Annotated in this window: 220 protein-coding genes, 1 other RNA gene, 3 pseudogenes and 2 other annotated features (1 of these 226 only partly in view); of the genes and pseudogenes, 15 read left to right on the top strand and 209 right to left on the bottom strand. The window is 38.7% G+C overall.

Going from position 1 to position 222,339, the window contains the following annotated elements; translation table 11 throughout:
- Positions 1 to 184 precede the first annotated feature (184 nt).
- The 109 genes and pseudogenes from MUB24_RS02035 to MUB24_RS01495 all read right to left on the bottom strand — a co-directional run.
- A pseudogene (locus tag MUB24_RS02035) lies at positions 185 to 628 on the bottom strand (recombinase RecA family protein); the annotation flags it as partial.
- Between the two features lie 266 nt (positions 629 to 894).
- Positions 895 to 1,317: an endonuclease domain-containing protein gene (locus tag MUB24_RS02030; RefSeq protein WP_244700484.1), complete on the bottom strand. Its 423-nt coding sequence runs from the start codon at positions 1,315 to 1,317 to the stop codon at positions 895 to 897.
- A 279-nt stretch (positions 1,318 to 1,596) separates the two neighbouring features.
- Positions 1,597 to 2,205: pseudogene (gene recA, locus MUB24_RS02025) on the bottom strand (recombinase RecA); the annotation flags it as partial.
- Between the two features lie 232 nt (positions 2,206 to 2,437).
- The gene (locus tag MUB24_RS02020) at positions 2,438 to 3,676 is read right to left on the bottom strand and encodes a competence/damage-inducible protein A (protein ID WP_244700482.1); all 1,239 of its coding nucleotides are present in this window, start codon (positions 3,674 to 3,676) and stop codon (positions 2,438 to 2,440) included.
- A gap of 115 nt (positions 3,677 to 3,791) precedes the next feature.
- A complete protein-coding gene (pgsA, locus tag MUB24_RS02015) occupies positions 3,792 to 4,370 on the bottom strand; it encodes a CDP-diacylglycerol--glycerol-3-phosphate 3-phosphatidyltransferase (protein ID WP_244700481.1) in 579 nt (192 codons plus the stop codon).
- A gap of 101 nt (positions 4,371 to 4,471) precedes the next feature.
- A complete protein-coding gene (locus MUB24_RS02010) occupies positions 4,472 to 5,365 on the bottom strand; it encodes a helix-turn-helix domain-containing protein (protein ID WP_244700477.1) in 894 nt (297 codons plus the stop codon).
- Positions 5,366 to 5,377: 12 nt separating this feature from the next.
- On the bottom strand, positions 5,378 to 6,166 hold the full coding sequence (locus MUB24_RS02005; RefSeq protein ID WP_244700473.1) for a DUF3388 domain-containing protein: 789 nt from the start codon (positions 6,164 to 6,166) through the stop codon (positions 5,378 to 5,380).
- 394 nt (positions 6,167 to 6,560) lie between these two features.
- Positions 6,561 to 6,818 carry a DUF3243 domain-containing protein gene (locus MUB24_RS02000; protein ID WP_244700470.1) on the bottom strand — a complete coding sequence of 86 codons (258 nt, stop codon included), beginning with the start codon at positions 6,816 to 6,818 and terminating at the stop codon, positions 6,561 to 6,563.
- Between the two features lie 79 nt (positions 6,819 to 6,897).
- Positions 6,898 to 7,620, bottom strand: coding sequence for an elongation factor P 5-aminopentanone reductase (gene ymfI / locus MUB24_RS01995; protein ID WP_244700468.1), 723 nt, complete (start codon positions 7,618 to 7,620; stop codon positions 6,898 to 6,900).
- A gap of 86 nt (positions 7,621 to 7,706) precedes the next feature.
- Positions 7,707 to 8,996, bottom strand: a complete 1,290-nt coding sequence (gene yfmH / locus MUB24_RS01990; protein ID WP_244700466.1) for an EF-P 5-aminopentanol modification-associated protein YfmH — start codon at positions 8,994 to 8,996, stop codon at positions 7,707 to 7,709.
- A gap of 1 nt (position 8,997) precedes the next feature.
- Positions 8,998 to 10,272 carry an EF-P 5-aminopentanol modification-associated protein YfmF gene (gene yfmF, locus MUB24_RS01985; protein WP_244700464.1) on the bottom strand — a complete coding sequence of 425 codons (1,275 nt, stop codon included), beginning with the start codon at positions 10,270 to 10,272 and terminating at the stop codon, positions 8,998 to 9,000.
- 122 nt (positions 10,273 to 10,394) lie between these two features.
- Entirely contained in the window at positions 10,395 to 12,719 is a 2,325-nt protein-coding gene (locus MUB24_RS01980; protein WP_244700462.1) for an FtsK/SpoIIIE family DNA translocase, read from the bottom strand.
- A 214-nt stretch (positions 12,720 to 12,933) separates the two neighbouring features.
- The gene (locus MUB24_RS01975; protein WP_244700460.1) at positions 12,934 to 13,167 is read right to left on the bottom strand and encodes a YlzJ-like family protein; all 234 of its coding nucleotides are present in this window, start codon (positions 13,165 to 13,167) and stop codon (positions 12,934 to 12,936) included.
- Positions 13,164 to 13,919: a ClpP family protease gene (locus MUB24_RS01970; protein ID WP_244700458.1), complete on the bottom strand. Its 756-nt coding sequence runs from the start codon at positions 13,917 to 13,919 to the stop codon at positions 13,164 to 13,166. The genes MUB24_RS01975 and MUB24_RS01970 overlap by 4 nt, the downstream gene beginning before the upstream one ends.
- A gap of 121 nt (positions 13,920 to 14,040) precedes the next feature.
- A complete protein-coding gene (locus MUB24_RS01965; RefSeq protein ID WP_244700456.1) occupies positions 14,041 to 15,711 on the bottom strand; it encodes a ribonuclease J in 1,671 nt (556 codons plus the stop codon).
- Between the two features lie 213 nt (positions 15,712 to 15,924).
- The gene (dapA, locus tag MUB24_RS01960) at positions 15,925 to 16,800 is read right to left on the bottom strand and encodes a 4-hydroxy-tetrahydrodipicolinate synthase (RefSeq protein WP_244700453.1); all 876 of its coding nucleotides are present in this window, start codon (positions 16,798 to 16,800) and stop codon (positions 15,925 to 15,927) included.
- Between the two features lie 18 nt (positions 16,801 to 16,818).
- On the bottom strand, positions 16,819 to 18,054 hold the full coding sequence (gene dapG / locus MUB24_RS01955) for an aspartate kinase (protein ID WP_244700450.1): 1,236 nt from the start codon (positions 18,052 to 18,054) through the stop codon (positions 16,819 to 16,821).
- A 30-nt stretch (positions 18,055 to 18,084) separates the two neighbouring features.
- Positions 18,085 to 19,137 (bottom strand): aspartate-semialdehyde dehydrogenase, encoded by a 1,053-nt coding sequence (gene asd, locus MUB24_RS01950; RefSeq protein ID WP_244700447.1) that lies wholly within the window; start codon positions 19,135 to 19,137, stop codon positions 18,085 to 18,087.
- A 283-nt stretch (positions 19,138 to 19,420) separates the two neighbouring features.
- The gene (gene dpaB / locus MUB24_RS01945) at positions 19,421 to 20,020 is read right to left on the bottom strand and encodes a dipicolinate synthase subunit B (protein ID WP_244700445.1); all 600 of its coding nucleotides are present in this window, start codon (positions 20,018 to 20,020) and stop codon (positions 19,421 to 19,423) included.
- A gap of 1 nt (position 20,021) precedes the next feature.
- Positions 20,022 to 20,921: a dipicolinic acid synthetase subunit A gene (gene dpaA / locus MUB24_RS01940; protein WP_244700555.1), complete on the bottom strand. Its 900-nt coding sequence runs from the start codon at positions 20,919 to 20,921 to the stop codon at positions 20,022 to 20,024.
- A gap of 117 nt (positions 20,922 to 21,038) precedes the next feature.
- Positions 21,039 to 21,278, bottom strand: coding sequence for a YlmC/YmxH family sporulation protein (locus tag MUB24_RS01935; protein WP_244700442.1), 240 nt, complete (start codon positions 21,276 to 21,278; stop codon positions 21,039 to 21,041).
- A gap of 329 nt (positions 21,279 to 21,607) precedes the next feature.
- Entirely contained in the window at positions 21,608 to 22,849 is a 1,242-nt protein-coding gene (locus MUB24_RS01930) for a M16 family metallopeptidase (protein ID WP_244700439.1), read from the bottom strand.
- 45 nt (positions 22,850 to 22,894) lie between these two features.
- Entirely contained in the window at positions 22,895 to 23,884 is a 990-nt protein-coding gene (locus tag MUB24_RS01925) for a polysaccharide deacetylase family protein (protein ID WP_244700436.1), read from the bottom strand.
- Positions 23,885 to 23,992: 108 nt separating this feature from the next.
- Positions 23,993 to 26,113, bottom strand: coding sequence for a polyribonucleotide nucleotidyltransferase (gene pnp / locus MUB24_RS01920; protein WP_244700433.1), 2,121 nt, complete (start codon positions 26,111 to 26,113; stop codon positions 23,993 to 23,995).
- Positions 26,114 to 26,483: 370 nt separating this feature from the next.
- On the bottom strand, positions 26,484 to 26,753 hold the full coding sequence (gene rpsO / locus MUB24_RS01915) for a 30S ribosomal protein S15 (RefSeq protein WP_244700430.1): 270 nt from the start codon (positions 26,751 to 26,753) through the stop codon (positions 26,484 to 26,486).
- Positions 26,754 to 26,868: 115 nt separating this feature from the next.
- Positions 26,869 to 27,825, bottom strand: coding sequence for a bifunctional riboflavin kinase/FAD synthetase (gene ribF / locus MUB24_RS01910; RefSeq protein ID WP_244700427.1), 957 nt, complete (start codon positions 27,823 to 27,825; stop codon positions 26,869 to 26,871).
- A gap of 26 nt (positions 27,826 to 27,851) precedes the next feature.
- On the bottom strand, positions 27,852 to 28,769 hold the full coding sequence (gene truB / locus MUB24_RS01905) for a tRNA pseudouridine(55) synthase TruB (protein ID WP_244700424.1): 918 nt from the start codon (positions 28,767 to 28,769) through the stop codon (positions 27,852 to 27,854).
- Positions 28,770 to 29,085: 316 nt separating this feature from the next.
- Entirely contained in the window at positions 29,086 to 29,427 is a 342-nt protein-coding gene (gene rbfA / locus MUB24_RS01900) for a 30S ribosome-binding factor RbfA (protein ID WP_244700421.1), read from the bottom strand.
- Between the two features lie 22 nt (positions 29,428 to 29,449).
- Entirely contained in the window at positions 29,450 to 29,728 is a 279-nt protein-coding gene (locus tag MUB24_RS01895) for a DUF503 domain-containing protein (RefSeq protein WP_244700418.1), read from the bottom strand.
- Entirely contained in the window at positions 29,725 to 32,028 is a 2,304-nt protein-coding gene (infB, locus tag MUB24_RS01890) for a translation initiation factor IF-2 (protein WP_244700415.1), read from the bottom strand. The genes MUB24_RS01895 and infB overlap by 4 nt, the downstream gene beginning before the upstream one ends.
- Positions 32,029 to 32,043: 15 nt before the next feature.
- Positions 32,044 to 32,352: a YlxQ family RNA-binding protein gene (locus MUB24_RS01885; protein WP_396426685.1), complete on the bottom strand. Its 309-nt coding sequence runs from the start codon at positions 32,350 to 32,352 to the stop codon at positions 32,044 to 32,046.
- Entirely contained in the window at positions 32,349 to 32,627 is a 279-nt protein-coding gene (gene rnpM, locus MUB24_RS01880) for an RNase P modulator RnpM (protein WP_244700412.1), read from the bottom strand. Before rnpM ends, MUB24_RS01885 begins: the two co-directional genes overlap by 4 nt.
- A gap of 12 nt (positions 32,628 to 32,639) precedes the next feature.
- Positions 32,640 to 33,767 carry a transcription termination factor NusA gene (gene nusA / locus MUB24_RS01875; RefSeq protein ID WP_244700409.1) on the bottom strand — a complete coding sequence of 376 codons (1,128 nt, stop codon included), beginning with the start codon at positions 33,765 to 33,767 and terminating at the stop codon, positions 32,640 to 32,642.
- A 15-nt stretch (positions 33,768 to 33,782) separates the two neighbouring features.
- Positions 33,783 to 34,250, bottom strand: coding sequence for a ribosome maturation factor RimP (gene rimP, locus MUB24_RS01870; protein ID WP_244700406.1), 468 nt, complete (start codon positions 34,248 to 34,250; stop codon positions 33,783 to 33,785).
- Between the two features lie 173 nt (positions 34,251 to 34,423).
- Positions 34,424 to 38,743, bottom strand: a complete 4,320-nt coding sequence (locus MUB24_RS01865; RefSeq protein ID WP_244700403.1) for a PolC-type DNA polymerase III — start codon at positions 38,741 to 38,743, stop codon at positions 34,424 to 34,426.
- 63 nt (positions 38,744 to 38,806) lie between these two features.
- A pseudogene (locus MUB24_RS01860) lies at positions 38,807 to 40,499 on the bottom strand (proline--tRNA ligase).
- A 24-nt stretch (positions 40,500 to 40,523) separates the two neighbouring features.
- Positions 40,524 to 41,789, bottom strand: a complete 1,266-nt coding sequence (rseP, locus tag MUB24_RS01855; RefSeq protein ID WP_244700401.1) for an RIP metalloprotease RseP — start codon at positions 41,787 to 41,789, stop codon at positions 40,524 to 40,526.
- Positions 41,790 to 41,807: 18 nt separating this feature from the next.
- The gene (dxr, locus tag MUB24_RS01850) at positions 41,808 to 42,950 is read right to left on the bottom strand and encodes a 1-deoxy-D-xylulose-5-phosphate reductoisomerase (protein ID WP_244700398.1); all 1,143 of its coding nucleotides are present in this window, start codon (positions 42,948 to 42,950) and stop codon (positions 41,808 to 41,810) included.
- 37 nt (positions 42,951 to 42,987) lie between these two features.
- Entirely contained in the window at positions 42,988 to 43,782 is a 795-nt protein-coding gene (locus tag MUB24_RS01845) for a phosphatidate cytidylyltransferase (RefSeq protein WP_244700394.1), read from the bottom strand.
- Positions 43,779 to 44,576, bottom strand: coding sequence for an undecaprenyl pyrophosphate synthase (locus MUB24_RS01840; RefSeq protein ID WP_244700391.1), 798 nt, complete (start codon positions 44,574 to 44,576; stop codon positions 43,779 to 43,781). Before MUB24_RS01840 ends, MUB24_RS01845 begins: the two co-directional genes overlap by 4 nt.
- Before the next feature lie 300 nt (positions 44,577 to 44,876).
- Positions 44,877 to 45,434, bottom strand: coding sequence for a ribosome recycling factor (gene frr, locus MUB24_RS01835; protein WP_244700389.1), 558 nt, complete (start codon positions 45,432 to 45,434; stop codon positions 44,877 to 44,879).
- A complete protein-coding gene (gene pyrH, locus MUB24_RS01830; RefSeq protein ID WP_244700385.1) occupies positions 45,434 to 46,159 on the bottom strand; it encodes a UMP kinase in 726 nt (241 codons plus the stop codon). The genes frr and pyrH overlap by 1 nt, the downstream gene beginning before the upstream one ends.
- A 71-nt stretch (positions 46,160 to 46,230) precedes the next feature.
- Entirely contained in the window at positions 46,231 to 47,112 is an 882-nt protein-coding gene (tsf, locus tag MUB24_RS01825; protein WP_244700382.1) for a translation elongation factor Ts, read from the bottom strand.
- Positions 47,113 to 47,220: 108 nt separating this feature from the next.
- A complete protein-coding gene (rpsB, locus tag MUB24_RS01820) occupies positions 47,221 to 47,949 on the bottom strand; it encodes a 30S ribosomal protein S2 (protein WP_244700379.1) in 729 nt (242 codons plus the stop codon).
- 359 nt (positions 47,950 to 48,308) lie between these two features.
- Entirely contained in the window at positions 48,309 to 48,860 is a 552-nt protein-coding gene (locus MUB24_RS01815) for a DUF6115 domain-containing protein (RefSeq protein WP_244700376.1), read from the bottom strand.
- A gap of 8 nt (positions 48,861 to 48,868) precedes the next feature.
- Entirely contained in the window at positions 48,869 to 49,186 is a 318-nt protein-coding gene (locus MUB24_RS01810; protein WP_244700372.1) for a hypothetical protein, read from the bottom strand.
- A 12-nt stretch (positions 49,187 to 49,198) separates the two neighbouring features.
- Positions 49,199 to 49,963, bottom strand: a complete 765-nt coding sequence (locus MUB24_RS01805; RefSeq protein ID WP_244700369.1) for a FliA/WhiG family RNA polymerase sigma factor — start codon at positions 49,961 to 49,963, stop codon at positions 49,199 to 49,201.
- A 43-nt stretch (positions 49,964 to 50,006) separates the two neighbouring features.
- The gene (locus MUB24_RS01800; RefSeq protein WP_244700365.1) at positions 50,007 to 50,501 is read right to left on the bottom strand and encodes a chemotaxis protein CheD; all 495 of its coding nucleotides are present in this window, start codon (positions 50,499 to 50,501) and stop codon (positions 50,007 to 50,009) included.
- A gap of 1 nt (position 50,502) precedes the next feature.
- Positions 50,503 to 51,135 carry a chemotaxis protein CheC gene (locus tag MUB24_RS01795; RefSeq protein WP_244700363.1) on the bottom strand — a complete coding sequence of 211 codons (633 nt, stop codon included), beginning with the start codon at positions 51,133 to 51,135 and terminating at the stop codon, positions 50,503 to 50,505.
- A complete protein-coding gene (locus tag MUB24_RS01790) occupies positions 51,125 to 51,595 on the bottom strand; it encodes a chemotaxis protein CheW (protein WP_244700361.1) in 471 nt (156 codons plus the stop codon). The genes MUB24_RS01795 and MUB24_RS01790 overlap by 11 nt, the downstream gene beginning before the upstream one ends.
- A gap of 17 nt (positions 51,596 to 51,612) precedes the next feature.
- Complete coding sequence (locus MUB24_RS01785; RefSeq protein WP_244700360.1) at positions 51,613 to 53,637, bottom strand: chemotaxis protein CheA; 2,025 nt, start codon at positions 53,635 to 53,637, stop codon at positions 51,613 to 51,615.
- Between the two features lie 155 nt (positions 53,638 to 53,792).
- Positions 53,793 to 54,401, bottom strand: a complete 609-nt coding sequence (locus MUB24_RS01780) for a CheB methylesterase domain-containing protein (protein WP_244700358.1) — start codon at positions 54,399 to 54,401, stop codon at positions 53,793 to 53,795.
- Positions 54,402 to 54,438: 37 nt separating this feature from the next.
- Positions 54,439 to 55,305: a MinD/ParA family protein gene (locus MUB24_RS01775; RefSeq protein WP_244700356.1), complete on the bottom strand. Its 867-nt coding sequence runs from the start codon at positions 55,303 to 55,305 to the stop codon at positions 54,439 to 54,441.
- Positions 55,298 to 56,440 carry a flagellar biosynthesis GTPase FlhF gene (flhF, locus tag MUB24_RS01770; protein WP_244700354.1) on the bottom strand — a complete coding sequence of 381 codons (1,143 nt, stop codon included), beginning with the start codon at positions 56,438 to 56,440 and terminating at the stop codon, positions 55,298 to 55,300. The genes MUB24_RS01775 and flhF overlap by 8 nt, the downstream gene beginning before the upstream one ends.
- Positions 56,437 to 58,473 carry a flagellar biosynthesis protein FlhA gene (gene flhA, locus MUB24_RS01765; protein ID WP_244700352.1) on the bottom strand — a complete coding sequence of 679 codons (2,037 nt, stop codon included), beginning with the start codon at positions 58,471 to 58,473 and terminating at the stop codon, positions 56,437 to 56,439. Before flhA ends, flhF begins: the two co-directional genes overlap by 4 nt.
- Before the next feature lie 108 nt (positions 58,474 to 58,581).
- A complete protein-coding gene (gene flhB / locus MUB24_RS01760) occupies positions 58,582 to 59,664 on the bottom strand; it encodes a flagellar biosynthesis protein FlhB (protein WP_244700550.1) in 1,083 nt (360 codons plus the stop codon).
- Positions 59,661 to 60,440, bottom strand: a complete 780-nt coding sequence (fliR, locus tag MUB24_RS01755; RefSeq protein WP_244700350.1) for a flagellar biosynthetic protein FliR — start codon at positions 60,438 to 60,440, stop codon at positions 59,661 to 59,663. The genes flhB and fliR overlap by 4 nt, the downstream gene beginning before the upstream one ends.
- Positions 60,441 to 60,444: 4 nt before the next feature.
- Positions 60,445 to 60,714, bottom strand: coding sequence for a flagellar biosynthesis protein FliQ (gene fliQ, locus MUB24_RS01750; protein WP_244700348.1), 270 nt, complete (start codon positions 60,712 to 60,714; stop codon positions 60,445 to 60,447).
- A 224-nt stretch (positions 60,715 to 60,938) separates the two neighbouring features.
- On the bottom strand, positions 60,939 to 61,607 hold the full coding sequence (gene fliP, locus MUB24_RS01745; protein WP_244700346.1) for a flagellar type III secretion system pore protein FliP: 669 nt from the start codon (positions 61,605 to 61,607) through the stop codon (positions 60,939 to 60,941).
- Positions 61,600 to 62,280 (bottom strand): flagellar biosynthetic protein FliO, encoded by a 681-nt coding sequence (locus MUB24_RS01740; protein WP_244700344.1) that lies wholly within the window; start codon positions 62,278 to 62,280, stop codon positions 61,600 to 61,602. The genes fliP and MUB24_RS01740 overlap by 8 nt, the downstream gene beginning before the upstream one ends.
- 6 nt (positions 62,281 to 62,286) lie before the next feature.
- Complete coding sequence (locus tag MUB24_RS01735) at positions 62,287 to 62,649, bottom strand: response regulator (RefSeq protein WP_244700342.1); 363 nt, start codon at positions 62,647 to 62,649, stop codon at positions 62,287 to 62,289.
- Between the two features lie 237 nt (positions 62,650 to 62,886).
- The gene (fliY, locus tag MUB24_RS01730) at positions 62,887 to 64,056 is read right to left on the bottom strand and encodes a flagellar motor switch phosphatase FliY (RefSeq protein WP_244700340.1); all 1,170 of its coding nucleotides are present in this window, start codon (positions 64,054 to 64,056) and stop codon (positions 62,887 to 62,889) included.
- Complete coding sequence (gene fliM, locus MUB24_RS01725; protein WP_244700338.1) at positions 64,046 to 65,047, bottom strand: flagellar motor switch protein FliM; 1,002 nt, start codon at positions 65,045 to 65,047, stop codon at positions 64,046 to 64,048. The genes fliY and fliM overlap by 11 nt, the downstream gene beginning before the upstream one ends.
- Positions 65,048 to 65,083: 36 nt before the next feature.
- Positions 65,084 to 65,509: a flagellar basal body-associated protein FliL gene (gene fliL, locus MUB24_RS01720; protein WP_244700336.1), complete on the bottom strand. Its 426-nt coding sequence runs from the start codon at positions 65,507 to 65,509 to the stop codon at positions 65,084 to 65,086.
- Complete coding sequence (locus MUB24_RS01715; protein WP_244700335.1) at positions 65,502 to 65,720, bottom strand: flagellar FlbD family protein; 219 nt, start codon at positions 65,718 to 65,720, stop codon at positions 65,502 to 65,504. Before MUB24_RS01715 ends, fliL begins: the two co-directional genes overlap by 8 nt.
- A 50-nt stretch (positions 65,721 to 65,770) precedes the next feature.
- Positions 65,771 to 67,141 (bottom strand): flagellar hook-basal body complex protein, encoded by a 1,371-nt coding sequence (locus MUB24_RS01710; RefSeq protein WP_244700333.1) that lies wholly within the window; start codon positions 67,139 to 67,141, stop codon positions 65,771 to 65,773.
- A gap of 83 nt (positions 67,142 to 67,224) precedes the next feature.
- Positions 67,225 to 67,854, bottom strand: coding sequence for a flagellar hook assembly protein FlgD (gene flgD / locus MUB24_RS01705; protein ID WP_244700331.1), 630 nt, complete (start codon positions 67,852 to 67,854; stop codon positions 67,225 to 67,227).
- A 6-nt stretch (positions 67,855 to 67,860) separates the two neighbouring features.
- Positions 67,861 to 69,120: a flagellar hook-length control protein FliK gene (locus MUB24_RS01700; protein ID WP_244700546.1), complete on the bottom strand. Its 1,260-nt coding sequence runs from the start codon at positions 69,118 to 69,120 to the stop codon at positions 67,861 to 67,863.
- A gap of 50 nt (positions 69,121 to 69,170) precedes the next feature.
- Positions 69,171 to 69,755: a MotE family protein gene (locus MUB24_RS01695; RefSeq protein WP_244700329.1), complete on the bottom strand. Its 585-nt coding sequence runs from the start codon at positions 69,753 to 69,755 to the stop codon at positions 69,171 to 69,173.
- Positions 69,756 to 69,775: 20 nt separating this feature from the next.
- Entirely contained in the window at positions 69,776 to 70,222 is a 447-nt protein-coding gene (gene fliJ / locus MUB24_RS01690) for a flagellar export protein FliJ (protein WP_244700327.1), read from the bottom strand.
- On the bottom strand, positions 70,219 to 71,544 hold the full coding sequence (gene fliI, locus MUB24_RS01685) for a flagellar protein export ATPase FliI (RefSeq protein ID WP_244700325.1): 1,326 nt from the start codon (positions 71,542 to 71,544) through the stop codon (positions 70,219 to 70,221). The genes fliJ and fliI overlap by 4 nt, the downstream gene beginning before the upstream one ends.
- A complete protein-coding gene (fliH, locus tag MUB24_RS01680; protein WP_244700322.1) occupies positions 71,541 to 72,311 on the bottom strand; it encodes a flagellar assembly protein FliH in 771 nt (256 codons plus the stop codon). The genes fliI and fliH overlap by 4 nt, the downstream gene beginning before the upstream one ends.
- Positions 72,304 to 73,311 (bottom strand): flagellar motor switch protein FliG, encoded by a 1,008-nt coding sequence (fliG, locus tag MUB24_RS01675; RefSeq protein WP_244700319.1) that lies wholly within the window; start codon positions 73,309 to 73,311, stop codon positions 72,304 to 72,306. The genes fliH and fliG overlap by 8 nt, the downstream gene beginning before the upstream one ends.
- Positions 73,312 to 73,322: 11 nt before the next feature.
- The gene (fliF, locus tag MUB24_RS01670; RefSeq protein ID WP_244700317.1) at positions 73,323 to 74,921 is read right to left on the bottom strand and encodes a flagellar basal-body MS-ring/collar protein FliF; all 1,599 of its coding nucleotides are present in this window, start codon (positions 74,919 to 74,921) and stop codon (positions 73,323 to 73,325) included.
- Between the two features lie 137 nt (positions 74,922 to 75,058).
- A complete protein-coding gene (fliE, locus tag MUB24_RS01665; protein WP_244700314.1) occupies positions 75,059 to 75,364 on the bottom strand; it encodes a flagellar hook-basal body complex protein FliE in 306 nt (101 codons plus the stop codon).
- A 183-nt stretch (positions 75,365 to 75,547) separates the two neighbouring features.
- Positions 75,548 to 76,000 (bottom strand): flagellar basal body rod protein FlgC, encoded by a 453-nt coding sequence (flgC, locus tag MUB24_RS01660; RefSeq protein ID WP_244700311.1) that lies wholly within the window; start codon positions 75,998 to 76,000, stop codon positions 75,548 to 75,550.
- Position 76,001: 1 nt separating this feature from the next.
- A complete protein-coding gene (gene flgB / locus MUB24_RS01655; RefSeq protein WP_244700308.1) occupies positions 76,002 to 76,385 on the bottom strand; it encodes a flagellar basal body rod protein FlgB in 384 nt (127 codons plus the stop codon).
- Between the two features lie 290 nt (positions 76,386 to 76,675).
- On the bottom strand, positions 76,676 to 77,452 hold the full coding sequence (gene codY / locus MUB24_RS01650) for a GTP-sensing pleiotropic transcriptional regulator CodY (RefSeq protein WP_244700305.1): 777 nt from the start codon (positions 77,450 to 77,452) through the stop codon (positions 76,676 to 76,678).
- A 132-nt stretch (positions 77,453 to 77,584) separates the two neighbouring features.
- Positions 77,585 to 78,973: an ATP-dependent protease ATPase subunit HslU gene (gene hslU, locus MUB24_RS01645; protein ID WP_244700543.1), complete on the bottom strand. Its 1,389-nt coding sequence runs from the start codon at positions 78,971 to 78,973 to the stop codon at positions 77,585 to 77,587.
- Between the two features lie 56 nt (positions 78,974 to 79,029).
- Positions 79,030 to 79,572 (bottom strand): ATP-dependent protease subunit HslV, encoded by a 543-nt coding sequence (gene hslV / locus MUB24_RS01640; RefSeq protein ID WP_244700302.1) that lies wholly within the window; start codon positions 79,570 to 79,572, stop codon positions 79,030 to 79,032.
- Positions 79,573 to 79,614: 42 nt separating this feature from the next.
- Positions 79,615 to 80,517 (bottom strand): tyrosine recombinase XerC, encoded by a 903-nt coding sequence (gene xerC, locus MUB24_RS01635; protein ID WP_244700299.1) that lies wholly within the window; start codon positions 80,515 to 80,517, stop codon positions 79,615 to 79,617.
- Positions 80,518 to 80,791: 274 nt separating this feature from the next.
- Positions 80,792 to 82,867 carry a type I DNA topoisomerase gene (topA, locus tag MUB24_RS01630; protein ID WP_244700296.1) on the bottom strand — a complete coding sequence of 692 codons (2,076 nt, stop codon included), beginning with the start codon at positions 82,865 to 82,867 and terminating at the stop codon, positions 80,792 to 80,794.
- Positions 82,868 to 83,134: 267 nt separating this feature from the next.
- Complete coding sequence (dprA, locus tag MUB24_RS01625) at positions 83,135 to 84,016, bottom strand: DNA-processing protein DprA (RefSeq protein ID WP_244700293.1); 882 nt, start codon at positions 84,014 to 84,016, stop codon at positions 83,135 to 83,137.
- 290 nt (positions 84,017 to 84,306) lie between these two features.
- Positions 84,307 to 85,209, bottom strand: a complete 903-nt coding sequence (sucD, locus tag MUB24_RS01620) for a succinate--CoA ligase subunit alpha (protein WP_244700290.1) — start codon at positions 85,207 to 85,209, stop codon at positions 84,307 to 84,309.
- A 58-nt stretch (positions 85,210 to 85,267) separates the two neighbouring features.
- On the bottom strand, positions 85,268 to 86,428 hold the full coding sequence (sucC, locus tag MUB24_RS01615; RefSeq protein WP_244700287.1) for an ADP-forming succinate--CoA ligase subunit beta: 1,161 nt from the start codon (positions 86,426 to 86,428) through the stop codon (positions 85,268 to 85,270).
- A gap of 110 nt (positions 86,429 to 86,538) precedes the next feature.
- Positions 86,539 to 86,829, bottom strand: a complete 291-nt coding sequence (locus MUB24_RS01610; RefSeq protein WP_244700284.1) for an EscU/YscU/HrcU family type III secretion system export apparatus switch protein — start codon at positions 86,827 to 86,829, stop codon at positions 86,539 to 86,541.
- Positions 86,826 to 88,124, bottom strand: a complete 1,299-nt coding sequence (locus MUB24_RS01605) for a hypothetical protein (protein ID WP_244700281.1) — start codon at positions 88,122 to 88,124, stop codon at positions 86,826 to 86,828. The genes MUB24_RS01610 and MUB24_RS01605 overlap by 4 nt, the downstream gene beginning before the upstream one ends.
- Before the next feature lie 216 nt (positions 88,125 to 88,340).
- Positions 88,341 to 89,132: a ribonuclease HII gene (locus tag MUB24_RS01600; RefSeq protein ID WP_244700279.1), complete on the bottom strand. Its 792-nt coding sequence runs from the start codon at positions 89,130 to 89,132 to the stop codon at positions 88,341 to 88,343.
- Between the two features lie 11 nt (positions 89,133 to 89,143).
- Positions 89,144 to 90,001: a ribosome biogenesis GTPase YlqF gene (gene ylqF / locus MUB24_RS01595; RefSeq protein WP_244700277.1), complete on the bottom strand. Its 858-nt coding sequence runs from the start codon at positions 89,999 to 90,001 to the stop codon at positions 89,144 to 89,146.
- A gap of 19 nt (positions 90,002 to 90,020) precedes the next feature.
- On the bottom strand, positions 90,021 to 90,563 hold the full coding sequence (lepB, locus tag MUB24_RS01590) for a signal peptidase I (RefSeq protein WP_244700541.1): 543 nt from the start codon (positions 90,561 to 90,563) through the stop codon (positions 90,021 to 90,023).
- A gap of 171 nt (positions 90,564 to 90,734) precedes the next feature.
- A complete protein-coding gene (gene rplS, locus MUB24_RS01585; protein ID WP_244700275.1) occupies positions 90,735 to 91,079 on the bottom strand; it encodes a 50S ribosomal protein L19 in 345 nt (114 codons plus the stop codon).
- 293 nt (positions 91,080 to 91,372) lie between these two features.
- Complete coding sequence (trmD, locus tag MUB24_RS01580; RefSeq protein ID WP_244700273.1) at positions 91,373 to 92,050, bottom strand: tRNA (guanosine(37)-N1)-methyltransferase TrmD; 678 nt, start codon at positions 92,048 to 92,050, stop codon at positions 91,373 to 91,375.
- The gene (gene rimM, locus MUB24_RS01575) at positions 92,047 to 92,568 is read right to left on the bottom strand and encodes a ribosome maturation factor RimM (protein WP_244700271.1); all 522 of its coding nucleotides are present in this window, start codon (positions 92,566 to 92,568) and stop codon (positions 92,047 to 92,049) included. The genes trmD and rimM overlap by 4 nt, the downstream gene beginning before the upstream one ends.
- A 5-nt stretch (positions 92,569 to 92,573) precedes the next feature.
- On the bottom strand, positions 92,574 to 92,966 hold the full coding sequence (locus MUB24_RS01570; protein WP_244700269.1) for a YlqD family protein: 393 nt from the start codon (positions 92,964 to 92,966) through the stop codon (positions 92,574 to 92,576).
- Between the two features lie 79 nt (positions 92,967 to 93,045).
- Entirely contained in the window at positions 93,046 to 93,276 is a 231-nt protein-coding gene (locus tag MUB24_RS01565) for a KH domain-containing protein (RefSeq protein ID WP_244700265.1), read from the bottom strand.
- Between the two features lie 11 nt (positions 93,277 to 93,287).
- Complete coding sequence (gene rpsP, locus MUB24_RS01560) at positions 93,288 to 93,560, bottom strand: 30S ribosomal protein S16 (protein WP_244700262.1); 273 nt, start codon at positions 93,558 to 93,560, stop codon at positions 93,288 to 93,290.
- 285 nt (positions 93,561 to 93,845) lie between these two features.
- Positions 93,846 to 95,189, bottom strand: a complete 1,344-nt coding sequence (gene ffh, locus MUB24_RS01555; protein WP_244700259.1) for a signal recognition particle protein — start codon at positions 95,187 to 95,189, stop codon at positions 93,846 to 93,848.
- 11 nt (positions 95,190 to 95,200) lie between these two features.
- Entirely contained in the window at positions 95,201 to 95,533 is a 333-nt protein-coding gene (locus MUB24_RS01550) for a putative DNA-binding protein (RefSeq protein ID WP_244700538.1), read from the bottom strand.
- 407 nt (positions 95,534 to 95,940) lie between these two features.
- Positions 95,941 to 96,933 (bottom strand): signal recognition particle-docking protein FtsY, encoded by a 993-nt coding sequence (gene ftsY, locus MUB24_RS01545; protein ID WP_244700256.1) that lies wholly within the window; start codon positions 96,931 to 96,933, stop codon positions 95,941 to 95,943.
- Between the two features lie 17 nt (positions 96,934 to 96,950).
- Complete coding sequence (gene smc, locus MUB24_RS01540) at positions 96,951 to 100,514, bottom strand: chromosome segregation protein SMC (RefSeq protein ID WP_244700253.1); 3,564 nt, start codon at positions 100,512 to 100,514, stop codon at positions 96,951 to 96,953.
- Between the two features lie 25 nt (positions 100,515 to 100,539).
- On the bottom strand, positions 100,540 to 101,277 hold the full coding sequence (gene rnc, locus MUB24_RS01535) for a ribonuclease III (protein WP_244700250.1): 738 nt from the start codon (positions 101,275 to 101,277) through the stop codon (positions 100,540 to 100,542).
- A gap of 104 nt (positions 101,278 to 101,381) precedes the next feature.
- Complete coding sequence (locus MUB24_RS01530; protein ID WP_057986708.1) at positions 101,382 to 101,615, bottom strand: acyl carrier protein; 234 nt, start codon at positions 101,613 to 101,615, stop codon at positions 101,382 to 101,384.
- Positions 101,616 to 101,730: 115 nt separating this feature from the next.
- Positions 101,731 to 102,474 (bottom strand): 3-oxoacyl-[acyl-carrier-protein] reductase, encoded by a 744-nt coding sequence (gene fabG, locus MUB24_RS01525; RefSeq protein WP_244700246.1) that lies wholly within the window; start codon positions 102,472 to 102,474, stop codon positions 101,731 to 101,733.
- Positions 102,471 to 103,418 carry an ACP S-malonyltransferase gene (gene fabD, locus MUB24_RS01520; protein ID WP_244700243.1) on the bottom strand — a complete coding sequence of 316 codons (948 nt, stop codon included), beginning with the start codon at positions 103,416 to 103,418 and terminating at the stop codon, positions 102,471 to 102,473. The genes fabG and fabD overlap by 4 nt, the downstream gene beginning before the upstream one ends.
- 19 nt (positions 103,419 to 103,437) lie before the next feature.
- Positions 103,438 to 104,427: a phosphate acyltransferase PlsX gene (gene plsX / locus MUB24_RS01515; RefSeq protein ID WP_244700241.1), complete on the bottom strand. Its 990-nt coding sequence runs from the start codon at positions 104,425 to 104,427 to the stop codon at positions 103,438 to 103,440.
- Entirely contained in the window at positions 104,424 to 105,008 is a 585-nt protein-coding gene (fapR, locus tag MUB24_RS01510) for a transcription factor FapR (RefSeq protein ID WP_244700238.1), read from the bottom strand. The genes plsX and fapR overlap by 4 nt, the downstream gene beginning before the upstream one ends.
- Before the next feature lie 244 nt (positions 105,009 to 105,252).
- On the bottom strand, positions 105,253 to 107,301 hold the full coding sequence (recG, locus tag MUB24_RS01505; protein ID WP_244700236.1) for an ATP-dependent DNA helicase RecG: 2,049 nt from the start codon (positions 107,299 to 107,301) through the stop codon (positions 105,253 to 105,255).
- A gap of 71 nt (positions 107,302 to 107,372) precedes the next feature.
- Positions 107,373 to 109,043 (bottom strand): DAK2 domain-containing protein, encoded by a 1,671-nt coding sequence (locus MUB24_RS01500; protein WP_244700233.1) that lies wholly within the window; start codon positions 109,041 to 109,043, stop codon positions 107,373 to 107,375.
- An 18-nt stretch (positions 109,044 to 109,061) separates the two neighbouring features.
- Positions 109,062 to 109,424: an Asp23/Gls24 family envelope stress response protein gene (locus tag MUB24_RS01495; RefSeq protein ID WP_244700230.1), complete on the bottom strand. Its 363-nt coding sequence runs from the start codon at positions 109,422 to 109,424 to the stop codon at positions 109,062 to 109,064.
- Between the two features lie 269 nt (positions 109,425 to 109,693).
- Between MUB24_RS01495 and rpmB the strand changes: the two genes are divergently transcribed.
- Complete coding sequence (rpmB, locus tag MUB24_RS01490) at positions 109,694 to 109,882, top strand: 50S ribosomal protein L28 (RefSeq protein WP_057986722.1); 189 nt, start codon at positions 109,694 to 109,696, stop codon at positions 109,880 to 109,882.
- A 131-nt stretch (positions 109,883 to 110,013) separates the two neighbouring features.
- Here rpmB and spoVM read toward each other — a convergent pair whose 3' ends face one another.
- The 14 genes from spoVM to MUB24_RS01420 form a co-directional block, all read right to left on the bottom strand.
- Entirely contained in the window at positions 110,014 to 110,094 is an 81-nt protein-coding gene (spoVM, locus tag MUB24_RS01485; RefSeq protein ID WP_062105115.1) for a stage V sporulation protein SpoVM, read from the bottom strand.
- An 84-nt stretch (positions 110,095 to 110,178) separates the two neighbouring features.
- Positions 110,179 to 110,823, bottom strand: a complete 645-nt coding sequence (locus MUB24_RS01480) for a thiamine diphosphokinase (RefSeq protein WP_244700226.1) — start codon at positions 110,821 to 110,823, stop codon at positions 110,179 to 110,181.
- 2 nt (positions 110,824 to 110,825) lie between these two features.
- Entirely contained in the window at positions 110,826 to 111,476 is a 651-nt protein-coding gene (gene rpe / locus MUB24_RS01475; protein WP_244700222.1) for a ribulose-phosphate 3-epimerase, read from the bottom strand.
- Positions 111,477 to 111,480: 4 nt separating this feature from the next.
- Positions 111,481 to 112,362: a ribosome small subunit-dependent GTPase A gene (gene rsgA, locus MUB24_RS01470; RefSeq protein WP_244700219.1), complete on the bottom strand. Its 882-nt coding sequence runs from the start codon at positions 112,360 to 112,362 to the stop codon at positions 111,481 to 111,483.
- A gap of 236 nt (positions 112,363 to 112,598) precedes the next feature.
- Complete coding sequence (gene pknB / locus MUB24_RS01465; protein ID WP_244700536.1) at positions 112,599 to 114,626, bottom strand: Stk1 family PASTA domain-containing Ser/Thr kinase; 2,028 nt, start codon at positions 114,624 to 114,626, stop codon at positions 112,599 to 112,601.
- The gene (locus MUB24_RS01460) at positions 114,626 to 115,378 is read right to left on the bottom strand and encodes a Stp1/IreP family PP2C-type Ser/Thr phosphatase (RefSeq protein WP_244700216.1); all 753 of its coding nucleotides are present in this window, start codon (positions 115,376 to 115,378) and stop codon (positions 114,626 to 114,628) included. The genes pknB and MUB24_RS01460 overlap by 1 nt, the downstream gene beginning before the upstream one ends.
- A 60-nt stretch (positions 115,379 to 115,438) precedes the next feature.
- A complete protein-coding gene (gene rsmB, locus MUB24_RS01455; protein WP_244700213.1) occupies positions 115,439 to 116,782 on the bottom strand; it encodes a 16S rRNA (cytosine(967)-C(5))-methyltransferase RsmB in 1,344 nt (447 codons plus the stop codon).
- Positions 116,775 to 117,728, bottom strand: a complete 954-nt coding sequence (gene fmt / locus MUB24_RS01450; RefSeq protein WP_244700210.1) for a methionyl-tRNA formyltransferase — start codon at positions 117,726 to 117,728, stop codon at positions 116,775 to 116,777. The genes rsmB and fmt overlap by 8 nt, the downstream gene beginning before the upstream one ends.
- A gap of 298 nt (positions 117,729 to 118,026) precedes the next feature.
- On the bottom strand, positions 118,027 to 120,432 hold the full coding sequence (gene priA / locus MUB24_RS01445; protein WP_244700207.1) for a primosomal protein N': 2,406 nt from the start codon (positions 120,430 to 120,432) through the stop codon (positions 118,027 to 118,029).
- Between the two features lie 2 nt (positions 120,433 to 120,434).
- Positions 120,435 to 121,634, bottom strand: a complete 1,200-nt coding sequence (gene coaBC / locus MUB24_RS01440; RefSeq protein ID WP_244700204.1) for a bifunctional phosphopantothenoylcysteine decarboxylase/phosphopantothenate--cysteine ligase CoaBC — start codon at positions 121,632 to 121,634, stop codon at positions 120,435 to 120,437.
- 108 nt (positions 121,635 to 121,742) lie between these two features.
- Positions 121,743 to 121,943, bottom strand: a complete 201-nt coding sequence (gene rpoZ, locus MUB24_RS01435) for a DNA-directed RNA polymerase subunit omega (protein ID WP_244700201.1) — start codon at positions 121,941 to 121,943, stop codon at positions 121,743 to 121,745.
- Positions 121,943 to 122,560: a guanylate kinase gene (gmk, locus tag MUB24_RS01430; RefSeq protein WP_244700198.1), complete on the bottom strand. Its 618-nt coding sequence runs from the start codon at positions 122,558 to 122,560 to the stop codon at positions 121,943 to 121,945. Before gmk ends, rpoZ begins: the two co-directional genes overlap by 1 nt.
- Positions 122,561 to 122,567: 7 nt before the next feature.
- Complete coding sequence (gene remA, locus MUB24_RS01425; RefSeq protein WP_057986748.1) at positions 122,568 to 122,828, bottom strand: extracellular matrix/biofilm regulator RemA; 261 nt, start codon at positions 122,826 to 122,828, stop codon at positions 122,568 to 122,570.
- Positions 122,829 to 122,946: 118 nt separating this feature from the next.
- Positions 122,947 to 125,616 carry a calcium-translocating P-type ATPase, SERCA-type gene (locus MUB24_RS01420; RefSeq protein WP_244700194.1) on the bottom strand — a complete coding sequence of 890 codons (2,670 nt, stop codon included), beginning with the start codon at positions 125,614 to 125,616 and terminating at the stop codon, positions 122,947 to 122,949.
- Positions 125,617 to 125,757: 141 nt separating this feature from the next.
- On the opposite strand from MUB24_RS01420, the gene MUB24_RS01415 reads away from it, so the two are divergent.
- Entirely contained in the window at positions 125,758 to 127,461 is a 1,704-nt protein-coding gene (locus MUB24_RS01415; protein WP_244700190.1) for an Rqc2 family fibronectin-binding protein, read from the top strand.
- Between the two features lie 291 nt (positions 127,462 to 127,752).
- Here the strand turns inward: MUB24_RS01415 and pyrE are convergent, their stop codons facing one another.
- The 13 genes from pyrE to MUB24_RS01350 all read right to left on the bottom strand — a co-directional run bounded on the left by pyrE (position 127,753) and on the right by MUB24_RS01350 (position 142,051).
- Positions 127,753 to 128,379 (bottom strand): orotate phosphoribosyltransferase, encoded by a 627-nt coding sequence (gene pyrE / locus MUB24_RS01410; RefSeq protein ID WP_396426684.1) that lies wholly within the window; start codon positions 128,377 to 128,379, stop codon positions 127,753 to 127,755.
- Positions 128,376 to 129,092, bottom strand: a complete 717-nt coding sequence (gene pyrF, locus MUB24_RS01405; RefSeq protein WP_244700187.1) for an orotidine-5'-phosphate decarboxylase — start codon at positions 129,090 to 129,092, stop codon at positions 128,376 to 128,378. The genes pyrE and pyrF overlap by 4 nt, the downstream gene beginning before the upstream one ends.
- Entirely contained in the window at positions 129,082 to 130,005 is a 924-nt protein-coding gene (locus MUB24_RS01400; protein ID WP_244700185.1) for a dihydroorotate dehydrogenase, read from the bottom strand. The genes pyrF and MUB24_RS01400 overlap by 11 nt, the downstream gene beginning before the upstream one ends.
- Complete coding sequence (locus tag MUB24_RS01395) at positions 130,002 to 130,784, bottom strand: dihydroorotate dehydrogenase electron transfer subunit (protein ID WP_244700182.1); 783 nt, start codon at positions 130,782 to 130,784, stop codon at positions 130,002 to 130,004. The genes MUB24_RS01400 and MUB24_RS01395 overlap by 4 nt, the downstream gene beginning before the upstream one ends.
- On the bottom strand, positions 130,781 to 133,996 hold the full coding sequence (gene carB, locus MUB24_RS01390; RefSeq protein ID WP_244700179.1) for a carbamoyl-phosphate synthase large subunit: 3,216 nt from the start codon (positions 133,994 to 133,996) through the stop codon (positions 130,781 to 130,783). Before carB ends, MUB24_RS01395 begins: the two co-directional genes overlap by 4 nt.
- A complete protein-coding gene (locus tag MUB24_RS01385; RefSeq protein WP_244700176.1) occupies positions 133,989 to 135,080 on the bottom strand; it encodes a carbamoyl phosphate synthase small subunit in 1,092 nt (363 codons plus the stop codon). The genes carB and MUB24_RS01385 overlap by 8 nt, the downstream gene beginning before the upstream one ends.
- On the bottom strand, positions 135,080 to 136,357 hold the full coding sequence (locus tag MUB24_RS01380) for a dihydroorotase (RefSeq protein WP_244700173.1): 1,278 nt from the start codon (positions 136,355 to 136,357) through the stop codon (positions 135,080 to 135,082). Before MUB24_RS01380 ends, MUB24_RS01385 begins: the two co-directional genes overlap by 1 nt.
- A 14-nt stretch (positions 136,358 to 136,371) precedes the next feature.
- Positions 136,372 to 137,256 carry an aspartate carbamoyltransferase catalytic subunit gene (locus tag MUB24_RS01375; protein ID WP_244700170.1) on the bottom strand — a complete coding sequence of 295 codons (885 nt, stop codon included), beginning with the start codon at positions 137,254 to 137,256 and terminating at the stop codon, positions 136,372 to 136,374.
- A gap of 142 nt (positions 137,257 to 137,398) precedes the next feature.
- Positions 137,399 to 137,935: a bifunctional pyr operon transcriptional regulator/uracil phosphoribosyltransferase PyrR gene (gene pyrR, locus MUB24_RS01370; RefSeq protein WP_244700167.1), complete on the bottom strand. Its 537-nt coding sequence runs from the start codon at positions 137,933 to 137,935 to the stop codon at positions 137,399 to 137,401.
- Between the two features lie 859 nt (positions 137,936 to 138,794).
- Positions 138,795 to 139,016: a hypothetical protein gene (locus MUB24_RS01365; protein WP_244700164.1), complete on the bottom strand. Its 222-nt coding sequence runs from the start codon at positions 139,014 to 139,016 to the stop codon at positions 138,795 to 138,797.
- Between the two features lie 44 nt (positions 139,017 to 139,060).
- Entirely contained in the window at positions 139,061 to 139,747 is a 687-nt protein-coding gene (locus MUB24_RS01360) for an ABC transporter ATP-binding protein (RefSeq protein ID WP_244700161.1), read from the bottom strand.
- A gap of 15 nt (positions 139,748 to 139,762) precedes the next feature.
- On the bottom strand, positions 139,763 to 140,926 hold the full coding sequence (locus tag MUB24_RS01355) for a hypothetical protein (protein ID WP_244700158.1): 1,164 nt from the start codon (positions 140,924 to 140,926) through the stop codon (positions 139,763 to 139,765).
- Entirely contained in the window at positions 140,927 to 142,051 is a 1,125-nt protein-coding gene (locus MUB24_RS01350; RefSeq protein WP_244700156.1) for an ABC transporter permease, read from the bottom strand. It abuts the gene before it with no gap.
- Positions 142,052 to 142,300: 249 nt separating this feature from the next.
- Here MUB24_RS01350 and MUB24_RS01345 point away from each other — a divergent pair, with 249 nt between their 5' ends.
- Complete coding sequence (locus MUB24_RS01345) at positions 142,301 to 143,749, top strand: ATP-binding protein (protein WP_244700154.1); 1,449 nt, start codon at positions 142,301 to 142,303, stop codon at positions 143,747 to 143,749.
- Between the two features lie 463 nt (positions 143,750 to 144,212).
- Here the strand turns inward: MUB24_RS01345 and MUB24_RS01340 are convergent, their stop codons facing one another.
- The 31 genes from MUB24_RS01340 to MUB24_RS01190 all read right to left on the bottom strand — a co-directional run bounded on the left by MUB24_RS01340 (position 144,213) and on the right by MUB24_RS01190 (position 176,679).
- Entirely contained in the window at positions 144,213 to 144,752 is a 540-nt protein-coding gene (locus MUB24_RS01340; protein ID WP_244700151.1) for a hypothetical protein, read from the bottom strand.
- 234 nt (positions 144,753 to 144,986) lie between these two features.
- On the bottom strand, positions 144,987 to 145,889 hold the full coding sequence (locus MUB24_RS01335) for an RluA family pseudouridine synthase (protein WP_244700147.1): 903 nt from the start codon (positions 145,887 to 145,889) through the stop codon (positions 144,987 to 144,989).
- Positions 145,876 to 146,352, bottom strand: coding sequence for a signal peptidase II (gene lspA, locus MUB24_RS01330; protein ID WP_244700144.1), 477 nt, complete (start codon positions 146,350 to 146,352; stop codon positions 145,876 to 145,878). The genes MUB24_RS01335 and lspA overlap by 14 nt, the downstream gene beginning before the upstream one ends.
- Positions 146,353 to 146,469: 117 nt before the next feature.
- Positions 146,470 to 149,232 carry an isoleucine--tRNA ligase gene (ileS, locus tag MUB24_RS01325; RefSeq protein ID WP_244700141.1) on the bottom strand — a complete coding sequence of 921 codons (2,763 nt, stop codon included), beginning with the start codon at positions 149,230 to 149,232 and terminating at the stop codon, positions 146,470 to 146,472.
- A gap of 52 nt (positions 149,233 to 149,284) precedes the next feature.
- Positions 149,285 to 149,505: a binding site (T-box leader), on the bottom strand.
- A 53-nt stretch (positions 149,506 to 149,558) separates the two neighbouring features.
- Entirely contained in the window at positions 149,559 to 150,074 is a 516-nt protein-coding gene (locus MUB24_RS01320; RefSeq protein WP_244700138.1) for a DivIVA domain-containing protein, read from the bottom strand.
- A gap of 195 nt (positions 150,075 to 150,269) precedes the next feature.
- Positions 150,270 to 150,941, bottom strand: coding sequence for a YlmH family RNA-binding protein (locus MUB24_RS01315; protein ID WP_313898414.1), 672 nt, complete (start codon positions 150,939 to 150,941; stop codon positions 150,270 to 150,272).
- Positions 150,942 to 150,958: 17 nt separating this feature from the next.
- Positions 150,959 to 151,219 (bottom strand): YggT family protein, encoded by a 261-nt coding sequence (locus MUB24_RS01310; protein WP_244700135.1) that lies wholly within the window; start codon positions 151,217 to 151,219, stop codon positions 150,959 to 150,961.
- A 3-nt stretch (positions 151,220 to 151,222) separates the two neighbouring features.
- A complete protein-coding gene (locus tag MUB24_RS01305) occupies positions 151,223 to 151,663 on the bottom strand; it encodes a cell division protein SepF (RefSeq protein ID WP_244700132.1) in 441 nt (146 codons plus the stop codon).
- Between the two features lie 17 nt (positions 151,664 to 151,680).
- Complete coding sequence (locus tag MUB24_RS01300) at positions 151,681 to 152,352, bottom strand: YggS family pyridoxal phosphate-dependent enzyme (protein WP_244700129.1); 672 nt, start codon at positions 152,350 to 152,352, stop codon at positions 151,681 to 151,683.
- A gap of 94 nt (positions 152,353 to 152,446) precedes the next feature.
- The gene (locus tag MUB24_RS01295) at positions 152,447 to 152,719 is read right to left on the bottom strand and encodes a YlmC/YmxH family sporulation protein (protein WP_244700126.1); all 273 of its coding nucleotides are present in this window, start codon (positions 152,717 to 152,719) and stop codon (positions 152,447 to 152,449) included.
- 335 nt (positions 152,720 to 153,054) lie between these two features.
- On the bottom strand, positions 153,055 to 153,873 hold the full coding sequence (sigG, locus tag MUB24_RS01290) for an RNA polymerase sporulation sigma factor SigG (RefSeq protein WP_396426688.1): 819 nt from the start codon (positions 153,871 to 153,873) through the stop codon (positions 153,055 to 153,057).
- Positions 153,874 to 154,007: 134 nt separating this feature from the next.
- Positions 154,008 to 154,727 (bottom strand): RNA polymerase sporulation sigma factor SigE, encoded by a 720-nt coding sequence (gene sigE / locus MUB24_RS01285; RefSeq protein WP_244700120.1) that lies wholly within the window; start codon positions 154,725 to 154,727, stop codon positions 154,008 to 154,010.
- 22 nt (positions 154,728 to 154,749) lie between these two features.
- Positions 154,750 to 155,676, bottom strand: a complete 927-nt coding sequence (gene spoIIGA, locus MUB24_RS01280) for a sigma-E processing peptidase SpoIIGA (protein WP_244700117.1) — start codon at positions 155,674 to 155,676, stop codon at positions 154,750 to 154,752.
- A gap of 205 nt (positions 155,677 to 155,881) precedes the next feature.
- Complete coding sequence (gene ftsZ, locus MUB24_RS01275) at positions 155,882 to 157,021, bottom strand: cell division protein FtsZ (RefSeq protein WP_244700114.1); 1,140 nt, start codon at positions 157,019 to 157,021, stop codon at positions 155,882 to 155,884.
- A 37-nt stretch (positions 157,022 to 157,058) separates the two neighbouring features.
- Positions 157,059 to 158,333 (bottom strand): cell division protein FtsA, encoded by a 1,275-nt coding sequence (ftsA, locus tag MUB24_RS01270; protein WP_244700111.1) that lies wholly within the window; start codon positions 158,331 to 158,333, stop codon positions 157,059 to 157,061.
- A gap of 129 nt (positions 158,334 to 158,462) precedes the next feature.
- Complete coding sequence (locus MUB24_RS01265) at positions 158,463 to 158,819, bottom strand: small basic family protein (RefSeq protein WP_244700109.1); 357 nt, start codon at positions 158,817 to 158,819, stop codon at positions 158,463 to 158,465.
- Between the two features lies 1 nt (position 158,820).
- A complete protein-coding gene (locus tag MUB24_RS01260) occupies positions 158,821 to 159,549 on the bottom strand; it encodes a DUF881 domain-containing protein (protein WP_313898413.1) in 729 nt (242 codons plus the stop codon).
- On the bottom strand, positions 159,546 to 160,250 hold the full coding sequence (locus MUB24_RS01255; protein ID WP_244700107.1) for a DUF881 domain-containing protein: 705 nt from the start codon (positions 160,248 to 160,250) through the stop codon (positions 159,546 to 159,548). Before MUB24_RS01255 ends, MUB24_RS01260 begins: the two co-directional genes overlap by 4 nt.
- Positions 160,231 to 161,007 carry a cell division protein FtsQ/DivIB gene (locus MUB24_RS01250; RefSeq protein ID WP_244700105.1) on the bottom strand — a complete coding sequence of 259 codons (777 nt, stop codon included), beginning with the start codon at positions 161,005 to 161,007 and terminating at the stop codon, positions 160,231 to 160,233. The genes MUB24_RS01255 and MUB24_RS01250 overlap by 20 nt, the downstream gene beginning before the upstream one ends.
- Before the next feature lie 244 nt (positions 161,008 to 161,251).
- A complete protein-coding gene (gene murG, locus MUB24_RS01245; protein ID WP_244700103.1) occupies positions 161,252 to 162,352 on the bottom strand; it encodes an undecaprenyldiphospho-muramoylpentapeptide beta-N-acetylglucosaminyltransferase in 1,101 nt (366 codons plus the stop codon).
- A gap of 174 nt (positions 162,353 to 162,526) precedes the next feature.
- The gene (gene spoVE / locus MUB24_RS01240; protein WP_396426687.1) at positions 162,527 to 163,630 is read right to left on the bottom strand and encodes a stage V sporulation protein E; all 1,104 of its coding nucleotides are present in this window, start codon (positions 163,628 to 163,630) and stop codon (positions 162,527 to 162,529) included.
- Positions 163,631 to 163,713: 83 nt separating this feature from the next.
- Positions 163,714 to 165,081 (bottom strand): UDP-N-acetylmuramoyl-L-alanine--D-glutamate ligase, encoded by a 1,368-nt coding sequence (murD, locus tag MUB24_RS01235; RefSeq protein WP_244700101.1) that lies wholly within the window; start codon positions 165,079 to 165,081, stop codon positions 163,714 to 163,716.
- A 1-nt stretch (position 165,082) separates the two neighbouring features.
- Positions 165,083 to 166,057, bottom strand: a complete 975-nt coding sequence (mraY, locus tag MUB24_RS01230) for a phospho-N-acetylmuramoyl-pentapeptide-transferase (RefSeq protein WP_244700099.1) — start codon at positions 166,055 to 166,057, stop codon at positions 165,083 to 165,085.
- 232 nt (positions 166,058 to 166,289) lie between these two features.
- On the bottom strand, positions 166,290 to 167,747 hold the full coding sequence (locus MUB24_RS01225; RefSeq protein ID WP_280516821.1) for a UDP-N-acetylmuramoyl-L-alanyl-D-glutamate--2,6-diaminopimelate ligase: 1,458 nt from the start codon (positions 167,745 to 167,747) through the stop codon (positions 166,290 to 166,292).
- 201 nt (positions 167,748 to 167,948) lie between these two features.
- Positions 167,949 to 169,862 (bottom strand): stage V sporulation protein D, encoded by a 1,914-nt coding sequence (locus MUB24_RS01220; RefSeq protein WP_244700097.1) that lies wholly within the window; start codon positions 169,860 to 169,862, stop codon positions 167,949 to 167,951.
- Between the two features lie 113 nt (positions 169,863 to 169,975).
- Positions 169,976 to 172,141, bottom strand: a complete 2,166-nt coding sequence (locus tag MUB24_RS01215) for a penicillin-binding protein (RefSeq protein WP_244700094.1) — start codon at positions 172,139 to 172,141, stop codon at positions 169,976 to 169,978.
- On the bottom strand, positions 172,138 to 172,491 hold the full coding sequence (gene ftsL, locus MUB24_RS01210) for a cell division protein FtsL (protein ID WP_244700092.1): 354 nt from the start codon (positions 172,489 to 172,491) through the stop codon (positions 172,138 to 172,140). The genes MUB24_RS01215 and ftsL overlap by 4 nt, the downstream gene beginning before the upstream one ends.
- Before the next feature lie 31 nt (positions 172,492 to 172,522).
- Entirely contained in the window at positions 172,523 to 173,455 is a 933-nt protein-coding gene (gene rsmH, locus MUB24_RS01205; RefSeq protein ID WP_244700090.1) for a 16S rRNA (cytosine(1402)-N(4))-methyltransferase RsmH, read from the bottom strand.
- Positions 173,456 to 173,506: 51 nt separating this feature from the next.
- Positions 173,507 to 173,938, bottom strand: a complete 432-nt coding sequence (gene mraZ / locus MUB24_RS01200; RefSeq protein ID WP_244700088.1) for a division/cell wall cluster transcriptional repressor MraZ — start codon at positions 173,936 to 173,938, stop codon at positions 173,507 to 173,509.
- A 132-nt stretch (positions 173,939 to 174,070) separates the two neighbouring features.
- On the bottom strand, positions 174,071 to 175,696 hold the full coding sequence (gene bshC, locus MUB24_RS01195) for a bacillithiol biosynthesis cysteine-adding enzyme BshC (protein WP_244700086.1): 1,626 nt from the start codon (positions 175,694 to 175,696) through the stop codon (positions 174,071 to 174,073).
- A gap of 68 nt (positions 175,697 to 175,764) precedes the next feature.
- Positions 175,765 to 176,679: a 2-dehydropantoate 2-reductase gene (locus MUB24_RS01190; protein WP_244700084.1), complete on the bottom strand. Its 915-nt coding sequence runs from the start codon at positions 176,677 to 176,679 to the stop codon at positions 175,765 to 175,767.
- A 139-nt stretch (positions 176,680 to 176,818) separates the two neighbouring features.
- Between MUB24_RS01190 and MUB24_RS01185 the strand changes: the two genes are divergently transcribed.
- Positions 176,819 to 177,286, top strand: coding sequence for an N-acetyltransferase (locus tag MUB24_RS01185; protein WP_244700082.1), 468 nt, complete (start codon positions 176,819 to 176,821; stop codon positions 177,284 to 177,286).
- A gap of 78 nt (positions 177,287 to 177,364) precedes the next feature.
- Positions 177,365 to 177,805, top strand: coding sequence for a DUF4064 domain-containing protein (locus MUB24_RS01180; RefSeq protein WP_244700080.1), 441 nt, complete (start codon positions 177,365 to 177,367; stop codon positions 177,803 to 177,805).
- Positions 177,806 to 178,000: 195 nt separating this feature from the next.
- Here the strand turns inward: MUB24_RS01180 and MUB24_RS23145 are convergent, their stop codons facing one another.
- The 3 genes from MUB24_RS23145 to MUB24_RS01165 form a co-directional block, all read right to left on the bottom strand.
- The gene (locus MUB24_RS23145; protein WP_280516820.1) at positions 178,001 to 178,582 is read right to left on the bottom strand and encodes an RsfA family transcriptional regulator; all 582 of its coding nucleotides are present in this window, start codon (positions 178,580 to 178,582) and stop codon (positions 178,001 to 178,003) included.
- Positions 178,583 to 178,685: 103 nt separating this feature from the next.
- On the bottom strand, positions 178,686 to 178,859 hold the full coding sequence (rpmF, locus tag MUB24_RS01170) for a 50S ribosomal protein L32 (protein WP_244700078.1): 174 nt from the start codon (positions 178,857 to 178,859) through the stop codon (positions 178,686 to 178,688).
- Positions 178,860 to 179,225: 366 nt separating this feature from the next.
- Positions 179,226 to 179,765, bottom strand: a complete 540-nt coding sequence (locus MUB24_RS01165) for a YceD family protein (RefSeq protein ID WP_244700075.1) — start codon at positions 179,763 to 179,765, stop codon at positions 179,226 to 179,228.
- 239 nt (positions 179,766 to 180,004) lie between these two features.
- Here MUB24_RS01165 and MUB24_RS01160 point away from each other — a divergent pair, with 239 nt between their 5' ends.
- Positions 180,005 to 181,213 carry a nucleotidyltransferase gene (locus tag MUB24_RS01160; RefSeq protein WP_244700072.1) on the top strand — a complete coding sequence of 403 codons (1,209 nt, stop codon included), beginning with the start codon at positions 180,005 to 180,007 and terminating at the stop codon, positions 181,211 to 181,213.
- On the opposite strand, the gene MUB24_RS01155 is transcribed toward MUB24_RS01160, so the two are convergent.
- Positions 181,203 to 181,985, bottom strand: coding sequence for a patatin-like phospholipase family protein (locus MUB24_RS01155; RefSeq protein ID WP_244700069.1), 783 nt, complete (start codon positions 181,983 to 181,985; stop codon positions 181,203 to 181,205). The genes MUB24_RS01160 and MUB24_RS01155 overlap by 11 nt on opposite strands.
- A gap of 98 nt (positions 181,986 to 182,083) precedes the next feature.
- On the opposite strand from MUB24_RS01155, the gene ylbJ reads away from it, so the two are divergent.
- Entirely contained in the window at positions 182,084 to 183,307 is a 1,224-nt protein-coding gene (gene ylbJ, locus MUB24_RS01150) for a sporulation integral membrane protein YlbJ (protein ID WP_244700526.1), read from the top strand.
- Positions 183,308 to 183,372: 65 nt separating this feature from the next.
- Here the strand turns inward: ylbJ and coaD are convergent, their stop codons facing one another.
- The 10 genes from coaD to MUB24_RS01100 all read right to left on the bottom strand — a co-directional run bounded on the left by coaD (position 183,373) and on the right by MUB24_RS01100 (position 189,928).
- Entirely contained in the window at positions 183,373 to 183,852 is a 480-nt protein-coding gene (coaD, locus tag MUB24_RS01145; protein ID WP_244700066.1) for a pantetheine-phosphate adenylyltransferase, read from the bottom strand.
- Positions 183,853 to 183,865: 13 nt separating this feature from the next.
- On the bottom strand, positions 183,866 to 184,423 hold the full coding sequence (gene rsmD, locus MUB24_RS01140; RefSeq protein WP_244700063.1) for a 16S rRNA (guanine(966)-N(2))-methyltransferase RsmD: 558 nt from the start codon (positions 184,421 to 184,423) through the stop codon (positions 183,866 to 183,868).
- A 328-nt stretch (positions 184,424 to 184,751) separates the two neighbouring features.
- Positions 184,752 to 186,158, bottom strand: coding sequence for a hypothetical protein (locus MUB24_RS01135; protein ID WP_244700060.1), 1,407 nt, complete (start codon positions 186,156 to 186,158; stop codon positions 184,752 to 184,754).
- Positions 186,159 to 186,293: 135 nt separating this feature from the next.
- A complete protein-coding gene (locus MUB24_RS01130) occupies positions 186,294 to 186,569 on the bottom strand; it encodes a YlbG family protein (protein ID WP_244700057.1) in 276 nt (91 codons plus the stop codon).
- Positions 186,570 to 186,596: 27 nt separating this feature from the next.
- Entirely contained in the window at positions 186,597 to 187,043 is a 447-nt protein-coding gene (locus MUB24_RS01125; protein ID WP_244700054.1) for a YlbF/YmcA family competence regulator, read from the bottom strand.
- Between the two features lie 54 nt (positions 187,044 to 187,097).
- Positions 187,098 to 187,478, bottom strand: coding sequence for a hypothetical protein (locus MUB24_RS01120; RefSeq protein WP_244700052.1), 381 nt, complete (start codon positions 187,476 to 187,478; stop codon positions 187,098 to 187,100).
- 58 nt (positions 187,479 to 187,536) lie between these two features.
- Entirely contained in the window at positions 187,537 to 187,776 is a 240-nt protein-coding gene (locus MUB24_RS01115; protein WP_244700050.1) for a YlbE-like family protein, read from the bottom strand.
- Positions 187,777 to 187,789: 13 nt separating this feature from the next.
- The gene (gene ylbD / locus MUB24_RS01110) at positions 187,790 to 188,191 is read right to left on the bottom strand and encodes a YlbD family protein (protein WP_244700048.1); all 402 of its coding nucleotides are present in this window, start codon (positions 188,189 to 188,191) and stop codon (positions 187,790 to 187,792) included.
- A gap of 98 nt (positions 188,192 to 188,289) precedes the next feature.
- Positions 188,290 to 189,351, bottom strand: coding sequence for a CAP domain-containing protein (locus MUB24_RS01105; protein ID WP_244700046.1), 1,062 nt, complete (start codon positions 189,349 to 189,351; stop codon positions 188,290 to 188,292).
- 142 nt (positions 189,352 to 189,493) lie between these two features.
- Positions 189,494 to 189,928 carry a CBS domain-containing protein gene (locus tag MUB24_RS01100; protein ID WP_244700043.1) on the bottom strand — a complete coding sequence of 145 codons (435 nt, stop codon included), beginning with the start codon at positions 189,926 to 189,928 and terminating at the stop codon, positions 189,494 to 189,496.
- Between the two features lie 279 nt (positions 189,929 to 190,207).
- On the opposite strand from MUB24_RS01100, the gene MUB24_RS01095 reads away from it, so the two are divergent.
- Positions 190,208 to 190,567, top strand: a complete 360-nt coding sequence (locus MUB24_RS01095; RefSeq protein WP_244700041.1) for a YugN family protein — start codon at positions 190,208 to 190,210, stop codon at positions 190,565 to 190,567.
- Positions 190,568 to 190,856: 289 nt separating this feature from the next.
- Here the strand turns inward: MUB24_RS01095 and MUB24_RS01090 are convergent, their stop codons facing one another.
- The 5 genes from MUB24_RS01090 to MUB24_RS01070 all read right to left on the bottom strand — a co-directional run bounded on the left by MUB24_RS01090 (position 190,857) and on the right by MUB24_RS01070 (position 194,533).
- Complete coding sequence (locus MUB24_RS01090) at positions 190,857 to 191,084, bottom strand: transposase (protein WP_244700039.1); 228 nt, start codon at positions 191,082 to 191,084, stop codon at positions 190,857 to 190,859.
- A gap of 3 nt (positions 191,085 to 191,087) precedes the next feature.
- A complete protein-coding gene (locus tag MUB24_RS01085; protein ID WP_244700037.1) occupies positions 191,088 to 191,264 on the bottom strand; it encodes a hypothetical protein in 177 nt (58 codons plus the stop codon).
- Between the two features lie 105 nt (positions 191,265 to 191,369).
- Positions 191,370 to 192,554: a Gfo/Idh/MocA family protein gene (locus MUB24_RS01080; protein WP_244700524.1), complete on the bottom strand. Its 1,185-nt coding sequence runs from the start codon at positions 192,552 to 192,554 to the stop codon at positions 191,370 to 191,372.
- 89 nt (positions 192,555 to 192,643) lie between these two features.
- Positions 192,644 to 193,369, bottom strand: a complete 726-nt coding sequence (locus tag MUB24_RS01075; RefSeq protein ID WP_244700035.1) for a ThuA domain-containing protein — start codon at positions 193,367 to 193,369, stop codon at positions 192,644 to 192,646.
- An 81-nt stretch (positions 193,370 to 193,450) separates the two neighbouring features.
- On the bottom strand, positions 193,451 to 194,533 hold the full coding sequence (locus MUB24_RS01070) for a Gfo/Idh/MocA family protein (protein WP_244700033.1): 1,083 nt from the start codon (positions 194,531 to 194,533) through the stop codon (positions 193,451 to 193,453).
- A gap of 234 nt (positions 194,534 to 194,767) precedes the next feature.
- Between MUB24_RS01070 and MUB24_RS01065 the strand changes: the two genes are divergently transcribed.
- Positions 194,768 to 195,772, top strand: coding sequence for a DUF3231 family protein (locus MUB24_RS01065; protein ID WP_244700031.1), 1,005 nt, complete (start codon positions 194,768 to 194,770; stop codon positions 195,770 to 195,772).
- Positions 195,773 to 195,824: 52 nt separating this feature from the next.
- Here MUB24_RS01065 and MUB24_RS01060 read toward each other — a convergent pair whose 3' ends face one another.
- From MUB24_RS01060 to mntR, 4 genes are all read right to left on the bottom strand, one after another.
- Positions 195,825 to 196,256, bottom strand: a complete 432-nt coding sequence (locus MUB24_RS01060) for a BrxA/BrxB family bacilliredoxin (RefSeq protein WP_244700029.1) — start codon at positions 196,254 to 196,256, stop codon at positions 195,825 to 195,827.
- Positions 196,257 to 196,271: 15 nt separating this feature from the next.
- Positions 196,272 to 197,396 carry a conserved virulence factor C family protein gene (locus MUB24_RS01055; RefSeq protein ID WP_244700026.1) on the bottom strand — a complete coding sequence of 375 codons (1,125 nt, stop codon included), beginning with the start codon at positions 197,394 to 197,396 and terminating at the stop codon, positions 196,272 to 196,274.
- Between the two features lie 145 nt (positions 197,397 to 197,541).
- The gene (locus MUB24_RS01050; RefSeq protein WP_244700023.1) at positions 197,542 to 199,440 is read right to left on the bottom strand and encodes an ABC-F family ATP-binding cassette domain-containing protein; all 1,899 of its coding nucleotides are present in this window, start codon (positions 199,438 to 199,440) and stop codon (positions 197,542 to 197,544) included.
- A 54-nt stretch (positions 199,441 to 199,494) separates the two neighbouring features.
- The gene (gene mntR, locus MUB24_RS01045) at positions 199,495 to 199,935 is read right to left on the bottom strand and encodes a transcriptional regulator MntR (RefSeq protein ID WP_244700020.1); all 441 of its coding nucleotides are present in this window, start codon (positions 199,933 to 199,935) and stop codon (positions 199,495 to 199,497) included.
- A 253-nt stretch (positions 199,936 to 200,188) separates the two neighbouring features.
- Between mntR and cspD the strand changes: the two genes are divergently transcribed.
- The gene (gene cspD / locus MUB24_RS01040; protein WP_057988184.1) at positions 200,189 to 200,392 is read left to right on the top strand and encodes a cold-shock protein CspD; all 204 of its coding nucleotides are present in this window, start codon (positions 200,189 to 200,191) and stop codon (positions 200,390 to 200,392) included.
- 57 nt (positions 200,393 to 200,449) lie between these two features.
- On the opposite strand, the gene MUB24_RS01035 is transcribed toward cspD, so the two are convergent.
- Both MUB24_RS01035 and MUB24_RS01030 read right to left on the bottom strand, forming a co-directional pair.
- The gene (locus tag MUB24_RS01035) at positions 200,450 to 200,635 is read right to left on the bottom strand and encodes a zinc-finger domain-containing protein (protein ID WP_244700017.1); all 186 of its coding nucleotides are present in this window, start codon (positions 200,633 to 200,635) and stop codon (positions 200,450 to 200,452) included.
- 4 nt (positions 200,636 to 200,639) lie between these two features.
- Positions 200,640 to 201,314 (bottom strand): reverse transcriptase-like protein, encoded by a 675-nt coding sequence (locus tag MUB24_RS01030; protein ID WP_244700015.1) that lies wholly within the window; start codon positions 201,312 to 201,314, stop codon positions 200,640 to 200,642.
- Positions 201,315 to 201,400: 86 nt separating this feature from the next.
- Here MUB24_RS01030 and MUB24_RS01025 point away from each other — a divergent pair, with 86 nt between their 5' ends.
- Positions 201,401 to 201,790: a reverse transcriptase-like protein gene (locus MUB24_RS01025; RefSeq protein ID WP_244700014.1), complete on the top strand. Its 390-nt coding sequence runs from the start codon at positions 201,401 to 201,403 to the stop codon at positions 201,788 to 201,790.
- 10 nt (positions 201,791 to 201,800) lie between these two features.
- On the opposite strand, the gene MUB24_RS01020 is transcribed toward MUB24_RS01025, so the two are convergent.
- From MUB24_RS01020 to aroC, 10 genes are all read right to left on the bottom strand, one after another.
- The gene (locus MUB24_RS01020; protein WP_244700012.1) at positions 201,801 to 202,091 is read right to left on the bottom strand and encodes a DUF6123 family protein; all 291 of its coding nucleotides are present in this window, start codon (positions 202,089 to 202,091) and stop codon (positions 201,801 to 201,803) included.
- A gap of 15 nt (positions 202,092 to 202,106) precedes the next feature.
- Positions 202,107 to 203,012: a 5'-3' exonuclease gene (locus MUB24_RS01015; protein WP_280516819.1), complete on the bottom strand. Its 906-nt coding sequence runs from the start codon at positions 203,010 to 203,012 to the stop codon at positions 202,107 to 202,109.
- Between the two features lie 326 nt (positions 203,013 to 203,338).
- Positions 203,339 to 204,169: a sulfurtransferase gene (locus tag MUB24_RS01010; protein ID WP_244700010.1), complete on the bottom strand. Its 831-nt coding sequence runs from the start codon at positions 204,167 to 204,169 to the stop codon at positions 203,339 to 203,341.
- Entirely contained in the window at positions 204,169 to 207,798 is a 3,630-nt protein-coding gene (locus MUB24_RS01005) for a dynamin family protein (RefSeq protein ID WP_244700008.1), read from the bottom strand. The genes MUB24_RS01010 and MUB24_RS01005 overlap by 1 nt, the downstream gene beginning before the upstream one ends.
- A gap of 138 nt (positions 207,799 to 207,936) precedes the next feature.
- Positions 207,937 to 208,455 carry an isoprenylcysteine carboxyl methyltransferase family protein gene (locus MUB24_RS01000; protein ID WP_244700006.1) on the bottom strand — a complete coding sequence of 173 codons (519 nt, stop codon included), beginning with the start codon at positions 208,453 to 208,455 and terminating at the stop codon, positions 207,937 to 207,939.
- 2 nt (positions 208,456 to 208,457) lie between these two features.
- Positions 208,458 to 209,540, bottom strand: coding sequence for a type III polyketide synthase (locus MUB24_RS00995; RefSeq protein WP_244700004.1), 1,083 nt, complete (start codon positions 209,538 to 209,540; stop codon positions 208,458 to 208,460).
- A 39-nt stretch (positions 209,541 to 209,579) separates the two neighbouring features.
- Positions 209,580 to 210,860, bottom strand: a complete 1,281-nt coding sequence (aroA, locus tag MUB24_RS00990; protein WP_244700001.1) for a 3-phosphoshikimate 1-carboxyvinyltransferase — start codon at positions 210,858 to 210,860, stop codon at positions 209,580 to 209,582.
- Positions 210,861 to 210,872: 12 nt separating this feature from the next.
- Positions 210,873 to 211,976: a prephenate dehydrogenase gene (locus MUB24_RS00985; RefSeq protein ID WP_244699998.1), complete on the bottom strand. Its 1,104-nt coding sequence runs from the start codon at positions 211,974 to 211,976 to the stop codon at positions 210,873 to 210,875.
- A 21-nt stretch (positions 211,977 to 211,997) separates the two neighbouring features.
- Complete coding sequence (hisC, locus tag MUB24_RS00980) at positions 211,998 to 213,074, bottom strand: histidinol-phosphate transaminase (protein ID WP_244699995.1); 1,077 nt, start codon at positions 213,072 to 213,074, stop codon at positions 211,998 to 212,000.
- Between the two features lie 16 nt (positions 213,075 to 213,090).
- Complete coding sequence (gene aroC, locus MUB24_RS00975; RefSeq protein WP_244699992.1) at positions 213,091 to 214,263, bottom strand: chorismate synthase; 1,173 nt, start codon at positions 214,261 to 214,263, stop codon at positions 213,091 to 213,093.
- Between the two features lie 46 nt (positions 214,264 to 214,309).
- Positions 214,310 to 214,538 (bottom strand) — a binding site (T-box leader).
- A gap of 456 nt (positions 214,539 to 214,994) precedes the next feature.
- Here aroC and MUB24_RS00970 point away from each other — a divergent pair.
- Entirely contained in the window at positions 214,995 to 216,080 is a 1,086-nt protein-coding gene (locus MUB24_RS00970; protein ID WP_244699989.1) for a bifunctional 3-deoxy-7-phosphoheptulonate synthase/chorismate mutase, read from the top strand.
- An 80-nt stretch (positions 216,081 to 216,160) separates the two neighbouring features.
- Here MUB24_RS00970 and MUB24_RS00965 read toward each other — a convergent pair whose 3' ends face one another.
- From MUB24_RS00965 to MUB24_RS00950, 4 genes are all read right to left on the bottom strand, one after another.
- Complete coding sequence (locus MUB24_RS00965; protein ID WP_244699986.1) at positions 216,161 to 216,340, bottom strand: hypothetical protein; 180 nt, start codon at positions 216,338 to 216,340, stop codon at positions 216,161 to 216,163.
- A 121-nt stretch (positions 216,341 to 216,461) separates the two neighbouring features.
- An RNA gene (gene rnpB, locus MUB24_RS00960) (RNase P RNA component class B) lies at positions 216,462 to 216,854 on the bottom strand.
- Between the two features lie 72 nt (positions 216,855 to 216,926).
- Positions 216,927 to 217,232 (bottom strand): cell division regulator GpsB, encoded by a 306-nt coding sequence (gpsB, locus tag MUB24_RS00955; RefSeq protein WP_244699983.1) that lies wholly within the window; start codon positions 217,230 to 217,232, stop codon positions 216,927 to 216,929.
- 166 nt (positions 217,233 to 217,398) lie between these two features.
- The gene (locus MUB24_RS00950) at positions 217,399 to 217,686 is read right to left on the bottom strand and encodes a CotD family spore coat protein (protein ID WP_244699980.1); all 288 of its coding nucleotides are present in this window, start codon (positions 217,684 to 217,686) and stop codon (positions 217,399 to 217,401) included.
- A gap of 342 nt (positions 217,687 to 218,028) precedes the next feature.
- Here MUB24_RS00950 and MUB24_RS00945 point away from each other — a divergent pair, with 342 nt between their 5' ends.
- Positions 218,029 to 218,493, top strand: coding sequence for an Hsp20/alpha crystallin family protein (locus MUB24_RS00945; RefSeq protein WP_244699979.1), 465 nt, complete (start codon positions 218,029 to 218,031; stop codon positions 218,491 to 218,493).
- A gap of 131 nt (positions 218,494 to 218,624) precedes the next feature.
- Here MUB24_RS00945 and MUB24_RS00940 read toward each other — a convergent pair whose 3' ends face one another.
- The 3 genes from MUB24_RS00940 to MUB24_RS00930 form a co-directional block, all read right to left on the bottom strand.
- On the bottom strand, positions 218,625 to 219,077 hold the full coding sequence (locus MUB24_RS00940; RefSeq protein ID WP_244699977.1) for a YppG family protein: 453 nt from the start codon (positions 219,075 to 219,077) through the stop codon (positions 218,625 to 218,627).
- Between the two features lie 50 nt (positions 219,078 to 219,127).
- Complete coding sequence (locus MUB24_RS00935; RefSeq protein ID WP_244700516.1) at positions 219,128 to 219,490, bottom strand: YppE family protein; 363 nt, start codon at positions 219,488 to 219,490, stop codon at positions 219,128 to 219,130.
- A gap of 134 nt (positions 219,491 to 219,624) precedes the next feature.
- Positions 219,625 to 219,828, bottom strand: a complete 204-nt coding sequence (locus tag MUB24_RS00930; RefSeq protein WP_244699975.1) for a hypothetical protein — start codon at positions 219,826 to 219,828, stop codon at positions 219,625 to 219,627.
- Between the two features lie 440 nt (positions 219,829 to 220,268).
- Here MUB24_RS00930 and recU point away from each other — a divergent pair, with 440 nt between their 5' ends.
- Positions 220,269 to 220,880, top strand: coding sequence for a Holliday junction resolvase RecU (gene recU, locus MUB24_RS00925; RefSeq protein ID WP_244699973.1), 612 nt, complete (start codon positions 220,269 to 220,271; stop codon positions 220,878 to 220,880).
- A 27-nt stretch (positions 220,881 to 220,907) separates the two neighbouring features.
- A protein-coding gene (locus MUB24_RS00920; RefSeq protein WP_244699972.1) for a transglycosylase domain-containing protein crosses the window boundary here: on the top strand, positions 220,908 to 222,339 show its 5' portion. The gene runs 1,280 nt beyond the window's last position; only the first 1,432 of its 2,712 coding nucleotides appear in the window; it begins with the start codon at positions 220,908 to 220,910; its stop codon lies off the right edge, out of view.

Genomic DNA, 222,339 nt, shown 5'->3' with positions numbered 1-222,339 from the left:
AAGTCCTCCCCGAAATATGCTGTTTGTAGTCATTCTACAGTTAGATTATCTTATAACTAGCCTATTTTAGGGAAGAGTTTTTTAAAATTATCACGAAGAATTTTTACTCCTCAGAGCTGCTTTTCCTCTATACAGAGAAAAACAAAGTCACCACAGATTATGACTTTGTTTTTTCAAATCAAAATTATTCCTCTAAAAGGCTAAACTCTTCTTGACTCTCCTCTTCTGTTTCTGGGGATGATGTCTTGGTTTTATCCAATTCATAGTAATCTCGAATTTTAAGCATTATTTCATTTCTTAGTTCTGCATTTTCCTTTAGAAATTGCTTTGCGTTTTCACGCCCTTGGCCAAGGCGCTCTTCATTATAAGAGTACCAAGAACCACTTTTTTGGACAATATCAAGTTCCGAGCCCATATCAATGATTTCACCTTCACGCGAAATCCCTTCACCGTACATAATATCCACTTCGGCCGTTCGGAATGGGGGAGCGACTTTGTTTTTGACGACCTTCACTTTAGTTCGGTTCCCAACAATATCTTGTCCTTGCTTGAGTTGTTCGGCACGGCGAACTTCAAGGCGGATGGACGAGTAGAATTTTAGCGCCCTTCCGCCTGGTGTTGTCTCTGGCATAATCTATAGATTTACCATTTCTATAGTATGGACTATCTCTTCATCTCTATATTAGAGAGCCTTGCACTTCCGACAGGAGCCTATCCTCTGCCGTACCCTACTCAGTTAACCAATCGGTCCTTTTTGGTAGTCTCTACACCTTCCTTACTAAGTTTCGTAAGGCTTGGCACGGTATTACCCAATAATTGGAGGGCTTCACCGTTAGCAGTTTTGCAACCACACCCCTAGGCAATAGGGTTCACAAGGTTTTTTTCATGCTATCACTAACATGGGAAACCCAGAGTAAACTGCTTAATTCTATTTATTACTTTTTTCGGTTGCTGTAATTCCTTTTCCTTAATGACCAAATAATTAATAGAATGTGCTTTAAAATAGGCTTTTTTTCGTATATCTCTTTCGATGATTTTTGGCTTGGAATGCGCCCACTCTCCATGAACGTCTATGCAATATTTTCTTCCAAGATAAAAATCTACCGACCATCTTCCAAAGCGCTTTTGTTTTAAAAATGCTAAATCGAGCTCAAGAAGAATTCCTTCAACTTGTTTTTCAATCAAGGTGTCATAATTTTTCCTTCTTGAATTTACCCCAAGTTCTTTTCTTCTCTTTGCTACACAAGTTTCTGACACTTTATACTTACAGGCTATCTCCACATGAGAAAGATAAGGATTTTTTAATTCTTCTTCCACTTCGTTCGTTTTGGGTAAATAAATCTTCCAATGTCTTTCCCTTGGAATACCAAGTAATTTAATAATTTCACTAACCCGTCTTTCATCAAGATTTATAGCCTCACCAATATCTTTGAGTTTTTTTCCGAGTGTCTCTTAATATAATCAACTTGCCACGAATCTACATTTTTAAAAAGTCTATTTTTTATTTTTACAGCCATGAAACTTTTCTCCCCATTAATTTTTCAATGGTCATTTGTATCGTACAACAGCTTTGAAAGCTTAAGCAGTTTGAAGTTGATTTCCGAACATGACTCCTACCTTCTCACGGATTTGATTAATAAAAATAGCGATTGTATTTGACTTATTAATCGCACCGGATAATTTTCTAAGTGCCTGGGACATCAGTCGCGCCTGCAAGCCAACATGGGCATCTCCCATTTCTCCTTCAATTTCAGCCTTTGGAACCAAGGCGGCAACAGAGTCAATGATAATAATTTCAATCGCACCACTTCTAACAAGAGCTTCCGCAATTTCCAAGCCCTGCTCCCCCGTATCAGGTTGAGAGAGTAGAAGCTCATCAATATTGACGCCTAGTTTCTGAGCATATACAGGATCGAGCGCATTTTCAGCGTCTATAAAAGCTGCTTGCCCGCCATTCGCTTGTACTTCTGCGATGGCATGAAGAGCAACGGTTGTTTTACCGGAGCTTTCAGGACCATAGATTTCGATGACCCGTCCCCTTGGATACCCTCCAACACCTAATGCAATATCAAGAGCAAGAGAACCACTTGATACAGTGGAAATTCTCCGGTCTGTCTGTTCTCCTAGTTTCATAACAGAGCCTTTTCCAAACTGTTTTTCAATTTGTTTTAAGGCCAAGTCTAGTGCTTTTTGACGATCACTCACTTTATTTCCTCCCTATTATATTCTATTAAAATGATCACTATAGCCTTTAAGAGCTAATTCTAGTATAAAGCTTTTCATTCTGTTTGCCAAGAGAAAAGTCGAACATTTATTCTGCAATTTTCATCGCTATAATAAGCGCAAAATAGGTTTTTCCCTAAGGGAAAAACCTATTTTCCAACAAATTTCCGTTGCAATTCTTTATTTTAACATTTAAAAAGCGCGCTTAGTATTCTTAGTTTGTTAATTCTTTTAATAGATAATGACACCCATATCTTACGGTTCTTTTTTGGTTTCCAATTCTTGAGCCAGAGAGATTCAATTGATAGGTTTTGGTTGGGCGGTCGTCAAAGGAAATACCGATCCACACCAGTCCAGCAGGATGCCCTTCCAGCGAATCGGGACCGGCTACTCCCGTAAAACTAATTCCTATATTTGTGCCAAGAATCATTCGAATATTTTCCGCTAGTTCAATTGCACATTGTTCACTCACTACACCATGTTTCTCAATTGTTTCTTCCTTCACATGGCATAATTTTATTTTAGATTGACTGGAATAGCAAACAACCCCACCGATTAACATTGTGCTTACACCTGTTATCCCAGTCATTTCCGACTGAAACATTCCCCCTGTTAAACTTTCCGCTGCTGCGATCGTCAACTTTTTTTTATCCAACACAGTGAGGAGTTCTTTCATGATCGTCGTTTGATCATAACCATAAAAAAATTCGCCAACTCTGTTATTAATTTTACTTTCCATTTCATCGATTAATTGGGTGGCCCTTTCTTGTGAACGATCTCGCGCAGTGATTCGAATCGTTACTTCATTATCACCTGCAAGAGGAGCAATTGTCGGATTCGTCTGGGCATCAATTAGATCTTCGATTTCCATCTCTAGCTGAGATTCTCCAATTCCGAAGTAGCGTAACACCCTTGATTCAATTCTTTCGCGTGATTCCAATTGATCCAAAATGGTAGGGGCACCATATTTCCGTAACATTGGTTGCATTTCATGAGGGGGTCCTGGCAATAACATGTAAAGGTGATGGGCTTGTTTCACAAACATCCCAGGTGCCATTCCATGTTCATTGGGAAGAACTATAGCTCCCTCCAAAACAAGTGCTTGCTTTTTATTATTTTCAGACATTTTCCTTCCTGTTTTTTGAAAATAGGAAGTAATGGCTTCCATCGCATGAGTGTCTTCTACAAGTTGTTTCCCAATATGTTTTGCGATTACTTCTTTCGTTAAATCATCCTTGGTCGGTCCCAATCCACCTGTAAAGATAATAAGGTCTGCTCTTTCTTCAGCGGCGGAGATAGCTTTTTCGAGTCGCCTGGGGTTATCACCTACAACAGTATGATAATAAACATGAACCCCTAATTCAGCCAACTCACGAGATAAGAATTGAGCATTCGAATTGACAATTTGACCCAGTAATAGTTCTGTTCCAACTGCTATAATTTCCGCATTCATCCCTGCAAATTCCTTCCTGTTTCAGAATCTTTGTATCCCTTTATCCGAATTAACTGGCAGTAAGACCCCAATCAGTTGAGGATGGAAGAAAACCCCCACGGATTGAAGTTTCCCTTTATTTTGAGTTTAAAAAAGCTGCCCGGTTTTTATAAAAATAATCATAACCAGACCAGATAGTAAAAAACATTGCTATCCATAAGGCGATCGAAGCAAACGGAAAGCCAATCGCCTCAAAAAAGATATTATGAAGAAGCAGTAATGAGATGGCAATAATTTGACTCCACGTTTTGATTTTCCCTAGCATATTGGCAGCAACGACTTCCCCAGATCCCGCCAATACAAGCCGCAAGCCAGTAACGGCAAATTCACGGCTAATAATAATAATCACAATCCATGAAGGAGCCAATTGTAATTCCACTAAAATAATTAGAGCTGCAGAAACTAATAACTTATCAGCAAGTGGATCTAAAAATTTCCCGAGTGTTGTCACTAATTGATATTTTCGCGCATAATATCCATCTACCCAGTCGGTTACAGAGGCGATGATAAAAATTAAAGCGCCAATAAAATGAGCGATTTCAAGTTCTGTTCCCGGAAGAGGCATGGTCCCCCAAGGAAAAGGAACGAGCATAAAAATGACAAAAATCGGGATCAAAAAGATTCTAGATATTGTTATCTTATTCGGTACATTCATGAACTAAGGTCCTCCCAGTCGAAGCAAGTCTCAATTATTAAACCACTAATTTTTATATGGTGAAAAACTCGCGTTAAGCGACGGAAAAAAGCGGAAGGAAATTATTCCGCTTTATTAAACTTTATAATAATATTTTGTACAGTCTGCTCCGATTCAAATTCTAATTTTTCATCGTTCACATAAATTTCAGTTTCCGTAGACCTACCCGTCCGGATATAAGCTTCTGATTCATCCGAAAAATCAAAGGTTTCACTTTCTCCGTCGGCTATTTTTTTCGAGGCAAACTGCTTTTCTCCATTATTTGTTACTTTTATCCAGGCTTCCCCAGAAGCAACTGCTTTGACCGTGATTTCATATTTTTTTGCATTGGAAACCTGATAAGTGGTCGTGTCTCCAGTAACTCCTTCAACCGTTATTTTCTGCTCCTCATCCTGCTCCGTATCTTCCTCCGGTTGATCAGCATCAGCCTTTGAATCCTTGTGTTCCCCTGAATCAGTCTTTTCCTCATCCTCCTTAGGAGGAGACACATCGCCTGATTCTGTAATACCGACGGCTTTATTTTGCTCCTCTACTGGTTTTTTATCGCCAACTAGAAGGAAATGGGTGACTAAATACCAAATCAGAACGAGCATAGCTAAAAAGAAAATAACCATTAAAATTCTAGGAAATAATTCTACTATTTTTGAACTTTTTCGCGCAACAGCATTCCGCGATTGTACACGTGTTAGTTTTTCAGGCAAATCGTCTTCATAAGCTACAGGGATTTCATTTTTATATTCCTCAAAAAGTATCTCTGGCTCAAGATCTACCGCTTCAGCATATTGCTTAATAAATGCTCGGGTATAAAATTTCCCCGGCATAATATCAAAATTTCCTTCCTCAATCGCAGACAAATACCTTTTCTGTATTCTTGTAATGGTTTGAAGTTCGTCTAAGGTTAGACTTTTTTCTTCCCGGGCCATCCTCAGTCTGCTTCCTAAATCTGACAATTCCAACACCTGCCCATCCTAAAAATCAAATCCGAAGTCTGGTTCACTAAAAAAATTATTTTGTGAAACAGCTTCGTATGTAATTTTTTCATCATGAGTGTTTCTCAATTCAATAATATAATCAAAGTCCTCCATCGAGTATTCAGAATGCTGAACAAAGATATCTGGATGTTCAATTACTTTTACAGCGGGTAGACGCATAATTTCTCGGACAAGTTGCAAATGCCTTTCGTCTGCCCGTTTTCTCGAAACAATACCATCAATAATAAAGATATTATCGGAGTTGTATTCATCCTTAATTAATTCTTTTCGTATCGTTTGTTTTAATAAGGTGGACGAGACAAAAAGCCACTTTTTATTTGCACAAACACTTGAGGCAACCACAGATTCCGTTTTACCTACTCTTGGCATACCTCTAATCCCGATTAGTTTATGTCCCTCTTGTTTAAATAATTCAGCCATAAAATCAACAAGAAGTCCGAGTTCGGCACGAACAAAACGAAAGGTCTTTTTATCATCCATATCTCTTTGAATATAGCGACCATGTCTGACAGCTAAACGATCTCGAAGCTTTGGCTCCCTTATTTTTGTCACTTTAATGGGATCAACTGTTTCTAATATTGATTCTAATCTTTTTATTTGAACCTCATTACTCGCACGTATTAAAAGGCCGCGTCTGCCACTATCAATTCCATTAATGCTAATAATATTGATAGATAACATTCCTAATAAAGAAGAAATATCTCCCAAAAGGCCGGGCCGGTCAATTGTAATTTCGTATTCTAAATACCATTCTTTCCGATCCATACTTCAAAACCACTCCTTGATAACAACCCGGTCTTATGCATTGATGTCTAGTTAATATAATAGCGGATAATCATATAATTTGAAAGAAAAACATATTTTTACTGAATAAAAAAAGGACTGGTTCTAAAGAGTCGTTCCTTAGAACACAGTCCATTTCGGGCGCTTGCGCTTTTGCTACGCTACGGTTGACATCCAGCTCCAGCGCCCAGCGACTAGCAAATTTACGACTTCTTCCTACGATAAGGAAGCCAGGCTCATTCTTCGCCGTGTTTCCTTTATCTCAGGCCAACAGGATGTTGGTCAGAACAGCGTTGCGCCAGGACGGCGCGAATTTAGCTGTTCATCCTTATATTTAAATTTGTACGTCGCTAAACGGGCGCTTGCGCTTTTGCTTTTATTTTGTATTGTTATTTTCCACAAGCTTTACCATGACCCTTGCGATGGCTTGTTGTTCTTCTTCTGAAGCAACAGACCATAAATCCGATAATACTCGTTGTTGTTCATTTTTCGGATCTACATTATTTGCTAAATAATCTCCTACATGATGAGCCATCTTATCAATAATTTGTTGGGACATTCCCTGATCTTGTGCATCATCAAGTTGGTCACCCAAAAAGTTTTTCCAATGATCCCAATTATTAAGAACTGACATGTCATATCCTCCTTTTTTTGAAGCTTCGAAGTTATTATGTGCATGTCAAAAAAACATTATACTTTGGAAATACTTGTTTTCACGTATACCATCCACCATTTACGGCTAAAACTTGGCCTGTCATATAGGAAGATTTTTCCGATAATAAAAACGAAACAACATGTGCAATTTCGTTGGGATCAGCTAAATGTCCAACAGGAATGGTTGATTCCAGTTCAATTATTTCTTGTGGGTCCAATTGCTGCAACATGTTCGTTTTAACTGCCCCAGGAGCTACACAGTTCATTCTGAGGTTTGATCTTGCCGTTTCTTTGCTTAATGCTTTCACAAATGCGATTTGTGCCCCTTTAACCGTAGAGTATATGACTTCACAAGCTGCACCTGTTTGACCCCATATGGAGCTAATGAGGACAATGCGGGATGATGGGCGCTGCAACAAACGAGCTAATAAAGATTGAATCAGTATCATCGGACTTTTAACATGAAGCTGTAACATTTCGTCCATTGTCTTTTCTTCTAAATCAGTAAATAAGCCGTAAGGTGCCGTTCCTGACGAGTAAACGATCGCGTCAATCTGGAAAATATTGTCTACAAGCTGGTTTACTCCCTCTCTTGTAGTAAGATCCGCATAAATGGGAATATATTCAAGCTCATACTGACTGATCCTATCGATTAATTCCAATATATTTTGTTGGTTTTTATAGTAGTGTAAATACAAATTCCATCCTTGACTAGCTAATTCCTCTGCAATAGCAGTGCCAATTCCTCCACTAGCCCCAGTAATCAAAGCAAACTTCTTCATGGTAACCTCCTGATTCCAAATAAAATACCCGGCGCAACTCCAGTCCGGGTATAAGCAGTTAATCAATGAATACTCACTCATCTGTATTATGGCTTAGGTACAACCTGACAAACCGTCATACGGCTTTCATCAATCAGATGCTTCGCTGTTGTTAAAATATCTGTAAACGTTAATTCTTCCAAAACAGGAACAACATCAAATAAATTCATCTCATTAAATATATAGCGTGTGAATTGGTTGGCAATATATTCTTGAGAATTTAATGAGCGTAGAAATCCACCTATTCTCTTTTTCTTGGATCTTTCCAGAGCGTCTTCTGTCAAATATTCCCCTGTCTTTGCTTTGAGAAGAATATCATTTATTTTTTCGGCAAGCTCATCAGGTTTTTTTGTGTTTCCTCCAATGACGGCAAATCCATACCCTTGCTCTTGAGAATATTCATACTGAAAAGAATCATCAATGAGTTCATTGACATATAATTCCTCATACAACTCAGAGCTTCTGCCAAACAGCATATCCATTAAAAGGGAAACGGCTAATTCATGGCGCAACATTTCTCTACCTTTTTGTTCCACATTTAAAGCCTTTATTCCGACAAAACATTTCGGTGTTTGAACATTCATTTCTAACACTTGTTTTTTATTCGCGACCGTTTCAGGCTCGTCCTCAAAAAATCGCTCAATTTCTGAAGCAGCACGATATTGCTTTGCTGATTGGTCATCCCGAATGAATGGCATGATTTCATTTGGATCAAGTGGGCCTGTTACAAATAACATCATATTACTAGGATGATAAAAAGTCTCATAGCACTCATAAAGCAGATCGGCCGTAATATGGGAAATCGATTCAACCGTCCCTGCGATATCTATTTTAACTGGATGATGATGGTACATATTTTCAATCGTGCCAAAATAGGCTCTCCAATCAGGATTATCATCATACATCATGATCTCTTGACCAATAATTCCTTTTTCTTTTTCTACCGTTTTTTCTGTAAAATATGGTTTCTGAACCATATCGAGCAGTGTTTTTAAATTACGTAGCACATGGTCTGTACTGGAAAATAAATAGGCTGTCCGATTAAAAGTTGTAAAAGCATTTGCTGACGCCCCTTGTTTACTGAAGGTTTGAAAGGTGTCTCCATCCTCCTTCTCAAACATTTTATGTTCAAGAAAATGGGCAATACCATCAGGAACCCGTTTCAATTCCGTTTGATTAAGCGGCTTGAAATGATGGTCAATGGAACCATATTTTGTTGTAAACGTGACATAGGATTTATTAAACCCAGGTTTTGGAAGAATATAAACATCCAGCCCATTATCCAATTGTTCATGATATAATGTTTCATTAATTTGAGTAAATTCCAATTTCTCCATTTTACTCACCTTCCGTTCCAGCCAAGAAATAAATCGTATCCATTTCAATTTTCTTGGCTACATCAATAATTTGTTCTTTTGTGACCGTTTGAATCTTATCTAGCCAATCTACTAATGTTATATTTGAATCCCCAACATAATTATTATAAAGAACCTCAATATAACCTCGAGCTGAATCAAGACTCTCTAAAAGCTCATTTTTGATCACTGCCTTTGTTTGATTCATTTCCTGTTCCGTAAATTCACCGGATTTCATCAAATCTAACTGTTCCTTAATAATGGAAACAGCCTTCTCATAATTTTGGTTTTCAATTCCCGACATGATCATTAATAAACCTTTATGACTCTCGATTCTACTTGCAGCATAATAAGCCAAGCTCTCTTTTTCCCTTACATTAATAAAAAGTTTAGAATGGGCAAAACCACCAAAAATACCGTTAAACATTTGCAAGGCAAAATAATCTTCATCCCCCAAAAGGGTATTTGTCCGACAACCGATATTTAATTTTCCTTGATTTAACTCTTGATGTTCTTTTACTACCTGAATCTCCTGAATATCCTTTTTGGCAGGTCTATTTCTTTGCTTTAAGTTCCGATCAGAAAGGGATAGAGTGGAGAACAAATTTTCTACCTCGGCACGTTCAATATCCCCAATGATGTATAAGTCAATTTGATCGTCGTTAAAAGCTTGCTGATAGTATTCGTACAACCTCTCTCCAGTGATGGGATCAATTTCTTCCAGTTCTCCTGTTGGCTGGATGGCATAAGGTTCATCCTTACACATTTCCTCTACCAATCGGACTGTCGCATAACGCATTTTATCATCATAGATGGAATGGATTCGTTCTTTTAATCCCCTTTTTTCTTTCTTCATCGTTTTCTCATCAAATTGATCATTCGTGACATTGGGGTGGAGCAGGACTTCCGTTAAAAATTCAATCCCTTTATGTAAAAGAGGGGTTTTATCCTGTAAATATTTCTCATTTGCGATTTCCAGTGTAAAGCTTATGACGCTTTCTTCCCCTTTTTTACCTGTTTCCGCATAAAAAGATGCTCCATAAAGTTGATCTAAGTATCCTCGTAACGCTCCAGTTGTAGGATACTTTTTTGTACTACTTTGCATAACCAAAGGTAGTAATGCTCTTAAAGTTGCTGTTTCCTTCTGAAGAGGAGCTTTCATTTTCCAGACAATTGTATTGGTTTTAAATTTTTCTGTCTGCAACATATGTAGAGTAAAACCCTTCATTTTAATCCTATGCTCTTTTTCAAATTCCATTGGTAAACCTCCGTTTATAAAAGTTTCTCCGTACTTTACATAATACTTTTATAATAAAGTGCATGAAAACGATGCACTTTATTTTATGTTTCTTTTACAAGAAATATGCGGACATGCTTTGCTTATGAGGAATGTTCTTCGGCCCCTTTTGGAATTAACACAGAACGTGGTTTGCTCCCTTCATAAGGTCCCACAACTCCCCGCATTTCCATTTCGTCAATTAGACGAGCTGCCCTTGTGTAACCAATCCGAAAACGGCGCTGCAACATCGAAACAGATGCCGTTTGCATTTCGGCTATTAATTGAACGGCCTCATCATAAAGCTCATCTGCGACTTTTTCTGCGACTTCAGGCACATCCTCTGGTATCATTTCTTCCTGGTATTGAGCCTTTTGTTGTCCAATTACATACTCAACCACCTCTTCTACTTCCTGATCAGATAAAAAGGCTCCCTGAACTCTAATTGGTTTTGACGCGCCGACGGGTAAGAAAAGCATATCTCCCCTACCCAATAATTTTTCCGCCCCCCCTGAATCTAATATAGTACGGGAGTCCGTTGCAGATGAAACGGCAAAGGCAATTCTAGAAGGAATATTCGCTTTAATCACCCCTGTAATGACATCTACTGAAGGTCTCTGCGTTGCGATGATTAAATGGATTCCCGCCGCTCTTGCCATTTGAGCAAGTCTAGTGATTGAATCCTCCACATCATTTGAAGCGACCATCATTAAGTCTGCTAATTCATCTACAATGACAACAATATAAGGTAATAAAGGTTGTTTTTCCTCATCCTCTGCATTTGTTCTTAAAATATAATCATTATAACCCCCAATATTTCTTGTTCCTGTATGCGAAAATAGCTCATAACGTCTTTCCATTTCATTTACAACTTTCATTAAAGCTTGAGAGGCCTTTTTGGGATCCGTTACAACCGGAGCTAATAAATGAGGAATCCCATTATAGACATTTAATTCCACCATTTTTGGATCTATCATCATCATCTTGACCTCATGTGGTTTTGCCCTCATTAATATACTGGTAATAATGCCATTGATGCAAACACTTTTCCCGCTGCCTGTGGCACCTGCAACAAGCATATGGGGCATTTTATTTAATTCTGCTACCACTGCTTGACCTGTAATATCACGTCCCAAGCCAATTTGAAGTTTGGCATCCGGCTTATCATGTTCCTTCGATTCTAACACTTCACGAAGAGATACAATCGCAATTTCAGAATTTGGTACCTCTATCCCAATAGCCGATTTCCCCGGAATGGGTGCCTCCATTCGAATATCTTTTGCCGCTAAAGCAAGGGCGATATCATCACTAAGACTAACGATTCGGCTAACTTTCACACCTGCTTCAGGATGAACTTCATATTTTGTTACGGCTGGACCAAGATGAACTTGGGTGACTCTAGCTTTTACCCCAAAGCTTTGGAATGTCTTTTCAAGCTTAGACGCATTTTGATGAATTAATTGATATTCATTACTTTGGTCTGTGGCTTTTGGTCTTTTCAATAATTGAAGAGAAGGAAGTTGATAATCTTTATTTTCATGCTCAGTAAAGGCCATCGGAGGGACTGGTTCCTCTTCCGTTGTTTCATTTGGATGTTCTTTTCCCTGCTCTTCCTGTTGATCCATTTCCTGATACGCACGCTCCGTAAAGCTAGAGATAATTGGCTCTGGTGTTTCCTCCATATCTTCTATGGGATGGATGGGAATTTGGGTTTGATCCGACTCTACAACTGTTCCATTCCTTTTATTCGAGTTTTCCTGTTGTTTCTCCTGTTTCTTCTTTTTCTGGTCTTCCCGCCAATCTTTTACATCTGATTTGAAAATCTCCCATTGTTTTTTTATAAAGCTTACTAATTTCTTACCAATCTTCGCAATCATTTCACCAATCGACTTTCCAGTAATCAGAATGACACCAATGACCATAAGGAAAAAAGATAGAATTTTCGTTCCTAAAGATCCAAAAATAAAGTATGTCACCGATGTTAAGATGGCACCAACCATCCCGCCCCCGAATTCCTTTGTCGAGGTATTCCCTTTAATAATTTCAAAAAAATCTTGAAACGTATTCGCAATGATGCTGACCCCTTGAACTTTACCACTCTCTATTTTCAAGTCGAAAAACTTGATATGCGAGAGAAGTAAAAAACAGGCGACGATGATATAAATACCAAATAGGCGGTATCCAAGAAAAGTAGGTCTTTCTCTCTTGATAATCATATAACCACTTATGCCAATCAAACTTAATGAACCAATAATATGCCATTCTCCAAATAAAAAATAAAAGGGATAATTTAAAGGGAACAGTTTGTCACCAGTCACAATAATAATTAAACTTAATGCCAATAAGATAAAACCTGTCACTTCAAATTTAAGGATTTCTTGCATTTTTTTTGTAGACCGTTTTCTTCTTTTACGTTTATTTTTTGCCATATCATCACCTTGTCGAACATTGGTAGGAAAAGTAGGCCCGCAAAATGCGGGTCAGAACGGCGTTGCGATTGTCGTCGCGCCTTTAGCCGTTCATCCTTTATAAAGGCTCTTGCGCTTTTCGTATGTGTATATTATACCATATATGGATAAGTCTCCCTATGGAAACATTCCTTTACAATGCAAAAAAGGCTGTGAAGTAAAAACTCACAGCGCTTTAGGGATGATTATGATCGGATATGTCATAAAGTGAGATCAAGGCACCAGGATATAAATCATTTCTTAAGTAATCTTCCGGATTACTACTCATGATCCGTATGACTTTATACATTTTGTCATCTTGTTCAACGAGCAACGGAATTCCATTTCGAGTGATCATTTGTTGGCTTGTGAAATCTTGTTCAGCCCCTTGAAAAATAAGCTCAGGAGGAACAATCGTATGAATAATCATTGTATCAGGTCCCCATCAATTGTTTTATTCTGTTTAGCTGTAATGAGTTCACGTAATTTTTGAATCGCATCCCCAATTCCCCCAACCCCGTCAATTAAACCATTTTTCACCGCATCTTCTCCGATTATATTCGTCCCTATGTCTCTTGTTAGATTCCCTTTGGCAAACATTAAATCCTTAAAAACTTCTGCTGAAATCTTTGAATGCTTTGTCACAAATTTGATCACACGTTCTTGCATTTTATCCATATATTCAAAAGATTGCGGGACGCCAATCACCAGCCCTGTTAAACGAATTGGGTGAATCGTCATAGTCGCACTTTCTGCAATGTATGAATAATCACAGGAAACAGCAATAGGAACGCCAATCGAATGACCTCCGCCTAAGACAATCGAGACAGTTGGTTTCGAAATCGTGGAAATCATTTCCGAAATAGCCAAGCCTGCTTCCACATCTCCACCAACTGTATTTAAGACAACAAGTAAGCCCTCTATCTTCGGATTTTGTTCAATTGCGACCAATTGCGGGATGATATGTTCATACTTTGTTGTCTTATTTTGAGGGGGTAACTGCATATGCCCTTCAATTTGACCAATAATTGTTAAACAATGGATATTGCTATCTTGAGAAATTTCAGGAACTTTCGTTTGTCCAAGTTGCTGAATTTTCTCTACAATCCCTTCTCCTTTTTCATCATTTTGACGATTCGGTTCTTGTTCAGACTCTTCATTTGCTTTATAGGATTGACTCATAATATCCTCCTTGCTCAAACAGATAATATTTATAGTATGAACGGAGAAGGCAAATTCATACAAATTGTCTTTTGGCATCCTCGATGAAAAGAAGCTGCCCCGTTAAAGAGCAGCTTCTTTCCTATACTTCCATAATAATCGGAAGTATCATCGGTCTACGTTTCGTTTGATCATATAGAAAATGGTTTAATCGGTCTCGAATATCCTGTTTAAAGCTGGTCCAGTCGAAGGTATTTTCTGCAATCGCTTCTTCCGCAATCCCCCGCACAATTTTAGAGGCTTCTTCTAGCAATTTTTCAGATTCGCGTACATAAACAAACCCTCTAGAAATAATTTCCGGGCCAGAAGCAATTTTTTTATTTCTCTTGTTAATCGTGACAACGACGATAAATATGCCGTCTTGTGACAATAGTTTACGGTCTCGTAAAACAATATTCCCAACATCTCCGACACCAATCCCGTCAATCAATACATTTCCGGATTGAACACGTTTTCCAGCAGACATTTTCCCATTTTTATATTCAATCACGTCTCCATTTCCAGGAATAAAAATATGATCTTTTTGTATCCCAACCTCCTCAGCTAATTTAGCATGGGAGTATAACATTCTATATTCCCCCTGGATAGGAATAAAATATCTTGGCTTCATTAAATTTAACATTAGTTTCAGATCTTCTTGACTTCCGTGTCCTGATACATAACTTTTTCGGTTGGAAGATCCCACCGTTGCACCCGCACGGCTTAACATGTCAATCGTTTTAAACAAACTAGTTTCCAATGCCGGAGATGGGGTAGCTGTGATAAGAACCGTATCTCCCTTTTTCACGTTAATTTTTTTATGGTTTTGCTGCGCCATTTTTTGAAGTGCTTCAATGGGTTCTCCCATGACACCTGTAAATATAATGGCTACTTCATGGTCCTCATATTTTTCGATCTCTTGAATCGGGATAATATTTTCTGGATTTTTGACCGAAATATACCCCATTTTCAATGCGATTTCAAAGCTTTTCTCAATGCTTTTACCGACTACTGTTACTTTCCTGTTATTTTCAAAAGCAGCATCAAGGGCTTGTTGAATTCTAATAAAATTGGAAGCGAAACAGGCGACGATAATCCTTCCATGGGCAGCATGGAAAGCATCTGAAATTTCTCGCCCTGTAACAGATTCTGATATAGCAAAACCCGGCCGTTCAGCTTCTGTACTATCAGATAGTAGACATAAAACGCCGGACTCCCCGATATGAGCCATTTTCCCTATTTCCGAACGATATGATCCAGTCGCCGCTTGGTCAAATTTAAAATCTCCGGTATGGACAATTTTTCCTTCAGACGTATGCACACAAACTCCAAGGGAATCAGGAATACTGTGCGTCGTGTGAAAGAAAGTCACATGAACACCATCAAATTTTACACGAGAATTCGATTTGATCGTGTGAAAATAGCCTTCTGTTTTCATATTATGTTCTTTCATTTTTTCCTTCGCTAAAGCAATGGTCAATCTCGAGCCATAGACAGGAACCTTTAATTTCCGAAAAATATAAGGCAATGCCCCAATCGCATCTTCATGACCATGCGTTAAAAATATCGCCTTAATTCGTTCTTTCTGCTCCACAAGCCACGTAATATCGGGAATCACAATATCAATCCCCAACATTTCATTTTCAGGGAACATCAGGCCGGCATCAATTATAAAGATTTCGGAATCCACTTCGATGACGTACATATTTTTACCAATCTCACCCACACCCCCCAGCGGTATGACTTTGATGACTTCATTTTTTGTTTTTACCAAAACCTTTTCCTCCTACCAAGTATTTCCGATCTTCATCAGTAGCTTCATTATACTTGAATGTTTAAGACCTGTACAATTTTATTTACTTCTCCAATAGCAAAAGGGACGATCTCAACGAAGTTAGCCCATTTACCAGAATATATAGTTATCGACTATATATAGGAAAAGGCCAAATTCTTATGTTGAGAAAGTCCCTTTATGGTTTTTCATTAATTATCTAATCTGTTCTAACAAATCAGCCAATCTAACTCGTTCTTCACTCGTTAAAGGAACAAGTGGAAGGCGAACGGAACCTACATCAAATCCAAGCAATTGCAGGGCCGTTTTAACTGGAACGGGGCTGGGCGCTTCAAATAAACCTCGCATAACGGGCAAAAGCTCTCTATGAAGTTGTGCAGCCTGGGCAATTTCACCTTGTTCAAATAAATGAATCATTTTTTGCATTTCAGAACCAATCACATGACTTGCGACAGATACAACGCCGCTGCCGCCAATAGACATTACAGGTAGGGCTAAACTATCGTCCCCACTGTAAACAAGAAAGTCCTCATCTGTTTCGGCAATAATCCGAGCCATGGCATTAAGATCACCACTCGCTTCTTTTGCCGCTACTATGTTATCAACATGGGCTAATTCAATCATTGTCTCCGGCTCTATATTGACAACAGATCTGCCCGGAATATTATAGATCATGACAGGTAAAGTTGTAGATTGTGCAATCGTCGCAAAATGTTCATATAGCCCTTTTTGATTTGTCTTATTATAGTAAGGGGCCACTAGCATAATGGCATCTACACCGATTTCCTCTGCTTTCTTAGTCAGTTCTAAAGATGCGTAAGTATTATTACTGCCTGTTCCTGCAATAACAGGGACTCTTCCATCTACATTTTTTACGACATGTTCAAATAAGGCAAGTTTTTCCTCTGTCGTCAATGTCGGAGATTCGCCAGTAGTTCCAGCAATCACAAGAGAATCACTACCATGATCAAGTAAATGATGGATTAGCTTTGTAGTTTTTGGGAAATCAATATTCCCCTTACGATCAAAAGGCGTGACCATTGCTGTTGACACTCGGCCAAAATGAACCATAAAAAAACACCTCCATTCTTATCGTTCGTATTGAACCTCTTCTTTTTGAAGTTCAAACACATCATGTAAAGCATTTACAGCCTCCACTAAATCTTTCCCTTCTACTAGGACCCAAATGGTCGTATGACTATCCGCAGATTGAAGTATCCTTATTTCTTTATCAGACAAAGCTCCAACAATTTTTGCCGTTACTCCTGGTACTCCGGTAATCCCCGCCCCAACGACAGATACCTTTGCACAGTTACTCTCCACAGTTGGAATATAACCAATTTTCTCCAAAGCCGTTACAGCTTTTTGTAAAACAGTAGAGGGAACTGTATAGATTACATTATTAGGTGATATATTAATAAAATCTATACTAATCCCTTCATCTGCCATCGCCTTAAACACTTCTGATTGGAGACTATAATCTCCTTTATTCGCTTTTACCTTTATTTGAGAAACATTAGGAACATAGGCAATCCCGGTTACAAGTCTTTCTTTCACATCGAATTTTTCAGCTTGAGCATTTAAAGATGTGACAAGTGTTCCAGGTGAATCTGTATAAGTGGATCGAATTCGAATCGGTATTTTAGCATGCATAGCAATTTCAACAGCTCGCGGATGGATCACTTTAGCCCCTTCATAAGCCATATTGGATACTTCATTATAAGTGACCGCCGAAAGGGAACGGGCCTTCTTTACTAGTCTTGGGTCTGCTGTCATCATTCCATCAACATCTGTATAGATGTCAATCCATTCAGCGTTTAATGCAGCACCTAGAGCTGCAGCAGATGTATCACTGCCTCCCCTACCGATTGTCGTCACATCACCTTCCTTTGTTGCTCCTTGGAAACCAGCAACAACAACCACATCCATTAACTCTAGTTCTTTTAGGAGTCTCTTGCATTTCATCTCAATGATTTTTGCATTCGTATGATCATTCGTTGTGACAAAACCTGCTTGAGCTCCTGTTAGAGCCGTTGCTTTTATTCCTTTTTCCTTTAATTCATTCGTAAAAACAACACTGGAAATAATTTCACCACAAGACAGCACTAAATCCTGCTCTCTTTTATTCAAAGAGGTGTTCGTTCCGCCTATGAGTGATAATAATGTATCTGTTGCATATGGAGCCCCTTTTCTCCCCATGGCCGAAACGACTACGACCACTTTATAACCTTTTTTAATCGCATTATGAATATGCTGGTGAGCATATTGTCTTGTTTCATAATTTTGTACTGATGTTCCACCGAATTTTTGGATGATAATTTTCATGATGACACCCCACTATAATGAACAATCCCCTTAATTGGAAACTAGCCCTAATTTGATCAGACTTTCAGCAATTTGAATCGTATTTAAAGCGGCACCTTTCAATAGATTATCAGAAACAATCCACATGTGGAAGCCGGACTTTTCATCGAGATCTTGCCTGATTCTTCCCACGAACACATCATCTTTGCCTACAGCCATTGCCGGCATTGGATAAATTTGCTCCTCAGGTTGGTCTTGAAGAGTGATACCCGGTGCATCTATAAGAACTTTCCGTAGGTCTTCCACAGTTACATCCTCTTGATCCAATTCAACGTATACAGATTCGGAATGGCCTGTTTCAACAGGGAGACGCACACAAGTTGCTGCCACTTTTAGTTCAGGCATTCCCATAATTTTTTTCGTTTCATTGATCATTTTCATTTCTTCAAATGTAAACCCATTTTCTGTAAAAACATCGATTTGTGGAATCACATTAAAAGCAATTTGATAATGCTTATCTTCACTTCCAACAGGCAAAATGGAAGGTGTATATTCTTGATTATTTAAAATCGCATTCGCTTGATCTTTCAATTCTTGAATGGCTGCAGAACCGGCGCCTGAAACGGCTTGATAAGTGGAAACAATCACTTTCTTCAAACCAAATGCTTTTTGAATCGGTTCTAACGTTGCGACCATTTGAATCGTGGAACAATTAGGGTTGGCGATAATTCCTTTATGATCATGAAGTTTATCTTCATTCACCTCAGGAACAACAAGAGGCACTTCGGGATTCATACGGAAAGCACTTGTATTATCCACAACAATCGCTCCTCGCTTGACAGCATCCGGAGCAAATTTTTGTGACCAACTTCCACCTGCACTGAATAAGGCAATATCTACCCCTTCAAAGGAATCGGGTACAGCCTCTTGCACAGTAATAGACTCTCCTTTAAAATTCACTTTTGTACCGGCTGAACGGGCTGAAGACAGCAAGGTTAATTGAGATATAGGAAAATTTCTTTTCTCCAATGTTTTTATAATCTGCTTGCCCACTGCGCCGGTTGCACCCAATACAGCAAGATGATAGCCTTGTTTATTTAACATCTGAATTCCCCTTCCACTCCAACAAACCATTGTTTTTATTCACTAATATTAATATATTATCATATTTATAGCCGCTATCGATAATTTTTTGTTAAAAAGCTGTCGAATCTTTAGTCGAAAGTGTCTCTTTTTTGTATTCAGCGGGAAAACAATATGAAATATCAGGACTTGTACAGGATGTACTGACTCCGCGTTGGCCACAGGACGTTGGTCAGAACAGCGTTGCGCCAGGACGGCGCGAACTTAGCTGTTCATCCACTTGTCCTTACTTTTTAAAGATCCTTTATTCGTTTGTGAAGGAATATTCCCTAATAATGGGTTGCAACTGATTCCCCTCTAGAGCGGCCGCCACAGCTTCCGGAAGTAATTCCATCTTTGATACCATAGATGTTGGTTTTTTAATGGGATCATCCTGACCAAAAGGAATGAAATAAATATTTTTGGCAGAAATTAAACGCATCAAGTTCACTCCATTTAGACCTAAAGCATCATTTGTGGATATACCTAATACTACAGGTCGGCGATTTCTTAAAGTCGCTTTCGCGGCCATCAAGACTGGTGAATCAGTCAAGGCATTGGCAAATTTACTCATAGAATTTCCTGTCAAAGGAGAAATCACCATGCAATCCAATGGTTCTTTCGGCCCTAGTGGTTCTGCTGCGACCATCGAATCAATGACCTTTTTCCCTGTAATTTCTTCTACCTTTGCCACCCAATCGGCCCCATCGCCAAATTTTGTGTTTGTATTCTGAACAGTAAATGTGACCACGGGGACGACATCCGCACCCAAATCGACCAATTTTTCTATTTGGGGGACAACTTGATCATAAGTACAATGGGATCCGGTGATACCGAAACCAATTCTTTTATTTTGTAAATCCATCTCATGAATTCTCCTTTCTATTCTCAAAATCCTCTGATAATAGCTGTGAAAGAATATTGGCTAAAATTTGACCGGCTGTTTTCGGTGCCACAATACCGGGAAGACTAGGGGCAAGCAGCGCTTTCACACCACGTTTTTCAGCGTAACGAAAATCTGTTCCACCAGGTTTAGAGGCTAAATCAATAATTAATGTGTTCGTAGGCATGCCCGCGATAATTCCGGCTGTCAACACTAGATGAGGAATCGTATTAATGCAAATATCCAGGTCTTTTACTTCATCTTTTAAATTCTCTAAGTGAAAAGGCTTTAGTCCCATTTCCGTGATTCTTGCAAGATGAGCGAGACTCCTTGCCCCAACTTTGACGTTTGCTCCTAACAGAGAAAACGTTCTCGCTACACTCATCCCAACCCTCCCCAAACCTAATACAGCGACAGATGATTGATGGATGGTAATATCGGTATTTTGGATCGCCATCATCACGGTTCCTTCAACGGTTGGAATGGAATTATAAATGGCTACGTCATCTCGCTTAAATAGTTGAATAAGCTCTCTATCCGCTTTTTTAACTAGTTTGTCAAGATAGGGATTACTAATCCCGGAATATATTTTACAATGGGATGGTGTTTCCTGAAGGGTTTGTTCTGTTAAAATGATATTTTCATTAGAAAAGATGGTTTCCACTTCACCGTCTAAATTTGTGCCTTTAACAGGTAGAATAACGGCATCTATCTTGGAAAAATCAACATCCTTTAGTTTTTCTTTGACGGCACCGGAAATCACTTGCGCCAATTGTTCAAAACCAATTAAATATAATTTTGCGTCTAATTCCGCTAATCTTTTAACAATTTCTAGTTGTCTTGCATCACCACCCAATACAGCGATTTGCATATCTGTTAACATCAATGGTGTTCACCTTCTTTACGCATCATAAATACCACTGCATGATATTGTATGTATCTCCCTTGTTGCTGTGCCTGGATACCCTTTTTAAGCAATAAAAAAAAGAGGGAATCCCTCTTATTTCTCTTCCGGTACTTCCAGAATGATCATATCTGTTCCGATTGTTCGTATATAATGCCATGGTACTTTTATTTCATTCCCTCCCTTTTTTCCTATCCATTTACCTGTCGGGATAATTAAACAATTAATCTCCCCCGTTATTGCATTAATTTCTAGGTCTGTTTGTCCAAGAACTCCTAATCTTTTGGCCTTTTTATAATCAACGATTTCTTTCCCTCCAAGTTCACTAAGTCGCATGAGGCTTCTCTCCTTTTTACTTTACATAGGATGTTCAAAAAGTCCGGTAAAAATGACACTGCGAATTTCTTCGTTGGCTTGTTTCTCCGCTGCTCATGTATTTAAAAGCATACATTCCGCTGCTCAAAACTGCGCCGCCTCGAACTTCTTGGTCCTTTTTATCCTCCTTTTTGAACACGCACTTACAGTCCTTTATATCATATATAGTGAACTTTCATTTTTTTTAGAATCAAAAAATCCCTTATCCTATGACAAGGGAATGAATGGAGCCTTTTTTTATCCCCCACTGATTAACCTCTTCTGCATGTCTTCACCTAAGTGAACAAAGGCTAATGGCTCCATTTTGATGTTGATTGAGGATGGGGACTGATTAAAGCAGAGGTGAAATGATTGGTGAAAATGTCTCCTGCTAATTGATAAACCGATTCTGCCGTCACACGATCTATATCGCTGATAATATCGTCCAATGATCGATGTTTTTTCAGTAAGAGCTCATTTTTGCCAATCCGCCCCATTCGACTATTGGTACTTTCTAGACTAAGCATCAAATTTCCTTTTAATTGTTCCTTACTATTTTGTAATTCCTTTTGCGAAATGCCATTATTCTTAAAATCGGCTAATGTAGAAAAAATGGTATCATGAAGCTCGTCTAATTGATTGGCGGCTGTCCCTCCATAGATGACCAGAGTTCCTGTATCTTTATAAGAAGAATGATAAGAGAAAACAGAATAGGCAAGTCCTCGTTCTTCTCGCACTTCTTGAAATAATCGCGATGACATTCCGCCACCAAAAATGATGTTCATGACAATAAGATCATAGATTTTCTCATGACCGATTGGAAGTCCTTCAAATCCAATGCAAAGATGGGCTTGTTCGGTATTTTTTTGTTTCGCCACTTGTTCAGAATAAAAGGTAGGCTTTTCATTTGAATATCTGTTTTTTCCTCTTTCAAAAAAACCAAACAGTTTTTCAATTTGGCGAATAAACTCTTCATCAATATTTCCTGCGACTGAAATAACAATATTATCTGGCGTATACATATCATAGATGTACTGATTCAGCATATCACTTGTAAAAGTGCTGAGAGTTTCTTCAGTACCTAGTATAGGAAAGCCAAGTGGATGGTTGTGATAAGCTGCCTTACTTAAAATATCATGTACGATATCATCTGGGGTATCTTCGTACATTTTAATTTCTTCTAAAACGACATTTTTCTCCTTTTTTAATTCTTGATCATCAAAAGTAGAATGAAAAAACATATCCGCTAATACATCCAATGCATATGTTGCATGGTTGTCCAATACTTTTGCATAAATACATGTATATTCTTTTGCTGTAAAGGCGTTTACCTGTCCCCCAATGGAATCAAAGGACTCCGCTATTTCTTTGGCTGTTCTTGTTTTGGTCCCTTTAAAAAACATATGTTCTAAAAAATGAGAAATTCCATTATATTTTTCCTTTTCATCACGAGAACCGACACCAATCCAAATACCAATTGTGACAGATCGAACTGTGGGAATTGATTCAAGTACGACTCTCACTCCATTTTGACATGTATATTTTCTCATCATTTACAATTCCTCCTATTCTAGGTGCAAATACATTGATTTTAGGAATTAGTTCCCTTCCTGCTTTAAGTCTTGACTCCCATCCAATTTTATCATTCTTTCTTCATCCATTAATTTTGTCACTGTTCCAATCTTTAAATTTTTAGCCTGTAATTCTGTAATTAACGTATCCAATGATTTTGCTGTAGATTCTGTTGGATGCATAAGAATCATGGTCCCCGGACGGACATTCGACATTACTCGTTGAATGAGAGCTTGGGGCGAGGGTTTCCTCCAATCAATGGTGTCCACTGTCCACATAACAGTTTTTAAACCTTGTGATTGAGCGATTTTTACTGTTTCATCTCGATAGGCACCACTTGGTGGTCCGAACCATGTCGGTTTTATATTGGTCGTCGCCTCGATAATGTCATTGGTCTTTGATAACTCCTGTTTTATTTGGTTTGATCCAAGCTTGGCCATATTTGGATGGCTATAGGAATGGTTCCCAATTTCATGCCCGCTATCCGCAATCATTTTTGCCAATTCGGGATTTTCTTTTACCCAACGACCTTCCAAAAAAAAGGTTGCGTATGTTTTATGTTCTTTAAGGGTTGCAAGGATAGAAGGTATATACTCATTTCCCCATGCGACATTGATGAGAAAACTAACCATTGGTTTATCGGGATGTCCCCGGTATATAGGAGCCGGTGGTAAATCAGCTAAATGAATTTCTGGTTTGATTTGAATAAATACTAATTTTCGTTCATCAAACACTTTGTTTTTTTTCATTTTTTGATAAGAGGCTTCTTTATCCACCCGAATGCCATTATATCCTGGCATTGCTTTCCAAACACGGTCGATCTTAGCGTCTTGGGGATCGATTTGATAATCATCTGCTGCCTTTGCAATTTGTTCGTATAATTCATCTTCCCCTTTACTTGCAGGTACATCCCCATTTTTTAGTTGTTCTAAATACTGATTTGTATAAGGATTAAAAATGGCAGATAATGATAGGATAGCAATCAGTGTAAAGGCTATCAAGTTTTTTGCATTCAACCGACACGACCTCCTTCACCACAGCGTATGAAAAAGGAGGATAAGTTAGAACTGAAAAGTACAAGCGCTCATTGTCTGGAAACTAAAAAAACGGGGATCTCCCCGTTTTTATTCGTCCCTTTTCTGCTTCTCTTTTTGATCCTTTAGAACAGCTTTTCTTGATGCATTCACTCGTCCGTGATTATCAATTTCAATGACCTTAACCAGGATTTCGTCTCCAAGAGAGACAATATCCTCCACTTTATTGACTCTTTGCTCATCCAGTTGTGAAATATGGACAAGTCCATCCTTTCCAGGAAATAGTTCAACAAATGCACCGAATTTTTCAATCCGTTTTACTTTACCTAAATACATTTGGCCAACTTCCACTTCACGAACTAAGTCTTCAATGATATTCTTGGCTTTTGTGTTCATTGCTTGGTCAGCAGACGCAATGAACACTTTGCCGTCTTGCTCAATGTCAATCTTCACACCGGTTTCTTCGATGATTTTATTAATTTGTTTTCCACTAGGCCCAATGACATCCCTGATTTTATCAGGATTAATATGCATCGTTAAAATTTTTGGCGCATATTCTGATAAATGATCTTTTGATTGTGGAATGGTTGCAAGCATTGTATCTAAAATATGCATACGACCTTCTTTGGCTTGTTGTAACGCCTCTTCAAGGATCTCGCGGGAAAGCCCCGCAATTTTAATATCCATTTGCAGTGCCGTAACGCCTTTAGCCGTCCCTGCCACTTTAAAGTCCATATCTCCAAGATGGTCTTCCATTCCCTGAATATCCGTTAAAATAGTGTAGTGATCACCTGATTTCACTAACCCCATGGCAATCCCGGCGACTGGTGCTTTGATCGGCACACCAGCGTCCATCATCGCTAACGTGCTTGCGCAAATGCTTGCTTGGGAGGTTGATCCATTCGATTCTAATACCTCAGAAACAAGTCTGATGGTATATGGAAAATCAGTTTCGTTCGGTATGACAGGTTCCAATGCCCGCTCCCCTAATGCCCCATGCCCGATTTCACGTCTTCCAGGTGCACGAATAGGTCCGGTTTCTCCCACACTAAAATGCGGGAAATTATAATGATGCATAAACCGTTTTGATTCCTCAATACCTAATCCGTCTAAAATTTGGACTTCTCCTAATGAACCCAAGGTACAAACACTTAAAGCCTGGGTTTGTCCTCTTGTAAATAATCCTGAGCCATGCGTTCTTGGTAGAAGATTAATCTCCGAAGATAATGGGCGTATTTCATGTGGTTTTCTGCCATCAGGACGAACTTTTTCCACTGTAATTAATCGCCGGACTTCCTCTTTTACAAGATCATCTAACACTTGTTTCACTTGTTTAATGGTCTCGTCTTCCATATTCTCTTTTTCATTATAGTGCGCAATTACTTGATCTTTTACCTGCTGAATCGCCTCTTCACGCGCATGTTTTTCTTGAACTTGAATGGCTTTAATTAGTGATTCCTCGCACATCTCACGAACCTCTGCATCCAATTCAACATTTACTTCATATAGGTCGATTTCCCTTTTCGGTTTTCCAACTTTACTAGCGATTTCTTCTTGAAAAGAGATCAATTTTTTAATTTCTTCATGGCCAAACATAATCGCTTCTAGCATCGTTTCTTCAGGGACTTCTAATGCTCCAGCTTCCACCATATTAATCGCATTCTTCGTACCTGCTACACTTAGGTTGATATCGCTTTTTTCCATTTGTTCAGCAGTTGGGTTTATAATAAAATCTCCATCGATTCTACCTACAACTACTCCTGCAATAGGTCCTTCAAATGGGATATCCGATACACATAAAGCAAGGGATGAGCCAAACATTGCTGCCATTTCCGATGAACAATCTTGATCAACGCTCATAACTAAATTTATAATTTGTACCTCATTTCGAAAACCATCCGCAAAAAGGGGACGAATCGGACGGTCAATTAATCGACTTGCCAGTATCGCCTTCTCACTTGGTCTACCCTCACGTTTAGGGAATCCCCCAGGAATTTTTCCCACTGCATATAGTCTTTCTTCATAATTTACTGTTAAAGGAAAGAAATCAACGGCCTTTGCTTCCTTCGATGCAGTTACAGTGCTTAATACAGCCGTATCGCCATAGCGGATTAAAGCGGCTCCACTAGCTTGCTTAGCCAATTGTCCAATTTCGACCGTTAAAGTTCGGCCAGCCCAGTCCATACTAAATATTTCTTTCTTCTGATCCATGCAATATTTTCCTCTCTTTCAAATTACGGTTTAGTTACGTGTTCTTATTTTGGACAGTTGTAGAGAATAAGTGATTGTTATTTGTTGGTATCATGGGAGGTAGCTGAACCACTGAACATTAGACATAATTATGAAGACAGTACGATGGGATTGAGGATTATGTAAATTATGTAAATATTTTAGTGAAATAATTAGATGATAACAGCTTTTCTGAACGGAATTGTCTTTTACCCTTCATATTCATGTCAAATGTTCAGTTCTGCCATGCTCTGCATGACAGTCCTCTTTCTTTTCTCTTATTCAGCATACCCATGATCTCCTCATTACTTTCTAACAAAAAAGCGGGAATTATCCCGCTTTTTATCACTTATTATCTACGTAAGCCAAGTCTGTTAATCAGTTCACGATAGCGCTGCACATCTTTGTTACGAAGATAAGTTAAAAGATTGCGGCGGCGGCCGACCATTTTCATCAATCCGCGTCTTGAATGATGATCTTTTTTGTGTACGCGAAGATGATCGTTCAATTTGTTAATTTCTTCTGTTAATACAGCAATTTGAACTTCTGGAGAACCCGTATCAGTATCATGAATTTTAAAGTCACTGATGATTTCATTTTTTCGTTCTTGAGAAATCGCCATCGTTTTCACCTCCTAATTTTTACAAATCCCCTGTTACCGAGCAATCGTTGGTGAGTCGAATTGCCAAGCAAAGGTTCTTGATACTGTATTAGAATACAACTTTATAAGCAATAAATCAAGTTTCTTCGTTTAAAGAAGAAAAATATTCTCTTGTGTTCTCAATATCTTTTTGTATTTGCGCTTTTAACTGTTCAATGTCATTGAATTTTTTTTCGTCTCTAATTCTTTTATGCCATTCGACGGTTACGATTTCACCGTAAATGTCCTGATCAAAATCGAGCAAATAAATTTCTATCGATAATTGCTTTCCTTCTGGATTATGAAATGTAGGATTAAATCCTACACTGCATACCCCCTGCTTCCACATACCAGCTGCGAATACCTTTACAATATATATACCTATTTGTGGCAGCAAGTAGTCATGATCAGTCCTTATATTTGCAGTCGGAAAGCCAAGCGTCCTCCCACGTTTTTTTCCGTGAATAACGGGGCCCTTTGTTGTAAAATAACGGCCAAGTAATCGATTCGCTTTTTCCATCTCTCCATTTTGAATAAACTGGCGGATAGAGGTGGAACTAATTTTTTGATGATGTATTTCCAATTTAGGAATAATTGTCACATCAAAAAAACCTTGTGCATGGCTCGGCAAAGTCTGCATCGTGCCCTTCCCAAATTTACCATAAGTAAAATCGAATCCAGCTACCGCATGCTTTACATTTAATTGTATTAAATAGGACTTCACAAATTCCTCAGGCAATAGTTGCGAGAATTCCTTCGTAAAATGGACGACAAAAAGATAATCCACCTTTAACTTTGCCATTAATTTAATTTTATCTTCTAAAGGTGTAATATAATGGACATCTGTTTTCCCTTTACCGAGAACAACGGAAGGATGTGGATCAAAGGTCATAACAGCGCTTTGTTGCTTATGTTGGGCAGCAATTTCTTTTGCTTGGTTTATAACTTTCTGATGTCCAATATGGACACCATCAAAAAATCCTAAAGCCATAACAATGGATGGAAAATCATTATTTTTATATGAATGTGGATGGTTAAGCTTGATTACTTTCACGACTCTCTTTTCCCCTCTTTCTGCTTTCAGACTTTTACATTACGTATAACCTTAACTGGTTTAATAAAATCAGATTTATTGGGATGGATATCATAAATCGCATAGGCTTTATGATGATAAACTAATACAACAGGACCTTGCGGCCAATTTTCAGGTATGGGAAGTACAGCTCCATCGAGGATTCGCTTCAATAGTGGTTCATTTATTTCCTTCATTTGTAAATAAGATAATCCTTTTTCTAACGGAAATAGCATTTTTTCAATGGAGTGATCCTCTTTTATACATTGTTCTAGTTCTTTAAAAGTAACACATTCATTACGTGTAAAGGAGGCTGAAGCCGTTCTTGTTAAGGAAGACATATGGGCTGGATACCCTAATTTCTCTCCAATCATAACAGCCAGTGTTCGAATATATGTACCTTTACTGCAATGAACTCGAAAAGAGAAACGAGCTTCTCCCGCTTGCCATTCTATTTCTTCATGAAGTAAACGTAAATCGTAAATATGTATCTTCCTTTTTGGTCGTTCCACGTGAATACCTGCACGTGCATATTCATATAATTTTTTTCCGTTCACTTTAACGGCCGAATAAAGGGGTGGAATCTGTTCTATTTCACCTGTCAATTCATGAAATATCTGTTGTATTTGTGGAATAGTAATAGCGGATGCCTCTACCTTTTTTACTTCCAAGACTTCTCCATATGCATCCTCGGTCGTTGTAGATGTCCCGAGGGTTACTTCCCCCTCATAAACCTTACCTGCATCGGTTATATATTCAGCAATTTTTGTTGCTTTCCCTAAACAAATAGGGAGTACACCATCTACTCCAGGGTCCAGTGTACCAGTATGGCCCACCTTTTTCATTTTCAATAATTTTCTTATTTTAAAAACACAATCATGTGATGTCAACCCTTTTGGTTTCCATAACGGTAAAATTCCGTCCAATGTATCCCCTCCGCTTCAACAAAAATAGGCTGTCCCAAAAACGAATGAAGGCAGTTCTATTGCATACTACTAGAGCGCGTTCAAAAAGGAGGATAAAAAGGACCCGTCGGCTAAGGGCGCTGACGTCCTGTCAGCAACGCCGACACTAGCACGTCCTGTGCGTCGAAAGTTCGAGGCGGCGCAGCCTTTGAGCAGCGGAAAAGCAAGCCAACGAAGAAATTCGCTTATGTCTTTTTACCGGACTTTTTGAACAACCTCTACTAGCAATATTTCAGAAGAGCCTTACATTTTTGAGACAGCCAACAGAGTAAGCTGCTTATTCATTTTTTAAATCTTTTAAAATGGATTCAATTTTATTCCCATAACGTATAGAATTATCAAGTTCAAATGATATTTCAGGCGTTTTGCGCAGACGAATTCTATGGCCGACTTCCGATCTTATAAAACCTTTTGCCTTTGTAAGACCTTTAAGAGTATTTTCAATTTGATCTTTGTCTCCAAGAACGGAAATAAAAATCGTAGCTTGTTGCAAATCACCAGTAACTTGTACATCTGTCACTGTCACAAAGCCTACCCTAGGGTCTTTAAGTTTTCTACCAATAATATCACCGAGTTCCTTTTTCATTTGCTCCCCAACTCGATTGGCACGAACATTCATATTTCACACCTCGCCTTATACCTTATAGCCATTCAAATCTTGTATGGACTCTCTCCCATTCCGGAAAAGAATCTAAAAAATGGAGGGCTCGATCCAATTCCCGTTCTGCAACCTGTCGTGAGGGAGATACAGTAACAAGGGAGATGTTTGACAACTGCCAAACATCCTGATGACCTGTCTCTGCAGCAGATATATTAAACCTTTGTCTCAATCTCGTTAAAGTTCGTTGCAAAACAGCACGCTTTTCTTTTAGGGAGTGCGCCTCATAAATCCTAAATTCTAGTTCCACGAAACCGATCAAGTTCGTTCAATTTCCTTCATGACAAACGCTTCAATAATATCCTCTTCTTTTACATCATTGAAATTCTTAATCGTAATTCCACATTCATACCCTTGGCTAACTTCTTTTACATCGTCTTTAAAGCGTTTCAAATCATCAATTTCGCCTTCATAAATGACAATTCCATTTCGAATGACACGTACTCCACTATCTCGAGTAATTTTCCCATCCGTGACATAAGAACCGGCGATGGTACCAATTTTAGATACCTTAAAGGTTTGTCGGATCTCAGCCTGACCAATGACTACTTCTTTAAATTCAGGATCTAACATCCCTTTCATAGCTGCTTCTATTTCTTCGATTGCTTTATAAATAACTCTGTGAAGACGTACATCCACCTTTTCAGATTCGGCAGCTCGTTTTGCATTCACATCAGGTCGCACATTAAATCCAATCACAATAGCGTTTGAAGCAGCAGCCAGTGTAATATCAGATTCATTAATAGCCCCTACAGCCGTGTGGATGACTTTAATATTAACCCCTTCAACATCTATTTGCTTAAGAGCAGCAGCCAATGCTTCAACAGATCCTTGAACATCCGCTTTTACAATGACATTTAAATCTTTCATTTCCCCCTGCTTCATTTGTTCAAACAATGTGTCTAGGCTAATACGAGAACTCTCACCTCTTGAAGCAAGTAGAGCTTGTTGTGCTCGGGTTTCTCCGATTTGACGTGCACCTTTTTCATCATCAAAAACGACGAAGCGGTCCCCTGCTTGTGGTACATCATTTAGACCTGTGATCTCGACTGGTGTAGATGGTAGAGCTTTTTTTACTCTTCTCCCTATATCATTCACCATTGCTCGAACACGACCAAATGTATTCCCAGCAACAATAGGATCCCCTACTTTCAATGTTCCATTCTGAACAAGTAGGGTTGCAACAGGACCTCTACCTTTATCAAGCTGAGCCTCAATAACAGTCCCGATTGCTTTTCGATTAGGATTAGCCTTTAACTCTTCTACTTCGCTAACTAATAAAATCATCTCAAGAAGATTGTCAAGTCCTTCCCCTTTTAAAGCGGAAATAGGAACAAAAATGGTCTCCCCGCCCCAATCTTCTGGAACAAGGCCATGTTCTGTTAATTCTTGCATGACTCGATCTGGATTAGCGGTCGGCTTATCCATTTTATTAACAGCCACAATAATCGGTACTTCAGCCGCTTTTGCATGATTGATCGCTTCAATCGTTTGCGGCATCACCCCATCGTCCGCAGCCACAACCAGAATCGTAATATCCGTTATTTTAGCACCACGCGCCCTCATTGTCGTAAAAGCAGCATGTCCCGGTGTATCCAGAAATGTAATCAGTTTATCATTTTCTTCAATTTGATAAGCGCCAATATGCTGAGTAATTCCCCCGGCTTCTCCTGCTGTCACTTTCGTGTGGCGCAGGGAATCCAATAAAGTGGTTTTCCCATGATCAACATGACCCATGATCGTAACAACGGCTGGACGTTCCTTCAAATCAGCCTCTTGATCTTCCGTAAAATAAGTCTCAAGATCTGTCGTGTCAACGAGTATTTCTTCTTCTACATTTACGCCATATTCACCACAAATTAATTCAATGGCATCCCGATCCAATTCTTGATTGATTGTCGCCATTACGCCTAGCGCAAAGAGCTTTTTAATAATTTCGGATGGTTCTCTATGCAACTTTTTAGCCAATTCTCCTACAGTTAAAGACTCGGTAAACACAATTTTTTCTGGCAATTCTTTTTGTTTCCTTGGAGCTGGCTGAGTCTGTGTCGGTTTTAGTCTGTTTTTATGATTCTTATTCTGATTCCCTTTTCGATTCTTGTTAAATCCTTTATTTCCATTTTTTGAAGCCGTTTGGTTTGCTTGATTTTTCATATGAGGTTTATTTTGCTCCGTCTTCTGTTTTTTATCTACCCGTTGTTGTCCAGATGCCTGTTTTTCAGATTGATTCGGTTTATTTTGTTTATCGTTTATTTTTGCTTGTGGCTTTTTCGAATCTTTATGAAAAGATGACTTTTGCTGACTGTGATTATGTCGATTTTTCTGATTCGATTGTGTCGGTCTATTTTGACCGTTTTTTTGAGACGACTCCTTTTTGGTATTCGTTTTACCTGGAGATTGCCCGCTTTTTTGATAAGCCGCATCTAGCCGATTGACTGTTTCCGGGTCAATCATCGACATATGATTGCCTACCTCAATATTCATTTCTTTTAATTGATTAATAATTTCTTTACTGGTCGTATTTCGTTTTTTTGCATATTCATAAACTCGTACCTTACTCATCGGTTCACCCCCGTTTTATTCATCGAGCATTGAAGCAAGTTTCGAAGCGAAACCTTCTTCCAGGACTGCCACAACCACTCTTTCGTCCTTTCCAATAGAGTGGCCGAGTTTTACTCTGGATTCTACAAACCGGAAAGGAACATGGTAAAAAGTACATTTATCCTGTAATTTTTTAGAGGTATTCATGGAAGCATCTTTGGAAATTAAGATCAGTTTTGCTTTTTTTGTTTTAATCTCCTTTAGCACCAATTCTTCCCCCGAAATTATTTTTCTAGCTCGATTTGCCAAGCCGAGCAGGTTCATCCAAGGGTCCTGCCTACTCATTTTGACTCCTGATCCTGTGCTAAAGAGAGTAATTCATCATAAAGTGAATCCTCTACCTTCGCATTTAATTGACTAGCAAAAACATTTTTCTTTTTTGCCGTTAAAATAGCCTCTTGATTTAAAGAAACATAAGCTCCCCTTCCAGGCTTTTTCCCTGTTGGGTCTATCGATACTTCTCCTTCTTTGGAACGGACAATTCGAATCATTTCTTTCTTGGGCTTCATTTCCCCAGTTGCTAGGCATTTTCTTAAAGGTATTTTTTTTCGAGCAGCCAATTTTTCTCCCTCCTATTCGATTTCATCTTCGCTTAAATCGAATGTTCCTTCCGAGGTATCCTCATCATGGAAAAACAGACTTTCATCTGAAGGATATATCCCTGCTTCCCGTGCATCTGTTTCACTTTTGATATCGATTTTCCAGCCCGTTAGTTTAGCCGCAAGCCTTGCATTTTGCCCTCTTTTCCCAATAGCAAGTGAAAGTTGGTAATCAGGAACAATAACCGTTGTCGCTTTCTCTTCTTCATTTACAGTTACTTCCAAAACTTTAGAGGGACTTAAAGCATTTGCGACGAAAACTTTTGGATCAGAAGACCATTCCACAATATCAATTTTTTCACCCTTTAATTCATTCACTATCGCTTGAACCCGCGTTCCCTTAGGTCCCACACATGAGCCTACCGGATCTACCTCTTCATTTTCGGTGCTAACGGAAATTTTTGATCGATCCCCTGCCTCCCGGGCTACCGATCTTAATTCTACCGTTCCATCATAAATCTCTGGAACCTCAATTTCAAAAAGTCTTTTCAATAGACCGGGATGGGTGCGGGAAACATAAATTTGGGGACCCTTCGTCGTTTTTTCCACCTTAGTGATATAGACTTTAATTCGGTCATGCGGTTTATACACCTCATTCGGCATTTGTTCACTTTGAGGTAGAATGGCTTCAATTTTCCCAAGACTGACATAAATAAATTTGGAATCATAACGTTGAACAATCCCTGTCATAATATCATCTTCACGGTCAATAAACTCAGAATAAATGATTCCTCTTTCAGCCTCACGGACACGTTGGGTGACGACTTGTTTCGCTGTTTGAGCAGCAATTCTTCCGAAATCCTTCGGTGTAACCTCCAACTCAACGATATCGTCAATTTCATAGGCAGGATTTATTTTTTTCGCTTCATCAATAGAAATTTCTAGTCTTGAATCAAAGACCTCGTCTACTACATCTTTTCTGGCAAACACTCTCATCGTACCCGTATCTAAATTCAGATCAACACGAACATTTTGTGCTTGATTAAAATTCCGTTTATAGGCGGATACGAGCGCAGCTTCAATTGCCTCAATCAAGACTTCTCGACTAATACCCTTTTCTTTTTCTAATATAATGAGAGCATCCAATAATTCCGAGCTCATTAAATGTCATCCCCTTTAAAATTCTACAGCCATTCTTGCCTTCGATATTTTGGCTAGTGGCACTTCAATCGTTTTAATCTGCGTTTTTACTTTCACTTCCATTGTGAGGATCTGATGATCGAAAGCAATGAGACGACCTTCAATCGATTTTTCACCATCTATTGGTTCATACGTATTTATATGAACCTTTTTGCCTACTGCCTTTATGAAGTCTTTTTCTTTTTTCAACGGGCGTTCTGCCCCAGGTGAAGATACTTCCAAAAAATAATTATGAGGAATTGGATCAATCTCATCTAGTTGTGTGCTTAACCGCTCACTCACAAGACCGCATTCTTCAATATCAATTCCACTTTCTTTATCAATAAAAAGGCGCAAGAACCAGTTTTTTCCTTCTTTTACATATTCAGTATCAACTAGCTCTAACCCCATTTCATCAAGAATGGGCCTTGCAAGTTCTTCAACGAGGTCTGTTACTTTACTCATAATTACCTCCAGAATTTCAAAATTATCATTAGATTTGTTGTGACAATACGAAAGAGTGGGGGGCGCCCACTCTTTTTGACAGAGAGTTATTCATAGTATATCCATAAAAAATATACCATAATCAACGTTTAGTTGCAAACACAAAGCTTTATGGAGGCGTAGCATTGTCACAATTAGAATAATGATAATTGATTTTGCTCTGGTAGATCTAATAAAATTCCTTGCTTATCTAGATATTCAATGATTGTTTTTGATACCTTTCCTCTTTTTTGTAAATCTTCTTTTGAAAGAAATTCACCATCTTTTCGAGCTTTGACAATATTTATGGCTGCGTTTGTTCCTAGTCCTGGAATAGCATTGAACGGTGGAATTAAAGCCCCTTCGTCAATGATAAAATCAGTTGCGCTAGAACGATAGAGGTCTACCTGCTTAAATTTAAAGCCTCTTTCACACATTTCAAGGGCTAGTTCCAACACCGTTAAAATACTTTTTTCCTTTGGCGACGCATCTAAACCTTTTGCATTAATTTCCTGAATTCTCGATCGAATGGCATGAGCTCCCCGCACCATTGCCTCAAGATCAAAGTCTTCGGCTCTAACCGTAAAATAGGCCGCATAGTAATAAAGCGGATAATGCACTTTAAAATAAGCAATTCTTACAGCCATTAACACATAAGCAGCCGCATGTGCCTTCGGAAACATATATTTTATCTTTTTACAAGAATCAATATACCATTCTGGTACATTGTTTTTTCTCATTTCTTCTTCCCATTCTGGTGACAATCCTTTTCCCTTACGGACAGATTCCATAATTTTAAAAGCTAAAGAAGATTCCAAGCCTTGATAAATAAGATAAACCATAATATCATCCCGGCAGCCAATGACTTCAGGAAGCGTGCAGGTTTTATTTTGAATTAATTCTTCTGCGTTCCCTAACCATACATCCGTACCATGTGATAGACCTGAAATTTGTACAAGCTCCGAAAAAGTAGACGGTTTTGTATCCTCTAGCATTTGTCGGACAAATCGAGTTCCAAATTCAGGAATACCGAGAGTTCCCGTTTTGCACATAATCTGCTCTTCTGTAACGCCGAGGGATTCGGTCCCCTTAAATAACTTCATCACCTCAGGATCATCGGTTGGGATTGTTTTTGGATCAATGCCACTTAAATCTTGCAGCATTCTAATAACAGTAGGATCATCGTGACCAAGTATGTCTAATTTCAATAAATTGCTATCAATTGAATGGAAATCATAATGAGTTGTCTTCCATTCAGAGCCACTATCATCTGCTGGAAATTGAATAGGCGTAAAATCATATATTTCCATATAATCCGGAACAACAATAATTCCTCCGGGGTGTTGACCTGTCGTCCGCTTTACACCTGTACATCCTTGTACAAGCCTGTCCACTTCCGCCCCTCTTTGCTGAATATTATGATCTTGGGCATACCCTTTTACATAGCCATAAGCAGTCTTCTCCGCAACGGTTCCAATTGTTCCAGCTCGATAGACATAATCTTCTCCAAAAAGTACTTTTGTGTAATTATGGGCCTTTGGCTGATATTCTCCTGAAAAGTTAAGGTCAATATCAGGAACCTTGTCCCCCTTAAAGCCAAGAAAGGTTTCGAAGGGGATATCATGTCCATCTTTCCGATAGGCTGTTCCACATTTTTCACAATTTTTATTCGGTAAATCAAAGCCTGAACCAACTGACCCGTCATCAAAAAACTCGGAATGCTTACATGCTGGACAGACGTAATGCGGTGGTAATGGATTGACCTCTGTAATTTCCGTCATCGTTGCCACAAAGGATGAACCGACTGAACCTCGGGAACCAACTAAATAACCATCATCCAATGATTTTTTAACCAATTTATGAGAAATTAAATAGATCACAGCAAAACCATGTCCAATAATACTTTTTAGTTCCTTTTCAAGTCTCGCTTCAATAATTTCCGGTAAGGGGTCCCCATAAATACTTTTCGCTCGTTCGTAACTCATTGAGCGAATTTCTTCCTCGGCACCTTCGATTTTAGGGGTGTATAGATCATCTTTAATCGGTTTAATCGCATCAAGTTGATCTGCTATCAGATTTGAGTTTTTCACCACAATTTCATGGGCCTTTTCCTCTCCTAGAAAGGAAAATTCAGCTAGCATTTCGTCGGTGGTTCGAAAATGAACAGCCGGGAGCTTGTGCCGATTTAATGGGTTAGCTCCTCCTTGAGAGTTTACTAATATTTGACGATTAATTTTATTTTCTTCATTTAAATAATGGACATTGCCAGTAGCGACAACAGGAATATCCATTTTTTCTCCCATCTTGACGATATTCGTAATGATATCTTCAAGATCTTTTTGATCCCTTACCAGCTCCATCTCAATTAATGGAGCATATACAGGTTTTGGATGCACTTCAAAATAGTCATAAAAACCTGCAACTTTTTCCGCTTCCTGACGTCCTTTTTGCATCATCGCCTCAAACACTTCACCTTGTTGACAGCCTGAACCAATCAGTAAACCTTCTCGATATTTTTCCAAGACGGATCTAGGAATGCGCGGCACTCGATAGAAATATTGAATATGGGAGATCGAAACTAGTTTATATAAATTTTTTAAGCCGATTTCATTTTTTGCTAGAATTGTACAGTGATAGGGTCGAGCACGTTTATACGCCTCTCCTTCTCCCATATAATCATTGAACTGATCATGGTATTCAATCCCTTTTTCAGATGCATCCTTCAACATTTTTAAAAACAAATAGCCAGTAGCCTCTGCATCATAAATAGCACGGTGATGTTGAGTAAGGTCAATATCGAATTTTTTAGCCAATGTATTTAATCGATGATTTTTCAATTGCGGGTATAGAAATCTAGCGAGTTCTAATGTATCAATAACTGGATTTTTCGATTTTCCTAAATCAAACTTTTGATAACCTGTATTTAAAAACCCCATGTCAAAGCTGGCGTTATGAGCAACATAAATGGCATCCCCCGTCCATTCATGAAATTGACGAAGCACTTGATCAATGTCTGGTGCATTTTGAACCATTTCATCGGTTATACCAGTAAGCTCAATTGTTGTTGCGGAAAGTGGATGATGAGGATTCGCAAACCTCTCAAAAGTGTCGATGATTTCACCATCACGAATCTTTACAGCAGCTAATTCAATAATCGTATCATAAATCGCTGAAAGACCCGTTGTTTCCACATCAAAAACCACAAACTCTGAATCTTCTAATCTAAGATGGCTGCTATTATAAGCAATCGGTACACCATCATCTACAAGATTTGCTTCTAATCCATATACAATTTTCATATCATGTTTTTTTCCAGCATTAAAAGCCTCTGGAAATGATTGAACAACAGCATGATCGGTTACGGCAATGGCAGAATGTCCCCATTTTTTAGCTTGGGATACATAATTCGACATCGACGTAAGACCATCCATTTGACTCATCGTCGTATGAAGATGAAGTTCTACTCTTTTTTCTTCAGCATGATCGATACGTTCCCTTGGTTTTATTTCGTTTATATCATTTGCTATCATGACAAGATCGCGTACAAATGTATCATTCTGTATACTTCCTCGTACCTTCACCCACATTCCTTTTGTTACCTGTTTAAAGGATTCTGCATCCTCTTTATCCCTAGAAAACATTTTAACTAGGATCGAATCCGTATAATCGGTTAATTTAAACGTTAAGAGTGTACGACCGCTACGAAGCTCCCTTGTTTCTGCAGCGAAAATATACCCTTCTGCTGTCACTCTTCTTTCCTCATCAACAATATTTTTCAAACTTGTGATTTCTTCCGTTGGATTGATTGTGATCCCAATTGTCAGTGGGCCAGTCGCCATCCCTTTTCTACTTTCTTTTTCAACTTCCTGTTTTTGCATTTCAATTACAGCTTGTTGTGCGCGTTCCTGATCTTCCTTTTGCTTCGCTTCAATAAATTTCTGATATTCCTCATCTGTTGACTGTTGATCCATCACTTGTCCATCCAGAAGAAGAGGAGGAAAGCCAAATTTCTGATAAATATCTTGGATCCATTGACCATATTTTCCTTTGAGAGTTTGTATTTCCGTATCATTACGTGTTCGAATGAAAATCGTGTTCCCATTTACTTGCGGTACTTGATTATGTAATAGGGAAAGCAACATCGGGGAAATCCCATCTAGTTCCTTGAGACAATGTGACCAATAGGCTTGCACCAATTCCTCTGTAATGGTGGAGTCTGTTGTCTTAATTTGAAAAGTAACAGAAGCAATATGGTGAAAAGTGTGTTGGAGTTTTTCGGTTAATTGAATAAATAGTTCATAAGGAAGTACCTTTTCAAAAGTAAAATAAAAATGCCATTTTTTTTCTGCTCGATCGACAGCTAACTTCGTAATCTCTGCATGATGAAAAAATGGAATCATAGTATCATCCGTTAATCCAATTTGTTGCAAAAGCACTTGAAATCTTTCTTTTCTTGAGGCAGGATTATTAGCCATCTTTCTCTCCTCCATCCTTTTATGCTATTCAACGGAAGCGGGTACCCGCTTAGGGGCACCTTGTTATTCCTGATCGTCTAATAGATATTTTACAGCTGCAAGAACTTCATCTTTATGAATTTCTGCCACATCCTCAGAGCTTCGCGATTTGATCTCCACAATATCGTCCGACGCTTTCTTACCTATTGTTATTCTAATAGGCAGCCCAATTAAGTCCGCATCTTTAAATTTCACACCTGGACGTTCTAATCGATCATCTAGTAAAACTTCATATCCTTGAGTCTGCAATTTTTTATATAAACTTTCCGTAAGTTCTTTTTGTTCCTCTTGCTTTAGATTGATAGGAATAAGGTGAATTTGGTAAGGAGCGATGTTTTAAGGCCATTTCAAGCCATATTCGTCATTATATTGCTCCGCTATCGCAGAAAGTGTCCGGGAAACCCCGATTCCATAACATCCCATAATAATGTTCTGAGACTTTCCATTTTCATCTAAATAGTTCGCCTCAAGCGCTTCACTATATTTTGTCCCTAACTTCAATTCCTTGTGCAAAATGAATCGTTCCATTCCCGTCTGGTGAAGGATCCCCTTCCATAATAAAGCGGAGATCCGCATAGCATTCCACGTTAAAATCTCTGCCTGGTAAAACGCCAGTATAATGATACCCATTTTCATTTGCTCCACATACAGCATTGACCATGAACTGAACAGCATGATCCGCAAATATCCTTATTTTTGCCGGTAAATCAACTGGTCCGATTGAACCAACAGAACATCCCAAAAGCTTCTCAACATCTGAATGCTCCGCTAATGCCACCGAATCGGCTTGCAAGGTTTTCTTCACTTTAATATCATTCACTTCATGGTCACCGCGAACCAAAATCAAGATAAATTGTTCATCCACTTTAAAAACAAGCGACTTTATACAATTTTTTGTCTTTACTTGAAAAAATGTCGATATGTCTTCGATTGTTTTTTGATTCGGTGTTTCGATTTTTGTTAAGGGTTGTTCTGGTTCGTTTGCTCTCTCATATGTACCATTCACTTCAGCCATCTCTATATTCGCAGCATAAGTCGATGAATCAGAGTAGGCAATTGTATCTTCGCCAATCTCAGATAAAACCATAAATTCCTGGGTATCCTTTCCCCCAATTGCCCCTGAATCTGCTAGAACAGCTCGATAATCTAAACCGCATCTTGAAAAAATATTCGTATAAGCCTTGTACATTTTGTCGTAAACTTGATCAAGGCTCTCCTGATTGGCATGAAAGGAATAGGCATCTTTCATAATAAATTCGCGCCCTCGCAACAAACCAAATCTTGGTCGCTTCTCGTCCCGAAATTTCGTTTGAATTCGATATAACGTTAGCGGAAGACGTTTATAAGATTTTAGTTCATCCTTCACGATCGAAGTAATCACTTCTTCATGTGTTGGTCCTAATGCAAATTCACGTCCATGTCTGTCCTTCATTCTCATTAACTCTGCTCCATAGCTATCCCAGCGTCCAGATTCTTGCCAAAGTTCAGCCGGCTGCAATGTGGGCATTAAAATTTCGGCGGCTCCCGCCTTCTCCATTTCCTCTCTAATGATTTTTTCGATTTTATCCAATGTTCTTTTCGCTAGTGGCATATACGTATATACACCGCTAGCTGTTTGCTTAATGAATCCTGCGCGAAGGAGAAGTTGATGGTTTTTTACTTCCGCATCAGCTGGTACCTCCCGAAGCGTTGGAATCAATGTCATACTTTGTCTCATATTGGCACCTCGACCTTTACTCTATTAATGAATAAAAAATCTCTGAATATCATTCCATGTTACGACAATCATCAACAACATAAGGAGCGCAAAACCAATAAAATGAACGACACCTTCCATTTGCCGATCGACTGGTTTTCCTCTTAAAGCTTCAACCCCAAAGAATAAAAGTCGGCCACCATCAAGTGCAGGAATGGGCAAAAGGTTCATAATTCCTAGGTTAATGCTAAGTAAACCAGTCCACCTAAGAAGATTGAGTAACCCTGTTTGTACGACTGTCTCAGTCGTTTTATAAATCCCAACTGGTCCTGATAACATATCGATTGAAAAATTACCTGTAACGAGTTTTCCAAGCAGCTTAAAGATTTCAATCGTCATAAGGTATGTTTCTTGAAACCCGCTAATCGCAATCTTTCCAAATGATTTATCTAAAGCTGACTGAACTCCAATCAAGCCAATCGTTTGGTTTTCTTCCACAACCTCTTTGTCAGGAATAACCGGAATTTCCAATGTTTGATTATTTCTATCAATTGTAAAAACCAATTCCTCATCTGGATGAGCTCTCACAATTGTGGTCATATCTGTAAAAGTCTTCACCTCAGAACCATCAATACTTAAGACAAGATCACCTTTTTGGAATCCAGCCGCTTTTGCCGGGCTATCTGGCAAGACTTTTCCCAATACAGCCTCTTTTACAGGTACACCTTGAACCATACCTATTATAGTAAAAACGACAACAGCTAAAATAAAATTGAAGAGAGGACCCGCAAAAATGGTCATCGCCCTTTGGCTAAGTTTTTTTGAAGCGAATTGGCGATCCCATGGAGCAATTTGAGTCTCTGTTTGATTCTCGACAATAATAGCTTCGCGGGAAATTGAAAATGTTTGTAGGAGATCATCCTCTCCATCTTCATAGCCGCTAATATATAATTTATGTTCTAAATCCGCTTTTTCTACTTCAATGGTTCGCACATTTGGAAAGCGATCTCGACCATTCAGAATAATTTTTGACACTATTCCGTCTTCATCCAGTAGTAGGCCAATTCTATGACCCGGTTTAATTTCCGCCATTTCTGGGTCCTCTCCAGCCATCCTAACATAGCCACCGATGGGGAGTAGACGGATTGTATAAATTGTTTCATTTTTTTTATAAGAAAATACTTTGGGTCCAAATCCGATGGCAAATTCTCTGACTAATATCCCCGATCTTTTTGCAAAGATGAAATGACCAAATTCATGAAAAAAAACAAGAGCGCCGAAAATGATAATAAACGATATAACCGTATTCAATGGACAAAACCACCTTTATTATGAGAGTGAATGAACATAATTTCTTGTCTCCAAATCTACTTCCTGTATCGTTGCTAAATCAGGATGCAGGATATTTTGGTGACGTATAAGGGCTTTTTCGATCAGCTCTTCTATCATTAAAAACGAGATCTTCCCATTTAAAAACTGGTTCACTGCTACTTCATTTGCAGCATTTAAAACGGTTGGCATTGAACCTCCCACTTTTCCTGCTTCATAGGCAAATCGAAGGCAAGGAAATCTCTCCATATCCATTTCTTCAAATTGGAGTTTGCCCACCTTTACTAAATCAAGCGGTGATTCCGACTGAAAGGGCAATCGATCTGGAAAACTTAGAGCGTATTGGATAGGAACTCTCATATCTGGACTTCCTAACTGTGCGATAACACTACTATCATGATACTCCACCATAGAATGAATAATACTTTCCCTATGTAATAGCACATGGATTTGATCATAGGGAATTCCAAACAACCAATGGGCTTCAATCACTTCCAACCCTTTATTCATCATTGTAGCAGAATCAATGGTTATTTTGGAACCCATTGCCCAGTTGGGGTGGAGAAGGGCCTGTTCAAGCGTAACGTTCTCAAGATCCTTCCGTGTTAAATCGCGAAAGCTCCCTCCAGAGGCGGTAAGAATCAATCGCTCCACATTTTTTTGTCTCTCTCCATTTAAACATTGGAAAATAGCGGAATGCTCACTATCAACCGGCATAATGGGTACTTGTTTTTCTTCGGCAGCTTCCATGACAAGATGTCCAGCCGTCACTAATGTCTCTTTATTTGCAAGTGCCACAGGCTTCCCTGCACCAATGGCCCGCAAAGTTGGTTCTAAGCCAACGCTACCCATCACTGCATTCAAAACAATATGTGCCTCTTTACATACAGCCACTTCGATTAAGCCATCTTTTCCATACCCAAAAGTGATCGTTGGATATTCTATTCTCAATTGTTCATAGTCCTCTTTTTCTTGAACTGAAACAAATTCGGGTTGGAATTCCTCCATAATTTTTCTCGTCGCTTGCATATTTTTTCCAGCAGACATTGCGACTAATTTAAAATGTTCCCGATTTTTCCTAATAATATCAAGTGTCTGAGTACCAACTGATCCTGTGGCCCCTAACAAACTGATGAACTTCATTTTTTTCACTCTCCCACGTAAATTTGCCTGTCTAACCTTATGGTAACTTCGTTAACAAAAAATAAAGTAAAGGCATGACAAACAACCAACTATCACAACGATCTAACATGCCACCATGACCTGGAAAAATGCGTCCTGAATCTTTTACACCAAAATGTCGCTTTAAAGCTGATTCGGCCAAATCTCCAAGTTGTCCAAAAATAGATAAGAAAACAGTGATAATCAGTAGTTTAACGGTAGGTATTGGAATAGAAGAGAAAATCGCAAACAATATAGCGACAATGACGGCTGACAGAATTCCCCCAATGAATCCACCAACCGTTTTATTAGGACTAATGTCTGGCCATAATTTGCGCTTCCCTAAATTCTTTCCAATAAAATAGGCCCCTGAATCTGTCAACCAGACAACAAGTAAGGCAAAGAATAATAAAATAAGTCCTTCTTCTCGAGTTTGTACCATATAATAAAAACCTATCCCTACATAAAAAACAGCAAAAAAAGCAAAGCTTGCTTGTTCAAAAGTAAAGGTGTTTTTCACAATGACGGTATAGGAGAGAAAAAGTAAGACAAAAACAAAAGTGGCCTCCATTTTTGACAAATGAAAAATGTTGAATGCTTCATAAAAGGCTGGAGGTAATAGTAAAATCCATAAGAACAATGTTGCTAATAGTCCATGAACAGAAAAAATAGACAGCTTTCTCATTTGAAAAAGTTCAAAAAGAGCGATTGTTGCCATTACATACGTTAATAACAAAAATGGAATGCCACCAATAATGGCGATCGGTACAAAAATAGCTAATAATATTGCAGCGGTTATGATTCTTTGCTTCATCTTTTGGACTCCTCATCATTTAATCCACCATATCGTCTCGTGCGTTGTTGAAAGGCTTCAACAGCTTCGATAAGATGTGTTTCAGAAAAATCCGGCCATAATACATCTGTAAACCATAATTCAGTGTAAGCAATTTGCCATAACATAAAATTACTTAATCGTAATTCCCCACTTGTTCGTATTAATAAATCCGGATCGGAAAGAGCTTGCGTCATTAAATAACGCGAAAAGCATGGACCATTAATGTCTTCAATGGTTAATGCCTCATTTTTTACATCATTTGCTATACTTTTAACGGCATCAATGATTTCAGCCCTTCCCCCATAATTTAATGCAAAATTCAAATTCAAACCCGTATTTTTCGCTGTTTTTCCTATGGCATCATCTACGGCTTTTCTCGTTTTTTGGGGGAGTCGGCTTTCTTCCCCTATCATTGTGACTCTTACATTTTCTTCAATTAATTCCGGTAAAAAACTGCCCAGAAATTCTTCTGGCAGTCCCATTAAATAATCGACTTCAAATTTTGGTCGTTTCCAATTTTCCGTTGAAAATGCATATAATGTCAATGTTTTGATATTTAATTGATTAGCCAGCATCGTTATCTTTCTAACTGTCCTCATACCCTCGTGATGGCCAGCAACACGTGGTAATGCCCGTTTTTTTGCCCATCTTCCATTTCCATCCATAATAATGGCCACATGTTCCGGGCATGGTTGTTCTAATATTCGTGTTACCCTCTCGTTAATCGTGTTTCTTTTTACAGGGGTATTCCATAATTTCATTTTTTTAAACATGAAAGGGTCCTCCATCAGCATTGCATCCTATTTGGCTCCAATCCATATCTTACCATAGGATGGAAAGCGTATCATACACTTTCTAATTATTTATGCAATAACCATGGATACTATTATAAAGAAAAAATCATTATTTGGATAGTTATTAAGAAAAGCGCAAGCGCCTTTAAATAGGTAGAAGGCAAAAGCGCGACGATAATCGCCACGCCGACGGACTCGCATCCTGTGAGCTTCTAGGATTAGACGCTGGAACTAAATCCAAAATAAAACCCCCAATCTTTGTGGGGGCTTTTCAGTTTATTATACTTCTAATACTTCCTGTTCCTTTTCTTTCGTAATCGTTTCAATCTGATTGATATGATCATCCGTTAATTTTTGAATATCATCTGTATAACTACGTAATTCATCCTCTGTAATGTCTCCGGACTTCTCTAGTTTCTTCAAGTCCTCATTTCCATCACGTCTAACGTTTCGAATGACAATTTTCGCATTTTCAGCTTCTTTTTTCACGAGCTTGACTAATTCTTTTCTACGTTCCTCTGTTAGTTGTGGAATCGTTAGTCGAATTAATGAACCATCATTAGCCGGATTTAGGCCAAGGTCTGATTTCAAAATGGCTTTTTCAATATCACCAATACTTGTCTTATCATATGGTTGAATCACTAACATCCTCGCTTCCGGGACGGAAATGGATGCCAGTTGATTCACTGGTGTTGGTGCTCCATAATAATCAACTAAAATTTTGTCTAAAAGAGAGGCATTTGCTCGACCGGCCCGTATACTAGAAAGTTCTCGTCTATAAGCCTGAATCGCTTTTTCCATCTTGGCTTTAGTGCTTGAAATCACTTGTTTTGTCATTATTCTTTCCCCCTTACTAATGTTCCGATTTGCTCGCCCATCACGGCTCGTTTTACATTACCATTTTCGGTGAACGAAAAGACAATAAGCGGTATATCATTATCCATACATAAAGATGAAGCTGTTGAATCCATGACTCCTAAACCTTCTTTTAGAACGTCTAGATAGGAGAGCTGTTCATATTTTTTTGCTTCTTTATCCAGCTTTGGATCTGCATTGTAAACACCATCAACATTATTCTTGGCCATTAAGATGACTTCAGCTTCTATTTCTGCTGCTCGTAATGCCGCTGTTGTATCAGTGGAGAAGTAAGGATTACCTGTTCCTGCTGCAAAAATAACAACTCGATGTTTTTCGAGATGGCGAATCGCTCTTCTTCGAATATAAGGTTCAGCCACTTGACGCATATCAATCGAGGTTTGCACACGTGTTTCAATCCCAAGCTGTTCAAGGCTATCCTGGAGAGCCAATGAATTCATCACAGTGGCCAACATCCCCATATAATCGGCGGTAGCCCGGTCCATGCCCATTTCACTACCTATTTTCCCACGCCAAATGTTGCCACCACCAACAACGACCGCTACTTCAACATCCAATTCTGCAATTTCTTTTATTTGTTTGGCAATCGACTTGATGACGGACGGGTTAATACCAAACCCATCTGCTCCTGCCAAAGCCTCGCCGCTGAGCTTTAGTACAACTCGTTTATATTTTGGGTTGTCCATATGAACCTCCAATGTCGTGTAATATGTATGTTTTTTAAAATAGGGAACACGATGTGCTCCCTAAATGTTTGTTATTTTTTAATTTGACTCATCACTTCATCGGCAAAATTCTCTTGGCGCTTTTCCAAACCTTCTCCTACTTCATAACGTACGAAATCAGTAACCGTAGCCCCTTTTGCTTCAACAAATTTACGAACCTTCTGATCAGGATCTTTTACGAAAGATTGATCAAGAAGACAAATTTGTTCAAAGAATTTACCTAAACGTCCTTCAACCATTTTTTCAACGATTTTTTCAGGTTTTCCTTCATTCAACGCTTGCTGAGTCAAAACTTGACGTTCATGGTCCACCTCTTCAGCTGAAACCTGATCACGAGAGACATATTTAGGGTTGATAGCAGCAACATGCATCGCAACATCCTTGGCAACAGCTTGATCTGTTGTGCCTTCAAGAACGGTTAGGACACCAATTTTACCACCCATATGCAAATATTCGCCGAAAGCTGCATGATCAGATTTTGTTTTTACTTCAAAACGGCGTAAAGTGATTTTCTCACCAATTTTGGCAATGGCGCTATTGATATATTCTGAAACTGATTGCCCATTGTCCATTTTTTGTTCTAGTGCTTCTTCAACAGATGCTGGATTATTCTTGAGTAAATGCTCGGCTAATTGCTTTACTAGCTCTTGGAAAGAATCGTTTTTAGCAACGAAGTCTGTTTCGGCATTCACCTCGAGAATGACTGCTTTATTTCCTTCACTCAAAATAAAAGTTGTTCCTTCAGCAGCAATGCGATCCGCTTTCTTAGCCGCAGATGCCATTCCTTTTTCACGGAGGAAATCAACAGCCTCTTCCATATTCCCATTTGTTTCGGTTAAAGCTTTTTTACAATCCAACATACCTGCACCCGTTTTTTCGCGCAGTTCTTTTACCATTTGTGCCGTAACTGCCATGTGTAAAGTCCTCCTTATTCTGCATTCTTTTAAAAAAGGTGATAAGTGTTTACCACTTCATCACCTTTTTTTCGTCACGATTATGAATTGGCTTGTTTCATAACACTATTAGACAGTAGCTGTATCAGATGCTTCCTCAACCTCTTCAACTTCCGCTTCTTTTTGTACTTCTAGCAAAGCATCCGCCATTTTAGAAGTTAATAATTTAACCGCACGGATGGCATCATCATTTGCTGGAATCACATAATCGATTTCATCTGGATCACAGTTTGTATCAACAATACCAACAATCGGAATATTTAATTTGCGTGCTTCTGCAACAGCAATTCTTTCTTTACGTGGGTCAATAATGAAAATGGCGTCAGGAAGAGTTTTCATATCTTTAATGCCACCTAAAAAGCGAACAAGTCGATCATATTCCTTCTTCAACATGACCACTTCTTTTTTAGGTAGTACTTCAAACGTTCCGTCTTCTTCCATCTTTTCAATGGCTTTTAAACGTTCAATTCTAGATTGGATCGTTTCAAAATTGGTTAAAGTTCCACCAAGCCAGCGATGGTTCACAAAATAATGGCCGGCGCGTTCTGCTTCATCTTTAACAGATTCTTGTGCTTGTTTTTTTGTACCTACAAAAAGTACTTTCCCATTATTCTCGGCAATCTCTCTCATGAAATTGTAAGCTTCTTCGACCTTTTTAACTGTTTTTTGTAGATCGATAATATAAATACCGTTACGTTCCGTAAAAATGTATTTTTTCATTTTTGGATTCCAACGGCGTGTTTGGTGTCCGAAATGAACACCTGCTTCAAGTAATTGCTTCATTGAAATAACTGACATTCTATTTCCTCCTTGGTTTTTATCCTCCGCTCTGGTCATTTTTTGTGCAGACTGTTTAGAAAAACGCAAGCGCCTTTAAATAGGAAGAACGGCTAAAAGCGCGACGTTCTGTCGCAACGCCGTTCTGACCCGCATCCTGCCGGCCTCCGACAAGCAAATGTTCTGAGACAAGAAAAGTCCGGTTTTGACTTTTATTGTCTCAGGTTATTTGACCTCGAGGGGCTAGGCGCTGGAGTTAGACCAAAGAAAAACGCAAGCGCCTATCTAGCTTTTTAAAACAGCACCATGCAACAAAATCGCAGAACGTGTGTATTAACACCATCAATGAATATAGCATAAACAAACTGTCATATCAAGTGCTAAGTGTGCATATCTTTAAATTTTAAGGCAAGATTTACTTCTGTTTTTCCTCTATTTAATCGCTGGGCGATTTCCTCAGATGACATTCCTTGTGAGTGTAAAGAATGAACTTGATCTGTAAATCGCTTTATTTCGGTCGAATTCTCTTTCTTTTCCTCTTGTTTGTTGTCCGCCAATTGACCCTGATTGTTCTTATTATAAGCATTTTCTGCTTGCATTTTAGAAAAATTCTTCGTCTGCACTACAGGTTGTTTTTCCTTTTTTGCTTCTTTTTTTAAACCAACAATTTGCTCTTCTTTTTCCCGATTTAGTTCCCCTTTATCCTTACTACTTATCCCTTTTTGTCGTTCATCCAACTTAGAAAGATATCGTTGGTTTTCTTCCTTTATCTCTAGCAAAAAGCTTGTCATTAATTCCTCTGTTTCTGCTTGTACTTTTTTCTGTGCTGTTTCCATTTCCATCAGTCGATTTTGCCTCATGAATAATAACACAACAGCGAAAATGAGTAATGCGTTTAAAATGAATAATAGGAAAATTAGTACACTTATCAATTGTATCCCTACCCGCTGTAGTCAATTCTATTTCCTTTATAAGGATGATTGTCACGGTTCTTCTTTTCTGTCGATTTGTTTCTTCTGTTTGTATGGGGCTGTTGTGGGTGATTCTGCTGACTAGAACCATCCTCTTCCCTTAATTGCAGCTCCACTTTTTCTTCTAAATGATTGACCGATTCCCGATCTCGCTTCAGCTTTTCCTCTATCTCCTCGCTCACCTGTTCAGACATGTTCTGGCCTCTTTGCTGCAGCTGTTCCGTAATTTTCCCAGCCTCCATTGTCCGGGGAAGAGCAACCTGCAATTCAATCGATTTCAGACTCATGATTTCCTCCCATTACTGTTTTTTTAAAAGAATCTCTTTTAATTTTGACAATGTCTTAGAATGGATTTGAGAAATTCTGGAGGTGGATAATTGCATAATCTCGCCAATTTCGGTAAATGTAAGTTCTTCCTTATAAAATAAGCTCAGTACTAATTGCTCTTTTTCATTTAAATCTTTGATCGCTTCCGCTAATTCAACAAGCCATTCTTTCTTTACCAACTGTTCTTCAGGGCTTAAGGACTCTTGATCCTTAATCGAATGAATATAATAATCATTTTCTTCGTGAATCCCAATTTTTTCATCTATAGAAAGCATACTAGAGAAAATATGTTCATTCATCACTCTACTTACTTCATCTTCCGAATACTCACAGCTTTTCGCTATTTCACTTATGGTCGGTTTCCGCATGAAATGCTGTTCAAGCTCATTGGTTACGGCCTCAATTTTTTTTACCTTTTCCCTTGTGCTTCTTGGCAGCCAATCTTCCTTCCTCAATCCGTCAATAACAGCACCTCTAATTCTAAAAGAGGCGTATGTATCAAATTTAAGATCACGGGATATGTCAAACTTATTGAGTGCATCCAATAATCCTGTCATCCCTAAGCTTTGTAATTCTTCTCTGCTAACATTTTTGGGAAGTCCTACAGCTATGCGCTGAACATGGTAGGATACTAAGGGCATATATTTCTTCATTAACCTGTTTCCTGCATCGGCATCCCGAGAATGTATCCATAAATCCCAACTTTTTTGCTCATCAAGCGGTGGTGAGTTCGACATCCTATCTCCTCCTCCCTCACATGCACAAGCCTTCCGTGCAGATCTAAATTTCTATATTGCCTTGGTAAGCCTTTCTGATGTGTAAAATGGATGTTTCGGGAACAAATTCAATTGTTCTCCCACTATTTCCCCCTGTATCTTCTGCTACGAGGGGGATATTTAGCTGCTTTAGTTGTTGCTTCACCGAATCCACGTTTCTTGGACCGATTCTCATTTGTTCATTTTGGTTGGCAAAATGAAACATTTGCGCCCCTCCAGCGATCTTAGCCATTAATTGATTCCGACTAGCACCCATTGCAACCAAATCGATTACCAACTTCCTCAGAGCAGTATCTGCAAACTTTGCTGTATTTATTTGCTTGCTACCTTTAGCAAGTGATGAATCAGGCAACATAATATGGGCAAGTCCAGCTATCTTTGAATGTTTATCATAAATCACAACACCTACACAGGAACCAAGCCCTGACGTTCTAATCGTATCAGGTGCCTTGACAACATCCATATCTGCTATACCTACACGAACCACTGTTTCAATCATTTTATTCGACTCCAAGCGTTTGAAAAATAGTTGCAAATGAGCTTGGATCAGGCAATAGAAAAAAATGTCCTTTTACGCATTCTAAATCATTCTTATCCTCTTCATCCAATGCAGCATCAATGACAATGGCGTAATCCTGAGTGTGAGAAAGTTCAATTAAGCCAAAGCTCATAATGGCACCCGCCATGTCGATAGCAATAGAGGGAACAGAAGCCTGTAATCTTAACCCTGTAAAATCGGATAGAGAAGATAAGTAAGAACCCATTAGAATATTGCCTAATTCCTGCATCGCAGACAAAGCCATTTCTGAATAAGGCGGTTGCGAAAAGGAGAAAGTTGTATCCTGTGTAACCTTTTGGACCAACTTTGTTGCCTGTTGGAGCGGTAGAATAAAAAACATACTACCGGAAGCATCCCCTTCTAGTCTTAGAAATACGGCTGTCACGATGTTATCATAACCTCCGGCCAATTCGAGCATTTGATCAAAGGTCACTATTCTTGCGGTGGGCACCTTCATTTCAATATTCTTTCCTGTTAAAACCGATAAAGCGGTAGCGGCGTTTCCAGCACAAATATTCCCAATTTCTTTCAAAACATCAAGATGAAAAGGGGTTATTTTCCTTTCAATATCCATTGTTTATTTTCCTTAATTCAGGTGGTTTCATCGTCTTTTCTAAATCAAGTAGAATGAATAGTCTATGATCCATATTTGCTACCCCTGAAATATATTCTTCAGCAACAGACCCTGCCACATTCGGGCATGGTTCAATCATTCCAGCAGGAATATCTAAGACATCATTTGCTTCATCAACAATCATGCCTACTGTCATTTCATCCCATGTGACGATAATGATTCGTGTACTATTTAAATACTCTGAATCTCCCATATTAAAGCGTTTTTTAAGATCAATGATTGGAATGATAATCCCTCGTAAATTAATGACACCTTTAATAAATGGAGGCATGTTTGGTACTCTTGTAATAGGATGCATTTTTTCAATGGCCGTTACATATTCTGCAGAAATACAATATTCTTTTTGATTTAATGTAAAGACAACCACTTTTTTCTCAGAAGCCATGACCGTTTTACTCACTATTTTTCACTCCTCTTCTATTTTATTAACGCATTACAATCTACGATTAGAGCAACTTGCCCGTCTCCTAGAATGGTTGCACCTGATATGGCAAAAACCTCAGTTAGGTAATTTCCAAGCGATTTTAAGACGATTTCCTGTTGACCAATAAAAGATTCAACCGCTAGGGCAGCCGTTTTTTCCGCTTTACGCACGATCACAATGGATACAAATTCAGAATCATGTTCGTCTTCATTTTCGACATGAAAGACTTCTTGTAGTGAAACAAGTGGAACAACACTTCCCCGAAAATCAATAACAGGCTGATTATGGGCCGTCATAATATCAGAAGACTTGATAATAGCTGTTTCAATAATGGATGAGAGCGGAATGGCATATTTTTCATTCCCTACTTCTACGAGTAAAGCCGAAATAATCGATAATGTTAATGGTAATTGGATAGAAAATGTAGAGCCTTTTCCTTCAGCGGATGTAATCGAAATCGATCCACCTAAAGATTGGATGGTTGATTTTACTACATCCAGCCCTACCCCTCTTCCAGATACATCTGAAATCGTATCGGCTGTAGAGAACCCAGGAGCCATAATTAAATCAAAAGCTTGCTCATCCGTTAACAAATCCGCTTCACTGGAAGTAATTATTTCTTTCGCTATTGCTTTGTTAATGATTTTCTGTTTATTAATCCCTGCCCCATCATCAGCAATTTCTATGAAAACATGATTTCCACTATGATAGGCTTTTAGATTAATTTTACCAGTTTCTGCTTTACCACTTGCAAGGCGAACTTCTGGATTCTCAATCCCATGGTCAATCGCATTTCTTAATAGATGAACGATTGGATCTCCGATTTCATCAATAACGGTACGATCCAATTCGGTTTCAGCTCCAATAATATGTAACTCCAATTTTTTATTTAAATCCTTTGCAAGCTGTCTAACCATTTTAGGGAAACGATTAAAGACTGTTTCAACTGGGACCATTCTCATATTAAGAATAATATTCTGCAAATCACCTGAAATTCTTGACATTCTTTCAACCGTTTCATTGAGATCAGCATGATTAATATTTTGTGATATTTGCTCAAGCCTTCCTTTATCAATGACAAGTTCTTCAAAAAGATTCATCAGAATATCCAGTTTATCAATATTCACTCTAATCGTCTTACTAGCTGTTTTAGCTTGTTTCTTTTTTGTTTTGCTAGTTGAACCCGACTTTTTATCCAAATGAGATGATTCTAATTTCTTATTGTCAGTTGTATTTTCTAATTTGTGTTGATGCGTCAAATCAACGGCTTGAATTTGTACAGCTTCAATCTCGGATATTTTCATAATCTTTTTTTCAAGATCCGCTTTAGAATCTTTCGTAATCAACGCAGCTGTAAATTCAGAGCCAAATTGCTCCTCCTCTAATTGCTCGACAGAAGGAAGTGATTTTATCACATCACCGGACTTTTCCAATACTTCAAACACCATAAAAACGCGTGCGGTTTTTAATACACAATCTGGTATTAAATGGACTTTCATTTCAAAGCATTCATACCCTTGTTCACGAGATTGCTCGATGATTGTTCTTTCATATTGATCATATTGAAGGCTAGACGAAGTATTCATATTTGTAGCAGTTGCTGCTATTTCTTGTGCGGTTTGGTGTTCCTCTGGGTGTAATCCTTTTTCCAATAATTGCAATTTATCGATCACATCCGTTACGTCTCTCTTACCATCTTCACCAGCTTCTATTGAATCGATCATCGCCTCTAAATGATCAACTGCAAGAAAGATCACATCTAATAATGTGGTGGTTACCTGAATTTTATCATTGCGAATGCCATCTAGAACATTTTCCATCATATGCGTTAATACGGCTAAATCGTTGTATCCCATTGTCGCAGACATTCCCTTTAATGTATGTGCAGCTCGGAATATCTCATTCATTACTCCTAAATCTTCTGGTTGTTTCTCCAACATTAAAAGATTTTCGTTTAAAGCTTGCAAATGCTCTTTACTTTCATCAATAAATACTTCCAAGTAATGATTCATGTCCATACGCCCACATCCTTATCCCATTAATATGTGTTCAAAAAGGAGGATAAAAAGGACCAAGAAGTTCGAGGCGGCGCAGTTTCGAGCAGCGCAATGTATGCCTTTAAATACATGAGCAGCAGAGAAACAAGCCAACGAAGAAATTCGCAGCGTCATTTTTACCGGACTTTTTGAACATCCTCTATTAGATTGATCATTTCTTTGGCAATATCCTCCAATTTAGTAACAGAATCCACCAAGCCTGTTTCAATCGCTGCCTTAGGCATTCCGTAAACGATACAGCTTTCTCTAGATTCAGCAATGACCATTGTTTGTCCATTCTTTTTTAACTGCGTTATTCCTAATTTCCCATCTGATCCCATACCTGTCATAATGACAGCAATTTTTTTATAATTTTTTAATTGATTTGCGGATTGAAACATGATATCTACTGATGGACGATGCCCATTTACAGGCTCTGTATCTACAATATTTATTTGAATGCTTTTTCTCTTTGATGAAAGGATCATATGTCTACCACCTGGTGCAATATAGGCCGTTCCCTTTTGCAAAATATCTCCATTTTCGGCTTCCTTTACATGTATTTCACAAATAGTATCTAGTCGATTTGCCAATGATTTTGTGAATTTTGGTGGCATATGCTGAACAATCACAACTGGAGCTTGAAAATTCTGAGGCAGCTCTGACAAAACAGTTTGTAATGCACGCGGTCCCCCAGTTGAAGTCCCGATACAGATAATTGATTCAAATGGTTGTTCTAAATGCATTTGATATTTCTCCTCAACATTTTTGCACGAATGTTCCTTATTCCTCTTTAAAAAATAATTGACGCAATTTATTGATAAAGGATCCTGGCTCATGCGATTTTTTCAAGAAACGGTCTTGGTTCAAGTATTGGTCTACCAAATTCTCCAATTTGGTAGACACAGAGGATCGTGGAAATTTGATCGAAAAAGCTGTTTGACTAATCACTGCTTTTCTAACGTGTGCATCTTCGGGTAGAACACCTAACAAAACAACCTCTTTTTGAAGAAATTTTAACGCGGTTTTTTGTAATCTTTCCAGTGTTTCTTTTCCTTGTTTTTCATTATCTGCCCGGTTGCAAATGAGAAAAAAATCACTATCCGTTCCTTCCGCACACATAAATTTCATCATCGAATAAGCATCTGTCATAGCTGTTGGCTCGGGTGTTGAGATGACGAAAATATCATCTGCTGCCAGCAATATTTTCAATGTAGCCGAGGTTGCACCTGCGGCCATATCAAAAATAATATAATCATACTGAAGCTGTATTTCTCTTAAACCCTCTAAAAGTTTGCTAACCATAGCGGCATTCCACTCAATCGCTTCATTTAAACCATTTCCGGCCGAAATATATGAAATACCCTCATCTGTTTGATAAACAATACGCTCTAGCGGGAAATCCTGATACAAAAAATCCGATAACGTATAGGTGGAAGTACTTCCTAATATAATGTTGACATTCCCCATTCCGACATCTAAATCAAATAAAAGCACCCTAAGCCTGCGATTATTGAATTGAACGGCCATATTAATCGAAATATTAGATTTCCCAACACCACCTTTACCACTCACAACGGCTAGCGTTTTTGCTTGAGTTTCCTTGCTTGTTTGAATCATTTTTCTTAATTTCTGGGCTTGATCATTCATTGTCATTCATCCCAATCAAGTAATGAGCAATCTTCTCCGGAGTCGCTCTGATAATATCATCTGGAACATCTTGCCCTGTTGTTATATATGCTACACCAGTTTGATAATGGCTGATCATATTGTACATCACACCATAAGAAGTCGTTTCATCGGCTTTTGAAAATATAAATTCGTTAAAATGTAATTCAAGAAAATTATCCACTATTTTGCACATATCCTGTTCCTTCATTGAAATCGGTAGAACAAGAAAAGTATAGATATTTTGTTCATTACCAAACATTTTCTTTAACTCAGTGACAAATCGTTTTTCGCGATAATTTCTCCCCGCTGTGTCAATATAAATAAGATCATAGTCCGAAAATTTTTCGAGTGCTGGTCGAAAATCTTTTTCATCATAGATGACTTCAAGGGGAATTTGAAGTAATTCTGCATAGGTTTTTAATTGTTCAATAGCGGCAATTCTGTACGTATCCGTTGTAATAAATGCCACTTTCCTTTTATCTTTTAAAACAGCCGTTGCGGCTAATTTCGCAATCGTAGTCGTCTTTCCAACACCGGTTGGACCGACAAAATTAACAATCTTCACATCAATAGGCATCCTGTGAAATGAAATAGGAGCAAGCTCCTTCACAATAAGGTGGTTACAACAGTTGTGAATATCCGCTATCGTAGGCTTCTTCCGTTCATTCCTCCATTTTTCCAGCAATTGGTCACCGAATTTTATTACATGCTTTTCTGCCAGTTCGGCCGCTTGCAATTTTGATAAAAACCATTGGATTTCATCAGGATATTGGTTCATATTCAAAGAAGTCGACTGTCTAAACGAAGCAAGTTCTTTCTTTATTGCTGTAAGCTCCCTTTCAACGTTTTTCTGATCGTCTTCTTGTATAAGTTTATTCGATCTGGACGAAACAACTTTTGTTTTTCTCTCCATATTTCTTCTCGTAGAAGGTACTGGAAGGGGCTGTTCATCCACTGCAGCAACAACTTCGATCATTTTCTTACGGAATAGCCCCATAAATCCGCCTTTAAATACGATCTTAGAATGTAAAATAACGGCATTTTCACCTAATTCAACCTTCACTTTCTTCATAGCCTCTGGCATCGTTGCGGCGCTAATTTTTTTCATATTCATTCGAGGTTCACCATCCCACTACTTTGAACTTCCACATCCGCTTCTAATTCGTTATAAGATAGGACAGGCACATTTGGAAAATATCTTTCTGTCAATTGACGAAAGTACATTCTAACCGCTGGAGAGCAGAGTAATATAGGTGTTTGCTGCCTGAATGATTGCTGTTCAATTTGATTGGCTACTGATTCGAGTATTGCTTGAGAATCACTTGGATCCATAGATAAATAGTTTCCATGCTCTGTCTGTTGAACACTATCGGCAATTAATTTTTCTACTTTTCCAGATACTGTAATAACATGTAATGTTTCATTCTCGTTTACATATTGGTTTGTGATCTGTCTAGCTAATGCTTGGCGGGCATATTCAGCCAAAAGGTCTGGGTCAGACGTCATTTTCCCGTAGTCTGCTAAAGCCTCAAAGATCAGCGTCATATTGCGGATAGAGACATTTTCTTTCAATAGTTTGGCCAATACCTTCTGTATCTCGCCAATCGTTAAAGGATTTGGTGTCACTTCTTCCACAAGGATCGGATACGTTTCTTGTAAATGATCAATTAATTGTTTCGTTTCTTGTCTACCTAATAATTCATCAGCATTTGCTTTTAATACTTCTGTCAAATGGGTGGAGACGACAGAAGGTGGATCAACGACAGTGTAACCTAATATTTCTGCTTGCTCTTTCACTTCTTCTGTAATCCATTTAGCAGGCAGGCCAAAGGAAGGTTCAATCGTATCCATTCCATCAATCGTATCTTCTCCGCCGGGACTCATCGCTAAATAATGGTCTAAAAGTATCTCCCCTTTCGCTACTTCGTTCCCTTTAATTTTAATTCGATAGGCATTTGGTTCTAATTGAATATTATCGCGGATCCGAACAACGGGGATCACAATTCCCAATTCCAAAGCGAGCTGTCTTCGAATCATCACAACCCGATCAAGAAGATCTCCCCCTTGATTTACATCCGCTAATGGAATTAATCCATAACCAAATTCGAATTCAATGGAATCTACATGAAGTAAATTCAATACACTTTCTGGACTTTTCATGTTTTCTACATCTGCTTCTTCATCCTCTTGGTCCATTAAATCAACTTCAGCAATAGATGGCGTTCGGGCAATCATCATTCCTCCAATCGCCAAGGTAGCAGCAATAGGGATAGTGAGGATATTATTAATCGTTGTAAATAAACCTAGAAGGAAGACGGTGACAGCTGCTATGTATAACATTTTAGAATCAGAGAAAAGCTGTTTAATGATATCACTACCAAGATTCCCTTCGGATGCGGCTCTTGTCACAACAATTCCTGTGGCAGTGGATATCAGTAATGCCGGAATTTGACTAACAATGCCATCCCCAACAGTCAGCATGGAATACTTAACAGCCGCTTCCCCAATCGGCAGACCTTGCTGCGCCATACCGATGATAATTCCAAACAAAAGATTGATTAAAACAATGATAATTCCAGCGATCGCATCTCCTTTTACAAATTTACTAGCCCCATCCATTGCTCCATAGAAGTCAGACTCTCTCGCAACTTTTTCCCTGCGATCTCTCGCTTCATGTTCTGAAATGACCCCAGCATTTAAATCGGCATCAATACTCATCTGTTTCCCTGGCATGGCATCTAATGTAAATCTAGCCGCTACCTCCGAAACCCGTTCAGCCCCTTTTGTTATCACGATAAATTGAATGACGATTAAGATAAAGAAGACAACAAGACCAACAAGAATATTTCCTCCTGTAACAAAGGTTCCGAATGTTTCAACAACGCCACCAGCATCTCCTATTGACAAGATCGACCTTGTTGTGGAAACATTCAGGCCTAAACGGAACAAAGTTAATAGCAATAATAATGAGGGAAAAATGGAAAATTGTAAGGCTTCCTTCATATTCATCGCTGTTAATAAGACAAGGAGGGCAAGAGAAATATTCGTTATGATTAACAAGCTTAATAACCATGGTGGAAATGGAATAATCAACATGGCAACAATTAAAATGACACTGGATAATACGGCAATATCTTTAAACTTCATAACATTTCTCTCTCCCTATAATGAAAAGCGCAAGCGCCTTGATAAAAAGATGAACGGCTAAAGGCGCGACGACAATCGCAACACCGTTCTGACCTACATCGTGTGGGCCTAAATCTTGTTTTGAATTCTATATACATAGGCCAAAACTTCGGCAACTGCTTTAAAAAATTCATCAGGTATTTTATCTCCAATATCAAGCTGATCGTATAGTGAACGAGCTAATGGTCTATTTTCTACCATGACAATCTTATTTTCCTTTGCGATCCATTTGATCTTTTGTGCCAAATAATCAGCACCCTTTGCAAGTACTATCGGAGCATCTGCTTCCTTTTCATCATACTTCAATGCAATAGCATAGTGGGTTGGGTTTGTGATGATGACATCTGCCTTTGGCACTTCTTGCATCATCCGCGACATCGCCATTTCCCGCTGCTTCTGCTTTATTTTTGATTTAATCAACGGGTCACCTTCCGTATTTTTGAATTCATCTTTTATATCCTGCTTAGACATTCTAATATTTTTTTCAAAATCATACTTTTGATATAAAAAATCAAAAACAGATAAAAACAACAAACTGATCGAGGCGGCAATCCCCATTTGAATGGTTAAACGTCCAACTGTTTTTAACGCTGCACCCACTGTTTGTTGGGATAGATGCAAAACATCTTCAATATGAAGATAAAGAACAAAAAAGGTGACTCCTCCAACAAACCCTATTTTTAAAATCGATTTTAATAATTCAACGATCGCTCGAATCGAAAAGATTCGTTTAAACCCTTTAATGGGATCTAATTTTTCAAGTTTAGGCTGAACCGATTCTGTCGTAAACATAAAGCCAACTTGTAATACATTAGAGGCGAGACCTGCAACCAACGCAATCAGAAAAACAGGACCTAACAAAAGAGCTGCTTCTTTTAATACTTCTAATAGGATGGGGCGTATATTTTCTTCCGTAACATCCATTAGCATAAACTCATTAAAGGAATGACGGAAGAGCTGAAGGGAAATTTTTCCCATATTATTTGAATAGAACTGCAAAAACATAAACACAGCTAGTAATCCTATCGCAGTATTGACATCCTGACTTTTCGCTGTTTGCCCCTTTTTCTTCGCATCAATCCGCTTTTTGGGTGTTGCTTTTTCTGTTTTTTCACCGGCAAAGTATTGAAGATCCAGTTTGAGCTGCATCAGCCAGTGCCCCCCATAAAGCTCATCACATCTCTTAACACAACGAGCATCTCTTCAAATAGATTTTGTATGACGGCAAATAATAATGCCATCACGATAAATAAAACAATAAAACTTACCGCTATTTTAATAGGAAATCCAACTACAAAAATATTTAATTGCGGGACAGTCCTTCCTACAATTCCCAACGCGACATCAACCAGGAATAAGGAAGCAACGATCGGAATGGCCATTTGAAAGGCAATCATAAACATAAGACCAAAGGATTTTATAACATATAAAAGAAAGCTTTCCTGTCCAAAGGCCATGACAAAATGATCGATAGGGATAAAATGATAGCTATTAAAAATACCGTCTATGATGAAATGATGACCATTTACAGCTAATAGAAAAAGCAAAGCAAACATATAAAAATATTGTCCCATTAATGGACTTTGTGCGCCTGTTTGTGGATCAATCACATTCGCTATTGCAAAACCCATTTGAAAATCAATAAATCCCCCGGCAATCTGAATAGCAGATAGCATCATATAGGCAATAAAGCCTAAAAACAGCCCGACAATCGCCTCTTTTACGATCAACAGCAAGTAAACTCCATCGATAGCAAGTGGCGAAATATCTAGAGTGTAGTAGACCAACAAAGCTAAAATAAAAGAAAATCCTATTTTAAAGATTGTTGGTATTGTTCGATATGAAAATAATGGAACAGACACAAAGAAAGCAGATATTCTCATAAAAACGAGCAAAAATATTGAAAAATGTGGGATTAACGATTCCATAAATTCATCCTACAAATCTTGTTAAATTTTGAAAAATATCTGTCGCATAGGATAATAATTTACTAATCATCCAAGGACCCATCACAACAACTCCTACTAAAACAGCGACAATTTTAGGAATAAAAGCAAGTGTTTGTTCTTGAATTTGTGTTGTTGCTTGAAAGATACTGACAGCTAGTCCAACAGCTAATGCGATTAATAACAATGGACCCGCAACAATCAAAATGGTATAAACTCCATTCTTCGCCAAGGCGATTACTGCTTCTGCACTCATATGATCACTCCAAGATTTTCAAATTGCATTTTTAATACGTGTTCAAAAAGGAGGATAAAAAGGACCAAGAAGTTCGAGGCGGCGCAGTTTCGAGCAGCGGAAACAAGCCAACGAAGAAATTCGCAGCGTCATTTTTACCGAGGCCTGCAGGACGCAGGTCACAAAGGCGTTGCGACAGGATGTCGCGAATTTAGCCTTTGATCCTTATTTTTGAACATCCTCTTTTAGCCAAAACTTTGTAATAAAGACTGCACGACCAAATACCAACCATCCACTAATACAAATAATAATATTTTAAAAGGCAGAGAAATCATTACTGGTGGAAGCATCATCATTCCCATCGACATTAAAATACTAGCAACCACCATATCAATGACTAAAAATGGTATGAAGATCATAAAGCCAATTTGGAAAGCTGTTTTTAATTCACTAAGTGCGTAAGCTGGTACCATTGCTGTTAATGGGATATCTTCAATTGTTTCAGGTCGTTCAGCTTTAGAGTAGCTGAGAAATAATTCCAGATCCTTCTGTCGTGTGTGTTTGCTCATAAATTCCTTAAAAGGAATGGCGGCACGATCATATGCTTCTTCTAGATTAATCTCATCATTAAATAAAGGTGTTAAAGCCTGGTCATTTACCTGATGAAAAGTAGGTGCCATCACAAAAAATGTCAAAAATAAGGCAAGTCCAACAAGTACTTGGTTAGGTGGCATTTGTTGTGTTGCCAATGACGTTCGTACAAAAGAAAGAACAATCACAATTCTCGTAAATGATGTCATTAAAATAAGGATAGCAGGTGCAATCGATAAAACAGTCAATAACAGAAAGAGCTTGACGGAGGTCGACACAGCTTCTGATGAACTATTATTAAAAAACTCCATGAATTCATTCATCTTGTGAATCCTTCCTTTCAAGCTGAACCATTGCCTGTTGACGTTGTTTCTTTACCTCATCCAATTCCTTCTTCAATTGCTGTTGAAAAGATGGCTGCGATTCCGATCGATCGGAAGACTTCTGCAGTGACTTTCTAGCAAACCACTTGGACATTAAGTCGTTAGGTTGTATCCCCTGTTCAAACTGTTCATTATGCTGATGAAGAAACTCATTCATTTCCTTTTCATCTGTGATCTCTTTTAATAATTGAATATCTTCTCCCACACCTAAGATCAAAATTCGCTTCCCAATTTTCACAAGTTGGATGGAGCGGTTCCCACCTAAAGCCGTTCCACCAATGTTTCGGATCATTTTATTTTGTTGGTAAGATTGACTCTTCTTTTGAATATATTTCAATAAGAAATACAAGATCGCTAGAACCAAACCAAGTGATGCCAGCATTTTCAGTACATCGAAAAAACCTATGCTCAGTTTTTCTTCTGCTTGGTTTTCATTGACGTTTGTATCTGTCTTGTTTGGAGTATTTTCTTGTTGGCATTCGTCCTTATTTTTACCAAAACAATCGGCAACACTTCTATCAAAAGAGGATGCCATTGCGTGACTATTGCCGTATATATTTCCTATGAAAATAATTCCCAAAAAGATCAACAGCCACTTTCTACTTTGCTTCATTTTCATTTATCCCAACGTTTTTTGGATGGCTTCAATCACACGATCAGCCTGGAATGGCTTGACAATAAAATCCTTTGCACCTGCTTGTATCGCATCAATAACCATCGCTTGTTGCCCCATTGCTGAACACATAATGATCTTGGCAGAAGGATCAACTGCTTTTATTTGTTTTAAAGCTGTCACACCATCCATTTCTGGCATGGTAATATCCATGGTCACAAGATCCGGTTTTAACTCATTATATTTTTCAACCGCTTGCTGACCATCGGCTGCTTCTCCAACAACTTCAAATCCATTTTTCACTAAAATATCTTTAATCATCATTCGCATAAAAGCTGCATCATCTACAATTAAAATTCTCTTTCCCATGATTTCTCCTCCAAGTTATTAATTCGTGTTCAAAAAGGAGGATAAAAAGGACCAAGAAGTTCGAGGCGGCTTAGTTTCGAGCAGCGGACTTGTACAGGATGTACTGACTTCTGCGTTGCCCACAGGACGTGGGCGGTTTTAGCAGAAGAACCTTATCCCGATACATGAGTAGCGGAGAAACAAGCCAACGAAGAAATTCGCTTATGTCTTTTTACCGGACTTTTTGAACATCCTCTATTAGTTCAATTTCTTTAAACGATCTGATTGGCTAACAATATCTGTTACACGAACACCAAAATTCTCATCAATCACGACAACTTCTCCTTTGGCAATTAGGCGGCTGTTTACGAGAATATCAACAGGTTCTCCAGCAAGTTTATCTAACTCAATAACAGAACCAGCCCCTAATTCAAGGATGTCTTTTACGGAACGATTCGTTCTTCCGAGTTCAACGGTTACCTGTAAAGGAATATCTAAAAGCATATCTAGATTTTTCGTTTTATAACTAGGTGTCTCTGTCTCATCAAAATTAGCAAAAGTAGCTGTTTGCACATTAGGTTGTGATGATGGAGAGTTTGTATATACGGATGGATGTCCTGTTTCAGAACCTATATGTTGATCTAATTCAACATGAAGTGGATGATTGTCAACTCTCTCTTCCTTTTCGACTAAGGGCTGAACCTCAGCTTTAAGGTTTGACCCATCCTCATTCGTTTGTTCGGTTTCCTCAAGTAGATCTTGTACAAGTTTGCGTGCAAACTCCACGGGTAAAACTTGCATAATCTCTGAATCAATTAAAGTGCCAATTTTCAATCGAAATGCGACCTTCACAAGTAAGTTGTGCTGGGGGATATTATTTGTTCCTTTTCCCTCAGATATATTCATTAAATCAACAGTAGGAGGCGAAATATCCACACGTTTATTAAAAACTGATGACATCGATGTTGCTGCCGATCCCATCATTTGATTCATCGCTTCCTGAATGGCACTTAAATGAATTTCATCAAAAGTTTCGGAAGGATTTGTCCCGTCTCCCCCTAACATTAGATCAGCAATAATGGTTGCATCACTTTGCTTAATAACTAGAATATTTACACCGGAGAATCCTTCTGTATATTTAACCCTAATGGCTACATACGGATAAGGAAATTCCTCTTCTAATTTAGCATTATCAATAATAGAAACAGACGGAGTTGTGATTTCTACCTTTTGATTCAATAAAGTGGATAATGCCGTAGCTGAGCTGCCAAATGAAATATTGCCTAATTCACCAATTGCATCCTGCTGCATGTCGTCAAGATAATCTTCTATAGGATGCGTCAAATTCTTTGTTCCTTTTTCTTCATGAGCTGATTCACCACGCAGTAATGCATCAATCTCTTCCTGTGAAAGCATATCACCATTCATATTCTTGATCTCCCTCCTTTATGGTATCTAAGATTTGGACGGCAATCTTTTTATTTCTTTTTCCTGGCTGACCAATAAACTTTGCTCTTCCTCCCGTTTTTAATAGAAGGGGATCATCAATTCTGTTATTTAATTCAATTACATCACCTTGACCTAAAGAAAGGAAATCTTCAATTGTAATCATTGCTGATCCTAGTTCAGCAGAAACGGTAACAACGGATTCTTTTACCTTTTGTTGTAAAAGTAAAATCTCTTCCGGTTTCGATCCTTTTTTTTCGCTCGCCATCCAATAATGCGCAGAAAGCTTTGGAATAATCGGTTCAAGCAAGACATGGGGAATACAGATATTGATCATCCCGCTTGTTTCTCCCACATTGGCGTTCATAGAAATAACAACAACCGTTTCATTTGGAGAAACAACTTGCAAAAATTGGGGGTTTACTTCAATATCTGTTAATATCGGTTCAACTTCCGCAATACTTGACCAAGCTTCCTGCAACTGGTCCAATGAACGCTCAAATAAATTGGTCATCAATTTCATTTCAATTTCAGTAAGATTATCGATCTTATTTAAGCCGTCCCCTTTCCCTCCCAACACTCGATCAACCATGGAATAAGCAATAACGGGGTGAATTTCCATAATCATTCTACCATCTAAAGGAGGAACTTCGATCACATTCATTATTGTCATGTTTGGGACTGAACGAATATATTCCTCATAGGGAATTTGATCAGCAGATGCGACCGAAATATTGACATATGTTCGAAGCTGAGCTGAAAAATAGGTTGTTAATAACCGTGCAAAGTTTTCATATATTCTTGTTAAGCTTCTAATTTGATCCTTTGAAAATCGCAATGCCCGTTTAAAATCATAGTTTTTTACTTTTTTCTTTTCTTCTTCCTTTTTAAAGTCATCCGCCGTCATTTCTCCTGTTGAAATGGCTGACAATAAGGCATCTATTTCGCTTTGGGATAAAATTTCATCAGACATGAAGGACACCTCCGCTTCGTTATGGTTTTGTTTGAATTAGGAAATGATGTAGGAGGTGATATAAATATTTACAATCTTTCCTTGTTGCATAAAATCATTTATTTTATCTTGTAATGTTTGAATAAAAACTTGCTTGTCTTCTTTGCCATCTAAATCAGATTCATCCATTTCGGAAAGTTCATCAATTAATAAATTCTGAATTTGGAAGTCTCTTTTTACGAATTCTTCTTTTGCTTTTTTACTATCTGTTTGAACTTTCAATGATAGTTTAATATATTTTCCACTGCTTAAATTGGTCGTTATTTCAGGAACATCTACGGATACCTTTAATATTTCATCTATTGTTGGCTCTTCGTTTGGGTCTTTATGTTCCATCTTCAGGATAATAATAAGGGCTAAAGCAGCAAGTAATAAAATAGCCGTTAAAAGAACCACCATGGTGGATACCCATTTTTTATTCATCTTTTTCATCCTTCCATTCTGGCTGGCCCATTAAATGGATAGTTTGGTAAAAATCAATCATTCTTTTTTTTACCTGCTCCTCCGATTCAATAACTATGTATTTATGTCCATTCGTTAAGGTAATCGTTGTATCCGGGAATGACTCGATATTTTCAATGTAAAGGGCATTTAAGTGAAACTTCTTTCCCGTTAGTTTGGTGATCTCAATCACTTCTTTATTGGAGTCAAGGCCTCAAACCTCGACTCCCTATCCTCCTTAATTTATCGTTTTAAGTTTACAAGCTCTTGTAAAATTTCGTCAGAAGTAGTAATGATTCTTGTGTTTGCTTGAAATCCACGTTGAGCGACAATCATATCGGTAAATTCTTCAGAAAGATCCACATTGGACATTTCTAATGAACCTGAAACGAGCTTTCCAGCGCCAACGGCTGCAGGAGTTAAATAAGTCGCTTCCCCAGTGTTAGCTGAACTTATATATAAATTTTCTCCTACCTTTTCAAGGCCACCTGGATTTGCAAAGCGAGCAAGAGCGATAGATGATTGAGAGGTATATAATTCTCCCTCTTTTTCAAGTCCTAATTTATCCGCTTGGATATAGTCAATTGCATCCATTGTAGTTGTAACATCATCAGCAGTAATTCCTGTAAGTGATGACATATTATTTCCATTTGTCAATGCCGTTTTAGCTGCATTGACAACCACATCTTCATTTGCTTGGGTAGGGGTTCCTTTATAAGTTTGATAAGCATTGTATACTTCATTCACAGCCTGACGTAAATTAGCAAAATTATTGATAGCATTCTGGGCATTTTCTACTGCCGATGCGGCCTTTTGAACAGCGTCATTTGCTGCTGCAATAGCTTTAGCATCTCCAGATTCATTTGCCTCCGTTTGTAATGATGCCGCCTCAATTGCTAAGAGACTGGCTTCTTTTTCAGCCTGAATCGTCAACTCTTCCAATTCATTTGTCAGCTTGTCTAATATATCCACATATTTTTGAGATGTAGGATTTTCTACTAAGTTTTTCGCTGCAGCAGCGACTTTCCCCGCAGTTTCTTGCGCTTTTTGCGCTGTTGTCATGCCCGTTTTTTTAATGAAACTGATTCTTCCATCTTCCGAAATACTTAAGCTTTGTACTTCATCCACATTTCCGCCATTCAAACGCACAGGCTGCAATGTGTTATTTTTCGGATTTAAGGCCATTACATAATGACCTGATCCTGTTACTAAGTAACCATCTGTATTCAGATACATATTTCCCGCCCTTGTGTAATAAGTAGAAGTGGGGAAAAATGTATCACCAGCAGGTGTTCCTTCCGCTACAACAAAATAGCCGTCCCCTTGTATACCGAGGTCAAGATCCCTTCCGGTCGATTGCATGGACCCTTGTGTGTCAATCGTATCAATCGCAGCAAGTTGAGAGCCTAACCCTACTTGCACCGGATTTTTCCCACCGATATCCTGTGCAGGTCCACTGGCACCTGAGACCGTTTGACTCACCATATCTTTAAAGGTGACACGGCCTTTTTTAAACCCGTATGTATTCACATTGGCAATATTATTACCAATCACATCCAATTTTGTTTGAAAATTTTTCATTCCACTAATACCTGAATACATTGAACGAATCATAATTTTTTCTCCTCCCTACTATGCCGCTGCTGTCAGTCAGCGGCCGTTAGCATGCTTATTAGGTCCTGCATATCCGTAATATCTTACTGAACTTTTATCAATCGACTTGGTTCTATCTGTTGATCATTATTTGTTAAAAACAGGATACCCCCATCTTTTTGAATAACCGCTTGGACAATATCCTGAATTTGCTCGTCCTCTTCTTTCCATGTAATCTTTTTACCAATCAAACTGCTCGCTTGGACTAATGGGGATTCATGGGATGTTTGATTCACTTGGGAAATATTTGCAGGAAAAAGTTCCGTCCCATCCTCTAAAATGAATTTCACGCTATCCCCGACAAACTGAACAGAGGTCACCACTCCCTTTCCTTCTTTCACTGTCGCTTCATCGGTTTCAGTGTCATTTACCACATTATGCCAAGTGACCTCTTTTCCAACAAAACGACTGAAATCTATTAGGCTTGATTGCGTTTCTAATTGCACAAGTTTCTCTATGGAATTGTTCATATTTGTCATCTGTTCAAGGGAAGAAAATGTCGCCATCTGTGATATAAATTCATTATCTTCCATTGGGTTCATCGGATCCTGATTTTGTAATTGGGTCATTAATAGTTTCAAAAAGTCATCTTTTCCCAATATATCATTCCCTGTTTTCACTTCTCTTTTTTGCACAGATGAATAGAACAAATCGGGATCAATTGAAGTGGACATTTCCCTTTACACCTCCGTTTCAAATAAAACCTGGTTTATTGTCTCTTGAAAATTGGATTCATGATCAGACTGTTTTTTTTCCTCTTGGTATGCTTGTTGATCATGCTGATCTTGCCCGCTACGACCATGTTGATTTGTATATTTCAACTGACTAGGATCACTAATGGAGACTTCTATGCGATCAACTGCAATGTTCTGCTGTGAAAAAGCAGACTTGAGACTATGCAATTGCACATCAAGCAGCTCTTTAGCTGTTGCAGTGGAGGCTAGAAATCTCGCGGTCATGACTCCATCCTTTTGCAATAACTCGACTCTGAGCGAGCCCAATTCTGCTGGATAAAGCCTAATCGTAAGTTTTGCCGCATGTGGGGTTTGAGTAAAATTCGACCGGCCCATTTGATTGGCTAGTTCTCTAATAAAACTTCGAAAGGCTGGTTGTTGATCAATCGGCTTCTCCACATTGAGTTGGAGCAATTCTAGGCGTGATAAATTGGATTGATTCCCAATTGTTTCCTTTGGAATAGACTCTTGAATCAAAGCGGTTTTTTCTGTTTGCATCCTCTGATCTGTTGCTATTTGATTAGATAAATGATGAAAGGTTTGTCTATGTAAAATAAGCGACTTTTCTTGATCATTCATATGGGAAAAAGCTTTAGGTATACTCTCTTCTATTGTTTGTAATTTTGCCACTTGTTGGAGCCGTTCGAATAATGAATGTGATAAACGAGCCATTTCTACTAGCTGCCCCATCTCTTTTCCAGAAAGACCCATCTGTTTAGAAAGAGATTGAAGCTCTTTCCCTATTTTTATAAAAGTCGCTAATGGTTCTTCAGGTATATCAGACCAAGCCGATGGTTCTAAGTTATTTAAAGCTTGTAATAGTTGAATATGAGCCATTAAAACATGATTTTGTTGGTCTTCGACAGGACGAAAATCTGTTTTTTCTTCTAACCAATCATTAATTTGTGAAATCACTGTTTGCCAATCTGGATATTGTTCTGTCATTATGGATGGCAAATCCAGATTTTTGTCATCCTCGTTCACCAATTTCAATTCTGAGTCCTCCACTGTCATCCATTCCAATATTTTTTCTATCGGCAACTTGATCTCTTCCGTTTGCGGTGTTGGAATTTCTTCAAATAAGGCATGTGCTTCTCCCAATAAGTTCTCCATAATCAGTTGGAATTCTGCCGTTTGCTCCAATGCAGGCCCAGATGGTAAATTTGTCGCCCCTAATGTTAGGAGGCCAAGATCCAGTTTATTCATTTCCAATCACGATCCACCTCCTTTCTCCCTTATGAACGGGCAGTCACCGTTTAGTTGGCATTGGCGGAGATTTTCTCCATATACTTTGCTGCTTTATCAGGTGGCATATTTTCCAATATTTTTGCTAAAGATTCAGTTTGTAGATGAGTTAAGATTTTTACCGCTTCCTCCTCTTTCATGTTCAAGATTATGGGAGCAGCTTTCTTAGGTGACATGGATTGATAGGTTGAAACAATATCTTTGAATGCTCTTTTATTTTCCGCTTGTATTTCTTTTAACTCTTCGATGGTCTCTTCTAATCCTTGCTTCTCCAGCACATAATGTTCTTTTTCAGCATCTTTTTCCTCGATTTGTTTTTTGAGCTGCTCGATTTCAGCACTTTTATTTTGAATCTCTGCATCTAGTTGAATCATTTTGTCTTTATATTCAGCTATACGTTCCTTTTCTTTCTGGTCGTCCACACTCGAAATGAATGGAATCTTTTCCCCAAGTTCCTTTGCCTGTTGAAAGACATTTACACCTGCAAAGGAAGCAATTAAAAGTCCTAGAAAGAGTGCAACCAAAAGCGGAATCAAAACCCAATAAATAAAGCGTTGAAAAAAAGTTCTTTCTTTTTCAGTCTTCTGTTTTTTCAAGGCCTTTTCCACTTTCTCACCTAATTTCCCCCTCGATAAAAATATTGCCTTGAGGAAAATTCATCGAGGTTCAAATTTTCCGTTTTATTGACCACTTCCAAATATGCTTGATAACTTTTCTCTTTTAGTTTTTCATATTTTTTCACTTCAATATTACTTTCTTTCAATTTTTCCTCATGCCAATTCATAACATTGCGTGCATGTATAACAAGTCCCTGTGCATGTTTGATTGATTTTTCCAAATTTGCAATAAAATGCTGATAATGTCTTATTTTATCGACAGATAACCCGCCAGATAATTCTTGGGATTGAAATTTCTCTAGATCTTCCTTTTTTTTAAGTAAATCATAAAGATGTTCTGCGGCAGTAGTGAATTTTTTTACAGATTCCTGATAAGTATTTAGCGATTCTTCTTTTTCTTTCTCTTTTAGCATTAAAATTTTTTGAAATTTGTATTGGTAGCTCAATTATGTTCACCTGGTTCTATTAGTTGAATCAACTCATGAATACTTTGATCCATCGATATTTTTTCCTCCGTTTTTTGTTTTAAAAATGATAAAATATGGGGATAAAAGTCAATGGCTTGATCAATTTCTTTTGAAGATCCACGTTTATAGGCACCTATATGAATAAGATCTTCAGAATTTAAATAGGTACTTAGCATTTCACGAACTTTTTCTGCCGCCGCTTGATGTTTGCTAGAAACTAACTCGTTCATCAGCCTGCTTACACTTTTTAGTATATTAATAGCAGGAAATTGGCCTTTATTGGCAAGCGCACGGTCAAGAACAATATGACCATCTAATATACCTCTTACAGCATCGGCAATCGGTTCATTCATATCATCCCCATCCACTAAAACCGTATAAAAAGCTGTGATTGATCCGTATTCATTTGTACCAGTTCGTTCAAGTAGTTGTGGCAAAATGGAAAATACTGAGGGAGTGTACCCTTTTGTAGCGGGCGGTTCCCCCACAGCAAGCCCGATTTCCCTTTGACCCATTGCGACCCGGGTAACAGAATCCATCATAAACATGACATCTTTACCTTTATCTCGAAAATATTCAGCAATCGCTGTCGCTGTAAAAGCTCCTTTTATTCTCATTAAGGCTGGCATATCAGAGGTTGCTGCGACAATTATCGATTTTCTTAATCCTTCCGGCCCTAAATCCCTCTCGATGAATTCTCTAACTTCTCTGCCTCGTTCACCAATTAAAGCAATCACATTAATATCAGCCTCTGTATTCCGTGCAATCATACCAAGTAGTGTACTTTTCCCAACCCCACTACCAGCAAAGATCCCTAGTCTTTGTCCTTTTCCTACCGTCAATAAACTATCAATAGAACGAACCCCTACTTCCAACTGTTCTGAAATCGGTGGTCTACTTAAAGGATTTGGTGGTACTTTATCCGTATTCGTTGTCTTCATCCCTCTAGGAATCCCAAACCCATCCATTGGTTTCCCGAGCGGATCTACCACCCTACCAATTAACTCAGTCCCAACTTTGATTTGTAAAGGTTTCGAAGAGGTCTCTACTAAACTTCCTGGTGCAATCTCACGGATATTCGTATAGGGCATTAAGATAATATGTTGCTCCTTAAAGCCGACCACTTCAGCCATGATCTTTCTTTTGGCTGTACCCACTCCTACATGGATATAGCAGACATCACCGATAGAACTTTCTGGACCTTTAGATTCAATCATTAAGCCTACAACTTTGCTTACTTTCCCATAACGTTTATACGTATGAACCGTTTTGATGAGCGGCAATAAGTCCTTCGCCATCATGATTGCTCACCTAACAAAATCTCTAATAATTTTTCTTTCAGTTCATGAAGTTGGCTTGTAATATTTGCATCCACCCTGCCGGTCTCCGATTCAATTTGACAGGCGAACTCCTCTAAGTCAGTATCCGGATAGATGAAACATTCAACATTTTTCGGAAAAACGGCTTCAATTTCTTGTTTTTCCGATAAAAGTAATTCATATTGCGAAGGGTGAACATAAATCTGGATTTCTTTACAGTTTCGCACTTCTTTCAATGCTGCTTTTACGAGCGGTATAAATTTATCATGATCTTCCTCTAAACTGTATCTTATAATCCTTTCAGCAGAAGCGATTGCTAATTCCAATATGTCCTGCTCCGAACGATGAATATATTCTTCATACGCTATTTTAGATTGATCCACAATTTGTTTGGCTTGCTCAAGTTCTCGTTTGTATTCGTTATATCCTTGTTGCCTTCCCTCATTTAATCCAATCTGAAGACCTTCCTCATATGCTTCTTGAGTCAACGCTTTTTTTTCCTGTTCCCATTGATTCTGTTGCTTTTTTATATCCGCTATTAATCCTTCAGCCTGCTGTTTCGCTTCATTTAGCAATATCGCCGCTTTGCTATTCGCCTTAGCAATGATTTGATTCTCTTCCTCAAAGTGGTTGAGGGGCTTAGCGGCACCATTCTGTTCTTTATTCTCTATTTGGATAGGCTTAATACGGATCATCTTAGGATTTTCTTTTTGATCTTGTCTCTTGTTGCTTTTAAAAAGCCTAGACAATAATATCATCTCCTCCCCCACGAGCGACGATAATTTCACCAGATTCTTCTAATCTACGAATAATGGCGACGATATTTGATTGAGATTCCTCTACATCCCGTAATCTAACAGGTCCCATAAATTCCATTTCTTCTTTCACTGTTTCAACCATTCTAGAGGACATATTACGATAGATGACTTCTTTCACTTCATCACTTGAAATTTTCAATGCTAATAATAAATCTTCATTTTCACATTCACGAATCACTCGTTGAATCGAACGATTATCAAGTGTGACAATATCCTCGAAAACAAACATGCGTTTCTTAATCTCTTCTGCTAAATCCGGATCTTCAATCGATAGGGCATCTAAAATGGTTTTTTCAGTGGATCGATCCACTCCGTTTAATACCTCAACAACAGCTTCAATTCCGCCTGTCTGTGTATAATCTTGTGTCACGGTTGCTGAAAGTTTCCTTTCGAGGATCGACTCAACCTCACTAATGACCTCTGGTGATGTTCGATCCATTACAGCAATCCGCTTAGCGATGTCCATTTGCATATTTTGCGGGAGTTCTGATAAAATTTGTCCCGCTTTTTCAGGATCTAAATAGGACAAAATTAAAGCGATCGTTTGCGGATGTTCATTTTGGATAAAATTTAATATTTGAGCAGCATCCGCCTTGCGAGCAAAATCAAACGGGCGAACCTGTAGGGATGATGTCAAACGATTGATAATCGCTAGAGCCTGTTCCTCACCTAATGCCTTCTCTAAAACGGTTTTGGCATAACCTATTCCTCCTTGAGAAATATAATCTTGCGCTAGGGCGATTTGGTGAAACTCATCAAGGACATCCTCTTTTGCATGGGCTTCTACCTTTCGCACATTCGATATTTCTAAAGTGAGTTTTTCAATTTCTTCTTCAGATAAATGTTTATATACTGATGAAGCAACGTCAGGTCCTAAAGAAATTAAGAGAATCGCCGCCTTCTGTTTGCCTGATAAGCCTTTTTTAGACAAAAATAACACTCCTAATCCTCAGCCAACCATGTTCGCAAAAGCTTTGCAAATTCATCAGGCTTTTCTTTGGCCAATTTTTCTAATTGTCTTCTTCTCATTGTCGTTTCTGGTACTGCTTCTTCTTGAAGATCTGGTATTTCCTCTTGTTCTTCTGTGGATTCAGCTAATTCTTCCTCTTCCTCTACTATTTCCTCATTACCCTTTCGATTACGTAATAAGAAAATGACGAGGATTGCAATAATGATTAACAGTAATCCGCCAACAACATAGATCCACCAAGGAATGCTACTTCCCTTCGGCTCCTCTGTTTCAATCTTCCCATTAAATGGCTGTACGGAAACATTTACCTTACTTTCAACAGCCTCATCAGAAAGATCTGTTCCAATTTCTTTATCAATAGATGTTTTCACAATGGTCGATAATATATCGCGAATATCTTGTATACGATCTTGAGGAAAGGTATTCACATCCTCTGGATTTGGTGGTTCCACCATCACCTGAATCCCAAGATCACGAACTTTATATGGACTTTCTACAATTTTCTTACGAATTCGATTAATTTCATTATTAATTGTTTCTTCTGTTTTTTCATAATCACCATTGCCATCTGTTCCCTCTAGATATTCAGTACCACCCGCATCCGCCTCATCACCAGTAGGTGGCACTCCACCGGCTTGATCACCGTTTCCTGTATACGTTTCTGTGATTTTGTGAGCACTGATGGCCAGCCCTTTCATATTTTCTTCATCAACAGGTGTAGCGATATTTTCTTCGCGATTTTCCTGAGTAAAATCGATATCAGCCGTTACAGAAGTAACAACCTTATCAAAACCCATTAATGTTCCCAACATATTTTGGACTTGCCTTTGGATATCCCGTTCCACCTGTTTTTTTATTTGCATTTGTTGGGTCACGCCATTTTCGGCGTATTGGTCTTGGTTCAAGTCAAAATATTCTAGGTACTGATTGCGGATCACAATATTTTCCACAGGAAGATTTGGAACAGCTTTGGACACTAAGTAATAGAGTGATTTAATCTGCTTCTCATTAAATTCATAACCGGGTTCTGTTTGCAAAACAATCGCAGCAGATGCTTCTTCGGTAGAATCATTTAAAAATATACCTTTATCCGGTAAATTAATCCTAACGTTTGCCTGATTGATTCCTTCAATAGTTTTCATAAGTTCAGCTAGTTCCGTTTGCATCGCACTAAGTTTGAGCACATTAAATTCATTATCTGTCATCCCGAAACCAGCATTTTCACCAAAGAAGGAATAATCGATTTGTCCCGACTTAGGAATCCCTTCTGCGGCAAGCTCAACCATAAGAGATTCAGCATTCTCTTCTGGAACTTTAATCGTTGAACCACCATTCGTGATTTCCGATTTAATTCCTTTCGCATCAAGACTCTCTTTAATCGATCCCGTTTCACTAGGGGTTAAATTAGTATACAACGGAACAAATGATGTCTTTGTTGTAAAGTAGAATATAGTAAAAATGACAAAAAGAATAATAAGAAGAGACCCGCCGAACATCAGCTTCTGAGTTCTCGTTCTGTCAACCCAGTATTCTTTTAAACGATCAAATTGCGTGTTTATTTTCTCTTTCATTTATAAGCCCCTTACTAAATCCTGCAATGAAAACATATGAAAAATGATAAAGTGCGTGTTCAAAAAGTTCTCCAAATTAGAAGTAAACCAACGAAGAGATTCGTTGCTTGTCGTTTGGTGACTTTTTGAACATCCGCTTAAACCTGCATTCTCATCATTTCCTGATAAGCTTCCACTGCTTTATTTCTGACTTCTAAAGCAGCTTGCATAGTGATAGATGCTTTTTGTGCGGTAATCATTACATCATGCAATTCTATATTTTGTCCATTCATTAATTTTTGAGTTGCTTCCTCAGATTGTAGTTGGGCACTATTTACCTCGTTTATGGCATTTTTGAGGTATGTTCCAAATGGTTTTTCCCTTAAGGGTGACATTGCTTGTTCTTGCCCAAGACTTTTTTCAGAACTGATTACACTCTTTACTAAATGATTATTGATCATCATAAGCAAATTCTCTCCTTATAGTGCGAGTTCAAAAAGGAGGATAAAAAGGACCAAGAAGTTCGAGGCGGCGCTGTTTCGAGCAGCGGAATGTATGCTTTTAAATACATGAGCAGCGGAGAAACAAGCCAACGAAGAAATTCGCAGTGTCATTTTTACCGGACTTTTTGAACATCCTTTTATGGACTACTTCCCAATTTGTAAAGCTTTTAGATACATAGATTTAGTCGCATCGAATACAGTAACATTTGCTTCATACGAACGTGTGGCACTAATTAAATCAACCATTTCTTTAAGGGGATCCACATTAGGAAGCTGCACATATCCCTCTTCGTTTGCATCAGGGTGATCCGGATTATATTCAAGACGGTATGGTGATCGATCTTCAATAATCCCACTGGCCTTCACACCGTTCAGTTGCTGATTATGATTTCCTATTGCCGTATTTAAATGCGAGCTAAATGATGAAGTTTGTGGTTTCATAACGACCATTTTCCTTGTATAAGGTTTCCATTCACCATTTATGTATTGTGCACGTGTTGTCTCTACATTAGCCATATTGGAGGCAATTGTATCCATTCTAAGCCGCTGTGTCGTAAGCGCTGAAGATGTAATGCCCATGTTTTGAAAGATTGACATATTATCTTCCACCTCTTAGTACATTAGTCAGCATGGAGAAATTCCCATTTAATCTTTCAATAAGCGTTTGGTAGTAGATTTGATTTTTAGCCATATCAGACATTTCTTGATCTAGATCGACATTATTGCCGTTATTATGATATTGAAGGTTCTGCCTTGTATATATAGTAGGCTTCTGGGTTGAGTTATGTAGCGGGAGATGGCGATTATCTGTACGATTTAGTTCTATCGCCGTATCTGATAAAACATTTCCAAAGCTAACATTTTTCGACTTATACTTAGGAACATCTGCGTTTGCAATATTGTTAGCTATTACTTTTTGCTTAAGGGATGAATAATCCAAACCTCTTTCTAATGAGGCAATGGTACTGGGAAATAATTCCACATCTGTCACCACTTTCTATATAAACTATATTTAGACATATTTCTATTTCTTATTGTATTACTATTGTCATATTACGTCCATATCTGTCTTTACAAATATATGTCTTTTTTTAAAAGTTTAATGAAATATAGTTCTTTAGACCCATATCAAACGGTCAGGTTTTGTCGATACGCAAAAATAATTCGACATTTATTTCGCATTAAAAAAGACCTATAAGGGATAATCAGATGAACATTAAATTTTTCAAAAAAATAAAGCTGCCATTTCCAAACTTGGCAGCTTTTGGTTCATTATGCTTTTTGTTGTTCTAGTTCTTTTAAGAATTTCGAATTCAATACTTTAATATAGGTTCCCTTCATTCCTAGTGATCTTGATTCAATAACCCCTGCACTTTCTAGTTTCCTTAATGCATTGACGATCACGGAGCGAGTAATCCCGACACGGTCAGCAATCTTAGAGGCAACCAATAATCCTTCGGTTCCGTTCAGCTCTTCAAAAATATGTTCAATTGCTTCTAATTCACTAAAGGATAGCGAACTGATCGCCATTTGCACAACCGCTTTGCTTCTAGCTTCCTCTTCAATTTCTTCTGCTTTTTCCCGAAGGATTTCCATCCCAACGACAGTTGCTCCATATTCAGCTAGGAGAAGATCATCATCGTTAAACTCGGTTTCGAGACGTGCAAGAATCAATGTGCCAAGCCGTTCACCGCCACCAATGATTGGGACAACCGTTGTAAGACCTTCCGCAAATAAATCTTTATTTTCTACTGGGAATGCAGTATAGTCACTATTCATGTCAAGATTGGGCGATGTTTCCGAAATACGTAGCAAACTATTTGTATATTCTTCCGGGAATTGACGATCCTCAAGCATTTTTTTCATTCTGTCATTTTCGATCTGCATATTATCCGCATAACCAAGTAATTTCCCCCTGCGGCTTAAAACAAAAATATTAGCCTTTATTACTTCACTTAAAGTCTCAGACATCTCATTAAAATTAACGGTTTTTCCCGAAACCTTTTGCAGCATTGCATTAATCGTTCTTGTTTTTGATAATAAATCCATTGTTGTTCCTCCTAGTATATGATTAGTGTGAATGGGATGATTGATTATTACGTTTTTTGTTTGTATAGAGACTCTATGCTATTTTCAAAAAAATGAAAAGATAGGACACTTTTCACCATATCATTTCATGTCTTAGAGAATAAATTGGCTTAAATCTTTATTCTCTGAAATAGCAGCTAATTTTTCATCCACATAATTCTTTGTAATTTTAATTTTATCTAATGTTACTTCTGGTGCTTCAAAAGAAAGATCTTCCAATAGTTTTTCTAAAATCGTGTGCAATCTCCTAGCCCCAATATTATCTGTCTCCTGATTCACGTTAAAAGCAATTTCGGCTAGTCGATATACAGCATCGTCTGTAAATTCAATTTGTATACCTTCTGTTTCTAATAATGCAATATATTGCTTCACAATGGCATTATCCGGCTCAGTCAAAATGCTGACAAAATCTTCTACAGATAACTTTTCTAATTCTACTCTGATTGGAAATCTCCCTTGTAATTCTGGAATAAGATCAGAGGGCTTTGCGATATGAAAAGCACCTGCGCCAATAAAGAGAATATGGTCTGTTTTAACTGGTCCATATTTGGTCACAATGGTTGAACCTTCTACAATTGGAAGGATATCTCGTTGCACTCCTTCTCTTGAAACATCCGCTGAAGCAGAACCACTGTTTTTACTAGCAATTTTATCAATTTCATCAATAAAGATAATCCCTGTTTGCTCAGCTCGATAAATAGCGGACTGTGTGACATCATCCATATCAATTAATTTTTGCGCCTCATCATTTGTTAAAACGATCCGAGCCTCTTTAACAGGCAATTTCCGTTTCTTCTTTTTCTTAGGAATAAGACTTCCAAGCGCATCTTGCATCGACATCCCCATTTGTTCCATTCCCGAACCTTGTAACATATCAAACATAGATGGTGCTTGTTCCTCTACCTCAACTTGTACAAGCATCTCTTCTAATTCACCTTTAGCCAGTTTTTCCGCAATGGCAGCTCGCTTTTCTTTTGAGCTCATTTCTTCCTCTGACTCCGGTGATGGATCTGATTCTTGGTTTTGATTTCCAAAAATCATCTCAAACGGATTTTTAAAATTCTCTGCTTTCTTTTTACTTGGAACAAGTAACTCGACAAGTCTTTGATTGGCCAGTTTTTCCGCTTGGCCTTTAACCTCGTTCATTTTTTCTTCTTTCACGACTCTAATCGAGGTTTCCATTAAATCACGTACCATCGATTCTACATCACGGCCAACGTAACCCACTTCGGTAAATTTTGTCGCTTCCACTTTTATAAATGGAGCACCGACAAGCTTCGCTAATCTTCTGGCGATTTCCGTTTTCCCTACACCTGTAGGTCCAATCATCAGGATGTTCTTAGGGATAATTTCGTCTTTCATATCATTATTTAATCGCTCGCGACGGAATCGATTACGAAGAGCAACAGCAACTGCTCTTTTGGCTTCTTTTTGCCCGACAATGTATTGATCAAGCTTTTCAACAATTTGTCTTGGGGTCATGTTCAACCCTTTCACTTCAGTTCCCAAATAATCCCCTCCTTGTTGTCCACCAACTTTTATAATTCTTCTACCATAATATTTCGGTTCGTATACACACAAATATCTGCAGCAATTTCAAGTGCTGCCTGGGCAATCTCTTTTGCGGATAAGTTTTCCGTTGCATAATTTTTCAAGGCACGTCCTGCAGCTAATGCATAATTCCCCCCAGAACCAATGGCTAAAATTCCATCATCCGGTTCAATGACTTCTCCTGTCCCAGAAACGAGTAATAAATTCTCTTTGTCCATTACGATTAGCATGGCTTCAAGCTTTCTTAAAACTTTGTCGCTGCGCCATTCCTTTGCCAATTCCACTGCCGCGCGTTGAAGATTGCCATTATATTCCTGCAGTTTACTTTCGAACTTTTCAAATAATGTAAAAGCATCGGCAACAGAACCAGCGAATCCTGCTACCACACGGCCATTAAAAAGCTTGCGCACCTTTCTTGCCGTATGTTTCATCACAACGGCATTTCCAAGAGTAACCTGCCCATCACCTGCCATGGCACATTGTCCTTTATGATGGACAGCGAATATAGTTGTTGCATGGAATTCACCCATTTTGGGACCTCCTTCTTCGTCCAGCTCCAGCTCTTTTTGTTTTTATGCTCGAGGATGATGATTCATATATGTTTTTCTTAAATGATCTTTTGTCACATGCGTATAAACCTGTGTTGAAGATAATTGAGAATGTCCAAGTAGCTCTTGAACCGTTCGCATATCAGCTCCATTATTAAGTAAATGGGTCGCAAAACTATGGCGCAGCATATGGGGATGGATTTTTCTAGTCATAGAAGTAGATTCGACTATTTTAGACAAAATATAGCGAATTCCTCTTGGTGTCAACGGACCCCCACGGGAGTTAACAAATAAAAAATGGTGCTCACCCTTTTCATTCATCAGCTCATTTCTCGCCTTATGAACATAGATCTGTAAAGCCTCCTGAGCAAAATGACCAAAAGGCACATATCTTTCCTTTCGACCTTTTCCTTTGACCAAGATCGTAGCCATTTCAAAATCTACATCCTTCAATTTAACGCCCGCACATTCACTTACCCTTATCCCTGTCGCATATAACAATTCAAGAAGCGCCAAATTTCGCTTCCCTAAAAGGGTCGTACGATCACATGCTTCAAAAAGCAAGGATATCTCTTCCTCATAAAAAAAACTTGGAATTCTTTTCTTTGCTTTTGGCTGAATAACATAAGTAAAGGGATTTTCCTCTATAAGTTTTTCCCTTATCAGAAACTTATAAAAGCTTCTTAAGCATGAAATTTTCCTTGCTGCAGAGGATCTGGCAAGTTTTCTATTATAAAGATCTGTGATATACAGACGCACATCGAGATATTCTACTTCTTGTGGTGAATGGATCCCTTGTGATCTCATGAACAAAAAGAACTGCTCTAAATCTTTCTTATAATATTCAATTGTATAAGAAGAATAATTTTTTTCGATTTGTAAGTATTCAATAAAAGAGAAAACGAACTCATCTGAAAATTCTCTCATCCTCTCACCTCATAAGGCAACTAAATAGTATCATAATTTAATTATCATGGCAATAAATGTTACAAATTTTTCATAAATTTTTGAATTGTTATAGATGCACAACAATCTCCACGGTTTTCTTTCTTTATTTTACCCTATTCACGATCGTATTAAAAATTTAAAGTTTAGAAATGTGCAAGGCGCCCGGAGCTATATCCTTACACTAGCCAATTTTTATACTTACCTTTGTAAAAAAACTATTCCATAAGGGCATTTATGGAATAGTCTTTTTACATTAGTTAACTGGCTTTTCTTTATAGTCACAGTCTTTACATTGGACTTGAATTCCTTTTTTGATTTTTTTCTCTACAAGTACACCATTACATTTCGGACAAGGACGTTCTAATGGTTTATCCCAAGAGACAAAATCACATTTGGGATAACGATCACAGCCGTAAAACAAACGCTTTTTCTTACTTTTTCTTTCAATTATATTCCCTTCCTTACAATTAGGGCAACGAACGCCAATCTGTTTGACAATTGGCTTTGTATTTCTACAGTCGGGAAAATTGCTACAGGCCATAAATTTACCGTACCGCCCCATTTTTATTACCATCGGGCTTCCGCATTTTTCACAGTCTTCCCCTGCAGGCTCATCCTTTACTTCGACTTCACGCATTTCCTTTTCAGCTTTTGCTAAATCCTCTTCAAATCCTTTATAAAAATCATCTATAATCGTAACCCATTTTACTTTTCCGTCTTCAATTTCATCCAATTCCGATTCCATTTTCGCTGTAAAAGCTACATCAATGATCTCTGGGAAAAATTCCAACATAAGTGCATGGACTAATTCACCTAATTCGGTAGGCACAAATCTTTTATTATCTAACGCTACATATCCACGCCTTTGAATCGTATCTAAAGTAGGAGCATAAGTAGATGGACGGCCAATACCTAATTCTTCCATTGTTTTAACAAGTCTTGCCTCTGTGTAGCGGGGAGGCGGTTGAGTAAAATGCTGTTTAGGCAATAATTTCTCAGCTAAAACTTTATCCCCTGCTTGAAGATTAGGCAGCCGGTTTTCCTTTTCTTCCTGCTGATCATCCGTTCCCTCTACATACACTTTCATAAACCCAGGAAATTTCACTTTCGATCCGTTCGCACGAAAATTTACGGAGCCATTTAACATATGGACGGTCATTGTATCCATGATTGCAGGAGCCATTTGACTGGCCACAAATCTCTCCCAGATTAGTTTGTATAACCGTAATTGATCCCTTGATAAATAGGGCTTAACAGAGTTAGGTTGCCGATAGACACTTGTTGGACGGACAGCTTCATGGGCATCTTGCGCATTCCCGGGTTTTGAGCTTTTTGATTGTCCCGATTTTCGATATTCCTTACCGTAATGGTCGGTTATATATTCAGCAGCCTCTTTTTGTGCAACCTCGGAAATTCGTGTTGAGTCAGTTCTCATATAGGTAATGAGTCCAACCGTTCCTTCCTTCCCAATCTCGATGCCTTCATAGAGCTGCTGAGCAAGCATCATTGTTTTTTTTGCCCGAAAATTTAATTTACGCGCCGCCTCTTGTTGCAAAGAAGAAGTCGTAAAAGGTAAAGCCGGATTTCTCTTTCTTTCCTTTTTCACAACAGAGTCGATGAGAAATTCCTTTCCATCTAACATATTCATAATCGCGTCTACATCTTCTTTGGAGCTTAATTTCTTTTTCTTCCCGCTTACTCCGAAGTAATCCGCTTGAAAAGAATCACGACCCTTTTTAAAATCTCCATTAATCGACCAATATTCCTCTGGCGTAAACTGCTTAATTTCATTTTCCCGATCAATTATAATTCTTACTGCTACAGATTGTACTCTGCCTGCGCTTAATCCCTTTTTCACCTTTTTCCAAAGAAGAGGGCTAATATTATAGCCCACCAATCTGTCTAAAATCCGTCTAGCCTGTTGTGCATTAACCAGATCCATATTAATCGCTCGTGGATGTTTAAAGGATTCCTTTATCGCATCTTTCGTTATTTCATTAAAAACGACTCGGCAATCTGAATCGATATCGATATCCAAACTATTCGCTAAATGCCAAGCAATTGCTTCTCCTTCTCGATCCGGGTCAGCTGCTAAATAGATTTTTTTTGCCTTTTTTGCCGCTTTTTTCAACTCTTTTAAAATGGGGCCTTTCCCCCTGATAGTGATATATTTGGGCTTAAAATGATTTTCAACATCAATTCCAGTTTGACTTTTCGGCAAATCTATCACATGTCCCATGGACGCTTTGACCTTGTATTTCTTTCCTAAATATCGTTCAATGGTTTTCGCCTTTGCTGGCGATTCCACAATCACTAGATAATCAGACATAAAAAAAATCCTCCCTAAAGCTCTAATGATCCACTCATGTATTCTATTCCTCTATGGCTTTTCGCCTTTACCATTATTTATTGTAGAAAGGTCTTTTCCATCAAAAATAATTTGTGCAGTTTACATCTATAAATCAGAGTAAATACTATATGGCGAATTTCATTTTGTCAATAGTTCAAAATCATAAGCGCTTTCTCTAATAATTGAAAAAACAAATTCTCCAATAGAAATAAGTATTTTTAGTTATAACTTGTTTATGGAGGAATGTCAATTTCTAAAATATAATTCCTCAAGGATATCTGTGCTTGAGCTAACTAGTTTAGCCCCTTGTTGGATTAAATGATTCGTGCCTTCTGAAAGTTTATGATGGATAGGTCCGGGAATGGCATAAACCTCTCTCCCTGCATCCAAAGCCATATCGGCTGTAATGAGTGAACCACTTCTCTTTTTGGCCTGAATAACAAGTGTGCCCAAAGAGAGACCCGCAATGATTCGATTGCGCATCGGAAAATGCCATTTTTCAGGTTTTTTTATAGGAGGGTATTCTGATACTAATAAATGTTCCCGGGCCATGAACTCCGCAAGTTTCCTGTTTTCACGTGGATATAAATGAAAGAACCCTCCACCTAACACACCAATTGTTTTTCCGCCAAATTCAATTGCCTGTTCATGAGCAAATGTATCCGCTCCTTTGGCCAAACCACTAACAATTGTTAATTTCTCTTGAATTAAATCGGGCATGAGTAATCGAAGGGAGTTTTTTCCGAAGTGATCAGAATCTCGGGCACCAACAATGGCAAGCAATCTACCGTGAAATAAGCTTGAATTTCCTTGTAAAAAGAGGACGAATGGTGGGTCATGTATTTCTTTTAGTAAGGGCGGATATTCGGGATCCAATATTGTGATAAAATGAATATTTCGAGATTGATAGAGACGAAAAAGCTTTTCCGGTTGAATGGATTCAAACTCCTTTGAAAACCTGTTCATCTTTTTATCATCAAAACGAAAAATTTTTTGAAGCTTAGTTGGAGGCATTGTATAAAGATGGGTTAGGGTTGGATCTACTTGAAGGAGTTTGTAAATGGATTGATGACTTAAAAAACTAGAATGAACTAAATGAAATAATTTATCTCTAAATATGTTAATCATGCTCCTTTCGTAAAACAGATAGCCCCTATTCTAAAGCGAAGAGGCGCTATCTGCACGATTTCTTTGAAGAGGATGTTCAAAAAGTCCGGTAAAAATGACGCTGCGAATTTCTTCGTTGGCTTGTTTCTCCGCTGCTCATGTATTTAGGGATGAGGATCTTCTGCTAAAACCGCCCACGTCCTGTGGGCAACGCAGAAGTCAGTACATCCTGTACAAGTCCGCTGCTCGAAACTGCGCCGCCTCGAACTTCTTGGTCCTTTTTATCCTCCTTTTGAACACGCATTTAAACATTAATGTGTTTTACACTTTTCATATAAACCTTTTTTCTTAAGCTCTTTAATCATTGTTTCACCGATAACGGAAGGAGTTTCTGCGACTTCAATTCCGCATTCATTCATAATGCGAATTTTCTCATCCGCTGTTCCTTTTCCGCCAGAAATAATCGCCCCGGCATGCCCCATCCGTTTTCCAGGAGGTGCTGTGCGTCCGCCGATAAATCCGACAACAGGTTTGGTCATATTTTCTTTAATCCAATGGGCAGCTTCTTCTTCTGCCGTTCCACCGATCTCTCCAATCATAATGACGGCCTCTGTTTCCGGATCCTCATTAAAAGCTTTTAACGTATCAATAAAATTCGTACCATTCACAGGGTCTCCGCCAATTCCCACTGCTGTCGATTGTCCGACCCCTTCTTGTGATAATTGATGAACAGCTTCATAGGTTAAAGTACCAGAACGGGAAACAACCCCTACATGTCCTTTTTTATGAATATATCCTGGCATAATGCCAATTTTACATTCATCCGGTGTAATGACTCCAGGACAGTTTGGTCCAATTAAACGGGTTTTCTTGCCTTCCATATAGCGAATGACCTTTACCATATCTAATACTGGAATATGTTCTGTAATACAGATGACAAGATCAAGTTCTGCATCCACTGCTTCTAGAATCGCATCAGCCGCAAAGGGTGCAGGAACATAAATAACGGAAGCATTTGCTCCAGTAGAATTTACCGCATCTTCAACTGTATTGAAGACAGGAACACCTTCTACTTCTGTTCCACCCTTTCCTGGGGTAACGCCTCCCACTATTTTCGTTCCATATTCAAGCATTTGTTTTGTATGGAAATGTGCTGTAGAGCCAGTTATCCCTTGCACAATGACTTTTGTATGTTTATCAACAAAAACACTCATGATTTTCCCTGCCTTTCATATTTCTAATGATGCATATATAACAACCGATTGAATGGGATTAACTTACTAATTCAACGATTTTTTGTGCACCATCAGCCATTGATCCTGCTGCCACAATTTCAATTCCTGATTCATTCAAAATTTTCTTGCCGAGTTCTACATTCGTTCCTTCTAAACGAACGACAAGGGGAACTTCAAGACCCACTTCTTTTGCTGCTTCGACAACACCTGTCGCAATCACATCACATTTCATAATACCGCCGAAAATATTGACGAATATTCCTTTTACATGTTTATCGGAAAGGATAATTTTAAAGGCTTCGGTTACTTTTTCAGCTGTTGCGCCGCCTCCAACATCAAGAAAGTTAGCGGGGTCTCCGCCATAATGTTTGATAATATCCATTGTTGACATCGCAAGTCCTGCACCATTAACCATACAGCCAATATTGCCTTCCAATGCTACATAGCTAAGGTCATACTTCGATGCCTCAATTTCTTTCGGATCTTCTTCATCCAAATCACGATATTCGAGGATATCTTTATGGCGGAATAAGGCATTATCATCAAAGTTCAGCTTTGCATCTAGCGCCATCACATTTCCATCACCTGTTACGACCAGTGGGTTAATTTCAGCGATGGAACAATCATTATCAACGAAGGCGTTATATAGACTCATCATGAACTTCGCTGCTTTCCCTATTAGTTCTTTTGGTATATTGATATGAAAAGCAAGTCTGCGTGCTTGAAATCCTGATAAACCTACAACAGGGTCAATGGTTTCATAAAAGATTTTTTCCGGTGTATTCGCGGCAACCTCTTCAATTTCCATACCGCCTTCTTCGGAAGCCATCATCACGACACGGTCACGAGCCCGATCGACAACCACTCCGACATAATATTCCTTTTTGATATCACAACCTTCTTCAATAAGAAGGCGTTTTACTTCTTTCCCCTCAGGACCTGTCTGATGGGTTACAAGCGTTTTCCCTAATATTTCATCCGCATATGTACGAACCTCATCCAAATTTTTCGCTACTTTCACCCCGCCGGCCTTTCCTCGTCCTCCTGCGTGGATTTGCGCTTTGACGACACATACATCAGAGCCAAGTTCCTCTGCTGCTTTTACTGCCTCATCCACATTAAAAGCGACTTTTCCATTCGGTACAGTCACCCCATATTTTCTGAGGATTTCTTTACCTTGATATTCATGGATATTCATTTTCCATCCTCCTGTCATCCAGTAAAAAAATAAGTTGCCGTATCTATTGTATTAAAACGACAACTTTCTGTCCACTCCCGGAATTTCCCCTACAAGCATAATAAAAATAATCAGCTATGCGATTTTTGTCGATCCAACCGGTAAACAAACGCAAACACCTCGGCAACGGCTTGGTATAGTTCCTCTGGTATTGTTTCATTTATATGTAATTGCCCCAATAATTCGAGTAATGCAGGGTCTTGTTGGACAGGAATCTGCTCAATCTTGGCTTTTTCCAAAATATTTTCGGCAATCATTCCTTTCCCTTTTGCTAACACTACTGGTGCTTCGTGTTGATCCCTTTGATACCCAAGCGCAATCGCTTCTTTCCTTTTTTGGTTTTCTTGTTTTTGATCCTTCATACCCTTATATCCACTCCAGCTCCAAAATCTCCTTGTTGAGATAATGGTCGTGTTTGAGTCTGTTTGTTTTCTTGATCAGATGACTTGAAGTGAACCCCAGATAAACGATAATCAATCTCTTCTAAACCAGATCTCAAGGCAGGGATAAAAGTTTCCGCCAACTGTTTTACTTCTATAAAATCATTGATAATAAGAATGCTAACAATCCGATTTTGAACTTGCATGTCCACAATCGTTTTTTTTAGATATTCTAGGTCTAAGTAAAAAATAATATGGCAATAATCTGTATCTAGTTTTCCATCCTCGGACTTTCTACCCGTCCATTGTATGGTAAGATCACTCAAAACAGTGCCCAATTGGATGGGGATTTCATATAGAAGTGTTTGTATATGATTGGATCCTAAAGATAAAAGTTGTTGACCATTCATTCTTAATAATAAACTTTCGGCCACATCCCGAGCCTTAGAATTTCCAACTGTTTCTTCTTGGACATATTTTACAAGTAGTGGCTTGAATGATGTTTCGATTGTTTCTTTCTTAAATTGATTATGAAATAACCGAGCTTCGTAGTCTAAACCGAGTCTCATCATGGACTGTTTCATTTTTGTCAAAGCCACTTGTCGCGCAGATTCATTTGACAAGTCATTCTTACTATGTTGTACAGGCATTTCCCATTCTTCCAATAATTTTAAAATGGCTTTTCCCGTTTCACTTACATGTTTTTCGTCTATGAGCAACTGCCGTAAATGACCCATAGAATTCGATATTGTTGTCTCTTTATGGACTTCAAGTAAGGATTTAAAAAGGCTTTCATGGAGAGGGATATTTTTCCTGTTCATAACCTTTAAAATCTGCATGCCCGTATCGGAATGATCTGCTAAAGATAAAAGATGCGCTGCCTGATGTATTTCTTCCTTTGTGAATGATAGTTGTTCATCCATTAAAAATTTAGTGAACGCCTGATGAGTCTTTGTATCGCGAAGACCGAGAAGGTGTGGAGAAGAATTAGGCTGAATAGAACGGGCAAAAGGGCCCTGTTCTTTATTAAGTACCTTTAAGATCATTTCCCCAGACTTATATGAAACTTGAAACCAATATCCTTTCCCGCTTATTAAAGGAGCTTCCATTTTCGCCATTAACTTTTGACCGTCTAACCAAATTTCCGCATATTGACCAGAAAAAAGTTTGCCTAATTTCCCATAGAAAATTTGACCTGGTTTCAATTCCAAGCCTCTTCCTTCTGTAGCAACGGGAGTTTGTAATAAAGAACGGATTATGGAATGAAATGGCATCATTTATTCTCCTTCTTTAAGTAGTGGATGTTCAAAAATAAGGATCAAAGGCTAAATTCGCGACATCCTGTCGCAACGCCTTTGTGACCTGCGTCCTGCAGGCCTCCGGTAAAAATGACACTGCGAATTTCTTCGTTGGCTTGCTTTTCCGCTGCTCACGTATTAACTGCATACGTTCCGCTGCTCAAAGCTGCGCCGCCTCGAACTTCTTGGTCCTTTTTATCCTCCTTTTTGAACACGCTCTTTAAGTAGCGATTTTATCGGCTCAAATGAGGTACGATGAATGGGACAAGGTCCAAATTGTTTAAGGGCTTCTAAATGTTTTTTCGTTCCATACCCCTTATGCTCTTGAAAGCCATATTCGGGGTAACGGGAGTGGTATTTTGTCATGAGCTGATCCCGCGTTACTTTGGCGACGATCGAAGCGGCGGCAATGCTAACACTATACATATCGCCTTTGACAATCGGTAACTCAGGGTAGATACTCTCTAATTGAATGGCATCAATAAGTAAAAAGTCTGGTTTTACCTGCAAATTTTGGAGGGCGGCCAGCATAGACTTTTTTGTAGCCTGAAAAATATTCAATTGATCTATTTCTTCTGATGAGATCATGCCAATTCCGACAGAAATGGCATGATCCATAATTTGTTGGTAAAGCTGATTACGTTTATTGGCTGTCAATTTTTTTGAATCATTTAGACCGAATATGTAATGATTTTCAGGTAAAATAACCGCTGCGGACACGACAGGTCCTGCTAGCGGACCACGTCCTACTTCATCGATCCCCACAATGAAATGGTAACCCATCTGTCTAGCTTGTTTTTCATAAGTGGACATGGACTGATAATGCTCCCAGTCCTTTTTTTCCTGCTCCTTTTGCTTATACCAACGCCTCAGAAGCGTCTGAATCCCTTTTCGCCTATCTGCTTTTAAGTCCATTAAGATAGGATCTTCTTCATCTTGTGTATGTTTTAAAATTTGCTCCACCTTAGCGATAGATAATGTTTTCATGTTAGACACCATTATTCTTCTATACTTTCTGGAAAATCAAAGGTTAGATTTCCAAACTTCTGCATTCTTATATCTCGCACGATCCGTTCAGCCGTTTTTTCGTAATCTGGTTCATCTTCAGAAGTCACATAACCTGAAGATATAGCAATATCTCCAAATACATTCAAGAGATTTGTTGGCAACTCAACAAGTTGATAGCGTTCTAAAAGCTTTTTGGGATAATGATTTAAGAGAAACTGCAAACCAAATTCAGCAATATCCTGCATATTTAATAGGGTATCTTTAATCGCACCTGTTAATGCGAGTTTATAACCTATAATCGGATCTTCAAACTTTGGCCATAGGATCCCCGGGGTATCCAATAGTTCTAGTTCTTTTCCAACCTTAATCCATTGTTGTGCTTTCGTAACCCCCGGCATATTGCCTGTTTTGGCCCTATTTCGTTTAGCTAGTCGATTAATCAAGGTTGATTTGCCAACATTCGGAATTCCAATAATCATCGCCTTTATCGCCCTTGGTCTTAACCCTTTCGCCTTATCACGCATGCGTTTTTCCTTTAGCAGTATTTCTGCTGAATGGATAATTTGTTTCATCCCTTTACCAGCCTGAGAGTTAATTGCTAGCGCCGTTAAGCCTTGCTTGGCATAATAAGCAATCCATTCATCCGTTAATTGTCGATCCGCCATATCCGCTTTATTTAATAAAATTAACCTAGGCTTTTGTTGAATGATTTCCTGTAGCATGGGATTGGATGATGATACAGGTATACGAGCATCAACAAGTTCGAAAATGATATCAACTAATTTTAACTTTTCCGTTACTTCTCGTCTGGCTTTGGCCATATGTCCAGGAAACCACTGTATCGTCATAACATCTTCACTCCACTCATTACTTCACCATTCGAATATCTTGCAGAGGCCAAAATACAATACGTGTATCACCGATGATTTCATCCATAGAAATCGTACCAATATGCCGACTATCTTTACTGGAACGACGGTTATCTCCCATGACAAATACTTCCCCCTCAGGCACAGTTTTTGTTCCTACAGGCGTTTCTTCTAAGGTAAAATCTTCTGTAAACGGGCCATCAAAAATTTCCTGTTTGGATTTTTCTAAATAGGGCTCCTCATAGGCCTCTCCATTGATATAGAGAATATCATCTCGATATTCGACTGTATCCCCTGGCAATCCAATGACACGCTTGATGTAATCCTTGTGCTCAGGCGCATGAAACACAATAATATCAAAACGGTCGGGTTTTCCAAGCTTGTTTACAATCATCTTATCCCCATTGTGCAAAGTCGGCGTCATCGAATATCCATCTACGACAATCGGAGTAAAGAGAAAATAACGAATAATTGCTGCAAGGGCCACTGCAATTAATAATGCTTTTGTCCATTCCCAAAGTTCATTTTTTTCTTTTGTCATCTTTTCACCATCCATCCCAATTCCTTCCACTATCTGTCTATTCTCTTTACTATTGTACAGGAAAATAAGGAAATTAAAAACTTCCATCCCTTATCTTTATCCAGTATTGAAAAAAGAGCTTGTATAATCCAAGCTCCTTTTGCATGTCCACATATAAGATCCATTCGATGATTAACGAATTTCTTTGATACGAGCCGCTTTACCGCGTAATTTACGCATGTAGTAAAGTTTTGCTCGACGAACCTTACCACGACGCACGACTTCAATATTCGCAATTCTTGGAGTGTGTAAAGGGAAAGTACGTTCAACCCCAACACCATAGGAAATTTTGCGGACAGTGAAAGTTTCACTGATTCCACCACCACGGCGCTTAATCACAACACCCTCGAAAAGCTGGATTCTTTCACGAGTTCCTTCTACAACTTTCACATGGACACGAACCGTATCCCCAGCACGAAACTTGGGTAAATCCGTTTTAAGTTGCTCTTTTGTAATTTCTTCAATCAATTTGTGCATCGAATTCATCTCCTTCCAACCGAAGTTCATACAAACTTACATCCTTGCAGCGGAACATCGTTGTTACGGCAATCGCGACTATCACAGTCTTTGCCACTAAGCTATATTACCATATCGAACCATAGTTTTCAATCGGAAATTTTCGCTGAGTAGAAAATAGTAGAAAGCCTATGGACGACAACGACAATCGTTTTATTTCCCTTTAATCTTTCGAGTGTTTTTTGTATATATTGCTCAGAAATGGAATCTACCGAAATCCCCTTAATTTTGGAATGCGCAACGTAAGTAATCATTCACTTTAATAAATCCGGACGCCGTTCTTTCGTCCTTTTCAGCGATTGTTCTCTTCTCCATTCTTCAATTTTGGCATGGTTACCAGTTAATAAAATATCTGGCACTTTCATCCCTCGAAAATCAGCAGGTCTTGTGTAATGCGGATGTTCTAGCAACCCGGTAGAGAAAGAATCATGAATGGGAGACTCCTCATTTCCTAATACCCCAGGAAGTAAGCGAACGACCGCGTCAATGACCACCATGGCCCCCAATTCCCCTCCTGTTAGCACATAATCCCCAATCGATATTTCGTCCGTTACCAAATGTTCTCTGATTCGTTCATCATACCCCTCATAATGACCACAGATAAAAATAAGATGCTCTTCCTTGGCAAGTTCTTCGGCCTTTTTCTGATCAAATCGTTCTCCTTGGGGACAGAGTAAAATGATTCGCGGTTTTGTCGTACTTTTATCTGTTAAGTGAGATACCGCATCAAAGATAGGTTGCGGCTTGAGGACCATCCCAGCTCCCCCGCCATATGGATAATCGTCGACTGTTTTATGTTTGTTATCTGAAAATCGGCGGAAGTTTTCTAGGGAATAGGAGACCGCTTGTTTTTCTTCCGCTTTCTTTAAAATAGAAGCACCTAATACACCTGTAAACATTTCCGGAAATAAGGTTAAAATATCAATTTTCATTCGTCAAGCAATCCTTCAATTGGTTTGATCGTAATTTCCTGAGCATCGATCGATATATTGATCACAACATCTTCAATATAAGGGATCAAATATTCTTTTCCCTCTTTTGTTTTCACGACCCAAACATCGTTTGCCCCAGGTGTTAAAATCTCTTTTACCACTCCGATCGGCTTCCGGTTTTCGTCCATCACCGTACAGCCAATAATTTCGTGGAAATAGTATTCTCCTTCTGGCAATCGTTCTAATTGGGCTTCAGAAACCTTCAAGATCCCATTCTTCCATGGTTCCACATCATGAATATGGTTATATCCTTCAAACGAAAGCAAATCGAAATTTTTATGTTTGCGATGACTTTTTACTGTGAGCTTTATGGGAGAGTGGTCCTTTTGTAAAAAAAGATGGAGAGGTTGTCCAATGGCAAATCGTTGTTCAGGAAAATCCGTGCTTGAAATCACTCTTACTTCACCGTGTATACCGTGGGTGTTTACAATTTTTCCAACTTTAAACCAACGTTCCATCTATTTCATCTCTCCCTTATCTCTGTTATGATACCATCTTTCACCACAACCGTTTTCCCTGTTGTAACCTGTTCCCAATTATCGCCAACCTGAATATCAACCATGGCCTGAACCTCGTGATCTTGTAATTCGCTTCCAAGAGGAAGGATGTCCAATTGTTCGATTTGAAAATCAATTAATTTCATTCTTTCTTTCCGAAGATCAATTTCTTTATCAAATTGAGTTTTTAATCCTCCTGAAGGATATTTACGATTCCGTTCAAGCTTCTTCATTTCAAACACAAGCTGGTCGCATTCTTTTTGTAATTGTTGTTTGTTTTGCTTATATTTTTGCAATAAATTTTCCTTGCTTGTTTCAGTCAAGATTTGTTTGACTGTTACTTTCTGGAGAATTTTCATTTTATCATCCTCCGTCTTTCTTTTTATATGTATATCTTGCTTTTTGAATCAAAAAAGGGAGGTGTCTCGCCTCCCTTTATTAGTCGATTTCCAAGTAAACCTTCTTTTGTTGTTTTAGTCCTGCTGCTGCATAGATCACGGCTCTAATGGATTTCGCCACTCTACCATTTTTCCCAATCACTTTTCCAATGTCATTTTCATGAGTAAAAAGTTTATAAATGATACGGTGCTCTTCTTCCTTTTTCTCCACCTGAACGTCATCTGGAAAATCAACAATAGGCTTGACGATCGACAAGATCAACTTTTCCATATTTATCACAATTATTTGCCGTGCTTGGCGTTATGGAATTTTTCCATGATTCCTTGTTTTGAAAACAAGTTACGGACAGTATCAGATGGTTTTGCACCATTTTGCATCCATTTGATTGCATTTTCTTCATTAATGGCCACTTGAGCCGGCTGTGTAACCGGGTTATACGTGCCAATTTCTTCAATAATTCTTCCATCACGTGGAGAACGAGAGTCTGCCACAACAATACGATAGAAAGGAGCTTTCTTTGCTCCAATACGTTTTAAGCGAATTTTAACTGCCATTTAACATAGCACCTCCGAATAGTTTCACACAAGATAGTATAATACCAAAAAAGTCCTTTGTTTGTAAAGTATTTTTTCTTAACAATCTAGAAAAGCGGAGGGCGGTTGCCTAGGGGCGACAAGCAAATGTTCTGAATCCGTAGAAGGGTGCTTTTTCCCTTCGAAGGATTCAGGTTATTAAGCGGAACATCGGCTAAGAGCGCGACGTCCTGTCGCAACGCCGATGAACTCGCATCCTGCGAGCTTCTTGCCCCTACCGCCCGGAGCTGGACACAATTGGAAAGATTACATAAAAGGAAGTTTAAAGCCTTTCTTCTTTCCTTTTTGTTGCATACCTGACATTTGCTTCATCATTTTCTTCATTTCTTCAAATTGCTTTAAAAGGCGATTCACCTCTTGAATGGTTGTACCGCTCCCCTTGGCAATTCGTCGCCTGCGTCCCGAATTAATAATATCAGGCTGTTGTTTTTCCTGGGGCGTCATGGACTGGATAATCGCTTCGATGTGATTAAGCTGCTTCTCATCAATTTGCAGATTATTCATTCCTTTAATCTTATTCGCACCAGGCATCATTTTCAATAGCTCATCAAGTGGTCCCATATTCCTCATTTGTGAGAGTTGCTCTAGAAAATCATCAAAATCGATGGAAGCCGTTCTTAATTTTTGTTCAAGCTCCTTTGCCTTTTCTTCATCAACTGAAACTTGAGCTTTTTCGATTAGTGTGAGCATATCTCCCATCCCAAGAATTCTAGAGGCCATGCGTTCCGGATGAAAAGCTTCTAATGCATCCATTTTTTCACCCGTACCGACAAACTTAATCGGTTTATCGGTCACCGCTCGAATAGAAAGGGCCGCACCGCCCCTCGTATCCCCATCTAGTTTTGTTAGAACCACACCTGTAACCTCAAGTTGATCATTAAAGGCTTTTGCCACATTCACAGCATCTTGGCCAGTCATGGCGTCCACAACAAGATAAATTTCGTCCGGATTTGCCACTTCTTTAATATCTTTTAATTCCTGCATCAATTCCCCATCAATGTGAAGACGTCCAGCAGTGTCAATTAAAACATAATCGTAATGTTCTTCCTTCGCCTTTTCAATCGCTTTCTGTGCAATTTCTACCGGGCTCACTTGATCTCCCATTGAAAAAACGGGTAAATTTAATTGCTTTCCAATGGTCTCCAATTGTTTAATCGCTGCCGGTCGATAAATGTCTGCAGCCACAAGCAAAGGACTTCGATTATGCTTTTTCCGTAATAAATTAGCTAATTTCCCTGCAAATGTTGTCTTCCCTGCCCCTTGAAGTCCTGCCATCATAACGACCGTTGGCGGTCGTTTAGCAACAGCTATTTTACTTTGCTCTCCACCCATTAAATCTGTTAGTTCTTCTTTTACAACTTTAATGACTTGTTGGCCAGGAGTAAGACTTTTCATTACTTCTTGTCCGACGGCTCTCTCGCTGACTTTTTGGATAAATTGCTTCACAACTTTAAAGTTTACATCTGCTTCCAGTAAGGCAAGTCGGACTTCACGCATCATCGTCTTAACATCCGCTTCGGAAACTTTTCCTTTGCCGCGAATTTTTTTCATTGTTGCCTGTAGTCGGTCGGCTAAACCTTCAAACGCCATATGGCCGCCCCCTAATCCAATTCATCAAGCAAACCCAGATAATATTCCAGCATCACTTTATCCAATTTACCATCATCTAGGCAACGTTTCATTTGCTTGGTGATTTGTTTTCGTTTTTGGTATTTATGAAATAATTTTAACTTTTCTTCGTAATCTTCCAGCATAGTCTCTGTTCTTTTAATATTATCATAAACAGCTTGGCGACTTACCTGAAATTCGTCGGCTATTTCCCCCAATGAAAAATCATCCAAATAATAAAGGGACATATAATTTTGTTGCTTAGGAGTCAACAACGCTTGATAAAAATCAAATAGATAGTTGATGCGTGTTGTTTTCTCAAGCATTGTCATACAAACCCCACCTCGTTAAGTTAAACGCCTTTACAGCAAAATCTTACCGATAAAAAACTGAATTGTCAAGTTCCGCTATTATTTTTTAAAATCAAAGGCGTGGTTGGATCTATGAAAACACGATGGTTCGGTAAAAATGTAGATCCAAAGCGTGATTGGATCTGCGAAAATGCGATGGTTCGGCAAAAACATAGATCCAAGGCGTGATTTGATATACGAAAATGCGATGGTTCAGCAAAAATGTAGATCCAAAGTATGGTTGGATCTACGAAAATGCGATGGTTCGGCAAAAATGTAGATCCAAAGCATGGTTGGATCTACGAAAATGCGATGGTTCGGCAAAAATGTAGATCCAAAGCGTGATTGGATCTACAAAAACCCGATCGACCAGCAAAAACATATTAATTTTCTTCCAGTTCGTCGATCACATCAGAGAAAAGCCCATAAACATATTTTTCCGGATCAAATTCTTGAAGATCATCCATTTGTTCTCCAAGCCCGACAAATTTCACCGGAAGATTCAGTTCATTACGGATAGCGAGAACAATTCCTCCCTTAGCCGTTCCATCCAATTTGGATAAGACAATTCCACTGACATCGACTGCTTCTTTAAAGGTTTTCGCTTGGATTAAAGCGTTTTGTCCCGTTGTTGCATCTAATACGAGCAAAACTTCATCAGGTGCTCCCGGAACCTCCCTTTCAATGACTCGTTTGACCTTTTCCAATTCCTTCATAAGATTCACCTTGTTTTGCAATCTTCCAGCTGTATCGCATAGAAGGATATCCACTTTCCTAGACTTAGCTGCTTGCAGGGCATCGTACATCACAGCAGCAGGGTCTGATCCTTCCTCTTGTTTGATTACTTCCACGCCGACGCGTTTTCCCCATACTTCCAATTGCTCAATGGCTCCTGCCCGAAACGTATCACCTGCAGCCAACATCACCTTTTTTCCTTCTTGTTTTAATTTATGAGCTAATTTCCCAATAGTGGTCGTTTTTCCCACCCCATTGACCCCAACAAATAAAATAACGGTTAATTCGTCTGTCTTAATGGACAATTCAGAGGATAGCTCCTCTCCACCGTTATAAATCTCGATTAATTTTTCTGAAATGACAGGTTGTAGTTCCTCAGGGTTTTTAATATTTCTTCGCTTGACTTCCATTTTTAATTCGTCCATTAAATCCATCACTGTTTCAAAACCGACATCTGCTTGAATGAGAATCTCTTCTAATTCTTCAAAAAAGTCCTCATCTACTTTTCGATACCGAGCAACAAGATCATTTACCTTCCCAGCAAATTGATTCCTTGTTTTCGTTAATCCCGTTTTAAACTTTTCGGATACAGAATCTGTTGAGGAAGTAAATTTTTCTTTTAATTTATTAAAAAAACTCATTATAATTCCCCCTTTATTTATTGCACCATCTCTTGTGCATTTTCCAACTTGACAGATACGATTTTAGACACTCCGGATTCCTGCATGGTCACCCCGTACAGCACATCTGCCCCTTGCATTGTGCCTTGGCGATGGGTAATGACGATAAATTGGGTTTCCTGACTAAATGCTCGAAGGTAATGACTAAACCTTTGTACATTGGCTTCATCTAGTGCTGCCTCGACCTCATCCAAAACACAGAAAGGAACAGGTCTTATTTTCAATATAGAAAAAAGTAAGGCAATCGCTGTTAAGGATCGTTCTCCACCTGATAATAGACTTAGATTTTGAAGTTTTTTTCCAGGTGGTTGGGCAACAATATCAACCCCAGTATTCAATAAATCCGCTGGTTCGGTCAACTTTAGTTCAGCCCTTCCTCCGCCAAATAGCGCCCTAAACACACCCATAAATTGGTCTTGGATTTCATAAAAAGTCGTGCTAAACCTTCTTTTCATTTCATCATCCATTTCATCCATCACTCTAAATAAATGTGTTTTTGCTTCTGTTAAATCTTTCTGCTGCTCTAAGAGGAAATGATATCTTTCATATACTCGATCATATTCTTCTATCGCTCCAAGATTGACAGAACCAAGTTCGTCCAGTCCACGCTTAATCAACTTCACTTTCTTTCGGGTTTCCTCAACAGAAAGAATGAGTGGATATTGTTCTTTTGCTCCCTCATAAGAAAGGGAATATTCCTCTCTTAACATATGAAGAAGATTATCCAGTTCCACATCAAGTCGATTTTTCTTCACTTCTTCATCCCTTAAAGCATTGCTAATCCCATTATACAATCTTTTCTGCTCTTTTAGAGTAGCCTCTTTTTGCTCGATGGATACTTGTAGTTGAAACCTATCTTCTCTTTTTTTATTTAACTGTTCCTCTGACTGCTTTTTCTCGATCGATTGGAGCTTGATTTGTTCTGTTAAATCTTCCTCGCTCGTTTGATGGCCCGTCATTTCCCCTTGTAAAAAATTCAGATCATCCATTAATGAGTTTTTATTTGCCTCCATCTCCTTATACTCCATTATAAGATTCTCAAGATGTTTTTCAGTCGATTGAAGCTGCTCATTGATAACCGCATTTCTGGATGATAGTTCATTTATTTCTTTTTCAAGGGATTCTTTTGATTGTCTTTCATTATTTCGCTGTTTTGTTAATTCTTCAATTTTTTGATTTAATGTGATTATTTTTTCATTACAGTTGGATGTAATTTCCTCTAAATCATCCATTCGTTCTTTTATTTTATTTTTTTCCCCTTTTAGTTCATTTGTTTCTAGATCGTATAGAGCGAGACGATCATCAATATTCTTTTTGTTCATTTCTATTTGAGTGACAACGGATTGGGCCTCGTTCTTCTGAATGCGCAGCTTTTCCCCATTCTCTTTCATCGTTTCTAGTTTATGTTCAGCATTTGTTAATTGAAGTTTAAGCTGATGCCACTCTTCTTCAAGTACTTTCGTTTTGCTTTTCATTTCTGCTAGTTTATTTTTCAGCTCTTCAAGTTCCGTCTTCCGCCCGATCAAGGAAGTCGTTTTTTGTTTAGAGGCGCCACCCGTCATAGAGCCACCAAGGTTTATGACATCACCGTCAAGGGTCACAATCCTGTAGCGAAACTGCAATAGTTTAGCTATTTGATTTGCCCCCGCTAATGAATCTGCAATCACGATATTTCCAAGTAAATGCTGGACAGCCGGTTTATAAAATTCCTCACTGTCCACTAAGCTTTCTGCTATACCAATATAAGCAGGGTGAGAAGAAAGCTGCCTTTGTTGATTGATCGGAAGACTTTTTCCTTTAATGACATTCATAGGCAAAAAAGTAGCTCTTCCCATTTGTTTTCTTTTCAAAAAAGCAATGGCATTTCGAGCATCTGCTTCCGTCCTTACGACAATATGTTGCATGGCTCCACCAAGCGCTGTTTCAATTGCCTTCGCAAATTGCGGAGGTACATGGATAAGTTCTGCAATCGCTCCTTCAATTCCACTTAGTTCATTTTTTTTGGCTTTCAAAACTTCTCTTACTCCATGATAAAATCCTGTATAATCCTCTTCCATCTCTTCTAAAGTATCTTTTCGAGATTCTGCTTTTTGAATGAATTGGTATGCCTTATTGATTAACGCATTTTTCTCTTCGTATTTCTCTTTTAATTCCCCGATCAGAGCTTGAGTTTCGCGAAATTGTTCTATTTGTGAAGTCAACTCTTTTTCAATATCTTCTACTGCCTTTATATTTTTATCTAACTGATTCATATACTCTTTTCGTTGTTCAAGATACCTTTTATTTTCTTCATCAAGCCGATTACTTTTCGAAATTTGTTGTTTTAATTGCTGTTCTAAATAATGAAATTCATTTTTAGCGCTTGCCTGTTGATTCAAAACTTCAATATAATCACTTTTTAATGATTCAATCGTCTCCTCAATAGAATCATTTAGCGTACTTGCCTTTTTCCTTTTTTCGGTTAATAATTTTTTAATATTTTTAGCTTCTTGCTTTTTTTCCTGCCATTCAACCTTCGTTTCTTCTTGTTTCTGTTTTATTTGTATCATTTTTTGTTCAGCATCTGAAATGTTTTTCTGCAATTGTCCTGAATTTAGGGCTGCATTATTTTTTCTCTCTGTTAATATTCCAAGTCTGCCTTGAAGTTTTTCCAATTCTTTAGAAGAGGTTAATAGAGCAGATTGCCATTCAGCTATTTTCTCATCAAGAGTGGTTAAATTGTTTCTTTCCTTCTCTAATGAGGATTCTACTTGTTGAATGTGGGAAGACAAATCCGCTTCTTTCACCGTTAATCTTTCCACTTCTTGCTTGGATGCTTCCCATTGAGAATGCTTCTCACCAATTTCATAAACGGTTAAGGCAATTTCATGTGTCTCCAAGTCTTTCTTCTTCTGCAGATAATCCTTTGCCATAGAGGCTTGAACTTTGAGTGGTTCCATCTGACTTTCTAACTCGTACAGAATATCATTCACCCGATTTAAATTCTCTGTCGTTTCCTGAAGTTTGAATGCCGCCTTTTTCTTTCGATTTTTATATTTTAAAACGCCTGCCGCCTCTTCAAAGATCGTTCTTCTCTCTTCTGGTTTACTGTTTAAAATTTCTTCAATTTTCCCTTGGCTAATGATGGAAAAGGCCTCTTTCCCCAGCCCTGAATCTATAAATAAGTCAATGATGTCCTTGAGCCGACAACTATGACCATTTAATAAATATTCACTATCTCCTGTCCGAAATACCCTTCTGGCCACACATACCTCATTGTATTCGACCGGTAATGTGCCATCTTCATTATTTAATGTGAGAGAAACTTCCGCAAAATTTAATGGTTTTCTTGAATCACTACCAGCGAAAATGACATCTTCCATTTTTCCACCGCGTAATGATTTAGCAGATTGTTCTCCTAATACCCAACGGATTGCATCGGTAATATTACTTTTGCCGCTCCCATTGGGTCCCACTACCGCTGTAACGCCTGGAACAAATTCAAGTGTCGTTTTTTCAGCAAATGATTTGAAACCGATAATGTCTAGTTGTTTGAGGAACATCCTTATCCTCCTCTTTTTCGCCCGTTTATTGTTTATGAGAACGCAGTTCATCTAAAGCCATCTGAGCAGCGTGTTGTTCAGCTTCTTTTTTGGACCGGCCTTTCCCTTTTCCAAGAATATGACCATCTAAAGAAACTTGGGATACAAACACTCGATTATGAGCCGGTCCCTCTTCTTGTAAAATATCGTATTCCAATGTACTTGTCCCATCTCTTTGTACCACTTCTTGCAATCGGCTTTTAAAATCCATCGCATGCGAAAAAGCACCTGCATCCACTTTAGGGTATACAACCTTTTCTAGCAAAGAAATGACCTGATCCAATCCTTGATCTAAATATAATGCACCGATTACGGCTTCAAATGCATCTGCCAATAGTGCAGGCCGCGCACGTCCCCCCGTCATTTCTTCCCCTTTTCCGAGCAGAACGACATCACCAAAATTCAACTCATTCGCAAACTGAACAAGTGCTGGTTCGCAAACGATGGAGGCGCGAAGTTTTGTGAGTTCTCCTTCACTGATTGTCGGAAATTTTTTATATAAATATTGGGAAATTGCAAGTTCTAACACAGCATCCCCTAGAAATTCTAAGCGCTCATTATCTTCAAATGGCCTTCTTCGATGCTCATTCACATAGGATGAATGGGTAAAAGCCTGTCTTAATAGCTTTTCATTATGAAATTTTATACCAATTTTGGCTTGAAAGTCTTTTAGATTTTGATTATAAAGCGTATTTTTCGTTCGATTTCGATTAGATTTACGCATATTCTCACCTAATTTGAGTTAGTTTTCTAAACTGTTCTACACTTTTTCAAACAACGTAGAAAAGCCCCGTCAGCAAGCGACGGGACATATCCAGACATTAGCGACTAGGCATTACTTTCTATGTAATTGACAGCGTCGCCCACTGTTGCAATTTTTTCTGCATCATCATCTGAAATTTCCATATCAAACTCATCCTCTAATTCCATGACAAGTTCAACTACATCAAGAGAATCTGCCCCTAGATCATCTTTAAATGAAGCTTCAAGTGTTACTTTTGATTCTTCGACACCTAATCGATCTACAATTATTTTTGTGACTCGTTCAACTGTGTTTGCCATTTCGTCACCTCCCCTCAAGTATTATAATCGAATCTCTGTAAAAGATAAAATGAAACTTCCAAAAGTGGGGATTATTTTCCAATTTAGCTAGCCTGAACGTAAACTTAGTCCTTCTTTACATATACATTCCGCCATTGACATGTAAAGTTTGCCCGGTTATATATTTAGCATCATCAGACGCAAGAAACACAACAGCCCTTGCAATATCCTCTGGTTCTCCTAAAGTTCCAAGCGGGATCTGCTTAAGCATGGCTTCTTTTGTTTCTCCAGGCAGTTGATCTGTCATATCTGTCGTAATGAAACCTGGTGAAATGGCATTTACGGTAATTCCTCGTGAAGCAAGTTCAAGAGCTGATGTCTTTGTTAATCCAATTACACCTGCTTTTGCTGCGGAATAATTAGCTTGTCCAGGATTTCCACTAGACCCTACAACAGATGAAATATTAATGATTCTTCCAGCTCGTTGCTTCATCATTTGTCTTGACACACTTTTCGTACAATTAAAAACACCTTTTAAATTTGTGTCTATTACGTCATCCCATTCTGTTTCTTTCATTCTCATTAATAAATTATCCCGTGTAATTCCTGCATTATTCACCAAGACATCTACTTTTCCGAACTGTTGAATGGTTTCTTTGATCATGAATTGGACGGCATCAGGATCTGATACATCACATTGATAGATGATTGCCTTTCTTCCCATTGCGATGATTTCATCCAACGTTTCTTTTGCCTTTTCCTTATTACCTGAGTAGTTTACAACAATATTTGCGCCTTCTTTTGCTAAGGTTATTGCAATTTCCTTGCCGATTCCTCTAGAAGCACCTGTTACAATCGCTACTTTATCTTCAAGCTTCATCCACCGTTCCCCCTCAATACCGTAATGGCAGCCTGGCAACTCTCTGGATCTTGGACAGATAGAGTTGTAACCTCTCTGCTAATTTTTCTAATCAGACCAGATAACACTTTTCCTGGTCCAATTTCTACAAACGAGTCCACACCAAGTTCAATCATTTTTCGTATGGAATCCTCCCATAGAACAGGAGAATATAGCTGTTCCAGCAGAAGTTTTTGAATATCATGTTTGTCCTGAGTTGGTTCTGCTGTCACATTGGCAATTATAGGAATCTGACCATCACGAATTGTAATCTGCTCCAACACTGTCTTAAATTTTTCTGCCGCCGGCTTCATTAAAATGGAATGGAAAGGACCGCTAACTTGTAATGGTAGTACTCGTTTAGCCCCTTTGTTTTTTGCCTCTACCCCTGCTCGAGATACCCCTTCTACAGTACCAGAAATAACGATTTGACCGGGACAGTTGAGATTGGCTAATTGTACTGGCTCCCCGTTATCTGTGATTTTCTCACAAATAATCGAAAGAAGATGACGATCGATTCCAAGGACAGCGGCCATCGTTCCTTTACCATTTGGAACGGCCTCTTCCATTAACTCCCCCCTCTTAGAGACGGCAAACACAGCATCGGAAAAAGGGATAGCCCCGCTTGCCACTAAAGCAGAATACTCCCCAAGACTGTGTCCCGCAGTAAAATCAGGTTGGATTCCAGCCTCCTGAAATGCTTGTAAAAGAGCGACACTGGTTGTAAGTAAGGCTGGTTGTGCGTTCATAGTCTTTGTTAACTCTTCTAGTGGTCCATTTAATATAAGAGATGTCAAATCTCTATGTAGTCGTTTATCTGCGGAGTCAAATATTGCTCTCGCCTTATGATCTGTTTCCCTAACAGTGGCACCCATTCCAACTGTTTGAGAACCCTGGCCAGGAAATACAAATGCTATTTTCCCCATTCTCCATCTCTCCCATTTTTTATTCACTATCTATTTTTACGGAATCTCCGATTGTTTTGGAGATATTATGTTGAACCATTTCTCTTGTTTGTCTTATGGCATGGTAAAGCGCATTTGCATTGGAAGAGCCATGTGCTTTTATAACCGGTGCATCTAGACCAAAAAGACAGGCGCCTCCATATTCTGAATAATCCATTTTGTTTTTTAATTGCATTAAATCTGATTTTATGAAACCTGCTGCTAATTTATTTTTAAAGCTATTCATAAAGATGTCCTTTAACATCGAGAAAAGGCCTGAAGCGGTTCCTTCAATGGTTTTTAATACGACATTACCGGTAAAACCATCCGTTACAACAACATCCGCATGACCTTCAAGTAAATCACGCGCTTCAATATTACCGATAAAATTTAGCTTTGAATTTTGGAGTAGCTCAAACGCTTTTTTCGTCAGATCATTCCCTTTATTTTCCTCTGTACCGATATTAAGCAGAGCTACTTTTGGCTTGGTAAGCTTTCTAACATTTTCCGCATAGATACTTCCCATAATCGCATATTGTAATAAATGCTCAGGTTTAGCATCCGCATTTGCCCCCACATCTAAAAAGACAAATCCTTTCCCATCCAAAGTCGGTAAGGTAGGCGCAAGTGCTGGACGGTCAATTCCCTTGATTCGTCCCACTACAAATAAACCCGCCGCCATAAGGGCTCCGGTATTTCCAGCTGATATACAAGCATCTGCTTTTTTATCTTTTACAGCTTGAGCCATCATCACCATTGAAGCCGCTTTTTTCCTCCGCACCGCTTTAACAGGTTCATCTGTCGAGGCAATCTTCTCATCCGTATGAAAGATGGATAATCGTTCATTTTCTATCGCATATTTTTTGATTTCTGATTCTTTTCCGAATAACATACATTCGATATCGGTAAATTCCTGGATAGCGCGATTCACTCCTTGTATGATTTCCTTAGGAGCATGATCTCCCCCCATAGCATCAATCGCTATTTTCATGCATTTTCACCCTCTGTCATTAGGCTCGAACGAAACATTTCAAATTCTCCCTTAAACACTAATTCTTTATCCACATAGCTTTTCACATCTACAATGGTACGATCTGTTGACCATGCTTGTTTTCGAACTTTTGCTTTTGCAACAACCCTTTCACCTGCTTTAACCGGTCGTGTAAAACGAATGCTCACTTTTACAGTTAAAGCAAGTTCATCATTGATAACCGCAACGGCAAGCGAATTAGCCTGCGCAAATAAATGATGTCCCCTTGCAATCGAGTTCCGTTTGAACGTATGTTCCTTTTTTACATCAAAAATCGATATCGCTGATTGATCCAATTCAATATCAATGATATCCCCGATTACCTCTTCAATCGGCAAGGCTTTGACTTCATCTTCGACATGTTTCTCTGCCACTGTTTTGATTCTTTCTCTTAATTCAGGAATGGATAATTCCATTCGATCAAGCCGAATCGTTTGCACGCTGACGGAAAACTTTTCCGCCAGCTCTTCATCGGTAATAAACGGATTATCATGGATTGTCTCTTGTAATAAGCTTTGGCGTTCCTTTTTCGAAGGTCTCATTTTTATCCACACCAATCAAGATATTAAGACTAGGTATTAACAGTAGTATATAAAAAGACACTGCAATGCGCAACCTTTACGCAGCTCCTCTGTGGACTTAACGCCCAGCGGCTAGGCCCACACGATGTAGGTCAGACCGGCGTGGCGTTTGTCGTCGCGTCCTTAGCTGTAAGGCCCACACGATGTAGGTCAGACTTGGCGTGGCGATTGTCATCGCTCCCCTAGCCGTTCATCCTATAAATGTTCAATCTAATTTTTCCCCTTTTAATACTCCCGACTTAGATAAATAATTTCGCAACGGTGCATACTCTGGGCTTTCCCAAAAGGATTCTTGTTCAAGTAGAGTAGCTGTATCATTACGAGCTGTTTCGAGTGCTCGGTAATCATGAACCATATCAGCGATTTTAAACTCAGGTAATCCACTTTGTTTTTTGCCAAAAAAGTCACCAGGACCACGCAACTCTAAATCTCTTTCGCTTAACTCGAACCCATCGGTTGTTTCCGTCATGATCCTCATCCGTTCTTTTCCCACATCTGATTTAGGATCAGCTAATAAAATGCAATAGGATTGCTCACTACCACGTCCTACCCTTCCTCGGAGCTGGTGTAGCTGTGAAAGTCCAAAGCGTTCGGCATCATAGACTACCATAAGAGAAGCATTTGGAACATTGACTCCAACTTCTACAACAGTGGTAGAGACGAGTAGCTGTATCTGATTAACACTAAACGCTCTCATGACATCCTCTTTTTCTTTCGATGGTAATTTTCCGTGCATCAAACCTATTTGATATTTATCTTTGAAATACTGTGATAATAACTCATAGACATCAATGGCATTTTGAACATCTAGTTTATCCGACTCTTCTATTAAGGGACAAATTATATAAGCTTGTCTCCCTTTTGCTAATTCGTTATCAATAAATTCTAGTACACGATTCAGCATTTTATGTTTAACCCAATGAGTCTCTACTTTTTTTCGACCGGCTGGCATCTCATTGATTACCGAAACATCCATTTCTCCGAAAACAGTGATCGCTAATGTTCGAGGAATCGGGGTAGCGGTCATAAATAACACATCAGGTTTCTCCCCTTTTTCCCGTAAAACTCGTCGCTGTTCCACACCAAAACGATGTTGTTCATCCGTTATAACCAAACCTAATTTTTCAAAAATGACATCTTGTTGAATAAGGGCATGGGTCCCTATTAAAATATTGATTTCACCTGTAGCTAGCTTCGCAAGTATTTCTTCCCGTTTTTTCCCTTTTACAGAGCTTGTTAGCCATTCAATCGTAATATCTGTCTGCTCAAATAAGGATTTTAATGAGGAAAAATGCTGCTCCGCCAAAATTTCTGTTGGCACCATCAAAGCGCCCTGATAACCGGCTGTCACACTGGCATAGAGAGCAATAGCGGCTACAATCGTTTTCCCAGACCCAACATCTCCTTGCAATAAACGATTCATTTTATAAGGAGATTTTAAATCTTTACAAATTTCATTGACAACCTTTTTCTGTGCATTGGTCAATTCAAAGGGGAGAGAGTGAATGAATTTTTTTAATTGTTTCAAATTATATTGTTGAGAGAGGCCTATAGATGCTTCCCTTTCCAGTTTTCGGAAAGCCTGTAATTTTAGTTGAAAGAAGAAGAATTCTTCATAAATCAATCGCCTTCTTGCCTCTTTTACCTCAGAAAGGTCTTGTGGAAAGTGAATTTTTTTTAAAGCATCTTTTCTACTTGGAAGTTTATATTTTATTAATAAATCAGGGGGTAAAGTTTCAGGAATAAAATCACCAAATTCTCGAAATGCTTGAGCGATAAATCTTTTTAAAGCTTTAATTGTGATAGATCCTTTTAAAGGATAAACAGGTTCAAAATCATTTGTTCGTTCCTGTGGATTAATTTGAATATCTTGTCCGGTAATGGTCAAACGATGCTTATCCCATTTCCCTGAGACAATGATCGTATCACCGATTGATATTTTCCCTTTTAAAAAAGCTCGATTAAAAAAAACAGCCTTAATCAAATATCGATCAACGAGTAAATGAATCACTAATCTATTTTTCTTTCTCCCATAATAAACAATCGTTGGATCACTATGAACACTACCTTCGATCGTTATTTTTTCACCATGGCTCACTTCCTTTAGATCACGCAGCCTTACGTCTTCATATCGATACGGAAGGTAATTCAATAAATCATGAATATTCTCGATCCCCATTTCAGAGAGTGTTTGTGCTGTTTCCTCTCCAATCCCATTTAATAATGTTGTTGATCCCTCAAGCGAACTATTCACCTTTCTTTACACTCCCTGCACTAATCGAATTAAAATGAAATAGAAGGGTTCCCCCTTCTATTATATCTATTTTACTCCACTGAAAAAATATACGGATAAAGTGGTTGCTTTCCATTATGAACTTCTACTTCAAGATCTTCATAATGTTCATTTAGATAATCAACCAATTGATCCACCTCGTTTGATTGGGTGTCTTCACCATAAAGAATGGTAAGAATTTCAGAATCATCATCAATCATTGTTTTTAACAGGTTTTGGGCTGTAGTTGTCAAATCTTGATTCGCTTCTACGATCTTCCCATCATGAATCCCCATGTAATCATCCTTTTGAATCGATAACCCATCAATCACCGTATCACGTACAGCATACGTGATTTGCCCTGTTTTGATTTCTTCTGAAGCCTCCTTCATTCCCTTTCCATTTTGTTCAAGTGAGGCAGAAGGATTAAAGGCTAAAATAGCAGCTAACCCTTGCGGTACGGTCTTTGTAGGGACAACCAATACCTCTTCCTCTACTACCTGAGCGGCTTGTTCCGCTGCCATAATAATATTCTTATTATTAGGAAGAAGAAGAATTTTTTCAGCCTGTGTGGATTGAATCGCTTTGACAATATCCTCCGTACTAGGATTCATCGTTTGCCCACCTTCAATGACCCTGGAAGCTCCGATACTTTTGAAAAGTTCAGCGATTCCAGATCCCATCGAAACAGCAATAATGGCATATGGTTGCTTTTCTTTTGAGCCTGCATTCTCTTTATTCCCTTGATGTCTGTCCTTTTCTAAGATGGAACTGTGCTGTTCACGCATATTCTCTATTTTCATATTGATTAAGCTTCCATATTGCTGACCATAGGAAAGAACTTTACCGGGCTCTTCCGAATGGATGTGAACTTTCACTACCTCATCATCTGATATAACAAGTAAGGAGTCCCCAAAATGACTTAAATCCTCTTGAAAAGCCTGCTCCGAAAATTTCTTTTTATTGTTCTCAAACTTCACCATAAATTCCGTACAATATCCGTACACAATATCTTCCGTACGTAGGAATCCTTGTACGCTCTGATGATGTTGTGCATTCACAAGTTCATCCATACTTGGTTCAAGGGCAGGTGTATTTGGTAATGATTCTCCCTTTAACGAAGCTAAAAATCCTTCATACACACAGACTAAACCTTGGCCACCGCTATCGACAACGCCTACTTCTTTTAGAACCGGCAAAAGGTCGGGTGTCCGTTTTAACGAGGCTTTAGCCTCTTGTAAAACAGCTTCCATAATCACGATAATATTCTTTTCTGCTTTGGCTATTTCTACCGCTTTTTTCGCCGAATCTTTTGCGACTGTCAAAATGGTCCCTTCTACAGGTTTCATGACTGCTTTATATGCTGTTTTTACCCCAGCTTCAAATGCAGAAGCAAATTCAGACGCATCTAGAAATGATTTATGCTCAATTTCTTTCGCAAACCCACGAAAAAGCTGGGATAAAATAACACCTGAATTCCCACGCGCCCCCATTAGAAGGCCTTTAGATAAAGCCATTGCGACTTTCCCGATATGGGCCTGTTTGTTTTTCTGTACTTCCTTTGATCCTGAAGTCATGGAAAGATTCATATTGGTCCCGGTATCCCCATCAGGTACTGGAAACACATTTAATGCGTCAACCATTTGGGCATTGGCCTCCAAATGGTTGGCCCCTTTTAAGATCATTTCAGCAAATTGATTTCCATCCAATGTTTGTATAGCCACTAATTTTTCCCTCCTCCATCACGGATTCACTACACGGACCCCTTGAACATAAATATTAACTGTGTCAGCGGCAACTCCGATTGTCTGTTCAAGTGTATATTTCACCTTGGATTGTACATTATGAGCGACTTCAGAAATTTTCGTTCCATAACTGACAATAATATACATATCTATGTGTAAAGCTTCTTCTTCCTGACGAACAATGATTCCACGAGTAAAATTTTCTCTTCGTAAAATATCAGTTATCCCATCTTTAATTTGATTTTTAGAAGCCATCCCGACAATTCCATAGCAATCCATTGCCGCACCTCCTGCAATGGTTGCAATAACTTCATTGGAAATATCAATATAGCCGTAGCTATTTTTTAATTCTATGGACATGTAAATTCCTCCTTATTTAGACGAAATCCCTCACATAATACACCATAATCGTTTGTTAACGCACTCACAACATAGATAAGGATATTTTACTATACCGGACTCCTTTTTTAAAGCTTTCCCTATTTTGATTTTACAAAAAGAAACCTAGCGAGCATCGCTAAGATGATTGCAATCAGCAGGTATGTATGATAAATTATGTAAGTGTCTGATCAAAATTGAAGGAATGAACGAATGAATAGTTTGACTTCAGTGACAGGAGGGAATATAGAATGGCAAAACAATGTGTCGTCACCGGTCGTAAAACAAGATCTGGAAATAAACGTTCACACGCGATGAATGCGAATAAACGTACATGGAAAGCAAATCTCCATAAAGTGAGGATCCTTGTAGACGGTAAACCAAAACGTGTTTGGGTTTCCGCAAGAGCTCTTAAATCCGGAAAAGTTGAACGAGTATAATAAAGTCATCACAAAAAGGCGTCTGCTAAGGACGCCTTTTTGTGATGACCAAAATGTAAGGTGTATCAACTTCTTAGTCCATCTTATGACCGTTTCCAAGGACTTAAGCTCATCTATAAGGGTCAAGCGGCTTACCCCTTTTTAAACGCCCCCAGCATGGCCCTTACAATTCCACCTAAAAATCTTGGAAGTTTAATCGTATAAAATCTCACTTCATTCCCTCCTAACCTAGAAAATACCCATATTTACCCCTAATAGTATATTCATTGTTTATAGATAAGTACTCGCCTAAAGATTTAATCATTACTTCTTACCATCATTAATATGCCTTTTTCAAATGAAAAAGTACCAGTTTTTTGTATAAGTTCATTGCTTATACATAAGGAAGAAGCAAAATCTATATTTTGATTGAAAAGTGGGTATTTAAAACCGGTTAGCGATAATCCGCTCACTTCTAAGCTAAGGGGGATAAAGGAAATATATTTTTTATCCCTATTCATCTTCACCTGGTATTGACCAGGATAAAAGAAAGATAATTCATTTTGAAGATCAATGATTTCAATAGAAAATGAATCAGGTTTTTGGTATTTGGTTAGCAGAAAGGTATTGGCTAAAAAGTGATCAAGCCTTCCCCCAGTAGCCCCGAAAATTTTAATATTGGTTGGATTTTGCTGGGATGCCCATATTAATGCTAATTCCATATCTGTTTCGTCTTTTTCCGGATGATAAGTCTCCAATTCCTTTGTACTTCGTTGGATGAGCTCCCATTCCTCCGGAGTAACAGAATCGAAATCGCCAATTGCAAGTGTTGGAGCAAGATTATATTTTAATACATAATAAACTCCGCGATCAACGCCTATCCACAGAACATCATTCCCATCGAACAACGTAAGATCCGGTATTAGTTGTGGAGGGCCGCCAGCTACAATATGGATTCTCATTTTCACAAAATACTAGAACGGATCTCTTGAATCGCTAATTTCCGATTCGGTTGCCCAAAAATCGCCGAACCTGCCACGAAAATATTGGCTCCAGCCTGTCTACACAGTTTGGCCGTATGAGCATCAATCCCTCCGTCTACCTCAATATCAATATGAAGGTTTCTAGCTTGAATCATTTTTTTTATTTCCTGAATTTTTGCCAACATTGGCTGAATAAATGTTTGTCCTCCGAATCCCGGATTGACCGTCATGACTAAAATCATATCGATTTCTTCCAAAATATGGGTGATCATGGAGGCTGGTGTCACAGGATTAAGCACGACCCCGGGCTTAATCCCTAACCTTCTAATTTCTTGAAGTGTTCGATGTATATGTTTATCTGCTTCAATATGGATGGTTAATAAATCTGCTCCAGCATCAGCGAATTCTTGGATATAGCGTTCCGGCTGTTCAATCATTAAATGGACATCCAATGGAAGGTTTGTCGTTTTTTTCACTGCCTGAACAACCAAGGGTCCCATCGTAATATTCGGTACAAAATGGCCATCCATCACATCAATATGGATATAGTCTGCCCCGCCTGCTTCTACTTCTTTAATTTCCTCTCCCAGCTTTGTAAAGTCTGCCGACAATACGGAAGGTGCAATTTTCATAACGTCAATACCTCGGCTTTCGATCTTTAATTTCAGTTAAAAATTGTATATAATGTTGATAACGCTGTTCATCAATGTCCCCCGCTTTTACTGCCGCTTTAACGGCACAATGGGGTTCATTTTCATGAAAGCATCCACGAAACTTGCAGTCTTTTCCTTTATTTCTTATCTCCGGGAAGGTCCATGCTAAATCCTCTATGTCTATCTCATTAAATTCCAATGAACTAAAGCCAGGTGTATCTGCAATCAGTCCATCACCAATTCGGATGAATTCTACATGTCTTGTTGTATGTCTCCCTCGACCTAAATGACTGGAAATCTTACTTGTTTTCAATTCCAAACCAGGTTGCAGAGCATTCAAAAGTGAGGTTTTCCCCACTCCCGATTGCCCTGCAAAAACACTTGTTTGATTTGCGATAAAAGAGCGAAACTGTTCGAACCCATCTGTCGAATAGGCCGACAAAAAAATCACTTCATACCCAACCTTTTGATATACAGATAGTCTTTCTTCTATTTCCTTTTTTTCCTCACCTGTAAGAAGATCTGTTTTTGTGATACAGATAAGCGGTGTGATTTGATGATATTGAATGAAGACGAGAAATCGGTCTAGCAGAACCGGATTAAAATCCGGCTCTTTTGCAGAAAAAGTCAAGATGGCTTGATCAATATTGGCAATTGGAGGGCGAATCAATTCATTTTTCCTTGCTTTAATCTCCATGATATACCCTTCTTTATCATTCTCTGCTTGATACACCACATGATCTCCAACAAGAGGAGTGATTTTATTTTTTCGAAATATACCTCTCCCCCGGCATTGAATGATTTGCTGATTATCTTCGACGTAGTAAAATCCGCTTAAAGCTTTTATAATGATTCCTTCTGCCATGTCACCTTTCCTTCCATTTTAAAGGAAGTTCAAAAAGTCCGGTAAAAAGACATAAGCGAATTTCTTCGTTGGCTTGCTTTTCCGCTGCTCACGTATCGGGATAAGGTTCTTCTGCTAAAACCGCCCACGTCCTGTGGGCAACGCAGAAGTCAGTACATCCTGTACAAGTCCGCTGCTCAAAGCTACGCCGCCTCGAACTTCTTGGTCCTTTTTATCTTCCTTTTGAACATGCTCTTTTATTCTTCCGGATATTCCACATCATCTTCCAATATGACTCTGTCTCCGCTCACTACTTTATAGCTTGCTTTACTTCCTTTTTCAATTCTGAATGTTAATTCCTTTACGGTCGTTTTCGAAATTGAGATCGTTTCGGCTGGGACCGACATATTATTGTCCATATCTTGAATCAATATCTGCACTTCTTGCGGTGTTGGTGTTGGTTCTTCTTTTTCTTGGTCAGCCTCTTCGTCTTCCCCTTCCTCTTCTTGATCAGGAGCAGGTTCGTAAGGAATTGTAATTTCTTTCGTAACGACCTTAAATGGGATTTCTTCTTTCCCTTTTGAGATGACAACCTTGACCTTGTCTCCTTGGGACAACTCTGTCCCTTTTTCCGGTTCTTGCGAAATTACTTGCCCCTCGTCTACTGTTTCTGAATACTCTTCAGCAGACATATCAATTTCTAAACCTGTTGATTCCTCATAGTCTTCCAGCCCTTTCACATTATAGCCGCTTAAGTCTTTTAACGTAATTTTTTCTCCTCCCCCACTCACAATAAAGGAAATCGTTGTCTCCTCTGGAACCACTTCTGATTTTGGACTGGGCGTTTGTTCGAGAATTGTTCCTGGCGCAGACTCATCATATTGTTCGTCTATCTTAATATTGTTATCTTTAAAACCTTGGCTTTTCAGCAATGTTTTTACTTCATCAATGGGATGTCCCGTATAATCAGATAATGTTATTTTTTCTTTCCCTGTACTCGTATAAATATTCACGGTATGGCCTTTTTTGACAGGTTTACCCGCCCTAGGACTCGTTTTAATGACTTTTCCTTCAGGAATTTCTTCATCAGGCATTTCGAAGGGGTCCTCTACGATTAATCCCTTCTTAGTCAGAATAAGCACTGCATCCTCATACTCTTCTCCCGTTACATCTGGTATCTCGAACGTCTGAGCCGCCTGTATCGCGGGCAAGAGGAACATAAAAAAGACGATGAGTAAAATAAGCAAGGCTGTCATACTTCCTATAATCCATGGCCACTTTTTCCGCTTTTTCTTTTTTGGCTTAGGTTGGTTATTGGGATTTGCAGCGATTGTCGCCTGTCCATTTTTTTGATGAGGAATCGTCTGGTTGTTCATATTTGAAATATCTTCTTCAGATATGATCGGAATCGCCTTCGTTGCCTCATGATCTTCAGGAATCACAAATTTTTGCTCGTGCAAACGATCCGGATTTAATGCTGTATCTAGATCTCTTTCCATCTCCTCGGCACTTTCATAGCGTTGAAATGGATCTTTTGCCGTCGCTTTTAAAACAATATTTTCCACACTTTGCGGAATCATCGGGTTCCAGCGTCTTGGAGAAGGTGTATCAGTTTGTAAATGCTTTAAAGCAATAGATATGGCCGATTCACCAAAAAACGGTAATCTTCCCGTTAATAATTCAAACATCACAATACCTAAAGAATAGATATCAGACTTTTTCGTTGCCATACCACCTCTCGCTTGCTCAGGTGACAAATAATGTACAGATCCTAAAACAGCATTTGTCTGAGTGATGGAAGTGGCGCTTAAAGCCATTGCAATTCCAAAATCAGTGATCATCACATGACCATTATGATCCATTAAAATATTTTGCGGTTTGATATCTCTGTGTATAATATGATTCTGATGGGCGTGAGCAACTGCTGAAGTCAATTGCTTCATAATATCAATTGTTTTTTCGATTTCAAGTGGATGATAGTTTTGGATATATTCCTTTAAAGTCATACCATCCACAAATTCCATGACAATATAATAGATATCATCTTCTTCGCCAACATCATAGATGCTGACAATATTTTCATGAGTTAAGCTTGTCGCCGATTGAGCTTCTCTTTGAAAACGTCGAATAAATTCATCTTCATTGGCAAAATCTAAACGTAATATTTTTATTGCGACATCCCGATCAAGAATCATGTCATGAGCCAAATAAACATTGGCCATTCCGCCTCCACCGATTAATCGGATCACTTTATAGCGGCCGCTGACTCTTCTTCCTATTAACATCAATCATCGCACCTGCTTTCAGCCTGTGCTTCTATAATGGCAATAGAGATATTATCTTCTCCACCATACTGATTAGCTAAATCGATTAAAGTAGTGGCTTTCTCTTCAAGCTCCATTTCTGTTTCAATAATCGCTTGCATTTCAGTTAAGGACACTTTATTGGATAATCCATCGGAACAAAGCAAAAGTTTATCATTTTTTTCCATCGTAATCGTAAAAATATCCATTTCTGTTTCCGGTTCCGTTCCCATTGCTTTTAGCAACATATTTTTTCTTGGATGAAATTCTGCATCTTCTGCCGAAATTTCACCAGCCTTCACAAGTTCATTTACAAGTGAGTGGTCTTCTGTTACCTGTTTAAATCCATCTTCATTCAGTAAATAACATCGACTATCACCAATATTGACGATCGTAGCAAATCCACCTAACCATAAAGCAGCAACTAAAGTCGTTCCCATTCCCTCACATTCAGGGTGAGTTTGTGCATGATCAAAGATCTTTTTATTCACAGATTCTATCTGAGTGCGAATCCACTGCTCAGCCATTTCTGGGGAAGCAAAATCATCCGTTTCCTCCCATAGTTTTTCTAAGCTGGATACTGCTAGTCTACTTGCTACTTCCCCTGCATTATGTCCACCCATTCCATCTGCAATAATCGCAAGATAATGATGAGCAGAATTCAAGAAAATCCCGCCGTTATCCTCATTATGGGGTCGAATTTTACCTTTGTCTGTTTTAAAAATAGCATTCATAGCTCTCTTCTCCTCTTTAAGCAATTCGCTTATCTATAAGGGTTAAGATTTTCAATCCACTTATTCACTCTTCTTTTTAAAGGCTGCAATAAAAAATCCATCTCCACCAAAATCTTGCGGCAATATTTGAATTGTATTTGCCTGAGGTTCAACTAAATGAGTTAAGCTTTCAGGTACATGAATAGGATGTGCTTCAAAATTTTCTTGTTGTCTTAAAAATTCGTTCACTGTTCCTATATTTTCTTCCTTGTCCACTGTACATGTACTGTAGATAAGTAAGCCGCCCTGTTTAACCGCTTTAGCAGATTCTTTTAAAATCTTTTGCTGAACTTGGCTAAGGGAGGTAATATCTTGAATGGTCTTAGAATATTTAATATCAGGCTTACGGCGCAAAACTCCAAAACCAGAACATGGAGCGTCTACTAAAACTCGATCAAACGATCCTGGTTGAAGTATTTCACTTGAATATCGGCTATCCATTACCTTTGCTTTTACATTCCTCAATTGGAGTCGTTCAGCACTTTTATTGATTAGTTTTATTTTATGTGGATGGAGATCTAGAGCTGTAACCTTACCCGTTCCTTGTAATTTTTCGGCAATATGTCCTGTTTTACCACCTGGTGCTGCACATGCATCAAGAACGGCTAAATGCGGAGATAGTTCTAATGCATAAGCTACCACCATCGAGCTCTCATCTTGAATACTCACTAAGCCATTTCGATAAACCTTTGAGTGGGCGATATTTCCTCTTAAAATTCTAATGGCCTCTGGAATAATAGGGCTTGGTTGGACATCAAACCCCTCTTCCTCTAGTAAAGGAATGACCTTTTCCTTTGTTGTCCTCATCCTATTTACTCTAGCTGTTTGAGTAGGTGGGAGTAAATTATATTGACACATTTCTTTTGTTTTAGTCCATCCAAATTGTTTGTTCCACCTTTGTACAAGCCAGAGTGGATGACTTGTTTCGACAGAAAGTCGCTCCAACGGATCATCAATAGAGTGAAATGAAGGAACACCCTGTCTTTGAATCTGCCTGAGAATTCCATTTACAAAGCTGGAAATCCCTTTAGAACTGCGTCTTTTTGCTATTTCGACGGCTTCAAATAAAATCGCCCTATCAGGTATTTTGTCTAAATAAACCATTTGATAAATGGATAAACGAAGTAAGTTGCGTACCCATTGATCAGGTTGCTTACGCAGAAAAGGTTTAAGATAATAATCAAGAGTTAATTTCCGTTGAATCGTCCCATATACCAATTCTGTTAGTAGACCGACATCAGGCCCTGTTATTTTTTCTCTTTGAATAATCTGATTCAACAGCAAATTACTATAAGATTGCTGTTTATCGATCATTTCGATGATGTGTAAGGCGGCTTCGCGCACAGTCATTTTCTTTTTAGTCATTATTTTGTCCCAATCTATCTCCGGGTTTTATAGAGGAGCCTGTTCCATGCAAAAATTGCTCTGTCGTCATTTTCTTTTTACCGGCTGGTTGTACTTCCAATACTTTAATACCCGTTTGATTTTTGGTGGCAATCGTAAAACTATCTTTGTCAATTGTTACAATCGTTCCGGGCGGATATTGACCTGGAATATCGGCCTTTTCTGCTCGCCATATTTTAAGTGTTTTTCCTGACCAAATTGTATAAGCGACAGGCCAAGGACTTAATCCTCTTATTTGGTTATAAATTGTTTCACCTGTTTCATCCCAATTAATTTTTTCTTGATTTCTTGTGATATTAGAAGCATATGTAGCTAAGTGATGCGCTTGAGGTCTTGGTTTTATTCGACCAGCTAGAAGCTCAGGAATCGTTTCAGAAAGCAAGGATGCTCCAGCCACACTTAATTTATTATGTAAACTCTCGACATCATCCGTTTCATCAATTGGAACCTCTACCTGACTAAGAATATCCCCTGCATCAAGCTGCTTCACCATATACATGATGGTGATACCGGTCTTTTCTTTTCCTTGCAGTAGTGCATAATGAATCGGAGCACCCCCTCTTAATTCAGGGAGCAAAGAAGCATGCACATTGATACAGCCATATTTGGGGCCATTTAATAACGATTCTGGAAGAATTTGTCCATAAGCTGCTGTCACTAATAAGTCTGGTTCAAGATCCATAATTTTCTTTACTTCTTCGGAATCACGAATTTTTTCTGGTTGCAATACGGGAATTCCGTGGCGTTCAGCTTCTTCTTTCACAGGTGGGGCTGTTAGCTTTTTTTTACGCCCAACAGGACGATCTGGCTGTGTCACCACCCCGACAATGTCATTTTGATCATCAATTAGTTTTTTGAGAATAGGCACCGAAAAATCAGGTGTCCCCATAAATACGATTTTCGTCATTTCCTCTCACTACTTTCTACCAATTAACTTTAGGCCCACAGGATGTGGGTCAGAACAGTGTTGCGCCAGGACGGCGCGTATTTAACTGTTCATCCTTTAACATTAAATTTGTACGTCGCTGAACAGGCGCTTGCGCTTTTCGCTGTCCAGCTCCAGCGCCTAGCGACTAGCAAACTTTCGGTTCCTTCCTACGATAAGTCAACATCGATTCATCCTTCGGATTCATCGTGTTTCCTTTATCTCGTCAGGACCCTAAAAAGTTTGTACGTCGCTGAACAGGCGCTTGCGCTTTTCGCTGTTACATCATGTTATAAGGGTTGACATCAATGGAGATGGTCAAACCTTCTTTGGTGTATTGTTTTTGGTAATGTTCTAGTAATTTTTTTAGGGTAGATTTTAACTTTGGTTCATGTTTGTATTTTATCAGACATTGATATCGATATCTATCATTGATTCGTGGAATAGGAGAGGAAGCTGGTCCTAAAATAACCGCTTGATCAGAAAGATTTGCTTGAATAAATTTCGTTATCTTTTCACAAGCTGAGATTACCTTCATTAAATCTTCATGACTAACGGTTACCAAGGTTAGATAATAAAAGGGTGGATAGGAGCCCGCTTTCCTCAAGATCATTTCTTGCTGATAAAAATGATCATAGTCCTGTCTACCTGCAAGTTCTACACTATAATGTTCAGGTGTATAAGTTTGGATGACAACCTCTCCCATCAATTCATGTCTACCAGCCCTCCCACTTACCTGTGTAAGAAGTTGAAACGTCTTTTCAGCCGATCTAAAATCGGGCAAATTGAGCATTGTATCTGCACTTAATACGCCAACAAGCGTAATATTAGGAAAATCCAATCCTTTTGCAATCATTTGCGTCCCCAATAAAATATCTGCTTTCCCTAATTTAAACTGATCGAGTAGCTTTTCATGCGCTCCTTTTCTGGATGTTGTATCGACATCCATTCTTATGATCCTTGCTTCAGGCAATACCTTATGCAACTCTTCCTCTACCTTCTGGGTTCCAGTACCAAAATAACGAATATGTTGACTTGCACATTCAGGACAGGTTTTCGGAACTCCTGTACTGAATCCACAATAATGACATTTTAATTCATTTGAAAATCGATGATAGGTTAAAGAAATATCACAATGGGGACATTGCATGACATACCCACAATCACGGCAAAGTAAAAAGGAGGAATGTCCCCTTCTATTTAAAAATAAAATCGATTGTTCTCGTTTTTCAATCCGATCCTTTAATTTATCAAATAATTCTGTTGAAAACATGGAACGATTTCCACTTCTCATTTCCTCTCTCATATCAACAATCGAAACAGAAGGCAAGGCCTTTTCATTCATCCGTTTGGATAATGTTAACAGGTGATATACACCTTTCTGTGCTCTTGCAAAAGTTTCAAGAGAAGGGGTTGCACTCCCCAAAACAACGGGGCATTGATGATGTTTTGCCCTTTGGATTGCTACATCCCGTGCATGGTAGCGCGGCTGCTCTTCTTGTTTATAACTTGTTTCATGTTCTTCGTCAATAATGATGATGCCTATATTTTCTAGTGGAGCGAAAATAGCCGATCGAGCCCCGACAACGACCTTCGCCTCTCTTCTTTGGACCTTTCGCCATTCATCGTATTTTTCACCGATGGACAATCCACTATGAAGGACCGCCACATCTTCACCAAACCTTCCTTTAAAACGATCAACCATTTGCGGAGTTAAAGAGATTTCAGGAACAAGCACAATCGCCTCTTTCCCTTTTTCTACTACTCTTTGAATAGACTGCAAATAGACTTCCGTCTTTCCACTCCCGGTTACACCAAATAATAGAAAGGTTTTATATTCATTTGCTTCTATTTTAGAAAGAATAGGGGTAATCGCTTTGGTTTGCTCTTGTGTAAGAGACAATGGCAAAGTGCGCTCAAATTCTTTGTGGGCAAAAGGATTTCGATACACCTCATCTTGACTCACCTGTAATATCCCTTTTTTTATAAAAGCCTGTATCGCTGTATGTGAGGTGCCACTTAATTCCGTTAAATGTTGCATCGTAAAACTTTCGTTTGGATGCTTCATTAAAAACAGTAATAGTTTCTTTTGTGCAGTAGCATTTGCCCTTAACCCATTCTGATAATCTTTTAATTTATCCTGATTCAGATGAGTTGTATACCTTTTTATGGTCTTTTTCTTCGCTCGATCTTTTAAATAGTAAATTACTTCTGCATTTCCTGCCTTTACTTCATCTCGTAATGTATGAAGTATCCCTTTTTGTTCAGCTTCCTGCCAAGGAAGTTCTGTTTGGTTTTCGAATAGTCGATCTAATACTGGGTGAGGATCCATATTGATTCGGCGAATATGCTTTTCATATTTTGACTTCATAGCCGCAGGAAGCATCGCATGATAGGCTGATATTTTAAAGGAGAGTGTTTCATCTGCAACCCACTCGCCTAATTCAAGCAATTCTTTATTAAAAACAGGAGTGAGATCTAGGAGTTCCTTGATCTCCCTTAATTTCTCAAATGTGCTTTCCGTCTTAATGTTCATTACAAAACCCTGGATCAGTCGTGGGCCAAAGGGAACGGCCACCCTCATGCCTGGCTCAATGATAGGAAGCCATTTTTCTGGTACTGTATAATCAAACACTTTGTCTGTTCCAAGCGCTGGTACATCGACAATTACTTCTGCAATCAACATGGCTAAGATTCCCCTACCATGTTTTGAATAATTTCTTCCATGATTTTTCTCGCTGTTTCACTTTTACTCAATAATGGCAATGTCTTTGGTGGATGCTTCTTTTGAAAAATCGTAACGATATTCGTATCGGCCGCAAAGCCTGCTCCTTCTGCCGTAATATCATTCGCTATGATCATATCCGCATTTTTTCTATTCAGTTTGGATAAAGCATGTTCTTCTATATTTTCTGTTTCAGCCGCAAACCCGACAAGAAACTGCTGCTTTTTTCTTTTTCCTAGCTCTAGTAATATATCTTTCGTTCTTTCTAACTCTAGTGTCAAATTGCCGTCCTTCTTTTTTAATTTTTGCTGTGAGACATGTTTAGGACGATAATCCGCCACAGCAGCACTTTTAATGACAATATCCGCTTTCGGAAAGTGATGTAAAACCTGGTCATACATTTGTGCGGCGCTTTCTACAAAAATAACTTTTACCCCTAATGGTGATGGCAATGTGCTAGGACCCGAGATAAGCGTAACATTTCCTCCCATTTTCGCCGCTTCTTCTGCTAATGCATACCCCATTTTGCCGGATGAATGATTGGTTAAAAATCGGACAGGATCAATTCTTTCCTTTGTTGGCCCTGCAGTGATCAGCACATTCTTCCCTTTCAGTGGCTGTGCCGGCTCAGAAAAATGTTGATGAATGAGTTCTGCAATTGTTTCAGGTTCTTCCAATCTTCCTTTTCCAACATATCCGCATGCTAAATACCCTTCACCTGGTTCAATAAAACGATGACCAAACTGATAGAGTGTGTTTATATTTTTTTGTACAGCTGGATGATCGTACATATGCACATTCATCGCTGGCGCAATCCAGACAGGTGCTGTTGTCGCAAGTAATGTTGTTGAAACCATATCATCCGCAAGACCATTGGCTAGTTTCCCAATCATATTTGCTGTTGCAGGTGCAACCAAACATAGATCCGCCCAGTCCGCCAAATCAATATGGGCAATCACCTCAGGATTATTTTCTATAAATGTGTCTGTGTATACTTCATTTCGTGATAAGGCTTGGAACGTTAGGGGTGATACAAAATTCATGGCTGATTCTGTCATGATCACTTTTACAGAGTAATCCGATTGGATAAGCTTGCTTGTAAGGGAGGCTGCTTTATAACAAGCAATGCCACCTGTTACACATAATAGAATATTTTTCTTCATTTCCTACACCCCCGTCTAAATGATACGAGCTGAATTACTATTATTATGTGTTTCCATTACAGAAAAGACAACCCATATCTATATAGGTTGCCTATGAAAAACCTCATATTATTGATTCGTTTCTTTCACTTTTAGGGCGCCTGTATAAATCTCTTCCAATGCCTTTCCAACAAATTTATGTGATTTGTATTCCGCTAATAAAGGATTCGACTCATCCTGTAAATGACGGGCCCTCTTGGCCGAAACGGTCACTAGGGAATATTTGGAATCAATCACTTTTAACAACTTATCAATAGACGGATAAAGCATTATTTTTCAACCTCCAACATTTTAATATATCTTCCAGCAATTCGTTCACTTCGAAGATGCTCTGCCTGCACAATCGTGTTAATCCGATCAACAGCCTTTTCCACATCATCATTTTCCACAATATAATCATAGAGACTCATTAATTCAATTTCTTTGCGAGCAGCTTCCAGACGGTTATGAATTAACTCTACTGATTCAGTGCCTCTACCAACTATTCTGCTCTGAAGTTCATTTAAGCTTGGAGGCATTAAAAATATAAATAATCCATCAGGAATCTTTTCCCTTACTTGTTTTGCCCCCTGAACTTCAATTTCTAAGAAAACATCTTTTCCAGCGTTTAAGGTCTCATTTACGTAATCCAAAGGAGTCCCGTAATAATTGCCTACATATTCGGCATATTCCAGTAATTTTCCATCCCGGATCATTTGTTTAAATTCTTCCCTGCTTTTAAAGAAATAATCGACACCATCTATTTCACCTTTACGAGGCGGCCTTGTCGTAGCAGAAATCGAATATTCAAATTGAGCATTTGGTCGTGAAAATACGGCCTTTCTTACCGTTCCTTTCCCAACTCCTGACGGGCCAGAAAGGACAATTAGCAACCCCTTTTCTTTCATTTTGTTCCTACCCTTCTTCATTATCGTCCTTGCCAAACAACCGTTGAGCCACAGTTTCAGGCTGAACAGCCGAAAGAATCACATGCTCACTGTCCATAATGATGACAGCCCTTGTTCTTCTTCCATAAGTAGCATCAATTAATGTTGCACGATCGCGCGCATCTTGGATGATCCGCTTGATTGGGGCTGATTCTGGCCTGACAATCGAAATAATTCGATTGGCTGAGACAATATTTCCGAATCCAATATTTAAGAGCTTTGTTTGCATAATGCTCCTCCAGTCAACTATCGGTTTTTTTAAGAATTTATATACATTTATATCATTTCATCACGAATTAAAAAAGGTAATAGAGCCTTGTCTATTACCCTTAAAAGTATACCATAATTTATTTCTTTTTTCTTAAAATAAAACTTCCCGCCAGTAAAAAAGTTGGTAATGCACTCATACCAGTAATTAAAAGCCAGTCAGTAGCTTCAATTGTTACGGTGTGAAAAATTGGTTGTAGAGTTGGAATGTAAATGACACAAAATGTCAATGCAAGGGATGAAAGTACCGACCATACAAGATATTTATTCTCAAATGGATTTCTTGAAAAAACAGATACTTCGCTTCGACAATCAAATACATGAATCAGCTGTGCCAAGATTAAAGTGGTAAAAGCCACAGTTTGAGCATAGTCAAGATTAGATGGATCTCTCTGATAAATAATCATGAAAGCAATTAAAGTGGATATTCCGATTAAAAAACCCCGTGAAATGATTTTCCAACCTAACCCTCTCGCAAAGACGCCCTCATTGACCGGTCGCGGCTTCTTCTTCATTACATTATCTTCCGGTTGATCTAGCCCTAAAGCCATTGCTGGTAATCCATCGGTCACAAGATTCACCCATAATATTTGAATAGGAACTAGAGGCAGAGGCATTGACATAAGCATGGCGAAGAGCATAACCAAAATTTCGCCAACATTGGAGGCTAGCAAGTAACGGATAAATTTACGAATATTTTCATAAATATTTCGCCCTTCATGGATGGCAGACTTTATCGTCGTAAAATTATCGTCCATTAATATAAGTGAAGAAGCTTCCTTTGCGACATCCGTACCTGTGATCCCCATCGCAATGCCAATATCGGCTGCTTTAATGGCAGGAGCATCGTTGATACCATCTCCTGTCATTGCGACGATATGTCCTCTATTTTGTAAGGCTTTGACAATTTTTAATTTATGCTCAGGTGTGACGCGTGCAAATACAGCCACATCCTCCACAACATCTTCCAATTCATCAACCGAAAGCTTATTTAAGCTTTGTCCAACCATTACTTGATCATCTTTTCCAAGAATCCCCAGCTTCTCTGCGATCGCACAGGCTGTAGCTTTATGATCCCCTGTTATCATCACCGTCTTAATTCCCGCCTGTTTACATTCTGCTACAGCCGCTTTTACCTCAGGGCGAGGAGGATCCATCATCCCCTGTAAGCCAATAAACGTTAAATCCTTCTCTATCTCACTTTCCTCTTGAGGATAATGAGTCCCTTGATATGGTTTAAAAGCGATCGCAATCGTTCTTAACGCTTGTTCGGATAGTCTCTGGACCGACGACCGGATTTGCTCACTTAGCTCCTCATTAAGCCATTTCTTTTTTTGATTCCATAAAATGGATTCGCATTTTTCCGCTAATACATCTGGAGCTCCTTTTGTAATCACAAATTTCTTACCATTTTCATCCCTGACAATCACACTCATCATTTTTCTCGCTGAATCAAATGGATATTCTTTCTCAATTGTAAATTGTTTTAATAATGATTCACGGTGGATTTCCGCTTTTAGTGCGGCTGTTAATAATGCGCCCTCAGTAGGATCACCATCGACAACCAATTCCCCCTCCTTCATCATCAGATCCGCATGATTGCATAAAACACCAAATGTTAATAATTGTTTGATTGATTTTTCATTCTTAGGATTTATTTTTTTACCATTATCGTAAAATTGATCATGTGCTTCCCCTTCTAATTGAAAGGTTTTCCCCCCACTCCAGATACGTGTAACGGTCATTTTGTTTTGTGTCATTGTTCCTGTTTTATCTGAACAAATCACAGACGCACAACCTAGCGTCTCAACAGCAGGTAATTTGCGCACAATCGCTTTTTTCCGAATCATCCTTTGAACACCTAAAGATAATGCCACTGTGACGATTGCTGGCAGTCCTTCTGGAATAGCCGCTACAGCAAGTGATACCCCCGCTAGGAACATAGTAAAGACATCATGTCCATGAAGGATTCCGACGATTACAACAAGCAAAGTTAAAGCCAAAGCAACGGCAATCAATATTTTCCCTAATTGCTGTAAACGTCTTTGTAAAGGGGTCGTCATCACCGTTGCCGTCTGAATCATATGAGCAATTTCCCCCATCGCTGTCTTCATTCCAGTTGCCGTCACGATCCCCATTCCATTACCACTTGTGACCAGTGTACCTTTAAAAGCCATATTATTTAAATCGCCGAGATTAGGAGAGGAGTCTTGAATCACCCCTGTATGTTTTGTGGAGGGAATGGATTCCCCTGTTAAAGCCGATTCCTCAATCTCCAAATTATTTGCTTGGATCAGCCTTAAATCAGCCCCTAAGCGATCACCACTTGAGAATCTTAATATATCACCTGGTACGACTTCCCTGGAGTTAATTTTCAACCATTGACCTGCTCGTAAAACCGATACCTGTGGGGCAGAAAGATTCCTCAATGCCTCAAGTGATTTCTCCGCTTTCCTTTCTTGAACAAACCCTAATATTCCATTTAGAAAAACAATCGCCATGATCGTAATCGCATCAATATACTCACCAAGAATTCCAGAAATAAGTGTTGCCCCAAGCAAAACAACGACCATAAAATCTTTAAACTGACTAAAAAACAATAAAATAGCAGACTGTTTTTCCCCTTCTGATATTTCATTCCAACCAAATTTCTTTCTTCTTGTTTCAACGGCTTTATCTGATAAACCTTGTGAAACGCTTGTGTTTAATGACTCCTCCACTTCACTTTCTTGCATTTCATAAAACTGCATGCCCCTCACCTCATCACTCTCTTTCTACCACATACAGAAGTTGTCCATGTACTAGCATGCATATTCAGCCAAAGAGGATTTCATGATATAATTTTATTCACGTACAAAAAATTCGAAATAAAATGGAAGAGGATGTTAAAAATGCCTTTTGATGGTTTTTTTACCCGTGCAATGGTATCTGAATTATCGACTCAACTTGTTGGTGGCAGAATTAGTAAAATACATCAGCCTTTTAAACATGAAATTGTACTTGTCGTGAGGGCGGCAAGGAAAAATTATAAGCTGTTCCTTTCCGCTCATCCAAATTATGCAAGAATACAAATGACAAATGATACGTTTGAAAATCCGCAAGAACCGCCGATGTTCTGCATGATTTTAAGAAAACATTTGGAAGGGGCGATCATTGAAGACATCAAGCAGGTTGAAATGGATCGCATCATCATTATAAAGATGAAAGCTCGCAATGAATTAGGGGATATTTGTTATAAAAAATTGATCGTCGAAATCATGGGGAGACATAGTAATATCGTTTTGGTTGAAGAAGAAAGCGGGACGATTATTGATAGTGTAAAACATATTCCCCCTGCCCTTAGTAGCTATCGGACGATTTTGCCAGGGGTCCCATATATTTCCCCACCGGCGCAAAACAAGCAAGACCCATTGGCAGCAACGAAGGAAGATCTTTTAAGAGCGATTGATTTCTATGCTGGAAAACTAGATAAACAGATTGTTGAGCATTTTTCCGGAGTCTCCCCTGTTCTTGCCAAGGAAATTGTCTTTCAGTCTGGACTGGCTAATAGGGAAACCGTACCTAAAGCCTTCCTTATGATCATGAAGCGACTCAATGAGCATCACTATCAACCATCGATTACGATTTCGCCAAATAAAGAGGATTTTTACTTATTTCCTCTTACAGTGTTTAAAGGAGAGACTAAGCAGTATAAGACTTTAAGCGAAATGTTGGATCGTTTTTATTACGGCAAAGCCGATCGCGATCGAGTGAAGCAACAAGCCCATGATTTAGAAAGATTGATGAAAAATGAGAAGGAGAAAAATGAAGGAAAACTAAGAAAATTGAAGATGACTTTACGGGAAGCAGAACAAGCTGACCAACACCAATTGCTTGGCGAACTATTAACAGCGAATCTGCATCTTGTCCATAAAGGAATGGAAGAAATTTCTGTTCCCAATTACTATGATGAACATTATCGAGAAATTACGATTCCGCTAGATCCGCGGAAAACACCAGCAGAAAATGCGCAAAAATATTTTACAAAATATCAGAAAGCGAAAAATGCTATCCAAGTGGTAAAAGAACAGATTGACAAAACGAAAAGGGAAATCGATTATTTTGAGGGCTTATTACAACAACTTTCCTCGGCATCTCCGCGTGATTTGGCAGAAATTCGCGAAGAATTAGGAGAAGAAGGCTATCTACGTTCACAGAAGAAAAATAGAAAAAAAGCCCAAGCAAAACCTGTCATCGAACAGTACCAAGCCAGTGATGGCACCGATATTTTGGTAGGGAAAAATAATAAGCAAAATGATTATCTAACGAATAAATTGGCAGGTCGAGATGAAATCTGGCTGCACACAAAAGATATACCAGGCTCCCATGTCGTCATTCGCAGCAAAAATCCCGATGAAGCAACGATCCTGGAAGCTGCCATGCTTGCCGCCTATTTCAGTAAAGCGAAAACTTCCGCCTCTGTCCCTGTTGACTATACAAAAATCAGACATGTCAAAAAACCAAATGGCGCCAAACCCGGATACGTTATCTATGATAACCAACAAACAGTATACGTCACTCCAGATGAAGATCAAGTAAGGAAAATGCAGAAATAGGGAGATAGGTGCCTGGCACCACCCGAAAATTGTCGAAAAAATAACACGTTACAGTACCTTCAAACAAAAATCCTTTATAAGAATATGCTCAAACATCTGCATTTCTTATAAAGGATCCGGTTAGATTTTTTATCTTAAGGAAAAAAGTATAAAGTTTAGTAGTGTTTGGATCTAGCTCCAGGCGCCATCAGCTCGAAGGCCCACAGGATGCGGGTCAGAACGGCGTTGCGCCAGGATGGCGCGTCTTTAGATAAAAGTTTGTACGTCGCTAAACGGGCGCTTGCGCTTTTCTTATTCCCATTCCTCGGGATTTTGTCGCCAGGCTTCAAGTGCTTCTCGATCGCTTTCTTCAATTATTCCTTTATGTAAAGCCAATTGAATCAAGCGTGAATACCCTGTTATGGAATAGGCCGCAAGTCCTGCTTCTTCCAGCTTTTGTTTTCCTTTCTCCAATTCATAAGTAAAAATTGATACGATTCCCAGCACTTCGATACCTTCTGCCTGAAGAGCTTGGGCGGCTGCGATCGCACTGCCGCCAGTCGAGATTAAATCTTCTACAACAACCGCTTTTTGTCCCTTAACCAGTTTTCCTTCAATTTGGTTGCCTTTTCCATGGCTTTTAGCGGAAGAACGAACATAACACATCGGCAGTTCAAGCTGATCACTTACCCAAGCGGCATGTGGAATTCCAGCGGTAGCCGTGCCCGCAATCAATTCTGCATCGGAAAAATGTTCCTGAATCAAGTGGGCCAAGCCTTGTGCAATTTCTTTTCGTAAGGGCGGATAAGATAAGGTTAAACGATTGTCACAATAAATAGGAGATTTCATCCCAGATGACCATGTAAAGGGATCATGGGGCTTTAGAGATACCGCCTTGATTTCTAATAATTGCTCAGATATCTTTTCTGACAAACTCATTTTGTATTCCTCTCCCATTCTAATTTTACTTTTTGATAAGCAGCAAATGGATCTTTTGCTCTTGTAATCGAACGACCGACAACAATATGGGAGGAGCCAATTTCCCTTGCTCGCTTCGGTGTAACAATTCTTTTTTGGTCATCGGCCGAATCCCCAGCTAGCCGAATGCCAGGGGTTACCCGTAAAAAACTCGCATCGGTTTGATCGCGAATTGCCCCTGCTTCTAAGGCAGAACAAACAACACCATCTAGTCCAGCCAGAAAGGCTAATCTCGCATAATGAAGAACAGAGTCTTTTAGTGGATGGTCAATTAACTGTTCGCGTTGCATTTGCACTTCACTTGTACTGGTCAATTGTGTAACGGCTATGATTTCTGGTCGCTTTTTCCCTGTTACAGTTCCTTCAACCAGCCCTTTTAAGGCAGCGCTCATCATCTCCATACCACCTGCAGCATGAATATTCACCATCTCGACTTCAAAGCTGGCAAGCACCTTCATCGCGCGATAAACGGTATTCGGAATATCATGTAATTTTAAATCAAGGAAAATCTCATGGCCTAATGATTTTAACCATTCTAATAAAGCTGGACCTTCCTTGTAAAACAGTTCCATGCCCACTTTTACAACTAAGGATTCGGCTTGAAAATGCTGCAAAAAATTTTCGGCTTCCGCTTTTTCCGAAAAATCAAGAGCAATGATCGGTTTAGCTTGCATATGTTTTCCAGCTCCTTCCAACCAATTTAGATATATGAGCAACCTGTAATTCTTCTAGTTTTCGTGGAAGTTCTTCAATTAATTGTGGACAAATAAACGGATTAGAAAAGTTCAATGTCCCAATGGCTACAGCACTTGCTCCAGCATCAAAATATTCAATGATATCATCGACTGACTCAATTCCACCCATCCCGATAATAGGAATCTTTACCTTTTGACTGACTTCATAGATCATTCGAATCGCAACAGGCTTAATCGCGGGTCCTGATAATCCCCCGCTATTATTGGCTAAAATCGGTTTTCCAGTCTTGATATCGATCCGCATGCCTAATAATGTGTTAATCATCGTCAACCCATCTGCGCCAGCTTCTTCCACGGCTTGTGCCATCCCGACAATATCAGACACATTCGGTGAAAGCTTCACATATACCGGCACCGCTGATACGTCCTTCACTCTTTTAGTTAATTCAGCGGCCACTTCAGGAATTGTACCAAATGCAATCCCTCCCTTTTTCACATTGGGACAAGAAATATTTAATTCCAGTGCATGGACATTCGGCGCCTTTGAAATTTCCTTTGCAACTTCTACATAATCCTCCGTTTCAGAACCAGCAACATTGGCAATGATTGGCACATCAAATTGTTCCAACCATGGCAATTCATTCGCTAGAACTCCTTCAAGCCCAGGGTTTTGCAAACCAATTGCATTCAACATACCAGCCGCGGTTTCTGCGACCCTTGGGGTAGGATTTCCAAATCTAGGCTCCAGTGTTGTCGCTTTGATCATAATCGCTCCTAATTTACTTAAATCAAAGAGCTGGCTAAATTCTCGGCCAAAGCCAAAACAACCGGAAGCCGGCATTATCGGATTCTTTAAAGATAAACCAGGTAATTCGATATTTAATTGACTCATGATAAAACCACCTTTCCGATTGGAAAAACGGGGCCATCACAGCAAACTTTTACATAATCTTTTCCATTGATTGGTTCATTTACGTGGCATACACAAGCAAAACAGGCGCCTATGCCACATCCCATTCTTTGTTCCATTGATAAAAATCCTTTTGTTCCTTGATAACGTTGTTGCAAAGCATTCAACATGGGCGTAGGACCACAAGCAAATAGCACATCAAAATTTAGTTGTTCCTTCTCGATGACATCCGTTACAAATCCCTTTGTTCCGTGCGAGCCATCGACTGTTGTTACGTAGGTTTCCCCGAATTCCGCAAATGGCCGTTCATAAAAAACGACCTCTTCAGATTGAAACCCTAACACATGGATCGTTTTGACCCCTTGTTTATTTAGCTGTTTGGCCAATTCATACAATGGCGGAACACCAATCCCACCGCCAACAAGTAAGGCTGTTTCCCTCGCTTTGACTTCATGTAAAGGAAATCCATTTCCAAGTGGTCCTAATACATCAAGCCGATTATTTTCTCCCTGTAAGGCAAGCAGTTTTGTGCCTTTCCCTTCCGCTCGATAAATAACCGTAAATTGTTGATGAGCTTGGTCTATTGCTGCAATGCTAATCGGTCTTCTAAGCAGGGGATCCAGTCCCGAATTTGTCCGAACGTGGACAAATTGCCCGGGCTGGTTCATTTGATTGACCATATCGCCTTCCAAAACTAGTTCATAGATGTCTTTCGCTAGTTGTTTTTGCGAAACCACACGCATCATTTCTTGCTGGATCAAAGTGGAATCGCCTCTTTTCCTTTGGACAATCCTCCTGCCATCGGTTCAGACGAGAATACCATTGATTCCAATACCCCTAAGATCGCTTCGGCCGTATCAAGAGACGTTAAGCAGGCAATCCCGTTTTCAACCGATTCCCTTCTAATTCTAAACCCATCGCGTTCCGGTTGTTTTCCTTTCGTTAATGTATTAATCACAATTTGTGCTTTTCCTTGTCGGATCACATCGATCAATGTTAATCCTTCTGAACCAATTTTCCCGACAACTTCAACCGGAATTCCATCATTTTCAATCACTTTAGCTGTCCCACTTGTTGCAAGAATCTGATAGCCAATGGAGGAAAATCTTTGTGCTAATTTACGTGCTTCTTGCTTGTCTTTATCAGCGACAGTAATTAAAACTGTTCCATGCGTCTTAATTTCCATCCCAGAGGCTACAAGTCCTTTATATAAAGCTTTTTCCATTGTTTTATCTTTTCCCATTACTTCCCCAGTTGATTTCATTTCCGGTCCAAGCGAAATATCCACTCTTCTCAATTTCGCAAATGAAAAGACGGGAACTTTTACATACACTCCGGATTGATCTGCTACAATGCCGGTTCCATAGCCGAGTGCCGGTAAGGACTCACCTAAAATGACCTTAGTAGCTAAATTAGCCATCGGAATTCCTGTAATCTTACTTAAGAAAGGCACGGTCCGGCTTGAGCGTGGATTCACTTCAATCACATACAATTCATTTTGGGAAATGACATATTGAATATTTAACAAGCCAATGATTTCAAGCCCGCGCGCTAATCGCTCCGTATAATTGACAATTTTCCTTTTCATTTCAGTACTTATATTTTGCGGTGGATAGACAGCGATGGAATCACCTGAGTGAACACCTGCCCGTTCAATATGTTCCATAATGCCGGGAATTAAGACATTTTCCCCATCGGAAATGGCATCGACTTCGATTTCTTTTCCAACTAAATAGCGATCCACTAAGACGGGATGTTCGGGATTAATTTTTACGGCATTTTCCATATAATGGAGCAGCTCTTTTTCCTCATACACGATTTCCATTGCTCTTCCGCCTAAAACATAGGAGGGTCGAACAAGAACAGGATAACCGATTTCTGTTGCAATCTTCACCGCTTCTTCCACTGAAAAAGCCGTTTTTCCTTTAGGTTGCGGGATATTTAACATTTCTAACGCTTGTTCAAATTTATCCCGGTTTTCAGCCCGGTCAAGACTCTCTAAAGTAGTTCCCAAAATTTTGACTCCACGTTCTTCCAATTCAGCCGCAAGATTTATCGCTGTTTGTCCACCAAATTGGACAACGACGCCTTCTGGTTGTTCTAAATCAATAATATGCATCACATCTTCGATTGTAAGTGGTTCGAAGTAAAGTTTATCAGAGATGCTAAAATCAGTTGATACCGTTTCAGGGTTGTTATTAATAATAATCGCTTCATAACCCGCTTCTTGAATTGCCCATACACTATGGACCGTTGCATAATCAAACTCAACCCCTTGGCCGATTCGGATGGGACCAGATCCAAGCACAACAACACTTTTCTTATCGGTTTGAATCGACTCATTCTCTGTTTCATAAGTTCCGTAAAAATAAGGTGTTTCGGCTTCAAATTCACCGGCACAAGTGTCCACTTTTTTATAGACGGGAATGATTCCTTGCTCTTTACGCCATATATATAATTCTTTTTCTGCAATGTTCCAAAGTGTCGCCAGTTTCTTATCGCTGAAACCACATTCTTTTGCTTTTCTTCCCCATTCCGGGTGAAATGGAGCTTTGAGCAACTGTTGTTCCAAGTTTATGATTTTCTCCAATTTATATAAAAAGTAAAGGTCGATTTTACTCCACTCATGAATCTCTTCGATGGAAATTCCTTGCCTTAAGGCTTCACCGATAAAAAACAAGCGCTCATCTGTCGCTCTTTCTATATGTTTTTTGAAAAATTCACGATCAGCCCCTAGCCCTTCTGGATGTTCAAGGTGAAAAATCCCACTTTCCAAAGAACGAACCGCTTTTAATAGTGATTCCTCAAACGTTCTACCGATCGCCATGACTTCCCCAGTTGCTTTCATTTGTGTTCCTAATTTCCGATTGGCCGATTCGAATTTATCAAAGGGCCATCGAGGAATTTTCGTGACGATATAATCGATGGTTGGTTCAAAGCATGCATAGGTTTTGCCTGTGACAGGATTCATGATTTCATCTAATGTATAACCTGCTGCAATTTTCGCCGCCAGTTTAGCAATTGGAAATCCTGTCGCTTTAGACGCAAGCGCCGATGATCGACTGACCCTTGGGTTCACTTCAATACAGTAATATTGGAAACTTTCTGGATCAAGCGCCAGTTGAACATTACAACCACCCTCGATTTCAAGGGCGCGGATCAATTTCAAAGCTGTATTTCGCATGATTTGGAGCTCACGATCACTAAGTGTTTGGCATGGAGCGACAACGATCGAGTCCCCTGTGTGAATGCCGACAGGATCAACATTTTCCATATTACAAATCACAATCGCATTATCATTTGCATCCCGCATCACTTCATATTCGATTTCTTTAAAGCCAGCAATACTTTTCTCAACGAGGCATTGGTGAACCGGACTATTTTTTAAACCATTCGTCACAATTTCTTTTAACTCTTCTACATTCTCACAAATTCCTCCGCCTGTTCCCCCTAATGTATAGGCTGGTCTCACAATAATCGGATAACCGATTTTTTCCGCAAAAGAAATGGCTTCATCGACTGTATGGATAATATCACTGTCTGGAACGGGCTCACTCAATTGATTCATTAAGGTTCTGAATTGATCTCGGTCTTCTGCTTGTTCAATTGCCGAAAGCTTCGTTCCAAGAATCTCGACCTGGCATTCTTCTAAAATACCTGCTTGCGCCAATTGCATCGCCATATTTAATCCGGTTTGGCCCCCTAAAGTTGGTAAAATCGCATCAGGTCTTTCTTTTCTGATGATTCTAGAAACAAATTCTAATGTAATGGGTTCAATATAGACTGCATCCGCAATTTCTGTATCCGTCATAATCGTCGCAGGGTTGGAGTTAATCAGAATCACTCGATAGCCCTCTTCTTTTAAAGCGAGACAAGCTTGTGTACCCGCATAATCAAATTCAGCGGCTTGGCCAATCACGATTGGACCTGATCCAATAACGAGAATGCTTTGAATATCCGTTCTTTTAGGCATGTTGTTCCATCCTTTCTTGTTGTTGATTCATCAGATTCATAAATTGATCAAAGACGATTTTTCCATCTTCAGAGCCTGGTGCTGCTTCTGGTTGGTATTGCACAGAGAAAGCAGGGAGTGTTTGATGTGTAAGCCCCTCAATCGAACCACCATTTAGTGCCTCTTGGGTGATCGTCAGTTTGCTTTGATGAACGGATGCTTTCACAACCTCGTAGCCATGATTCTGTGATGTGAAAACAATTTTCCCACTGGCAAGATCTTTTACTGGGTAGCTAGATCCACGATGACCAAAATGCATTTTTTCTATTTGACAACCATTCGCTAGTGCAAATAATTGATGACCTAGTCCAATCGCCAATAAAGGAAATTGCTGTTGAATGGTTTGAATCATCTCACAAACATGAGCGATGCTCTCCGGGTTCCCCGGTCCATTTGTCAGAAGCACACCATCAGGTTTTAACGCAAGAATTTCTTCTACAGGTGTATGAGCAGGAACTACCATAATATCGCAGCCCCGTTCCGTTAATTCCCGTAAAATTCCATGCTTAAGACCAAAGTCAATGACAACCACATTTTTCCCCCGCCCTGGACTTGGGAAAGGTTTAGCACGCGAAACTTGTTTTACCTCATTGGCAGGGAGCATCGTAGCCCGCAAGCGAATAAGAACATCCTCTGTCTTTTCCTCTACATGGCAAATAATCCCTTTCATCGTTCCTTTTTCCCGAATTAATCTCGTGAGCATCCTTGTATCAATTCCAGCAATACCAGGAATTTTCTTTAGACGTAAAAATTCTCCAAGTGACATATTAGAACGCCAATTGGACGGAAAATCGCAAGCCTCCTTCACGACAATTCCTTTTATGACGGGTTCAATACTTTCAAAGTCATCGCGATTAATCCCATAATTCCCGATAAGCGGGTAGCTAAAGGCCATAATTTGACCATAATTCGAAGGATCAGAAATGATTTCTTGGTAACCACTCATACTACTATTAAAAATAACCTCACCGATTGTCTCTTGTTCACTTCCGATGGCTTCACCTGTAAAGACTGTCCCATCTTCTAACACAAGTTTCCGTTTCATCAAGCTTCCTCTCCTTCAGACCATTTCAATTCCCCATTGACGAAAGTAGCAACGGGCCATCCCTGACAGCTCCAACCTTGAAAAGGCGTGTTTTTCCCTTTTGAGACAAAATGATCAGTATCGATAGGTTTTTCATGATTCAGGTCAATCAATGTAAGATCAGCTTGTTCTCCTAGTTGTAATCGTCCTTTTTCAAGAGCGAAGGTTTGAGCTGGTTTGACTGTTAACCAATCAATCAGTTGTTGTAGTTGGAAAATCCCTGTTTGGACAAAATATGTATAAAGCAGTGGGAAGGCAGTTTCTAAGCCAACAATGCCAAACGGTGCTTCCAGCATCCCCTTCGCCTTTTCCTCAGCCGTATGGGGCGCATGATCTGTTGCAATAAAATCGATTGTTCCATCAAGCAGCCCTTCGATCAAAGCATCTCGATCCTCTCTCCCTCTTAAAGGAGGATTCATTTTGAAGTTCGTATCCTCTCCAGGAATATCTTCCTCACAAAGTAGTAAATGATGGGGCGTAACCTCTGCTGTCACCCGAATCCCTGCTCGTTTCGCATCTCTGACTGTCCTTACGGATTCTTTTGTACTAATATGACAAACATGGTAATGACAATCGGCTGCTTCCGCGAGCAGTACATCTCTCGCAATCTGCACAGCTTCACAGATGGAAGGAATACCGGGAATCCCAGATCGTTTGGAGAATTTCCCTTCATGCACCGCTCCACCATAAATCAGCGAGTTATCTTCACAATGGGCCACAATCGCCATATCGAGCTGCGCCGCTTGTTTCATTGCTTCATACATCATCCCTGCTTCCTGAACACCGACACCATCATCGGTAAAAGCAAAGGCTCCCGCCTGCTTTAAGGCCTTAAAGTCTACCAGTTCCTCTCCCTTTTGACCGACCGTAATCGCTGAATAAGGTAACACATTGACATGGGCCCTCTTTTTACATTCATTCACGAGCCAACTCATTTGCTCGGCGCTATCCGGCACTGGATTTGTATTCGGCATTGCGGCAACAGTCGTAAATCCCCCTTTTGCCGCTGCAAGTGTTCCCGTTTCGATCGTTTCTTTCTGTTCACCACCTGGTTCACGCAAATGAATGTGAACATCAACAAAACCGGGAGTAAGCATAAGCCCATTTGCATCCCATTCTTTTTCTCCTGCATGTAAAAGGTTCTTTCCTATTTCTTTTACTTTTCCATCTTTTATTCTAACATCTATTTTTTCTGTGAAATTTGTCATCAAACTCGCATTTTTAATCAACCAATTCATTCAAATCATCCCTCCTATGATTCTAGCAATTTTCTTAATACAGCCATTCTGACATACACACCATTTTCCATTTGTTTAAAAATTCTTGACCGCTCACATTCTACCAGTTGATCAGCGATTTCCACATTCCGGTTAACAGGGGCAGGATGCATAATAATACTTCCCTGTTTCATTCTTCTCTCTCGTTCCACTGTCAAACCATATTGCTGATGGTACTCTTCAGCCGTGATTGCCGATAAACTGACATGGCGCTCATGCTGTATTCTAAGCAGCATGATGACATCAACGGATTCAATGATGTCATCGAATGGAAAATTCCTCTTCCCTAGAGCTTCATCATGCAAAAACCATTCTTCTGGACCAGAAAAAACTACTTCGGCCCCAAGCGCTGTTAAAGCCTCTAGATTCGATTTCGCGACACGGCTATGTTGTAAATCTCCGACAATCGCAATTTTTAAGCCTGAAAACGAGCCAAATTCCTGTTTGATCGTCAATAAATCTAGAAGGCACTGGGTCGGATGCTGTCCGCAACCATCCCCGCCATTGACAAGATGTAGTCCAACCTTATCCTGTAACTCATGATAGTAGGCTTTTTGTTCATGACGGATCACCGCAAGCGAGATCCCGATCGACTCCAACGTTCGGATTGTATCATATAAACTTTCCCCCTTGATTGTACTACAATAGCCCGCCTCAAAAGGGATCACATCTAAACCAATCTTTCGCTCTGCCATTTCAAAGCTTGTTTTCGTTCGTGTACTCGGTTCAAAAAATAAATTGGCGGCAAAGGTTCTCTTCTCAGGGGCCCAATGATCCCCCCTAGAAAAACCTTCAGCTACATGTAAGATTTCCATAATCTCAAGGCTTGTTACATCATTCATAGATAGTAAATGCTTCATTTAATCGCCTCCGCTTTCCCCATAAAAAAACCTCTTTATCCGTTTCTTGACAAAGAGGGTGTGAGAAAGAAACAGGTGAGCGCTCCCTGTTTCACCTCCCTTTGTCAGCCTCACAGGACCGTCCTTTAAAAGGGAATCATATTTATTTTAAAATATTTACCTGGTCAATTCCATCGGCTTCTACAAGCTCAACAACAATTCTTTCTTGACTTGATGTCGGGATATTCTTGCCAATAAAATCTGCTCGGATCGGCAATTCGCGGTGACCGCGATCCACTAATACGGCAAGCTGAATAGAAGCGGCACGACCGAAATCAACAAGGGCATCCATTGCGGCCCGAACCGTTCGACCTGTATATAACACATCATCGACCAAAATAACTTTTTTATTGGTGATCTCGACCGGTAATTCCGATCCTTTTACTTTCGGCTCTGCATCCACTGTTTTATACGAGAGATCATCTCGATATAATGTGATATCCAATTCTCCAACGGGAATGCGTTCGCCTTCAATTTGCTCGATTCGTTTTGCCAATCGCTCAGCTAGATGAATACCTCTCGTTTTAATGCCAACGAGAATACACTCTTCAATGCCTTTATTCCGTTCCAGTATTTCATGCGCAATCCTCGTCAACGCCCTTTGAATTGCCTTTTCATCCAACACGATCGTTTTTCCCATCTCGCCTCACCTCTTTTTTTAAGAAATGAAAAAACCCTCACACCTTAAGGCATGAGGGTATACGTATCCAAAAATGAATCACTTATGTCGGCTGACACAAGTAACGGTTTGTATCCTTCATAGCCTCACAGGACTACATTAAAGGTTCATATGTAACTAATAACACTATAAACTTCCCATTGACGATTGTCAATGGTTTTTTCTTTTCTTCAGCTCTAAGGTGTAAATATTTTTCGGGCAAAATTTTGCGTTTTTTAGAGATGACTTACCTCTTTGTACATCCACCTCACCTTGGATCTATGTTTTTGAGGAACCCGCGACTTTTCGTGCATCCAACCCCATTTTGGATCTACGTTTTTGAGGAACCTTCGATTTTTCGTAGATCCAATCCCACTTTGGATCTACGTTTTTGAGGAACCTTCGACTTTTCGTAGATCCAACCCCATTTTGGATCTACGTTTTTGAGGAACCTTCGACTTTTCGTGCATCCAACTTCGCTTTGGATCTACGTTTTCGAGGAACCTTCAATTTTTCGTACACCCAACCCCGCTTTGGATCTACGTTTTTGAGGAACCTTCGACTTTTCGTGCATCCAACTTCGCTTTGGATCTATGTTTTTGAGGAACCTTCGATTTTTCGTGCATCCAACCCTGCTTTGGATCTACGTTTTCGAGGAACCTTCGATTTTTCGTGCATCCAACCTCACCTTGGATCTATGTTTTTGAGGAACCTTCGACTTTTTGTGCATCCAACTTCGCTTTGGATCTATGTTTTTGAGGAACCTTCGATTTTTCGTGCATCCAATCCCGCTTTGGATCTGCGTTAAAGAGAAAGAGAAAAAAATCCATATTTTATATTTCTAATCCATATCCTGATGATGATACAACTTACTATAAAGCCCGTTTAAATCAGGCAAGCTCTCATGGTTCCCATCTTCAACGATCTTTCCATTGTCCACGACAATGATTCGATCTGCTTGATGTGCTAATGACAAACTATGGGTAACGAATAAAACAGTAGTCCCTCCTTTTATTAACTCCCTAATGGAATTGGAGACAAGCTCTTCCGATTCCTGATCCAAAGCCCAAGTAACCTCAATATCTTACAATTTCTCCTTTACAGTGTCTATGGTGTTAATACATCTGAAATTATCCGCCCATCACTCATAGTGATAATTCGCTTACACCGACGAGCTACACTTTCTTCATGTGTAATAACTATAATCGTTTTTCCTTTAGCATTAAGCTCTTCAAAAATAGACATAATCAATTCAGTGTTCTTTGTGTCAAGTGAACCCGTTGGCTCGTCTGCTAGAATAACTGCTGGACTGTTGATTAATGACCTTGCTATAGCCACTCTCTGTTTTTCTCCACCAGAAAGTTCAGAAACTCGCCTTTTTGCAAGATGTTCAATATTTAGCTCTTTAAGTTGCTCTAAAGCTTTTGCGCGAATTTTTCTCAGTGGAGTTTTATTAAACATTAGAGGTAAACCTACATTATTAATCGCACTTTGATCATTAATGAGACCAAAGTCTTGCATACCAAAGCCAAAAGACTTATTTCTGAGTTCCGTCATGGTACTTGTTTTTCGATTCGATATATCTTCACCATTAAGCAAGTAAGATATTGATGTAGCTGTATCTGTACAACCAATTATATTCAATAGAGTAGACTTACCTGCACCAGACGCTCCTTTTATTGCCACTAGTTCCCCTGATTCAACTGTCAAATCTACGCCATCTAATGCAATAGACTCCGCACTGGTACCCATTTTATATTTTTTTACGGCTCCCCTAATCTCAATTAGTGCCACGCAACATCTCTCCTCTTAATCTCGGTTTCTATATAAATCTATTAAATTACTTTTTTCCATTTTTATAATAAATCCGACTGAAGTTACACAATAGATTAGTGTTAAGTATAAACCAATAAATGTGAAGGTTAACCAATTGACTGTAGTAGTCGGATCTAACCTAAAAAGGTTGTGTATTAAAGGTAAATTATAGAGAACTAACATAGTCGCAAAAGAAAAAACAATTACTGCAAAACCACGAATTCCTTCAATAAGTGCACATTTTCTGTTACTTAAACCTAGCATATAGTAAATTGCAAATGTCTTTTCGTTTTCCAAATTAATTACGCTGTTGTTTCCCCAAATTCCTATGATTGATAGGAGAGAAAATATAACAAATGGAATAATAGTAACAATAAAATACTGGTTGAGATTTTTTTGGTAATTTTTTTGCAATAGCTGTATATCTGTTATATTTCCGTATTTACTGAATACTTCATTAATTTTTTTGTCAGAGATACCTTTATTTGGGAATATTAGCTTACCAAGCGAATCTCCCATACCTACTGTTGAAGCAGGACTAAGTCTATCTAAAGGAACGAGAAGTGCATTGCTTTCCTTAGCCATTAGGTAATCAAGTCCTGGAGCTGTTCCACCAGCTTGAAAAGTTAAAATATTAGTGTGCCTCGGTAGTACACCTATTACGATAGACTTTTCTATTGAATTATTTGGAAAAACCTTTATAGATACCTTTTGGTTCAATTTCAAAGTATCTCCAATAGAGATAATCGGTAATAAACTACCTGTATATTTGTCAAATGAAACACCAGATACAGTAGGCTGTTGTAAATGTTTTAATAATTCTAAGGAGTATGCATATCCATTGTAATCATTTCCACCTATCGTTGCATTGAAACTCTTTACCTCACCAATCGATACTTCCCCCTTAAATTTGTTTACATCATTATAGAATTCCTCTGGTGTCAAACCTGACGAGGAAAGCCTGAATAAAAAAAAAGGTAAATAATATCCCCTAGATTTGTCAAGTGAGCTCGTAATTTTATACGTTTCGTACGCATCTTGAACCTTGCTAATAATTCCAATAAAAATAAACATAGACACTACCAATTGAAAGGTTAGTAAAACAAATGCCAATTTTTTATTTCGAATAGTCTCTAAAACTAATAGTAGTATTTTCATCTATAATCCCCTAATCCAATACAGTTCTCTATTTCGATTGAATCTAATAACAAATAAAAAATTTAAAATTACTGTGATCATCACTAAAACAAAACCAACTAGGAAGTACGTCGAAAAACCTGAAACTACTACTACACCATATCTGATAAAAACACTTTCTAGTATCCTATATAATATTTGGCCTAATAATATGGGGAGAAGAGCGATTATTACACTGTTGAGAACTAATAAAAATGAGAGTTGTTTTCTCTTACAACCACACAAAGTGTATATGCCATACAGTCTCTTATTATGTTTTATCCAGTAATGTTGCAGAGAAAAAATATTCACTAAAGAAACAACAAAAATTAGTAGTACTTGTATAAAAGCAAACAAAAAAACCTCTGACTTCATAGGACTGGTCGGAACTGGGATTGTGTAACTTGATACAAATTTCATTTCATTTAATTTATTTATTAAATAGGTTCTTTGCTTAGATGACAACATTTTTCCGAAGTTACATTTAATCAGGGCAGTTTTATAATTTTTTGTGAAATATGGAATCGGCACACTAATACTGGTGTCTAAATCGTAGTTCATATCTACACCAATAAGCGTAAAAGTTTTGTCACCATAAATTATTTTTTTCCCTATAGGATCTTGAATATTCATTTTTTGCAAGAATGAATCCGTAACTAGTGCGACGCTACTCGTATCTTTTTCTGTAAAATTCCTTCCTGTCACTATCCAAACAGGGTCATTAATTATTTCTCCAATAACAGGAATTTTCTCCCCCAACTTATCTACTGTTGTTTGTTCTGTACCATCAGTTGTAACTACAGTTTCATTGTCATTACCAGGGACTTCTTGAAACAATGTCATCCGTTTAGGGGTTGGGATCATTTTTCCTGTCATTATATCTATTAAATCCTTCACTTCTTTAGAAGTTGTGTGATCTTCTAAAGTTATGCTAACTGTACTGTTACTCAAAAAACTTGCTGATTTTGCCGAATTCATTAAGAAGCCTGTATAGAATTGGAGTCCAAAAGTGGAAATAATCAAGCCAAAGATAATCATTAAAAATAGTAGCCTCTTTTGGATGAAGAACGATTTTATATTGTTGATTGAGAGGGCAATTAGATTCATTTATTTTTTACTCCCTATAAAAAGTTCTATAAAGTACCGAAAATCGAAATTAGTAGGAAATTAATTAATTATGCTACTTATACCTAAATTCTTACTCTAAGAATAGCAGATAATAAATTGCCGCTATGCTCGGTCCCCACATATCAGCCGCTCCACAGATGAATCCGAGCAAAGATGTCATATATACTTATATTTTCCACCGAAATAGTGTATACTATAACTAACAATATGGACAGAGGTGAATACTACATGTCTTTCATACCTCAAGAAAAAATACTAAAAGTGTTATTAGGCTTTAATCCTTGGTGGAATATAGGACGAATTCCAAAAAACTTAATAAAGCCTGTAAAACGATTGGCCTTTTATGAAGCAAAGAAAATCTTTTATCATCCGCAAATTCGCCGGGAAATCATTTTGTCGGGTCCTAGGCGAGTAGGAAAAACCACGATTATGTATCAAATGATGGATGAAGTGATGACATCTTCATCGCCAAAACAGATTCTTTACGTTTCATTCGACCATCCCATGCTAAAGTTATGTCATATAGGTGAAATCTTGGAAGTATTTGAAAACAATATTTCAAATGGGAATAAGGAACTATACCTATTTTTCGATGAAATCCAGTATGCATCAGATTGGGATACATGGTTAAAAACATTATATGACCAGAACCCGCAGTATAAAATTGTGGCAACTGGTTCTGCCAGTCCCATCATCTCTACAAAAATGAATGAGAGTGGGGTTGGAAGGTGGACACAAATTAAAGTACCAACCTTATCATTTTATGAGTATATTGAGCTTATCGGCATACCCAAGCCTTTAATACCAAAAGGGATTAAACCAACTTCTCTAAAGCAACTTGGACAGAAACAATTAACAGAACTAATGGTATCTCTACACCCACTTCAAAAATATTTCCATCATTATTTATTAATCGGTGGTTTTCCAGAAGTGGCATTAACTCAAGACATTTCATTTGCACAAAAGGTCATTCGGGAAGATGTTGTAGACAAAGTATTAAAAAGAGACATTGTTTCTTTATTTAACGTACGGAATGTCTCTGAGTTTGAAAAAATATTTTTATATTTATGTATGACAAGTAGTAATATTGTTGTCCAGGAAACGATCGCCAAAGAAGTTGGCGTTTCGAGACAAACGATTAGTAACTATTTGGAGCTACTCGAGCAAGCAAACTTAATTTATTCGAGCAGACCTATTGATCTAAAAGGGAAAAAGGTTCTTAAATCAAAACCGAAAATATATTTAGCTGACCCTGCCATTAGAAATGCCGTTTTAATGCTTGGGGAAGAAGTTATGACAGATCCCCTTGAAATGGGAATTATCATTGAGACAGCAGTTTACAAACATATTCATACGTTTTTTTACTCTCAACACCTAGATATTGGGTACTATCGGGATGGAAAGACACAGAAAGAAATTGACATAATTGTTTCGTTTCCAATAGGCCGTATCCTGATCGAAGTGAAGTACAAACATAATTCAACCATCTCTGAACATGAAGCCATTGTTGAGTGGGCAAATGATCCACAGACAAAAGGAGCCATTGTCGTCACTAAAAAGGATGATGACTATGGTATCACGAAGCATGAAGCAAAAACTTCCATTATTCGTATTCCAGCTTTTGCATTTTTGTATTTATTAGGACAGGCAGAAAAAGAAGGATACGAACTATTATGAGCCTGAATTATTCATAACCATGTTCTGTATCCTTCGGCGCTCCTGATATAAACGGCACATTTAAGCCATTAAGGGCATCACCAAATAAGTGAAAGAAAAACACATGAAAAGAAGCCCAATTTTTAGTAATGTCAAAAGTGACTAAATTGTAGAGTCTCAAGGAAAATCATAAAAAGTGTGGAGACAATTTTTCGGCTCCCATCAGATTACGGGCGTTTTGAATCGGTCTATGTGACCATTTTTGCGCCCTCCGCCTGATTTCGGTCGCATAGAATCGGTCTATGTGACCGTTTTTGTGACTACCACCTGATTTTGGTCGCATAGAATCCGTCTATGCGACCGTTTTTGTGACTACCACCTGATTTTGGTCGCATAGAATCCGTCTATGCGACCGTTTTTGGGGACCTCCACCTGAATTCGGGCGTATAGAATCCGTCTATCTATTAGAAATCGTACTGAATGCCTAATCGGTAATCTTGCTTACATGTATTGTAGGAATCATTCGCCAGCCGTTGGCATCAACTACTAAGCGAATACGTTCTTGTCCCTTGCTGTCAGATAATTTGACTCCTACTGAACCGTCCTGGGACCGATCCATCTGTGCTCTTGTTACTCCGCTTGGCCGATCATAAAGAGTATACCCATACATGCGTTCTCCAATGGTACTTTCATGAAAATACATTTGTGTAACCTGGTCACCCTTATAACCATCAAAGGTAAACGAGGCCGATGATTCGGTTTTCCCAGTATATTTTCCGTCAAAATCCTCTGACGTGTATGTTCTGCTACCAAATACCAATCCACCGCATTCATCCCCATCATTGTTATAAAATAACATTCCAGATAACGGTACGATCCCCGATCTAACACAAGTTTTTCCATCAATTATCGGATCGGGAATACGATCACTATTGAATAAAGACATTCGTACATTTCCATCTTGATCGACAATATTGATTTTTTCTACATCAAGTTCAACCATTTTTTCCTTTTTATTTGACACATTAGCCATCCTCCTATCCAGAATGAAATCGGATACATATTACAATTTATGACCTTCTTCTTTTCACGTCAAGTTTTCTATGAAAAAGTTCCGGAAAGTTCAAAAATATATTGTGGATAACATAAAGTTATCCACTGTAAAATGTTGGCCATTGAACAACACTATAGCTTTTGATCATTGAAACCGAAGTCTAGACGATTAATCGATTGAGCAACAACACGTAAAAGTGAAATATTATCTTAAACTAACCAATAAATCTTGAAAATAAGTCGGCAATGGGCTTGAGAATTCCATATATTCTTTTTTTCTCGGATGAATAAATCCTAATACACCAGCATGTAAGACTTGTCCATTCATTTCTAACGTTTTTCTTGGACCATATTTAGGGTCTCCGACAAGTGGGTAACCGATATATTTCATATGAACGCGAATTTGGTGGGTCCTACCTGTTTCTAGCACACATTCCACAAATGTATATGGATCCAAGCGTTCCGCTACTTGGAAGTGAGTGACTGCATGTTTTCCACCATCCACCACAGTCATTCTTTGCCGGTCCTCTTTATCCCGGCCAATAGGTGCATCGATTGTTCCGTGGTCATGGGGAATTAGCCCATGAACAAGCGCGAAATACTTTCGGGTCACCGTTTTTTCAACTAATTGATTGACTAATTGTTCATGGGCATAATCATTTTTCGCCACCATTAATAAGCCGGAGGTATCTTTATCAATCCGATGGACGATACCAGGACGTAAAACCCCATTAATGCCTGATAAATCTTGACAATGTGCCAGAAGACCATTGACAAGTGTTCCTGAGGAATGTCCTGGAGCGGGATGAACGACCATTCCCTTTGGTTTATTCACAACAATCACATCTTCATCTTCAAAATAAATATCAAGCTCCATCTGTTCAGGTTGTACATCTAATGGCTCTGGTTCTGGTATGTTAATTTCAATCTGGTCCCCCGCATGACATTTGTAATTCGCTTTTTCCTTTTTTCCATTTACTTGAACAAGTCCATCGCGAATCCATTGCTGTACTTGGGAACGAGACCATTCATTTTCTAAGGCTGTAACGACTCTATCAAGACGCTCACCATGATCCGTATCGATCGTACAATGTTTAATGTTGTGCATTCTTTTTCTCCTTCTCTTCCCGACCTTCCTTGATGAGTTGGATAAACATAAGAATGACTCCTATCGTGAGGGCCGAATCCGCAATATTAAAGATCGGAAAATCATAAGTGAAAATATAGGTATCCACAAAATCAACGACTTCTTGGCGGAAAACACGGTCAATAAAGTTGCCAATGGCCCCTCCCAATATAAAACTTAAACTTAATTGGAAAAGATATTTCCCTTTTGCATGCTTTTGCATGTAATAAATAATGGCAATAACAACGACTACCGTGATGATATAAAATAACCACATTTGATTTTCTAAAATCCCCCATGCGGCTCCGCGGTTTCGATGGGAGGTTATGTAAAAGAAATTTTGAATAATGGGGATGCTTTCCCCAAGCTCCATATTTTTGACAATCAGCCATTTGGTAAACTGATCAAGAGCAATTATAAAAAGTGCAAGTAGATAAAAGAGCACTGGCTAACCTCCACCTCAAAATAAATTCTATTTCTTGTATTTTAGCATAAATACGCATTTAGAACGAATCTATTATCGTAAAAATAGCTCTCCTCTTAAGTGGAGAGCTATTATCATTTAAACGTAATTCTCTTTTACAACCGTTGCACAACGCTGACAAAGGGTAGGATGATCTTTATCTTGACCAACATCCGATGTAACGACCCAACATCTTTCGCAGGTTTCCCCTTCCGCCTTTTCCACAACAATTGCACCATGATCTACTTTCAAAGCTGATTCCGGTGCTTCTTCGACCGTTCCTCCGATCGCAAAATCAGAGACAATAAACAGTTGCTTCATATTCCCATGCAAGCGTTCCAATAAAGCTTTTGTTTCATCATTGACATACAATGTGACCTTCGCTGTCAATGATTTGCCGATCACTTTTTGATTACGCGCTTCTTCCAAAGCCTTTAATACATCATCGCGCAATTTTAAAAACTCACTCCATCTTGCTTCGATTTGCTCGGCGTTTTCTACCTCTTTGTATTCAGGCATATCTGTAAGCTGCACACTTTCTTCCTGAACGTCAGGAATAAATGACCAAACCTCATCTGCTGTATGGGGCAAGATCGGAGAAAGAAGTTTCACCAATGTAACAAGACTTTCATACATCACCGTTTGCATTGCACGACGTTCGTAATGATTCTTTGCTTCGATATACAAAATATCTTTTGCAAAATCGAGATAAAAAGAACTTAAATCAAGGGTGCAGAAATTATTCACTTCATGGTAAATAGTCATGTACTCAAAGTCTTCATAGGCAGCTCGAACTTTTTTAATAAGCTTGTTTAAGCGAACGACTAAAAATTGATCGACTTCTCTTAATTTCTCATATGGCACGGCATCTGTTTCGGGATGAAAATCAGCCAAATTCCCAAGTAGGAAGCGGAATGTATTGCGGATTTTCCGATAAACTTCACTTACTTGCTTGACAATTGGATCAGAAATTCGTACATCCGCTTGATAATCAACGGAAGCGACCCAAAGGCGGACAATTTCTGCTCCATATTGATTCATCAGTTTCGACGGAACAATCACATTGCCAATCGATTTACTCATTTTCCGCCCTTCCCCGTCATTGACAAATCCATGACTGAGAACTCCTTTATAAGGCGCTTGACCGGTGACCGCAACAGCCGTCGTTAACGAAGAATTAAACCAACCGCGGTATTGGTCGGAACCTTCTAAATACAAATCAGCAGGACGTTGTAGGTCATTTCGTTCCTCCAACACGCCTTGATGGGACGAACCGGAATCAAACCAAACATCCATAATATCCGTTTCTTTTGTAAAATGACCATTCGGGCTAGCCGGATGTTCAAATCCTTCTGGAAGAAGCTCAGCCGCTTCCTTTTCAAACCAAATATTCGAGCCATGTTCACGGAAAAGCTTTGCAATATGAGCAATCGTCTCATCTGTAATGATCGGTTCCCCATTTTCTGCATAAAAGACGGGAATCGGTACACCCCATACCCGTTGTCTGGAAATACACCAGTCGCCACGATCTCGAATCATGTTGAAGAGACGAGTTTCACCCCAATTCGGGATCCATTGCACACTCTTGACAGCCTCCAATAATTCTTCTCTAAAATCCTTAATCGAAGCAAACCACTGGGAAGTCGCACGGAAAATAATCGGTTTTTTCGTCCGCCAATCATGCGGGTAAGAATGGGTGATAAAACTTAAATGTAATAAAGCACCTACTTCTTTTAATTTCTCGGTAATCACTTTATTTGCTTTGTCATAAAATAAACCTTCGAATCCAGGGGCTTCTGCTGTCATACAGCCTTTATCATCCACTGGACAGAGCACATCTAAACCATATTTTTGCCCAATATAGAAGTCATCTTCCCCATGACCCGGCGCTGTATGAACACAACCTGTTCCTGATTCAATCGTGACATGTTCACCTAAAATAATCGGTGATTCACGATCATAAAAAGGGTGGGTTGTTACAATATTTTCGAGTTGAGAACCTTTCAATGTCTGAACGACTTCAGCATGTTCCCACTCCAAAATCGTTTGGACAGATTCCAACAGGGCTTCCGCAATGACATACTTCTGATCTGCTACCTTGACAACCGCATAATCCAAATCCGGATGGACCGCTACCGCTAAATTGGCTGGAATCGTCCAAGGGGTTGTCGTCCAAATGATAAATTTGGTTCCTGCTTCAATGACATTCTTTCCATCGGTTACTTCAAAACTCACGTAAATCGAAGGAGAACGTTTATCTTTATACTCAATTTCCGCTTCTGCTAAAGCTGATTCACTTGATGGAGACCAATAGACAGGCTTTTTGCCTTTATAAATATAGCCTTTCTTCGCCATTTCTCCGAAAACTAAAATTTGCTGTGCTTCGTATTCTGGTTTAAGCGTAATATACGGATTTTCCCAATCTCCACGGACCCCAAGACGTTTGAACTCTGTTCTTTGGTTATCAATCTGCTCATAGGCATATTTCGCACAAAGCTCTCTAAATTCTTTGATCGACATCTCTTTCCGTTTTACGCCTTTATTGGTGAGGGCCTGCTCAATTGGCAAACCATGGGTATCCCAACCAGGAACATAAGGGGCGCAATACCCACTCATCGATTTATACCGAACAACAAAATCCTTTAGAATTTTATTTAAAGCGTGCCCCATATGAAGATTTCCGTTTGCATAGGGGGGGCCATCATGCAAAATATACAGAGGTCGATCTTTTGTCCTTTCTTGCACTTTTTTATAAATATCCATCTCTTGCCATCGTGCTTGGATATCAGGTTCTTTTTTGGGCAGATTTCCTCTCATTGGGAAATCCGTCTTTGGCATTAACAATGTTTCTTTATACTCCATTGATAAAATCCTCCTATTCCTTCAAATCAAAAAAATAGCCTTTCCGTCCCTTGTTAGGGACGAGAAGACTATTTCCCGCGGTACCACCCGAATTAGCAATTAAAAATTGCTCGCTCTTTTCCGTATCGTGGAACGACGCTTCCATCTACTAAAAGATTTCAATGTAAGAACTCGAGGGTGATCTTCCATTTCTTATTTGTTCAGGCTTTCACCATCCCTGAATCGCTGGTTGAATCGAATTATGAAATGTACTGTCCCTGTCATCATTTATCCTATATACTTATTCATTTAATTATAATCATTATAAAGGAAACGTAAGCGCTCCGTCAATATTCACTTTCTACCTCTTCCAGACCCCTTAATTCTGTTGTGTCCACTTCATACTCCATCAATTTATCCCAATCATCATGATCAATTAGATCAAGCTGGGCTTCAATCAACATTTTAAACCTTCTTCGAAACACTTTCGATTGCTTTTTTAATTCTTCAATCTCTAAAGCGATTTTTCGGGCTTTCGATAAAGATTCATTGACAATTCGATCCGCATTTTTTTCTGCTTCTCGAATAATCAACTTCGCCTCTTTTTGCGCATTTCCTTTTACTTCCTCGGCAGCTTCTTGGGCAACAACAATTGATTTGTGCAAGGTATCCTCAATACTACTAAAATGACCGAGCCTTTCATCCATACCAGCTAATTTGTCTTCTAATTCCTTTTTTTCACGTAAAATGATTTCAAATTCTTTGATCACTTGGTCGAGAAATGAATTGACTTCATCCTCATTATATCCTTTCCACCCTCTACTGAATTCCTTATTATGTATATCCACTGGCGTTAAAGCCATTGTGACGCCACCTCCACTAATCTCCTGCATGAATAACTATATTATACAAACTTCGACGTAAATTAGCTAGATTCCTTTTATTTTTTAACATTAATTTAATATGCCTAGTTTGATTCGTAGTTTGTCTTTTTTTGTCTTTCCAAAAATCTCCAATAAGGAGCATCTCCCGAGTCCTCTGACGGAAATAACATCTCCTTAGGCACATTCAAAAGAAGGTTGTTCCATTATTCCCCAGTTCACCTTCGTCCTGCCTTGTTGGATAAGGATTTGAGCTTTGTTTCTAGAAATTTGAAAGGCGGCTGCAATCAGGGCATCTAGACGAAGTGAACTCGTCGTCGTTTCTTTTTCTTTCCACTGCTCATTAGGAGATAACATCGCAGCGAAATCTTGCTTCTTGGTGGATACCTTCGCTTTTCCAATTTGATTCAGTTGTAAAATAATATAATCTTCCATCGCAGCATCCATAAGGAATTGAATACGATCTTCATGAATGATAATATCGCCAAATTTTTCACGTTTTACCCCTAGTGACAGGATAGAGCCTAAAATCATCCGGTGATCCAACTGAACAAATTTTTTCGGATAATCCACTTCATATAATCCAATTTCAAAATCTTCCAATGTCGGCTGATAATAGTCAGGAAAAAGCAAAACTCTTTTTCTTTCACATTGGTCCATTCCACCGAAAAATTGGTATTGTACATCATTTTGTTCTCCAATAATCGCGCGAAGAATATATTGCTGGCGGGGATCTAAAAAATCGGCTAGCTTTGGAGAATAATGATCCTCAACATACTCCCGCCATGCGATGACTTGATCAATAAACTCTTTTTCTTCAGGGCGAAAATGTTGATAGACTTCAGACATTTCTTTTCACTCCGTCTTTAAATCCAATAGGCCAACGCCCCTACCCCTCTTGCAGCAAGGTTTAATACAAAAAAGGCTGCGAGTGGTGAAATATCAATCATCCCAATGGGAGGAATGAAGCGGCGAAACGGTTCTAAATATGGTTCACAAATACGGCCAAGAAATTGTCCAATCGATGTTTCACGAGCGTTCGGAAACCAACTCATTAAAATATAAATAATAAGCGCCCACGAATAAATCGTAATAATTTGCGATAGAATACCGAAAACAAAATCCATTCCTTATGTCCACCTCGAATCTTCAAAATCATGTTCATTTATCAGTTCTGAAATATTTCCTGAAACTTCTACATTGTCTGGAGTGCATAAAAAGATATCACGTCCAATCTTTTGAATATCACCACCTAAAGCATACACAGCTCCACTGAGAAAATCTACAATCCGTATCGCTTGATCGTGATGAATTCGTTGTAAATTAACGATCACAGCTCGCCGATTAACCAAATGGTCGGCCACTTCCTGCGCTTCTGCATAAACCCTTGGCTCCACCAAAAAAACTTTTGAGGATTTTTTGGCACTTTGCAAGCTCACAACATTCTGTTTCCGATTTGCCGGCACCTGATCCTCCTCTTCCGGTGAATTGTCTCTAGGGCTTTCCTCTTCCACATATTCATACTCATCTTCTAGCATAAAGAAATTTTTGAATTTAGATTTTAGTCCCATCGGTAACCTCCCTCTCCTTATTCACCAACAAGGGCCGTCCCAATCCTAACATAGGTAGCCCCTTCTTCAACCGCGATTTGATAATCATTGGACATTCCCATCGATAACTCCGTACAGGGTGCATGCGGAAGATGTAAACGGCGAATCTCATCTTGCAACGCCTTAAGTTTCCGAAAGCAATGACGAATAACTTGCTTGTCCTGCGTTAAAGGAGCCATTGTCATTAAACCAACGATTTGAATATTAGAATATCGCTCTAATTCCTTTATAAATTCGATGGCTACTTCTGGTTGGACCCCATGTTTCGATTCCTCTCCAGACATATTCACTTGAACGAAACATTTCATTGGAGAGGTAGCTCGTTTATCAATTTCTTTTGCTAAGGAGTGCCTGTCCAAAGAATGGATATAAGAGACCTTGTCTAAGATATTCTTTACTTTTCGTGTTTGCAAGGTTCCAATAAAATGCCATACAGGCCTGTTCCCTAATATTTCCCATTTGGAAAGCAGGCCATCATCCCGATTCTCTCCTAAATGCTGAATACCAGCATCAACCGCCTCTAGGGCCCTTTCATTCGAAACATACTTCGTAACGGCAATGACGTTCACATCTTTGGGATTTCTTCCGACCTTTGAACATGCAGCTGCTATTTTCTCTTTTATGATAGCGAAATTATTTTCTACCTTCACGAACCAAAACTCCTATTACATTTTTGAATGAATCTTTTAAGCGTATTTTTATCTAGTGTACCATAAATTCCCTCCCCATAGATAAGAAATATCCTTATTTCGGTTTATCTAATTGTTGCTGGACATATTGTTGACCCTTATGCCTTACAAGAATCACATCTTCTCCGATCTTCACGATTTGGCTCCAGGGAATGATCACCTCTTCTTCTCTTCCTAAAAAACCCAATAATCTCCCTTGTTGGCCAATAATAATCGTTTCAATCTTCCCGGTATCCAAATTAATTTCAATATCCCCTACGTGGCCCAGTCTACGCCCATCTGCAATATTAACCACATCTTTCACCTGAAATTCAGAAATTCTTACCATCGAGGTCCCCGCCTTTAATAAAAAGTTTATTTCTTTATATATATGCGGAGCTCGGATATTTATTGTAACGAAAAAGAGTCTGATCCCTTATATAGGATCAGAGCTCTTTTTCTGGATCTAGCTGCAGCGCCTAGCGACTAGCAAATTTACGTCTTCTTCCTACGATAAGTCAACATCGGTTCGTCCTTCGTCCTCACCGTGTTTCCTTTATCTCGTCAGAAGTCTTTAAATTTAGGCCAACAGGATGTTGGTCAGAACAGCGTTGCGCCAGGACGGCGCGAACTTAGCTGTTCGTCCTTTTTCATCCAGCTAAACAGGCGCTTTCGCTTTTCTTTTCACTGAATATTTTTATTCATTTGTTTTATGGCGGCTTTCTCTAGTCTTGAAACTTGTGCTTGAGAAATACCAATCTCTTCTGCAACCTCCATTTGCGTTTTTCCTTGAAAAAATCGTTTGCGAATGATCATTTTTTCTCGTTCGTTTAACCTTTGTAAACCGTCATGAAGCGCAATTTCTTCAATCCATGTACTGTCTTTATTCTTTTCATCACTTAATTGATCCATTACAAAAATTGGATCGCCCCCATCATTGTAAATGGGTTCAAATAAGGAAACCGGATCTTGAATGGCATCCATAGCAAAAACAACTTCTTCATGTGGAATATCTAATTCTTTTGCAATTTCTGCAGCAGTCGGTTCTCGAGATGTTTTTGCCATTAATTTTTCACGTACATGCAATGCCTTATAGGCAATATCCCGGAGAGAACGGGAAACTCGAATCGGGTTATTATCCCGCAAATATCTCCGTATTTCTCCGATAATCATGGGAACTGCATATGTAGAGAATCGTACATTTTGGCTTAAATCAAAATTATCAATTGATTTCATTAGTCCTATACAACCTACTTGAAATAAATCATCTACATATTCCCCTCTGTTATTAAAACGCTGAATGACACTTAATACAAGCCGCAAATTACCATTTACTAATTTTTCTCGAGCTGACCTATCACCTTGCTGCATTTGCTTTAAAAGTTCCCGCATTTCTTCGTTTTTTAGGACAGGAAGCTTCGAAGTATCCACACCGCATATTTCTACTTTATTTCGCTTCAACTCTTTTCCCTCCTTGCAGGAGCTGATTACAAAATTCAGTATCTCCTTGGAAGGGAAATCTATGCATCCACATTTTTATTAAAAATAGAAGCGAAACAAGATAGTTCTTGTCCACATCCGATTTATCCGTCTTTTTACAAGCAAAATATTTTTCGAAAATTTATTTTTTCGATTCGTTATACCATTTTATTAAATTCTTTTCGAAGTCTTTTAATAATTCTTTTTTCAAGTCTTGAAATATACGATTGAGAAATGCCTAATTGGTCTGCTACATCTTTTTGGGTTTTTTCCATGCCGCCATTTAAACCAAATCTTAATTCCATAATCTGTTTTTCTCGAGCTGATAATTTCTCTAAAGCCGTTAAAAGCAGCTTTTTGTCCACATTCGCTTCCAAATCCTTTGTGACAATATCTTCTTCCGTTCCCATAACATCTGATAAAAGTAATTCATTCCCATCCCAATCAATATTTAATGGTTCATCAAATGAAACCTCAGATCTTGTTTTATTATTTCTCCTAAGGTACATTAGAATTTCATTTTCAATACAGCGAGAAGCGTATGTAGCAAGCTTAATTTTTCTCTCGGGATTAAAGGTATTAACGGCTTTAATCAAACCAATCGTTCCAATACTAATCAAATCCTCAATATTAATCCCCGTATTTTCAAATTTCCTGGCAATATAGACAACAAGGCGTAAATTTCTTTCAATTAACATTGATCTCGCTGTTTTATCGCCATGAGGAAGTTTCTCTAATAAGACCTCTTCCTCATCCTTTGTTAAAGGAGGTGGTAACGCCTCACTTCCCCCAATATAGAAGATCTCATCTGATTTCATCCCAAGCTTGATAAGTAGACGATACCAATAATATTGAATCCGTAACCGAAAATGCTTCATCCTTTATCCTCCTTTGTTTGAATTATGATGCTGAATCAATGACAACACCCGAAGCCATCTGTGGATGTAAAATGCATTGGAATGTTCCATCACCTGATAATTGTTGGGTTGTAAATACAAGCAGAACATCCTTTTCAATATTTCTGCCATTTTCTTCTTTTATCATTACTTTTTCCGGTTTGAATGCACATAGAAGTTGATTGTTTTTTCCTAAAGTTTTAGCAGGGATGAGACGCATAATATGAGTCCATTCTGTTGGCAATGTAGCGGAAGCTGTATACAGATCATTTTGACCATCCGCAACTGCCTGCACTTCCTCTGGCAAATCGTTTTGAAACGGTTCAATCGATACGATCATAACTGGCTTTTTTGAAATTGGGTCGTATAATTGGTTTCCACTGTCAATTAATCCCTTTAGCTCTACTTCAATTTCATTGATCATAATATAGACATCATAGAGAACATCATATTGAATACTTGTTTTGGTTAAATGATTGATTCTTGTTTTAGAAAAATACCAAGCGACCGGAAAAGCGCCTGCCAAAAACAACCAGCTAATCGGATCGCCATATCCTCGTACAGTTTCTATCGCAACAGAGGTTCTGAAATCCAAATGAAACGATAAAAAATAATGTGCCCCTATTAAAATGCCTCCCATTAAAAAAGTAGCAAAATAAAAGGTAAATAAGGAGGCGAAGAATGTGGATACTCTTTTATAACCAAATGTGATCCAAACCATCAACACCGATAAAATTCCTTTCATGAACGGATGAGTGGACCATGTTGAGATCGGAGTCATGGCCATTAAAATGACTAAAGATCCTAACAATCCGCCTAATAAAATTTTGAAAGGATGAATTTTTCTTTTTAAATAAATAGATGTTGCCCATAAAAGAAAGCTGTCTATAAGAAAGTTTAATAACCAGATAATGTCAAGATAAACAACCAAATAGACCCCCTCCCACTTTCATACTAAAGCGAAATATCCCTTTCCGTCTAAAACATTATATAAAAGTATAGAACACAAGCATTTTGGATTGTGTCAAATTCTGTAATGAAAAAATCAGAAGTTTTCACTTGTTTAGCCGAAGTTTGTCAAAAAAAACACCAAAAAACCAACCCCACGAAAGGGTTGGTTTTTTACTTTAAACCTATTAACGTCTTCTATTTCTATTTCTTAAAAATGTTGGGATATCTAATGTATCTTCAACAGATTGGTTTGATTGTACGGGCTCGCGATGTTCTTCTTTTTTCACTTCACGAGTGGTCGCTTTTTCCTGCTGATTCACATTTGGCTTTGGTTGGCCAAATGATGGTCTAGATTTTTTCGAATTGGCTGCTACCTCATCAAAACCTGTCGCAATCACTGTAACCACAATCTCATCTTTAAGATCTTCGTTAATGACAGATCCAAAAATCATATTAACTTCATGATCTGATGCGGAAGCAACAATGTCCGCCGCTTCTTGTACTTCATATAGGCTTATATTGCTTCCTCCAGAAATATTCATCAAAACACCTTGCGCACCATCGATGGATGTTTCAAGCAATGGAGAAGATATAGCTTTTTTCGCTGCTTCTGTCGCACGGCTTTCTCCTGATGCAATCCCAATTCCCATTAATGCTGATCCTTTATTCGTCATAATTGTTTTGACGTCAGCAAAGTCTAGGTTAATTAATCCAGGTACAGCAATTAATTCCGAAATCCCTTGAACCCCTTGACGTAAAACATTGTCAGCCTCACGAAATGCTTCAAGCATTGGAGTACTTTTATCTACAATTTCAAGTAAACGATCATTCGGAATCACAATCAATGTATCTACTGCTTCTTTCATGCTACTAATTCCACCACTCGCTTGATTGGAACGTTTTCTTCCTTCAAACGTGAAAGGTCTAGTCACAATACCTACAGTCAAGGCACCTATATCTTTCGCAATTTGCGCAATCACAGGTGCAGCTCCTGTTCCAGTTCCACCGCCCATACCTGCAGTTACAAATACCATATCTGCCCCCTTGAGGGCCTCTTCAATTTGTTCCTTACTTTCTTCGGCAGCTTTTTTACCTACTTCAGGATTCGCCCCTGCACCAAGTCCTCTTGTAAGCTTTGCTCCTATTTGCATTTTCGTTTCTGCTTTTGATAGATTCAGAGCTTGTGCATCGGTGTTGACAGCGATAAATTCTACTCCTTGAACATCGTGTTCAATCATTCTATTTACCGCATTATTACCGCCTCCACCTACTCCAACTACCTTAATGGTCGCTAAAGAATCTAAATTAGTATCGAAATCTAACATTGGCAAGTCCTCCTATTTTGTTCATTAACTGGGATGCCTACTCGAAAAAGTGTCCAAAAAACTTTTTTACTTTTGCGGTAATTTTTTCATCCGGATTTTTATCAGTTTTTTTATTCTGTGTTACTTTCACAGGTTCTGTTTGCTCATATGATTCAGCGGAAGAACTAATATTTCTCCCTTCTAGTCTAGCTGTCTTATAAGCATGTTTAATGAGACCAACTGCCGTGATAAATTGAGGTTCACGTACCCCGATATAATCAGGGATAGCGATTCGCACCCTGTTTTGAAATATATCCTGTGCTAATTCCAATACACCAGGAATATTAGCTGCACCGCCTGTCAACACAATTCCACCAGGTAAATCTGAGACACCCATATTGGCTAATTCACTTTGAATAAGCTCAAAGATCTCTTGTACTCTTGCTTCAATTATATCAGACAATTCCAATTGATTAAATTGTTGATGTTGATCACTTCCGATAACCGGTACGCTAAAAACCTCATCACGAGAAGCATCATCATAATAGGCATGTCCATACTTCCTTTTAATCTTCTCAGCATCTTCTGTCGTCGTTCTAAGACCAATCGACAAATCTTTTGTAATATTATCTCCGCCAATAGGTATGACAGTGGTCCCCCTTATGTACCCATGCTCAAACACTGCAATTGTTGTAGACCCACCACCCATGTCAATTAACGCCGTCCCTAAACTTTGTTCATCCTTTGATAAAGCAGCCGAAGCTACGGCAAGTGGCTTCAGGACAATATCAACGATTTCTAAGCCGGCCTTTTCAACACAGCGAAGAGTATTATGTAGATTCGTTTTAGAACCTGTCACAATAATCCCTTCCATTTCAAGCCTTACACCGATCATCCCCCGAGGATCTGTAATTTCATCGAGTCCATCGACAATAAATTGATGGGGAAGAATGTTAATAATTTCTCTTTCCGGAGGAATCGAAACTACTTCTGCTGCATCGATCACTCTAGCAACATCTTCATCTGTAATCTCTCTATTTTCACTAGAGACCGCGACTACTCCGTGACAATGCTGAAGACCTACTTGATTTCCAGCAATTCCGACAATCACCTGATTAATTTGCATCCCAATCATTCTCTCAGCTTGCTCGACAGCTCGCCTTATCGAATGAACCGTCTTATCAATATCCACAATGGATCCTTTCCTAATTCCTTCTGAATTTGCGGTACCTACTCCGATTATATTAAGCGAATGATTGGACATTTCCCCAATAATCACCTTAACTGAGGATGTACCAATGTCTAAGCTGACATATATTTCGCTGTTGTTCATTCTCTGGCACCCCCTTGTTTCTTACTATTTCTATTCCTTTTTTCTATCCTTTTCATCGACTATCAATCCTTGAGTATGCATAATTAATTAATTCGTCATTTAAAAGAAATTTCCTGTTTATCATACTATTTATTTCGAATTTTCTCTAGTATTTCCCCACTTATTAAGCAAGATTCTTCGTATCACGGCGATATTTTGAAATAATCTTATGCCAAAAGCAAAAACTGCAGCTAAATACAAGTCTACACCAAGGTGCACTCCTAGAAAAGCTAAACTTGCTGCAAGAAAAATATTAAAGAAAAACCCTGAAACAAATATGCGATTGTCATATAAATTTTGTAAATAGGCCCTAATTCCCCCGAATAAAGTATCGAGAGCTGCCAAAACAGCAATAGATAAGTAATTGGCATATTCATCCGGAATTTGTATATCTGTTAAAAGACCTAACAATATCCCAATTAGGAGTCCAATGATAGGAAGCAACAAATTAGCCATCTCCTTTTTCTTCCACAGGCTCCATATTCTTGAGTCTAATCGGATCAACATGCGCAGGCAACTGAATGGACTCTTCTGGAACGGACACGTCCAGTTGTAAATTATCAATGAAAAAGTCATCAAGTACAGGTGATATTTGAATTCGGTTATGCAATTTTTCAGCCATTTCCATACTTTCAGTCAGAACGAGAATGTGAAATGGAAATCTATTAAGTGAATGAGTTCCCACTTTTGTTTCACCATTTATATCCCGTATCACCGTTGTATGTATATATCTTTCACCATCAATGGCTATTTGCTTGGCTCCATACATATTTAACTCATTGACCAATCTTTGTAATACAACTGGAGAGACTTGTGGTGGTGGTTGTCCAAGTAACATATCATCATCTATTGTTTTAATGGTTAAAATAATTCCTGGACCGTCCATTTTGGTCAAACCTGCTTCTTTCTTTAATTCTAAGATAGTTTGTTTTAGCACCTCTTCTTTATTATCCTTCAATTCAGAAGAATAATCATGGATTTTTTTATCTTGGAGACGAACTTCTCGCAAAAGCTTTGATTGCAAATCCATTTCATTATTAATCGCTTCTCGTAGCTCCCACGTATCCCTCGTATCTCTAACCTCTGGCTTTTGCACGGTATTAAATTGCACGGCTACCATAAATCCTACAATACATGTGATCATTGTAAAATACATTTTAGTCTTATTGGTCATCATGTCGATTCTCCCAATACTGGATCCAAAACAATTTGTTTTTTCTTTTCAATCGTGAACATAATATTGTCGTTTACGATTTGATCACGAGCTCCTCCTTTTAATGTCACTGCAGATATAAGAGCGTCTGCGTCTCCTAATGCAGTAATTTTAAAAGGAGCGGGAAAAGGATTTCCATCCACAGTAATAACTGGGCCTGAGCATACAATGTAAGAATCAGACTTTAGCCTTTGACCATTAATGGCTATAGCAGATGCCCCTGATACGATCAACTCATTTACTACCTTGAAGACATGATGTTCATGGACAAGATAATTGTTCGCATCCTCCTCTTTTTTATATTCTCCATCTTCAAGTAAAATTTCGACACCCGGACCTTTCACCTTCACTTTACCTAAAAACATCCGATATTTTTCCGCATCTGCAGCAAGTGTGTGATAATATTCTTCTTCCTGGAAAAGTTCCTTCTCAATTTGTCTCACATTATCCTGTTTTTCATACAATTCGTTTTGTAGTTCTTGATTTCGGCCTTGAATAGAGATCAATTGATTTCGTAAATTCTTCTCCATTCTATACTGCTTGTCCGTAATTTGGACATTTAAGTGCTTGTCTTTTCCGGCTTGACTGTAAGAGAATGCGAGTATAAATCCAAATATAAGAAACACAAAGGAAAAAATGACATATTTACCCCTCACCCTCCTCATTCATATCCTCTCCCTCTGTCTCATATGCTTTAAAAAAAGATCCCACCTCAAAATCAATAACTCCTTTTGTATTTGGATCTAACTGTCCAACAACAGAGGGATAATGAGCCATTTTTTCTGCCAAAGTTGGAATCGTTGCATTTACTTCATTTCCATCATTCATAAATAGGTAAATATGATAGGGATCTGTTTTTTTAGGATCATGTTGGATTTCAGAAATAGAATAAAAAATTTCTTTCGGAATATTTTTTAGTTGTGTAGTTAATTCCTTTAATACATTGCCCTCTTTAAAATTCGTTAGAATAGGAGCATTATAGAGAAGGTTATTTTTCTTCTCAAGAACACGGCCATTTTCTAAAACCGGCTGAACCTGATTATCCTTCACCAACAATGCGATACTTGAGTATTCCACTATGTGAACCTGGATGATATTAGGAAATTTCATTTTGACCTCTATATCTTTAATTACCGGTAATTTCCTCACATTTTTTTTCACATTTTTTTTATTTATTTTCCATATATTTTCACCTTGTTTTAAACCGGATATGGATAGTATTTCTTCTTTAGAAGCGATTTTATTACCTTGGATATCTATTTCCTTGATATGACTAAGAGGGGATTGAAAGTACACAACTAAAACAATTAACAAAAAGAATAAGGATAATAGACTTATCAATCTTTTGTTTGCTTTTCTCCTACGATGTTCTTTTATTTTTGGTATCCTATCCTCTAATGATAAAACCTTCCCTTTTTGCATAGATACGCCCCCCATTTCGAATCCTCTAAAAGTACGTGTTCAAAAAGGAGGATAAAAAGGACCAAGAAGTTCGAGGCGGCGCAGTTTCGAGCAGCGGACTTGTACAGGATGTACTGACTTCTGCGTTGCCCACAGGACGTGGGCGGTTTTAGCAGAAGTTCCTTATCCTAATACATGAGCAGCGGAGAAACAAGCCAACGAAGAAATTCACAGTGTCATTTTTACCGGACTTTTTGAACATCCTCTAAAAGCGATGATTGACTAATTGAAACATAAGATTCGTTAATCTTTCAGATGCATCGCGCATGCCTAGTTTTCTTGAAGCATCCCCCATCATCTTTCTCTTTTCATCATTTAACATGATGGAATCTAATGACTCTAAAAACTGTTTACTCGATAATTCCCTCTCCAATAGCATGATGGCAGCTCCATGTTCAACTAATGTTTGTGCATTTTTTTCTTGATGATTATTTGTTACATAGGGACTTGGAACTAAAATAGAGGGTATTCCAATGGCAGTAATTTCTGCAAGTGATGTGGCCCCAGCTCTCCCGACAACCACATCAATGGATGTTAGAACCTTTTGCATATCATGGATAAACGGAACAATGGCTATATTGGATTGTTTCCCTAGTAAAGAAGCTTCCTCCATCACATGATCGTAATGTATTTGACCAGTCACATATATAATTTGATAGGGTCTTCTCGATAATGAGCTTAAAGATTTTAGAACAGCTTCATTAATTGGTCTCGCTCCTCTACTTCCCCCTGTAATGAGGACCGTTGGTATCCCTTCCTTCAACCCAAGCGCTTTTAATATACCAGGTTTTCTTGTCCCAACTACTTCTGAAGCACGTGGATTCCCTGTTAAAATTACTTTATTTTTTGGAAAAAATTCTTCTACTTCTTTAAAGCATACGGCAACCTTATCCACATAGCGACTCAAAAACTTGTTCGTTAATCCTGGAACACTATTTTGCTCGTGAATAATGGTAGGGATTTTCTTTTTAGCGGCAGCATACACGACTGGTCCACAAACATATCCACCCGTTCCAATCACGACATCTGGATGAAATTTTTTAAGGATCGTTTTACTATCCTTTACGCCTTTTAGAAAACGAAAGATTGTTTTAATATTTTCAAAGGATAGGGATCGTTTAAATCCTGTTATATGAATGGCTTCAAAAGATATATTTTCTCTTCGGACGATATCTGCTTCCAATCCTTTCTGTGTACCGATATATAAAAATTCTGTTTCTGGATATCGTTGCTTAATTGTCCGTATTAAGGCAAGTGCTGGATAAATATGACCACCCGTTCCACCGCCAGTGACAACTATTCTCATATTTCCACCTCAGTCTTCATCAATCTCTACTTCACGACCCAAAAAAATAACCTAATCATTATCTTACTATATTTTACTCCATAATAAAGTGTTCAGCATCATATGTTGTTTAAATGTAATAAAAACATCAAATCTAAAAATAGGCATAAAAATAGAACTCTGTACAGAGCTCTATTATACACGTGAGTATCTGCTAACGTTTAGAAGGATTCCAACGGCCATCAACATTAAAGTTAATGAAGAACCGCCATAACTGAGAAACGGGAGAGTTATCCCTGTAACAGGCATTAAACCAGTTACAACACCGACATTGATCATCACCTGAATCGCTATCATAGATATTATGCCAACAGCGAGAAAACTTCCAAACAAATCAGGAGCTCCAAGGGCGATCCTTATCCCTCGCCATAGTAATAAGGCAAATAATAAAAGAATGAGACTTCCTCCAATAAATCCCAATTCTTCCGCTAAGACCGCAAATATAAAATCGGTTTGTGGTTCTGGTAGATAAAAAAACTTTTGCCTGCTTTCACCTAACCCAAGTCCAAACAATCCGCCTGGTCCAATTGCATACAACGATTGAATAATTTGAAAGCCGCTTTTCAATGGATCTTGCCAGGGGTCTAAAAAGGAGGTAATCCGAGCAATTCTATAGGGGGCTGAAATGACCAGCCCTATAAAACCAGCTAACCCGATTAGACCTAATATGACGAAATGAAACACCCTCGCACCCGCAATAAAAATCATAATCATGCAAGTCCCTACCATAACAGTCCCTGTTCCTAAATCCGGTTGCAGCATAATAAAACCAAATGCCAGAAACACAAGCGAAAGCGATGGCAGTAACCCTTTTTTAATCGTTGTAATATAACGCTGTCTCTCTGAAAGAAATTTCGCTAAAAAAGCAATCATCGCCAACTTCATAAACTCTGAAGGCTGGATAGAAAAGGCGCCGACACCTAGCCAGCTTCTTGATCCATTTCGTTCCATCCCAATGCCTGGAATAATAACTAAAATCAATAACAAAAAACATAGGATCATTAGGGGCTTGGACCATTTTTTTAGAACCCAATAATCCACATTCATAATCACAAACATGGCCACAATGCCGAGTGCGGCAAAAAGAAACTGGCGCTTCGCAAAGAAAAATGAGTCGGAAAATTTATAGTCCGCCCATATGGCGCTTGCACTATACACCATAATTAACCCGATGGCTAATAAAAGCATTGTGGACAATATCAAGATAAAATCAGGGGCTGTTTTTTTCAGTGTTTTCAGTGGCAATATACAACACCTCGTGACCTGCAAATTAGAGCTTTTTAGGGAGTGTACACGCCTTTGTTGATTCTCTCCTTCGTCCCCTAAAAATTCTTGCTCTTTTCCAGTTTATGCACAGCCTCAATGAAAATATCACCGCGAACTTCAAAAGTTTTATATTGGTCCCAACTGGCACATGCAGGAGAAAGTAAAATGACGTCGCCGCGGTCTGATAATTCATAGGCTGTAGGTACAGCTTCTTCTACATTATCGACATGTACAATCGTTTGTATTCCTGCCTTTTTACCTATCTCTTCCAATTTATTTGCCGTTTGACCAAATAATACTAGTGCCTTCACTTTTGATAGAGAAGGGATTAGGTCCTCAAAACCATTTCCCCGGTCTAACCCCCCAGCTAGAAGGATAATCGGTTGATTAAATGCGTTAAGCGCACTTGAAGCAGCTAAAATATTCGTGGCTTTAGAATCATTATAGAATTTTCTTTCATGGAGTTCTGAAACAAATTGGGTCCGATGCTTCACACCTGTAAAGGTAGACAAAACAGAAACTATATCACAATTGTCTACTTCTTTTAATTTTGCCGCCGCAGTAGCGGCAAGAATATTTTCTAAATTATGAGCACCAGGTAGAGCTATTTCCGATCGATCGATAATTTCTTCTCCTAAAAACATTAATTTGCCATTTTTAATAGAAGCCCCATTTTCAATATACCTTTTAGTAGAAAACGGAATAATTTGTGCAGCACTTTCTTGGGCCAGATTCATTAAAACTTCTTGATCTGCATTGACGATTAAATAATCATCTGCTGTTTGTTTTTTTGTAATATTCATTTTTGCTTGCACATATTCATTCCAAGATTTATGGTAATCTAAATGGGCTTCATATAAATTTGTTAGGATTGCAATATGTGGTCGAAATGTATCAATGCCCATTAATTGAAAGGATGATAGTTCAACAACCATGGTGTTGTCTGCTGTCGCTATTTGGGCTACTTCAGAGGCAACGGTCCCAATATTTCCGGCAATAAGTGGATGCTTAGCCGCTTGCTTAAGCATCTCATAAATTAAGGTGGTGGTCGTAGTCTTTCCGTTTGTGCCTGTAATGCCAATCATATCTGCTTCCGCTATTTGATAAGCCAGTTCAACCTCTGTGATAATCGGCAAGCCCATTTCAACGGCTCCCCGCACAAGTGGATTAGAATAAGGGATTCCTGGATTTTTGACAATTAATTCAAATCCCTCATCTAATAATTCGACAGGATGACTTCCACAAATAACTTTTATTCCTTGTTCTAATAATCCCTGAGCATCCGGGTTTTCCTCAAATGGTTTATAATCATTGACGGTTACAAACGCTCCTAATTGATGCAAAAGTGAAGCCGCGACAACCCCACTTTTGGCAAGCCCTAAAACCAATATTTTTTTATAATGATATTTATTTATCGTTTTCACCTTACAACCACACCTCGATATAAATTCCTATAATTGAACAAAGAATTCCAACCGTCCAAAATGTCACAACAACACGCCACTCTGACCAACCTGATAACTCATAATGGTGATGTAAGGGACTCATTTTGAAAATTCTTTTTCCAGTTGTTTTAAAGGAAGCAACCTGCAAAATAACAGAAAGGGTTTCAACTACAAACACAGCCCCAATAACGAGTAAAATAAGCTCAACTTTCAATAAGATGGAAATGGCTGCAATTGCCCCGCCTAATGCTAGAGAGCCAGTATCTCCCATAAATACTTTAGCAGGATGAGCATTAAAGACGAGAAAGCCTAAAACAGCTCCCACGACGGTAACCGAGAAAACAGAGATATCAAATTGTGAATGACTCCATGCCACAATCGCAAAAGCCCCAAAAGAAATGGCTGCTGTGCCAGAAAGCAAACCATCCAAACCATCCGTTAAATTTACCGCATTTGAAAATCCGACTAACCAGAATACAATAAATAAGGAATAAAACCAACCAAGCTCGATACTGAAATCCGTCATCGGAATGGTAATGGCCGTTGAAATATCATTCATCTTTAATCCAATATAAAAAATAATGGCGATCACAATTTGACCGATTAATTTTTGTTTGGATGTTAGACCTAGATTTCTTTTTAGAGCAATTTTAATAAAATCATCCAAAAATCCAAGTAATCCATACCCCGCTGTTACGAATAGTAATAAATAAATTTCCCAATTTGGTTCTTGAAACTTCCACATCATCACAAGCGTCGTGACCAAAACAGAGAGAACAATTAAAATCCCTCCCATTGTCGGTGTCCCACTCTTTTTCTGATGGGATTTCGGTCCTTCCTCCCGAATACTTTGCCCAAATTTAAGTCTTCTTAAAAAGGGGATAAAGATAGGGGATAGTAACACCGTAATAAGGAAACTAATCAGTAAGGACAATAAAATAACTCTTTCCATCATATTTCTTCGCTCTCCAATTCAAACGCTGTTTTTCTTTCTATATACGATTTATTCTCTCATAAATCGTCACCATTCCAAGTGATTCAGCTTTCTATTTTTGCTCATTTTCGCTCTTTCGTAAAGGTTCATTCTATTGAAACTTTCGTATCAGAATATTGTTTTTCTGGCCTATGACACGATATGTAAAAGTGCGTGTTCAAAAAAAGAGGTTAAAAAGACCAATAAAAGTATTCTATTTCCCCTTTATCGCATTCAATGAAACCAACCGATCATCAAAATCATGCACTTTATCCCCAATAATTTGGTACGTTTCATGCCCTTTACCTGCAACCAGCACGACATCTCCTTCTTCAGCTAAGTCGATTGCGCGTTTAATCGCTTCTTTCCGATCTGGCACAATCTGAAACTGAGAACCCACTACACCTTTTTTCATATCTTCTAATATTGTTTGCGGGTCTTCATTTCGAGGATTATCCGATGTGAAGATCGGATCTGTTGCCCATTTACACGCGATTTGGGCCATTAATGGCCGTTTAGATCGGTCTCTGTCTCCACCACAGCCAACCACACAAAAAACACGTTTATTCGCAAATTGTTGAATGGTCTTTAGAACATTTTCCAACCCATCTGGTGTATGAGCATAATCAACAATAACGGTGAAATTTTGTCCACCATCCACTAGTTCAAAACGTCCAGGGACTCCTTTGGCCTGTTCAATTGACTGGATAATGATGTCAAATGGTATTTGAGATACATACGCTGTGGCTATTGCTGCAAGTGCATTATAAACATTAAATTCTCCTGCTAAAGGCAAACGGATATCCCTTTCCCCTTCAGGAGAAAGAAGCCTAAACGAAACCCCATCACTATGGTAGGAGATGAAATCAGCCTGAAAATCTGCCGGTTTTTGAATGCCATAAGTCACAACATGGGCAGATGTTTCCGCAGCAAATAATTCTGTTACCTGATCATCCACATTAAGCACAGCATATTTAGGATGTTCGGTGAGATAGGTATTTCCTAGTTTGGAAAACAATAAACTTTTTGCCCTTTTGTATTCTTCCATTGTACGGTGATAATCAAGGTGATCTTGTGAAAGATTTGTGAAAACAGCGACATCATAATCGCACCCATTTACTCTGCCTTGCACCAAAGCATGGGAAGAAACCTCCATAGTCGCCGTCTCAACATGTTCCTCCACCATTTCATGAAATACTTTCTGCAATTCTAGGCTATCGGGAGTTGTATTTTTTGTTTCTAATATTTTGTTGCCAATTTTGATATGGACCGTCCCAATTAAACCAGTCAGCTGTTCCGCATCTCTGAAAATAGCATCAATCAAATGACTGGTTGTTGTTTTTCCATTGGTTCCTGTAATTCCAATTAGGTGTAATTTTTGGGTAGGATGGTCGTAAAACGTGTCTGCAAGTATGGCCATCGCCTTTTTCGTGTCTTTCACTATAAGCACAGGCACATTTAATGATAAAGGTTTTTCAGCCAGAATGGCCACTGCTCCATTTTCAACGGCATCTTTGGCAAATTCATGACCATCAAAAGTGAAGCCTTTTATACAAATAAATAAATGGCCATTTTTTACTTTTTGATGATTATTCGATATTCCCGTTATTTCCATATTTTCTTCAGGCAACTGTATAAATGGAAGTGATTGTAGCAATACATGTAAATTCAATGATCTTCAATCCTTTCATAATGGGAGAATGGGTCATTACCATCCCATTATATAAGCTGGAGTGTTTTTTTATATGTTTCTATAACAAATAAACATTCCTATCTATTCTACAAAATAATTGAAGATGAAGCTATAATTTTTTAGATTCTTTTTTATTCACTTAAGAAGCGGCGATGAATGAATATCATGCCGCTCCGAAATTTAATCAAGATATATTCTGATGGCAGAACCCTCCTCCACTTTTACCCCCGGTTTTGGACTTTGCTGAATGACCTTCGAACCTTCCCCACTCGTTTTAAGCTGTAAATTATACATCTGTTGTTGAATTTCTTTAATGGTCATCCCTTTTAAATCGGGAACGGTAATCATGACGGGATCATTCCATTTTTTTTCTTTTTCTATTTGATTTTTTCGCGGCTTTACATTCATGGCCTGTAAAGAATCCTCTAAAATTTTCCCAACAATCGGAGCAGCCACAGTTCCGCCAAATTGCACCGTGCCTTTCGGATTATCCACGGCTGTATAAACAACAATTTGAGGATCATCTGCAGGAGCAAATCCGATAAAAGAAAGCACATAATTATTTTCTAGATAATGGCCATCCTTTGCCTTTTGGGCCGTACCTGTTTTCCCCCCGACCCGGTAAGAATCCACATAAGCGTTTCCCCCCGTCCCTTGAGCGACAACACTTTCCAGCGCATGTCTTACCTCTTTAGACGTCGCCTCTGAAATGACCTTTCTCTTGGCAACAGGGGTCTTTTTCATTACAACTTCTCCTGTTCTTGGATCTACCAGTTCTTTTGCAATATACGGCTGATATAAGGTTCCGCCATTTACAGCGGCTGCAACCGCAGCGACTTGTTGAATCGGGGTTACCGAAACACCTTGCCCAAAAGCGGTTGTCGCTAATTCAACTGGGCCCACCTGATCCATTTTAAATAAAATTCCTGTTCCTTCTCCAGCAAGATCGATTCCGGTTTTTTCTCCAAAACCGAAACCACGAATATAATCAAATAACTTGTCTTTTCCCAGTCTAGTTCCTAGTTCTACAAAGCCAGGGTTGCATGAATTTTCAACCACTTCGAGGAACGTTTGGCTTCCATGTCCACCACTTTTCCAACATCTTAAGGTGGATCCTCCTACCTTAACGGAACCAGGATCATGAAAATGTTCCTTTTCTAAATCTACTTTCCCCTCATTTAATGCCGCCGCAAGAGTAATGATTTTAAAAGTCGACCCAGGCTCATACGTACTCCAAATGGGAAGATTCCGATTATACACTTCTTGAGGTACAGTTCGGAAATCATCTGGATCAAAAGAAGGACGGCTGGACATTCCTAAAATCTCTCCATTGTTAGGATCCATTGCGATAGAAATAATTCCATCAGGGTTATATAATGCTTCTGCGTTGTCAAGTTCCCTTTCGATAATCGATTGAATCTTGGTTTCAATCGTTAATTTTAGGTTATACCCATCCATAGGGGGATCAAATTCATCCGACATATCTGGCATTCTTTTCCCTTTTGCATCTGAAAAGAATTGAACAGATCCTTTCTCCCCTTTTAATTCTTCATCATAATATAATTCCAAACCGGCAAGTCCTTGATTATCGATCCCGGTAAATCCTAATACATGGGATAAATATTTACCGAAAGGATAATGACGTTTGGAATCTTCTGCAATATAGACTCCTTTTAAATCTAAAGCTTGAACTTCCTTTGCTTTTTCAAAGCTAATTTTTCTTCCCTCTGGTAATCTTTCGATGGAAGAATTCTTGGCGACTCGTTTATAAATTTCTTCTTTTGACCCATCTAATACTTTCGCTAATTTTTCAGCCGTTTGTGCGGGATCTTCTATCTGCCGTGGTATGACATAAACAGTTGGAGCTGATTTATTTTCAGCAATGGAAACTCCATTCCTATCCACAATTTTCCCACGCTCCGGTTCAAACGGGATATTTCTACTCCAAGAATCTCTTGCAAGGTCTGTCAAAGCTTTTCCCATTCCAAACTGCACATAACCTAATCGAATATCAATAATGAAAAAAACAAATAGTCCCGCAATCAATATAAATGATAGTCGTTTCCTTACCGTTACCGCAGATACACGCTTCAAAAGAAGGACCTCCTCTTTCCAGGGCTCGTTCCACTATATGCCATGTCCCGCTCACATAGAACGATTCCACAGAAAAAGAGGATGACCGAAGTACATCCTCAACCTTCTTTATCTTATTCATCCTTTTTCTTGCTTAACGCCTCTTGGGGTGTTTGAAACTGAACCACTACCGTGTCACCTGGTTTTACAACAGTGCCAGGTTTATAACTTTGATGATAAAGATAACCTTCTCCCTCCGCCTTAAGCTGTATATCAGCCATTTCTGCGAGGTTCATCACTTCTCTTTTTGACCATCCTGTCATATTTGGAAGCGTCAGTGAACCTTCTGTTTTTATAAACACCTTTTCTCCGATCATAAGTGTTTCATCAGGAAGGGGAGATTGATTGATCACCTTTTCTCCCTTTCCTACTAGAACAGGTTCTAATTTTTTCTCTTTCCCCCATTTCACAGCTTCTTTTGAGCCCATGGAAGAGAAATCTGGAAGTTGTACTGTTTTGGCTTTAACAAATTCTTCAGGTTTTATATTTAAATATTGTAAACTACTTTTCATGACGGTATTAAAGATCATCGAAACGGGTTTGGTTCCTGAATCCCCATCTAGCTTTGGTTTCTCTACCATTACATACATAATTAACTGAGGATTCTCTGCTGGCGCAAGACCAAGAAACGAAAAGATATAATTATCTTCCCCTTCTAAATACCCACTGGGACCAGCAATTTGAGCAGTCCCCGTTTTTCCTGCTACCTGATATCCTTCAATATTATACGCTTTTCCTGTTCCGTCCTCACCTGTAACCACCGTTTCTAAAACATCAATGACTTCCCTAGCTGTTTCCTTACTTATTGGTTTCCCCGCTACTTCAGGTTTTGTCTTCTGAACGGTTTCTTCATTGGGATCCACTATTTTATCAACAATATATGGTTTCATCATAACACCATTATTGGCGATTGCGGTCATGGCCTGCACCATCTGCAAAGCCGTCACTGTTGTCCCTTGTCCATATACACTCGTTACTTTTTCAACTGGATAACGGTATAAAATCTTCCCTGTGGCTTCATTCGGTAAACCGATATTGGTCTTTTGGCCGAATTTAAAATTATTCATGGACTCTAACCATGTTTTTGTCCCCATTTTCTCTAGTAAATAGGCGAATCCTACATTAGAGGAACGTTGAACACCTTCTAAATAGGAGATTGTCCCCCAACCTGCACCACCATTATGATCTTTAATGGGTGGACTTGTCCGATCCACACGATATTGACCAGAAGGAAATGTATCATTTGGATCAAAGACTCCTTTCTCCATTGCCGCGGCTAGGGAAAAGACCTTCATGGTCGAACCAGGTTCAAAACTTGTTTCAACGACCTCATTATGCCAGGTTTGATCAATTCCTTCTCTTGTCTCTGGATGAAAAGTGGGGCGCTGTCCCATCGCAAGGATTTTGCCTGTTTTCGGATCAGCGACAACCGCCATTATTTTTTCGGGGGAATATTTCTCATCCACTTGGCTCATCGCATCTTCTAAAAAGGTTTGAATTTTTTTGTCGATCGTCAAGTAGATATCCTGTCCATTCTGTGGTTCTTTTATATGTTTTTTAGCGTTTGGTAATATATAATTCCATGCGTCTCCTTCATATTGGATTGAACCATCTTTTCCGGTTAACAAATCATTAAAGCTTTGTTCCAACCCCATCTTCCCGACAATTTGTGCAGGTTTATTTTTTTCTTGTTCTTTTTGAGCGTAGCCAATAAGGTGGGAAGCAAAAACCCCATTTGGATAAAACCGCTTTGTATCGACTAGAAATCCGATACCAGGTAATTTCAATGCTTCAATTTTGTTTTTCACACTATGGGAAAGATCCCTTCCGGCCTTCCCAAATTCCACCTGTTTTGCATCTTTCGTCAGTCTCGAATATATTTCCGATTCCTTCATATCAATATATTCAGCTAGTTTTTTTGCTGTTTCTGCTGGATCGACAACATGTCTTGGTTTCTTTTTATCTGTTGTTAAAGACTTATCTAAAACGGCAACCAGCGTATAAGATTCTGAGTCTTCTGCAATGACTTGACCATTTTGATCAAAGATAGAACCTCGCTTAGCTTTCAAAACTCCTTCACGCAAATGTAGTTTTTCCGCCTCTGCGGCTAAAACTTTCCCCTTCACCTCACCAGAAGACTGGATAGTCACAAATCTTACAATCAATACAAAAAAGAGCAAGCTAAATATAATAAAAAATACCGCTGCTCCTATATTTCTATTTTTTTTATGATTACTCATTTTTTCCCAACCTTGACATTATTTCCATCTAAACCTAATCCCATTTTGTCCGCTACTTCTTTTACCGCTTCATACTTAGTCATCTCCTTAATTTGCGCTTCTAGCTCATTATTTACTTTCTCTTGTTCCTGAATGGCCGTTTTGACATCTTCCACACCTGTGTTTACTTCATACATTTGCGCATTTGCTGAAATAATCTGAATGGACATAACGGCAAGAAAAGCAACGAATAAAAAAGCAAGAATTTTTTCTCCGGGAGTAATCTTGGCATGACGTTTAACTCTTTTTATTTCCTTTTCTGGTTGTTGTACCGGTTGATATTGGTATTGTTTACGGGCTAAATTACTCAAATAAATGTCCCTCCATCTCCATGAATAATTTTTATATTTTTTCAGCAATCCTTAATTTTGCTGATCGAGCACGATTATTTGTATCCACTTCTGCTTCACTGGGAGTAATCGGTTTTCTTCGAACCAATTTCAGTAAAGGTTCATACCCTTTTGGAATAGCAGGCATTCCCGGTGGCAAAGGAGGCCCTTCACTAGAAGTTTTAAATACATTTTTACAAATTCTATCTTCCAAGGAATGGAAGGTAATAACACATAATCTTCCACCAGGATTCAGTAATTGAATCGCTTGATGAAGGGATGATTCAAAGGCATGTAATTCATCGTTGACGGCTATTCTAATCGCTTGAAAAATTCTTTTGGCAGGATGACCACCTTTTCTACGTGCAGGAGCGGGTATCCCCTCTTTTATTAAATCTACTAGTTGCCCCGTCGTCTCTATTGGAGCCTCAACTCTAGCGGCTTCAATTTTTCTCGCAATTTGTTTTGAGAATTTCTCCTCACCGTATTGAAAAAAGATCTTGACTAAATCTTCATATGGCCATTCATTGACGATCGTATAGGCCGAAACGGACCCACTCAGGTTCATCCTCATATCAAGTGGTGCATCCTGATGATAACTAAAGCCTCTCTCAGGATCGTCTAACTGTGGGGAGGAAACTCCTAAATCGTACAATATCCCATCGACCTTATGTACACCATGCTGTTCTAACTCTTCACGAAGATGGACAAAATTGTTTTGAATAATCGTTAATTTGTCCTTTTCATGGGCAAGTGTCTTCTTCACATGTGCAATCGCCGTTTCATCCTGATCAAACGCAATCAATCGCCCTTTTTTCGATAATTGCGAAAGGATTTTTTGGGCGTGACCACCACCACCTAGAGTACAATCTACATATATACCATCAGAGTGAATGTTTAGTCCCTCAGATGCTTCATTTAATAAAACTGTCGTGTGCTTAAACATGAGGTCCCCCTGTTCTATCCCCTGACTCCTCATTGATACGGAATGAAAAAATCAAATATTAAAATCAATCATATTCTCAGCAATTTCTGCAAATGATTCTTCTGATTCTGTAAAATATTCTTCCCAAATTTCCTTATTCCAAATCTCTATCCGACTGGAAACTCCTAAAACGACACATTCTTTTTCTAATTTCGCATAGCCAATCAATGTGGTAGGTAAATTAATTCTTCCTTGTTTGTCGATCTCACACTCAATGGCACCAGAGAAAAAAAACCTTGTAAAAGCACGTGCATCCTTCTTCGTCATCGGTAAGGTCTTTAATTTTTCCTCCAATTGTTGCCATTCATCAAGAGGATACCCAAATAAACACTGATCAAGACCTCTCGTAATCACAAATGATTCTCCAAGAGCGTCTCGAAATTTAGCCGGGACAATTAAACGTCCCTTTGTATCAATGTTATGTTGGTATTCTCCCATGAACATGAGACACGCCCCCACTTTCTATCTCTAATTTACCACATCCCCCCACTTTTCACCACCCTTTTTTATTCCTTTCTAAAAAATTTATGAAAGAAGACAACAAAACCCTTCCAATTCTGGAAGGGTTTATTCCTATCATATTTTTACAATTTTATGTTTTCCATCGAACTCAAAAGGCAATTCCATCAATTGGTGGATAAATTCCTCGCCTCTATCATTGATATAATAATAGATATTCCATATTCTTTCCTGGGGACTACCATTCGGTCGCAAATGGCGCTCAATCCGTTCATATTTTTCTAACTCATATTGATGTTTTTCTTTCATAAACTGATCTGCTTTATTTTTAAGAAAATCAATTTGTTTGAAATGAAACGCTAAATTTTTTTGAGCAAGTGGTAGAAGCCCGCGGTTTTTATTTAACCTCTCAAAAATCGTTTGGTACCGTTCATCCAGATACTGACTGATTCCATCCAATATAGTGTAAAATTCCCGATCTGTTACTGTATCAAAATAACCCTGCTTTTCTTTCTCTGTTCCCTTTTCTATGACATCGGAAAGAGAAAGTTGTAAATCATTTAGATCCCTTTCAATACTTGATGTGAGAAAGGTGATATTTATTCTTGGAACAAGAGGGGGCATATTCATATTCCATAATTCAAATGCTTGCTTTAGTTCTCCCCAGTAGGCAATTTCCCCTGGCCCTGCAATAAAAGCAAGGGATGGAAAAAGGGATTCTTGCATAAGTGGCCTTGTCACCACATTATTGCTAAAAGTTGCTGGCTCCCTTTGTAACCATTCTTGCAAATTCTTTCGATTTATTTGTAGGTCACTCTTTTCAGATGTAAACCTATCTGTCTCTGGATCATAATCCAAAAGAAGACGCTCTTTCCCTTTATACAAAAACAAATTTGCAGACTGACCATGTATATCAATCATTCGGCTAAACCCATGATCCTTTATAGCTTTTTGTTGGGTTAGAACCTTTTCCGTAATAAGAGATGCCTGATCAATCATTTTTGAAAAGAATGGCTTTTCCAAATTTCTTAGATTAGGATCAGCCGCATCCATCACTAATAATCCATAATTTTTAAACAGGGACATGATTAAGTATGAAAAAAAGTCTGTTATTGTTCGGCTATGGGCACTTGCCTCAAGGATAGAAGCGATTAATTCTTTCGTATGTTTTCGCTCACCGAAATGCATAAAAATCGTTTCCACCCATTTTTGCAATTCTTCCTTATCATAATAAATATCGGAAGCCATTTGCTTTAATCCAGATTGAGTTGGAAAATTAATCTTCTTCATACTTTGCCCAGTTTCAGCATAAACATGATTAATTTCTAAAAAATCATGGTCTTCTCCTGCAATCCAGAATACGGGAACGACAGGTGTACCCAAATTCTTTTCTTGCTGTTCAGCCAGTTTAAGAATCGAAATAATTTTATGTATGGTATACAGTGGTCCTGTCAGTAATCCTGCTTGCTGACCACCAATAACAACGGTGGACTGCTCATGTCGTAATTTTTCAAGTGATTTTTTGGTTTCAACAGACGTTGGGAAACGTTCTAAATAGTTTGCGATACAGGTAGTAAGAGCTTCTCGATTAAAACGTCGTTCCATTACATCCTTATAGCGTTTTTCAAAAACCGCATTCTCTGTTATATCATAATGAAAAAAACCTTTAACAGGTTCTTTTTGTTCTATATAAAGAGAAGCAAAGTCGTTCATCGCAGGAATGACGATGCTTTCCATTTTCATTGACAAACTTCCTTTCATGAATTTGTAAAGGTAGATAAAAGTATAGCAAATCGAATCATAAAATGATATTAAAACATACTGGCTATTCCTTTTAGATCCCTTTCTCTTTCCATTCCTTTGATGATTTCAAATACGAAGGCAGCAAATGGAAGGGCAATTTCTTTCTTTTTCGCCCGGCAAATAACCTCCCCTAAAATAGCCTCTATTTCGGTTTTTCTTCCTTCCCTCATATCTACAAGCATGGAAGAAAAATTATCTTTTGTGTTCTTGCAAATATGTTCGATTTTTTCCAATGATTGCTTTGACTCAATTTCCGGAAAAACGGAACATATTTCTGCATGAAGTTTTTTCAGTAAACGATAAAAATGTGGATTTTCCACTAAGCTTCCATTTTTTACATTAAAAATAGTTGTTAAAGGGTTGATCACACTATTGGCCATTAATTTTGAAAAAATCATTTTTTTATAATCCTTGTGAAAGACAAAGGGAAATTGATCAGAACTACTTTTAGGAAAAGAAATAAATGCATCTTCTAATCCTTTATAAACAGCAATATTGGTGACTCCCACACCTGTATGAACGATCTGATGAAGATCCACTCTTTTTACACCATGTTCAACTGTTCCAATAAAGATCGTTTCATGTGGCAATTCTTTTATAATCTCCAAATGGCCAATTCCATTCTGGATGAAAAGGAGTGGAAGATGTGCTGGAAGATCCAACAAAAGCGGTAAAAGACTTTCTAAATCATATTGTTTGACAGCAATCACAACAAAGTCTTGACTCCCTAATCGATCAACATTGTCGCTTGCCTTGATAGAATACCTTGCATTTGCTTGTGAGCCAGCTAAAATAATCCCCTTCTTATTTAGGACATTCGCCTGGGCCTTCGTCCTGGTGAAAATGGACACCTCATGATTTAAACTAAGAAAAGCGCCAAATAAAAGACCGACAGCTCCCCCACCAATAATCCCGATTTTCACTTCATCACCCGCTACTTATATATAGTATGAAAGTAAGAATTACATGAAATAAACTGATTTTTTATTCACTTTATAATATAATATTCTTAAGCAAAATTCACTTCTTAGACATGAGACACAGCGAAAAGGAGGGTTTAGAATGGGAAAAAATGTTCAGAAGTTAAAGATAAACTTTAAAACTTTAGACGAATTTAAAAAGTTCAAAGAGTTCGGCCTGCAAGAGCTGTCTATGATAGATGACCTCCAGGCCAATATGATCGAAGATGATTCGCACTCCCCTTTTTATGGTATCTATTTTGGTGATAAGTTGGTTGCAAGGATGAGTTTATATCAACGTGCCGCCAAATTTGATCAATACTTTAATCCCCCTCAGGATTATTTAGAATTATGGAAATTAGAGGTGTTATCTGGATATCAAAACATGGGCTACGGTAAAGCACTTATAGAATACGCAAAAAGCTATAATATGCCGATAAAAACAAATCCGCGAATGAATTCTCGTACCTTCTTTGAACGGATGGGCTTTGAACCGGTCACCTATGAAATGGCGCGGGACCGTGGCGAAAATCCGTTAGTTTGGTACCCAAAAGGTGTTACGGAACAATAATTTTTAAAAAATGTGAAACTCTTTAAAATCGTAATCGTATATTAATATGTATACATTATAAACCAGGAGGTATTTCTTTTGAAAAGAACAGGCGAAATAACTTTAGGAATCATTGGGATTGTATTTAGTGCTTTAACAAGTTTACTTGGAATGCTTTTCTTATTTTTAGGTTCAGATGCAGTCAAAAGTGAGATCGCGAATGATCCAACTCTCTCAAATGACCCAGCTGTTTCAATGGAAGAAATGGAAGGCATCCTCGGCATTTTTTCAGGGGCTGGTTGGGCCATCATTATCGCAGCAATCATTGGAATAATTCTAGGAATTATTGCTGTTATTAACGTAAAGGGAGATAAAAACCCGAAATTAGGTGGCTGGCTGAATATTATCGGAGCGGTTTTAATGGGGATTATTTCGCTTGGAGCGGCGTTTTTACCTGCCCTTCTTTTCTTAATCGCTGGTATTATGTGTTTTGTGCGCAAACTACCGATTGAGGAACCAACTAATTCTCAAATTCTATAAGAGGATGTTCAAAAAGTCCGGTAAAAATGACACTGCGAATTTCTTCGTTGGCTTGCTTTTCCGCTGCTCACGTATTAACTGCATACGTTCCGCTGCTCAAAGCTACGCCGCCTCGAACTTCTTGGTCCTTTTTATCCTCCTTTTTGAACACACTTTATAAGGAAAAGGAGCCGATCATTCTTTCGGCTCCTTTCCTTATTTCACCTTAACCCCATTTGTCTCATTGATTTCTATAGAGAATTCACCTGCCATTTTCCTAGCCTTATCAAGAAGATACATTAATGAGTGATAATCTTTCTTTAATTCCTGATACTTTCTATTTGTCTCTTCCACCTCCTCTTTAGCTGCTAAACTCTCAGCTTTTAAAATTTCCACCCTTTCCTTTAACTCTTTATTTTCTAGTTTGAATTGTTCGAGTTCGCTCAATTCCTTTTCTAATTTTTCGAAGAGAAAGGTTGCATCCGCCAAAATCGTACTGGGAGCTTCTTGCTTAAACTGATTTTTCGCTCTTTCTGGCGCATTTTCTTCAGTTGAAGAGAGCCTTCCCTCTTTTCTTTGCTTTCTCGCTTTTTTGGCTTGTTCAATCTCTTCTTTATATTGCTTTCTAATATTGGAATTCCAGCGAAATCCACATGCTGCAGCGGTTCTTTTTAATTGCTTTCCAGCTTCTTCAAACGCCTTCAATTGTGTACTTGCCTCTCGAATATGTGAAAGGACCAATTCGGCTAATAGATTATCTTCATCAGATGACCAGGCATCTTGTCGCGAAATTGACATTTTATCACCTCTACTTTTTGTAAGTATATGCCTGTGTATGGAAAGATAGAATCAAAAAAAAAGCGTGAAGAGCCATGGTCTCTTCACGCTTTTTTACTTCATCTTAATTATTTACAACTTCTTTACCTTTATAGGTTCCGCACTCCTTACAAACCCGATGTGCAAGTTTCATCGCCCCACAATTTGGACATTCAACCATGCCCGGGACTTGTAATTTAAAATGAGTCCGACGTTTTCTTTTAGCCGTTTTTGACGTTCTTCTTTTTGGTACAGCCATTCTTCCCACCTCCTTATAAGAAAAGCGCAAGCGCCCGTTTAGCGACGTACAAACTTTTTAGGGGCCTGACGAGATAAAGGAAACACGATGAACCCGAAGGGTGAATCGATGTTGACTTACGCAAGCAGGCACCGAAAGTTTGCTAGTCGCTGGGCGCTGGAGCTAGATCCAACATTAGCCAAAATTTATACTTTCCTATCCTGTAAGAAAAGCGCAAGCGCCTTGTTCAGCCCCGACAAGCAAATGTTCTGAGACAAGAAAAGTCCGGTTTTGACTTTTATTGGCTCAGGTTATTTGACCTCGAGCCGATGGCGCCTGGAGCTAGATCCTAACCGCTGGGCGCTGAAGCTAGACAATGAAAAGCGATCATTCCTCTTCATTTCCTAACAAGGTAGCAAGCCCAGCTAGACGGGGATCTACTTTTTTATCCTTTTGTTTTTCTTCTTGATACTGTTCCTCTGTCATGACATTCCAATCTTTCCCGGCTGGCATGTTGTCATTCAAGGCTTCTTGCGAAAACACTTGCATGGGAATATCGACGAGGATCAACTCCTCTATAACAGGAATCAAATCGACTACTCCGTTCTCAGGTACATGAATCATATCATCTACCTCATCATCTGATAATGGGTTTGAAGTAAATGAAAAAACCTCTGATGAATAAATGTCTAAAGGGTACTCGGTGTCCACTAATGTCCGAGAACAAGGCAAAATTAATGTCCCATCTATATGAAGATCAAAAGTAACCTTTTCAGCATCAACCTTACACTTCCCTTTAACGTGTAGAGGACTAGCATCTCTAATGTCCGGATTTCGTTTTACAAGGTTATTTGAAATATCGATCGTTTGGTCAATTTCCACTTCAGTATGCCGCAATTTTTGCAACTGAGAAACTGTCCACTTCATGCTTATCACCTCTTGGCAACAAAAGTAATTATAGCTTTCAGACTGTTGTTTGTCAATATATCTCCTTTACATTTCCCTTCGTTCTATGTTTTACATTCCTCTACCATCTTACCCAAATACTTTTCTGAAAATGCCAAATATTAGTTTACCATAAAAATACTATGTATATTTCTTTGTGTTTTTATTTTTAATCACTCTTTAGTATCATAATAGAAAGTTGATTTTTTGGGGGAGCGGTAATGAAAACAGTAGGAATTGTAGTGGAGTATAATCCATTCCATAATGGACATTTGTATCAATTACAAGCGGCAAAGGAAAAGGCTCAGGCAGAAACAACCATATGTGTGATGAGTGGAAATTTTCTGCAAAGGGGAGAACCTGCTCTTGTTTCAAAATGGTCTAGAACGAAAATGGCCTTATTAGCTGGGGTCGATCTTGTGATTGAACTACCATATGCCTTTTCTGTTCAAAAAGCAGAGATCTTTGCCTATGGAGCTATTTATTTACTGAATGCCTTACAATGCAAGCATATTTGTTTCGGAAGTGAATCAGGCAATATAACAGACTTTTATAAAACGCTTCAATTTTTAACTCGTCATCATTCCCAATACGAGAAATTCATTAAAGAATTTATGAAGAAAGGGATGAGTTATCCTTCGGCATTATCCGCCGCTTTCCAAAAATTACATCCAGGAAATGAGCTTGTTGACTTATCAAGACCTAATAATATTCTTGGATATCATTATATTGATTCGGCCTCTAAAATAAATCCGCACTTGCAACTTATGACCGTACAAAGAAAAAACGCTGACTATCATGATGAGTCATTTAATCATACCAATATCGCTAGTGCGACTTCTATTAGAAATATGATACAACAAACGGATCATATCCAAGAAATAAGCCGCTATGTACCAGAAACGACATTTTCAGAATTACAGACTTATCTTTCTAGATTTGGTCAGTTTCATTTTTGGGAACATTATTGGCCATATTTGCAATATCAGCTTCTTTCAAAAAGGAGAGAAGAGCTAAAATTAATTTACGAAGTGGAAGAAGGATTAGAAAATCGATTGGTTCGGGCAGCCCAATCCGCCCATCATTTTCAAGGTTTTATGGAGATCATCAAAACAAAGAGGTACACTTGGACAAGATTACAGCGGACGGCGACCCATATCCTTATGAATACACATAAAGAGATGATCGATTCATTCGGGATGAATCCGCAATATATTCGACTCCTTGGTATGAGCAGAAACGGCAGAGAGTATTTGAGCAAAATAAAAAAAGATCTACCCATCCCTCTCATTTCCAAAGTTTCCGGCCAACAAAATGGGATGCTTGCCTTAGATAGAAAAGCGACCCAGATTTATGCGCATGTTTTACAAGAGCCCTATCGAACAAGACTACGTGACTTGGAATATAAACAACCTCCCATTATGATGTAGGTTCGTTATAGTCGGAAATCAAGCGCTTGATTTCCGGCATTTTTCTCAAGGTCTCTTCCTCTCCTCTCTTGATCATTTCATCAATATTTTTAAAAGATCTTGTACTAAACTCTTCTACATGTGGTCGAATCATCAAATCTGATTCAAGTTCTCTAGCAGTGCCGATCTCAGTTTGCATAATATCTAAACTTTGCATAATGACATCGTATATCGTTGTAATTTCTGCTTTTTTATTTACAAACGCGACATCTGATCCGATGACAATATCTGCTCCCATCTTTCTTACGGTCGAAATGGGAATCTTATCCACAACGCCGCCATCGACAAGAAGCCGCCCGTTTATTTTTTCCGGTGTGAATATTCCTGGTATGGCAATGCTTGCCCGGACAATCTTGGCAATATTTCCGCTTGTAAATTCTACCCTTTCACCAGTTTGTAAATCTGTAGTCATAACACAAACAGGAATATTTAAATCCTCTAGGTTTTTACCATGCATAAACAGGTCAATCATATTTTTTATTCTTTTTCCCTCAATAAATCCCATCTTCGGGATTGTAAAATCTAGATAATGATTTCTTTTAAACGCAATAGAGAGCTTAATCAATTGCTCAACATCATGGCCAAAGGCATAGAAGCAACCGACAAGGGCGCCCATACTACTCCCAGCAATACAATCGATTGGGATAGAATGATGCTGCAAAATTTTTAATACCCCTAAATGGGCAAATCCTCTTGCCCCTCCAGACCCTAATGCTAAGCCAATTTTAGGCATGCCTCATCGCCTCCTGGAACATCTTATGGTCTAAATGTGATTTTTATGAGTATATTGATTATGTGGGTGTTGGACAGGGGGTAAACAGTTTGGGTAAGATGAATGGATCAAAAATAAAAACATTACTATTAGCATTCTCAGTAACTTTAATGGCCATATCAATGATCATTTTGCCTGAGGACTCATTAGAAGCATCCATACGTGGATTAAATATGTGGTGGAAAATTGTCTTTCCGTCTCTATTTCCATTTTTTGTCATTTCTGAATTACTCATTAGCTTTGGTGTTGTGAAGTTTATGGGAGTGCTTCTCGAACCTTTTATGAGGCCTTTCTTCCGGGTACCTGGTGTAGGAGGATTCGCTTGGGCAATGGGGATGGCTACTGGATTTCCGGCAGGGGCCAAATTGACAGTCAGATTGAGACAAGAAAAACAAATAACGCGAATAGAGGCTCAAAGACTAGCATCTTTCACCAATTCATCTAGTCCTTTATTTATATTCGGAGCTGTTTCTGTAGGCTTTTTTCAAAATCCTCGTTTAGGCTTCTTATTGGCCGCCGTTCATTACTTAGGGAATTTTTGTGTCGGTATTATCATGCGATTTTATGGAGCAAAAGAGGAAAAGAAAAAACAAAATAAAGGGCAATCCTTACCAAGCCTTTCCCAAGCCTTTTCAGCTTTACACCAAACAAGAATGAAAAACCAAAAACCAATTGGAAAACTATTAGGTGACGCCGTCATGTCATCTATTCATACTTTACTTATGATTGGCGGTTTTATTATTCTCTTTTCGGTGCTCAATAAATTACTATTTCACCTTCACTTTACACCTGCTATCGCATCCTTGCTCGATTATATTTTGCCCATTTTTCAGTTACCGAAAGAATTTGGAAACTCCTTGGTTGCGGGAATTTTTGAAATTACATTAGGGAGTCAGATGACTAGTGAAATACCAGGGTCTCTGCTGATGCATCAAGCAGTCATCGTCAGTTTTATTCTCGGTTTTAGCGGTTTAAGTGTACACGCACAAGTTGCCAGTATTTTAGCTGATACCGATATTGGCTATAAACCTTTTTTCTTTGCCCGCATATTACACGGGTTCCTTTCCAGCATTTTTACCGTGCTACTTTGGAAACCATTTTCCCATTACTTTCATATTCAAGCGATCGAAACGACTGTCCCTGTTTTCCTTCAGGAACATGAACAATGGTGGAAAAAAATCATGTCTCTATTTACGGAGACAGGGCCTCTACTGACCATTATAGCGCTTATTTTTTATATCTTTTTCTATGTAAAAGCGAACAGAAGAATCCAGCATAACTAATACTAATCCTCTCCACCGATACGGATGCGCCATCATCGGTGGAGAGAAAAAGGAATCCGTAACACTTAACTAAATTTCTTTTTAAGTGCCCTCTCAACCTCTAACGGTACAAGTTCAGATATATTCCCGTTATATTTGGCCACTTCTTTGACAATACTTGAGCTTAAAAAAGAATATTGGTTATTGGTCATAATAAAGAATGTTTCAATTTGTTCATTTAATACTCTATTCATGGAGGTGATTTGCATTTCATATTCAAAGTCTGAGACAGCCCTCAATCCACGTATAATAGCTTTCGCATTCACACTTTTTCCATAATCGACGAGCAACCCATCGTAGGAATCTACAATCACATTTTCAATATCCTTAGTGACCATTTTTAAAAGTTCCATTCTCTCTTCTACTGAAAATAGGGGCTGTTTGGAAGAATTGTTCAAAACAACGACTCGAACCTCTTCAAAGACTTTAGCCCCTCTTTGAATAATATCCATATGTCCCATTGTTACAGGATCGAAGCTCCCTGGACAAACTGCTATATTTTTCATGGTACCTCCCTAGTTATTTCTCAATTAGATGATAAATCGATAAAGCCGTAATGCCATAATGGGCTGTTTTTCTTTGTTCCAAATCCCCCACTTTTCTAGGAAGTGAAAGTTCGGAATCATGTTCAACAATAATGAGGCCTTGAGAATGAAGCAGATTATTTTTTTCAATTGTATTCAATAAACTTTCTAACTTTTGATGATGGTAAGGAGGATCTAAGAAAATATAGTCAAATTGTAATTTTCTTTTGACTAACGCCTTTAAAGCACGTTCTGCATCATTGCGATAGATTTCAGATTGGTTTTCCAATCCACAGTAGTCAATATTCTTTTTAATCGTTTGAATCGCTTGGCGGTCCTTATCAATAAAAATAACTTTGTCCATTCCACGACTTAATCCTTCTATTCCTAAAGCTCCACTACCGGCAAACAAATCGAGAGCCACGCCCCCAGTGAAATATGGGCCAATCATATTAAATAAGGTTTCCTTTACCTTATCAGTCGTTGGTCTCGTCCCATTTCCAGGTACAGCCTTCAGCGGCCTTCCTTTTAAATCCCCCGAAATTATTCTCATATCGTCACCAAATTTTGCTAAATTTCTACTTTATCCCACATATTTCACTTTATCCTACCAAATTTAAATGGCCTATTCAATTATCTTTATTTAAAAGCAGTTTCTTGTATATTCCATCGATTTATAGGAAATAATGACTTTAACGGCATCAATAATGATGCTGTTGCCAACCGCGGAGAAGACTTACATTCCCCTTAAGTTCTTCCTCCGGTTTCTCCTCTCCCTTTTTGCCTTCTAAACCGTTTAGACGGCAATGGAAGGGACCCTGCAGAAATGCAGGGTTATTTTTTTATAGGATAGGAGTATAAAAATTGGCTAATGTTTGGATCTAGCTCCGGGGCCTTGCGCTTTTCTTAATATAAAAACCATCAGGGGCGTTTTTAACTTCGACATTCAATAATATAGATATGAATGGAATGTCAATCAGCATTGCTTGCTGAGTAAATAATACCGGAGGCTCGGTTGTTCCGTAGCGCTTGTCATTTAAGTCAAAATATCGTTTATTCGGATAAAAACGATAATGAACCTCTCCTTTTTCCACTTCTATGATATCATGATCCTTCATTTGCACATGATAATGTAAAGCCTCTAATAAAGGTAAAAAATCCATCAACCATTTTTCATTCTGTTGTAAAATATTGATTTGATTATTTTCTGTTCCATTTATAAATACCTTTCTAGGATCATATCGTAAGAACGATACAAAAGGACTGTCCTTTTTCGCATTATGAGTAAAAAAACGGATCTTTCCTCCACTGATATCACTTAAGATTTGATCAAGATTTTTACTTTCTAATGTGTTTTGTTCAAATGAACGAATGGAGTGATTCCAATCCTTTAATTGTTTTTCAGAAAGATTATTTTTTAGTTCCAAAAACATCTTATTGGCCTTTGCATCTTTTGGAGGATCATCTACAATCAGAGAAGACAATACGTTGGATAACCATTTTTCCTCCGGTAAAAAAGAAAATCTATTTTCAATATCTGTCCTAATCAATTGGCGTTGAATGTCTTTCATATTATCTTGTGGATGGATCATCATAAAATGGTCATTCTTTCCTTCTTTATACTGATTAGAGATGATAATGAATAAGTTCTTTTGACTCATTGGCTCAAATTTCACTTCTGCCAATTTCTTTGGGTCGTAACTTGAATACATAATCAGTTTTTCATGAAGATCAACTAGCTCTAAAGGTTCCTGTTGCCAGTATAAAATGACCTTGTCATCTTTCACATCAAAATAATAATAATCTAATAAATCCACTTTTTCTTTCGCTATTTCTTTTGTATTACTAATCCAATTCCCCGCTCTCCAACTAAATTCACTGAGTTGGATGTGATGGGATTGGATGTTGACATCCACTAATTGAATGAGCCAATCCTGCAATAAAAAACTTTTGACCTCTTGTTTAGAATCTGGAATAGAGTAAGTAAAAGTCATTTCTCCATTTCTCACTTCCACCTGATTATTCTCTATCGAACAGCCAAATTCTTCTCCATCCTCACATTTAATTTTTTCGATTTTACCAGGAATGTTCAACTTAAAATTCTGATTCGGTAGATGATGGATCGTCTGCTTTATCTGAAATTGCCCATTCCGATGTTTGATTTGGATCGTTTCTTCGCCTGTAATAACAGGATTTTCATTTTGTGAAGAATAAGCTTTCCATTGGTAAAACAATAAACTCCCAGTTAGAAAAAACAGCATAGTGATTAAGAAAATAAACCTTTGCACTTCTATTCTCCTTAGTAGCTTCTAGTAAAGTTTTCGGCAAATATCAGCATTTTTTTAGCACGACAAAAAGCTGCCGCAGGAAAGATCCTTGTCCTAAGTAAAAGTAGGAGGAGCCTTTCGCCTGCAACAGCTGATTTATAGCCCAATGCGATAATCATACTCTTTCGCTTTATCTGGTTTAGAATTTTCATAAACCGTTTTTAAAAATGGCTTATAAGATAATTCCACCTTTTTTACAAATGGTAATGCCGCTAACTTTTCTGCCTTTTCCTCTGCTTCAGCCTGTGCCGTATACATAACAACATATTTCATTCGTTTTGACACATAATGGATATTCCCATATCTTCTTAAAGTCTTCACATTTTTTAAATTAAATAACCAAATGATCAATCCTTGTCTTTCACTAAACATACATTTTCCCCTTTAAATTATACTACGCTACGCGGAACAGCCACAGCTTCCTCCTGACCCACAGCCTCCACTGCACGAAGAACCTGTATCAAAAAATGGATTTCCTGTTGGTACTTTAATCTGATCTGAAACAGACCGAGCAATCATAACACTGACCTCATCCAATAGGGATTGCAATTCATTTTCTATTCGGCGAAAATTAGCAATATTTTCATCTAGATCCATTTCTCTTTTTCGCTCTCGCGTTTTGATCATAATTTCTTTGTAATCGGGGTGATAGCGCCCAAATCTTTGAACGTCTTCATATAATTCCTTTATTTCAAGGAAAGATCTAATCTTCCTTTGAGTCTCTGGCGTGTTTTGTAATTTATGATAATAAAACCGGTACTTATTCGCAATCTCCGATTGGATAATTTGTTCGCTAATGAGCTCGGCCTTTTCTATTAATTGAACTATTTCGATTGTAGCAAGCATACGCCCACCTCCAATCATTATTTTACCATGTTTTGAAGACGGTTGCGAGGGGTCTTATAAAATGGTTACCTGAAAACTTTTAGAAATGTTTAATGGCTGATTATTTAAGCCGACAACTTCTACCTTTATTTTATGGGATCCAGCTTTTAGATGCTTAACAATAAAGGCAGCCGTATCATATTCATCATAAAACTGGTCATCAATATATAGATTGATTTTTGCTCGGTTTTTATCCGCTACATTGAAGGATACATCTGGAACAAAACATTCTACTTTCACTTGATCCCCATCAACATAGTGTTGGATTTGAAAAACAGGATCCTCTTTCCCAATTTCTGATGCTTCGGCTGCAAAAGATTCTGGCTCAGGTATTTTTTTACCACAACCAGTCACTAGAAATAATATGACTAATACGAACACGAATCTCCACATCATTATCACTCCTCCCTTTTAGTTTTCACAAAAGGAAGAGGTTCATGCAAGAAATTCGTTATTATTTCGAGGTATTTAATGCTTGAAACATATTCATCATCATGGAAGCCATTTGCATATTATTCGAGAATCGTTCAACACGATGAGGGATGGTTTTTTTAAAATAATGTAACGAGGCAATTTCGAATTGTTCTAGTCCTTCCGGTTCTCTTGATAATTTCCGATACCATATTGGTTGTTCCCTTAAAAATTGTTTTAATTCTTTGTTTTCATAAATATATTGAATCACTTCTTGACGCATACTCTTATCCCCCTTAATCTTTTCTAAAAGAAAAAGGATTATTTCTGTTCGTTTGAGTTCCTGTTTGCGTACTTTGGCCAGACTGACTTTGAAATTGGGTTAATACCCCTTGAACCGCACCGATTGCTTGACTTAATTGTTGAATATGGTGTTGGAGTTGATTGACATCCATGTTCTTTAATATTTTCGTGATCTGACCCATTGATAATTTACTCTCTCCCTCTTTAGTCGAACGATTTCCTTCTTCTTTTGAGTTTTCTTTTTTCCATTTAGGGTCATCTTCTCCAAGTAAATACCAATCCTCAAATAACTCTTGCCAAGTATATTCCTCCCGCCGAACAGCTTTAATTAAATGAGGATGTTGCTGAATGAATTCTTTGAACTCCTTCACAGAGGGATGAAGGTCCTTTTCCATATTACATCACCTCGCCTATACAATGATCCTATATATAGAATATGTTTACTTGTAAAAAAAGTCCTTAAAAAAAAGAAAAAAGCTTGTGAGGCTTTTTCTTATTCTGTTTTTATGAAATTTTGAGTATAATACTTCTGGAAAACACCAACACCTAAGTTTGTATAATCTTTATCCAATAAGGTTTTTCTATGACCTTCTACATTAAGCCAGGCCTCTACTGCAGCAGGACCGTCTATATAGTCTTTGGCAATATTCTCTGCAGCTGCATCGTATTCAATACCTTGTGCATCAAGTCTTTCCGCAAGAGAACCATATTCAGGAGAGTCATGGGAAAAATACTCATGATTGGCCATGTCTTGACTATGGTTATAGGCAACGGCAGACACCGTTTCATCCCATTTTAATGTGATTAAATCAAAACGCTCTCTGATAATATTAGTAATATCAAATATTTGTTGCTTACTCCCCTCCTCAATTTCCTTCCATTCTTCTCTACCTGGGTTCTCAGGCTCCAATAAGTGACCATTATATAGTAATTCATAAGGCTTTTGGGTAATAAGCGTTTTTGTATCAAAAAAACGGATGCTCGTTAAGGTACCTGTATATTTATCAATTGATAATTGAGCGAAAATATTGCCTAAAGGGACAAGGGGACGAAGATTTAAATCTTCTTCTGACAATTCAAATCGATAAGCCCCTTCATCCGTTGATATCGTAATTTCTGCTTCCATAATGGTTGACCGAAATATATCTGCAACAGACTGACCAATCGTGTATGGTGAGACATTTAATTGATTCCCCAAAGCATAAATGGTCACAACTTTTTTTTGACTCACACCAACCTGCATATAAGTTCCAGCAAAATTTTTATAAATCCACCAATCATACCCATACGCAGATGGATCAATTCTTTGCGGTTTTCCATAATCCTTTATAAGCGTCTCACTGTTTTTACCAATGTATACAGAGAGTCCCTCGTCTGGACGTGTGGTTTCTTCTTTCTGATCATCTTGAATAGAATAATCGATTTTAGGAGGCGTGGCGGAGTTCTGATCCTTTATGGGTTCATTCTCATCTTCAGGGGTGGAATGCGAAAAAATCATTAAAACAAAAATAAGAAATGAAATGATACAAACTCGAACAAGCATACGCATACGCATTCTCAGCCCTCCTTTTCTAAAACAGCCATTACCTTCCACTGATCTAAAATGGGATAAATTAGACATATGATTACATTTTAACATTCTTTTCTGCTCATTGAAAATGAAAAAACCCTGAATTTTCAGGGTTTTTTCATTGCAATTAATGAAATGCTTGGTTTTCATTTGGTTCCGATATTTCAGAAAGGGCGGCTTTTGCTTGATCATTGGTTAGGTCCCGTACAGCTAAGTCTGCCAAAGCAACGATCCCGACTAATTTAGAATCTTCGACAACTGGCAGTCTGCGAATTTGTTCTTTGGCCATTAACTGCGTAGCCTCTTGAGTCGTTGTTTCTGGAGTCACAGTAATTAAGCGGCTGCTCATAATATCACTCACTTTGGACTGAGGGGACTCTTTCTCAGCGATACATCGTAAAACAATATCTCGGTCTGTAATGACGCCTATCAGTCTTTCGTTATCCACGATTGGAATAACACCGATATTATCATCTTTCATTCTTACGGAAACATCGTATACCGTTTCATTTGGCGAACAAGTCTCTATACTTGTTGTCATAATATCCCGTATTTGTGTCATATTAATAGTTCCTCCTATTCCTATAATCGTTCGATCCCATAGCTTTTGAAAGGACTGTCCATCTATCCGGCAGCATTAACCAACCTGCCTATAGAAAACAGCTTTTGTTATTTTTCACTATTTAGTCAAAAATATTCACTTTTTAATTCATTTGTTGATTCCCAAGCTTCCTAACATTGCAACTTCCTGCTTTTTCGACTATTATATAAGAGGAATAAATGATTCTTTTTATGCTAAGAGTAGCGTTAAACTTGTTGGATCAAAAAGGAGGGACATACTTTGAAATTTGAAAATACCGGTATTGAAACATTACATATTGATTTAAATCGTTTGGATGAAGTAATGGAAGAAAACGCTATGGTGAGAGCCGGACAATGGGATTATGAACGGGTCACGTATGATCACAAATTTCAAATTCGTGAAGGGACATACTATTTGCGTGTACAGGGCTATGCCACCCAAGGGGATGTTGGAGCCCATGATGCCTTTATTCAGTTAATGAATCCAATCTTAGGAAAGCATTATTATCCTCATGGTGTTGAATATGGAGAAGATGAATATTTCCCTGAACATCTTGTCAAGCAATGCCAACAAATGCTTGAAAAAATTTACAAAGACCTGTCAATATTTGCTGATTGATAAGAAAAGCGCAAGCGCCTTGTTCAGCCCCGACAAGCAAATGTTCTGAGACAAGAAAAGTCCGGTTTTGACTTTTATTGGCTCAGGTTATTTGACCTCGAGGGGCTAGGCGCTGGAGCTGGATGTTAACGTTCTTTGGTGAATGCCCCCTCCTTAACACCCTGTCGGGTTGTTTGAAGAAGGGGCTTCCTGTTTCATGAACCGTTGCATAATGGGGGTGTCCCAAATATGTCTTACACAGTCTCCACAGGCGTAAATTATACCGTTCGGACACAACCTTGCCCTACAGTTATGGCGATTCCGTTATAGTAAGGAACTCATCTAATCCTTTTTGTAAGATGTTTCGACTCGCATTATGGTCACGATCAAGTATCGTTCCGCATTTTGTGCAAATATGCGTACGAATAGAAAGAGACTTTTTCACCCGCTTGCCACAACTCGAACAATCTTGTGAAGTGAATGTAGGTTCTAGTTTGATCAAGACCCCTCCATTTCTTGCGCATTTGTATGCGAGCATGTTTCATACATACCCCAGCCTGCGTCTGAAATAGATTTTGCTAACATCTTCCTTTTTAACAGGAGAGAGCTGATCGATTCGATCGATGAGTCCTAATTTGTCTATTAATTGACGAATAACAGGAGCCGATCCGACTCGACATACTTGAAAGTCAGGAATCTGCGGAATTGGATTATTCATTGCAATCACCCCACGGTCTTCATACCCTTACCTTCGATAGGACATGGGGGAATTCCTGCAAAAAAGATTTTAGGCTTTCAAAGGGGCGCGGAATATAGGATTAATCTACCTATTCTCCAAATTTTGAACAATATCTTCAATCGATACCCACTGTTTTGTTCGAGAAGATTGTTCAACCGCTTCAAGAACAGCTTGATTTTTCACGCCATCATAGAAGTTAGGAGACGGACTATAACCTTGCCCAATTCCACTTAATAACTCTTCTACTAAATTGATAAATGTATGCTCATATCCAATAATATGACCTGCTGGCCAGTAGGCCCCTGCAAATGGGTGTATTTCTTCTGTACAAGTGATCGTTCTAAATCCTTGCAATCCCGGCTCATCATCATGGAAATAGACCTCTAGGTTATTCATATGCTCAACATCCCAACGAATAGAGCCTTTTTCTCCGTTAATTTCAAACCGATTGCCGTTTTTGTTTCCTCCTGCAAAACGGGTCGCTTCAAATGTCCCTATCGCTCCATTTTCAAATTTTGCGATAAATACACTGGCGTCATCTACATTTACATCTCCCAATTTGTCACTTGATGCAGTTCCACTTAGCCCATCACTATCCTCTACAATGGGGCGTTGTTTAATAAACGTTTCCATAATGCCTGTCACTTCTTTGAATTCTCCAACTAAAAATCTGGCAAGATCAATACTATGTGCAGCAAGATCACCATGCGAACCTGAGCCTGAAACATCTTTATTCAATCGCCAAACAAGTGGAAATTGCGGATCCATAATCCAATCCTGCAAATAAGTTGCACGAATATGATAAATTTTGCCTAGTCGCCCCTCTTCGATTAACTTCTTTGCAAATTGGATTGCCGGAGCAAAACGATAATTATGATTAATCATATGGAGAACCTTATTTTTTTCAACCGCTTCCAACATACGCTTTGATTGCTCTAAGTCCATAGCTAAAGGTTTTTCACAAAATACATGTTTCCCTGCTTCCGCAGCGGCAATCGCAATTTCAGCATGATTATAATTAGGTGTCACAATATCGATTAAATCGATATCGTCGCGCTTTATTAGTGTCCGCCAGTCTGTTTCATATGAATTCCAGCCAAATTTATTGGCAGCTTCTTTCACCTTTTCTTCATTGCGACCGCATATGGCTTGTAAGACAGGTTCCACTTTTGGGTCAAAATAGAAAGCTACATCACGGTAAGCGTGGGAATGAGCTTTTCCCATAAATTTGTAACCAATCATTCCAATTCTTATCTGCTTTTTGTTTATATCTATCACAATTCAACAATCCCTTCTTCTTAAAGTATTTTTATAACTGAGACTGTATTTTATTGGTCTAGCATGTGATTTATACTTTTTTATTGGCTGTCTCCCATTCCAGAATAAAATTTCAGTGTATCTGAAGATGGATGATCCGCTAATTTTTTCCCTTCAGCACACCAAAGAAATCCTCTTCTCATGATTTCTGTTACTTCATGTCTAGCTACTATATCAGCATGGTGTCCAAGCGAATTATAAAACACTCGACCTTCTCCCCAACGCTTTGTCCATACAACTGGCATGTCCACTGCCTTATTCGTCGAATGAGGTCCTTCCACAACGGGGAATCGGGTTGTTGCTAATACTTCGACGGCTGGGTCAACATGTAGATAATATTGCTCACTAACGACCTTAAAATCTTCCATTCCTGAGAGTAGCGGACTTGAAGAATGTTTTATATTGACCATATACTCAACCCCGTCATTTCCAGGATGAGCGACCCAATTTCCACCCGTCATAAATTGCCAATCCACATCATTTCGGAAAGAGTCACACATACCTCCATGGCATCCAGCTAAGCCTACTCCACTCATAACCGCTTGCGAAATATTACGTACATACTCGTTTTCGATTTTCCCCATCGTCCAATGCGGTACAATCAGGTCAAATGTTTTTAATTTTTCTCCATCTGCATAAGTATCCAATGAATGAGAAACTTCAACTTCGAAATTTTCTTCCTCTAAAATATTCTTAAAAATACCTGCTATTTGCTCCGGTTCATGACCATCCCAGCCACCCCAAACAATTAATGCCTTTTGACTCATTTTCTTCACTCACCTTCTTTTTTTTTACGAAAACGGAAAGATCTCACAACAGTCTTAACGTCCCTCTCTTCTATAGAGCCTTTAAAAATGAATCGGTAAAGCCTTAGGTTGTTCACATGTGCTAGTAAGAATATAATGCTTCCCTTCAGCAGAGGCTTCGTGTATACCATGCATTACTTCCAATACATGAAGCGTTAATAAACCATTGGCTCTATGGTCTTCTCCATTTCGGAGTGAATAGGCCATGTCCACCACACCTATTCCTCTACTATTCTCTGTAAACCTGTGGGTCAATGGAATTTCTTCCCACTCCTGACTTCCATGTTTTTTTAAGCGAACTGGACCACCAAAGGTATTGGGATCAGGAACTATAATCGTGCCCGTTGATCCGTAAATTTCAATATTCGGTAGAGTTGAACCGCCTACATCAAAACTAGTAATAATGGTCCCAATTGCTCCATTGTCAAAATCCAATACACCCGTGATATGGGTGGGCACTTCCACTTTTATTTTTTCTCCATATTTTGGTTTACTTGTAATTGTCCGCTCTTTATACGTGATGCGTGTGGAGCCTGTTACCCTGCGAATCGGACCGATTAGATTAATTAAGGCGGTTATGTAATAGGGGCCCATATCAAACATGGGGCCTCCGCCTTGTTGATAATAAAATGATGGATCCGGATGCCATGATTCATGACCAGGCGACATCATAAACCCAGTAGCTGCCACTACCTCACCGATCGCCCCGTCATCAATTAACTTTCGGCAAGTTTGGATCCCCCCGCCTAGGAAAGTGTCAGGGGCACCACCAAGCTTTAAATTCTTTTTCTTCGCTAGTTCTAGAACTTTTTTACCATCCTCCAATGAAATCGCAAGCGGCTTTTCAACATAAACATGTTTCCCTGCTTCAAGCGCACGAGTACAAACTTCTGCATGTGCTTGGGGGATTGTTAAATTAATGACAATTTCTATTTCAGGATCCGCTAATAATTCTTCTACTGTATAGGCTTTTGGAATATCGAATTCTTCTGCTCTTGCTTTGGCACGAGAATAGTCTAAATCTGCACAGGCAACGATCTCTAGAATTTCAAATTTTTTGCCGGCCTGACAGTAAATACTGCTTATATTCCCACATCCGATAATACCGACTTTTACATTTTTCATCTTATCTCCCCCTTGTGAAACCTTTTACATACATTGAAAACGGTCACATCTTCTAAGAAGGTGTTTGTTTATCCATTGTACAAAGATAATATACTACTACAGTAAGGTAAAAATGATGGATAGTCAACGATTATTTTGGTCTCTTATGCGAAGAATGAACCTGGAGAGAATAAATTATATTTACATGCTAAAACTAACAGAAAATCGGCTTAAAGAGGAGAGAGTAAAACTAAAATGACAAAGAATCTTCATGAAAAGTTAACATCTGCTGATATCGGAAAACTTTGGGTCGCGTACATGGGAAATTCTTTAGGCGAACGTGTTCTTAGTTATTATCTTCAACATATTGACGATAAAGACATAAAAAAAGTACTAGAATTTGCTCTAAATACATCTCAATCACTTTTAGAAAAAATAAAAGAAATATTTATTCAGGAAAACATTCCTTTACCTGTTGGGCTTACAGAAGAAGATGTTAACTTCGACGCACCAAGATTATTTTCAGACGAGTTTTATTTACATTACCTTAGATATACAGGAAAAGCGGGGTTTAGCATTTATTCGATTGCCTTACCTTTAATGTTAAGAGAAGATGTTAGAGATTTTTTTATTTATGCGCTTCATCAAAATATACAACTAATCACAAAGGTAAATGAATTAATGAAGGCCAAAAGTTTTTCTACCAAGCCTCCTTTAATCCCGATACCGGAAAAAGTTGATTTTATCAAAAAGCAACATTACTTAAATGGTTTTTTTGGTCACATTAGGCCTCCACATGCTTTAGAAATCACCCATCTTTACGATACTATAGACAGCAATATAACAAGTAGAGCCTTATTAATAGCTTTTAGTCAAGTAGCAGAAAGCGATCAAATCCGAAAATTCTTTATAAGAGGAAAGGAGATCACCGCCAAACATTTAGAAGATTGTTCTCAGCAACTGAATAAGGAAAATTTACCATCCCCTTCACTTTTGGATCACTTAGTTACGACCTCTACCATCTCACCTTTTTCAGATAAATTAATGCTATACCATAAAATCGATATGTTCTCCGTGAAAATAAGATCTTATGGAAATGCCATCTCTCTGAACGGCAGACGAGATTTAATGACAATGTATACAAAGATTTTAAAGGATATTTTCCTATATGTCGAGGACGGGGGCAATATTATGATTGATCAGGGTTGGATGGAGCAACCGCCCAAAGCGGCTGATCGCGATTCCTTAGCTTCAAAGTAAACATAATAGTGAGCTGTCCCATAAGTTGAGACAGCTCTATTTGTTTCTCTTTTTAAATACGGTTGAATGCATCTAAAAGGTTTTGAGCAATTGTTTCAACATCATGATCTTCGATGTCTTCCCTGCCGATAAAGTGAATCACTTCTTTCCCTTTAAACAAAGCCATCGAAGGGGAGGATGGTTCGTAGTCCTTTAGATATTCCCGCATTTTCATTGTTGCCTCGCGGTCTTGTCCCGCAAAGACGGTCACAAGATGATCAGGACTGTTTGTGCTAGCTGTCACTGCTTGGATGGCGGCCGGTCTTGCAAGGCCGGCTGCACAACCACAGACGGAATTAATGACAACTAAAGTTGTTCCTTCAACATTTTCCATGAAGCTCACAACATCCTCTTCTGATAATAACTCCTTAAAATCAGCGTTTGTTAATTCCTCCCGCATTGGTTGCACAATTTGTTTCATATATTCTTCATAAGCCATGGACATCTTCATTCACTCCGATCATTTATTTTTTCTTGCTTCGGTCATTTGTTTCCATATCGATCCTTTTGCCGCTTCCCCGCCTTCGATCCGTTCAATCGCCATTTTAATTTGTAATTGCACCTCAAATTCCGGATCATCTGCAGCTGCTTTTAAAGCGGGAAGAACGGTTTCGTCTCCAACCTCATATAAAAACATTGCGGCTCTCCAGCGAACAATTCGACTTTTATCTGTTAATGCCTTAGCCGCCTCATGCATGGCTTCAGGAAATCCTAGATCAGATAAGCAATCCCCTGCCGTCCTTCTAACGGGTACGGTTTTATCTTGTAATCCTTTATATAGAAGAGGTAAAACCCGTTTATCTTCAATCATACCCAAATAAACCACGGCGAGACGTCGAATGGATGATTTCTCATCCAATAATGCTTTTTCCAAAACAGGAAGATCTTCTATCGTTGGGTCTTCCATCTGTTCTAAAAGCTGGAACCTTTTTCGCCAGTCTGGATCCTCTAACATTTCAGGTGTTAGCTTAATCAATGTCCTTTTTGGTAACTCTGTAGTGGGGCGATGAGCGCGGTCGATCAAAGATTTTAATCGTTCTTCCGGATAAGCTGCATTCAGTTCCTCCGCAATTTGCTCACCCAATTGGTCTAAATCACCGTAACGTACGCCCATATCCTTCCATCTTCTTAACATAATATAATTATCGTCATCTTTTTGCGTTGCCTTCATTGCCTCTAAAAATCGTTCCGGTAAGCCGAAACGTTTCTCTTCATCAGATGTTACTAATTTGATCTGAAGAGGAATCTCTTTAAACGTTTGGACTTGGACATTCACTTCACCAAAATGTTCATCCACTTCTTCCATTTGAGTCGATGTCTCCGTATTTTTTTCTCCGAAAGCTTCCCTAACCTGTGGCAAAACTTCTTCCCAGCTATATTTTCCATTTCGCTCTACCGCTAGAAAATCAGCTACATGGTAAACACCTTTTACACCCTCAATTTCTAATATCTTTTTAATCGCAGGTGGAGCTCCATTTGCTTGTTCCTTCTTATAATTATTACTTTTGCCGGCTGGTAATTCCTCATCTAAATTAATTTTCATTGTGTTCGGACTGGGTGTTGGTTCGATGGATATAATATTCAACAAACTTCCCCCTTTCAGAAGGTATTGTTATTCTAGTAATGGATTTTTCAAAGCCATTGTATCATATTCATTGCACACTCTCTAACAGTGCGTATCCAAAAAGGAGGATCCTTACTTTTTGAACATCCTCTAACAATCACCTTATCTATTCAGCTAGATCAGAGAGATAGGTCCAGCGAGCAATCAACTCTTCCAAAAGTTTGTTGGTTTCATCTATTTGCTTGGACAGGTCTTCAGCTTTTTCATAATCACTGCCGACTTCATTTAATTCAGACTGCATTTGTTCTAGTTGTAATTCGATTCCCGTTATTTTTTCTTCAATTGTTTCCCATTCCATTTTTTCTTTATAAGTCATTTTCTTTTTTGCTTCTTTTTTTGCTTCTTTCCTAGTTCGTCCCACCGTTTGTTTTTCGTAGGTATGTTTGTTTTTCCCCACTTGACTACGATTCCGAATGTTTAGCAGATAATCGGAGTATGTCCCGAAAAATGTATCAATTTTTCCGTTTCCTTGGAAAATAAGCAATTGATTCGCCGTTTTATCAAGAAAATAACGATCATGGGAAACAGATATGACAACCCCTGGGAAATCTTCTATATAATTTTCAAGCACTGTCAATGTTTCTGTATCAAGATCATTCGTGGGCTCATCCAGAAGCAGCACATTCGGTTTACTCATTAACAATTTAAGTAAAAATAAACGTCGTCTTTCTCCCCCTGATAAGCGGCTAATCCATGTGCCATGGGTATGGGGAGGAAAAAGAAATCTTTCAAGCATTTGGGCAGCCGAGATCATTTCTCCATTTTTCGTTTCTACTGTTTCTCCTTCTTCACGGATGTAAGCAATCATTCGTTTATCCTCGGAAATTCGTTCATTTTCTTGGGTATAATAGGCCCATTTCACGGTTTGGCCCACAATTAATTCACCTTGATCGAGAGAAACTTTCCCAGAGAGAATATTCAATAAAGTCGATTTACCGCTCCCATTTATGCCCACGATCCCGATCCGGTCATTGCGATTAACGATCAGCTGAAAATCTCGTAAAACGATTTTTTCTGCAAATGCCTTACTAGCGTTTTTTAACTCAAAAACTTGTTTTCCCAACCTCCTACTTTCCGTTAAGAGGTTAAGGTCCTCTTTCTTCCTTGACTTTTCCAACTCATTTTCGAGCTTGTCAAAACGTTGAATTCTAGCCTTTTGTTTCGTAGATCTTGCCTTTGCTCCCCGTTTCATCCAGGCAAGCTCTTGTCTATACAAATTCTTCAATTTCCCAACTGCTTGGGCTTCTTGTTCTTCCCTAATCGCCTTAGCTTCAAGGAAAGATGCGTAATTACCCGTATAGGAATACAAATGACCTTGATCAATTTCCAGAATTCGTGTCGCCATTTGATCTAAAAAATAACGATCATGTGTGACAGTCATGACAGCATTCGGGAAATTTTTCAAATACGATTCCAACCAAATAATCGACTCATAATCTAGATGATTGGTAGGTTCATCTAATAATAATAAATCGGGATGTTCAATTAATACTTGTGCCAAAGCGACGCGTTTTTTCTGACCTCCTGATAAAGCGGCCATCTGTTGAGTTAAATCTTCGATCCCAAGGCGCATTAAAATCGTTTTAGCATTTGTACTGGCAGTCCAACCATTTTCGGCATCCATTCGTTTCTGTAAGTCCATTAATTTATTTTGCAATTGTAAATCTTGAGGTTCTTTTTCCAATTGTATAAGGGTGTGTTCATACGCATTCATCAATTGAATTTCAGGAGCTTTACTCTGAAATATTTGGTCTAAGACAGTTAACGCCCCATCAAATGGGGGATCTTGTGGTAAATAGGCAATGGTATAGCCCTTTGGATGGTCAAAAAAACCTGAATCAGGTTCATCCTGTCCTGCAATTAACTTTAAAAGGCTTGATTTCCCGGTACCATTTATCCCGATAATCCCAATTTTTTCGTTTTCTTCAATATGAAATGTAATGTCTTCAAATAAACGTTTTTCTCCATAGATCTTAGTTATATTTTCTGCTGAAAAAATATTCATATCCTCACCCATTCTAAACAAATAGCTTTCGGGATAAAACGAAAAAAGAACCGGTTAGATTGGTTCTTTGTCGGTGGATTGCTCATTATCTTTTTGAAGAATTCTCAACGCTTTTACATAATCAGGGTTTTTTTCAAAATATTGAACTAAATCCCCGATTCTATCGATTGAGTTCCAACTTAAATGATGTTCAATCCCCTCAACATCATGGTAAATATTTTCTTCTTTTACCCCAATGATTCTTAAGAAGTCCTCCAATAAATCATGTCGTTCGACTAGACGCTTTCCAATCTTCTTTCCTTTAGGTGTTAAAATTAGTCCACGATACTTTTCATAGACTAAATAATTATCTCGATCAAGCTTCTGAACCATTTTGGTTACAGATGATGGGTGCACTTCCAATGCCTCCGCTATATCCGATACACGCGCATAACCTTTATTCTCAATTAATAAAAAAATTTGCTCTATATAATCTTCCATACTGGGAGTTGGCAATCAAATTCCTCCTATCTCCATTCATTCAATAAAAGTGTACTATAATGCGGTATTATAAACAAGTATTCGGAGTTAACGAAACAACAATGACACTGCGATAAATGGGTTATTTTTTTGTAGAATCCTTGACTATGCTTATAAGAATGGTGTATAGTATAGGCATCATCTAATTTAATATGGTTTTCGTATATTTTTTTGATGATAATATTTTTTCAAAGCACATAGGTGCTGAAGTCTAGGAGGAAAAAGGTACATGCAAAACGGTAAAGTAAAATGGTTTAACAATGAAAAAGGCTACGGTTTTATTGAAGTTGAAGGTGGAGAAGATATTTTTGTACACTTCACTGCAATCCAAGGTGAAGGCTTCAAATCATTAGAGGAAGGCGAAGAAGTTTCTTTTGAAATCGTAGAAGGAAATCGTGGACCTCAAGCAGCTAATGTGGTTAAATTATCATAACATATAAATTCAAAGGCTGGGGTTCATCTCCAGCCTTTTATTTATAAAAAAATTCGTCTAATAATAATTTGAAAGAGTTTGCCCGATCTTTTTTAAATTTTCTCCTACTGTACAATGCTGTATACAAAATCGATGAGCATAAGTTTTTCCGTATGTTCTCCTAAAATGATGCCTTAAAAAACAATCTTCACAATATGTCTCCATAACATAATCCATTTCCTTTAGTATATCCCTACGCTGCATTTCATCAACCCTTCAGCTGTCTAGAATCTATTTCCGTATGACTACGAATGCTCGTACAGGCCAATGCTTGACTAGCCAACATATCCGCCTCTTTATTTTTATTTCTTGGGATCACCTCATATCTCGCTTTTAATCCCATGGCTTTGATCTTATCTTCTATCCGATCAAGCCATCTATTGAGAATTTCTTCATAACAAGGCCACTCACCTTGAAGCTGCTTAATCACTCCCTGTGCATCTCCTTTAAAAAGAACAGGTAGATTCTTACATCCGATTTCTTCAAGTACTAAAAGAGCATTAAAAAGCGCTGCGTATTCGGCTTCATTATTATTTTCCAGTTCCTCTAAAAGGACATTTACTCGATCCCGGTAGAACCTATTTCCTTTTTTATAATAGATCACTATGCCGATTCCCGCTTTTTTTGATGCCCTGTCATAACCGCCGTCAAAGAAAACAACTGGATCAGACGGCTCTTCTTCCATTTTTCTTTGCAATTTCACAAATTGTTTTTGATTCCATTCTCTTTCCATTTCGTCCATAATGATAATATCCTGTGCTCTTCCCGTCTTTTGTAAATCCTTTAGTAGCTGCTCGGAAAATTGTTGCTCAAACCAAGCGGATTCCATCGGGATAGCCATCATGGATGAGACCTTATAAATAAACTTTATCTTTATTTTCATGGTAACAACATTCCTGTTCCGCAAATTCTTCCTATTAAAATCGTTCCCGTTCTTTCATAAATTTAATCGCTAGGAGTGATATCGTTTTGTTAGAGGTATATATTGATGGAGCAAGCGCTGGCAATCCAGGGGTTTCTGGAGCTGGTATTTTTATCAAACAGGATGGTAAAACGCAAACGTTCTCTTTTCCGCTTGGAGAAATGGACAATCACGAGGCCGAGTTCCATGCTCTATTAAAAGCGTTAGAGATTTGTGATGAATTGGGTGGATCAATTATTTCGATTAAATCGGATTCCTCTGCGGTTGTTCAGGCCGTTGAAAAGCAATTTGTGCGCAATGAAAAATATCGACCACTCTTGAACCAGATCTTGGCCATGATAGGAAATTTTGATTTGTTTTTTATTAAGTGGGTGCCTTCCAAGGAAAATAAACAAGCTGATCTATTAGCAAAAAAAGCCATCCGCTTAAATAAATAAGGTCCAAAGGTCATTTTCCTTGGACCTGCAGTAATCCTAATTGATCAGCCAGTTCATAAGCCTGTTTTTTCGTCGTGACCTGATGGGCTTGCAATCTTTCCAGTACGGATAAATAAAAGCTTGGATCAAAATGCTTTTGACATTTAAGTGTTAATTCAATCGATAATGACACTAAATAGTCAGAGGAACCTGTCGATTGCTTTCCAAAATAAATAAAAGAAATCACATCTTCCCCAAACCTAAAACCTCTTCTCTTTAATCGAAGTAAGTAATTTCCTAACTGATTCTCTCTCCTAATCAATGTATCTTACCCCAATTAAAGCATCAAGCTTGTTTGCGTTGATTTGTTCCGTTTCAATACCATATTTCTTACACTTTTCAATTCATATTGTTCGATTACAGGCATAATTTCAGCTTCATTAAATTGCCATTTAGACGTATCTAAATAAAATTCCAACGGTACTTGGCAATGGATTGTGGCAAGCTTTCTGGAAAGATGGAGCATCTCCTCATCTTGTTCTAATTTTTTACGTATAGTCGGAGTAAGATGATCAAGATTCGCAAATAAGCCTTCAATGCTTTGATAATTTCTCATCAGGTTGAAGGCCGTTTTTTCACCGATTCCTTTCACACCAGGATAACCATCACTTGGATCTCCCATCAATGCCTTCACATCAATTAGCTGCCTTGGCTCTAATTGAAATTCTTCGATATAAGCTTCTTTCGTGTAATCACGATAATTCCCAATCCCTTTTTGCAGTAATAAAACGGTCACTTGATCATCTACAATTTGAAGCAAATCTCGATCGCCTGTAAGGACTGTTAAGAAAAGATCTTTATCTCCTTTTAATTGCCGGCAAACTGTTCCAATACAATCATCTGCTTCATACCCTTTTACACCAAGATTGGGGATCCCTATAGCCGTTGTGACATCTTTTGCAAGTTCAAATTGTGGAATCATTTCAACAGGTGGTGTTTGCCGGTTTGCCTTATAATTTGTATACATTTCATTTCGAAATGTGGTACTACCCATATCCCAGCAAATCGCAATGTGGGTTGGCTGAGTTTTTTCGCATGCTGTAAACAAATGCTTCAAATAACCTTGCACAGCATTTGTGGGAATCCCTTGACTATTTGTCATAAAATTTTTCTGAACCGCTGTTGCAAAAAAAGCACGAAATAATAAAGCCATTCCATCAACTAATAACAAATGTTGTTTCAACTGTTTGAACCCCTTTTTCACCATAATTAATAATCATTATATCATACATGATAGACAGGGTCGTATATATGTTCCAGTCCTAGGGCATCTTTTATACTTAAAGAGGATGTTCAAAAAGTCCGGTAAAAAGACATAAGCGAATTTCTTCGTTGGCTTGTTTCTCCGCTCCTCGGAAAAGAAAAACACTTTTCCTTCGTGCGATGCGGATTCGGGGAAGCTTTCCTTGTGCTCATGTATTTAAAAGCATACATTCCGTTGCTCAAAACTACGCCTCCTCGAACTTCTTGGTCCTTTTTATCCTCCTTTTTGAACACGCACTTAAAAGCTTATTCCCCTGTTTCCACTGGATTTTCCGGATAGGAAATCCAATCTGAATAACTACCGGCATAAAGCTTTACTTTTTCAAACCCACTCTCTAGTAAAGTTAAGACATTCGGTGTTGCGCTCACACCAGATCCACAATAAACAATCACCTCATCATCCGCATTTAATTTAGAGAATCGGTGTTTTTGGGACTCCACCGATTTCCAATGTCCTTGCTCCAAGCCATCAGTCCAGTCATAATGAAGGGCATTGGGAATATGACCGGCGATCCGGTCAAGCGGTTCGACTAGACCTAAATAACGCTCTTTTGCCCGGGAATCAATCAATATCGCCTTTCGATCTTGACTTCTTTGTTTGACTTCTTCATAAGAAGCCAGCATATCTGTTTTTATCGAAGGAATAAACACAGCCTTCTTCTTATTCGTTGCTTCCCTTGTTAAAGGATACCTATGATCTTTCCAAGCTGCTAATCCCCCATCAAGGATAAAAACATGTTCATGTCCTAAATAGGTAAGTAACCACCAGCAACGGGCGGCAAAACAACCTTCTCCATCATCATAGATCACCACAATTTCGTCATTGCCAATCCCGTTGTTCTCCAGTTTACCAATCAAAACCTGCAAATCTGGTAAGGGATGCCTGCCACCATGTGTTTGTACGGGTCCTGATAAATCCTGTTCAAGATCAAAAAATACCGCTCCTGGTATATGATTTTCCTGAAACGCCTTTATGCCGTAGGATGAATCCTTTAAAGAAAAACGACAATCGATGACACGTAAAAATGTAGAATCCAATCTTTCAAATAGCCATTGAACGGATTTAATCGACTTCATTACAAATCCCCCTCGTTTTTTGTTGAAAGGAGCGCCTGCATCTTTAACCATTCTGCAAGATTTTCGCGGTCCCCTAACGCTTGAAACCATGCCTCAAACTGCTCATTCACATCTATTCTAACATGATCGATCAATTTAGCGTATTCTTCTACGAGATAATGCTCGTAGAAATCAGTGATCCGCTTGAACTCCTGCTGTAAATACTCATCCGCTAAAGGGGAAAGAATCGTTAAAAAGGCTGCTTCCATCTTTTTCTTCTCATTAAGCTCAAAAAAAGCTTTTGGATTGCGAAAATACTTAAACTGATTCTCGAACGGTTGGCGGTCATTCTCAACAAAAGCGGAGGTAAATTCAGGTGTTGGAGAAGATGACCATTCGATTTGTGAAAACGCAATATCTGTTTTGATCGATTGCAGCTCTTTTTCCAAACTTGCATAATAACGTTTGAGCGACTTTTGTGTATATTGCTCTAATCTTAAAGAAGTAACCCGTAATTCTTGGGAAAAATCATAACCAACAGCCTCTAAAAGTTCCTGCAAACATTTTTTGAGAAGAGAGCGATCATTCTTTTTCAAAGCAGCTGGATTGAAGGCTTCTTTAAAAAAATGCGAAAAACGGTAGAACACCCTTTGCTTGACATAATAGAGTAATTCCTTTGCTTCTTGAGCTAACTGCTTAGACAGAATTTCGGGGTTGGCGCCAGATAAAACAGCTAGCATTTCCGCCTTGGATTGCTGCCATTCCGCACGCCGGGCATCCTTCGCAATTTGATCCTCATTCGCCGATGCAATCAATTGATCGAGAAATCTTAATGCTCGATTGTATTCCGCTTTTGCGGACTGTACGGTCATTTTTGTTAAGTCATGACGGAGAAACGAATCAAATTCTGATTGGAAGTGATCCATATTGGAAACTTCTCTTTGCCCCTTCTGAAGAGCCAATTTGCTAGAAACACCAAATAATTTCGGAAAACGAATGCCGTTTTTTTGAAGCTCCTCTCCAACATAATGGAGTACTTCTTCTGCTTCCGTTTGTGAAGCAGCTAGATCAATCGCATTGACGATAAAAAACATTTTATCTAATTCAAAGCTATCCTTTACTCGACCTAACTGGATTAAAAATTCTCTGTCTGCTTTTGAAAAAGCATGATTATAATAGGTGACAAACAGAATCGCATCCGCATTTTTTATATAGTCAAAAGCAACGCCTGTGTGTCTCGCATTGATCGAATCAGCCCCAGGTGTGTCAACGAGCGTAATTCCTTGTCTAGTCAATGAACAATCATAAAATAAATCAATCGATTCAACAAAACAGGATTGGACCTCATCCCCCACATATTGGCGGAAATTCTCACTATCCGTTATAAACGATTTCCCTAAAAGAGAATGATGTTTCGGATATCCTTTTCTAAAAGCAGTTAAAAAGGAAAGATGGAATTTCGCCTTCTCCTCCCCATTATCCGAAGTGAATAGGGAGGGGATTTTCTGAAAGGCAGCTGCTAGTGTTGGGCAGGACTCGCCAAAATAAGAAAAAGCCTTTTCAACATCCGCCAATAGATCAGCTTCATTCTTTAAATGAACAAGCGCTGTACCATGTGGATGATCTTTTGATGGTGGACAGATTCGGTTAATCGACGCAGTCGTAGGATTCGGTGAGACAGGGAGAATCGCTTCACCTAACAAAGCATTTGCCAAGGAAGATTTTCCCGCACTAAAAGCACCAAATAAAGCGATCATATAATTTCGTTCTTTTACTGTTGTTACTTTATCTTTTAATTGTTCGGTGATTCTCTCAAAATATGGATCCCTTTCAAAAAGTTGGATCGCTCGTTCTAATGTTTGAATCACTTGATCCGCTTTACTTGTTTCTAACTGAGTTGAACCCTTTTCAGAGGAAGGCCTTTCTACGGAAATTGGTTTAAGCTTTTTCTCCTCTTGGCCACTTTTTCCTTTATAAACAATAACATGAGCCGCTTCCTCTCTCCATTGTTCACGCAGACCTTGAAGGGTTTCTTCCTCTCTCCCAGCAGGTACGGTAATCTCTCGCTTCATTTGCTCATATTTTTCTTCCAGACGCAGAAGTTCTTGCTTTGCATTTGCTGCCTCTATACTCGCTGTTAATTTTTCGTCCAATTCTGCGATGGTGCGATTGATTTTTTGCTGTTTAATCTTAAGTATTGGGGTTTTAAATTGATCCCATTCCCTTTTCGCCAGTCGCTTTATACGTTCAGCCACTTCCTCACAATAATGCAATACATATTGTCCATTTACACCAGCACCTTTATTGATCGTCTCTTCTAAAAGGGATACAGGCCAGTCGACTCGTATAGATTGGGCTTTCCGTTGCCACTCACTCTGATCGAGCCCATTTGCTTGAAGAAGAGAGCTAGCTAATTCGCGCAGATGCCAGACGATTTGTGATTCCACTTGTTTTTCTAAATGAGCCGCAAACATGTCTAAGCGTTTTTTTCGCTCTTCCTCTGTCTTCTTTTTACTAAAGAACAGGCCCATCTTGAAATCAGGCTGCCTAGACTGCAAAAATTGTTCTGCAAGCTCCCTTGTTTCATAAGGCATTAAGTAAGCATTTTTTAATATTTTCTCAGATTCAGTTGCATATTCATTTGCTTGTTCTTCTAACAAGTGTAGCAGTGTGTTTTTTTGCTGTTTAAAAAATTCTACTTCCTCCAAAGGATCCTTTTTCTCACCTTTATTGTATTTCAAGATTTCTTCATGTAATAAAACCGATTCTTGTTGGAGCAACTCATTCAACCAATGCTCATGCTCCTCGATCATTTGCTTAAATGAAGCCTGTATAGAAGTGGCCCGCCATTCATCCGGATACGCGAAACGATCTTGGATTATCATCTTCACTGTTTCTATTTCATTTTCCGGGTGTTCCCGTGCCTTTAATGTCGTGAAAAATATCCCTGCTGGCTTCACTCCCCAATCGGAAAAAGAATCGATAACAGACTGTTTATAGGCCAAAAAAGATAATTCTGTTGATTGATGTTTATCGATTTGATTAATAATAAGATACAATCTTACCCCATGACGCAGTAAATTTTTCGTATAGATAAAATTAAGTTCAGATTGAACATGATTATAATCCATAACATAAAAAACGGCATCGGCCATATGCAAAGCCGATTCAGTAGAAAGACGATGTGCCTCATCCGTGGAATCAATGCCAGGCGTATCCAGAATTGTCATTGCAGCAGGAAGTTTTACATCCTTCCTGCCGATTTCAACCTCGGTAATCTCTCCTTTTGTGCAATAATCCTGAATCATTGCAAAATCGTATGGAGCATTGAACAGTAAAGGGGGGGCATGCCGCCGAAACACCTTTGCAAAATCTGTTTCGGCCATGTGGACCTTTACTAGGTTTGCACTGGTCGGAATAGGGCTTGACGGCAAAATTTGTGCTCCAATTAAATGATTAATCATCGACGATTTACCGACTGAAAAATGACCACTAAACGCAATCACACATTCATTCTGAACTAATTTTTTAATGAGTTGACGTGCTTTCACAACCCGGTCCTTGTCTCCATGTTCCTGGAAACGATTCAATAAGATTAACGCCTGATGAAGCGATTGCTCCTGGCTTGAAGACAATACAACTTTATCCATAAACTAAGCAAACTCCTCTATTACTTCATTTCTATTTTTACAATCAGAATCAAGCTAAGTGTTAAAGTTCATTTCTATTTTATCATGAAAAGCGATCAAAAATAAGACCGGATTCCAAGCTTAACTCGGCATCTGGTCTTATGATCTTTCAACATTCATGTTTTGTCGGAGTGCCTCCTCCTCTACCGCGATTCGAATCGATAGTATCCATTGGTTTAATAAAAAAAAGATGATCGCTGTGATATAGGCATGAAACATAAGGGGAACCACCAATAATTCCAATGTCACGATCATATAGTTCGGATGTTTCACATATTGAAAGGGCCCCTTCTTGATGATATCCGCACCTGGTAAGACGATAATCTTTGTATTCCAATGTTTTCCTAGCGTGGAAATGACCCAAATACGTGCCATTTGGAGCAATACAAAGACCACTAGAAAGACCGGCCATAAACGTGCTTGACCTTGGTCAGTTAAGGTTACCTCAACCAACAAGGAAATAAAAAAGGAAATATGCATCATCACCATATAGGGATAATGTTCTTGACCGTATTCCATTCCACCCTTTTGTAACATCCATTTTTCGTTTTTTCGAGCTATGTATAGTTCGAATAATCTTTGAACCGCAATGAAAGAAATAAGCGCCAAGAAAAACATCTTTACTCCCACCTCAGCAATAACAATTCAGAACTAAAGCCAGGTCCTAATGCGGCAATTACACCGTAGTCTCCAAAGGAGATAGATTGCTCGAGAAATCGTTCAAGTACGAAAAAAACGGTCACAGAGGACATATTTCCATATTCCTGCAAGATCTCGAGAGACTGATTTGTTTTCTCAGGCGGTAAATTCAGTGCTTCTTCATAAGCCAAAATCACCTTTTTCCCCCCTGGATGGGCAATGAAATGAGCGATTTCAGATTCTTCCAGATTGTTTTGTTCAAGAAATTGCAGCATAACTGGTTGAAGCCAATTCTTGACAAGGGTAGGAATATCCTTGGAGAAGACGACATAAAACCCTTCATCCTTAAATTGCCAGCCCATCACATCAAGTGAATCCTTCATAAGAGTCGATTGTGTGTGTAAAATGGTTGGCAGGCTTCGATGAACCAACTGATCATATGGCAGCTCTTCTCCACCAATAAGAACAGCGGCGGCACCATCTGAAAAAAGCGAAGTTCCGATTAAGTTACTTTTGCTCAAATCATTTAGCTGGAAAGTAAGGCTGCATAATTCTACTCCTACGACCAAGACTTTTGCATCTGGGTAGGCAAGGCAATATTCGTATGCACGCGAAAGCCCGCTAGCCCCACCTCCACAGCCTACCCCCCAAATCGGGATCCTTTTCGTGTGAGCAGAAAAAGGCAATTGATTGATGATCCTTGCATCTAGGCTAGGTGTGGAGAGCCCCGTTGTATTGATAAGGAAGATCGCATCAATTTCTTCATAGGCAATGTCAGCTTCGAGGGTGGAATTTGTTACACATTTTTGAATAGCGGTTATACAAAGTTCCACCGCCGCCTCAATAAAAATAGCATTTTTTTCAGAAAAAGAATGGGATTCCATATACCAATCTAACGGCTTCACAAAATACCGTTTTTGAATTTCACCATTTCGAAAAACCTTTAATAGACGATCAATATCTTTCATCGAGCCAGAAAATAAATGTCTAGCGAGTTCCATCGCCTCTTCTTGATGAATAGCAAATTCCGGGACTGCTGTTCCAATCGAAATAATACGGGGCATCCTGCACTTCTCCTTTTTGTACGGGGCACCTATCGAATGTTATCTCAAACTATTGAGCTGTTGAAAAAAACCAGGGTAGGAGACCGTAATGGCTTCTTTATCTTGAATTTCAACTTTTTCCTGTGTAAGACAACTTGCAATTGCCAACATCATCCCAATCCGATGGTCTCCATGGCTGCTTACATGAGCTCCATGTAAAGCCGATCTGCCATGTATTTTCATCCCGTCTTCCGTTGCTTCAATATTTGCACCCATTTTCTTTAATTCTTCCACAACAGTATCAATTCGATTCGTTTCTTTTACTTTTAATTCTGCGGCATCTTTAATGATGGTCGTTCCTTCTGCCTGTGTAGCAGCTAGGGCAAGGATGGGAATTTCATCGATCAGTCTTGGGATGATTTCTCCTCCTATCGTAACAGCCTTTAATGAAGAAGCTGTAACTGTAATATCGGCATAGGGTTCCATTACCTGATCTTGGAGGTGGTCGATGGCAATATCTGCCCCCATTTCCCTCAGAGTATCTAAGATTCCACTTCTAGTAGGATTAACACCGACATTTTGAATGGTAATCCTACTGCCAGGAATAATCGATCCCGCCACAAGAAAAAAAGCGGCTGAAGAAATATCACCAGGTACAGTGATTGTTGTTCCTTCTAACTGTTGTTTTCCATGAATGGTTCTTTTCAAGCCATTGACCTCGACATTCCCACCAAAAGCCTGAATCATGCGTTCCGTATGGTCACGTGATGCTTCAGGCTCTAATACACTTGTCTCGCCCTCTGCAAATAGTCCCGCAAATAGAATGGCTGATTTTATTTGCGCACTTGCAACAGGGGAGACATAATGGATTCCAGTTAATGCTCCGCCCCTCACAGAAAGCGGAGCTGACTTACCACCACGGCGGCCATCTATCTTTGCGCCCATTGCCCTCAAAGGATTGACCACCCGGTCCATCGGTCTTTTGGCAATCGATTGATCGCCTAATATAACGGTATGAAACGGTAGGCTGGATAAGATCCCTAACATTAGGCGAATCGTTGTCCCTGAGTTTCCAACATCTAATACATTGCTAGGTTCTGTTAAAGCTTCTATACCCTTCCCCTCAATTTCGACATATTCCCCGTCACGATCGATGTGAACCCCCATTTGCCTAAAGCATTCAATGGTATGAAGACAATCATCCCCAGTCAGAAGACCATGAACAATCGTTTTTCCCTTAGCCACAGATCCAAGCATAATTGAGCGATGGGAGATGGATTTATCTCCCGGTACTTTTATCGTTCCTCTTAACGGAACGATTTTCGTTTTTACTGTATTCATGTTCTTCACCCCTTACATACTAATATAAGTTTCATATCCCACTTCTTCTAAAGAGATCTTAGCAAATTCCATATCTTTTTTCGTTTGGAAACTAATCCTTAACACACCATATACATCCTCACGGGCTTCAATAATGCGAATATTTGTAATACTTATCGACTTTTTCGCAAGAATCGTTGTAATATCTGAAATCACACCCGGTTTATCCAAAACATCTACATATAAATCGTAAAAAGCTGAAATTGCTCCTTTTGCATGCACAGGTAAGGAATCCCTAAATTTCTTAGCTCCATCAAAATAATCAAATAGCTGCTTATCGTCCCCTTTCTCGATCAATTGCTTGACTTCTTCCATCTCATTCATCCATTCTTCTAGCAGAGAGAGAAGAATCGGTTGATTATGTTGAACAATATCCCGCCACATGACAGGACTGCTTGAAGCAATTCGAGTAATATCGCGAAATCCGCCTGCCGCAAGGAAATGAACATGATGATCTCGAACCGCATGCCCTTCCACTTGCCGTACTAAGCTTGCTGCGACAATATGCGGAAAATGACTCACAATGCCTGTCACCAAATCATGCTGTTTTGGATCCATAATCATAAAATGGGCATTCGTACCTTTAAGCCATTCCTTTAATCTTTCCACCTTCCCATTGGCATGTTGAGAAGGTGTTAAAATATAATAGGCGTTCTCGAATAAATGAGCCCTTGCACTTCCGGGGCCAACTTTATGGGAACCCGCCATTGGATGTCCGCCAATATAAGCTTTTGCCTGACCAAAAAGCCTTTCAGCTTTTTCCATAATCCGTTGCTTTGTACTGCCCACATCGGTAATAAGGACATCTTCTTTTAGAGGCAGCTTCGCTAATTGCTCAAGCCAGCCTTCTGCCATTTCAACAGGACAAGCAAGTATAATCAAATCGGCCTTCACGGCGACTTCCTCATATCCCTCTGTGTAGCCATCAATAATATTTAATTTTTGGGCAAGCTTGCAATTATTGGAACTGACATCATAGCCGATTACACAAGCATCATGTTCCTTCTTAATGGCCAGCGCAACAGAGCCCCCGATTAAACCAACACCAATTAATAAAACGATCTTTCTTCCTTCCATATCTACACAGCCTTATCCAATCTATTGTTTAATAGGAATAACTTCCTTTAAAATTTTCAATAATTCTTCATTTTCTTGTTCCGTTCCGATTGTAATCCGAATCCCTTGTGGAAATTTCCTTACGATCCACCCTCTTTCCAACAATTGCTGAAACATTTCCTCAATTGAGGACTTTGTTAATGGAATAAAAATAAAATTCGCTTGCGATCGATAATAAGCCATTTGTTGTTGGTCAAAAAATCGATAATACTTCTCTAATTCATTCGTATTGATGATCATACATTCTTCAATAAACTCTGGGTCTTCCAAGGCCGCAATCGCTGCGGTTTGAGCGAGAGTTGATGTATTAAATGGTAAACGAACGACATCGAGCTTGTTGATAAGCGTTGGTGCGGCAATGCCATAGCCGATGCGAATTCCGGCTAAACCATAAGCCTTCGAAAAAGTTCTCATAATCAGCAAATGATTATATTGATCCAGTAAGGAAATCGTTTGTGGATAATCATTTGCCGTTACATATTCGTAATAAGCTTCATCCATGACAACAAGCACATCTTTTGGGACAGTATTTAAAAATCGAACGAGCTCTTCCTTCGTTACATAGGTTCCAGTTGGATTATTAGGATTACAAATCCAAACAATTTTCGTATTTTCATCAATTGCTGCTGCCATTTTAGTTAAGTCATGCCGGCCATCTCTTAATGGTATTTCCCGAACCTCGGCATTTTCGATAATGGCATGATGACGATATTGTGAGAACGTTTCGCTGGCCATAACCGTATTAGATTCAGGAACTAACATCGCTCTACTAATAATTTGGATTAATTCATCCAACCCACTAGAAAAAATAAGCTGAGCCGGATCGACACCAAGATGTTCTGCGACAGCCTCTTTTAGTTTGACAGCAGCTCCATCAGGATATATCGCCAAAGTTTCAGTCTTACTAATCGCTTTTAAAACATGCGGGGAGCAGCCATAGGGATTTTCATTCGAAGCCAATTTCACAATCTTTTCCAATTGATATTCTTTTTTAACTTCATCCGTTGTTTTTCCGGGTGTATAAGCTTTTAAAGTAGCAAGCTGCGGTTTTACATTCATATTTTTCCCACCTTTATTAAAATTCTTTCGAATATTGACGATGCCTTTCAATCGCATCTTTTAATGCGTCCATTCGATCATGACCGAATTGCTCTAATAAGGCCGCTGCTAATTCCCAAGCAATGACCGCTTCAGCGACGACGCTGGCTGCAGGAACGGCACAACTGTCAGAACGCTCAATGCTCGCTTTAAAAGGTTCCTTCGTGTCAATATCCACACTTTCCAGTGGTTTATATAAAGTTGGAATAGGCTTCATCACTCCTCTGATGACAATCGGCATGCCTGTTGTCATCCCACCTTCAAATCCACCAGCATTATTCGTTCTCCGAGTATAGCCTTGTTCCTTTGTCCACTGGATTTCATCATGAACCTGACTTCCAGGCCTGCGGGCAGCTTCAAAGCCAATTCCCACTTCTACTCCTTTGAAGGCATTAATACTCATAATCGCGGCCGCTAATTTTGCTTCTAATTTTCTATCATATTGGACATGGCTGCCGACGCCAATCGGCATGCCTTCCACAATGACCTCAACAATTCCGCCAATCGAATCCCCTTGTTTTTTCGCCTCATCGATCGCGCGCATCATTTTTTCTGCAGCTTCCTCATCAAGGCAGCGGACAGGAGAAGCTTCTGATTTATCTTGAAGTTCTTCAATGGAGGCATAATCACGCTTTTGTGCTTTAATTCCGCCAATTTCTAACACATGTCCGCCAACTTTAACCCCAACCTCAGAAAGAATCGTTTTGGCAACAGCAGCGGCTGCGACTCTCACCGTAGTTTCCCTTGCAGAAGAACGCTCAAGCACATTTCTCATATCACGATGCCCATATTTAATCGCACCGTTTAAATCCGCATGACCTGGACGTGGACGGGTAATTTTTCTTTTTACCTCTTCTTGTTCTTCCGAACTAATCGGTTCTGCCCCCATGATTTTTTGCCAATGCTTAAAATCATTATTTTGCACCACTAATGCGATCGGAGCGCCAATCGTATACCCATGACGGACTCCGCTTGTAATTTGGATTTGATCCTTTTCGATTTGCATTCTCCGTCCACGACCATATCCTTTTTGCCTTCTCGCCAATTCCTTATTGATCTTATCTGAGGTCAATTCCAGACCAGCTGGCACACCTTCCAAGATCGTTGTTAGTTGTGGTCCATGGGATTCCCCTGCTGTTAAGTATCTCATTTCCATTCCTCCTTAAATGTATATAAACAAATAACGCCCCTGCCGAAGCAGGGGCGTTTTATTACGCGGTACCACCCTAATTGCGGACAAACCGTCCGCCTCTCTTATAAATAACGGCTGTTACCGTCTTTTTTTACTAATTTGACAATTCAAATGTTCAAAAAAGAAGCTCTGGAGAGTATTTCACATTCATGATTGTACTGATTTGCACCACCCATCAGTTCTCTGTTACTACAATATTTCATGAAGCTACTATGCCCCGTCTTTGCTTTTTTAGAGGATGTTCAAAAAGTCCGGTAAAAATGACACTTCGAATTTCTTCGTTGGCTTGCTTTTCCGCTGCTCACGTATTAACTGCATACGTTCCGCTGCTCAAAGCTAAGCCGCCTCGAACTTCTTGGTCCTTTTTATCCTCCTTTTTGAACACACTCTTTTAGTATTGTTAAATTTAATTTTTATCACATTGTCGTTGCTTTGTAAAGAAAAATTTCATAGTATTCTAAAAGAAAATAGATGGTAGCGCATTCAATAATTTTGTATTTGTCAATATTGGTTTTTTCACATACAATTGAAATCACACTACCTGCAAAATTTTTCTTGGAAACCTATTGACTTTTTCAATGTTTCAGTCTATGGTATTGAGCTATCAACAAATTAAATTCACACACGCTTCACAGCGTTGAAGTGTTGAAGAAAATATTCGTTTTAAAAACAAACAAGGAGGGCTTAGGATGTCAGAATTAGAAGAATTACGCGCAAAAATTGAAGAAAAAACAATTGAAATTATGAAATTATTAAATGAGCGCGGAGAAATTGCCCAAGAAATTGGGAAATTAAAAGAAGTACAAGGTGTAAAACGTTTTGATCCAGTTCAAGAACGAAAAGTACTTGATTTAGTTGCTGCCCATAATAAAGGACCATTCGAAACATCGACTCTTCAACATATTTTCAAACAAATTTTAAAAGCAAGCCTTGAACTGCAAGAGGATGACAATCGAAAGTCTTTACTTATTTCTCGAAAGAAAAAGCCTGAAAATACCGTTGTCACTGTGAAAGATATAAAGATCGGCAATGGAACCCAGCATTTCATTATGGGACCTTGTGCGGTGGAAAGCTATGAGCAAGTACAGCTTGTTGCGCAAGCGATGAAAAAACAAGGTTTAACATTAATGCGAGGCGGAGCTTATAAGCCACGGACCTCTCCTTATGATTTCCAAGGTCTTGGCCTTGAAGGGTTAAAAATTTTACGCCGTGTCGCCGATGAAGAAGGAATGGCGGTAATAAGTGAAATTTTAGATACGAGAGATGTTGAATCTGCCTTGGATTATGTGGATGTTATTCAAATTGGTGCACGGAATATGCAGAACTTCGAATTATTAAAATTAGTTGGCTCTGTTCAGAAACCCGTTTTATTAAAACGTGGATTAGCTGCCACCATTGAAGAATTCATGTATGCAGCAGAGTACATCATTTCGCAAGGAAATAGCAATATTATGCTATGCGAAAGAGGAATTAGAACCTATGAGAAGGCAACACGCAATACACTAGATATTTCGGCTGTACCCGTCCTTAAAAAAGAAACACATCTGCCTGTATTAGTGGATGTGACCCATTCAACAGGAAGAAAAGATTTATTACTTCCAGCAGCAAAAGCGGCCTTAGCAATTGGTGCAGATGCCGTGATGGCTGAGGTTCATCCGGACCCGGCAGTCGCGTTATCCGATTCTGCTCAACAGATGGATATCGAGGAATTTAACCAGTTCATGGCAGAAGCAAAAGGATTTGCAGAAGTGATCCAAAAAACACCTGCACTCTAAATTAGAAGCAAAAGGAGCTGTCCTATAAGTACTTAGCTTACTAGGACAGCTCCTTTATGTAGTTTTTCAGATCTTCATCCTTAATTTCCTATCATACGTCTATGGGATAATGTATAGTCAATCGCTTTATTCAGACTCTCCTCTGCTTCCTTCAAGCTTTCCATTGCTGGTTGTGGACACGGCCCTTCCGAATAAAGTGCTTGATAAGTCGCCTGAATGGCTTTTGAAATCGTTTCAAACTCTTTCAGTTTTCCTGTCATAAACTATCACTCCCTGCTATTCATATGTATCAGTATATTCAGCAGGTAAGATTTTATGCTGTCAAAAAAGGTAAACATGGAAAAACCCTCACCTACTTGAAGGTGAGAGCCTATCATAACATCTTATAAGCCATGTTCTGTACCATCGTACTACAAATGGTCATAGGCAGACCTCGTACTCCGGTGGTAATCATCTATCTGCAAGTTGATCTTGCCTTTTTCTTCGTTCAGTTCCTCAGAAAAAGTTCCCCTACCAAAATTTGGGTTTCTCGCTCACGGGGTTTACCTCGTTCCACCTTTGCCGTTTCCAGCAAAGCTCCGTCACTGTGGCACTTTAAAGGTAGTCACACCCTATTATAAAAAATAACGTAGGTGTTTTCCCTGCCGTCAGTCAAGTAAGTAAAACCTAACTGCCCTAGCTTATTGTTTCGCTAGGCGTGATCACTACGGGCATCTCAGCACCGTGCGAGCATGGACTTTCCTCTGCTATAAATAACAGCAATTACCCAGATGTTATGAAGCACGCCCAAGATACTATTGTATAATTTTTTTCATTCACTTGCAAGTGGAAAAAACGGGAAATGATCTAGTGTTCGTCAAGCTTACTTCCAAAAACATGTTTTTCCAAATTGGAAAGACGTTTCAAAATATCGAAATTTGTCGTTCCAGCTGGTTGCACGGGTGGCTGCCGCCGTGATTGATCTTCTACTTGTTTTTTCAACCTAACATTTTCCTGTTGCAATTCTTCCACTATTTGATGCATCGCTTCATAATCCTTGATAATTAAATCTAGAAATTGATCTACTTCATCTTGTTTATACCCGCGAAACTTTGATTTAAATTCTTTTTCCAAAATGTCCTTGGCAGTTAATTTCAGCCGATCTGCTAACATCCAAAACACCACCTTAAAATTCACACTACCTTATCATTATTCTTTCAAAATAATGCTGTTTTGTCAATTTTGCAAGAAATAAACTCTAAATTTTTTTCTGATGTTGTTTGGAATACTTATTTTTTACAGCAAAAAAACGAGGAGCTAATGTCCTCGTTTCATCATATTAATAGGGGAAATTTGGTCTTGGTCCAAATCCTGGGCGCGGTCTAGGCCCATAACCGGGGCCGCCTGGTCCAGGTCCTGGCATGACAACTTGTTGGTTCGTTACCTCATTTACAACTGATTCAGTATGCGGAAAATAATGTTGATGCACAAAATTCTCATGATTCACTGTTGTGGTATGAGAAGGATGGATTTCAGGAACGATATAGTTTTGACAAGTATGTTTTACACAGCATTTTGTGGGATGAACAACAGCAGGTAAAACTTTGTTGCAGCAATGATTATACATACATATGCTCCTTTCTAGTCATGTTCTCTATTCATTAATAAACTATGATGATTAGCTGATACATGTACTAATCAGAAAACCCATATTTCAAGGAATCTTTGCTTGCTTATTTTGCAAATAAATAAAATATGGCAAAAATAGTACTTTTATTCTACAAACGTTTATAAAAAGTCAAAAAATTTATCCGTTTAGTCGAAATCTGCGCTTGCCCGGGAAATGATCAAAGCATTTCCGTATCGTTATTTCCCCACTATTGGTCGGGGCACAAACATGTTTTAAAATATGAACTCTTTACATTATTTTTTCATACACTACAACAGACTAGATGGGAGGTGTAAAAAATTGGCGGAAAAGCCTCAACATAATATGGACCATTTTAGTGAACCGTTTAATCGTTTCGTACGTGCGATGGATCGATTATTTACAGACTCACCTAGCCAAGGACTTTTGCAGAGTATGGATGATTTTTTTACACAAGCGAAGCCATTTGGAGGTTTTCCAGTTGATTTTACCGAAACTGAAAAGGAATACAAGATTAAGGCACAACTACCAGGTGTGAAAAAAGATCAGATTGAATTAGAAATTTTACCACAATATGTGACTATTTCTGTTAAACAACAAGAAACTCATTCAAAGGAAGATACAAAAAATCAGGTCTTTCATAAAAAAGGAATTTGGAACAAATCCACAAGAACAATCCCACTTTCAAAACCCATTATTCAGCATAAAGCCGTTGCTCAATATAAAGATGGTATTCTAAGTATTAAAATTCCAAAAGAAAAAGGGAGAAGATTATCGATTGAATGAGCAAAGCTGAGGTGGCTTCTTCGGTAATTGGATGAATGGCTTCCATTGGAGGTTAGGTACTGGGCCTAATCTCTTTTATTGTTTTTTCGAAATCATAAAAAGGGAATCGAAGGGATACATTCGATTCCTCTTTAAACTTTGAAAATTCCTCCGATTCCTTTTGCCATTCCAGAAACTTGATTAATGGCATTCACAAGCTGCCCAGCTGTATTCACCATCTTATTAAAATCATAAGATCCATCTTGAGACTTAAAGGATTGAAGCAATGAATGAAACGGTCCTGTCGTTGGTTTGGGTTGATTGATTGGTGAATGAGTCTTTGGATATTGACTTGGATGAGTATTATACGGATACTCCTCTTCAGGCTGTAAAGGATTCTGGAACAAATATCCGGAACTTTTATGTTGATTTAGTGGTATATACGGTTGTGACTGATTAGGATAAGGCGATCCCCCTGGTACTCCAAAAGGTATATTCATGCCGTACTGAACTCCTGGATGGTAATTTGAGGGATGCAGATTCGGAGCATAAGGGTTTCCGTAAGGATAAGGATCTCTATAATATCGTTGTGGATAAGGCAGCATGTTATCCCTCCTTCTTCCCTACACCTTATGCCCAGTCACGTGGAATGGTGCTACTCTTCATCTAATTCCTCTAGCATTCTTTGTAAAATGAAATCTATCGATTGAATATGGCTAATAAATCGCTTTAAGCTTGATTCAGGGAAAAAAGCACGGATGGAAACCATTTGAATATTTTCAGCCGTATTTCGAATCTGCATAGGGTGGAGATTTTTAGGTTTCACTTTTAATGACCAATCCACTGCCAGTGGTTCCCATTCATCACAGCAGATCTTCACTTGATCAGCAAAAGGTTTCACCTCTTGAAAAAAATCACCTTTTTGTCCACTTTCTCTACAGCGAAGATATGTCTCATGTGCTTCTTTGTTATATGTATATAATTTTCTGGTTAAATCGATTAATGTATTGTTATCCATTTTCACCGATCGCTTTCTATTTCATATAAAATGAAAAAGTAGCTAATATACATGGCTACTTTTTCATTTTACTGCTATTAAAGTATTGAAGCAAACAAACGAATTCTAATAGTTCCGTACAAAAACCAATTTGATTATTTCGCGATCGCTAAATCCGGATCCAGCTTTTCATTATCCAGTTTGATCATCGTTTGTTTTTGCTTATTTCCTCCTACAAAATGACTCCTATTGATGATTCTCTCTTCAGACAACATTGATTTTTCTTTGATCATTTGTTCTACTTCATTCATTTGCATTTGGATAGCCTCCAACCGGCTTAACAATTCTTGCTTCGTCATATTGCTTCCTCCACCTCTCACCCTTTTGCTTAAAGTACTTCACCGTCTTTTTAACTTCTCCTGCCCGGTTGACAAAACTAGAATGGATTCGTCAAACAAAGTGGATTCTATATCATTTTATCTATTTTTCGACAATTGATAGAACAATTCAGGTTGAGGGTCGATTGGGTCCATTCAATTTTGGATTACCCTCCCCCGCTTTTTTGGGTTGATCTTTTATTCTCTTCTTATCTTCATTTTGTTTGTTTTTAGCCATATTTTTCATCCTTTCTTGTTTACATTTTATGTTTCTTTTTTAACCTGTCCATTTAACCGAACTTCATGTATCTTTTTTAAGTTTCAAACGTATATACAAAAGACGAAAAAAAAGCTATACTCCCATATGTAAGATTCTTCCTATATGGAGAGCTATGATATAATGAACAGAGAGGTGTCAATCAATGGTTTTTCATTATCCAAACGGAAGAAAATATCATGAGAAATGTAGCACTGAAAATGTAAAAAAACAATTACCGACTAAAAGTTCTTATAGTAATAGAGGAATGACATTAGAGGAGGATCTGAATGAAACGAATAAATACTATCGAATCCATAATATTGCCGTCATTCATAAAAAACCGACTCCCATCCAAATTGTCAACGTAGATTATCAATCTAGAAGCACAGCCGTCATTAAAGAAGCCTATTTTCGTCAAGCATCCACAACAGATTATAATGGGGTGTGCAATGGCAAATATATTGATTTCGAGGCAAAAGAGACAAAGAGTACCACCTCTTTTCCATTGAAAAACTTTCATGAGCATCAAATCGAGCATATGAAAAAGATTGTTGAACAAAATGGGATCACATTTGTTATTTTACGGTTTGCCAGAACAGATGAAATTTTTCTTCTCGAAGGGAAGGTTTTATTCCATTATTGGGAACGAATGATTGAAGGAGGAAGAAAATCAATCAAGAAGGAGGAAATCATTCAACACGGATTTCCGATTCCTTATGGATTGCATCCAAGAATTGACTATATCCGAAAAATCCAAGAGCTTAACCTTCTTTAACATTTTTGAAAGTGAGGAAACTCCAATATGGCAGAAAATTATCAAAGCCGAGTTGAACGCAGAAAGAAACAACCTTTAAATAAAAAGAAACAACCTAAACGAGCAAAAAAAATCTTTAAAACTCTATTCTTAACCATTTTAATCCTTGGCATTATTGGTGTTATTGCTGGAGGTACAACATTTGCCATTTATGCAAAAGATGCCCCTCCCGTAGATGATGTGCTTTTAATTGACCCTGTTGCATCCGATTTAGTTGATATAAATGGCGACGTGTTTGCCACCGTTGGTACAGAAAATCGCGATTATGTCGAGTATGACAAGATTCCTACTGAGGTAAGAGATGCCGTCTTGGCTACAGAAGATGTTCGCTTCTTTAAACATGGCGGAATTGATTTAAGAAGACTTGCTGGAGCTGTTTTAGCCAATATTACTCGGGGTTTTGGGTCCGAAGGTGCTTCTACCCTCACCCAACAGGTCGTTAAATTATCTTTTCTTTCTGAAGATAAAACCTTAAAGAGAAAGGCACAGGAAGCATGGTTAGCAATGAAATTGGAAAAGGAATATTCGAAAGAACAAATTTTTGAAATTTATGTGAACAAAATTTATTATGGCAAGGGCGTTCACGGAATTGCCACTGCCGCTGAATATTATTTTGGTAAAAAATTAGACGATTTGGAATTGCAGGAGCTGGCCTTATTAGCTGGTCTCCCCCAATCTCCAAATCGCTATGAGCCCTACGATCATCCTGATCAAGCAGATAAAAGAAAAAATGTTGTCTTGTCTTTAATGTATCAACATGGAAAAATTAGTAAGAAAGAAATGGAAGCCGCCCAGAAAAAATCTGTTACAGATACCTTGATTCCAGAGGATGAAAATCAAGGACCTCCTTATAAGTATGACTCATTTGTTGATCAGGTGATTCGTGAAGTGGAGGAAATGGGGGATTATAATGTATATGCAGACGGTTTGACGATCCATACAACCCTTGATCCGGATGCACAGGAATATACAGAAAAATTGTTTTTTGACAATGAAGATGTCGAGTTCCCGGATGAGGACATGCAAGCTGGTCTTGTCCTTCAAGATACAAAAACAGGGGAAATTCGTGCAATTGGTGGGAACCGTTATAAAAAGGTAAAACGTGGGAGAAATTTTGCGACGACACTGAAAGAGCGCCAAACGGGATCAACGATTAAACCAATCTTTGATTATGGTCCTGCGATTGAATATTTAAATTGGTCTACTTACGAGCAAATCGTTGACGAACCTTATCAATATAATACTGGCGAACCGATTGGAAATTGGAATAACAAGTACGAAGGCCAAATGTCCATTCGTGAAGCCCTATATAAATCACGAAATATCCCAGCTCTTAAGGCCTTTCAAGCAGTCGGAAATGATAAAGTCCGCGATTTTGCATCCAAAGTTGGATTGGAATATGACAAAATTGACAATGAAT

The organism is Lederbergia sp. NSJ-179 (assembly GCF_022867885.1).
Taxonomy (GTDB): domain Bacteria; phylum Bacillota; class Bacilli; order Bacillales; family Bacillaceae_C; genus Lederbergia.
Note: the sequence above shows the minus strand (reverse complement) of the source record. Positions and strands in the feature narration are given on the sequence as shown.

Excerpts from the sequence above, each read along its gene's own strand:
- MUB24_RS02020 (WP_244700482.1), bottom strand. The coding sequence starts at position 3,676 with ATGAATGCGGAAATTATAGCAGTTGGAACAGAACTATTACTGGGTCAA.
- pgsA (WP_244700481.1), bottom strand. The coding sequence starts at position 4,370 with ATGAATGTACCGAATAAGATAACAATATCTAGAATCTTTTTGATCCCG.
- MUB24_RS02005 (WP_244700473.1), bottom strand. The coding sequence starts at position 6,166 with ATGGATCGGAAAGAATGGTATTTAGAATACGAAATTACAATTGACCGG.
- MUB24_RS02000 (WP_244700470.1), bottom strand. The coding sequence starts at position 6,818 with ATGTCAGTTCTTAATAATTGGGATCATTGGAAAAACTTTTTGGGTGAC.
- ymfI (WP_244700468.1), bottom strand. The coding sequence starts at position 7,620 with ATGAAGAAGTTTGCTTTGATTACTGGGGCTAGTGGAGGAATTGGCACT.
- yfmH (WP_244700466.1), bottom strand. The coding sequence starts at position 8,996 with ATGGAGAAATTGGAATTTACTCAAATTAATGAAACATTATATCATGAA.
- yfmF (WP_244700464.1), bottom strand. The coding sequence starts at position 10,272 with ATGGAATTTGAAAAAGAGCATAGGATTAAAATGAAGGGTTTTACTCTA.
- MUB24_RS01980 (WP_244700462.1), bottom strand. The coding sequence starts at position 12,719 with ATGGCAAAAAATAAACGTAAAAGAAGAAAACGGTCTACAAAAAAAATG.
- MUB24_RS01975 (WP_244700460.1), bottom strand. The coding sequence starts at position 13,167 with ATGATTATTCATACGATTGTTCCTCCTGAGCTTATTTTTCAAGGGGCT.
- MUB24_RS01970 (WP_244700458.1), bottom strand. The coding sequence starts at position 13,919 with ATGAGTCAATCCTATAAAGCAAATGAAGAGTCTGAACAAGAACCGAAT.
- dapA (WP_244700453.1), bottom strand. The coding sequence starts at position 16,800 with ATGGTTCATTTTGGCCGAGTGTCAACAGCAATGGTCACGCCTTTTGAT.
- dapG (WP_244700450.1), bottom strand. The coding sequence starts at position 18,054 with ATGAAAATTATCATCCAAAAATTCGGTGGAACATCAGTACAAAATTAT.
- asd (WP_244700447.1), bottom strand. The coding sequence starts at position 19,137 with ATGTTAAATAAACAAGGCTATCATCTTGCTGTATTGGGTGCAACCGGC.
- dpaB (WP_244700445.1), bottom strand. The coding sequence starts at position 20,020 with ATGGATTTACAAAATAAAAGAATTGGTTTCGGTATCACCGGATCCCAT.
- dpaA (WP_244700555.1), bottom strand. The coding sequence starts at position 20,921 with ATGTTAACAGATATGCAAATCGCTGTATTGGGTGGTGATGCAAGACAA.
- MUB24_RS01935 (WP_244700442.1), bottom strand. The coding sequence starts at position 21,278 with ATGCGACTTAGTGAACTTGGAGGGAAAGAAATCGTTGATTATAAAAAG.
- MUB24_RS01930 (WP_244700439.1), bottom strand. The coding sequence starts at position 22,849 with ATGATGAGAAAATATACATGTCAAAATGGAGTGAGAGTCGTACTTGAA.
- pnp (WP_244700433.1), bottom strand. The coding sequence starts at position 26,113 with ATGGATCAGAAGAAAGAAATATTTAGTATGGACTGGGCTGGCCGAACT.
- rpsO (WP_244700430.1), bottom strand. The coding sequence starts at position 26,753 with ATGGCGATTTCTCAAGAACGAAAAAATGAAATCATCAGTGACTTTAAA.
- rbfA (WP_244700421.1), bottom strand. The coding sequence starts at position 29,427 with ATGAATGTTCGTGCCAATCGAGTTGGGGAGCAAATGAAAAAGGAACTC.
- infB (WP_244700415.1), bottom strand. The coding sequence starts at position 32,028 with ATGAGTAAGGTACGAGTTTATGAATATGCAAAAAAACGAAATACGACC.
- MUB24_RS01885 (WP_396426685.1), bottom strand. The coding sequence starts at position 32,352 with ATGAGTAGGCAGGACCCTTGGATGAACCTGCTCGGCTTGGCAAATCGA.
- nusA (WP_244700409.1), bottom strand. The coding sequence starts at position 33,767 with ATGAGCTCGGAATTATTGGATGCTCTCATTATATTAGAAAAAGAAAAG.
- rimP (WP_244700406.1), bottom strand. The coding sequence starts at position 34,250 with ATGAGTAAAGTAACAGACCTCGTTGAAGAACTTGCAAGGCCCATTCTT.
- MUB24_RS01865 (WP_244700403.1), bottom strand. The coding sequence starts at position 38,743 with ATGGCTAATAATCCTGCCTCAAGAAAAGAAAGATTTCAAGTGCTTTTG.
- dxr (WP_244700398.1), bottom strand. The coding sequence starts at position 42,950 with ATGAAGTTCATCAGTTTGTTAGGGGCCACAGGATCAGTTGGTACTCAG.
- MUB24_RS01845 (WP_244700394.1), bottom strand. The coding sequence starts at position 43,782 with ATGAAGCAAAGAATCATAACCGCTGCAATATTATTAGCTATTTTTGTA.
- MUB24_RS01840 (WP_244700391.1), bottom strand. The coding sequence starts at position 44,576 with ATGTTTAAAAAAATGAAATTATGGAATACCCCTGTAAAAAGAAACACG.
- frr (WP_244700389.1), bottom strand. The coding sequence starts at position 45,434 with ATGACAAAACAAGTGATTTCAAGCACTAAAGCCAAGATGGAAAAAGCG.
- pyrH (WP_244700385.1), bottom strand. The coding sequence starts at position 46,159 with ATGGACAACCCAAAATATAAACGAGTTGTACTAAAGCTCAGCGGCGAG.
- tsf (WP_244700382.1), bottom strand. The coding sequence starts at position 47,112 with ATGGCAGTTACGGCACAAATGGTAAAAGAACTGCGCGAAAAAACGGGT.
- rpsB (WP_244700379.1), bottom strand. The coding sequence starts at position 47,949 with ATGTCAGTTATTTCAATGAAGCAATTACTTGAAGCAGGTGTTCATTTC.
- MUB24_RS01810 (WP_244700372.1), bottom strand. The coding sequence starts at position 49,186 with ATGAGTCTGAAATCGATTGAATTGCAGGTTGCTCTTCCCCGGACAATG.
- MUB24_RS01805 (WP_244700369.1), bottom strand. The coding sequence starts at position 49,963 with ATGTCGAACTCACCACCGCTTGATGAGCAAAAAAGTTGGGATTTATGG.
- MUB24_RS01800 (WP_244700365.1), bottom strand. The coding sequence starts at position 50,501 with ATGATTGAAACAGTGGTTCGTGTAGGTATAGCAGATATGGATGTTGTC.
- MUB24_RS01795 (WP_244700363.1), bottom strand. The coding sequence starts at position 51,135 with ATGGATATTGAAAGGAAAATAACCCCTTTTCATCTTGATGTTTTGAAA.
- MUB24_RS01785 (WP_244700360.1), bottom strand. The coding sequence starts at position 53,637 with ATGGACATGAATCATTACTTGGAAGTATTTATTGATGAAAGTAAAGAG.
- MUB24_RS01780 (WP_244700358.1), bottom strand. The coding sequence starts at position 54,401 with ATGCATTTAGAACAACCATTTGAATCAATTATCTGTATCGGGACTTCA.
- MUB24_RS01775 (WP_244700356.1), bottom strand. The coding sequence starts at position 55,305 with ATGAATGATCAAGCCCAGAAATTAAGAAAAATGATTCAAACAAGCAAG.
- flhF (WP_244700354.1), bottom strand. The coding sequence starts at position 56,440 with ATGAATATGAAAAAAATTAGCGCCGCAACGATGCCAGAGGCTATGAAG.
- flhA (WP_244700352.1), bottom strand. The coding sequence starts at position 58,473 with ATGAAGTTTAAAGATATTGCCGTATTATCCAGTGTCATTTTAATTGTT.
- fliR (WP_244700350.1), bottom strand. The coding sequence starts at position 60,440 with ATGGAATCGTTAATCCCACATTTTTCAATATTTTTGCTCGTTTTTATG.
- fliQ (WP_244700348.1), bottom strand. The coding sequence starts at position 60,714 with ATGAGTGCAGAAGCAGTAATCGCCTTGGCGAAGAATGGAGTTTATACC.
- fliP (WP_244700346.1), bottom strand. The coding sequence starts at position 61,607 with ATGAATGAATTCATGGAGTTTTTTAATAATAGTTCATCAGAAGCTGTG.
- MUB24_RS01740 (WP_244700344.1), bottom strand. The coding sequence starts at position 62,280 with ATGAAGCAAAGTAGAAAGTGGCTGTTGATCTTTTTGGGAATTATTTTC.
- MUB24_RS01735 (WP_244700342.1), bottom strand. The coding sequence starts at position 62,649 with ATGGGAAAGAGAATTTTAATTGTAGATGATGCAGCTTTTATGCGAATG.
- fliY (WP_244700340.1), bottom strand. The coding sequence starts at position 64,056 with ATGAATGGTGATATGCTTTCACAGGAAGAGATTGATGCATTACTGCGT.
- fliM (WP_244700338.1), bottom strand. The coding sequence starts at position 65,047 with ATGTCTGATGAAATTTTATCCCAAAGCGAAATAGATGCCTTATTGTCA.
- fliL (WP_244700336.1), bottom strand. The coding sequence starts at position 65,509 with ATGAATAAAAAATGGGTATCCACCATGGTGGTTCTTTTAACGGCTATT.
- MUB24_RS01710 (WP_244700333.1), bottom strand. The coding sequence starts at position 67,141 with ATGATTCGTTCAATGTATTCAGGTATTAGTGGAATGAAAAATTTTCAA.
- flgD (WP_244700331.1), bottom strand. The coding sequence starts at position 67,854 with ATGTCCACTTCAATTGATCCCGATTTGTTCTATTCATCTGTGCAAAAA.
- MUB24_RS01700 (WP_244700546.1), bottom strand. The coding sequence starts at position 69,120 with ATGAATAAACTGGATCTTGGCCTCCTAACATTAGGGGCGACAAATTTA.
- fliI (WP_244700325.1), bottom strand. The coding sequence starts at position 71,544 with ATGATGGCGAAGGACTTATTGCCGCTCATCAAAACGGTTCATACGTAT.
- fliF (WP_244700317.1), bottom strand. The coding sequence starts at position 74,921 with ATGAAAGAGAAAATAAACACGCAATTTGATCGTTTAAAAGAATACTGG.
- fliE (WP_244700314.1), bottom strand. The coding sequence starts at position 75,364 with ATGATGATCAATAATCATTTAGTAAAGAGTGTAATCAGTTCTGAAAAA.
- flgC (WP_244700311.1), bottom strand. The coding sequence starts at position 76,000 with ATGTCAATCTTTCAAAACATGGGCATTACATCTTCAGCGCTTACGACA.
- codY (WP_244700305.1), bottom strand. The coding sequence starts at position 77,452 with ATGGATTTATTATCAAAAACAAGAACGATTAATGCAATGCTGCAAAAG.
- hslU (WP_244700543.1), bottom strand. The coding sequence starts at position 78,973 with ATGACCCCAAGACAAATTGTTGAAAAGCTTGATCAATACATTGTCGGG.
- hslV (WP_244700302.1), bottom strand. The coding sequence starts at position 79,572 with ATGGGTGAATTCCATGCAACAACTATATTCGCTGTCCATCATAAAGGA.
- xerC (WP_244700299.1), bottom strand. The coding sequence starts at position 80,517 with ATGAGAGAATTTTCAGATGAGTTCGTTTTCTCTTTTATTGAATACTTA.
- topA (WP_244700296.1), bottom strand. The coding sequence starts at position 82,867 with ATGTCTGATTATCTAGTGATTGTGGAATCGCCAGCAAAGGCGAAAACC.
- dprA (WP_244700293.1), bottom strand. The coding sequence starts at position 84,016 with ATGATTAACATATTTAGAGATAAATTATTTCATTTAGTTCATTCTAGT.
- sucD (WP_244700290.1), bottom strand. The coding sequence starts at position 85,209 with ATGAGTGTTTTTGTTGATAAACATACAAAAGTCATTGTGCAAGGGATA.
- sucC (WP_244700287.1), bottom strand. The coding sequence starts at position 86,428 with ATGAATATCCATGAATATCAAGGTAAAGAAATCCTCAGAAAATATGGG.
- MUB24_RS01610 (WP_244700284.1), bottom strand. The coding sequence starts at position 86,829 with ATGAAGGATCAAAAACAAGAAAACCAAAAAAGGAAAGAAGCGATTGCG.
- MUB24_RS01605 (WP_244700281.1), bottom strand. The coding sequence starts at position 88,124 with ATGATGCCATTTCATTCCATAATCCGTTCTTTATTACAAACTCCCGTT.
- MUB24_RS01600 (WP_244700279.1), bottom strand. The coding sequence starts at position 89,132 with ATGAAAACATTATCTATCGCTAAGGTGGAGCAAATTTTAAAACATACA.
- ylqF (WP_244700277.1), bottom strand. The coding sequence starts at position 90,001 with ATGACGATACAGTGGTTTCCTGGACATATGGCCAAAGCCAGACGAGAA.
- lepB (WP_244700541.1), bottom strand. The coding sequence starts at position 90,563 with ATGACAAAAGAAAAAAATGAACTTTGGGAATGGACAAAAGCATTATTA.
- rplS (WP_244700275.1), bottom strand. The coding sequence starts at position 91,079 with ATGCACAAATTGATTGAAGAAATTACAAAAGAGCAACTTAAAACGGAT.
- trmD (WP_244700273.1), bottom strand. The coding sequence starts at position 92,050 with ATGAAAATTGATATTTTAACCTTATTTCCGGAAATGTTTACAGGTGTA.
- rimM (WP_244700271.1), bottom strand. The coding sequence starts at position 92,568 with ATGGAACGTTGGTTTAAAGTTGGAAAAATTGTAAACACCCACGGTATA.
- MUB24_RS01570 (WP_244700269.1), bottom strand. The coding sequence starts at position 92,966 with ATGAAAATTCTCCAGAAAGTAACAGTCAAACAAATCTTGACTGAAACA.
- MUB24_RS01565 (WP_244700265.1), bottom strand. The coding sequence starts at position 93,276 with ATGGAAAAGTTGATCTTGTCGATCGTCAAGCCTATTGTTGATTTTCCA.
- rpsP (WP_244700262.1), bottom strand. The coding sequence starts at position 93,560 with ATGGCAGTTAAAATTCGCTTAAAACGTATTGGAGCAAAGAAAGCTCCT.
- ffh (WP_244700259.1), bottom strand. The coding sequence starts at position 95,189 with ATGGCGTTTGAAGGTTTAGCCGACCGACTACAGGCAACAATGAAAAAA.
- MUB24_RS01550 (WP_244700538.1), bottom strand. The coding sequence starts at position 95,533 with ATGCTTGAGAAAACAACACGCATCAACTATCTATTTGATTTTTATCAA.
- ftsY (WP_244700256.1), bottom strand. The coding sequence starts at position 96,933 with ATGAGTTTTTTTAATAAATTAAAAGAAAAATTTACTTCCTCAACAGAT.
- smc (WP_244700253.1), bottom strand. The coding sequence starts at position 100,514 with ATGTTCCTCAAACAACTAGACATTATCGGTTTCAAATCATTTGCTGAA.
- rnc (WP_244700250.1), bottom strand. The coding sequence starts at position 101,277 with ATGCGTAAATCTAATCGAAATCGAACGAAAAATACGCTTTATAATCAA.
- MUB24_RS01530 (WP_057986708.1), bottom strand. The coding sequence starts at position 101,615 with ATGGCAAACACAGTTGAACGAGTCACAAAAATAATTGTAGATCGATTA.
- fabG (WP_244700246.1), bottom strand. The coding sequence starts at position 102,474 with ATGAAGCTTGAAGATAAAGTAGCGATTGTAACAGGTGCTTCTAGAGGA.
- fabD (WP_244700243.1), bottom strand. The coding sequence starts at position 103,418 with ATGGGGAAAATAGCATTTGTATTTCCTGGCCAGGGTTCTCAAACAGTT.
- plsX (WP_244700241.1), bottom strand. The coding sequence starts at position 104,427 with ATGAAAATAGCGATTGATGCTATGGGGGGAGATCATGCTCCTAAGGAA.
- fapR (WP_244700238.1), bottom strand. The coding sequence starts at position 105,008 with ATGAGACCTTCGAAAAAGGAACGCCAAAGCTTATTACAAGAGACAATC.
- MUB24_RS01495 (WP_244700230.1), bottom strand. The coding sequence starts at position 109,424 with ATGTCCATAGAATTAAAAAATAGCTACGGCTATATTGATATTTCCAAT.
- rpmB (WP_057986722.1), top strand. The coding sequence starts at position 109,694 with ATGGCAAAACAATGTGTCGTCACCGGTCGTAAAACAAGATCTGGAAAT.
- MUB24_RS01480 (WP_244700226.1), bottom strand. The coding sequence starts at position 110,823 with ATGAGAATCCATATTGTAGCTGGCGGCCCTCCACAACTAATACCGGAT.
- rpe (WP_244700222.1), bottom strand. The coding sequence starts at position 111,476 with ATGAAAATTGCACCTTCCGTATTGTCGGCAGACTTTACAAAGCTGGGA.
- rsgA (WP_244700219.1), bottom strand. The coding sequence starts at position 112,362 with ATGGCAGAAGGAATCATTATAAAAGCTTTAAGCGGATTTTACTACGTC.
- pknB (WP_244700536.1), bottom strand. The coding sequence starts at position 114,626 with ATGTTAATAGGAAGAAGAGTCAGCGGCCGCTATAAAGTGATCCGATTA.
- MUB24_RS01460 (WP_244700216.1), bottom strand. The coding sequence starts at position 115,378 with ATGAATGCTATTTTTAAAACAGACAAAGGTAAAATTCGACCCCATAAT.
- rsmB (WP_244700213.1), bottom strand. The coding sequence starts at position 116,782 with ATGACTAAAAAGAAAATGACTGTGCGCGAAGCCGCCTTACACATCATC.
- fmt (WP_244700210.1), bottom strand. The coding sequence starts at position 117,728 with ATGACGAAAATCGTATTTATGGGGACACCTGATTTTTCGGTGCCTATT.
- priA (WP_244700207.1), bottom strand. The coding sequence starts at position 120,432 with ATGTTGATTGCAGAAGTAATTGTCGATGTACCAGCGCTTGGAACAGAC.
- coaBC (WP_244700204.1), bottom strand. The coding sequence starts at position 121,634 with ATGAAGAAAAATATTCTATTATGTGTAACAGGTGGCATTGCTTGTTAT.
- rpoZ (WP_244700201.1), bottom strand. The coding sequence starts at position 121,943 with ATGCTTTATCCGTCTATTGATAAGTTGTTAAAAGTGATTGATTCCAAA.
- gmk (WP_244700198.1), bottom strand. The coding sequence starts at position 122,560 with ATGAAAGAAAAGGGGTTGCTAATTGTCCTTTCTGGCCCGTCAGGAGTT.
- remA (WP_057986748.1), bottom strand. The coding sequence starts at position 122,828 with ATGCAAACAAAGCTCTTAAATATTGGATTCGGAAATATTGTCTCAGCC.
- MUB24_RS01420 (WP_244700194.1), bottom strand. The coding sequence starts at position 125,616 with ATGCAGTTTTATGAAATGCAAGAAAGTGAAGTGGAGGAGTCATTAAAC.
- MUB24_RS01415 (WP_244700190.1), top strand. The coding sequence starts at position 125,758 with ATGCCTTTTGATGGTTTTTTTACCCGTGCAATGGTATCTGAATTATCG.
- pyrE (WP_396426684.1), bottom strand. The coding sequence starts at position 128,379 with ATGAGTTTGTCAGAAAAGATATCTGAGCAATTATTAGAAATCAAGGCG.
- pyrF (WP_244700187.1), bottom strand. The coding sequence starts at position 129,092 with ATGCAAGCTAAACCGATCATTGCTCTTGATTTTTCGGAAAAAGCGGAA.
- MUB24_RS01400 (WP_244700185.1), bottom strand. The coding sequence starts at position 130,005 with ATGAGTCAATTAAATATCGAATTACCTGGTTTATCTTTAAAGAATCCG.
- carB (WP_244700179.1), bottom strand. The coding sequence starts at position 133,996 with ATGCCTAAAAGAACGGATATTCAAAGCATTCTCGTTATTGGATCAGGT.
- MUB24_RS01385 (WP_244700176.1), bottom strand. The coding sequence starts at position 135,080 with ATGAAACGGAAACTTGTGTTAGAAGATGGGACAGTCTTTACAGGTGAA.
- MUB24_RS01380 (WP_244700173.1), bottom strand. The coding sequence starts at position 136,357 with ATGAATTGGTTGATTAAAAATGCGAGTTTGATGACAAATTTCACAGAA.
- MUB24_RS01375 (WP_244700170.1), bottom strand. The coding sequence starts at position 137,256 with ATGAAGCATTTACTATCTATGAATGATGTAACAAGCCTTGAGATTATG.
- pyrR (WP_244700167.1), bottom strand. The coding sequence starts at position 137,935 with ATGGGAAAAACGATCGTGTTGGATGAAAAGGCAATTCAAAGGGCGTTG.
- MUB24_RS01355 (WP_244700158.1), bottom strand. The coding sequence starts at position 140,926 with ATGAAAATACTACTATTAGTTTTAGAGACTATTCGAAATAAAAAATTG.
- MUB24_RS01350 (WP_244700156.1), bottom strand. The coding sequence starts at position 142,051 with ATGAATCTAATTGCCCTCTCAATCAACAATATAAAATCGTTCTTCATC.
- MUB24_RS01345 (WP_244700154.1), top strand. The coding sequence starts at position 142,301 with ATGTCTTTCATACCTCAAGAAAAAATACTAAAAGTGTTATTAGGCTTT.
- MUB24_RS01335 (WP_244700147.1), bottom strand. The coding sequence starts at position 145,889 with ATGCACAACATTAAACATTGTACGATCGATACGGATCATGGTGAGCGT.
- ileS (WP_244700141.1), bottom strand. The coding sequence starts at position 149,232 with ATGGAGTATAAAGAAACATTGTTAATGCCAAAGACGGATTTCCCAATG.
- MUB24_RS01320 (WP_244700138.1), bottom strand. The coding sequence starts at position 150,074 with ATGGCTTTAACGCCAGTGGATATACATAATAAGGAATTCAGTAGAGGG.
- MUB24_RS01315 (WP_313898414.1), bottom strand. The coding sequence starts at position 150,941 with ATGTCTGAAGTCTATCAACATTTTCGCCCTGAAGAAAAAGAGTTTATT.
- MUB24_RS01310 (WP_244700135.1), bottom strand. The coding sequence starts at position 151,219 with ATGGATTTTGTTTTCGGTATTCTATCGCAAATTATTACGATTTATTCG.
- MUB24_RS01305 (WP_244700132.1), bottom strand. The coding sequence starts at position 151,663 with ATGGGACTAAAATCTAAATTCAAAAATTTCTTTATGCTAGAAGATGAG.
- MUB24_RS01295 (WP_244700126.1), bottom strand. The coding sequence starts at position 152,719 with ATGGTAAGAATTTCTGAATTTCAGGTGAAAGATGTGGTTAATATTGCA.
- sigE (WP_244700120.1), bottom strand. The coding sequence starts at position 154,727 with ATGAAGCATTTTCGGTTACGGATTCAATATTATTGGTATCGTCTACTT.
- ftsZ (WP_244700114.1), bottom strand. The coding sequence starts at position 157,021 with ATGTTAGATTTCGATACTAATTTAGATTCTTTAGCGACCATTAAGGTA.
- ftsA (WP_244700111.1), bottom strand. The coding sequence starts at position 158,333 with ATGAACAACAGCGAAATATATGTCAGCTTAGACATTGGTACATCCTCA.
- MUB24_RS01260 (WP_313898413.1), bottom strand. The coding sequence starts at position 159,549 with ATGATGACCAATAAGACTAAAATGTATTTTACAATGATCACATGTATT.
- MUB24_RS01255 (WP_244700107.1), bottom strand. The coding sequence starts at position 160,250 with ATGAGGAGGGTGAGGGGTAAATATGTCATTTTTTCCTTTGTGTTTCTT.
- MUB24_RS01250 (WP_244700105.1), bottom strand. The coding sequence starts at position 161,007 with ATGCAAAAAGGGAAGGTTTTATCATTAGAGGATAGGATACCAAAAATA.
- murG (WP_244700103.1), bottom strand. The coding sequence starts at position 162,352 with ATGAGAATAGTTGTCACTGGCGGTGGAACGGGTGGTCATATTTATCCA.
- mraY (WP_244700099.1), bottom strand. The coding sequence starts at position 166,057 with ATGATGGAAAGAGTTATTTTATTGTCCTTACTGATTAGTTTCCTTATT.
- MUB24_RS01215 (WP_244700094.1), bottom strand. The coding sequence starts at position 172,141 with ATGAGTAATCATAAAAAAAATAGAAATATAGGAGCAGCGGTATTTTTT.
- rsmH (WP_244700090.1), bottom strand. The coding sequence starts at position 173,455 with ATGTTTAAGCACACGACAGTTTTATTAAATGAAGCATCTGAGGGACTA.
- mraZ (WP_244700088.1), bottom strand. The coding sequence starts at position 173,938 with ATGTTCATGGGAGAATACCAACATAACATTGATACAAAGGGACGTTTA.
- bshC (WP_244700086.1), bottom strand. The coding sequence starts at position 175,696 with ATGAAAATGGAAAGCATCGTCATTCCTGCGATGAACGACTTTGCTTCT.
- MUB24_RS01185 (WP_244700082.1), top strand. The coding sequence starts at position 176,819 with ATGGGAAAAAATGTTCAGAAGTTAAAGATAAACTTTAAAACTTTAGAC.
- MUB24_RS23145 (WP_280516820.1), bottom strand. The coding sequence starts at position 178,582 with ATGTCAATTTCGCGACAAGATGCCTGGTCATCTGATGAAGATAATCTA.
- rpmF (WP_244700078.1), bottom strand. The coding sequence starts at position 178,859 with ATGGCTGTACCAAAAAGAAGAACGTCAAAAACGGCTAAAAGAAAACGT.
- MUB24_RS01165 (WP_244700075.1), bottom strand. The coding sequence starts at position 179,765 with ATGAAGTGGACAGTTTCTCAGTTGCAAAAATTGCGGCATACTGAAGTG.
- MUB24_RS01160 (WP_244700072.1), top strand. The coding sequence starts at position 180,005 with ATGAAAACAGTAGGAATTGTAGTGGAGTATAATCCATTCCATAATGGA.
- MUB24_RS01155 (WP_244700069.1), bottom strand. The coding sequence starts at position 181,985 with ATGCCTAAAATTGGCTTAGCATTAGGGTCTGGAGGGGCAAGAGGATTT.
- ylbJ (WP_244700526.1), top strand. The coding sequence starts at position 182,084 with ATGAATGGATCAAAAATAAAAACATTACTATTAGCATTCTCAGTAACT.
- coaD (WP_244700066.1), bottom strand. The coding sequence starts at position 183,852 with ATGAAAAATATAGCAGTTTGTCCAGGGAGCTTCGATCCTGTAACAATG.
- rsmD (WP_244700063.1), bottom strand. The coding sequence starts at position 184,423 with ATGAGAATAATTTCGGGGGATTTAAAAGGAAGGCCGCTGAAGGCTGTA.
- MUB24_RS01130 (WP_244700057.1), bottom strand. The coding sequence starts at position 186,569 with ATGTTTAGTGAAAGACAAGGATTGATCATTTGGTTATTTAATTTAAAA.
- MUB24_RS01125 (WP_244700054.1), bottom strand. The coding sequence starts at position 187,043 with ATGCTTGCTACAATCGAAATAGTTCAATTAATAGAAAAGGCCGAGCTC.
- MUB24_RS01120 (WP_244700052.1), bottom strand. The coding sequence starts at position 187,478 with ATGATGTGGAGATTCGTGTTCGTATTAGTCATATTATTTCTAGTGACT.
- MUB24_RS01115 (WP_244700050.1), bottom strand. The coding sequence starts at position 187,776 with ATGCGTCAAGAAGTGATTCAATATATTTATGAAAACAAAGAATTAAAA.
- ylbD (WP_244700048.1), bottom strand. The coding sequence starts at position 188,191 with ATGGAAAAGGACCTTCATCCCTCTGTGAAGGAGTTCAAAGAATTCATT.
- MUB24_RS01105 (WP_244700046.1), bottom strand. The coding sequence starts at position 189,351 with ATGCGTATGCGTATGCTTGTTCGAGTTTGTATCATTTCATTTCTTATT.
- MUB24_RS01100 (WP_244700043.1), bottom strand. The coding sequence starts at position 189,928 with ATGACACAAATACGGGATATTATGACAACAAGTATAGAGACTTGTTCG.
- MUB24_RS01090 (WP_244700039.1), bottom strand. The coding sequence starts at position 191,084 with ATGCTCGCATACAAATGCGCAAGAAATGGAGGGGTCTTGATCAAACTA.
- MUB24_RS01085 (WP_244700037.1), bottom strand. The coding sequence starts at position 191,264 with ATGAATAATCCAATTCCGCAGATTCCTGACTTTCAAGTATGTCGAGTC.
- MUB24_RS01075 (WP_244700035.1), bottom strand. The coding sequence starts at position 193,369 with ATGAGTCAAAAGGCATTAATTGTTTGGGGTGGCTGGGATGGTCATGAA.
- MUB24_RS01070 (WP_244700033.1), bottom strand. The coding sequence starts at position 194,533 with ATGAAAAATGTAAAAGTCGGTATTATCGGATGTGGGAATATAAGCAGT.
- MUB24_RS01065 (WP_244700031.1), top strand. The coding sequence starts at position 194,768 with ATGACAAAGAATCTTCATGAAAAGTTAACATCTGCTGATATCGGAAAA.
- MUB24_RS01060 (WP_244700029.1), bottom strand. The coding sequence starts at position 196,256 with ATGTCCATGGCTTATGAAGAATATATGAAACAAATTGTGCAACCAATG.
- MUB24_RS01050 (WP_244700023.1), bottom strand. The coding sequence starts at position 199,440 with ATGAATATTTTTTCAGCAGAAAATATAACTAAGATCTATGGAGAAAAA.
- cspD (WP_057988184.1), top strand. The coding sequence starts at position 200,189 with ATGCAAAACGGTAAAGTAAAATGGTTTAACAATGAAAAAGGCTACGGT.
- MUB24_RS01035 (WP_244700017.1), bottom strand. The coding sequence starts at position 200,635 with ATGCAGCGTAGGGATATACTAAAGGAAATGGATTATGTTATGGAGACA.
- MUB24_RS01030 (WP_244700015.1), bottom strand. The coding sequence starts at position 201,314 with ATGAAAATAAAGATAAAGTTTATTTATAAGGTCTCATCCATGATGGCT.
- MUB24_RS01010 (WP_244700010.1), bottom strand. The coding sequence starts at position 204,169 with ATGAAGTCGATTAAATCCGTTCAATGGCTATTTGAAAGATTGGATTCT.
- MUB24_RS01005 (WP_244700008.1), bottom strand. The coding sequence starts at position 207,798 with ATGGATAAAGTTGTATTGTCTTCAAGCCAGGAGCAATCGCTTCATCAG.
- MUB24_RS01000 (WP_244700006.1), bottom strand. The coding sequence starts at position 208,455 with ATGTTTTTCTTGGCGCTTATTTCTTTCATTGCGGTTCAAAGATTATTC.
- MUB24_RS00995 (WP_244700004.1), bottom strand. The coding sequence starts at position 209,540 with ATGCCCCGTATTATTTCGATTGGAACAGCAGTCCCGGAATTTGCTATT.
- aroA (WP_244700001.1), bottom strand. The coding sequence starts at position 210,860 with ATGAATACAGTAAAAACGAAAATCGTTCCGTTAAGAGGAACGATAAAA.
- MUB24_RS00985 (WP_244699998.1), bottom strand. The coding sequence starts at position 211,976 with ATGGAAGGAAGAAAGATCGTTTTATTAATTGGTGTTGGTTTAATCGGG.
- hisC (WP_244699995.1), bottom strand. The coding sequence starts at position 213,074 with ATGAATGTAAAACCGCAGCTTGCTACTTTAAAAGCTTATACACCCGGA.
- aroC (WP_244699992.1), bottom strand. The coding sequence starts at position 214,263 with ATGAGATACTTAACAGCAGGGGAATCCCATGGACCACAACTAACAACG.
- MUB24_RS00970 (WP_244699989.1), top strand. The coding sequence starts at position 214,995 with ATGTCAGAATTAGAAGAATTACGCGCAAAAATTGAAGAAAAAACAATT.
- MUB24_RS00965 (WP_244699986.1), bottom strand. The coding sequence starts at position 216,340 with ATGACAGGAAAACTGAAAGAGTTTGAAACGATTTCAAAAGCCATTCAG.
- gpsB (WP_244699983.1), bottom strand. The coding sequence starts at position 217,232 with ATGTTAGCAGATCGGCTGAAATTAACTGCCAAGGACATTTTGGAAAAA.
- MUB24_RS00950 (WP_244699980.1), bottom strand. The coding sequence starts at position 217,686 with ATGTATAATCATTGCTGCAACAAAGTTTTACCTGCTGTTGTTCATCCC.
- MUB24_RS00940 (WP_244699977.1), bottom strand. The coding sequence starts at position 219,077 with ATGCTGCCTTATCCACAACGATATTATAGAGATCCTTATCCTTACGGA.
- MUB24_RS00935 (WP_244700516.1), bottom strand. The coding sequence starts at position 219,490 with ATGGATAACAATACATTAATCGATTTAACCAGAAAATTATATACATAT.
- MUB24_RS00930 (WP_244699975.1), bottom strand. The coding sequence starts at position 219,828 with ATGACGAAGCAAGAATTGTTAAGCCGGTTGGAGGCTATCCAAATGCAA.
- recU (WP_244699973.1), top strand. The coding sequence starts at position 220,269 with ATGGTTTTTCATTATCCAAACGGAAGAAAATATCATGAGAAATGTAGC.